Annotated in this window: 194 protein-coding genes, 1 pseudogene and 1 riboswitch (2 of these 196 only partly in view); of the genes and pseudogenes, 136 read left to right on the top strand and 59 right to left on the bottom strand. The window is 62.0% G+C overall.

The genetic code is table 11. The annotated features are described in order from the left end of the window. Window positions 1–1,455, bottom strand: partial view of a TonB-dependent receptor gene (locus tag ACFPN2_RS24960; protein ID WP_380601676.1) — the 5' portion only. The gene continues 819 nt to the left of window position 1, outside the view; 1,455 of the gene's 2,274 nt are visible here — the first part of the coding sequence; the start codon lies at window positions 1,453–1,455; its stop codon lies off the left edge, out of view. A gap of 182 nt (window positions 1,456–1,637) precedes the next feature. On the opposite strand from ACFPN2_RS24960, the gene ACFPN2_RS24955 reads away from it, so the two are divergent. After that, window positions 1,638–2,735: a helix-turn-helix domain-containing protein gene (locus ACFPN2_RS24955; protein WP_380601675.1), complete on the top strand. Its 1,098-nt coding sequence runs from the start codon at window positions 1,638–1,640 to the stop codon at window positions 2,733–2,735. A gap of 42 nt (window positions 2,736–2,777) precedes the next feature. Here the strand turns inward: ACFPN2_RS24955 and ACFPN2_RS24950 are convergent, their stop codons facing one another. After that, complete coding sequence (locus ACFPN2_RS24950) at window positions 2,778–4,838, bottom strand: TonB-dependent siderophore receptor (RefSeq protein WP_380601673.1); 2,061 nt, start codon at window positions 4,836–4,838, stop codon at window positions 2,778–2,780. Window positions 4,839–5,040: 202 nt separating this feature from the next. On the opposite strand from ACFPN2_RS24950, the gene ACFPN2_RS24945 reads away from it, so the two are divergent. Next, on the top strand, window positions 5,041–6,360 hold the full coding sequence (locus tag ACFPN2_RS24945; protein WP_380601671.1) for a spinster family MFS transporter: 1,320 nt from the start codon (window positions 5,041–5,043) through the stop codon (window positions 6,358–6,360). Here ACFPN2_RS24945 and ACFPN2_RS24940 read toward each other — a convergent pair. Next, window positions 6,276–7,745: an N-acyl-D-amino-acid deacylase family protein gene (locus ACFPN2_RS24940; RefSeq protein WP_380601669.1), complete on the bottom strand. Its 1,470-nt coding sequence runs from the start codon at window positions 7,743–7,745 to the stop codon at window positions 6,276–6,278. The genes ACFPN2_RS24945 and ACFPN2_RS24940 overlap by 85 nt on opposite strands. Before the next feature lie 192 nt (window positions 7,746–7,937). Between ACFPN2_RS24940 and ACFPN2_RS24935 the strand changes: the two genes are divergently transcribed. After that, window positions 7,938–8,807, top strand: a complete 870-nt coding sequence (locus tag ACFPN2_RS24935) for an alpha/beta fold hydrolase (protein ID WP_380601667.1) — start codon at window positions 7,938–7,940, stop codon at window positions 8,805–8,807. A 1-nt stretch (window position 8,808) separates the two neighbouring features. Here the strand turns inward: ACFPN2_RS24935 and ACFPN2_RS38550 are convergent, their stop codons facing one another. The 3 genes from ACFPN2_RS38550 to ACFPN2_RS24925 form a co-directional block, all read right to left on the bottom strand. Next, complete coding sequence (locus tag ACFPN2_RS38550) at window positions 8,809–9,075, bottom strand: GFA family protein (RefSeq protein WP_465270392.1); 267 nt, start codon at window positions 9,073–9,075, stop codon at window positions 8,809–8,811. Window positions 9,076–9,250: 175 nt separating this feature from the next. Beyond that, entirely contained in the window at window positions 9,251–9,787 is a 537-nt protein-coding gene (locus ACFPN2_RS24930) for a BON domain-containing protein (RefSeq protein WP_380601665.1), read from the bottom strand. Window positions 9,788–9,912: 125 nt separating this feature from the next. Further along, window positions 9,913–12,906 (bottom strand): YncE family protein, encoded by a 2,994-nt coding sequence (locus ACFPN2_RS24925; protein WP_380601663.1) that lies wholly within the window; start codon window positions 12,904–12,906, stop codon window positions 9,913–9,915. A gap of 163 nt (window positions 12,907–13,069) precedes the next feature. Here ACFPN2_RS24925 and ACFPN2_RS24920 point away from each other — a divergent pair, with 163 nt between their 5' ends. The 4 genes from ACFPN2_RS24920 (at window position 13,070) to ACFPN2_RS24905 (ending at window position 19,661) form a co-directional block, all read left to right on the top strand. Beyond that, window positions 13,070–13,636, top strand: a complete 567-nt coding sequence (locus ACFPN2_RS24920) for an RNA polymerase sigma factor (RefSeq protein ID WP_380601661.1) — start codon at window positions 13,070–13,072, stop codon at window positions 13,634–13,636. Next, a complete protein-coding gene (locus ACFPN2_RS24915; RefSeq protein ID WP_380601659.1) occupies window positions 13,629–14,687 on the top strand; it encodes a FecR family protein in 1,059 nt (352 codons plus the stop codon). The genes ACFPN2_RS24920 and ACFPN2_RS24915 overlap by 8 nt, the downstream gene beginning before the upstream one ends. A gap of 106 nt (window positions 14,688–14,793) precedes the next feature. After that, window positions 14,794–17,394, top strand: coding sequence for a TonB-dependent receptor domain-containing protein (locus ACFPN2_RS24910; RefSeq protein WP_380601657.1), 2,601 nt, complete (start codon window positions 14,794–14,796; stop codon window positions 17,392–17,394). Then, on the top strand, window positions 17,388–19,661 hold the full coding sequence (locus ACFPN2_RS24905; RefSeq protein WP_380601655.1) for a hypothetical protein: 2,274 nt from the start codon (window positions 17,388–17,390) through the stop codon (window positions 19,659–19,661). Before ACFPN2_RS24910 ends, ACFPN2_RS24905 begins: the two co-directional genes overlap by 7 nt. A gap of 60 nt (window positions 19,662–19,721) precedes the next feature. Here ACFPN2_RS24905 and ACFPN2_RS24900 read toward each other — a convergent pair whose 3' ends face one another. Together ACFPN2_RS24900 and ACFPN2_RS24895 are read right to left on the bottom strand one after the other, a co-directional pair. Next, window positions 19,722–21,314 (bottom strand): isocitrate lyase, encoded by a 1,593-nt coding sequence (locus ACFPN2_RS24900; RefSeq protein ID WP_380601653.1) that lies wholly within the window; start codon window positions 21,312–21,314, stop codon window positions 19,722–19,724. A 111-nt stretch (window positions 21,315–21,425) separates the two neighbouring features. Continuing rightward, the gene (locus tag ACFPN2_RS24895) at window positions 21,426–23,564 is read right to left on the bottom strand and encodes a malate synthase G (RefSeq protein ID WP_380601651.1); all 2,139 of its coding nucleotides are present in this window, start codon (window positions 23,562–23,564) and stop codon (window positions 21,426–21,428) included. A gap of 114 nt (window positions 23,565–23,678) precedes the next feature. Here ACFPN2_RS24895 and ACFPN2_RS24890 point away from each other — a divergent pair, with 114 nt between their 5' ends. Continuing rightward, window positions 23,679–24,569 carry a LysR family transcriptional regulator gene (locus tag ACFPN2_RS24890; RefSeq protein WP_380601649.1) on the top strand — a complete coding sequence of 297 codons (891 nt, stop codon included), beginning with the start codon at window positions 23,679–23,681 and terminating at the stop codon, window positions 24,567–24,569. Between the two features lie 38 nt (window positions 24,570–24,607). Here ACFPN2_RS24890 and ACFPN2_RS24885 read toward each other — a convergent pair whose 3' ends face one another. Further along, complete coding sequence (locus tag ACFPN2_RS24885) at window positions 24,608–25,261, bottom strand: hydrolase (protein WP_380601647.1); 654 nt, start codon at window positions 25,259–25,261, stop codon at window positions 24,608–24,610. A gap of 145 nt (window positions 25,262–25,406) precedes the next feature. Between ACFPN2_RS24885 and ACFPN2_RS24880 the strand changes: the two genes are divergently transcribed. Then, entirely contained in the window at window positions 25,407–26,291 is an 885-nt protein-coding gene (locus ACFPN2_RS24880) for a LysR family transcriptional regulator (protein WP_380601645.1), read from the top strand. A gap of 34 nt (window positions 26,292–26,325) precedes the next feature. Here ACFPN2_RS24880 and ACFPN2_RS24875 read toward each other — a convergent pair whose 3' ends face one another. Both ACFPN2_RS24875 and ACFPN2_RS24870 read right to left on the bottom strand, forming a co-directional pair. Next, window positions 26,326–27,423: a FecR family protein gene (locus ACFPN2_RS24875; protein WP_380601643.1), complete on the bottom strand. Its 1,098-nt coding sequence runs from the start codon at window positions 27,421–27,423 to the stop codon at window positions 26,326–26,328. Beyond that, complete coding sequence (locus ACFPN2_RS24870) at window positions 27,404–27,979, bottom strand: RNA polymerase sigma factor (RefSeq protein ID WP_380601641.1); 576 nt, start codon at window positions 27,977–27,979, stop codon at window positions 27,404–27,406. The genes ACFPN2_RS24875 and ACFPN2_RS24870 overlap by 20 nt, the downstream gene beginning before the upstream one ends. Window positions 27,980–28,149: 170 nt before the next feature. Here ACFPN2_RS24870 and ACFPN2_RS24865 point away from each other — a divergent pair, with 170 nt between their 5' ends. From ACFPN2_RS24865 to ACFPN2_RS24855, 3 genes are all read left to right on the top strand, one after another. Beyond that, the gene (locus tag ACFPN2_RS24865; RefSeq protein WP_380601639.1) at window positions 28,150–30,678 is read left to right on the top strand and encodes a TonB-dependent receptor; all 2,529 of its coding nucleotides are present in this window, start codon (window positions 28,150–28,152) and stop codon (window positions 30,676–30,678) included. Beyond that, window positions 30,675–33,851, top strand: coding sequence for an amidohydrolase family protein (locus ACFPN2_RS24860; RefSeq protein WP_380601637.1), 3,177 nt, complete (start codon window positions 30,675–30,677; stop codon window positions 33,849–33,851). Before ACFPN2_RS24865 ends, ACFPN2_RS24860 begins: the two co-directional genes overlap by 4 nt. 74 nt (window positions 33,852–33,925) lie before the next feature. Continuing rightward, the gene (locus tag ACFPN2_RS24855) at window positions 33,926–35,398 is read left to right on the top strand and encodes an amidase (protein ID WP_380601635.1); all 1,473 of its coding nucleotides are present in this window, start codon (window positions 33,926–33,928) and stop codon (window positions 35,396–35,398) included. A 56-nt stretch (window positions 35,399–35,454) separates the two neighbouring features. On the opposite strand, the gene ACFPN2_RS24850 is transcribed toward ACFPN2_RS24855, so the two are convergent. Then, window positions 35,455–36,006, bottom strand: a complete 552-nt coding sequence (locus tag ACFPN2_RS24850) for a hypothetical protein (protein ID WP_380601633.1) — start codon at window positions 36,004–36,006, stop codon at window positions 35,455–35,457. Window positions 36,007–36,057: 51 nt separating this feature from the next. Continuing rightward, entirely contained in the window at window positions 36,058–37,296 is a 1,239-nt protein-coding gene (locus ACFPN2_RS24845; RefSeq protein WP_380601631.1) for a sigma-70 family RNA polymerase sigma factor, read from the bottom strand. Window positions 37,297–37,542: 246 nt separating this feature from the next. Between ACFPN2_RS24845 and ACFPN2_RS24840 the strand changes: the two genes are divergently transcribed. Beyond that, window positions 37,543–38,307 (top strand): hypothetical protein, encoded by a 765-nt coding sequence (locus ACFPN2_RS24840; RefSeq protein ID WP_380601629.1) that lies wholly within the window; start codon window positions 37,543–37,545, stop codon window positions 38,305–38,307. A gap of 504 nt (window positions 38,308–38,811) precedes the next feature. Beyond that, a complete protein-coding gene (locus ACFPN2_RS24835) occupies window positions 38,812–41,790 on the top strand; it encodes a TonB-dependent receptor plug domain-containing protein (protein ID WP_380601627.1) in 2,979 nt (992 codons plus the stop codon). On the opposite strand, the gene ACFPN2_RS24830 is transcribed toward ACFPN2_RS24835, so the two are convergent. The 7 genes from ACFPN2_RS24830 to ACFPN2_RS24800 all read right to left on the bottom strand — a co-directional run bounded on the left by ACFPN2_RS24830 (window position 41,720) and on the right by ACFPN2_RS24800 (window position 48,276). Further along, a complete protein-coding gene (locus ACFPN2_RS24830) occupies window positions 41,720–42,577 on the bottom strand; it encodes a FadR/GntR family transcriptional regulator (protein WP_380601625.1) in 858 nt (285 codons plus the stop codon). The genes ACFPN2_RS24835 and ACFPN2_RS24830 overlap by 71 nt on opposite strands. Window positions 42,578–42,735: 158 nt before the next feature. Next, the gene (locus ACFPN2_RS24825) at window positions 42,736–43,686 is read right to left on the bottom strand and encodes a cupin domain-containing protein (protein ID WP_380601623.1); all 951 of its coding nucleotides are present in this window, start codon (window positions 43,684–43,686) and stop codon (window positions 42,736–42,738) included. Between the two features lie 21 nt (window positions 43,687–43,707). Then, window positions 43,708–44,721: an SMP-30/gluconolactonase/LRE family protein gene (locus ACFPN2_RS24820; protein WP_380601621.1), complete on the bottom strand. Its 1,014-nt coding sequence runs from the start codon at window positions 44,719–44,721 to the stop codon at window positions 43,708–43,710. 12 nt (window positions 44,722–44,733) lie between these two features. Beyond that, entirely contained in the window at window positions 44,734–45,159 is a 426-nt protein-coding gene (locus ACFPN2_RS24815) for a hypothetical protein (protein WP_380601619.1), read from the bottom strand. A gap of 12 nt (window positions 45,160–45,171) precedes the next feature. Beyond that, window positions 45,172–45,453 (bottom strand): hypothetical protein, encoded by a 282-nt coding sequence (locus ACFPN2_RS24810; protein ID WP_380601617.1) that lies wholly within the window; start codon window positions 45,451–45,453, stop codon window positions 45,172–45,174. 13 nt (window positions 45,454–45,466) lie between these two features. Then, the gene (locus ACFPN2_RS24805; protein WP_380601615.1) at window positions 45,467–47,362 is read right to left on the bottom strand and encodes a pyrroloquinoline quinone-dependent dehydrogenase; all 1,896 of its coding nucleotides are present in this window, start codon (window positions 47,360–47,362) and stop codon (window positions 45,467–45,469) included. After that, a complete protein-coding gene (locus tag ACFPN2_RS24800) occupies window positions 47,362–48,276 on the bottom strand; it encodes a cupin domain-containing protein (protein ID WP_380601613.1) in 915 nt (304 codons plus the stop codon). The genes ACFPN2_RS24805 and ACFPN2_RS24800 overlap by 1 nt, the downstream gene beginning before the upstream one ends. 73 nt (window positions 48,277–48,349) lie before the next feature. Between ACFPN2_RS24800 and ACFPN2_RS24795 the strand changes: the two genes are divergently transcribed. Genes ACFPN2_RS24795 through ACFPN2_RS24785 form a run of 3 tightly spaced genes read left to right on the top strand, consistent with a single transcriptional unit; the run spans window position 48,350 to window position 51,673 of the window. After that, on the top strand, window positions 48,350–49,699 hold the full coding sequence (locus tag ACFPN2_RS24795) for an MFS transporter (protein ID WP_380601611.1): 1,350 nt from the start codon (window positions 48,350–48,352) through the stop codon (window positions 49,697–49,699). Then, the gene (locus ACFPN2_RS24790; protein ID WP_380601609.1) at window positions 49,677–50,894 is read left to right on the top strand and encodes a CaiB/BaiF CoA transferase family protein; all 1,218 of its coding nucleotides are present in this window, start codon (window positions 49,677–49,679) and stop codon (window positions 50,892–50,894) included. The genes ACFPN2_RS24795 and ACFPN2_RS24790 overlap by 23 nt, the downstream gene beginning before the upstream one ends. Further along, window positions 50,891–51,673 carry an enoyl-CoA hydratase gene (locus ACFPN2_RS24785; protein ID WP_380601607.1) on the top strand — a complete coding sequence of 261 codons (783 nt, stop codon included), beginning with the start codon at window positions 50,891–50,893 and terminating at the stop codon, window positions 51,671–51,673. Before ACFPN2_RS24790 ends, ACFPN2_RS24785 begins: the two co-directional genes overlap by 4 nt. Before the next feature lie 47 nt (window positions 51,674–51,720). Here the strand turns inward: ACFPN2_RS24785 and ACFPN2_RS24780 are convergent, their stop codons facing one another. Next, the gene (locus ACFPN2_RS24780; RefSeq protein ID WP_380601605.1) at window positions 51,721–53,205 is read right to left on the bottom strand and encodes an NAD-dependent succinate-semialdehyde dehydrogenase; all 1,485 of its coding nucleotides are present in this window, start codon (window positions 53,203–53,205) and stop codon (window positions 51,721–51,723) included. 15 nt (window positions 53,206–53,220) lie between these two features. Further along, window positions 53,221–54,450 (bottom strand): iron-containing alcohol dehydrogenase, encoded by a 1,230-nt coding sequence (locus ACFPN2_RS24775; protein ID WP_380601604.1) that lies wholly within the window; start codon window positions 54,448–54,450, stop codon window positions 53,221–53,223. 163 nt (window positions 54,451–54,613) lie between these two features. On the opposite strand from ACFPN2_RS24775, the gene ACFPN2_RS24770 reads away from it, so the two are divergent. The 6 genes from ACFPN2_RS24770 to ACFPN2_RS24745 all read left to right on the top strand — a co-directional run bounded on the left by ACFPN2_RS24770 (window position 54,614) and on the right by ACFPN2_RS24745 (window position 61,060). Then, window positions 54,614–55,300: a GntR family transcriptional regulator gene (locus ACFPN2_RS24770; protein WP_380601602.1), complete on the top strand. Its 687-nt coding sequence runs from the start codon at window positions 54,614–54,616 to the stop codon at window positions 55,298–55,300. Window positions 55,301–55,461: 161 nt separating this feature from the next. After that, window positions 55,462–56,853 (top strand): amidohydrolase family protein, encoded by a 1,392-nt coding sequence (locus ACFPN2_RS24765; protein WP_380601600.1) that lies wholly within the window; start codon window positions 55,462–55,464, stop codon window positions 56,851–56,853. After that, window positions 56,840–58,159: an MFS transporter gene (locus tag ACFPN2_RS24760; RefSeq protein WP_380601598.1), complete on the top strand. Its 1,320-nt coding sequence runs from the start codon at window positions 56,840–56,842 to the stop codon at window positions 58,157–58,159. The genes ACFPN2_RS24765 and ACFPN2_RS24760 overlap by 14 nt, the downstream gene beginning before the upstream one ends. Continuing rightward, window positions 58,152–58,901, top strand: coding sequence for a gluconate 2-dehydrogenase subunit 3 family protein (locus tag ACFPN2_RS24755; protein WP_380601596.1), 750 nt, complete (start codon window positions 58,152–58,154; stop codon window positions 58,899–58,901). Before ACFPN2_RS24760 ends, ACFPN2_RS24755 begins: the two co-directional genes overlap by 8 nt. 2 nt (window positions 58,902–58,903) lie before the next feature. Continuing rightward, window positions 58,904–60,673: a GMC family oxidoreductase gene (locus tag ACFPN2_RS24750; RefSeq protein WP_380601594.1), complete on the top strand. Its 1,770-nt coding sequence runs from the start codon at window positions 58,904–58,906 to the stop codon at window positions 60,671–60,673. A gap of 12 nt (window positions 60,674–60,685) precedes the next feature. Then, window positions 60,686–61,060 carry a c-type cytochrome gene (locus ACFPN2_RS24745; RefSeq protein ID WP_380601592.1) on the top strand — a complete coding sequence of 125 codons (375 nt, stop codon included), beginning with the start codon at window positions 60,686–60,688 and terminating at the stop codon, window positions 61,058–61,060. On the opposite strand, the gene ACFPN2_RS24740 is transcribed toward ACFPN2_RS24745, so the two are convergent. Further along, entirely contained in the window at window positions 61,038–61,811 is a 774-nt protein-coding gene (locus tag ACFPN2_RS24740) for an IclR family transcriptional regulator (RefSeq protein WP_380601590.1), read from the bottom strand. The two genes, ACFPN2_RS24745 and ACFPN2_RS24740, sit on opposite strands and share 23 nt — an antisense overlap. Window positions 61,812–62,060: 249 nt before the next feature. On the opposite strand from ACFPN2_RS24740, the gene ACFPN2_RS24735 reads away from it, so the two are divergent. From ACFPN2_RS24735 to ACFPN2_RS24675, 13 genes are all read left to right on the top strand, one after another. Further along, entirely contained in the window at window positions 62,061–64,907 is a 2,847-nt protein-coding gene (locus ACFPN2_RS24735; protein WP_380601588.1) for a TonB-dependent receptor, read from the top strand. A 99-nt stretch (window positions 64,908–65,006) separates the two neighbouring features. Beyond that, entirely contained in the window at window positions 65,007–66,551 is a 1,545-nt protein-coding gene (locus tag ACFPN2_RS24730; protein ID WP_380601586.1) for a tryptophan halogenase family protein, read from the top strand. A gap of 14 nt (window positions 66,552–66,565) precedes the next feature. Next, window positions 66,566–67,246: a SapC family protein gene (locus tag ACFPN2_RS24725; RefSeq protein ID WP_380601584.1), complete on the top strand. Its 681-nt coding sequence runs from the start codon at window positions 66,566–66,568 to the stop codon at window positions 67,244–67,246. Between the two features lie 19 nt (window positions 67,247–67,265). Next, window positions 67,266–68,477, top strand: coding sequence for an alpha/beta hydrolase-fold protein (locus tag ACFPN2_RS24720; RefSeq protein ID WP_380601582.1), 1,212 nt, complete (start codon window positions 67,266–67,268; stop codon window positions 68,475–68,477). A 9-nt stretch (window positions 68,478–68,486) separates the two neighbouring features. Continuing rightward, the gene (locus tag ACFPN2_RS24715) at window positions 68,487–69,566 is read left to right on the top strand and encodes an alpha/beta hydrolase (protein ID WP_380601580.1); all 1,080 of its coding nucleotides are present in this window, start codon (window positions 68,487–68,489) and stop codon (window positions 69,564–69,566) included. Window positions 69,567–69,571: 5 nt separating this feature from the next. Then, window positions 69,572–70,588 carry a cupin-like domain-containing protein gene (locus tag ACFPN2_RS24710; RefSeq protein ID WP_380601578.1) on the top strand — a complete coding sequence of 339 codons (1,017 nt, stop codon included), beginning with the start codon at window positions 69,572–69,574 and terminating at the stop codon, window positions 70,586–70,588. A 15-nt stretch (window positions 70,589–70,603) separates the two neighbouring features. After that, window positions 70,604–73,288, top strand: a complete 2,685-nt coding sequence (locus tag ACFPN2_RS24705; RefSeq protein ID WP_380601576.1) for a glycoside hydrolase family 3 C-terminal domain-containing protein — start codon at window positions 70,604–70,606, stop codon at window positions 73,286–73,288. 52 nt (window positions 73,289–73,340) lie between these two features. After that, window positions 73,341–74,912 carry an alpha-N-arabinofuranosidase gene (locus ACFPN2_RS24700; RefSeq protein WP_380601574.1) on the top strand — a complete coding sequence of 524 codons (1,572 nt, stop codon included), beginning with the start codon at window positions 73,341–73,343 and terminating at the stop codon, window positions 74,910–74,912. A gap of 64 nt (window positions 74,913–74,976) precedes the next feature. Next, the gene (locus ACFPN2_RS24695; RefSeq protein WP_380601572.1) at window positions 74,977–76,272 is read left to right on the top strand and encodes a family 43 glycosylhydrolase; all 1,296 of its coding nucleotides are present in this window, start codon (window positions 74,977–74,979) and stop codon (window positions 76,270–76,272) included. 4 nt (window positions 76,273–76,276) lie between these two features. Beyond that, window positions 76,277–77,188: a hydroxypyruvate isomerase family protein gene (locus ACFPN2_RS24690; protein WP_380601570.1), complete on the top strand. Its 912-nt coding sequence runs from the start codon at window positions 76,277–76,279 to the stop codon at window positions 77,186–77,188. Between the two features lie 272 nt (window positions 77,189–77,460). Beyond that, window positions 77,461–80,430, top strand: a complete 2,970-nt coding sequence (locus tag ACFPN2_RS24685; protein ID WP_380601568.1) for a TonB-dependent receptor plug domain-containing protein — start codon at window positions 77,461–77,463, stop codon at window positions 80,428–80,430. A 152-nt stretch (window positions 80,431–80,582) separates the two neighbouring features. Further along, window positions 80,583–81,734, top strand: a complete 1,152-nt coding sequence (locus ACFPN2_RS24680; protein WP_380601566.1) for a M23 family metallopeptidase — start codon at window positions 80,583–80,585, stop codon at window positions 81,732–81,734. A gap of 61 nt (window positions 81,735–81,795) precedes the next feature. Further along, window positions 81,796–81,966 carry a hypothetical protein gene (locus ACFPN2_RS24675; protein WP_380601564.1) on the top strand — a complete coding sequence of 57 codons (171 nt, stop codon included), beginning with the start codon at window positions 81,796–81,798 and terminating at the stop codon, window positions 81,964–81,966. A 25-nt stretch (window positions 81,967–81,991) separates the two neighbouring features. Here the strand turns inward: ACFPN2_RS24675 and ACFPN2_RS24670 are convergent, their stop codons facing one another. Beyond that, complete coding sequence (locus ACFPN2_RS24670) at window positions 81,992–82,450, bottom strand: MarR family winged helix-turn-helix transcriptional regulator (protein ID WP_380601562.1); 459 nt, start codon at window positions 82,448–82,450, stop codon at window positions 81,992–81,994. 22 nt (window positions 82,451–82,472) lie between these two features. Continuing rightward, window positions 82,473–83,417: a LysR family transcriptional regulator gene (locus ACFPN2_RS24665; RefSeq protein WP_380601560.1), complete on the bottom strand. Its 945-nt coding sequence runs from the start codon at window positions 83,415–83,417 to the stop codon at window positions 82,473–82,475. 112 nt (window positions 83,418–83,529) lie between these two features. Here ACFPN2_RS24665 and ACFPN2_RS24660 point away from each other — a divergent pair, with 112 nt between their 5' ends. The 25 genes from ACFPN2_RS24660 (at window position 83,530) to ACFPN2_RS24540 (ending at window position 111,616) form a co-directional block, all read left to right on the top strand. Further along, window positions 83,530–85,620, top strand: coding sequence for a hydantoinase/oxoprolinase family protein (locus ACFPN2_RS24660; protein ID WP_380601558.1), 2,091 nt, complete (start codon window positions 83,530–83,532; stop codon window positions 85,618–85,620). After that, complete coding sequence (locus ACFPN2_RS24655; protein ID WP_380601556.1) at window positions 85,617–87,830, top strand: hydantoinase B/oxoprolinase family protein; 2,214 nt, start codon at window positions 85,617–85,619, stop codon at window positions 87,828–87,830. Before ACFPN2_RS24660 ends, ACFPN2_RS24655 begins: the two co-directional genes overlap by 4 nt. Further along, window positions 87,827–88,606: a dienelactone hydrolase family protein gene (locus ACFPN2_RS24650; protein ID WP_380601554.1), complete on the top strand. Its 780-nt coding sequence runs from the start codon at window positions 87,827–87,829 to the stop codon at window positions 88,604–88,606. The genes ACFPN2_RS24655 and ACFPN2_RS24650 overlap by 4 nt, the downstream gene beginning before the upstream one ends. Further along, on the top strand, window positions 88,603–89,472 hold the full coding sequence (locus tag ACFPN2_RS24645) for an alpha/beta fold hydrolase (protein ID WP_380601552.1): 870 nt from the start codon (window positions 88,603–88,605) through the stop codon (window positions 89,470–89,472). Before ACFPN2_RS24650 ends, ACFPN2_RS24645 begins: the two co-directional genes overlap by 4 nt. Window positions 89,473–89,478: 6 nt before the next feature. Next, entirely contained in the window at window positions 89,479–90,303 is an 825-nt protein-coding gene (locus tag ACFPN2_RS24640; protein WP_380601550.1) for a DODA-type extradiol aromatic ring-opening family dioxygenase, read from the top strand. After that, window positions 90,300–90,554 carry a hypothetical protein gene (locus ACFPN2_RS24635; protein WP_380601548.1) on the top strand — a complete coding sequence of 85 codons (255 nt, stop codon included), beginning with the start codon at window positions 90,300–90,302 and terminating at the stop codon, window positions 90,552–90,554. Before ACFPN2_RS24640 ends, ACFPN2_RS24635 begins: the two co-directional genes overlap by 4 nt. Then, window positions 90,551–91,261 (top strand): class II aldolase/adducin family protein, encoded by a 711-nt coding sequence (locus ACFPN2_RS24630; protein WP_380601546.1) that lies wholly within the window; start codon window positions 90,551–90,553, stop codon window positions 91,259–91,261. The genes ACFPN2_RS24635 and ACFPN2_RS24630 overlap by 4 nt, the downstream gene beginning before the upstream one ends. 37 nt (window positions 91,262–91,298) lie before the next feature. Beyond that, the gene (locus tag ACFPN2_RS24625; RefSeq protein WP_380601544.1) at window positions 91,299–93,677 is read left to right on the top strand and encodes a TonB-dependent receptor; all 2,379 of its coding nucleotides are present in this window, start codon (window positions 91,299–91,301) and stop codon (window positions 93,675–93,677) included. Window positions 93,678–93,685: 8 nt separating this feature from the next. Further along, window positions 93,686–94,498: a 2-keto-4-pentenoate hydratase gene (locus ACFPN2_RS24620; RefSeq protein WP_380601542.1), complete on the top strand. Its 813-nt coding sequence runs from the start codon at window positions 93,686–93,688 to the stop codon at window positions 94,496–94,498. Further along, a complete protein-coding gene (locus tag ACFPN2_RS24615) occupies window positions 94,491–95,432 on the top strand; it encodes an acetaldehyde dehydrogenase (acetylating) (protein WP_380601540.1) in 942 nt (313 codons plus the stop codon). The genes ACFPN2_RS24620 and ACFPN2_RS24615 overlap by 8 nt, the downstream gene beginning before the upstream one ends. Further along, entirely contained in the window at window positions 95,429–96,466 is a 1,038-nt protein-coding gene (gene dmpG / locus ACFPN2_RS24610) for a 4-hydroxy-2-oxovalerate aldolase (RefSeq protein ID WP_380601538.1), read from the top strand. Before ACFPN2_RS24615 ends, dmpG begins: the two co-directional genes overlap by 4 nt. Next, window positions 96,463–96,867: a RidA family protein gene (locus ACFPN2_RS24605; RefSeq protein ID WP_380601535.1), complete on the top strand. Its 405-nt coding sequence runs from the start codon at window positions 96,463–96,465 to the stop codon at window positions 96,865–96,867. Before dmpG ends, ACFPN2_RS24605 begins: the two co-directional genes overlap by 4 nt. A 37-nt stretch (window positions 96,868–96,904) precedes the next feature. Next, complete coding sequence (gene mhpT, locus ACFPN2_RS24600; RefSeq protein WP_380601533.1) at window positions 96,905–98,143, top strand: 3-(3-hydroxy-phenyl)propionate transporter MhpT; 1,239 nt, start codon at window positions 96,905–96,907, stop codon at window positions 98,141–98,143. Between the two features lie 96 nt (window positions 98,144–98,239). Next, window positions 98,240–99,367: an NAD(P)/FAD-dependent oxidoreductase gene (locus ACFPN2_RS24595; protein WP_380601531.1), complete on the top strand. Its 1,128-nt coding sequence runs from the start codon at window positions 98,240–98,242 to the stop codon at window positions 99,365–99,367. After that, window positions 99,364–99,765 carry a RidA family protein gene (locus tag ACFPN2_RS24590; protein WP_380601529.1) on the top strand — a complete coding sequence of 134 codons (402 nt, stop codon included), beginning with the start codon at window positions 99,364–99,366 and terminating at the stop codon, window positions 99,763–99,765. Before ACFPN2_RS24595 ends, ACFPN2_RS24590 begins: the two co-directional genes overlap by 4 nt. Further along, window positions 99,752–101,107, top strand: coding sequence for an NAD(P)/FAD-dependent oxidoreductase (locus tag ACFPN2_RS24585; protein WP_380601527.1), 1,356 nt, complete (start codon window positions 99,752–99,754; stop codon window positions 101,105–101,107). The genes ACFPN2_RS24590 and ACFPN2_RS24585 overlap by 14 nt, the downstream gene beginning before the upstream one ends. A 27-nt stretch (window positions 101,108–101,134) precedes the next feature. Next, the gene (locus ACFPN2_RS24580; protein ID WP_380601525.1) at window positions 101,135–102,643 is read left to right on the top strand and encodes an aldehyde dehydrogenase; all 1,509 of its coding nucleotides are present in this window, start codon (window positions 101,135–101,137) and stop codon (window positions 102,641–102,643) included. 82 nt (window positions 102,644–102,725) lie between these two features. After that, the gene (locus tag ACFPN2_RS24575) at window positions 102,726–103,634 is read left to right on the top strand and encodes a LysR substrate-binding domain-containing protein (protein ID WP_380601523.1); all 909 of its coding nucleotides are present in this window, start codon (window positions 102,726–102,728) and stop codon (window positions 103,632–103,634) included. After that, window positions 103,588–105,219, top strand: coding sequence for an ABC transporter substrate-binding protein (locus tag ACFPN2_RS24570; protein ID WP_380601521.1), 1,632 nt, complete (start codon window positions 103,588–103,590; stop codon window positions 105,217–105,219). The genes ACFPN2_RS24575 and ACFPN2_RS24570 overlap by 47 nt, the downstream gene beginning before the upstream one ends. A 103-nt stretch (window positions 105,220–105,322) precedes the next feature. Continuing rightward, window positions 105,323–105,823 (top strand): hypothetical protein, encoded by a 501-nt coding sequence (locus ACFPN2_RS24565; RefSeq protein WP_380601519.1) that lies wholly within the window; start codon window positions 105,323–105,325, stop codon window positions 105,821–105,823. 1 nt (window position 105,824) lies between these two features. Beyond that, window positions 105,825–106,967, top strand: a complete 1,143-nt coding sequence (locus ACFPN2_RS24560; protein ID WP_380601517.1) for a serine hydrolase domain-containing protein — start codon at window positions 105,825–105,827, stop codon at window positions 106,965–106,967. Then, entirely contained in the window at window positions 106,968–108,080 is a 1,113-nt protein-coding gene (locus ACFPN2_RS24555) for a PepSY-associated TM helix domain-containing protein (RefSeq protein WP_380601515.1), read from the top strand. After that, window positions 108,077–109,021: an ABC transporter permease gene (locus ACFPN2_RS24550; protein ID WP_380601513.1), complete on the top strand. Its 945-nt coding sequence runs from the start codon at window positions 108,077–108,079 to the stop codon at window positions 109,019–109,021. Before ACFPN2_RS24555 ends, ACFPN2_RS24550 begins: the two co-directional genes overlap by 4 nt. Continuing rightward, window positions 109,014–109,850: an ABC transporter permease gene (locus tag ACFPN2_RS24545; protein ID WP_380601511.1), complete on the top strand. Its 837-nt coding sequence runs from the start codon at window positions 109,014–109,016 to the stop codon at window positions 109,848–109,850. The genes ACFPN2_RS24550 and ACFPN2_RS24545 overlap by 8 nt, the downstream gene beginning before the upstream one ends. Continuing rightward, entirely contained in the window at window positions 109,847–111,616 is a 1,770-nt protein-coding gene (locus ACFPN2_RS24540; protein ID WP_380601509.1) for a dipeptide ABC transporter ATP-binding protein, read from the top strand. Before ACFPN2_RS24545 ends, ACFPN2_RS24540 begins: the two co-directional genes overlap by 4 nt. Before the next feature lie 15 nt (window positions 111,617–111,631). Here the strand turns inward: ACFPN2_RS24540 and ACFPN2_RS24535 are convergent, their stop codons facing one another. After that, window positions 111,632–112,762, bottom strand: a complete 1,131-nt coding sequence (locus tag ACFPN2_RS24535) for a CaiB/BaiF CoA transferase family protein (RefSeq protein WP_380601507.1) — start codon at window positions 112,760–112,762, stop codon at window positions 111,632–111,634. A gap of 231 nt (window positions 112,763–112,993) precedes the next feature. On the opposite strand from ACFPN2_RS24535, the gene ACFPN2_RS24530 reads away from it, so the two are divergent. After that, window positions 112,994–115,123 carry a TonB-dependent siderophore receptor gene (locus ACFPN2_RS24530; RefSeq protein WP_380601505.1) on the top strand — a complete coding sequence of 710 codons (2,130 nt, stop codon included), beginning with the start codon at window positions 112,994–112,996 and terminating at the stop codon, window positions 115,121–115,123. A 56-nt stretch (window positions 115,124–115,179) separates the two neighbouring features. Here ACFPN2_RS24530 and ACFPN2_RS24525 read toward each other — a convergent pair whose 3' ends face one another. Both ACFPN2_RS24525 and ACFPN2_RS24520 read right to left on the bottom strand, forming a co-directional pair. After that, window positions 115,180–117,558 carry a TonB-dependent receptor gene (locus ACFPN2_RS24525; RefSeq protein WP_380601503.1) on the bottom strand — a complete coding sequence of 793 codons (2,379 nt, stop codon included), beginning with the start codon at window positions 117,556–117,558 and terminating at the stop codon, window positions 115,180–115,182. 160 nt (window positions 117,559–117,718) lie between these two features. Further along, window positions 117,719–119,338, bottom strand: coding sequence for a GMC family oxidoreductase (locus ACFPN2_RS24520; protein WP_380601501.1), 1,620 nt, complete (start codon window positions 119,336–119,338; stop codon window positions 117,719–117,721). Window positions 119,339–119,476: 138 nt separating this feature from the next. Between ACFPN2_RS24520 and ACFPN2_RS24515 the strand changes: the two genes are divergently transcribed. From ACFPN2_RS24515 to ACFPN2_RS24460, 12 genes are all read left to right on the top strand, one after another. Further along, complete coding sequence (locus ACFPN2_RS24515; RefSeq protein WP_380601500.1) at window positions 119,477–120,613, top strand: CaiB/BaiF CoA transferase family protein; 1,137 nt, start codon at window positions 119,477–119,479, stop codon at window positions 120,611–120,613. An 88-nt stretch (window positions 120,614–120,701) separates the two neighbouring features. Next, window positions 120,702–121,937 (top strand): amidohydrolase family protein, encoded by a 1,236-nt coding sequence (locus ACFPN2_RS24510; protein ID WP_380601498.1) that lies wholly within the window; start codon window positions 120,702–120,704, stop codon window positions 121,935–121,937. Beyond that, the gene (locus tag ACFPN2_RS24505; protein ID WP_380601496.1) at window positions 121,930–123,144 is read left to right on the top strand and encodes a CaiB/BaiF CoA transferase family protein; all 1,215 of its coding nucleotides are present in this window, start codon (window positions 121,930–121,932) and stop codon (window positions 123,142–123,144) included. The genes ACFPN2_RS24510 and ACFPN2_RS24505 overlap by 8 nt, the downstream gene beginning before the upstream one ends. A 7-nt stretch (window positions 123,145–123,151) precedes the next feature. Next, window positions 123,152–124,375, top strand: coding sequence for a CaiB/BaiF CoA transferase family protein (locus ACFPN2_RS24500; protein WP_380602831.1), 1,224 nt, complete (start codon window positions 123,152–123,154; stop codon window positions 124,373–124,375). An 8-nt stretch (window positions 124,376–124,383) separates the two neighbouring features. After that, window positions 124,384–125,163, top strand: coding sequence for an enoyl-CoA hydratase-related protein (locus tag ACFPN2_RS24495; RefSeq protein ID WP_380601494.1), 780 nt, complete (start codon window positions 124,384–124,386; stop codon window positions 125,161–125,163). Window positions 125,164–125,189: 26 nt separating this feature from the next. Then, entirely contained in the window at window positions 125,190–126,866 is a 1,677-nt protein-coding gene (locus ACFPN2_RS24490) for a class I adenylate-forming enzyme family protein (protein ID WP_380601492.1), read from the top strand. Then, window positions 126,863–127,630, top strand: coding sequence for an enoyl-CoA hydratase/isomerase family protein (locus ACFPN2_RS24485; RefSeq protein ID WP_380601490.1), 768 nt, complete (start codon window positions 126,863–126,865; stop codon window positions 127,628–127,630). Before ACFPN2_RS24490 ends, ACFPN2_RS24485 begins: the two co-directional genes overlap by 4 nt. Further along, window positions 127,627–128,370: an SDR family NAD(P)-dependent oxidoreductase gene (locus tag ACFPN2_RS24480; RefSeq protein WP_380601488.1), complete on the top strand. Its 744-nt coding sequence runs from the start codon at window positions 127,627–127,629 to the stop codon at window positions 128,368–128,370. The genes ACFPN2_RS24485 and ACFPN2_RS24480 overlap by 4 nt, the downstream gene beginning before the upstream one ends. After that, on the top strand, window positions 128,367–129,533 hold the full coding sequence (locus ACFPN2_RS24475; RefSeq protein ID WP_380601486.1) for an acyl-CoA dehydrogenase family protein: 1,167 nt from the start codon (window positions 128,367–128,369) through the stop codon (window positions 129,531–129,533). Before ACFPN2_RS24480 ends, ACFPN2_RS24475 begins: the two co-directional genes overlap by 4 nt. 16 nt (window positions 129,534–129,549) lie before the next feature. Then, on the top strand, window positions 129,550–130,422 hold the full coding sequence (locus ACFPN2_RS24470; protein ID WP_380601484.1) for a 3-hydroxyacyl-CoA dehydrogenase family protein: 873 nt from the start codon (window positions 129,550–129,552) through the stop codon (window positions 130,420–130,422). 1 nt (window position 130,423) lies between these two features. Next, on the top strand, window positions 130,424–131,068 hold the full coding sequence (locus tag ACFPN2_RS24465) for a 3-hydroxyacyl-CoA dehydrogenase family protein (RefSeq protein ID WP_380601482.1): 645 nt from the start codon (window positions 130,424–130,426) through the stop codon (window positions 131,066–131,068). A 2-nt stretch (window positions 131,069–131,070) separates the two neighbouring features. After that, complete coding sequence (locus tag ACFPN2_RS24460) at window positions 131,071–131,367, top strand: hypothetical protein (protein ID WP_380601480.1); 297 nt, start codon at window positions 131,071–131,073, stop codon at window positions 131,365–131,367. Between the two features lie 21 nt (window positions 131,368–131,388). Here ACFPN2_RS24460 and ACFPN2_RS24455 read toward each other — a convergent pair whose 3' ends face one another. The 9 genes from ACFPN2_RS24455 to ACFPN2_RS24415 all read right to left on the bottom strand — a co-directional run bounded on the left by ACFPN2_RS24455 (window position 131,389) and on the right by ACFPN2_RS24415 (window position 140,253). Next, entirely contained in the window at window positions 131,389–132,513 is a 1,125-nt protein-coding gene (locus ACFPN2_RS24455; protein ID WP_380601478.1) for a LysR family transcriptional regulator, read from the bottom strand. After that, window positions 132,429–132,977, bottom strand: coding sequence for a cupin domain-containing protein (locus ACFPN2_RS24450; RefSeq protein WP_380601476.1), 549 nt, complete (start codon window positions 132,975–132,977; stop codon window positions 132,429–132,431). The genes ACFPN2_RS24455 and ACFPN2_RS24450 overlap by 85 nt, the downstream gene beginning before the upstream one ends. A gap of 103 nt (window positions 132,978–133,080) precedes the next feature. Next, window positions 133,081–133,503: a Zn-ribbon domain-containing OB-fold protein gene (locus ACFPN2_RS24445; RefSeq protein WP_380601474.1), complete on the bottom strand. Its 423-nt coding sequence runs from the start codon at window positions 133,501–133,503 to the stop codon at window positions 133,081–133,083. Then, a complete protein-coding gene (locus ACFPN2_RS24440; protein ID WP_380601472.1) occupies window positions 133,500–134,693 on the bottom strand; it encodes a thiolase family protein in 1,194 nt (397 codons plus the stop codon). Before ACFPN2_RS24440 ends, ACFPN2_RS24445 begins: the two co-directional genes overlap by 4 nt. Next, window positions 134,683–135,684 carry a flavin reductase gene (locus ACFPN2_RS24435; protein ID WP_380601470.1) on the bottom strand — a complete coding sequence of 334 codons (1,002 nt, stop codon included), beginning with the start codon at window positions 135,682–135,684 and terminating at the stop codon, window positions 134,683–134,685. The genes ACFPN2_RS24440 and ACFPN2_RS24435 overlap by 11 nt, the downstream gene beginning before the upstream one ends. A gap of 17 nt (window positions 135,685–135,701) precedes the next feature. Then, complete coding sequence (locus tag ACFPN2_RS24430) at window positions 135,702–136,208, bottom strand: cupin domain-containing protein (RefSeq protein WP_380601468.1); 507 nt, start codon at window positions 136,206–136,208, stop codon at window positions 135,702–135,704. Window positions 136,209–136,336: 128 nt separating this feature from the next. Further along, window positions 136,337–137,242 carry a putative Ig domain-containing protein gene (locus ACFPN2_RS24425; RefSeq protein WP_380601466.1) on the bottom strand — a complete coding sequence of 302 codons (906 nt, stop codon included), beginning with the start codon at window positions 137,240–137,242 and terminating at the stop codon, window positions 136,337–136,339. Between the two features lie 162 nt (window positions 137,243–137,404). After that, window positions 137,405–137,505, bottom strand: a riboswitch (cyclic di-GMP riboswitch). Window positions 137,506–137,706: 201 nt separating this feature from the next. After that, on the bottom strand, window positions 137,707–138,978 hold the full coding sequence (locus ACFPN2_RS24420) for an FAD-dependent oxidoreductase (protein ID WP_380601464.1): 1,272 nt from the start codon (window positions 138,976–138,978) through the stop codon (window positions 137,707–137,709). A gap of 780 nt (window positions 138,979–139,758) precedes the next feature. Continuing rightward, window positions 139,759–140,253, bottom strand: a complete 495-nt coding sequence (locus ACFPN2_RS24415) for a hypothetical protein (RefSeq protein WP_380601462.1) — start codon at window positions 140,251–140,253, stop codon at window positions 139,759–139,761. A 432-nt stretch (window positions 140,254–140,685) separates the two neighbouring features. Here ACFPN2_RS24415 and dusA point away from each other — a divergent pair, with 432 nt between their 5' ends. The 3 genes from dusA (at window position 140,686) to ACFPN2_RS24400 (ending at window position 146,160) form a co-directional block, all read left to right on the top strand. Beyond that, window positions 140,686–141,669, top strand: a complete 984-nt coding sequence (dusA, locus tag ACFPN2_RS24410) for a tRNA dihydrouridine(20/20a) synthase DusA (RefSeq protein WP_380602829.1) — start codon at window positions 140,686–140,688, stop codon at window positions 141,667–141,669. A 119-nt stretch (window positions 141,670–141,788) separates the two neighbouring features. Beyond that, window positions 141,789–143,906 carry a S9 family peptidase gene (locus ACFPN2_RS24405; RefSeq protein WP_380601460.1) on the top strand — a complete coding sequence of 706 codons (2,118 nt, stop codon included), beginning with the start codon at window positions 141,789–141,791 and terminating at the stop codon, window positions 143,904–143,906. Window positions 143,907–143,916: 10 nt separating this feature from the next. Next, window positions 143,917–146,160: a serine hydrolase gene (locus tag ACFPN2_RS24400; RefSeq protein ID WP_380601458.1), complete on the top strand. Its 2,244-nt coding sequence runs from the start codon at window positions 143,917–143,919 to the stop codon at window positions 146,158–146,160. On the opposite strand, the gene ACFPN2_RS24395 is transcribed toward ACFPN2_RS24400, so the two are convergent. The 4 genes from ACFPN2_RS24395 to ACFPN2_RS24380 form a co-directional block, all read right to left on the bottom strand. Next, window positions 146,135–147,397: an amidohydrolase family protein gene (locus ACFPN2_RS24395; RefSeq protein WP_380601456.1), complete on the bottom strand. Its 1,263-nt coding sequence runs from the start codon at window positions 147,395–147,397 to the stop codon at window positions 146,135–146,137. The two genes, ACFPN2_RS24400 and ACFPN2_RS24395, sit on opposite strands and share 26 nt — an antisense overlap. A 66-nt stretch (window positions 147,398–147,463) precedes the next feature. Then, a complete protein-coding gene (locus ACFPN2_RS24390; protein ID WP_380601454.1) occupies window positions 147,464–150,631 on the bottom strand; it encodes a TonB-dependent receptor in 3,168 nt (1,055 codons plus the stop codon). A gap of 33 nt (window positions 150,632–150,664) precedes the next feature. Then, on the bottom strand, window positions 150,665–151,759 hold the full coding sequence (locus ACFPN2_RS24385; RefSeq protein ID WP_380601452.1) for a FecR family protein: 1,095 nt from the start codon (window positions 151,757–151,759) through the stop codon (window positions 150,665–150,667). Window positions 151,760–151,773: 14 nt separating this feature from the next. Continuing rightward, the gene (locus ACFPN2_RS24380; protein ID WP_380601450.1) at window positions 151,774–152,280 is read right to left on the bottom strand and encodes an RNA polymerase sigma factor; all 507 of its coding nucleotides are present in this window, start codon (window positions 152,278–152,280) and stop codon (window positions 151,774–151,776) included. Window positions 152,281–152,405: 125 nt separating this feature from the next. On the opposite strand from ACFPN2_RS24380, the gene ACFPN2_RS24375 reads away from it, so the two are divergent. After that, entirely contained in the window at window positions 152,406–154,121 is a 1,716-nt protein-coding gene (locus ACFPN2_RS24375; protein ID WP_380601448.1) for a CocE/NonD family hydrolase, read from the top strand. Window positions 154,122–154,143: 22 nt separating this feature from the next. On the opposite strand, the gene ACFPN2_RS24370 is transcribed toward ACFPN2_RS24375, so the two are convergent. Beyond that, complete coding sequence (locus ACFPN2_RS24370) at window positions 154,144–155,589, bottom strand: M20/M25/M40 family metallo-hydrolase (RefSeq protein WP_380601446.1); 1,446 nt, start codon at window positions 155,587–155,589, stop codon at window positions 154,144–154,146. A 196-nt stretch (window positions 155,590–155,785) separates the two neighbouring features. Here ACFPN2_RS24370 and ACFPN2_RS24365 point away from each other — a divergent pair, with 196 nt between their 5' ends. Then, window positions 155,786–156,700 carry an adenylate/guanylate cyclase domain-containing protein gene (locus ACFPN2_RS24365; protein WP_380601444.1) on the top strand — a complete coding sequence of 305 codons (915 nt, stop codon included), beginning with the start codon at window positions 155,786–155,788 and terminating at the stop codon, window positions 156,698–156,700. A gap of 144 nt (window positions 156,701–156,844) precedes the next feature. Here the strand turns inward: ACFPN2_RS24365 and ACFPN2_RS24360 are convergent. Next, window positions 156,845–158,611, bottom strand: a pseudogene (locus ACFPN2_RS24360) (phosphoenolpyruvate carboxykinase (GTP)); the annotation flags it as partial. A 159-nt stretch (window positions 158,612–158,770) separates the two neighbouring features. Between ACFPN2_RS24360 and ACFPN2_RS24355 the strand changes: the two are divergent. The 8 genes from ACFPN2_RS24355 to ACFPN2_RS24320 all read left to right on the top strand — a co-directional run bounded on the left by ACFPN2_RS24355 (window position 158,771) and on the right by ACFPN2_RS24320 (window position 167,153). Further along, window positions 158,771–159,241, top strand: a complete 471-nt coding sequence (locus ACFPN2_RS24355; protein WP_380601442.1) for a hypothetical protein — start codon at window positions 158,771–158,773, stop codon at window positions 159,239–159,241. Next, on the top strand, window positions 159,241–161,235 hold the full coding sequence (locus tag ACFPN2_RS24350) for an ATP-dependent DNA helicase (protein ID WP_380601440.1): 1,995 nt from the start codon (window positions 159,241–159,243) through the stop codon (window positions 161,233–161,235). The genes ACFPN2_RS24355 and ACFPN2_RS24350 overlap by 1 nt, the downstream gene beginning before the upstream one ends. A 4-nt stretch (window positions 161,236–161,239) precedes the next feature. Further along, window positions 161,240–161,911 carry a tRNA (adenosine(37)-N6)-threonylcarbamoyltransferase complex dimerization subunit type 1 TsaB gene (tsaB, locus tag ACFPN2_RS24345; RefSeq protein WP_380601438.1) on the top strand — a complete coding sequence of 224 codons (672 nt, stop codon included), beginning with the start codon at window positions 161,240–161,242 and terminating at the stop codon, window positions 161,909–161,911. A gap of 186 nt (window positions 161,912–162,097) precedes the next feature. Continuing rightward, entirely contained in the window at window positions 162,098–162,793 is a 696-nt protein-coding gene (gene phoB / locus ACFPN2_RS24340) for a phosphate regulon transcriptional regulator PhoB (RefSeq protein ID WP_116811317.1), read from the top strand. Between the two features lie 3 nt (window positions 162,794–162,796). Further along, the gene (phoR, locus tag ACFPN2_RS24335; protein WP_380601436.1) at window positions 162,797–164,131 is read left to right on the top strand and encodes a phosphate regulon sensor histidine kinase PhoR; all 1,335 of its coding nucleotides are present in this window, start codon (window positions 162,797–162,799) and stop codon (window positions 164,129–164,131) included. 276 nt (window positions 164,132–164,407) lie between these two features. Next, entirely contained in the window at window positions 164,408–165,781 is a 1,374-nt protein-coding gene (locus tag ACFPN2_RS24330) for a putative porin (RefSeq protein ID WP_380601434.1), read from the top strand. 103 nt (window positions 165,782–165,884) lie between these two features. Continuing rightward, window positions 165,885–166,631, top strand: coding sequence for a phosphate signaling complex protein PhoU (gene phoU, locus ACFPN2_RS24325; RefSeq protein ID WP_129778663.1), 747 nt, complete (start codon window positions 165,885–165,887; stop codon window positions 166,629–166,631). A gap of 3 nt (window positions 166,632–166,634) precedes the next feature. Continuing rightward, on the top strand, window positions 166,635–167,153 hold the full coding sequence (locus ACFPN2_RS24320; protein WP_380601431.1) for a disulfide bond formation protein B: 519 nt from the start codon (window positions 166,635–166,637) through the stop codon (window positions 167,151–167,153). Window positions 167,154–167,180: 27 nt separating this feature from the next. Here the strand turns inward: ACFPN2_RS24320 and dapE are convergent, their stop codons facing one another. Then, entirely contained in the window at window positions 167,181–168,326 is a 1,146-nt protein-coding gene (gene dapE, locus ACFPN2_RS24315; protein WP_380601429.1) for a succinyl-diaminopimelate desuccinylase, read from the bottom strand. Between the two features lie 266 nt (window positions 168,327–168,592). Between dapE and ACFPN2_RS24310 the strand changes: the two genes are divergently transcribed. The 6 genes from ACFPN2_RS24310 to ACFPN2_RS24285 all read left to right on the top strand — a co-directional run bounded on the left by ACFPN2_RS24310 (window position 168,593) and on the right by ACFPN2_RS24285 (window position 174,908). Next, entirely contained in the window at window positions 168,593–169,597 is a 1,005-nt protein-coding gene (locus ACFPN2_RS24310; RefSeq protein WP_380601427.1) for a PstS family phosphate ABC transporter substrate-binding protein, read from the top strand. A gap of 141 nt (window positions 169,598–169,738) precedes the next feature. Continuing rightward, on the top strand, window positions 169,739–170,686 hold the full coding sequence (gene pstC, locus ACFPN2_RS24305) for a phosphate ABC transporter permease subunit PstC (RefSeq protein ID WP_380601425.1): 948 nt from the start codon (window positions 169,739–169,741) through the stop codon (window positions 170,684–170,686). Continuing rightward, the gene (gene pstA, locus ACFPN2_RS24300) at window positions 170,686–171,633 is read left to right on the top strand and encodes a phosphate ABC transporter permease PstA (RefSeq protein ID WP_380601423.1); all 948 of its coding nucleotides are present in this window, start codon (window positions 170,686–170,688) and stop codon (window positions 171,631–171,633) included. Before pstC ends, pstA begins: the two co-directional genes overlap by 1 nt. Window positions 171,634–171,636: 3 nt before the next feature. Continuing rightward, a complete protein-coding gene (gene pstB, locus ACFPN2_RS24295; RefSeq protein WP_380601421.1) occupies window positions 171,637–172,542 on the top strand; it encodes a phosphate ABC transporter ATP-binding protein PstB in 906 nt (301 codons plus the stop codon). A gap of 3 nt (window positions 172,543–172,545) precedes the next feature. Next, window positions 172,546–173,280, top strand: a complete 735-nt coding sequence (gene phoU / locus ACFPN2_RS24290) for a phosphate signaling complex protein PhoU (protein WP_380601419.1) — start codon at window positions 172,546–172,548, stop codon at window positions 173,278–173,280. A 77-nt stretch (window positions 173,281–173,357) separates the two neighbouring features. After that, on the top strand, window positions 173,358–174,908 hold the full coding sequence (locus ACFPN2_RS24285; RefSeq protein WP_380601417.1) for a M20/M25/M40 family metallo-hydrolase: 1,551 nt from the start codon (window positions 173,358–173,360) through the stop codon (window positions 174,906–174,908). 3 nt (window positions 174,909–174,911) lie between these two features. Here ACFPN2_RS24285 and dapD read toward each other — a convergent pair whose 3' ends face one another. The 4 genes from dapD to map form a co-directional block, all read right to left on the bottom strand. Beyond that, window positions 174,912–175,730, bottom strand: coding sequence for a 2,3,4,5-tetrahydropyridine-2,6-dicarboxylate N-succinyltransferase (dapD, locus tag ACFPN2_RS24280; protein WP_380601415.1), 819 nt, complete (start codon window positions 175,728–175,730; stop codon window positions 174,912–174,914). A gap of 73 nt (window positions 175,731–175,803) precedes the next feature. Next, on the bottom strand, window positions 175,804–177,042 hold the full coding sequence (gene dapC / locus ACFPN2_RS24275; protein WP_380601413.1) for a succinyldiaminopimelate transaminase: 1,239 nt from the start codon (window positions 177,040–177,042) through the stop codon (window positions 175,804–175,806). Beyond that, on the bottom strand, window positions 177,039–179,741 hold the full coding sequence (glnD, locus tag ACFPN2_RS24270) for a [protein-PII] uridylyltransferase (RefSeq protein WP_380601411.1): 2,703 nt from the start codon (window positions 179,739–179,741) through the stop codon (window positions 177,039–177,041). The genes dapC and glnD overlap by 4 nt, the downstream gene beginning before the upstream one ends. Window positions 179,742–179,766: 25 nt before the next feature. Beyond that, window positions 179,767–180,534, bottom strand: coding sequence for a type I methionyl aminopeptidase (gene map / locus ACFPN2_RS24265; RefSeq protein WP_380601409.1), 768 nt, complete (start codon window positions 180,532–180,534; stop codon window positions 179,767–179,769). A gap of 281 nt (window positions 180,535–180,815) precedes the next feature. Between map and rpsB the strand changes: the two genes are divergently transcribed. From rpsB to ACFPN2_RS24150, 23 genes are all read left to right on the top strand, one after another. Beyond that, window positions 180,816–181,811: a 30S ribosomal protein S2 gene (gene rpsB / locus ACFPN2_RS24260; RefSeq protein WP_380601407.1), complete on the top strand. Its 996-nt coding sequence runs from the start codon at window positions 180,816–180,818 to the stop codon at window positions 181,809–181,811. A gap of 7 nt (window positions 181,812–181,818) precedes the next feature. Next, on the top strand, window positions 181,819–182,718 hold the full coding sequence (gene tsf, locus ACFPN2_RS24255) for a translation elongation factor Ts (RefSeq protein ID WP_380601405.1): 900 nt from the start codon (window positions 181,819–181,821) through the stop codon (window positions 182,716–182,718). A 91-nt stretch (window positions 182,719–182,809) separates the two neighbouring features. After that, window positions 182,810–183,541 (top strand): UMP kinase, encoded by a 732-nt coding sequence (gene pyrH / locus ACFPN2_RS24250; RefSeq protein ID WP_380601403.1) that lies wholly within the window; start codon window positions 182,810–182,812, stop codon window positions 183,539–183,541. Between the two features lie 24 nt (window positions 183,542–183,565). Beyond that, window positions 183,566–184,123, top strand: coding sequence for a ribosome recycling factor (gene frr / locus ACFPN2_RS24245; protein ID WP_380601401.1), 558 nt, complete (start codon window positions 183,566–183,568; stop codon window positions 184,121–184,123). An 18-nt stretch (window positions 184,124–184,141) separates the two neighbouring features. Continuing rightward, window positions 184,142–184,879: a polyprenyl diphosphate synthase gene (gene uppS, locus ACFPN2_RS24240; RefSeq protein ID WP_380602827.1), complete on the top strand. Its 738-nt coding sequence runs from the start codon at window positions 184,142–184,144 to the stop codon at window positions 184,877–184,879. After that, window positions 184,879–185,673: a phosphatidate cytidylyltransferase gene (locus ACFPN2_RS24235; protein WP_380601400.1), complete on the top strand. Its 795-nt coding sequence runs from the start codon at window positions 184,879–184,881 to the stop codon at window positions 185,671–185,673. Before uppS ends, ACFPN2_RS24235 begins: the two co-directional genes overlap by 1 nt. Then, window positions 185,670–186,878, top strand: coding sequence for a 1-deoxy-D-xylulose-5-phosphate reductoisomerase (gene ispC / locus ACFPN2_RS24230; RefSeq protein ID WP_380601398.1), 1,209 nt, complete (start codon window positions 185,670–185,672; stop codon window positions 186,876–186,878). The genes ACFPN2_RS24235 and ispC overlap by 4 nt, the downstream gene beginning before the upstream one ends. After that, window positions 186,875–188,275, top strand: coding sequence for an RIP metalloprotease RseP (gene rseP / locus ACFPN2_RS24225; protein WP_380601396.1), 1,401 nt, complete (start codon window positions 186,875–186,877; stop codon window positions 188,273–188,275). The genes ispC and rseP overlap by 4 nt, the downstream gene beginning before the upstream one ends. 75 nt (window positions 188,276–188,350) lie before the next feature. Continuing rightward, entirely contained in the window at window positions 188,351–190,825 is a 2,475-nt protein-coding gene (bamA, locus tag ACFPN2_RS24220; protein ID WP_380601394.1) for an outer membrane protein assembly factor BamA, read from the top strand. Window positions 190,826–190,886: 61 nt separating this feature from the next. Continuing rightward, complete coding sequence (locus ACFPN2_RS24215; RefSeq protein ID WP_380601392.1) at window positions 190,887–191,477, top strand: OmpH/Skp family outer membrane protein; 591 nt, start codon at window positions 190,887–190,889, stop codon at window positions 191,475–191,477. 53 nt (window positions 191,478–191,530) lie between these two features. Continuing rightward, window positions 191,531–192,583, top strand: coding sequence for a UDP-3-O-(3-hydroxymyristoyl)glucosamine N-acyltransferase (gene lpxD, locus ACFPN2_RS24210; protein ID WP_380601390.1), 1,053 nt, complete (start codon window positions 191,531–191,533; stop codon window positions 192,581–192,583). 26 nt (window positions 192,584–192,609) lie between these two features. Next, a complete protein-coding gene (gene fabZ, locus ACFPN2_RS24205; protein ID WP_380601388.1) occupies window positions 192,610–193,101 on the top strand; it encodes a 3-hydroxyacyl-ACP dehydratase FabZ in 492 nt (163 codons plus the stop codon). Between the two features lie 14 nt (window positions 193,102–193,115). Then, window positions 193,116–193,904: an acyl-ACP--UDP-N-acetylglucosamine O-acyltransferase gene (gene lpxA, locus ACFPN2_RS24200; protein WP_380601386.1), complete on the top strand. Its 789-nt coding sequence runs from the start codon at window positions 193,116–193,118 to the stop codon at window positions 193,902–193,904. Between the two features lie 9 nt (window positions 193,905–193,913). Then, entirely contained in the window at window positions 193,914–195,101 is a 1,188-nt protein-coding gene (gene lpxB / locus ACFPN2_RS24195; RefSeq protein WP_380601384.1) for a lipid-A-disaccharide synthase, read from the top strand. A 5-nt stretch (window positions 195,102–195,106) separates the two neighbouring features. Then, window positions 195,107–195,811 carry a ribonuclease HII gene (gene rnhB, locus ACFPN2_RS24190; RefSeq protein WP_380601382.1) on the top strand — a complete coding sequence of 235 codons (705 nt, stop codon included), beginning with the start codon at window positions 195,107–195,109 and terminating at the stop codon, window positions 195,809–195,811. Window positions 195,812–195,814: 3 nt separating this feature from the next. Then, on the top strand, window positions 195,815–199,369 hold the full coding sequence (gene dnaE / locus ACFPN2_RS24185) for a DNA polymerase III subunit alpha (protein WP_380601380.1): 3,555 nt from the start codon (window positions 195,815–195,817) through the stop codon (window positions 199,367–199,369). A gap of 31 nt (window positions 199,370–199,400) precedes the next feature. After that, on the top strand, window positions 199,401–200,594 hold the full coding sequence (locus ACFPN2_RS24180; RefSeq protein ID WP_380601378.1) for an MFS transporter: 1,194 nt from the start codon (window positions 199,401–199,403) through the stop codon (window positions 200,592–200,594). After that, window positions 200,591–201,046, top strand: coding sequence for a hypothetical protein (locus ACFPN2_RS24175; protein ID WP_380601376.1), 456 nt, complete (start codon window positions 200,591–200,593; stop codon window positions 201,044–201,046). The genes ACFPN2_RS24180 and ACFPN2_RS24175 overlap by 4 nt, the downstream gene beginning before the upstream one ends. A 31-nt stretch (window positions 201,047–201,077) precedes the next feature. Continuing rightward, complete coding sequence (locus ACFPN2_RS24170; protein ID WP_380601374.1) at window positions 201,078–201,509, top strand: hypothetical protein; 432 nt, start codon at window positions 201,078–201,080, stop codon at window positions 201,507–201,509. 5 nt (window positions 201,510–201,514) lie between these two features. Further along, on the top strand, window positions 201,515–202,393 hold the full coding sequence (locus tag ACFPN2_RS24165; RefSeq protein WP_380601372.1) for a hypothetical protein: 879 nt from the start codon (window positions 201,515–201,517) through the stop codon (window positions 202,391–202,393). Window positions 202,394–202,436: 43 nt separating this feature from the next. Next, window positions 202,437–202,907: a lipocalin-like domain-containing protein gene (locus ACFPN2_RS24160; protein WP_380601371.1), complete on the top strand. Its 471-nt coding sequence runs from the start codon at window positions 202,437–202,439 to the stop codon at window positions 202,905–202,907. Window positions 202,908–203,201: 294 nt separating this feature from the next. Beyond that, window positions 203,202–203,687 carry a hypothetical protein gene (locus tag ACFPN2_RS24155; protein WP_380601369.1) on the top strand — a complete coding sequence of 162 codons (486 nt, stop codon included), beginning with the start codon at window positions 203,202–203,204 and terminating at the stop codon, window positions 203,685–203,687. Between the two features lie 36 nt (window positions 203,688–203,723). Further along, complete coding sequence (locus tag ACFPN2_RS24150) at window positions 203,724–204,290, top strand: 2OG-Fe(II) oxygenase (protein WP_380601367.1); 567 nt, start codon at window positions 203,724–203,726, stop codon at window positions 204,288–204,290. A 61-nt stretch (window positions 204,291–204,351) separates the two neighbouring features. On the opposite strand, the gene ACFPN2_RS24145 is transcribed toward ACFPN2_RS24150, so the two are convergent. After that, window positions 204,352–204,939, bottom strand: a complete 588-nt coding sequence (locus ACFPN2_RS24145) for a YceI family protein (protein ID WP_380601365.1) — start codon at window positions 204,937–204,939, stop codon at window positions 204,352–204,354. Window positions 204,940–204,988: 49 nt separating this feature from the next. Then, window positions 204,989–205,342: a translation initiation factor Sui1 gene (locus tag ACFPN2_RS24140; RefSeq protein ID WP_380601364.1), complete on the bottom strand. Its 354-nt coding sequence runs from the start codon at window positions 205,340–205,342 to the stop codon at window positions 204,989–204,991. Between the two features lie 127 nt (window positions 205,343–205,469). Between ACFPN2_RS24140 and ACFPN2_RS24135 the strand changes: the two genes are divergently transcribed. Then, complete coding sequence (locus ACFPN2_RS24135) at window positions 205,470–205,766, top strand: putative quinol monooxygenase (RefSeq protein ID WP_380601362.1); 297 nt, start codon at window positions 205,470–205,472, stop codon at window positions 205,764–205,766. Between the two features lie 136 nt (window positions 205,767–205,902). Continuing rightward, on the top strand, window positions 205,903–207,015 hold the full coding sequence (locus ACFPN2_RS24130) for a hypothetical protein (protein WP_380601360.1): 1,113 nt from the start codon (window positions 205,903–205,905) through the stop codon (window positions 207,013–207,015). A gap of 5 nt (window positions 207,016–207,020) precedes the next feature. Here the strand turns inward: ACFPN2_RS24130 and ACFPN2_RS24125 are convergent, their stop codons facing one another. The 4 genes from ACFPN2_RS24125 to ACFPN2_RS24110 form a co-directional block, all read right to left on the bottom strand. Further along, the gene (locus ACFPN2_RS24125) at window positions 207,021–208,631 is read right to left on the bottom strand and encodes an amidohydrolase family protein (protein WP_380601358.1); all 1,611 of its coding nucleotides are present in this window, start codon (window positions 208,629–208,631) and stop codon (window positions 207,021–207,023) included. Window positions 208,632–208,670: 39 nt separating this feature from the next. After that, entirely contained in the window at window positions 208,671–209,882 is a 1,212-nt protein-coding gene (locus tag ACFPN2_RS24120; RefSeq protein WP_380601356.1) for a serine hydrolase domain-containing protein, read from the bottom strand. A gap of 15 nt (window positions 209,883–209,897) precedes the next feature. Then, window positions 209,898–211,184 carry an MFS transporter gene (locus tag ACFPN2_RS24115; protein ID WP_380601354.1) on the bottom strand — a complete coding sequence of 429 codons (1,287 nt, stop codon included), beginning with the start codon at window positions 211,182–211,184 and terminating at the stop codon, window positions 209,898–209,900. Window positions 211,185–211,368: 184 nt separating this feature from the next. Continuing rightward, on the bottom strand, window positions 211,369–211,650 hold the full coding sequence (locus ACFPN2_RS24110) for a hypothetical protein (protein WP_380601352.1): 282 nt from the start codon (window positions 211,648–211,650) through the stop codon (window positions 211,369–211,371). A gap of 89 nt (window positions 211,651–211,739) precedes the next feature. Between ACFPN2_RS24110 and ACFPN2_RS24105 the strand changes: the two genes are divergently transcribed. From ACFPN2_RS24105 to ACFPN2_RS24095, 3 genes are read left to right on the top strand one after another with little or no spacing between them, the layout of a single operon-like run. Next, complete coding sequence (locus ACFPN2_RS24105) at window positions 211,740–212,297, top strand: hypothetical protein (protein ID WP_380601351.1); 558 nt, start codon at window positions 211,740–211,742, stop codon at window positions 212,295–212,297. Between the two features lie 20 nt (window positions 212,298–212,317). Next, the gene (locus ACFPN2_RS24100) at window positions 212,318–212,917 is read left to right on the top strand and encodes a fused MFS/spermidine synthase (protein WP_380601349.1); all 600 of its coding nucleotides are present in this window, start codon (window positions 212,318–212,320) and stop codon (window positions 212,915–212,917) included. Then, window positions 212,907–213,806: a spermidine synthase gene (locus ACFPN2_RS24095; protein ID WP_380601348.1), complete on the top strand. Its 900-nt coding sequence runs from the start codon at window positions 212,907–212,909 to the stop codon at window positions 213,804–213,806. The genes ACFPN2_RS24100 and ACFPN2_RS24095 overlap by 11 nt, the downstream gene beginning before the upstream one ends. A 54-nt stretch (window positions 213,807–213,860) precedes the next feature. Here ACFPN2_RS24095 and ACFPN2_RS24090 read toward each other — a convergent pair whose 3' ends face one another. Continuing rightward, window positions 213,861–214,118 (bottom strand): hypothetical protein, encoded by a 258-nt coding sequence (locus tag ACFPN2_RS24090; RefSeq protein ID WP_380601347.1) that lies wholly within the window; start codon window positions 214,116–214,118, stop codon window positions 213,861–213,863. Between the two features lie 9 nt (window positions 214,119–214,127). Continuing rightward, the gene (locus tag ACFPN2_RS24085; RefSeq protein WP_380601345.1) at window positions 214,128–214,436 is read right to left on the bottom strand and encodes an ElaB/YgaM/YqjD family protein; all 309 of its coding nucleotides are present in this window, start codon (window positions 214,434–214,436) and stop codon (window positions 214,128–214,130) included. A gap of 142 nt (window positions 214,437–214,578) precedes the next feature. Here ACFPN2_RS24085 and ACFPN2_RS24080 point away from each other — a divergent pair, with 142 nt between their 5' ends. Continuing rightward, window positions 214,579–215,574 (top strand): ParB N-terminal domain-containing protein, encoded by a 996-nt coding sequence (locus tag ACFPN2_RS24080; protein WP_380601343.1) that lies wholly within the window; start codon window positions 214,579–214,581, stop codon window positions 215,572–215,574. Here the strand turns inward: ACFPN2_RS24080 and ACFPN2_RS24075 are convergent. Beyond that, on the bottom strand, window positions 215,571–216,350 hold the full coding sequence (locus ACFPN2_RS24075) for a hypothetical protein (protein ID WP_380601341.1): 780 nt from the start codon (window positions 216,348–216,350) through the stop codon (window positions 215,571–215,573). The two genes, ACFPN2_RS24080 and ACFPN2_RS24075, sit on opposite strands and share 4 nt — an antisense overlap. Window positions 216,351–216,545: 195 nt before the next feature. On the opposite strand from ACFPN2_RS24075, the gene ACFPN2_RS24070 reads away from it, so the two are divergent. The 9 genes from ACFPN2_RS24070 to truD all read left to right on the top strand — a co-directional run bounded on the left by ACFPN2_RS24070 (window position 216,546) and on the right by truD (window position 225,588). After that, window positions 216,546–217,508, top strand: a complete 963-nt coding sequence (locus tag ACFPN2_RS24070) for an acetyl-CoA carboxylase carboxyltransferase subunit alpha (RefSeq protein WP_380601339.1) — start codon at window positions 216,546–216,548, stop codon at window positions 217,506–217,508. A 13-nt stretch (window positions 217,509–217,521) separates the two neighbouring features. Beyond that, entirely contained in the window at window positions 217,522–218,859 is a 1,338-nt protein-coding gene (tilS, locus tag ACFPN2_RS24065; RefSeq protein ID WP_380601337.1) for a tRNA lysidine(34) synthetase TilS, read from the top strand. Between the two features lie 144 nt (window positions 218,860–219,003). Then, window positions 219,004–220,665, top strand: coding sequence for a CTP synthase (locus ACFPN2_RS24060; RefSeq protein ID WP_380601335.1), 1,662 nt, complete (start codon window positions 219,004–219,006; stop codon window positions 220,663–220,665). 16 nt (window positions 220,666–220,681) lie between these two features. After that, the gene (gene kdsA / locus ACFPN2_RS24055) at window positions 220,682–221,515 is read left to right on the top strand and encodes a 3-deoxy-8-phosphooctulonate synthase (protein WP_380601333.1); all 834 of its coding nucleotides are present in this window, start codon (window positions 220,682–220,684) and stop codon (window positions 221,513–221,515) included. Next, entirely contained in the window at window positions 221,512–222,804 is a 1,293-nt protein-coding gene (eno, locus tag ACFPN2_RS24050) for a phosphopyruvate hydratase (RefSeq protein ID WP_380601331.1), read from the top strand. The genes kdsA and eno overlap by 4 nt, the downstream gene beginning before the upstream one ends. Before the next feature lie 10 nt (window positions 222,805–222,814). After that, window positions 222,815–223,207 (top strand): cell division protein FtsB, encoded by a 393-nt coding sequence (ftsB, locus tag ACFPN2_RS24045; RefSeq protein ID WP_380601329.1) that lies wholly within the window; start codon window positions 222,815–222,817, stop codon window positions 223,205–223,207. 142 nt (window positions 223,208–223,349) lie between these two features. Beyond that, window positions 223,350–224,051 (top strand): 2-C-methyl-D-erythritol 4-phosphate cytidylyltransferase, encoded by a 702-nt coding sequence (gene ispD, locus ACFPN2_RS24040; protein ID WP_380601327.1) that lies wholly within the window; start codon window positions 223,350–223,352, stop codon window positions 224,049–224,051. After that, complete coding sequence (ispF, locus tag ACFPN2_RS24035; protein ID WP_380601325.1) at window positions 224,048–224,539, top strand: 2-C-methyl-D-erythritol 2,4-cyclodiphosphate synthase; 492 nt, start codon at window positions 224,048–224,050, stop codon at window positions 224,537–224,539. The genes ispD and ispF overlap by 4 nt, the downstream gene beginning before the upstream one ends. After that, the gene (gene truD, locus ACFPN2_RS24030) at window positions 224,536–225,588 is read left to right on the top strand and encodes a tRNA pseudouridine(13) synthase TruD (RefSeq protein ID WP_380601323.1); all 1,053 of its coding nucleotides are present in this window, start codon (window positions 224,536–224,538) and stop codon (window positions 225,586–225,588) included. Before ispF ends, truD begins: the two co-directional genes overlap by 4 nt. Before the next feature lie 4 nt (window positions 225,589–225,592). On the opposite strand, the gene ACFPN2_RS24025 is transcribed toward truD, so the two are convergent. Then, window positions 225,593–226,129, bottom strand: coding sequence for a Smr/MutS family protein (locus ACFPN2_RS24025; protein ID WP_380601321.1), 537 nt, complete (start codon window positions 226,127–226,129; stop codon window positions 225,593–225,595). A gap of 86 nt (window positions 226,130–226,215) precedes the next feature. Here ACFPN2_RS24025 and surE point away from each other — a divergent pair, with 86 nt between their 5' ends. From surE to ACFPN2_RS24010, 3 genes are read left to right on the top strand one after another with little or no spacing between them, the layout of a single operon-like run. Then, window positions 226,216–226,983, top strand: a complete 768-nt coding sequence (surE, locus tag ACFPN2_RS24020) for a 5'/3'-nucleotidase SurE (RefSeq protein WP_380601320.1) — start codon at window positions 226,216–226,218, stop codon at window positions 226,981–226,983. After that, entirely contained in the window at window positions 226,980–227,681 is a 702-nt protein-coding gene (locus tag ACFPN2_RS24015) for a protein-L-isoaspartate(D-aspartate) O-methyltransferase (protein ID WP_380601318.1), read from the top strand. Before surE ends, ACFPN2_RS24015 begins: the two co-directional genes overlap by 4 nt. 32 nt (window positions 227,682–227,713) lie before the next feature. Continuing rightward, the gene (locus ACFPN2_RS24010; protein WP_380601316.1) at window positions 227,714–228,382 is read left to right on the top strand and encodes a peptidoglycan DD-metalloendopeptidase family protein; all 669 of its coding nucleotides are present in this window, start codon (window positions 227,714–227,716) and stop codon (window positions 228,380–228,382) included. A 369-nt stretch (window positions 228,383–228,751) separates the two neighbouring features. Here the strand turns inward: ACFPN2_RS24010 and ACFPN2_RS24005 are convergent, their stop codons facing one another. Beyond that, entirely contained in the window at window positions 228,752–229,129 is a 378-nt protein-coding gene (locus tag ACFPN2_RS24005) for an Mth938-like domain-containing protein (protein WP_380601314.1), read from the bottom strand. A gap of 39 nt (window positions 229,130–229,168) precedes the next feature. Here ACFPN2_RS24005 and ACFPN2_RS24000 point away from each other — a divergent pair, with 39 nt between their 5' ends. Further along, the gene (locus ACFPN2_RS24000; protein WP_380601312.1) at window positions 229,169–230,158 is read left to right on the top strand and encodes a hypothetical protein; all 990 of its coding nucleotides are present in this window, start codon (window positions 229,169–229,171) and stop codon (window positions 230,156–230,158) included. Next, window positions 230,152–230,686 carry the 5' end (the start) of a single-stranded-DNA-specific exonuclease RecJ gene (recJ, locus tag ACFPN2_RS23995; protein ID WP_380601310.1) on the top strand. It continues 1,208 nt past the right edge of the window, so the window shows 535 of its 1,743 coding nt (coding positions 1–535); its start codon is at window positions 230,152–230,154; the stop codon falls past the right edge of the window. Before ACFPN2_RS24000 ends, recJ begins: the two co-directional genes overlap by 7 nt.

Below are 230,686 nucleotides of genomic sequence, written 5' to 3'. Positions count from 1 at the left end.
GTTAGCTTCGGCGCTGCCAAAGGTGACGCCGCCGTTGTAGATGCCGGCCGCCTGCGTGGCATAGTCCTGATCGTATTTGAACCAACGACCGCCGGCCGTCGCGATCAACTTCTCATCCAGAAACGCATAGGACAGCTCGCCGAACAGAGCGCTTTGTCTCTCTTTGAAATGCAGATAGGACTCCCACAGCGTATCCGCTGCGGAAACGCCGAAGAACTGCGTGGCAGGGGAGCCGATGCTGGCCAGATATGTATCGATGCCTGGCGTCCAGAAGTTCTGCGCGAAGCGCCGGACGCTGTCGGAGTAGAACGCGCCGCCGATCCATTGAAACGGGCCGTCCGAGGTCGATGCAATTCTCAACTCCTGCAGTACGCCGTGGTAACGCAGCGGGTTCATGTAGGGAGAGAATTGCAGCGGTGCGCCTAGAAATGTCGGTAGCACGTTCGTATGGCTGAACTGATTGCGGATGTCACGATCGAGATAGGAGGTGACGGAGGTCAACGCCGCCGCGCCGAAGTCATATTCGACCTCAGCTGAGAGCGCGTTGAAGTCATCGCGCACTGGCGTCGGTGTGAGTCGCCACTGTTGCCGCTCGCCCAGACGACCGCTGACCCCCGGCGACACGAGATCGACGGCTCCGTCGCCGTTCGCTTGCATCCGTTGCGCGATCGCGCGGAGCGTGATGCTCAGGGTGTCGCTCGGCTTGACGTTGAATGCGAGCCGCCCGCCGCCTGTCGTCGTGCGCCCGATGCCATCACTGCCATCGGCGATGTTGTCCACATAGCCACCGTCCTGGCGATACCCGCCAACAAAACGCAAGGCCGCGACGTCTTGAACGATGGGCGCATTCAGCATCACATCCGCGGAGTAGTTCTGATCCGGTGAGTTCTCGGTGTGCCCGAGACTCGCGCGGCCAGCGGCATCGAAGCCGCCCGCATCCGGCGCATTGGTGATGAACTTCACCGTGCCGGCCAGCGATCCCGATCCGTACAACGTTCCTTGCGGGCCGCGCAGGACCTCGACTCGTTCCATGTCGAACGTGTTGAGGCTGGGATTGTAGAGGGCGTTGGCCACCGGCAGTTCGTCGAAGTACACACCCACCGCAGGTTGAAAACGAGGCTCGGTGGCGCGATTGGCCGACACCTGAATGCCGCGAATGACGAACTGGCCTTGGCCCGGCCCACTGGGCACGAACGAGACGCCGGGCGTCACGAGTGCAATATCGGAGATATCGTCGATGTGCCGGTCGGCCAGCTGAGCTTCGGAGATGGCCGAGATGGCAATCGGGACGTCCTGGATGTTCTGCGCGCGTTTCTGCGCAGTGACGATGACTTCCTGAAGGACTGCCGACTCGTCCGGCAGTGTCGACTCTGCAGCGTACAATGGCACGCTGATGAAGGATGAGACTGCCGCTGAGAGCAGCAGATGCTGAGTAACAGCCGGTGAGGTTGCCATCGACTTCGTCCCCTCTGTTGTTTGCTTCGCCGATTGAGCATTCAACGGGACGGTGGGTTTGAGAAGTCGAGGGAGCGCCGATTCGCCCGATCGCAAAGAAACCATGACCGAGAGCAAAGCCCGCTTGCGTGGCCGGCCGTGGCGTGCATACTTTCAGCCTGACCCGGCAGGACCCGAAACGCATGGCTACTTCGACCGGTGACACGAGCCCGCTGAGTAATCGCAGTATGGAAGACATGCTGCAAATGCTGGAAAGTCAGCGCAGAGCAGGCAAGGCGGCGAGACGGATGAGCGATGGCTGGTGCCGGCTCATTCCTCCGGGATTCGGTTTTCATTACGAATACGATCCTGAGGTCGCGAGCGGCAGCTGGGAGTTCTACCAGCTCGGGCACGGCATCTGTGTGAGCATCGTCGATATGACAGTCACGCAGGGGCTGCCCCGCAGGCATAGCGCTTCGGACTACCTGGCGCTATCCGCGGTGTTGGAAGGCAAGCTCCCCTTGACCTATCAGCTCGGCAACGAAGGTGAGCTGGCGCACGGCTACTGCACCGTGTATGGAGCAACGAGCGGTCACGAGCTGGAAACGTTTCCGCAGTCAGGGCAGCAACTGCGCTGGGTGACGGTGTTCCTGCAACGTGCGAGCCTGCTCAAGACGACGGGGTTCGAGCCCGCGGATCTGCCGAGCGACGTCGTGGACTTCTTGCGTCACGACGGGCACCTCTCGTGCCGTAACGTACCGCTGACTCAGCTCGCGCTGCTGGCGGCTCATCAGATGATCAAGCCGCCGTTCCAAGGAAGTTTCCGGCACGCGTTTCTGACGGCCAAGGCCCTCGAATTGGCCTGTCACATTCTGTTCAACCTTTCACGGGCCGTGGAGTCCGAAGATCCGGGATGTTTCTCCGAGGCTGACCACAAGAAGCTGCAGGAGGCCATGCGCCTGATTCGCAGCAGCCTCGATGCACCGTCTGACGTAAAAGAGATTGCCGAAGCGGTCGGCCTGACGCGCCAGCGGCTACAGCGGGGCTTCAGGATGATCTATGGCGGTACCGTCGGCGAGATCCGCGACAAGCTGCGGATGGAGCTGGCGCGTGAGCTGATATCGGACTCGACACTCTCCATGGTCGAGATCGCACTGGAATGCGGCTACGTGCACGCGGCGAGCTTCACTCGTGCCTTCCGGTCGGCATTCGGCATGCCGCCCATGCAGATGCGGCTTGCGTCGAGCGATGCCTTGAGAGTGAAGAATCAGCGCCACCGCCCGCCCAAATCGACCAACTGACGCGTGAGCCGTGCGATTGCACGGCCCACGCACATCTCTCTATCAAAGAGACCAGCCGATGGTCAGACGCACGGTTCTCGGCCGGCCGTAGTTCACGAACATGTCGGTGAACGCACCGGCCGCGTAGAACTCGTCGAGCACATTGTCGACATTGAGCTGCGCATTGAAGCCGTTGGGGCGAACGTAACTCACATTCGCGTTGACCAGCGTGTAGGCCGGGACGAAGAACGTGTTGGCCGGATCGCCCGCCATCTTGGTGTAGTGACTGCCGCCCAGGCTGAAGCCGAGGCCTTGCAACGGACCGTCCTGGATGACGTATTTCGTCCACAGGCTCGCGGCTTGACGGGGCACGTTGACTGGCCAGCTGCCCTTGGGCGTGGAGTAGTCCTCGAGGACTTCCACATCCGTGTAGGCATAGGACGCGATCATTTCCCAGCCTCGCCGCAGCTGGATCTGGCTATCGATCTCGAAGCCGCGGCTTCGTTGCCGGCCCGAGGTATCGTAGCGGCCCGCCGGCGCGGGTAGTGCGCTCGCGACGTTCGAGCGCGTGATCTCATAAATCGCCGAGGTGACGTTGAATCTACCGTCGGACGACAGCAGTTTCAGTCCGAGCTCGTACTGTTCGCCGGACTCCGGGTCGAGCGGGCGGCCTTCGACGTCGAGCATGCCAACCTGTGGATTGAAGGACTCGCTGTAGCTTGCATAGCCAGCCAGGCCCGGACGGAGTTCGTAGGTGGCGCCCACGCGCGGCACGAAGGCATCGTGGTTTTCGTCCGAGGTTGCCGTCTGCACATTCACCCAGTTGAAGCGTCCACCGGCCGTGACGGTCAGGCGACCGACCTTGATCTCGTCCTGAACATACAAGCCCTCGCTCTCATCCTCGCGCAGCGAAGGGGACTGTACGAAATCGCCACGCTGAAACACGCTGTAGTCGGGAGCGAACAGGTCGAACGCCACCAGCGGCGAGAAGGCATAGGACGGCTTGCTGTCGACGCGCTGCCGGCCGTATTCGAAGCCGACCGCCAGTCGATGCTGGACTGACCCCGTGTCGAAGGACCCGATCAACAGCGTATCGATACCGAGCGAGCGACGCGACTCGTCGAGATCGTTGCCGTACAGATAGAGCGTGCGTTGATCGGCATCGAGGAACAGCGGCTGATAGATGTTGTAATAGTCGAGATCCGTCCAGCTCTGGCGCACGTTCTGCACCACCTTGAGGCGCTCGTTGAAACGATGCTCGAATTCATAGCCGATGCTGGCATAGCGCTGATCGATCTGCGGCGGGCTGTCGGGATCTTCGATTGTCTGGCGCGGCGAGAGCTTGCCGTGCGGGTTGGGCAGAATGAGGCCGGTGGCCGGGCGATCGGGGATCAGCTCGTTCCATTCCTTCGAGTAATGACTGATGAAGGTGATCTCGGTGTCCGGATTGATCTCCCACGTCAGCGAGGGGCCGAGGAACAGCCGTGTCACGCCGTCGGTGTAATCGACGTAGCTGCCTTCCTTGCGATAGAGCGCGTTGAGTCGACCGTAGACGTTCTGATCGGCATCGAACGAGCCGCCGATATCGACCGCCGGGATCATCATGTCGTAGCTGCCGACGGTGATCGAGGCGTCGGCGAAAGATTTCTTGACCGGGCGTTTGCTGACCAGATTGATCACGCCGCCGGGCGCGCCCTGGCCATAGAGCGCGGAAGTGGGGCCCTTGATGACCTCGACGCGCTCGAGCGCCTGCGGCTCGATGTTCAGCGACACGGTTCGCGGCAGCCCGTCGAGCAGAGTGAATCCGCCGGCGGGAAAGCCGCGGATCGACGGCAGGTCGTAGGCGTAAACGAACGACGACGCCGACACGCCGGCGACATTGCGGAGCGCGTCGTCGAGCAGGGACACGCCCATATCTTTCAGAAATCCTTCCGAGAGCACCTGAATGTTTTGCGGCGTCTCCAGCGACGACGAGCCCATCTTCGTCACGTGCTCCTGAATGCGCGATTGCGTGACGATGATGGTATCGAGCGTTTCCGCGTCGCTGTTCTGAGCCTGCGCCGCGGAGGCCGAGAGCGCCGCACAAATCGCCAGTGCGCTCGTGGCATCGAGAGATCTCTTCATGGCCGTCCCCTGTTGAGTAGTATTAATACACCAAGTGCCCTGAGAGATCTTCGCGACGGCCTCGAGCGGGCGCTTTGCGGGCAGCACCGTGTTTTTGCGATTCGGTCCGCGGTCGCCGGGCGCCGGCGGCCGCCCGATCCTGGTCGCTAATTCGCTCACCCGGACGGCAAGTCAGCGGCGTCCGGCACGGCTACGATCGAGCATGCTCACCACACCCGAGAACGAAATCGCCGCCGGATCGCGAGCCGATACCGGTTATCGCCGCTACGTGCTGCTGGTTTTATGCGCCATCTATGCCGTGAACTACATCGATCGGCAGGTGGTGGCGATCCTGCTGGAATCGATCAAAGCCGAGTTCGGCGTGTCGGACACGCTGCTCGGTCTGCTGTCCGGACCGGCGTTCGCTTTGTTCTACACGACGATGGGCATTCCCATCGCCATCGCCGCGGACCGGAGCAACCGCGTCCGGATCGTCACCGTCTGTCTGGCGCTGTTCAGTTTGACGACCCTGATGTGCGGTCTCGTCGCACAGTTCTGGCAATTGCTGGTCGCACGCCTGCTGACGGGCGTGGGCGAGGCGGGCACAGGGCCCGCGTCCCAATCGATCATCTCCGATCTTTATCCGCCGGGCGAACGGGCCCGAGCGCAGGCGACCTATGCTGTCGGAGTCAACCTCGGCATCGTGGTGGCGTTCTTCGGCGGCGGCTGGATCGCTCATCATCATGGCTGGCGCTACGCGTTCCTGGCTGCAGCCGTGCCCGGGTTTCTGCTCGCTCTGCTGGCACGACTGACCATCCGTGAGCCGGAGCGGAGCGGGGCGACGGCGGGCTCGCAGGCTCCCACGTTCCGGGAATGCATCGATGTTCTGTGGGAGCTGCGCTCCTATAGATACATCGTCTTCGGTACGGCGATGAGCGCCTTCGCCGGGTTTGGCATGGCGGCTTTCGTCCCGGCGTTCCTGATGCGCTCGCATGGACTCGATGCGGCTCAGATCGGTGCGCTGTTCGCACTCGTCGTCGGTATCGGCGGTGGCGTGGGCACTTATCTTGCGGGCGTTATCGCCGACCGCATGAGCCGGCGCGATCCGCGTTGGAATATGTATGTGCCGATGCTCGCGGCGCTCGTGTCGCTGCCGTGCTGGCCCTTGTTTCTAACCTCCGAGAATCTGGCCGTCACGATTGGGTCGGTGATGATTCCGCTGGCACTGAGTGTCGTCTTCATCGGGCCGTGTGTCGCCACGATTCAGACCCTGGCGCCGGTCAGGATGCGTGCGCGAGCCGCCGCGATCCAGCTTTTGGTGGGAAATTTGATCGGCCTCGGCCTGGGGCCGCAGGTCATCGGTATCGTGAGCGATCTGCTGGTGCCGATCGCGGGCCGGAACTCGCTGCGATATGCGCTCGCTGCCGGTGCGGTCGCGAGCTGTGTTTCGATCTGGAGCTACTGGATGGCTTCGCGCCGTCTGATTGTCGATCTCAACAAACGTCCGGATTTCGCGCCGGTGACCCCTGTTTCTCCGCGATAGGCGCTCTGCCCGTTGATCCAACATTCACGGATGCCGGCCGCGGCTTGGGTGGGATTCTCGAACGTCGCCCGATCGGCGATGTGCAATGGATCGAAGAGCACGAGGTCGGCGTAAGCGCCTTGCTCGAGAACGCCGCGGTTCTCGATACCGAACACCTTCGCCGGGCGGCTGGTCATTTTGTAGATGGCCGTCGCCATATCGAACAACCCGAGATCCCGGGCGTAATGTCCCAGCACGCGCGGAAATGTTCCCCAGAGCCGCGGGTGCGGCCCTTCGCCGTGCGGCAGGCCGTCGCTGCCGATCATCGTGCGTGGATGCGCGAGAATGCGACGAACGTCTGCTTCGTCCATTGAAAAATAGATCGCGCCGGCTGGAGATAGACGCCGCGCGGCGGCTCGCTGATCGATGCCCCATTCCGTGGCGATCTCCGCCAATGTGCGTCCGGCCACTTCGGGATGAGGTACGGACCAACTCACGCGGATCGGTACGTCTTCGCGCACCAATTCCGCCAACAACGACGTGGATGACGCCGCATACGGATAGGCATCGAGATCGACCTCCTGATCCAGGTTGGCGCGATCGATGAGCGCGAGCGTTTGTTTCGATTTGCCGAAGCTGTCCGGCCCGGCGCATTTGTGATGACTGATGATGACGCGGGCACCCGCGCATTTTCCGATTTGCAGGGCCTCCTCAATGCTCTCCATGACGTGCACGCCCTCGTCGCGCAAATGCGTCGTGTAGAGCCCGCCATACGCGCCGACCACCTCGGCCACGGCTATGACTTCCTCTGTCGGCGCATGCAGGCTCGGCGGATAGGCGAGCCCGCTGGAGAGTCCGCAGGCACCTTCCTGCATGGCTTCGTCAAGGCGTTCGCGCATCCTTGCGATCTCGCGGTCGGTGGCCGCCCGCTGTGTGTCGCCGTTCATGGCGGCGACCCTGAGCGTCATGTGTCCGACCAGTGCCAGAGCATTGAGCGGCGGCGGCGAGACTCTAAGCTGCTCTGAATACTCGGCGAAGCTGTCGAAGATCCACGAGCGTTCATCGCCCAGCAGATCCAGCGGCGCCGGCGGGCGGCGTGCAAACGTGGCGGGCGAGAGACTGACGCCGCAGTTGCCGACGACGACGGTCGTCACGCCTTGAGATAACTTGTACGTCATGTCCGACGTGGACGACACGAGCATCCCGTCATCATGCGTGTGCGTGTCGATGAATCCCGGCGCGAGCGCGAGTCCGCTGGCAACGATCTCACGTGCGCCCACCCAGCCGCCCAGATCTCCGCAAGCCGCGATCTTGTCGCCCTCGACCGCCAGATCGCCGACGTGCGCCGGTGCTCCTGTGCCGTCATAAAGAGTGACGTCGCGAATGATCAGATCACATCGGGGCATGGGAAGATCCGTTTTCGACGCTGCAAGGTCCCATTCAGCCCCTTTCCGTGACAGCCGTCTTTGCACGAGGGCCGTCGCGTTGACGAAAGGGACCGTGACGGGCCGAACTGACAACTCGCGGTGGACAACCGCAAAGCACGGCGCGATGCCTGCGGCAGTCTGTGTCGACGGGGCCGATATAAGGGAGAAGAAATGCTTGAACTCTTTGCTAGAGCCAGTGCGTTGCTGATGCTGGTCGTAGTGGCTGCGGTAGGCGCGGAATCTACGCCGTACGAGCAGGCCTCGACCGATGTGCGCGGTCACAAGCTGCAGTTTCGCGTGTACCGCGGCGGGCAAGCGACTGTGGTGCTCGAATCGGGGTTCGGATACGGCGCTGACGCGTGGGACGGGCTTGCGTCGCGCCTCAGGAGTGCGACCGGTGCCACCGTCATCAGCTACGATCGCGCCGGCTTGGGAATGAGCGATCTGCCAGACGAGCCTTACGATATCCACGAAGAGGTGATCGGACTCCACACCGGGCTGCTGGCGCTCGGGCGCAGCCACGATGTGGTTCTGGTCGGGCACTCTTACGGCGGGTATCTCATCCAGCTCTACGCGAACTTCCATCCGGAAGACGTGCGTGGTCTGGTGTACGCCGATCCCACCACGATTGCGGGCATCGATGCGCTCAATGCAACGAAGATGGCCGAGTCACTGATCCGCCAGAACGATGTTTCCAATCCAACTAAGCAGCAACGCGCCAACCTGCGGATAGCAAAGAGCTACGCGAGCGCCCACGAAACGATGCGACGTTATCCTGTCGTCTGCGATGTGCCGGTGGTCGTGATCACAGCGGGTAAGACTCCGCAAGGGATGGCGAGCGAAGCGCTGGACGCATGGCGTCGCGGGCACGCGGAACTGGTTGCACAAAGTGGCGGCACGCGGATGATCGCCGAACAGAGCGGTCACATGGTGCCCTTTGATCAGCCCGATGTCGTGATCGAAGCAGTGAGCTCTGTTTTCAAATCGCCGCATGGCCGCGCCAGATTGGCAACGCCGGGCAAGCTCTGTGCTGCCCGGTAGGCTAGTCCAGAAACTTCCAGGTCTTGGCGCCATCCAATCTTCGAACCCGCGTCGTGTCTGCGCATCTACACAGCCAAAGACACTTGTCACCCCACACGTAGCGATCGATATCTGTCTTGCGAGCTGTGATCTTGACCTTGCTTGGTTGGTAGTAACCCCACAATCCAGCATGGCGGCGACAGATCGAGCAGTTGCAGCTCGTGAGCCGCCGCGGCTTGCTCGCGACCTGAATCTGAACTGCGCCACAGTGGCAGGATCCTGTGAGCATGGCACTGCCCTCTTGTGCACGAACGCTCCTGGAAGTTTACTTGCAACGATGAGGATTGGACACGCAGCGGCCGAGAACCACTGAGCATGAGGGCGGGAAAGGGCGGGCCGGTCAGCAACGATCTGGCCCGGCCGCGATGGCTGTCCAGTGAGCACTGGTTCAGCGGGTGTGCGAGCTATCGACTCTCGAGCAACCGGATGCTGCTCTCGACGTCCCGGACGCCACTGACGGAGCTCGCTGCATTCTCGGCGCGCGTCTTTCCGTCGGCATTCGTCACAAAGCCGCTCAACTGCACAACGCCGGCACTCACCTCGACGTTAACGTTGCTTCCATCGCCGATCGCCGCATTATCGAGGCTGCTGCGAACCTGAGCGGCAATCACGGTGTCCGCTGCGGACTCCTGCGGGGCTTGGGACTCAGGGCGAACGCTCAGCTCGTCGCGAACGTCAGTTGTACCCAGGACTGACCGGGCCCGCGCAACTGCGGCCGTTCTGGCGGCGGCCGATTCGACGGTGCCGCTCAATATCACGAGTCCGTCGCGCGTATCGACCTTGATGTCGCGGGCATTTACCGCATGATCGGTCGCGAGTGCCGCCCTGACCGTGGTGGCCAATGCAGGATCGCTGACAAACTCATTCGCTGATTCTCCGGCTGCGACTTCGACGATGCAAAGCAAACAGAGACCGGAGGTAAGTTGTCGTAGGTTACGCATGACTTCGTTCCCCGTCGCAGACAGCTGCGATAGCTTGGGAACGGATCATCGAATTCTAAGTTCCTGCCGCCCTCGCGCGGCTCACGCGCGAATGTGAAGCGATTGAGAATGAGGCCAGCTTCCCGCTACGGCATCGGCAGCTCCACGTGGCAGATTCGATCGCCAACCACCGCGATGAATTCTCGTGGCGTCGTCCCGGCGTACATCACCGGGTTGGCGGCAACGGTATTGCGACATCCGTTCAGATCGTAGATGCCGGTCAGCTGAAACGTTTCTGCGTCGAAGGTCCGGACGCGAGCGCCCAACTCGCCCTGACCGTAGCCCTCCATCGTGAAGATGTTGACCCCGTCAGAGCTCTCGACTTGCATGCTGGCAACGGTCTCGCCCACCTGGAGCAGGGTTCGAGCATCGATGGCCTGGCCCTGAGTCAGATAGATACGATCGCGGACGCTGCCATCGCTGGTTTGCAGACTGGTCAACAGGATGGTATCGCGGCGTTCCGTCACGACGTCGGGCATCGTCGGTTGGAGATCGATTCGTTGCGTCAGCCTGTAGGCGCCGAAGTCCTTCGGAAGAATCGTCGCAGAGCGCCGATCGGAGCTGACGTGCACGTGCGCGTATTGCACGAATTTTCGCTGGCCATTGCCGATGCGAAATCCGTTACCTGCGAGATCGACGATGCCGAAGTACACGCGATCGTTGGGCTGCCCGTACGATCCGGCGAGCAGCAGTCGATCGTTGCCGAGCCATGCGATCGCGTGGGAGCCGCGGTAATAGTAGTAGGGCGCGCTGGGCTCCTGCAGCAGATCGAACGGAAATGAGATCGGGGTCAGCAGCGTATTGTTGGTCGTATCGACCACGTCGATCCGCGCAACGCTCTGCTGAGAAAGGAACAGTCGACTGCCGTCGTCGTTGATTGCCATGGACGATATGACGAACGCGAGCGGCAGGCGCGCCACGATCGACCGTGTAGACGTCGAGTAGATGACGAGGTCCCTTGCGCCGTCCTGGACGTACAAGCGTCCGCGAGCGCGATCGAAGTAGGCGGCGCCGAACGGCGTTGTTCCGTACGCGACCGTCGTCGTGGTCGCCGGGGCCGCGGTCAGTGGCGTTGGCAGATCGGGTCCACCCGGCTGTCCTGGTGTGGTCTCGGGTGAAAAAATCGAGAACACGCACAGGCGACCGCCCACCGTCGTGGCCCATTCGTTGGATACAGCGACGTGAACCAATGGCCCGTGAGTCGCAGCACTGCATTGATGATAGAACGTAGAGCGCAGCTGGAGCGTTGTACCGTCGTGGACGGACATGCCGTTGTACTGAAAGGCCAGCAGGATGTTTCCGTCGGCAGAGAATCCGGCCGGTGACGTCGAAAAGCCGCTCACTGCGGTCATCGTAGCTGTGTCCAGTGCCGCGCCGTTACTCAGGATCAGGCGCTCGCCGCTCGGGCTCAGGATCATTTGCATCGAAACATAGTTCGTCTGAATCGGGTACGTCGCGACGATCGGTCCGGATGGCTGAGCAAGATCGATCTTGTCAGCAGACCAATAGCCACCGTTGGGTTGATGCAAGACATACAGGTAGCGAGCGTCTGGACTGATCGCCAGGCGGCTGAGGCTACTGTTCGTCGTCAGGGGCGTCGGCAGCAACGTCGATGTATCCGTCGCGCCAAGCTCGACGCGAGCGATACGAGTTGTCGAAATAGATGTGTACGTGTTGACCTCTTCGACAACATGGCCGCTGACATAGAGGGTCGCCGGTCCCGCGACCACGATGTCGTCGATGAAACTCCCGCCAATCGCGACGCCCACTTCAATACGACGCACTGTCCGAGTGGTGAGATCGACCGCGGCCACGGCCGCGCCCGTACTCAGCGCGACGAACAGCGTGTTCTGGTCGGTGCTCAATGCCAGGGCGGTCGGCTTCGATCCGACGACGATGCGGTCGACGATGTGATACGAGCCGCGATCGATCGCTACGATTTCATTGCGTGAGCGTATCGGTACATACAGTCGATTGCGCGATGGCGCGTACACGATATCCGCGCCTTCTTCTGCGCCGAGCTCCACGATGCGACTCGATGCGATCTCTACGGGTTGGATCGAGCTCCGCGGCTGAAGCGGCGCGGTCAAAGCCGGATGCGCGACTGAATCCCAGGCCACCAATGCACCTGGCGTGAACGTGCCATCGCCGTCGAAGTCCTCTTGCTGAGTGGCGGCAGTGAGTGACGACTCGCCGTTCAAACCATCGACGATTGCAACCGCAGAGTTGCCCGCGCCTCGGAACACGATACGACCGAGCGTCGGCACGACGCCGACTCGACCCGTGAGCGTCGATTCGGTCGCGATCGAGACGGTGCCTTGCAAAGCGTCCGACGACAAGTTGCCATTGATCGTCAGCGCGAGCCGCGCGGTGCTATAGCGTTGGGAGAGGTCGATGGTGAAGTCGCGCAGCGTGTCCGCTTGCCCCCCGTTCGCGAGCGTCATCGCCTCGCCGGTAATCACATAACGATCGAAGCCGCTGCCGCCGAAATTGTCGGCATAGCGGTGGTCGATACTCATCGCGCCTCTGAGCGAAACGCCCGTGGATAAGCTGTACTCGGGCACGGTCACACGAATGGATATGTTCGAGTCCGGGTACGCAAAGCTCAGCGCGAGCACCTCGAAGCGCAGGCTCCCGGTCGTGGCTATCGTTCCTTGGGTGCACGACGCCAGCGTGATGACGACCGTATCGCTCGTACTGACCCTGCCATTGCGATCGGCATCCGTGACGCTCACGGACTGCGTGCCACCGTTCGTGCAGTTGGTCGTCGAGGCTGCGACTGACTCCGTCGATACGACGGCTTTGAATGCGGCGATGGCAGTCCGCGATAACGCGACGAGGGTCCCAGCCATCCCCAAGCTCTTGCTTTGCACGGCTTGAGCGTTGCTGGACGTGATCGTGAGAGCCGCGGGCGTCACGGGAGGTGTCGGTGGCGCCGGGCCGCTCGGACCGGGGCTTTGACCCGTGCCGCCGCCGCCGCCACCACCACCACACGCTGTGAGCGTGAGTGAGAGAGCGATGATCGCGGCATGAACCGAATGCGCTCGAACCTGCATGACTTCTCCCGTCACGCGCAGCATGCTGGCCCCTCCAGATGGGTGCGGTGATCCTTACCCGAGAACGCTCGGCGACTCATTACATAATTTGATCTTGTCGCGAGCGAACGCTAGGAATGATAGCAAGGATCAGTCTTTGGATGGCGTATGGGGGGACCCCCACTTTTCGAAAAAACCGCTCTAATAGGTGAAGAATGCCAAACCGCGGGGCCGCCGCTTGCCTGAGACCGATGCTCGCTTCTTTGTAACCGCCATTGCCAAGCGGTACGGCAGCCGTTTGCGGCGATTCCTCTCGACCCGCCTGCGCAACTCGCATGAGGTGCCGGATCTGGCACAAGAGGTGTTCCTGCGGCTGTTGCGCGTGGATCACCACGAAAGCATCCGCAGCCCCGAAGCCTATCTGTTCACGGTTGCCCGCCACGTCCTGCATCAGCATGCAGCTCGCGTTTCGGCCGAACAGTCGACGGTCGATATCGCGGAGGTGATCACCGAGCTGCATGCACTCGCTGGGGACGAGCCTACGGCGAAGGCGGAGAGCGCTGAAGCGATCGCTCGGTTCGAGATCCTGTTGAAGGGTCTGCCGTCGCGCGTGGCGACCGCCTTGGTCATGCACAAGGTGTTTGGTTACACGGTGCAGGAGATCGGCGATGAGTTCGGGGTCTCGCGTGAGACTGCCAAGAAGTATCTCGCTCGAGCCGCGGAGCACTGTCGAAACGCGCTCGCCGGACAAGAGTATGGAGACTCCCATGAGTGATGTCGGTTCTCGGCCCAGTGCCACTACGGTCGCGGAGGCATCCGCATGGTTTATCGAGTTCCGGACGGGCGAGCTGAATCAGCTGGAGCGGGATCGGTTCACGCAATGGATTCGCATGTCTCCGCATCACATCCGTGCATATCTCCAGGTTGCCGAGGCATGGGCTGCGTTACCCGCCGCCGATGCGCAAGATCGCTTTGACATCGAAGCGATGATAGCGGCAGCGCGAGGCGCACCGGAGAACGTGGTCGTCTTGCCGTCGCGTCCCGTGCGGGCAGGCGCTGTTCAGCGGTCGCGCAAGTCCATTCGCTCATTGGCTGCTGTCGTTTGTTTGTGCGCGCTCATCCCGCTGGTTTGGTTGGCGATGCGCGAGGCAAACGTGTATCGCACTGGAATTGGCGAGCAGCGCACCTTGCGTCTCGCGGATGGATCGACGGTCGAGCTCAATGCGCGCAGTGCCATTCGAGTGAAACTTTCGACAGGTGAGCGACGCGTCGTGCTGCTCGAGGGCCAGGCATTATTCAAGGTCGCGAAAGATCCGCAGCGCCCGTTCGTGGTCGACGGTGGCAGGGCGCAGGTTCGAGCGGTAGGCACTGAGTTCGACGTTTACCGTAAACCGGATCGAACGACGGTCACGGTGGTGGAGGGCAGGGTGGCAGTGTGGCAAACGACGCCGCGCTGGCAGGTGCTTGGCCAAGACACTGCCGATGCGCAGCCAAAGCAGTTCATGCTAGCCGCCGGTGAGCAGCTCGCGGTCGCGCCGAAGCAGCTCAAGAAACATGAAGATGTCGATGTGGCTGCATCGACGGCGTGGACCCAGAACCGACTCGTCTTCGAAGACACGCCGCTGAGCGACGTGGCCGATGAGTTCAACCGCTATAACAACCAGCGCCTGGTGATCGTAGACGCCGAGTTACAGCGCGTGGGGATCAGCGGCCGATATTCTTCGACCGATCCGACGGCGCTCATCGAGTTCCTGCGGGCACAGCCGGCGTTACAAGTCGTCGAGACCTCGGAGGAAATCCAGGTGTCGCGACGGGATCGGCGCTGACCTGAGCACCCCCACTTTCCAAATGCGAACGCTCTACTCCTCCATCGAAGCGCCAGATGCCCTGGCGCTCGTTATAACAAGCCTCATTCGAGGTGGAGGGAGTTTCGTGCGTACGTCCATCATCGCCGCCGCTGTGTGTTGTGCGTTGGCTAGCTTCGCTTCGGCCAATGACGCCGCCGCGGCCATTCGCCGTGCGACGAAGATCGAGCCGCAGTCGTTGGGCAGTGCTCTCAAGCAACTTGCGGAGACACGGGATCTGCAGCTGCTGTACTTCGCGGACGCGGTGAAAAATCTACGAACCGCCGGCGCAGTCGGTGAGATCACGGTCGACGAAGCGTTGACGCGGATTCTCGACGGTACCGGACTGCACTTTCGTTATCTCAACGACAACACCATCACGATTTTCTCCGAAAACGCCGCTGAGGACCCGCTGGGCGGCGACGATCGAGCGTCGGCAAGCGAGCTGGAGGAGATCGTCGTCACCGGCACTCATATCAATGGAGTGAAGGACACCTTCTCTCCGGTCGTCACGATGGATCGGGAGAGCCTGGAGCGGGCGGGATTTACCACCGTGTTCGAAGCGCTGGACAAGTTACCGCAGAACTTTGGCGGCGGCGCCACGCCCGATACATCGACGTCGGGCGATGCGCGAGGCACCGGTGCAGCCAGCGTGAATCTGCGCGGGCTCGGCGACGGCGCGACGTTGATCCTGTTGAACGGGCATCGTCTGGCGCCGGGCGGAGCCTTCGGCGACTTCGTGGATATTTCCACCATCCCGACGGCAGCCATCGATCGTATCGAAGTGGTCACCGATGGTGCTTCGGCCATTTACGGATCCGATGCCGTCGCAGGCGTCGTCAACATCATCCTGCGCAAAGATTTCGAAGGGGCTGAAAGCCGCTTGAACTGGAGCACCGTCACCGATGGCGGCAGCGACACGCTGCGTGCGGGGCAGACCGTCGGCTGGAGCGGCGAACGTGCGCATGGACTGATTTCTTATGAGTACGCGGACGAGGCCATGCTGCCGGCTCATGACAAGGATTTCGCTCGCACCTTGCCCGATCGAAACTACTTGTTGCCCGAGAGTCGCAAGCACAACGTGCTGGTCTCCGGCGGGGCCACGCTCTCGGATCGCATCAGCCTCAGCGCCGATGGTTATTTCGGCAAGCGCCGTTCGCGGGGCTCGTACACCTGGGACAACTCGGCGTTCGGCTACACCTCCGATCTCGATGTCGATCAATTGAGCGGCTCGCTGGGATTGAACGCGAAGTTGTTCAGTGACTGGCAAGCAAACCTTTCTGGAGCGTTCTCGAAGAGCAGATATCACGGCGATGACCTCACCAGTGCCGCGCCGGTGAATGGCGGCTCGCTCGCAGTCTCGAGCGGCGAAGTGCTCTCGTTCGATGCTTCGCTGGGCGGGTCGTTGTTTCGCCTGAGCAGTGAAGCCGTGCGCGGCGTCATCGGACTCCAGTATCGGGATGAGCAGATCGATCAATCGACGGTCGATCGATTGAATCACAGCATCGTTTATATCGACCGCGATGAGCGGCGGCAGGTATTGGCGGCTTATGGCGAAATCTATGCTCCCATCGTCACGTCAGCCGATGGTGTGCCCGGCATGGATCGGCTCGCGTTGACGCTGGCGGGGCGATATGAGGATTACAGCGACGTCGGCACCGCGTTCAATCCCAAGGTCGGCCTCGCCTGGTCGCCCGTCGCGGGTTTCAGCTTGCGCGGGACCTACGGAACGTCGTTCCGCGCGCCGCGGTTGGATCAACTGATCGACAAGGTTCAGTACGCCTATCTCGCACCGTACGCTGACCCGCAATCCGCCACGGGACAGTCCACGGCGCTGGTGATAGGCGGCTCGCAGCCCAATCTGGATCCGGAAGAGGCGGAGACCTGGTCGGTGGGCTTCGATTTCACGCCGCCGTCGTTGCCAGGGCTGAGCGTGCGGGCCAGCTATTTCGATATCGACTACGAAGATCGCGTGAGCATCCCGTCGCTGTCGATGAACCGGCAGTACCAGTACACCCAATTCTCGGGCGTGCCACAGTACGATCCCAGTCAGGCGCTGGTGCAGTCGTTGGTGAGTCGGGCGCGGATCTATCGCGACTTCTCCACGTTGTTTCCTATCGCGCCGCTGTCGTTGGCGGACGTGACGGTGCTGCTCGATTCGCGACAGCAGAATATGAGTGTCTCGACCGTCCAGGGCGTCGATCTGGACGTGCAGTATGAGTTGCAGACGAGCTTCGGTGGCTGGACGTTCTTCGCGAACGGCAGCTACCTGACGGACTTCTCCGAACAGGTATCGCCGCAGGCCGCAGTGACCGAGCTGTTGAACACTTACGACAATCCGGTGGATCTGCGGGTACGGGCGGGGGCGGCATGGCGGACGGCGCGTGCAACGGCAGCGCTCTACTTGAACTACGTCGATGACTATTGGGATGACGAGGCTGCCCCGGTTCCGGTGAAGATCGCTTCATGGACGACGATGGATGTTTCCGTGCGCTTCAATCTCGGTGAGTTCTTCGGCACAGACCTGGCCAGAAATGCATTCGTCACGGTCAACATCAATAATGTTTTGAATGAAGATCCTCCGACGCTGGGCTCCGCCCCGGTGCGTGGCCTTTCGACGGTCTACGACGCGGCGAATGCGGATCCGGCCGGCCGTCGCATCGGCATCTTGCTGAGCAAGCAGTGGTGAGGCGTCCGCGCCTGTGGGAAGCCGCCATTGGCGGCTTCCTTGCAATGCTGTGCGCCGTGCTGGACGCCGCGCCGATCACGGTTCGGGAAGCAACGGAGACGGCGCGCATCATGGAGTTGCGCGACGGCAATCCTGTCAGCGTCTCCCCCGATGGCCAGCGATTCGCATTGATGGTCGTTCGGGGCGACGTCGCCAAAGACGGCGTGTGGCTCGAGATTCTGTCCGGCGATATGTCATCCATCGCCACCCGCGGCAGCGCGACGTTGAAGGCCCGCTTGTTCAGTCGCGGCTTCGGCGATCCCGAAAACTTGTTGAAGACGTATCTAACGCTGCCGCGTGGCAATGCTTTGCTTTGGGAAGATGCCCGTCATGCGCTGTTCTTCTGGCCCGATGCGGACAACATTGTTCAGGTGTTCCGTGTCAACGTCGACAGCGGCGAGACGGCAGCGGTGACCCATCACAGCACCGATGTCAGTACCTTTGCGCTTTCGATTGCGTCGACGGGAGCTCTGCTGTACTCGGCGCGGACGCCGCCTCCTGTGCGACCGTCGATGGAGCGGGGTGGCTTTGCGGTCCAGAGCGAAGATATCTTTTCTTTACTCAGGGATGGCGGCGGCGAGCATAGCCTGCTCGATCGATGGAACATCGAATGGTTCGTGCAGTCACCGGGCGCGGCACCGCGACGCCTGAATTTTACCGGCGATCGCACGCAGTTGCCTTCGAAGTCGTTTCTTGCGCAGCCGTCGCCGGATGGACGTTACGCGATCGTGGACGGAGCACCGGAACGGATTCCGCCTAAATGGGCGGACTACCGGGAACCCTGGCTTCAGAGTCAGGTTCGCGAAGCACTGGATATCTCGCCCAAGGGATTCATCGCGCGCCAGATTGCGCAGCCTTATCTGGTGAGCCTCGACGACGGCAGCGCACGGCCCTTGTTGAATGCGCCCCTGCATCGGTCGAATTTCCAGAACGTCTTGTGGTCTGCCGACAGCAGCTCCGTGATCGTGGGCCCAACGTTCATTCCTCTCGAGCTGCTCCAAGGCGCGAATGCCAGCCAGGAAGGTTTGCTCCACGTCGACATCGCTTCGGGCGAGGTCACGGTGCTGCCGTATCTCGCGGAGTTGGCAAGTGCCCGCGCCGGCGATCTGCAGTGGGTGAGTGAACACACATTGCGCGTTGGCGCCGATCCAATTCGCGCGTGCTTGGAGTATACGGGCGCTGCTTGGCGGCAGGTTGCAAACAGCGGCTGCGTGGTCAAGGCGCGGCCAGGCGTGCGCTTCGAGATCCGGCAAAGTTTGAACGATCCACCGCGACTGTTTGTCAGCGACTCGCGCCAACGGCGCTCGCGAATGATTCTGGATCCGAATCCGCGGTTGCGCGATCGGTACTCGCTTGGCCGCGTGGAAACGGTGCGTTGGCAAACCAAGAGCGGCGGTGCCTGGCGCGGACTGCTCTATTACCCGGTGGATTATCAGCGAGGCAAAACTTATCCATTGGTGATCCAGACGCACGGCGTGCAGTCGGAGAGCGAATTCAACTTGTATGGTTGGGGTCCTGGAACGGGACCGGGCATCTCGCTCTATGCAGCTCAGATGCTGGCGGGCAAAGGCATGCTGGTGCTCCAGACTCAGGCGCCGATGGATGATGCCAGCCAGAATGTCGAGCCCAGGCGGGAAGGGCCGGAGGCGGCGGAAGGCTATGTCGCAGCCATCGACCTGCTTGCGTCGCGAGGACTCGTCGATCGAGGGCGCGTCGGTCTCACTGGATTCAGTCGTACCGGCTGGCACGCGCTGTATGCTCTGACGCACTCGACATTTCCATACGCGGCGGCGATCGCGTCGGACAACATCAATGGCGGCTATGTCGAAGCGACATTTGCCACGCAGGGGATCACAGACGCGATGGTGGGTGCGCCACCCTTCGGAGAAGGGCTGCACGCATGGTTGCGTGAGTCGCCGGCCTTCAATGTCGAGCGTATTCGAGCGCCGCTGCGCATGGAGTTGCAGTCCGGCCCGCTCGAGAGCGCCATCTATTCCTGGGAGATTTTTTCGCGCCTGCGGCGCCTGGGCAAGCCGGTGGAGTTTTATATTTCTCCTCACATCGAGCGAGGCAGTCATCAGGTGCAGAATCCGTCGCAGATCCTGGCGTGTAAGGACGGCGCCATCGACTGGCTCGACTTCTGGCTGAACGGTCGCGAGGGCAGCGATGCTGTGAAAGGCGAGCAGTACGCGCGTTGGCGCAAGCTGCGCACCTCGGACACTAACTAAAGCAAACGGCCCGAGGATTTCTCCTCGGGCCGTCGCTGAATCAATCGACCGTCGAGCGGCTTAGAACTGATTCATCGTGTTGTGCTTGCCGCCCGCCTTGAGCGCCGCTTCACCGGCGAAGTATTCCTTGTGGTCATCGCCGATGTCCGAGCCGGACATGTTTTGATGCTTGACGCAGGCGATACCTTCGCGAATTTCCTTGCGCTGGACGCCGGCAACGTAAGCCAGCATGCCTTCTTCGCCGAAATAACCTTTGGCCAGATTGTCGGTGGACAATGCGGCCGTGTGGTAGGTCGGCAGCGTGATCAGGTGATGGAAAATGCCGGCGTCGCGCGCCGCATCGCGCTGGAAGCTTTGAATGCGACGATCGGCTTCCTTCGACAGCTCGGAGGAATCGTAGTCCGCGCTCATGAGCTTGGCGCGATCATAGGCCGACACGTCGCGGCCATCCTTGCTCCAGGCATCGAACACCTGCTGACGGAAATTCAGCGTCCAGTTGAACGACGGGCTGTTGTTATAAACCAGCTTCGCGTTCGGCACGACCGCGCGAATACGATCCACCATGCCCTTGATCTGGCCGATGTGAGGTTTCTCGGTTTCGATCCACAGCAAGTCGGCGCCGTGTTGCAAGCTGGTGATGCAGTCGAGCACGCAACGGTCTTCGCCGGTGCCGGTGCGGAACTGGAACAGGTTGCTGGGCAGGCGCTTGGGGCGTAGCAGCTTGCCGGCACGATTGATGATGACGTCGCCATTCTTCATGGTGGCCGGCGTCACTTCTTCGCAATCCAGGAAGCTGTTGTACTGATCGCCGAGGTCGCCGGGTTCGCGGGTGTAGGCAATCTGTTTGGTCAGACCGGCACCCAGGGAGTCGGTGCGAGCGACGATGACGCCGTCATCGACGCCCAGTTCCATGAACGCATAACGCACGGCGCGAATCTTCGCGAGGAAGTCTTCGTGCGGCACAGTGACCTTACCGTCCTGGTGACCGCACTGCTTTTCATCGGACACCTGGTTTTCGATCTGGATGCAGCAGGCACCCGCTTCGATCATCTGCTTGGCCAGCAGGTAGGTCGCTTCGGCATTACCAAAACCCGCATCGATGTCGGCGATGATCGGCACGACGTGCGTCTGGAAATTGTCGATGCGGTTCAGCACGTCCTTTTCTTTGGCTGCATCTTTCGCGCTACGCGCCGCATCGAGATCGCGGAACAGACCGCCGAGCTCGCGAGCATCCGCCTGACGAAGGAAGGTGTACAGCTCTGCGATCAGCGCCGACACCGAAGTCTTTTCGTGCATCGACTGATCCGGCAGCGGACCGAAATCGGAGCGCAACGCTGCGACCATCCAACCGGACAGATACAGATAACGGCGCTTGGTCGAGCCGTGATGTTTCTTGATGGAGATCAGCTTCTGCTGACCGATGAAGCCATGCCAGCAGCCCAGCGACTGGGTGTATTGGCTGGCGTCCTTGTCATAGGCGGCCATGTCCTCACGCATGATCTTCGCGGTGTAGCGCGCGATATCCAGACCCGTTTTGAAACGGTTCTGCAAACGCATGCGCGCGACGTATTCCGGGCTGATAGCGCGCCAGCTCGGGCCATTCTGGGCGATGACCGCACCGGCTTGATCGGCGGTGCTTGCATAGTTCGACACGACGTAACTCCTAATCGATACGACAGGCTTCGGGTTGAGGCCACCATAGCCGGTTGCTATCCCGACGTAAAATATATGGTCGATTAGAAGTCCATACTTTTTTCGTATGGCTCAAAGACTGTCGCGGCGCTTGGCCTTCTCCCGGAACGCGTGTAGCAGGGGTTCGGTGTAGCCGTTCGGCTGAGACGATCCCTCGAAAATCAAGGCACTAGCCGCCTGGAACGCCAGGCTGTTCGCCGTATCCGGGGACATGGGCCGATAGTTCGGGTCGCCGGCGTTCTGGGCATCGACTCTGGCAGCCATACGCTCCAATGCGGCCTCCACATCCTGAGTCGTGCAGATGCCGTGCATCAGCCAGTTGGCGATGTGTTGTGAGGAGATTCGCAACGTGGCGCGGTCCTCCATGAGTCCGACATCGTGAATGTCGGGCACTTTGGAGCAGCCGATGCCTTGGTCGATCCAGCGCACCACGTAGCCGAGAATGCCCTGTGCGTTGTTATCCAGTTCCTCACGGATCTGTGCCGCACTCCAATCGGTTTTTTCGGCGAGTGGAATCTTCAGCAACGTGCCGAGCGGGGCAGGGGCGTCGAGTGCGAGTTGCCCATGTCTCGCGAACACATTGACCGCGTGATAGTGCAGGGCGTGGAGCGTCGCTGCGGTTGGAGAAGGCACCCAGGCCGTGGTCGCGCCAGCGCTCGGATGAGCGATCTTCTGGGTCAGCATGTCTCCCATCTTGTCTGGGGCTGCCCACATGCCTTTTCCGATCTGCGCACGTCCACTCATTCCCGCCGCGAGCGCGATCTGCACGTTACGCTGCTCATAGGCGCGGATCCACTCGCTTTGTTTCATTTCGTTCTTGCGAATCATCGCGCCAGCGCGCATCGACGTATGAATCTCATCGCCGGTGCGATCCAGAAATCCGGTATTCACAAACACGATGCGATGTCTGACTTCGTAGATGCACGCCGCCAGGTTCGCTGAGGTGCGTCGCTCTTCGTCCATGACACCGATCTTGAGTGTATAGCGAGGGAGCTTGAGCAAATCTTCAATCGCATCGAACAGACGGTTGGAGAATGCAACCTCCGCGGGCCCATGCATCTTCGGCTTCACGATATAAATCGAGCGCGTTCGGCTGTTCGCGTGACGATTGTTCACGTCGTGGAGGGCAATGAGGCTGCCGATGACGCCATCGACGATGCCTTCCGGTGCTTGCGAACCGTCGGGCAGCAGCACTGCGGAAGTCGACATCAGGTGCCCAACGTTTCTAACAAACAGCACACTGCGACCCGGCAGCGTGAATCGCTCGCCCTGCGGTGCCAGCCACTCGCGATCCGGCTCCAACGAGCGCGTGAGCGTTTTGCCGCTCTTCTCGAACGTGGCGGTCAGCGTGCCTTGCATGAGCCCGAGCCAGTTGGAATACGCCGCGACTTTGTCATCGGCGTCCACTGCGGCGATGGAGTCTTCCAGGTCGACGATGGTCGTCAAAGCAGCTTCGAGAATGACATCGGCAAGCCCCGCGGGATCTGCTCGTCCAATCGGATGCTTGCGATCCAATACCAGCTGGATGTGCAGCCCATGATGTTTGAAGAGGAGGCCGGTCGGTGCGTGCGCCGGACCCGTAAAGCCGACGAACGCCGCAGGATCGCTCAGTGCAGGAACCAGGGCGCCGTTCTGCACGGTCCATTGCGCCACGTCTTCGTGACGCCCCGCTTGCAAGGGCACTGTCTCATTCAGAAAACGCTTTGCATACGCGATGACTTGCTGGCCGCGCTCGGCATCGTAACCGGGCCCTCGAGCTTTGCCCGGTAATGCATCGGTTCCATACAGTGCATCGTACAAGCTGCCCCAGCGCGCGTTGGCGGCGTTGAGAGCGAAGCGCTCGTTGAGCGCCGGCACGACCAGTTGCGGTCCCGCCAGCGTTGCAATCTCAGCATCGACACCTTGCGTGTCGATCCGGAAAGCCGGGGGCTCCGCGACCAGATAGCCGATCGCGCGCAGGAATTGTTCGTATTCGGTGGCGTCGATCGGTTGTCCTCGCCGGGCTTCGTGCCACTGATCGATCTGGGCCTGCAGGCGATCTCGGATTGCGCGCAGCTCGTGGTTTTCCGGTGCAAATTGCTTTAGCAATTCAGCGAAGCCTGGCCAGAAATCTTCCGGATCCAATCCCGTACCGGGCAGGACGCGTTGCTCGATGAAGGTGCTCAGGCATTCCGCGACTCGCAGGGAGGCACGTGCGACGTGGTTCGGCATTTGAATCGATCTCCAGCCTGGGCGAGGACCCGGCTCGGCGCGCACTATAGCGTTCTGTGGATTTTTTCGGTATATGCAATAAAGTTAAAGAACCTGTTCCTTTTTGGAAAAACTGTGGGGCGCGACTACGAGCTTTTTGTCTGTGTAATCCGGAGCGGCAGCCTGTCAGCGGCGGCGCGAACGTTGGGTCTCTCGCCCGCGATGGTCTCGAAGCGGATTGCTCGTCTGGAGCAGAGGCTGGGAGCGCGATTGATCTCGCGTACCACGCGGCAGCTGACAATGACCGATGTCGGCGAGCAATTCTTCGAGCGGGTGGTTCATATCCTCGCTGCGGCGAGCGAAGCGGAGGCGATGGTCAGCGGTCGCGCGGAGCAGCCTTCGGGGAGATTGCGCGTGTCAGCGCCGACTTCGTTCGGCAGATTGCATGTGACACCCCACGTGGCGGCATTTCTAAAAAGATTTCCAGCCGTCGCGATGGAGTTGGAGCTCGACGATGCTTACATCGACCTGGTCGAGCGGCGCATCGATGTGGCGATTCGAATCTCCCCTGAGATCACCTCCGGACTCATGGGGCAGCGGCTTGCCTCGAATCGCCGCGTACTGTGCGCGAGTCCGGATTACCTCGCGCGTCACGGTACTCCGACGACGCTGGAGGAATTATCCAAACATTCATTGCTGGGCGCGGGCGCTCAGTTCCCGTGGCGCCTGCAAGGCAAAGACGCTCCAGTCCTGGTACACGGTCGCAGTGTGGTGCCCACGAACTCGAGTGAAGTGGTGCGTGAGCTTGCCATTGCCGGATTGGGCATAGCGTTGCGCTCACAATGGGACGTGGAGCGAGAGCTTGCGTCTGGAGCGTTGCGAGTCATCCTTCCCGAATATCCCGGTGCAAGCGACGTGGCGATCTTCGCGGTTTACCCTGCAACGAGCCTGGTGCCGCCGAGCGTGACCGCGTTCATCCAATACCTGGCGGACGCTTACCGCGTTGTGCCGAGTCTTGCTGCGTGAGGTGGCGGCCGAATTCACAGCCGCCGCCATCATTATCTTCAGCCTGCGGTGCTCGGCACCGGTGTGTTGAGTAGTTGTTGCTCCCACAAAAATGCAATGCCAATACCCGCGGCGTGCTGCTTCAGAAGCTCGACGAAGGCGGGAACGGTCTGGGTCCGGGCATGGTCGCGTTGCCATTCGGAGGCCAGTGCCAGCCAGGTCATCATGTTCGCGCCGGCCGCGATCATGCGCTGAATAGCGACCTGGTGAGCCTCGACTGAGACGCCGCCGCAGGCGTCGGTGATCACCGTGACATCCCAGCCTTCGCCGAGCGCCTGGATCACCGGCATCGCGACGCAGATCTCGGTGTACAGGCCAGCGATGATCAGTTGTTTACGGCCCGTCGCTTTGACCGCGTCCACCACTTTGCGATCTTCCCAAGTGTTGATGAGGGTCCGATCGATCACCTGCTGGTCGGGGAACACGTCGGTGATCTGAGGGAAGATGAGGCCGCCCCGATCGGCGATCACGCTGGTCAAAATAGTGGGGACACCGAAAGCCTTGGCAGCCTTGGCCAGCGCTGCGGAATTGTTGACCACCGCATGCGGGTCGTGGCTGTTGACGTTCGCGATCTGGAAAGGTTGGTGGTCGATCAGAACGAGTACCGAGTCTTCGGGGCGAAGCAGCGACGCGAGGCCATTGCGAAATGTCATTTCTATCCTCTGCTGACATTGTGAGTTGCGAATAAAGAGACATGCGCCGAAGGCGGCGCCGCCTGGGTGTACAATGTCATTCCCGCTCAAGATGCGGTAGCGCTTGAATGCGCAACACTGTGTCGCGAAATCAGGAACGCTGCCATTGGATATCGACACGCTGAGAACATTCGTAGAAGTTGCCGATGCCGGCGGAGTGTCACACGCTGCACGCCGGCTCGGCGTTTCCAAGTCGATCGTCAGTAGGCGGCTTGCCCAACTCGAAGAGGAGCTGGGCGTTCAGTTGCTTGCGCGAAATACCCGCGGCGCCGCTCTGACAGAAGCTGGGGTTACATTCCGAGACCACGCAGCCAAAGCCTGCGCTGAGATCGACCTGGCCAAAGAAGCGATCCTGCCCGCGGGTGACCTTCGCGGTTCGCTGCGCGTCGCTGTGCCGCTAACGTTCGGTCCAACTCACTTCGCTCATGTGCTCGCGGAAATGGCACGACGCCACCCGCAGCTCCACATGCATACTTACTACAGCGATCGCTTCGTCGATCTGATCGCGGAGGGTTTCGATTGTGCGATCCGGGTTGGCTATTTGCGGGACTCCAAGTTGATCGCAAGATGCGTCGGACCCATTCATGGGAAGTTCGTCGCGAGCCCGGCCTATATCAAAGAGCATGGGGCGCCTGAGACGCCGAAGGAGCTCCTGGAGCACCCAGCTCTCATGCAGGGCACCGAATCCTGGCAACTCACCGATGGCGACAAGATCATCAAGGTCAATCCGCAGGGGCGCTTCAAAGCCGATAACGGCACGGCGCTGCTTGCCGCTGCACTTGCAGGACTCGGCATCGCTTATCTGCCCGACGACCTCATCCAGGAACCTGTGGCCTCCGGCGCGCTCGTTCCGGTCATGACAAATCATCTACCTCCGCCGGCAGGTGTCTATGTCGTTCGCCCGCCAAGTCAGCACCCAGCACGCAAAGTCAGGGTCCTCACCGAGCTGTTGATCGAATGTTTCGAACAGGCTCATCCGCGAGCGAAGTAGCCCGGGCGGCGCTATCAGCGGCGAAGTGCTGAGCCTACCGGTTCTTCAGAACGATGCGATCGCCACTATCGTCCACCGCGACCGGGAAGCCGCTTTGCATCAGCTCCAGGAACGCGTCGATGTTGGTGGAACGAAAGTTGCCGCCGACGCGCAGAGTGCCGATCTCGGGATCCTCGATGACCATCTTGCGGGTGTTGTAGCGATTGAATTCGGCGACGGCATCGGCGAGCGGCACATTGTCGAAATAGATATAGCCTTTGCGCCAGCTCAACAGCTTCACGACCTCGGCGCCGGCGTCGGGGCGCACCAAAACATCGTCGTTCGATGTGCGGGCAACAGCGCCCGCATCCAGGAAGGTGGCAGGCATGGGGCCTCTACCGTCGTTCGCGCCGGGAGTGGCGAGTACTTGCTCCGGAGAGGCCGCAAGATTCACGCGCCCTTCGGCGACCACGACTTGAATGTCGTCGCGGTCACGACGCACCGAGAATCGCGTGCCCACGGCCATCACTCGTTTGTTGCCGGCGTAGACGATGAACGGTCGCGTCTTATCCTTTGCGACCTCGAAGAATGCCTCGCCCTTGTCGAGCTTGATGGTGCGCTCGTGGTCGGAGAACGACACGCGGATGCTGGTGTCGGTATTGAGTGTGATCTTCGAGCCATCGCCCAGAGACACGTTCTCCACGCCGCCGAGCGCGGTGGTGTAACGGTCCGCGGCGAAGCGAAGATCGATGGCCCACATAGAGAGGCCCAGTGCCACTGCGACCAGCGCCGCCGCCGCGAAGTGCCAGTGCCGCCGGTGATGACGCGTCGGTTCGCTGGCAATCTCGCCGCCAGCGATCTCGGCCTGCGCCGTCGATCCTCCCGGAAAACGCTGATCTCCCCACGAGTCCCGAGGAGGAACAGTGCCGGGAGAGACGCCCGCGCTCAGCGCCTGCATGCGCGCCGACTGCTCCCACGTTGTGACGATACGTAGGTATTGAACTCGATGAGCGGTTGACGCATCGAGCCACGCGTCGAACTGTGCCTGATCGGCATCGGTCCACCCTTCGCTGTGCTGACGGGCGAACCAGCGGGCCGCCGCTTCCTCGACGCGCTCACTCTCCGGCACGTTGCTATCCATGCTTGCTTTCATTGTGCAAACCTCTCGCAGTCGCCTGTGGCCGGTCAGGCGTTCCGCCTCCCAACACCATCTTCATCAGTGCACGGATCCCGCGGCACAGATGACTTTCCAAGGTGCCCTCCGGCAAGCTCAAGCGCGCGGCAGCCTCCTTTTGCGACAGGCCCTCGACCCGCCGCAACCAGATTACACTTCGACAATCGTCCGACAGCTGATCGAGCGCGGTCGACAGTCGCTTCAGCTCCTGCCGCGCGCTCAAGCGCTGCTCGGGAGAAATCTCATCGATCAAGACGTTCAACGAGTCCAGATCCTGCGTGTAGTCGATGGAAACGATGCGCTCACGGCGCGCCCGGTCGATGATCAGATTGCGGGCGGTCTGGAACAGGAACGCCCTGGGCGAGATCGGGGGCGCTTTGGCGGCGCTCTCGTAGACGCGCACGTAGATCTCCTGTCGCAGATCCGGAACGTCGGTCGGCCGCTGGCGGGCGCGTTGCAGATAGCGCGTGAGCGCGGCCTCATGGACGAGGATTTCCCGTGCGAACCAGCGATCCAGGTCGGAAGTTATGAACACAGTCGCTTTCCGTGAGGCGAGGGCGTCACATTAACCCAACGGCGGCTCGTGGCAAGAGACGCAGGATTTTTCGGGTTCGTTCGTCGCGCCCTGGCGCCGCAGGAATTATCGGGGTGCTTCGTCTGAAGTACTAAAGCGACACTACAACTACGTCGCAATGGGGAGATGGCATGCTGAAGACGAAGACCTTCCGTTCGACCCTCTTGGCGGCCGCGTGCTCGGTGGCCCTTTGCGCGCCTGTCATGGCGGACACCGCGCGCAAGGTGGATATTCCCGCGGGCGAGCTCACGTCCGCTCTGCAAAGACTCGCCGAACAATCGGGCGCGGAATTCATGTACTCCGCGGATCGATTGAAAGGTGTGCACACCAATGGGGCGCAAGGCGAGTACACCGCGGAGCAGGCGGTGATGAAGCTGCTCGAGGGGACGAAGTTCAAGTTGCTGGTGGGTGAGCGTGGCGCGCTGTTGATCTCCGACAACCCGGGCCCCACCCAGCAGAGGATTTCCCTGACCTCCGGCGGCCGGCTTCATTTGGCCCAGGCAGCGGAATCGATCGGCAACACGCCGAACCTTCGCGGCAGCGATGCGCCCGGCACCGGCTCGACCGGTCTGGAAGAAATCGTTGTCACCGCAACCAAGCGTAAAGAGCGTCTGCGCGATCTGGCCGGCGCGGCATCGGCAACCACTGGAGTTCAGCTCGCAGCCATCGGCGCGCAGAGCAATGCGGATTATCTGGGACGCCTGCCTGGCGTCGTGTTCAACGAAGGCACCTCGGGACAGTCGACCGTGACCATCCGCGGCATCGGCACGACCGCTGGTGTCGACCAGGGGCAGGGACCGACCGGTTATTTCATCAACGAAGTACCTTTGTCCGAGCCGAGCTACGCATCCGGCATTCCGGACATCGACACGTTCGATCTCGATCGCGTTGAAGTGCTGCGCGGGCCACAGGGCACGCTGTTCGGCTCATCCTCGCTCGGCGGCGCCGTCAACTACATCGTGAAGACCGCGAATCCTGCGCAGTTCGACGCGGCGACCGAAACCACTCTGCGTAGCATCGACCATTCCGGGGGCGATGTGAGCTACACCGCCAAGGCGATGTTCAATCTGCCGCTGATCGCGGACAAGCTGGCGGTGCGTATTGTCGGATCGACCCGCTACGACGCCGGCTACGTCGACAACGTCGGCACCGGGGTCGATGGCTCGAATGATACCGAAGTGAAGGGTGTGCGCGCGTCCATCGTCTTCACGCCCTCCGAGATGACCACGCTGTCGCTGCTGAGCCTGTATCAGGAAAACCAGCTCGACGATTTTCAAACCGTGCAGAGCACGTATGGGCGGTATCACCGCTCGACGCGTTTCTCCGTGCCGTCGGAATACACCATGGAGCTGCACTCGCTGCGTCTGGATCAAGACGTGAGCTTCGCCAATCTCACCGTGCTCGCGTCCACTCATGACAAGGACCATGTCCTCGATAGCGACGTGTCGCTGTCGAACGCTGTGCGTAACTTCGTGCCCAACGGCGTGCTGTCGCGGGAGGATTTCACGACCACCATGAGAACCATCGAGGCGCGATTGTCCTCCAAGGACGACGGCGGTGCGCTGAAGTGGGTGTTCGGCGCGATGTACTCCGATACCGAGTCCAAGGTCGCGACTCTGTCGATCGCGCCGGGCGGCAACGCGGCCCTGGCCGCGCGTTACAACCCAGCGCTGCTTCAGGGCGATCTGTTCAATCTCGGCTACAGCTTCCGCAACGGCTATGAGAAGGCGCTGTTCGGCGAAGCCAGCCTGACGTTTGCTCGAGACTGGACCTTGACCTTGGGCGGTCGGCTGTTCGATACGCGCTATGCATTGCGCCTCGAGCGTTACGGTATTCAGGCGCCGACCGGCCCCGTGTTCATTCCCGAGCGTGAAGCGCTGGGTGACGGCTTCGTGCCGAAGATCTCGGTTGCGTACCGTCCCAATTCGGATCACACGATTTACGCGCTCGCTTCCAAAGGGTTCCGTTTCGGCAATCCAAACACCGTGGCGGATCTGCCGGGCTTCGATACGCCGACCAGCTGGGACTCCGACGAGCTGTGGAATTATGAGCTCGGCTCGCACAGCGTGCTGATGGGGGGCCTGCTGCAAGTCGATGCGAGCCTGTTCTATATCGATTGGAAAGACATCCAGGTGCGGCTGGTCCGTCCCGACAATCTCACCTACGGCACGAACGCGGGCACCGCTCGCAGTCGCGGCGTGGAGCTGGCCGCCGCGTTTCGCCCGATCGATCCGCTGACGTTCACCACCAACGTTACTTATCTGGATGCCGAGCTGACGGAAACCGTCACTATCGCCTCGCCGCCGCTGCTCGATGGCACGCAGCTGCCGGGCGCGTCGGAATGGCAGATCTCCAACACGCTCACCTACAACTTCGACACGGTGCTCTCACCGAGCGTGATCCTGTCGCATCGCTATCTGTCGGATGCGCCGGAAACGTTGCAGCAGCCGTACGTTCGCGTGGCCGGATACAACCAGTTCGACGTTCGCACGAACTTCGACCTGGGGCGCTTCGATCTCGGTTTGTTTGTAACCAATCTCACCGACCGGCGCGCCGTCACCTTCGGCTATGGCATTTCCGCCACGGGCACCGGCCGCAATGAGTTCATCACTCGCCCACGCACGTTTGGCATCACGTTGAATTGGAACTTCAACCAGTGATCAAAGGAGCTCTGCTGGCGTCCTTGGGCGTTTGGACCGCGACTGCGAACGCACTGCCATTGACGCCCACGCGGCAGGTCGACTTCGTCACTGACGAGGGAACGTGGATGGCGCTGGATGTCGCGCCGGATAACAAGACGATTCTGTTCGACTTGTTGGGTGATATCTATGCGATCGACAGCTCGGGCGGGACGGCCCGGCCATTGATGACGGGATTGGCATTCGACGCCAATCCCGTGTTCTCTCCAGACGGCCGGTACATCGCGTTCGTGAGCGATCGCTCCGGTGCCAACAATTTGTGGATCGCCGCCAGGGATGGCAGCAATCCCCGGCAGCTCTCTCGCGACGAAGGTACGGTCATCTGGACTTCGCCGAGTTGGTCCGCGGATGGCGAATACATCTATGCATCGAGGATGGTGCATTCGACGCTGGCGTTCGAAGTGTTCATGTTCAACAAGGACGGCGGCCGGGGCGTGCAGGTCACCAAGGCGAAGCCGAGCGGCACGGAGTCGTCCGATACGCGACGCAATGTGCTGGGCGCGGTGGCGTCGCCCGACGGACGTTATCTCTATTTCTCCTCGAAAATCGGCACGACCTGGACGGACAAGGAGCCGCCGCACTGGTCGATCACCCGTCGCGATCTGCGCACCGGGAAGGATGAGGAGATCATTCGCTCCGGCGGCGGCGCGATGCAGCCGGTCCTGTCGCATGATGGCGGGCGCCTCGTGTACGCGAGCCGGTATCAGAACGATACCGGACTGCGCATTCGCGATCTTGCGACCGGCGAGGACCAATGGCTGCTGTACCCGATCGATCGCGACGGACACAACGGCGGCTATTACGCGAACCTGTTACCTCGCTATGCCTTCGCGCATGACGATCGTTCCCTGATCCTGAGTGTCGGCGGCAAGATCCGTCGACTCGATCTACAGACTCGCTCGCTGAGCGATATTCCTTTCAGAGCGCACGTCCAGCTGGACGTCGGTCCGCAAACGCGCGTCGAACAGCGCGAGGAAACTGGGCCGGTGCGTGTGCGGGTGATTCAAACGCCGCGACAGTCGCCCGATGGGAAGTCGATTGTGTTCTCGGCGCTGGGTCAGTTGTATCGACTCGAACTGAAGTCAGATGCAAAGCCTCGTGCCCTCGGCGCGGGATTTCAACCATCGTGGTCGCCCGACGGTGGCAGCATTGCATTTGTGACATGGACCGCTCGCGATGGCGGACAGATCTGGAGCATGCCGGCAAGCGGTCGCGGTGCTCGCAAGCAGTTGACCAAGTCGCCTGCGTTCTACACCGAGCCTGTGTTTTCTCCGGACGGCAAAAGCGTGCTGGCCTTGCGCGCCAGTCATTACGATCGCCTGCGCACGCGTATGGAGACCGATCCGAGCCGCGCGACAGACATCATTCGGCTGCCAGCGGGCGGCGGTGAGTCGCAGCTCGTCGCTCATGCCTACGGTGCACGCTTCCTCGATTTCGGCGCGAAGCCGGATCTGATTCGTTTCTATTCGCCCGAAGGGGTGAAGACGCTACAGCTGAACGAGCCGTCGGCGGACCCCCGCCGCGTTGCTGTGATCGAAACGCGCCACGCCAATCAGTATGTCGAAGGACCGGGCGCCGCCGATGAGGTTCGTTTGAGTCCTGACGGTCGCTGGGCGCTGGCACGCTCGGCATCCCAACTTTATCTCGTCGCCGTGCCGCCGGCGATCGGCAGTGAGCCGCAAGTCGTGAATCTCAAGAGTCCGACGACGTCGGTCGTGAAGCTCACGTCTATCGGTGCGGATTATTTCAGTTGGTCCGATGGTGGGCGCACGATCACGTGGTCGGTAGGTGCTTCGTTCCGGCGCATTCCACTGAGCAGCCTCGCCGACGCGGAGAAAACAGCGGAGCGCTACGACGCCGTTGTGGAGTTACAGCGCGACGTCCCGCGAGGCACGATCGTTTTGCGGGGCGCGACAGTGATCACGATGCACGGAGATGAAGTGCTTCGCGGTGCTGACATCGTCGTCGTGAACGACAGGATTGCCGCGGTGGGGGCGCAGGGCGATGTGACGATTCCCGTCGGCGCGACGGTGCGTGATATCACTGGAAAGTTCGTCGTGCCGGGTTTCATCGACACGCACGCGCATTGGGTGGAGATCCGGCGCGAGATCCCGGAGCTCAATCACTGGAGCCTGCTCGCGAATCTGGCCTATGGCGTGACCACCGGCCTCGATGTGCAGCCGTTCACGGTGGATGTCTTTGCTTATCAGGACATGATTGACGCCGGGTTGATGTTGGGTCCGCGCGCGTATTCCACCGGGCCTGGCGTGTTCGTGAACAGCGAGATCAATTCTGAGGACAACGCACGCAACGTGCTCACGCGCTATCGCGACTATTACCGGACGCGAAACATCAAGTCGTACATGGTTGGCGGTCGAAAGGAACGTCAGTTCATGATTCAGGGCGCTAGTGCGCTGGGCATGATGCCGACCACCGAAGGCGCGAGCGATTTGCGCCTGGACCTGACGCATGCACTCGATGGTTTTGCCGGCAACGAGCACGCACTGCCGATCTCGCCACTGCGCAAGGATGTGATTCAGTTGTTCGCCCAGACGCGGACCGCTTACACACCGACGCTCGGCGTCGTCTACGGCGCCCGGCCGGCTTCTGCCGAGCTGATCATTCGTCACGTGCCGCAGAACGAGCCGAAACTGCGGCGCTTCCTGCCTGACGGCGTGATCGATTTGAAAACACGGACCCGCAAGTGGTCGCGCCCGGAAGATCAGGTTTATCCATCTCTGGCGGCGGATGCGCTCGCCATTCAGCGCGCAGGTGGGCTCGTCGGCATGGGCAGTCACGGTGAGGTGCAGGGCATCGGCTATCACTGGGAGCTCGAGGCTTACGCCGCGGGCGGCGCGACTCCGCATGAAGTGCTGCGCGCCGCGACGATCGGCTCGAGCGAAGTGATCGGGCGCGCTGCTGAACTCGGCAGCATCGAGGCGGGCAAGTTCGCGGATTTGTTGATTCTCGATCGGGATCCGCTCGCCGACATCGTCAACACCCAGTCGCTGCGCTTCGTGATGAAGAACGGCCGGCTGTACGATGCCGAAACGCTCGACGAAGTGTGGCCGCGCCAGCAGCCTTTGCAGGCGCAGTGGTTCTGGAGTGAAGCTCCCCAGGCAACGAGATTATGATTGGCGAACGAACCAAGCTGACCAGGCGCGAATTGCTTGCGGCCATACCGGCGGCGGCAATCGTTACTCAAACTATGAGCGAACCGACATACGCAGCGGAGAAGGGGAACGACATCCTCGCCATGACGGCTGTCGATCTTTCGGCGGCGATCCGGCGGCGCGACGTGTCGAGTCGGGAAGTGATGGCCGCGCATCTGGCGCGAGTCGACGCGCTCAATCCCAAATTCAACGCCATTGTTTCGCGGGTTGACGGTGATCTGCTGTTGCGAGAGGCAGCGGCGTTAGATGAGGAGGCGGCGAAAGGACTGTTTCGTGGGCCGTTGCACGGCTTTCCTCACGCGGTGAAGGACACCGCGCCCGCGCGAGGACTCGCGCATACCCAGGGTTCGCCCATATTTCGAAACAATATCGCAATGACGGATTCGCTGGTCGTCGCGCGGATGCGGGCGGCCGGTGCGATTTTCACGGGCAAGACCAATGTGCCCGAGTTTGCGTTGGGCTCGCATAGCTTCAACCCGATCTTCGGCGTGACTCGCAACGCCTACGACCCGAGCAAGTCAGCCGGTGGCAGTTCGGGCGGCGCCGCGGTGGCGCTGGCATTGCGGATGATGCCTTTGGCTGACGGCAGCGATTTCGGCGGCTCGCTGCGCAATCCGGCCGCCTGGAACAACGTGTTTGGGTTTCGTCCTTCCTTCGGTCGCGTGCCGTCAGCGCCATCGACCGATGTGTTCGGTCAGACGTTCGCGACCTCAGGTCCGATGGCGCGAACGGTGCGCGATACGGCGCTGCTACTGTCGGTGCAAGCGGGAGCGGATCCGCGCGCACCTTTCTCACTCACGGACGATCCCGCCGTATTCGCGAAGCCATTGGACCGCGATTGGAAACAAAAGCGAATCGGATGGCTGGGCGACTTGGGCGGCGCCTTGCCGATGGAGCAGGGTGTGCTCGAGGCCTGCGAAAAGGCGCTTGGGGCCTTTCGTGACATCGGCATGTCTGTGGATGCGGCCACATTGGCCGAGCCAGCGGACGCGATGTGGCGGACCGCCGTGACGCTACGCCATTGGTCGGTGGGCGCCGATCTGCTTGCCTTCGCGGACCATCCCGCTCAGCGCGCGATGATGAAGCCCGAGGCGATCTGGGAAGTGGATGGTTATCGCAAGCTCAGCGCCCGTGACATCACCGAGGCTCAGATGGGCCGCACTCGAATTTACGAAGCCTTCCGCAAGGCGTTTGAGACATTCGATTTCCTCATCCTGCCCAGCGCGCAGGTGTTCCCGTTCGATGCCGATCTTCGCTGGCCGACTCAGATCGCGGGCCGGACCATGGACACCTATCACCGCTGGATGGAAGTGACCTTGCCCGCGACGATGGCCGGCCTGCCGGCACTGTCAGTCCCCGCAGGCTTCGGCGGCGCGAACCATCTGCCGATCGGGATGCAGATCATCGGGCCGAAGCATGCGGATTTGGCGGTGCTACAGGTCGGCTACGCTTATGAGCGAGCTTCGACTTGGATCGGGCAAACCCAACCCGCGGCACTTCGGATATGAAATTGTTGTCGAACGGGCCGCCAGGTTGCTGCGAGTCCACTATTGTCCTAAGCCGCCTATCGTGCCGAGTCTTTCGCCGCCTCGTCGTTGCGGATCTCGCTGTCTTGCTGTGTGCCGGCGGGGCGGCCGCTTGGAATGACAAAGCCACCTTCCAGGAGCAGCCGTTCGATTTCCTTGAGCGAGTAGCCTCGAATCGGCGCCGACGCGCCCCCACCTGATAGCCGACTGCCTATGACTGCGACCTCGCGCTCGCCGTCGGGGCTTGCAGGGGGACGGTTTTGCGTAATGGACACGTTTTTATCGTCCACCCACGTAACACGAAGGTCGGTGCCGGCGAGCAATAGTTCCAGCGCGGCGGCTGCACTGAAGTTCCCCTCCAGTGGCGGCGCCAATGTGGAATTGCCAGTGCCTTCGCCCATTAGAAGCCCGATCTCGGCCTGAGTGCTGAACTCTAGCAGGGCATCGACGAGTGGCAGGCTCGGGATGCTGAGGTTGTATGTTGTTACGTCTTCCGATCGCACGATCGCGCCGCTGAGCAGCGCGATTGTCAATGTGACCACCTTGAGGCAACTCAAGGGCCGGGGGCGGGTTGGGATGCGGGTGAACATGCAGATTAGATCGGGTGAGATGGGGTGATGCATCCCCAACGCGTGCCGTGGCTATTCCAGTCGCACGTGTATCCGATTGCCCTCCCGGGTGACGATGACTCCCTCCTGGTCCGAAAGTAGCTTCACGAACGACTCCGGGTCGTCAATTCTTAGTCGATACAATCCAGTTCTGCGTTGTGCCAATTGTGGATCGTCGATCAAGATTTGAAGCCTGTTGCGGCGATTGAATTGATCAGCAACCTCGCCGATGGTTTCGCCCTGTGAGTTCAGCCAGCCTTGGGACCAGTCGAGTTTCCGGGGCAGATCGACGTCTTTGATCTCGAGCGGTTCCATCGCCGACACACGTACCTCCTGGCCGGCCGATACTAATACGTCGCTGAAGGTTTCCGGCTCGGGCGTTGAGCCGATTCGCGAGACCTTGACCGTACCCTCCATAACGATGACGACGGAGTCGTGATCGGAGACCTGCACCGAGAATTCGGTGCCCACGGCCTCGGCTCGCATGTTGTACGTTTCGACAATGAAGGGGCGCTTTGAATCCTTGGCGACTTTGAAGGTTGCTTCACCCTCGATCAGACGCACATGGCGCTCCGCCGGGGTGGCGGATTGCTTGAGCGTGGTTCGAGGCATGGCTTGGATGGTGCTTCCATCCGTAAGCGTCAGGTGGCGCCACTCACCCGCATCGGCCTTGAGCGTGTGGTTCTCCCCCTGGTTCGAGGAGGAACCCAGCCACACCGCGCATAGGCACACGAGAATTTTGAGTCCTTTCTTTACAATTTTGACAGCCGACCTCACAAGCTTCGCCGCCCGATTGCGGCTAATGCCCATCTCAAAACCGACTTCGTCGTGGGTCAGATCATCCGAGAATCGAAGGCTGATGGCTTGGTACTCCTCAGGCGGTACCTGCTCAAAAGCTTGGAGTGTCTGCTGCGCGTTCAAGGCGTCGGATGCCGCGTTCTCCGGAGTGGATTGAGGTTGCTCCTGCGCGAACTGTCCTTCGCCATTCTCGCGGGTACGTCGTTTTCGCCGATGGTCCGTGGCCGCATTGCGTACCGTCCTGTAAACGAACGCTCGAGGGTTTTGGATCGTCTGGTGCTTCTTCTCCACCTTCAGCAGCGCAATGGAGACATTTTGAAGGACGTCCTCGGCGTCCTCTCTGGATCCGAGTTGTCGGGTCAGGCGCCTTTCAAAGTCGGGTCGAAGCTCGCTGAAGATTTCCAGGACGGACTTCGGTGGGCGTGCGTCGTTCGAATCCGAGGTCGGCTCATCGGGCGCAGGAGATTTCGGCACCAGGACGTCTCATCGTTGTCGTTTGTACTGTAGACGGATGAGACGAGCGCCGTGCACGGGGGAGGCGAAAAAAAAGACGGCGGATAATTGCGGGATCTGTGTGCGCTGCAGGCACGAATAGAAGTGACGCCGATCGCCACGCGCGCTTCTGGGCGCCCCGGGGATTGTTTCGGTTGACTGAATCGCCGCCTCCGGTAAGGTCGCCCGCGTGCAGGAGGTCGTCATAAATCCTTGACGTATCTAATCATGACAAAAAACAAATCTTTCAACCGCGGCCAAATGGCCGCATTGTCGCTGGCCGACCGACACGCCTTGGTCGATGTGTTGGATCACTGGTCCTTGTCGGAAATCCAGCAAGTCTTGGGTGTGATCGGTCGTCGACTGGCAACAGCAGCATTGATTGACCGGCTGAGTTGCAATCCGCGGGTTCACGAGTCGACGCTGCACGACCTGGTTGTTCGATCTCTGTGGATGTTTGGTCCCGAGTATGAAAAGAGTGAGATCTGCTCGAATGCCACGATCAAGACGGTGGTGAGGCGCTTGTTTGGACGCACCTACGAGACCCGGGTGAACGGGGGACGACGGCCAGACATCGTGATGGTGCCGGGTGGCTCAACCTATTGCTTTGCTGGTCTGGAGTTGCCACCACCAGCGACTTGCCCGCTCATCGTACGCCCTGCGGTGGCGGTGGTGGAGTTGAAACGGGGCGGCTCACGTCTGACGCAACGGGATATGAATCAGCTGGAAGGTTATGCACACGAGCTTGCGGAGGCAGGCAGGCGATGTAGCTCTGGATTCATCCATGGGTGGGTGGTCGGCGATGAGATCGCGGCTGGATTGCCCACGGATAGGATGCTCTGCAATGCTGAGCGATGCTACGCGCGGGTCCGTGCGACGACATTCAGTGCACTGAGTGACGCCGCGCGTCGACAGCTGCCGAACGGGGGAGAGGCTAAATTGCTTCGATCTGACGATGGCGACCATCTCGCCCGTCTTGATTGGCTCTGTTAGTGGTTTTCACAAAGGTTTCACGGTCCGCCGATCCCATCCGACGACTGGAATCGGCTCCCAATAACAACCGCGCCTTACGAAGCGCCTCAAGAATCGAGAGTCCCAACTCTTCGGGAGCGACGGACGCTGGATAGTCTGCATGCGACTCACGTAGCACGACCGGTGCTCTTTCATCCGCGTGGGTAGTCATCACCCAGATGTGATCATCGCGCAGCAGAATAGTCGTCTTGGCGCGCTCGTAATAGGGTCAGTCCTTATCGCGCGGTAAGGAATGATATGTCTGAGGAAAGCCAAAGTTTCAGGGACGATGGTGCGGCGATGGTTGGACTCGCAGGGAGGTGTGCGATGCATCTTCGCAAAGCTGGGGGTACACAGCCGTGCCGAGGCGATCTCGGTTTATATCGGTAGGTAAATGCAACCAATGGCCATGCACTAAAGAGCCGGCATCAGCGGCTAGAATGCGCCGCTGAAATTTCGATGGGTTACGTCGTGCCGGAGGTCTTCGTGAGAAATCGAGCTGGGATGGAGCGCGGAGTTGCAGTGATGTCGGTGTGCGTGGGCCTGTTCGGGCTCTCCGCCGTACATGCCCAGGATGAAGGCGAGGTGACCGAGGTCATCGTCACCGGTTCGCGAATCAAACAGAACGAATTCGATGCGCCGACGCCGACGGTGGCCATCTCGGCGGCCGCCATCGAACGTTCGGGCACCACTAATCTCACCGACTTCCTGCGGACCCTGCCCGCGTTGCTGTCGTCGGAGGACGATCTGACCAACACCGGTTCGCAAGGCTACATCGGCAGTACCGGCCTGAACCTGTTGAACCTGCGTAACCTCGGCGAGGAGCGCACCTTGGTGCTGGTGGACGGACGGCGCCACGTGGCGCAGTTGCCGGAAACGGCCGCTGTCGACATCAACACGATTCCGATGGACTTGATCGAGCGGGTGGACGTCGTCACCGGTGGCGTCTCGGCCGTGTACGGCGCGGATGCCGTGTCGGGTGTGGTCAACTTCGTGATGAAGAAGGACTTCGAAGGTTTGGTCGGACGCGTGCAGTACGGTGGCGCCGATGGAGGAGGGCCGAACGATGTGCTCGCGACCTTGACGGGTGGACTGAACTTCGCCGATGGCCGGGGCAACATCGCGGGCTCCATCCAATACACGGACCGCGGCCGCCTCGAGGCGCGCGAGCGAGACTATTTGCGGGGCGCCAACTACACCACCATGAGGCGCAATCCGAACGATCCGGATGACGATCCGGGCGTGCCGGACGAAGTGCCGCTCAACGACATGCACTTTTACGATAGCGCTCGCCAAGGCGCGATCGACGTTGATTTCGACGGCGTGCCGGACACGTTACCCAGCGGCGCCGCCTACCAGATTCCTCGCTTCGTCGCGCCGTATTACTCGCAGGGTGGCAGCGGCACACCGCTCGCAGATTACATCGGCGACCTGCTGCCGGAGGCCAAGACGACGGTGGCGAGCGTCTTCGGTCATTTCAACGTCAGCGACGCGGTGAATTTTTTCGGTGAAGCGAAGTTCGTGCACGGCAAAGCCACTGCGTACGGCCAGCCGACTTTCGATTTCTACTTGTTCGAGAGCGCCGATAACCCCTATCTGCCAGCCGCAGTGGCGGCGCAGATCGTCTCGGGTGCAGCGGCCGATGGTTTCGGCGACCCGTCCGCGCCCGACGGCGTGCTGGTGAGTCGCGATAACTTCGATCTCGGCGTGCGAGGTGAAGAGGTCACGCGCGACACGATGCGCTTCGTCGCGGGCGTGAACGGCGATGTCTGGAGTCGCTATCGCTATGAAGTGTCTTACACCTACGGTCAGTCCGACATCGATTCGCTCGCTCTCAACAATCGTTACAACGACCGATTCTTCGCGGCGATTGACGTGGTGACGAATCCGCTCACCGGACAGGCGACGTGCCGTTCCAATCTCGATCCAAGCGCGTTGCCGTACCAGCCGTGGCAGAGCTTCGATTTTTCCGGGCCGTTGTCGTTCACTCCCGGGCCCAACAGCGGTTGCCGGCCCTTGAACATTTTCGGCGAAGGCGTAGCCGATCCCGCCGCGCTCGCCTGGGTCATGCTCAACAACAAGACAACGTCGCGTCTGACCCAGAATGTTTTCAACGCATTTCTATCCGGTCCGGTGCCGGGCATCGTCTTGCCGGCCGGCGACATCGACGCTGTGGTCGGTGTGGAGTGGCGACGCGAGGGCAGCCGCTCCGAACCGCCGCTGGCGGATCGGTTGGGGCAGACCTTCGGCAATGTGATTTTGCCGACCGACGGCGATTTCGACGTGAAGGAGGCCTTCGCCGAAATTCGTATTCCGGTGCTGGCCAATCTGCCGTTCGTCGAGAAGCTGCAGGTCTCCGGCGCGGTGCGCGTGTCCGATTACTCGACGGTCGGTAGCACGACCACCTGGAATACCGGCCTGTTGTGGGCACCGGTGCGGGATGTGAGTTTCCGCGGCACCGTCGCCGAGTCGGTGCGTGCGCCCAATATCGCAGAGCTGTTCAGTCCGCAGAGCCAGACCTTCGAGGGAATCGAGGATCCTTGCGATGCTTCCCAGCTGTCCAACGGGACCAGCTATCGCGCCGCTAACTGCGCCGCCATCCTGTCCTCGCTGGGCGTGCTCAACCCGGGAGCATTCATCGACCCGAACTCCGCGACGATCCCCGGTGTGGCCACCGGCAATGCGAGCCTGAGCGAGGAAACAGCGCGCACCTATACGTTCGGCGCGGTGTTCCGGCCTCGGTTTGCAGAGGGACTGGCGCTGTCGATCGATTATTACGACATCAATATCAAACAAGCGATCAGCACCGCCGACGCTCAGGATGTCGCTGACAACTGCGTCGACCAGCCCACCATCGATAACGTCTTCTGCGACTCGCTGACGCGTGCAGCGGGCTCTGGCGCCATCACGACGTTCGTGGTGCAGCCGGAGAACGTCGCGTCGTTCCGAACTCGCGGCATCGACTTCAACATCAACTATCTGCTCAATCCGGCGCGCCTCGGCATGGCTGCGGATATCGGCACGTTCACGTTCTCATTGATCGGCAGCCGGCTCGATCGCTTGACCACCATCCCGACGCTGGGGGCCGAGCAGATCGATGAGCGCACTACCGCGGATCTGGATAGCGGCACCTACGCGCCGAAGTGGACGACCGTGTTCGATACGACATGGGAATATCGCGGCCTGACCGTGAACTACGGTTACAACTACTTCAGCAAGACCACGCGCTATTCGCTGCTCACTCTGGCCGGCAATCCCGATCAGGCCTCACGCTCGAACATCTACTACGACGCACGAGAAACGCACGATCTCTCGGCATCGTACGATTTCTCCAGCGGCTATCGCGTCTACGCGGGCGTGAACAACTTGACGGACGAACGTCCGGATTACGCGATCATCTATCCGGTGAGCCCGGTCGGCCGGTTCTACTATGCCGGCCTGAAGGTGTCGTTCGGCGGTCGCTGACCTCTCTGGCGCCAAGAATCGACGCGCGGGTGTCTGCGAGCGCAAATTGAATGAGCTCTTTGGCAGCGCGGACAGCCCGCTCGGCATCCTTATCGACGATGGCGGCGTAGAGCTTTCTATGATCGGGAATCGCATCTCGAGGCGGCTCGTGCGATTGGTATTTGAAATAGGTCGTCCAGTGGATGGCGGCGCAGATCGATGCTGAGAGTGTCATCAATGCCTGGTTGCCGGTCGCAACCAGCAGCGCTTCATGAAATCGTTCATCCGCCGCTCGCCCCTCGGCCGATGCGAGGCCGTGACGCGCCATCTCCTCCAGAGCGTAACCCATCGCAGTAAGTTGCTCCGCCGTCCGGCGGCGCGCGGCAAGTTCGGCGGCATGAGGTTCGAGGATGCCGCGCAGCTCGAACAATTCCTGGATGAAGCTCAGGCTCGGGCCGCTATGGAAGGCCCACCGCAATACATCGGGATCGAGGATCTGCCAGCGGCGTCGATCGGTCACGTGCGTGCCGAGGTGTGGCCGACTCTCCACCAATCCCTTGGCGACCAGCATGCGAACTGCTTCCCGGTACGCGGTACGCGACACGCCGAAATCGACGGTGGCATCCATCTCTTTCGGCAGTAGAGAACCGACGGCTCGTTGGCCGCACAGAATGGATGAGCCGAGCTCACCGGCGATCCTTCTGTGAACCGACGAAGCCGGCGTGGCCGCGTGCATCGAGCCAGTGATATCCGACAGCGGGGCGGCCCACTCGAGCTCGGCTCTCTGAATCTTTCTGGGGCTGTGCATGGGAGTGTCCAACTCAGCGACGTGGCCAACAAACTATATCGCAAATATGAAAACGCTTGCACTTATCAAAACGAGGTCTGCGGTCATCTCGCGAAGGTTCTCGCACGAAAATTAGCGCTCCTGAAATAACTTGCGCGAATCTGCGCGAAGCGCTGGGATCATTCGTTCTCCGGTGGCTGGAAGTTGTGCATTCCATCTGGACGCGGGTTGATGGCGAGGCGAGTCGCAGTTCCGCTGCCGCCGAAGCTCGCGCGATGCCAGCGGCCTTGCGGCGCGTACACGACGTCTCCCGGCTCTGCGCTGAAGAAAGGAACGCCTTCGATCAGATAGTCGATCTTGCCTTCCAGGATCAGCCAGAACTCGGAATAACCAATGTGAAAATGACCCAGGTTGCTGGCTGGCGGCGGTGGCTGGCCGGGTCCGCGGATCATGTTGGCGAAGGTTTTGTCGTCTTTCACGAACGGGCCGCCGCGTCCGTTTCCATTGACAACATCCTTCAAGAAATCGAGGTAGGGCTTGTTGGTTTGGTCATAAGCGCCGTGACCGGTGTAGGTCGCTTTCATATATTTCTTGCCATCCAGCGGTACTGGCGTTTCATCGATCGGATACAGCGGCACGGCTTGCGCCCCGGTTACCTCGAAGCGCACCGAAGGCTCCGAGCCCTCTGTTTCCAGGCTGTATGCAACTCGATAGGGGACCTGCACCAGGAAGCCTCGAGTCGCGACGAAGGGCTCCTGGCCATCGATGCTCACGCGCATGCGGCCCGACTGAACGACCCAGAAGACCCGGTCGTCGGCGAAGAAGTGCCGCCTGGTCTTCTCGCCGGGCGCCAGGCTGATGTAGCGCGCGACGAAATCCCGGTCGCTGACGATGTCTTCTTGCCAGCTGCGCTGACCGGAATGTTTCGCGAGCACTTCAGAGAGTTTCCAGTGCGGCTTGTTGGGCGCCGACCATGCGGCGGGCTGCTCTGGCTTTGCCGACCACGCGGTCACGAGCTGCGGCCGCTGCGGGGCCGAAGATTGCTGGGCTATCGCGGCGCTCGCCCATATCAAAGAGCCGGCCACCAGGTACGAAAGTTTCTGGAGGACGGACCGGTCGAACATTCTCATGGCGTCTCCGCGTTCGAATCTTCAGCGTTGATACAACGGCATCGAGCCAGACGTGCGCAGGGCAAGCTTGTAGATGCTCGATGTGGCGGTGATGTAAGCCACCTTGCCTTGCTCGGCGAATGCCAGGTTCGCAGCCACTTCCGGCAACAGCAACTGTCCGAGCACTTTGCCACGCGGCGTGATGATGCGAATGCCGCCAGGACCGGTCGTCCACACGTTTCCGGCGCTGTCGACTTTGAGACCGTCAGGTCCGCCGGGCCGTCGCTCGTCAGAAGTGTATTCGATGAGGGCGCGAGCATTGCTGACGGCGCCGTCGGTTCCCACGTCGTATGCGTTGACGAATCGCTCGGGGCCGAAGTTCGCGACATACAGCGTCTTGCCATCGGGGGAGAAGGCGAGGCCATTCGGCAGAGGGAGATCCTTGATCATCGCCTCGAGCCTGCCATTGGCATAGCGATAGACAGCGTTGAACGACAGCTCTTTGGCGGGATCTTTGTCCATGCGGGAGAGACCGAACGGCGGATCGGTGAACCACAGCGAGCCGTCCGGAGCAAACACCAGGTCGTTCGGGCTGTTGAGTTTCTTGCCCTGGTAACGATCCAGCAGCGCAGTGGGGTTGAGTTGCGCATCGAGTCGAACGATCTTGCGCCCACCTTGCTGGATCAGTAACACCGAGCCGTCTTTATCGGTGGCCATGGCATTCGAGCCGAGGTAAGAGTCGGCCGGAAATGGATCGAGACCGCCCGCGTGCTCGATCAGCAGCTCGACTTTGCCGCTGCGATTCACGGCGTAGACTTTGTTGTCACGCAGATCGGAGAACCACAGCCGACCCTCGCGCCACATCGGACCTTCGGTGAACTTGAACCCGGTTGCGACACGCTCGATCGTTGTTCCCGGTGCGATGATGGCATCGAGTGCCGCATCCATGCGCTCGATGCGAGCAGGTGCCGCCGTATCGGCGCCGGCCGCGCCTTGCACGGCGATGCTTGCAATCGCGCTCCATAACGCCAGCCCCGTGTAACGAATCACATTCATGGGTGTCTCGCTTCAAACGGCGTCAGTGAGTAGCACCAGATAGCCTTTATCGGCGACGGTGTTCTCGATCATCGGCCAGTACTTGGCGTGATCCGCGGACGCAATCCATTGCTGGCGCAGATCTTCGCTCTCGTAAGTCAGTTGAAAACGATAGTTGACGGTTCTGGCGGGCGCAGGGCCGCCCTGGATGACTTTACGGAGCTTGAGCATCTTCAAATCGACGTAGCCGCGATGTTTCTGAGCGATGGGCTTGAAATGATTGTGATAGGCGTCGAGCATTTCCTGTTCGCGCGCGGGATCGACGGCGAGATCGCAATAAAGAACGATGGGCTGCTTCGGCTCGGTTGCGGCGTTTGCAGCTCGGGCGATCGAGCTGGCCGCTGCGGCGCCGCCAGCGGCGAGCCCTGCGAGTGTTTTGAGCCAATGTCGTCTGTTCATGGGGGTCCTCGATCAATGCTTCGGTGCCGGGAAATTCTGCGACAGATATTTTTCGATGATCTGCATCTCTTCCGGCGTCACTTCGGCGCCGCGGGCTGACATCAGATCCATGACCTCCGCCCACTGCTGCGGCGTCTTGCGCTTGGTCGTGATCATGTAAATGTCGTGGCAGCTGATACAGCTGCGCTGAATGAGCTCGAGCCCCGGTCCGGCGGGCGGCTCGCCCGGCGCTTGCTCAGCCCGCAGCGGCATGCTGGCCAGGATCGATGCGAGAATCGTAATTTTCAGAAGCATGGGTGGCCTTCGCTCATGGGAGTGCGAACGCAGTGACCGTATCGCTCTCGATCGGGCTGCCGGCGAAGCCACCGGTGTTCACGGCCGCGACAAACTGCTTGCCGCTCTTGCTCTGATAGGTCATCGGTGTGCCATAGATCGATGCCGGCAGCTTGAAACTCCAAAGCTCGGCGCCGGTGCGCGTCTCGAAGGCGCGAATTCGATTGTCGTCCGTGCCGCCGATGAACGTCAGGCCGCTGGCGGTGAGGATCGGTCCGCCGGCGCTGATGCGACCGGTGTTCCGCAAATGTTCGGGCAGGTTGTCGCTGACCCCCAGAGTCGAGCGCCACGCAATGTTTCCTGTGTTCACATCCACTGCCACGAGGCTGCCCCACGGCGGCTGCTGGCAGGGCAGGCGGGTCTGCGGATCCCAGAAGTACACATAGCCGTCTTTCAAGCCCCACGAACCGTCGGGTCGTTTGGCAAGCTGCTGCGGGCTGGCCAACTCGTTGATGTTCACGATGAAGTAGCCGAGGCGTGAATCGAACGCGCCGCCGCCCCAATCGATGCCACCGAGACTGCCGGGAAAGCTCGCAACGGCGGAGTCGCCGCGCAATGGTTGAAAGGCGCGGCTCTCGACAATGTTTTTCTCGCGGATCAATTGTTCGCAGGACGCCCGATGCTCCGGGGTGAGATCGGCGAGATCGGACATTTTGAATTCCAGGCGCGCGAGCGGCGGCGGAGCAACGGGCATCGGCTGCGTAGGCCAGGGTGCCTCTCCGGGTATATCTGTTTCCATCGGCACGGGCACTTCTTTGACGTCGTACAGAGGCTTGCCGGTGACGCGGTCGAGCAGAAACAGCATCGCGGTTTTGTTCATGACAGCGACGGCGGGAATCGTCTTGCCATTCTTCTTCACGTCCACGAGCGTGGCGGCGGGCAGATCGAGATCCCAGATATCGTGGTGCACGGTCTGAAAGTGCCAGAGATATTTGCCGGTGGCGGCCTCGACGGCGACGATGGAGTTGCTGAACAGATTGGAGCCTTTGCGATCGCCACCCCAGCGGTCGAAGGCCGGCGCACCGATGGGCAGGTACACGATCCCGCGCTCCGCATCGAGCACGAGCGAGGTCCATACGTTGACGCCCGAGCGATTTTTCCAGCTGTCGCCTTCCCAGGTGTCGTGACCGAACTCACCAGGACGAGGCACCGTGTGAAACGTCCATACGAGCTGACCGGTGCGGGCATCCCAAGCGCGCACGTCGCCTGAAGCGCCCAGCGATGGTGTTTCTTGTACGCGCGATCCCGTGATCACGAGGTTTTTATAAGTGAGCGGCGGCGAGCTCATGCCCAATGCCGCGCGCGGCACGCCATTCATGACCTCAGCGGTTCTCATGTCGAGGAGCCCGTCTTGACCGAACGCCGCGATGGGCTTGCCGGTCGCCGCCGACAGTTTGATGAGCTTGCCGCTGCGAGTTCCGAAGAAAATCGCGGGCTCCAAGTCGGCGCTGCCCGGCCAATATTCGACCCCGCGCATCGAGGGCTGATCGTGATTGGGCAACTCGTATACCCAAAGCTCGTGGCCACTTTCCGGATCCAGCGCCACGACGCGTCCGTACGGCGTCGATAAAAACATTCGACCGTTCGCGACCAGTGGCGTCGCCTCCGAGGGAATAAAGCGGCTGCGACGCATTGGCATTTCATCGCCGCCATCGCTCGAGGGCGGCAGCGGCGTCGCGCTGGGCGGCTTCATGTGATAAGTCCAGGCGATCTGCAACTTGGAAACATTGGCCGGCGTGATCTGATCCAGGGGCGAGAAGCGCGTGCCGCCGGCATCGCGGTGGTAGGTCGGCCAGTCGACCGAGACGGGCGTGTTGGCACAGGCGGTGACCAGGGCACCAAGCGCGGCGATGACGAACGTTCGCTTCATTATCGATTCCGAGGAGGACGGGGCTGATGGAGTAGGGCGGTCTTGGCCGCCATGTCGCGCGCGACGCCTACGATCAGGAGCTCCAGCGGAACGTCGCTGTCGTTGCGGAAGTCCTTGGAGTGGCCAACATCGATCGCTATCGCGTCGCCGCCGCGAATGCTGGCGCGCTCAGCATCTACGTTGACGATGCCTGTGCCGGCGATCACGTAGTACATCTCGCTCATATCCGCGAGGCTCTGAGGCCCAACGCTCGTGCCCGGCGGTAGCACGAGGTGATCGACGTAAGACCAGGCGGTGAAGAACACGCTGGGCTCGAGCGCGCGTCGATAGTGCACGCGGCCTTTGCCGCCGTTCATCGCATCGACGGGCTTCAGCAGATCGCGATCGAGCCGCATGGAAATGAACTGCGGCACCGGGTCGAGCTGGGCGCCGAGGCGGGCATCGCCAAGGTCGAAGGCATCGTAGGTTTTCGACGTGCCGACGTTGATATTCAGCCACTGCAGCGGGCGGTCGGTGGGATTGTAGATCGCGTGCGAGTGGCCTTGTCGATTGGGGGCGCCAGCGGGGCCTTTAATAAGAGAGGTGCGTCCATCGATCGTGAACTCCGCCTCGCCATCGAGAATCAGGAACATTTCTTCGCAGTAGTTGTGAAAGTGCTGACCGATGCCGCTGCGTGGCTGGATGACACCTCGATGCAAGAAAATGAGGTTGGTGGAGAGCGCGTCGCTGCCAAGGAGCACGCCGAACTCCATCGAGCCGGCGCCCCCGTGCACGCCAGTCATCGAGCGAAAGGTCGCCGGATCGGTGTGTGCGATCTGTCGCTCCAGCGGGCTGCTGGTCGATGGCCGCGGCGTGTCCGCCGCGAAAGTCGCGGAGGACACGAGCAGCAATGCAATGAAGGCCCGGCTGGTCACGCGCTCCCCCCTCGGCCGCAAATCTCAGTTTGCGGCGTTGTTGTCCCATACCATATCCGATAGCATATACGATATGAAAGCCACGGCAATAAAAGTCCGACAATTGACCTGGCCAACCGTGGTCCCGGTGCGCCACGCATTAGTGTTTGTGCTGTTTCTTCTGAGCACGGTCGCCTTTCTGGACCGGACCAACATTTCCATTGCCGGCGTGGCGCTTGCGCAGGAGTACGGGCTGAGCAAGGTTCAGCTGGGCTGGGTGTTCAGTGCATTCCTGATTGGATACGCGGGATTTCAGATTCCCGCGGGATGGCTGGCGGTGCGGCTCGGGCCGAGAAACATCCTCACTCTCGGCGTTCTTTGGTGGGGCGTATTCACGGGGCTCACTGCGATCGTTTCACCCACGGCAAGTCACGCTTTGATTGCGCTGATTCTGGTGCGATTCGGCTTGGGAGTCGGCGAGTCGGTCATCTATCCCGCCGCCAATCAATTCGTGGCTCGCTGGATTCCCGTGAACGAGCGCGGTAAGGCCAATGGTTGGATATTTGCCGGTGTTGGCGCCGGCGCGGGCCTGACACCGCCAATTTTGAACGCTATCGTCGAGTCGCACGGCTGGCGCGCGTCTTTCTGGTTCTGTGCGCTCGTCGGCTGTCTCGTCGGACTCCTCTGGTACGTCGCGGCTCGGGATAGGCCCGATGAGCATCCGCAGGTGTCAGATGTGGAACGCGAGCAGATTCGAGCAGGCAACGATGCTTCCATGCCTGCGACCCGACCGCCGATCCCCTGGCGGCGCCTGTTCGCCAATCGAGACGTGTGGGCACTCACGATCAGCTATTTCACGTTCGGTTACGTGGTGTGGATTTTTTTCAGCTGGTTCTTTATCTATCTCGCGGAAGCACGTGGTTTGAATCTGAAGACCAGCGCGCTCTATACCATGTTGCCGTTCATCGCCATGACTGTTTGTTGTCTGCTCGGCGGCGTGATCAATGATGCTGTCGTGAAGCGTCACGGATTGCGATGGGGACGCTGCGGGCTGCCGGTCGTGGGCTTGCTGTTGACTGCGATATTCCTGGTGCTAGGTTCGATGGCCGAGAGTGCCGGTGTGGCTACTCTCATTCTGGCCGGGGGCGCTGGCGCCATCTATCTTGCACAAAGCGCCTACTGGTCCGTGACTGCGGACTTTGCCGGTCCGCATGCTGGCGTGGTATCGGGCGTGATGAACATGGGATGTCAGGTGGGCGGCGCTATCACGGCATCGCTCACTCCGTGGATCGCCGCCGAGCTTGGCTGGACATCCGCCTTCTTCGTCGCGGCGGCGCTCGCAGCCCTCGGCGCCGTCGCCTGGCCGCTGGTCGATCCGACGCGGCATCTTGATAGCATTGCGTCGATAAATGAGAACGAGCGTGGACACATCGAATCAGAATGAGAGTGCGGGTTTGCCGCTGGCGGGCATCCGCGTGTTGGATATCACGCAGGTGATGGCGGGGCCGTTCTGCTGCATGCTGTTGGGTGACATGGGGGCGGACGTCATCAAGATCGAGCCGCCCCAGGTCGGCGATTCGACGCGACACTCGATGGGGTTTCGACTCAAAGGCGAGGACAGTCCTGGCTTTCTCGCGCTCAATAGAAACAAGCGCAGTATCGCGCTCGACTTGAAGAATCCCGCCGATCGCGACGTGCTGTATGCGCTCGTCAAAACCGCTGACGTGCTCGTGGAAAATGCGCGCCCGGGCGTCGCTGCGCGTCTCGGTATGGGCTACGAAACGTTGTCGGAAATGAATCCGAGACTGGTGTACGCGAGCATTTCCGGGTTTGGTCAGACAGGTCCTTGGGCGCAACGTCCGGGGTTCGATCTGATCGCTCAGGCCATGTCCGGCGCATTGAGCGCCACCGGCTTGCCCGGAGGCGAGCCGGTCAAGAACGGTATTCCCGTTGCAGACCTGGGGGCAGGCTTGTTTGCTACCTATGGCATTCTGAGCGCGCTCATGGGCAGAGAAAAGTCCGGTCGGGGTCAGTTCATCGACGCGTCGTTGCTCGAGGCTGCGCTGGGGTTGTCGGTGTGGGAGACCACCGAGCTGTGGGGCACGGGAAAATCACCGCAACCGATCGGCAGCGCGAATCGCATGTCGGCGCCATATCAAGCGGTGCGCGCTGCCGATGGATATTTCGTCATCGGTGCGGCCAATCAGAAACTGTGGCTCACGTTCCTCGAGGTCGTGCAGCGCTCGGAGCTGAATTCGGATCCACGCTTCATCACCAACGCTCTGCGGGTGACGAATCGTATGGAGCTCATCGATGAGTTGCGACCGACATTGGCACGACGCACGGTCCACGAATGGGTGGAGGCATTGCTGGCGGCCGGTGTGCCAGCCGGTCCGATCTACAACTACGAACAGGCGCTGGCGAGCGACCACGTGGCGGCGCGCGAGATGGTCATGGATATTTCGCATCCGGTCGAGGGTTCGTTCCGAGCGCTGGGCTTTCCGGTCAAGATGCGAGGCACGCCGCAACGGGTGCGTCATGCGCCGCCGTTGCTCGATCAGCATGGCGATGAGATTCGTCGCGAGTTGCGCGACAAAGGCTTGCTACAGTCGTCTGGGAAAAAGGCAGTCACGCAATGAGTGCAGGCAGGCTGGTCTACAATAAGCACGGCGCCGTTGCGCAGATCTCCTTCGACAATCCCACCGCGCACAATGCATTGACGCATCAGATGTGGTGCGACCTGCGTGATACTTGCAGGCAGATTGCAGAGGATTCGAGTGTTCGCGTCGTGACTTTTCGCGGCGTGGGCGGCAAGGCCTTCATCTCCGGTACGGATATCAGCGGCTTCGTCGGATTCACCTCGGGCCGCGACGGCATTGCCTACGAACGGCACATCGACGAGTGCATGGCCGCGGTCGACGCGTTACCGGTGACCACCATCGCCATCATCGAAGGCTGGGCGGTAGGAGGCGGGCTGAATATTTTCAGCGCCGCCGATATTCGCGTTGCCACCCCCGAAGCGCGCTTTGCATCGCCCTTGGGGCGGACCATCGGCAACTGTCTGTCGATGAGCAGTTGCGCCCGGATTGCCGGCGCGATTGGCGTCACCATGGCCAAGCGAATGCTCTTGCTCGGAGAGGTGATCCCGGCGCAAGAAATGATGAGCAGGGGCGTGCTGTACAACCTCATCGAAGCTGCCGATCTGGACGCCGCGGTGGAGGCCCTTTGTCAGCGTGCGGCGTCGAACGCGCCGCTCACGACACGTGCCAGCAAGGAAATGATCCGTCGGCTGAGCTCGGCCAATCTGCCGAACGTCGATGACCTCATCGAGCAGGTCTACGGCAGCGAAGATTTCAAGCGCGGCGTGCAGAACTTCATGGCGAAGAACAAGGGCGTGCCGGAATGGAGCGGCCGGTAGATCGCTGAGCCGGCGGCCTCGTCCGGCCGCCAACTCGCAACGTCCAACTACCAATCGACGGCAATGTATTTCGCTTCGGTGAATTCGCGAATGCCATGATGTGAGCCCTCGCGTCCCAGGCCACTCTGTTTTACGCCGCCGAAGGGAGCCGCGGCGTCCGATACCAATCCGCGATTGAGCGCGATCATGCCGCTCTCGAGGCGCTCGGCGACGCGCAGTCCGGTTTTCAGATCTCCGGTGTAGATATACGCGACCAAACCGTACTCGGTGTCATTCGCAAGCGCGATCGCCTCGTCGATCGAATCGAACGGCAGCAGCACGGCGACGGGACCGAAGATCTCCTGTTTGAGGATCTCGGAGTCTCGAGCGACATCACTCAATACGGTTGGCGGATAAAAGAAGCCCGGCCGTGACGGCGCAGCGCCGCCCAACAACACACGCGCGCCTCGTCTCACAGCATCTGCGACCAACGATTCGATCTTGGCAACTGCTGCCTGATTGATGAGTGCGCCACATCCAGTCTCTGTAGAACAACCATCGCCGAGTTTCACTGCGCCCATTTTTGCGACCAGTTGCTTCGTGAACTCCTCGTAGACGCCGCGCTGGATATAGAAACGATTGGCCGCGGTGCAGGCCTCGCCGCCGTTGCGCATTTTAGCGATCATGGCCCCTGCGATCGCATCCGCGATGTTGGCATCGTCCAGCACGAGGAACGGCGCGTTGCCGCCCAGTTCCATCGAGCAGTTGACGACGGTGTCGGCCGCTTCACGCAACAGGAGACGGCCCACTTCGGTGGAGCCGGTGAACGAAAGTTTGCGAATCCTGCCCTCGTGGAGCATGGCTTTCACCACTGCCGCCGGTTGACTCGTGGTGATCACATTGACGACGCCCGGCGGAATGCCGGCTTCCAGCATGATCTGTGCGACGGCGTAAGCGGTGAGCGGCGTTTCTTCCGCGGGCTTGAGAATGCACGTGCAGCCTGCCGCGAGCGCCGGAGCGATCTTGCGCGTGGCCATTGCAGCTGGGAAATTCCAGGGCGTGATCAGCAGAGAGATGCCAATGGGCTGATACATCACCACGATTCGGTTGGCGCCACCAGGCGCAGTGCTGATCTCGCCTTCGAGCCGCACGGCTTCCTCGGCATACCAACGGAAGAATTCGGCGGCGTAGAGCACTTCACCCTTGGCATCCGCCAGCGCTTTGCCATTTTCGAGCGAGATCAACTGCGCCAGCCATTCGCTATTGGCCACCATCCGTTCGAAGCACGAGCGCAGCAACTCAGCGCGCTTTCTCGGTGGCGTCGCGGCCCATGCGGAGGCGGCTCGGGATGCGGCTTCGATCGATTCGATGCCGTCTCCAGCCGTCGCGTCGGCGACCGAAGCAAGCGCTTCGCCGGTCGAGGGGTTGATGACTTCGATGCGCTGACCTTCGGCGCCAGCGCGCCAGCGATCGCCAATCAACAAATCGGTGGGAATAGCGCGTCCAGGCTCGGCAGAGGAGGCAGGTAACAGATAATTGTTGGTGGCTTTCATGGCATCGATTCGGGATCAGGCGTGACGCAAGGCGGCTCGATCGCCGGAATAGGCGGCGGCAGTGATGGCTTGCATGGAAGACAAGTCCAGCGAGCGCGGATTGTTTTTGACCAGTCGCTGAATTGCGATGGCGCTTTCGGCAGTCCACTGTTGCTGATCAGCGGCCAGTCCGAGATCTTTCAACGTACGAGGGATGCCAACTGACGCGAGCAATCGCGCAGTTTCGTCGATGAGAACGTGCGACAGATCATCATCGCTGCTGGCGGCGTCGCCCAGGCTCAGCATGCGCGCGATCTGCGCAAAGCTTTCGATACAGGCAGGCCGATTGAACTCCATTACATACGGCAACAAAGACGCCACACCGTCACCGTGTGCGGTATGCGTGGCATTTCCGACCGGGTACTGAATTGCATGTGCGGCGGCGGTTCCCGCGGTTCCAAATGCGCAGCCTGCGGCAAGAGCGCCCATCATCAGGCTCTCGCGCGCCCGCAAATCGTTGCCGTTCACGTACGCAGGATAGAGGCTCTTCCAGATCGAGGAGATCGCGAGCAGAGCGAAATGATCGGAGAGCGCGTTCTTGCCGACAAACACGTGCTGCAATGTTAGATCGGCAGTTGCGGGGCGCGCCAAAGCAGTAAAAGACTCTATGGCGTGCGTGAGTGCGTCACCGCCCGAGCATGCGGTCAGCGCGGGTGGGCAAGTCAGTGTCAGCTCGGGATCGCAGACCGCAACTTGCGGAATGAGATGCGGGCTTGCGATGCCGATCTTTGTGCCCCTCGCGGTATCTGAAACGACAGATACCGGTGTCACTTCCGATCCAGTGCCCGACGTCGTAGGGACTGCGATCAGCGGAATGACCGGACCGGGGACTTTGTATTCGCCGTAGTAGTCGGACGGCTCGCCGCCGTGAGTCACCAACGTCGCCACAGCCTTGGCCATGTCCATGCAGCTGCCACCGCCCATGCCGATGATCGCTTCGGGCATGAACGAGGCCGCCGTGCGCAAACAATCCATGATGGATTCAGTAGGCAGGTCGGGGAGGGTGCGGTCATACACGAGTGCTGTCGCCCCGAGGCGCTCGAGCTCGGTCGCAAGCGTTTTGATCTCTCGATCCGCACCGAGCCTGGGATCGGTGCAAATCAAGATTCGCTGGCCGAATTGACGGGCGACCGCCGGCAGCGCACGTCGTTGACCGGAACCGAATAGCACGGATCTAGGCAGCCGCATGGCGCCAAATAGGCTCATAAAGCTCTCGCTATGGGAGGGCGATAGACCGTCCCGTCGGATGGCATCCTATATCATATATGATAGAATTGCCACGCACGGTGAACGACAATGCGGCCATATCGGTGGCCGATGACCTGCATTGCCAGTCCTTATGAGTATCGAAACCAAGAATTCCCGAGGGGTGTCAGCTCCGCCTGCGCCGGAGAACCCACGCCAGATCAAGCGCGCATCCGGCTTTGTCGAGGATGCGTACAGCCGCATTCGCGAAGACATCATGTCGCTGAAGATTCCGCCCAACACGCGCATCTCAGTGGACAGCATGGCGCGCGAATTTGGGATTTCGCAGACACCGATCCGCGAAGCGCTCAGCATGCTCGAGGCCAACGGTCTCGTGACCAAACAACGTTTCATCGGCTACTGCACGGCGCCGACGTTGAATCGCAAGCAGTTCGAAGAGCTGTTTGAAATCCGCTTGCTGATGGAGCCTTACGCGGCACGCTGCGCGGCCGAGCGAATGAGCGATAAGGCTTTGATCGATCTGTGTGGACTGGCGCTCGAGATGAATCCGGATCAAGCGGCGCAGTCGCGCACTCTCTACGATCAGTTCGCCGATCAGGATGCGGAATTTCACGAACAGATCGCCCGCGGCAGCAATAACAATCTGATCGTCGAATCGCTCAGCCGCTTGCACATTCACTTGCACATCTTTCGGCTGCGCTTTCACCGCGAGGTGACGAACGAAGCGGTGGCCGAGCACACCCTGGTGACCAAGGCTCTGCAACAGCGCGATCCCGACCAGGCCGAAGCGGCCATGCGTGCGCACCTCGAGAAGTCGTATCAGCGCCTCGTGAAATTCACCCGCGAATAACGCCCGCCCGCCGTATCCCCACGCCGACTCTGGAGCGGCGTCTCCAGATTTGATACCGATACCATTTGACTTTGGGTCATCAGCCCGTGATGATGCCGATATGATATAGGATATAGGCTGCCCAGGCGTCGCCACGAGCGCCGGGTAGCGGAGGGGGATGAGTGCAGCTAGCAGTCCGTGTCATTGCCGCGTTCGTCAGCTTGGCAGCACTGTCCGTGGCACAGGCCGCGCCGACAGTGCTCACTAACTTCACTCTTATTGATGGCACCGGTCGCGCGTCCGTGCCGGCGTCGGCATTGATTTTCGACGACGGTCGCATCTCATGGGTGGGGCCACGCTCGAACTTGAAACTTCCCAGCGACGCAACCGTCGTCGATCTGAGCGGGAAGTTTGTTCTTCCCGGTCTCATCGACAACCACGTGCACGTCGGTCTGGTTCACGACCTCACTCAAGACGTCAATTTCTACTCGCGTGAGCTGGTGGAACAACAGCTGCGCATCTATGCGGCTTACGGTGTAACCGCGGTACAGGTTCTTGGCACCGACACCGATGTGATATTTGGCATCCGCGCGGATCAGCGCAAAGTGCAGACGAATATGGCGCGCATGTATACGTCTGGCCAAGGGCTGGTGTTCAAAGGCTCTTATGGCGGCGTGGCCGGACTGAATAAACCGGTGGCTACCGCGGCAGAGGCGCGCCAGGCCGTCGACGAGCAGGTGGCGAAGGGCGTCGACTTCATCAAGCTCTGGGTCGATGACGAGTTCGGCGACCTGCCTTCCCGCATGCCGCCGGACATCAGCCAGGCCATCATCGATCAGGCGCACAAACATCGGCTGCGCGCCATCGCTCATATCTTTTATCTCGAGAACGCGAAGACACTCGCGTCGCAAGGCGTGGACGGCTTCGCGCATAGCGTGCGCGATCTGCCCGTCGATCGAGCGCTACTGGATGAGATGAAGCGACACCATACCGTGCAGATGGCGGCGACGCTCAGTCGCGAAGCTTCGTTCACTTACACGCAGCTGCCATTCCTCGACGATCCTTTCTTCAATCGCTCGATCACGCCAGCCGCCTTGGCGACGTTGAAGAGTCCAGAGCGTCAACAAAAACTGGCGGCAGGCAAGCACTTCAGTCAGTACCCGGGCGTGCTCGATATCGCTTTGAAGAATACCCGGCGCGAGATCGAAGCGGGCGTGCCTTACGGCGTCGGTAGCGACAGCGGCCCCTCCGGGCGTTTCTCCGGTCACTTTCTTCATTGGGAGTTGCAGCTGATGGTGCAAGCGGGATTGTCGCCGCTGCAGGCTCTCACCGCAGCCACCGGCACCAACGCGAAGTTGATCGGCGCGAAAGATCTGGGAACGATCGAGCCGGGCAAGAACGCCGATCTGCTCGTGCTCGATGCGGATCCGCTCGCGGACATTCGCAACACCCGAACGATTCACTCGGTCTACGTTGCGGGCAAGTCGGTACCCACTATTTGGTCGATCTGCACGGGCCGTGCTGCAAACGAATGCAAGGGTCGAACGAACGGTGTCGAACATGGCGAACGGTGATGCGGCCATCGTAGAACCGGTCGCCGCGTCGGTGGATCACGCCGTGGCGATCGCGCCCACGCGCGTACGCCACACCGTACTGTGGCTCACTGTCGCCGCGTACATGATCACCTACATCGATCGAGTCGTGATCTCGGCCGCTGTGCCTTCGATCCAGGAGGAGTTCGGTTTCTCCATCGTCACGATGGGATGGATTCTCGGCGCTTATCAATTGTCGTATGCGCTGTTTCAGATCCCTGGCGGTTGGCTCGGAGACCTCTTTGGTCCTCGGCGTGCGCTGCCTGCGATCGTTGCATGGTGGTCGGCATTCACCGCGGCCACCGCGCTCACGTGGTCGGCGACGTCGATGATCGTCTGCCGATTCTTGTTTGGTATGGGCGAGGCGGGCGCATTTCCGATCGCGACCCGATCGCTGTCGCGTTGGATGCTGCCCTCGGAGCGAGGTTTCGCCCAAGGCATCACGCACGCCGGCTCACGACTGGGCGGCGCGCTCACGCCGATCGTCGTGGTCTTCATCATTGCTCACTATGGCTGGCGGGCCCCCTTTTATATTTTCGCGGTGCTCGGCTTGTTGTGGGCCGCGATCTGGTATTGGTTCTATCGCGATTCGCCGAACGAACATCGCATGGTCAACGCCGCCGAGCGCGACTTGATCGCTAATGCTCTGGGGAACACCGCCCATCGATCGAAGATCGTGCCGTGGCGACAAATTCTGCGCAGTCCTCAGATGTGGCTGCTGTCTACGATGTATTTCTGCTACGGCTATGACATCGGAATCTTTCTCACGTGGTTCCCGAAATATCTGCACGCCGAGCGGCAGTTCGAGCTGCAGCAGATGGGCATCTACGCGAGTCTGCCGCTGCTTGCTGGCGTTGCTGGGGATATTTGCGGAGGCTGGTTCTCGGATCTGGCGTTGAAGCGCACGGGCAATCTCAAGTTCGCGCGTCGTGTCGTGGCGATCCCGGGATTCCTGATCGCTGCTGTGACGATTCCACTCGCGTGTTTGGCTAACGATCCGCTAGTCAGCGTCGGTTACTTCGCGCTTGCAGTGTTCGGTATCGAACTCACCGTGGGCGTTTCCTGGGCGGTGACGCTGGACATCGGTGGAGTGTATGCAGGCTCGGTGTCCGCAGTGATGAACACCTTCGGCAATCTGGGCGCCGCCATTGCAGCCGCCATGACGGGTTATATCGTGACCGCCAGCGGTTGGACGACCGCGTTCTTCGTGCTTGCCGGTTATTCGTTGGTGGCCGCCACCCTGTTCACGCGCATCGATGCATCGAAACGGGTCTATAAGGATGTCTGAAGAAAACAATGCCGAATCGAAGAAGCTGAATCGGCGCGCATGGCTGAAGCTCTTCGGCGCTGGTGCTGCGTCGGGCGTTTTGCCGGTCGGTGGCGCGGCCGCCGAGAATGCCATGGGCGCCATGCATCACCCGGCGCCCAAGGCCGCGAGCCCCGCCGATGAACCGGTGCCCGTGTATGAATTCTTGAATGGCGATGAAGCCGCGTTCATCGAAGCGGCGATCGATACACTCATTCCGGCCGATGAGGTCGGGCCCGGTGCCTTGGAGCTGGGCGTCGCTGTGTTCATCGATCGTCAATTGAACTCGGGCTACGGCCGCGGCGACCGCATGTATCTGCAGGGGCCGTTCATCGAAGGCACGCCGGAGCAGGGCTATCAGTTGCGCATGACCCCGAGCGAGCTCATTCGCAACGGCATTCTCGATGTGAATGCTCACGTACGTGACAAATACAAACGCACGTTCGATGCACTCTCCGAAGAGGATCGGGTCGCCGTACTGACTCAGCTGGAAAAGCGCGAGATTCAGTTGCCTACCGTGCCCACCGCGATTTTCTTCAATCTGCTGTACGACCTCACCATGCAAGGCTACTTCGCCGATCCGCTGCACGGTGGCAATAAAGGCAAGGCGTCGTGGAAGATGATCGGCTTTCCCGGGATCGGCGCGATGTACGCGGACAAGATCGAGGCGTACCGCAATAAGAAGTACATGACCGAGCCCATGAGCATTCAGGACCTGTTGTGACGATGGCCACCAAGCTGAAACCCGTCGATATCGCGATCGTCGGCCTGGGCTGGGCCGGCGGCATCGTCGCCAAGGAGCTCGCATCGACAGGATTGAAGATCGTTGCGTTCGAGCGCGGTGGACCGCGGGCAACCAATCCCGATTTCATGGCCCCCCAGGTTCACGACGAGTTGCGCTATTCGCGTCGCCACGAGCTGATCCAGAACCTGCGCAAGGAAACATTGACCTTCCGCAACGATCCTTCGCAGCGGGGCCTGCCAATGCGTCAGCTCGGCTCGTTCTTGCCGGGCGAAGGCGTCGGTGGCGCCGGCACCCACTGGTCTGGACTGCATTGGCGCTGGACGGAGTGGGAGCACAAGATGTACTCCGGCACCGTGGCGAAGTATGGCAAGAGCATCGTGCCGGCCGACATGAACCTGCAGGACTGGCCCATCGACTATCACGAGCTCGAGCCGTACTACGACAAGTTCGAGAAGGTCTGCGGCACGTCCGGCAAAGCCGGCAACCTGCAAGGCAAGAAGATCGATGGCGGAAACATCTTCGAAGCGCCACGAGCGAACGAATTTCCGAATCCGCCGCTGACTCAGTCGCACAACATGGTTTTGTTCGAGAAGGCCGCGCGTAATCTGGGTTATCACCCGTTCCCGGTGCCAGCCTCCAACGCATCGCGCGCGTATGTGAACCCGGATGGGGTGGCGCTGGGGCAGTGTCATTACTGTGGCTTCTGTACTGCCTTCGGCTGCGAGGCGAATGCGAAGGCGAGCCCACACTTCACCGTCATTCCGCTCGCTCACAAGAATCCGAATTTCGAAGCGCGCACCAACTCCTATGTGATGAAGGTAAACCTCGATTCGCGGCGCAAGCGCGCTGTCAGCGTCACCTACCTCGATGCGGGCGGGCGTGAGTTCGAGCAACCCGCGGAGCTGGTGATCCTGGCGGCGTACGTCTTCGGCAACGTGCATTTGATGTTGCATTCGAAGATCGGCAAGCCTTACGACTTCCAGCGCAACAGCGGCGTCGTGGGCAGAAACTACGCCTATCAATCGATGGGCGGCGTGGCAGCGCTGTTTTCCCAGGACACCTATTTCAATCCCTTCATGGGCTCGGGTGCGCTCGGTACCTGGATCGATGACTTCAACAGCGATAACCCGGACTTCGCAAAGCTCGGCTTCATTGGCGGCGGGGGAATCAGCAGTGGCAGCAACAGCGGCGCGCCGATCCAGCGGCATCCCACTCCACCCGGGTCGCCGCGGTGGGGCAAGGGATGGAAGAAAGCGGTCGTCGAGACCTACCACCGCATGACCTCGGTGGGCAACCAAGGTTCGGTGATGAGCTATCGTCAGAATTATCTGGATCTCGATCCGACCTACACCGATTCGTTCGGCCGGCCGATGCTACGGCTCACGTTCGACTGGCAGGAGAACGAGTTCCGGCAAATGGAATTCGCGCGGGGCATCTGCGCAAACATTGCCAAGGAGATGGGAGCGGAACAGGTGTTGAGTCGACGCGATCGCGGGCGCTACTCGATCGTCCCGTACCAGACCACGCACAACACCGGAGGCACCGTGTTTGGCGACGATCCGCGCACCAGTGCGTTGAACAAATACCTGCAAAGCTGGGATGTTTCCAATGTGTTCGTGGTGGGATCGAGCGCGTTTCCACAGAACGCGGGACGCAATCCGACCGGGCCGGTCGGCGCCCTGGCGTATAGACTCGCCGATACACTCAAGGATCGGTACTTGCAACGGCCCGAGCGCCTGGTGACTGATTGAGAGAGGCTCAAAGTGAAACGATTGGCGATCGCCGGCCTGGCTGCGCTGGCATTGATGTCTTCAGCATGGGCCGACGGTGATGCGTCGGCGGGCGCTACGGTGTTCGCGCAATGCTCGGCGTGTCACGCCGTCGGCGCGGGCGCCCAGAACAGCGTTGGGCCCGTGTTGAACGGAGTTGTTGGCCGGCCTGCAGGAACTTATCCAAGCTATCGCTACTCGTCGGCGATGAGGAAGTCCGGTCTTACGTGGGACGAAGCCACCCTCAAGCAGTATCTGAAGGGCCCGGACAAGCTCGTGCCGGGCAGCAAGATGGCCTTTCCGGGGCTGGCAAGCGATGCGGATCTCGCGAACGTGATTGCATATCTCAAACAGCAGAAGGCTGAGTGAGCTGCGCGGAAATTTCTTCCGCGGCTCGCCGGATAGCAACGATGGTTTCTTTGAAGGGGAGGGCTTTCGGGGTTTCGATGTAGGGACACGTCAACGCCGCGGCCACCATATCGGCTGACATGACGGGTGCGGACAGATCGACGATGTGCCGGGTGACATCGCTGTTCGCCCGCACGTGCTTTGCGGTCCGTGCCGCAGCGGCTCGTTCCTCGAACGCCTTCCATGCCTTGCTGCTCACAGTGGATGCGAGACGCTTGCGCCATTCCGTGCGCACGCTTGGAGGTTGAAATGCGTAGAGCACCAATCCAGACGTAGATGCAACCAGCGGCCGGCGGTTGCCGACCCGCACCGAATAACCTTCATTGCCCGGTGCCTCGACCCGGGCAATGACGACCATCTGCTCATCGCTCGCCACGGCGAGATGGCAGGATTGGCCGATCGTGCGCGCAAGTTTTCTCATCTCGGGCAGTGCACATTCGAGAAGATTCCTCGCGGGCGCACGCGCAAGCGCGAGAGTAAACAGCTTGTTGGTGAGCTCGAGTCCTTCACCCGACTCCGCCGGGGCGATATAGCCGCGGCGTATCAACGCTTCAATCATGCGAAACACTTCGCCGATCGAGCGGCCGAGCTCGCCCGCTATTTGTGACATTGTCAGCGGCACGCCGCGCGCCGCCAGCAGTTCAATGATATCCAGGCCTTTTTCAAGGGCGGGTGCGCTGTAGCTGCGCTGTTTGGTTTCGCGTGCGTTCATGGCCGCATTATAAATCTTCTCGTGCCACCGGTTACCTGGAATCAAAACTGCGTGCTCGATCGCCGCAGCCGGTGCATCGATGCCAAAGGCATGCGCTTTCAGTAATGAAGTAGATTGTATTTGTGAAAGGGTGTATGGTCCCGCTCAGCGAACACAATTGTCCGAGTATTGACGCAACTGGCGTCGCGGTGATAAGTACGCCACTGACCACACCCGCTAACAGGGTGGGACTCTTAGGGGGAACAATCGATGCAGTCGTTGACCGGGAACGGCGTTTTACGCGCCGCAATTTTGTTAGCGCTAGCAAGCTCTGCGCCAGCCATGGCGCAAGAGAGTTCGTCCTCAACCGGTAATACCAGTGAACTCGAGGAAGTGGTTGTTACCGGTATCAGAGAATCGCTGCAACGAAACCTGGACATGAAGCGCGAGGCGACCGGTGTGGTCGACGTGATTTCTTCCGAGGACATCGGCAAGTTTCCAGACTCGAACGTCGCGGCCTCGTTGCAGCGTGTGCCGGGCGTCTCGATTCAGCGCGCCGGCACGCGTGGCGAGCCACAGGGCATTACCGTGCGTGGCTTCGGCGGCGACTTCAACGAAACGCTGTACGACGGGCGACGCATTTCCACAGCTTCCGGCAACCGTGCCGTCGATTTCAGCACCGTCGGCGCGGACTTCGTCGGCGCGCTGAGCGTGATGAAGACGCCGGATATCACGTTGTCCAGCAGCTCGATCGGCGCGACCGTGAATGTGACGTTTCCGAAGCCGTTCGATCGGCCCGGTCCGCGCTTTGTAACCAGCGCATCGGGATCGATGCAGGACGAGGCGGGTGACATCAAGCCAACGGTCGGCGCGCTGTTCAGCAATACATTCGCCGACGAAACGCTGGGCTTTCTGGTCGACGCGATCTACACCGAGCGCAGCACCGACAGCAACCGCGTGTTTGTTTCCGGCTGGGAAGGCGGTCGTTTCGCTCCCTGTCAGCTGACGCCGAGCTGTGCGCCCGCGCAATTGACGGATGCTAACAAGACCGTCGTTGGTTGGTGGCAGCAGCAATACGGCGCCGAACAGGCGCAGGTCAACGATGAGCGAATCGATGGCCGCATCGCCTTCCAGTGGCGCCCGTCCGAGCGCATGTTGCTCACGGTCGACGACAACTATTCGCGGCAGAAGCTCGTAACGGAAACCTACGGGTTCGCGTTGTGGTTCGGCTTGAACGACCTGCGCAATGTGCAGCTCGATGACAACGGCACGGTCGTCAACTTTGTCCAGGCGGGCACGCCGATGGATTTGAACGCGGGTCTTGCCACCAACCTGCTCGAGACCAATCAGACCGGCATCAATCTGAAGATCGACGCCTCGGACAATCTGAGCTTCGACATCGATGCGTCGTATGCCAAGAGCGAGCAGAATCCCGACGGGCAGGGCAGCGACGGCGCCGACATCGGCTATGGCGGTTCGCTCGGCACGTCTCTGGGCGTGCGCGTGACCGGCGATAGCAGCGACACGCTGCCGCAACTCACGACCTACGGCCCCGCCGGCGATCCTTCGCGGTATCTCGATCCATCGGTCATCGGCTCTCACGTGCTGGTGCGCACGGCGCAGAAGAACTCCGACACGCTCAAACAAGCTCGCATCACCGCGACCTGGAAGCAGGAGAACGTGCGCCTGGATGCTGGGACCGCCTATGTCGACGACAACTTCACGCTCCAGAACAGCAACACGTTCTCCAATAATTTCTGGCAGGCGTGGTCAGGCTACGGCACGCCCTCGGGTCGCACCTCGGGTGTGATCGTGCCCACGAATCTGTATCGCGGGACGATCAACACGTCGAGTTTCATCCCGGGATTTTCCGGCGGCGGAGCGTTGCCGCCACAACTGCTCATGTACAGTCCGCGCGGCCTGTACTCGTATCTCGAAGGGTTGGGGAATCCGCAAGCGACGAACATTCCGGGCTTCAACTACGACTGCTGCAGCTATACCGGCTCGCTCGATCTCGCGCTCGATCCCGGCAGCGTTCAAGATATCCAGGAGAAGACCTGGGCGGCATTCGTTCGCGCCGCTTTCGAGGTCGATCTCGCCGGTCACCCGTTCCATTTCAGCGCGGGCGTGCGTAACGAGCGCACTCACGTCGATTCCTCGGGCGTCGGTCGCTTGCCCATTCTGCTCACGCAGAGCGCGGCGGATCCCACGCTGCTGTCGACGACGTACTCGGCAACGCAACCGATCACGACCAAGAGCAAATATTCGTACTTGTTGCCGAGCCTTGACATGAAGCTCGAGATCACGCCCGATGTTCACGCGCGCTTCGGAGCCTCGCGCACGCTGACCCGGCCGGCGATCAACTTCCTGACTCCCGTGCTGAACGTGGGGGCCTTGCCGCGAGTGGGCGCGCTGACTGCCAACGGCGGCAACCCCGCGTTGAAGCCCTATCTGTCGGATAACTTCGACTTTGCGGTGGAGTGGTACTACCAGCAGAACTCGTACGCCTCGGTGAATTACTTCATCAAGGATGTGACCAACTTCATCGTCCAGGGCACGCAGCGTCAGACCATCAACAACGTGATCGATCCGACCACCGGTCAGCCGGCCGTCTATACGGTTTCGCAGCGGGTCAATGGGCCGGATGCGACCGTCGATGGCTTCGAATTCGCGTGGCAGCACGTATTCGGAGACACGGGCTTCGGCTTCAACGCCAACGTCACGCTGGTCGATACCGACAAGCCATACAACCGCTACGACATTTCTCAAAGCGGATTTGCTGTGACGGGCCTGGCGGACTCGGCCAACTTCGTCGGCTTCTACGACAAGAATGGCTTCGAGGTGCGTGTCGCTGCGAACTGGCGCGATGAGTATCTGCTGCAATTCGGCCAGAACCAGAACAACTCGCAGTTCGGCGCCGAGCCGACATTCGTGAACTCGAGCCTGCAGATCGATCTCAGCACCAGCTATCAGCTGACCGATCAGCTCAACGTGTTCTTCGAAGCGTTGAACGTCACCAACGAAACGCAGAGCACGCACGGTCGCTTCGACAATCAGCTGCTCGACGTGTTCGCTTACGGTCGGCGTTACGCGCTGGGCGCCCGGTTCCGGATGTGATATCGGCAGGGGGAGGGGTCGACCAGACAATCCCCTTGACGGCACCTCCCCCTTTTTTTTGGATCTTCGAGATCGACGCGTGCCATGAGTCATTGAGCGATGGTGCAAGCAGTCAGAAAGGTTGTGATCGTGGGCGGCGGCACTGCCGGGTGGTTGGCGGCGGGAGTGATCGCCGCCAGGCACCGCAGCCGAATTCCGGCGAACTTCAGTGTCACGTTGGTGGAGTCGCCGAATACTCCCATCATCGGCGTGGGCGAAGGGACGTGGCCAACGCTGCGAACGACGCTGTCTCGGATCGGAGTCTCCGAGACCGAGCTGTTCCGGCAATGTGACGCCGCATTCAAGCAAGGCGCCTGGTTTGCGCGCTGGACGACGGGTGAGAAGCAGGATGGTTACTACCATCCGTTGATGCTTCCGCAGAGCTTTTCTCAGATCAACCTGGTGCCGCACTGGCTCGCCAGAAATGACGGGCGCAGCTTTTGCGATGCCGTGTGTCCGCAAGGCCGGATCTGCGACGATGGGCTTGCGCCAAAGACCATTGCTACCGCCGAGTTCGATGCGGTCGCTAATTACGCGTATCACCTCGATGCCGGCAAGTTCGCGCCATTCCTGCAGAAGCACTGCTGCGAGAAGCTCGGCGTGCGTCATGTGCTGGCGGATGTGAAGCGTGTGAATTTATCCGAGAGCGGCGACATCCGCAGCCTCGAGACCGAGCAGGCTGGCGAGATCGAGGGCGATCTGTTCGTGGACTGCACGGGCTTCAAAGCGCTGCTCATTGGCGAAACACTCGGTGTTCCGTTTGTCGACTGCAGCGACGTTTTATTCTGCGATACCGCGCTGGCCATACAAGTGCCGTACGCAACCGATACGAGTCCGATCGCATCTCATACGATCTCGACAGCGCAATCCGCCGGTTGGATCTGGGACATCGGCTTGCCGACACGGCGAGGGGTGGGGCACGTATTTTCGAGCCGCCACATTTCCGTCGACGATGCGGAGCGCGAGCTGCGGGACTATCTCGGCGCGGCGGGCAAGGACTTGCCGGTGCGTCGGATTCCGATCCGCTCCGGTCATCGGCAGATCTTCTGGAAGCGCAATTGCGTGGCGGTCGGCTTATCGGCCGGGTTTCTGGAGCCGTTGGAAGCGTCGGCCATCGTGCTGATAGAAATGTCGGCCAAGCTGATTGCCGAACAGATGCCGGTGTGCCGCGAAGTGATGGATGTGATCGCCGCCCGCTTCAACAACACCACCGAATACCGGTGGGGCAGGATCATCGATTTTCTGAAGCTTCACTATGCGCTCACCCAACGCGATGACAGTGCGTTCTGGCGCGACAACCGTCTGCCCGAAACGATTCCGGAACGGCTGCAGCACCTGCTGTTGCTGTGGCGGTATCAATCACCCTGGTATCACGATGAATTCGATCGCATCGAAGAAGTGTTCCCCGCGGCAAGCTATCAGTATGTGCTGTACGGCATGGGATTTCGCACCGAGGTGGAGCCTGAGATCGTGGCTGGTGGGGCCCATTCCGCCGAGCGCGCGATGCGCGAGAACTCTTCGCAAATCGAAAAGCTGCGCTCCGGGTTGCCGCGCCATCGGGATCTGATCCGCAGGATCGTTCAGCAGGGCTTGCAGCCGGTATGAGGGAATCGACCTCCATGACGACTCACCAGCTGCTCAATCCACAGGATCATGCGCATCTGCGGCTGCTACCCAGATCGGGCGCCGAGCCGCACTTCGTTCAAATCGTGCCGGGTGAATTCGTCGCCGCCGCCATCGCTTGTCCGATTCTGTTCTCCAAGGATGTCGCGACGGGTGCGTTTTACGCCGGCGCGGTGCTCGGCTTGAATCCGGGCGAGGGCGCGTTGAAGAGCGCCGAGGAGCGCGGCGGCTTCGAGCCGCTCAACCTTCAGCGCGATGGATTCTTTATCTCCGGCGAACGCATCGCTATCGATCGGGGTCATCCCAGGTTCAGCGAGACGCAAGGCGAGCCGCTGTTCGACGAGGCACAGCAGCCGAGCCCGTCGCTGCGCCAGATCCAGCGAGTGTTGGGACAGCTGCACGAAGGCATCGAGCAAACGGCGCTTCTGGTGCGCGATCTGGTGAATCTGAAGCTGCTCGAGCCCATCGACGTGTCGCTGAATTTTGATGATGGCGAACGGTTGAGGCTGGAGGGGCTGTACACGGTGAGCCGGGATTCGCTGCGCGAGCTGGGAGATGGTGACGTCCAGCGTTTGTTCCGCAGCGGTCATTTGCATCTGGCGTACACCATTGCTGGTTCGCTGAATCAGCTGGCGGTCTTGGCGCATCTGCGCAATCGGAAACTGGCCGGTGTTTGAAGGACGTTTGGGGGAACTCATGAAGTGGATGGCGGCGATCGTTTGCGCCCTGGTGGCGAATGTTTGTCTGGCTCAGTCGGAGGGGAGCTTTCGGCCGGCGAGCACCAATGTCTGGGATGCTCAGTATCCCCGCATCGATGATGCCGGTCGGGTGCAGGTGCGCGTGCAGGCACCGGATGCCACCAAGGTCAGGTTGAACTTCTGGAATGGTCCGAAGATAGATATGCAGAAGCAGTCCGACGGCTTCTGGACCGTGACCACCGATCCGCTGGTTCCAGGGTTTCATTACTATACCGTTGTCATCGACGGCGCCGACGTGGCCGATCCGGGCAGTCACGCCTTCTTCGGCGGCTCACGTCATGCGAGCGCGGTGGAAATTCCGGAGCCGGGTTCCACTTACTATTCCATCCAGGACGTTCCTCACGGGCAGGTGCGTGAGGTGTGGTACCACTCGAAGATCACGGGGAGCTGGCGACATGCGCTGGTGTATCTGCCGCCGGGATACGACTCGCAAACAACAACGCGTTACCCCGTTCTCTATTTACAGCATGGCGGCGGCGAGGACGAGACCGGTTGGATTCGTCAGGGCCGCGCGAACGTCATATTGGACAATCTGATCGCCGCGCGCGAGGCCGAGCCCATGATCGTCGTGATGGCCTATGGCTACGCGCGGCGAGCCGGTGAGGCTCCGCCCGACGCCGCCGCCATGACGTTCGGCTCTCCGCAAATGTTGAAGGCCATGCAGGACATGGCATCGACCTTCGAAGACGACATGACCCAGGCGCTGATTCCCTTCATCGACAAAACGTTCCGAACGCTGACCGATCGGGATAACCGCGCCATGGCGGGATTGTCGATGGGCGGGATGCAAACGTTTCATATCACGCTCAGACATCTCGACCTGTTTTCTCACATCGGCGGATTCAGTGGCGCCGGCGGGTTGTTGGCGCCGGGCTCAGGCAAGTTCGATCCCAAGACCGACTATAACGGCGTGTTCGCCGACCCGGCCGCGTTCGCCAGACAGGTGCACGTGCTCTGGCTCGGTGTCGGCACGGCTGAGAACGAGCGCTTCCTCGCCGGCCTTCGCGGGCTGCATGAAGGCCTGAACGCAGCGGGCATCAAGCACGTCTACGTGGAGTCGCAGGGCACCGATCATGAGTGGCAGACCTGGCGGCGAGCGTTGCAGGACTATGCGCCCCGACTGTTCAAGAGCCGCAAAGCCCGGAGTTGACGAGATCGAATGATGACGAACAAAGCTGTTTGCCTCCTGGTGTCGTTGCTGATCAGTTCATTCCCTGCTCAATTTGCGCTCGCGCAGATGAAGACGGAAGCGCCGCCCGTGGTGGCCGGCGCCAAGCCGGTGACGCTCGAATCCATCAAGATTCACGCCGGCTCGGTGGAGGGAAATCTGGAGGGCAATGCCGCTGAACGCGATGTGCTCGTGTTCCTGCCCCCCAGCTATGCGAAAGAGCGAGCTCGACGCTATCCGGTGGTGTATGCACTGCACGGGTATTCGATCGGTGCCGAGCAATGGTCGCACGAGATCCATGTGCCGCAAACCATAGAAGGGGCGTTTGCCGGGGCTGCGAGGGAGATGATCGTAGTCCTGCCAGACTCGAAGACTCTTCACAACGGCTCGATGTATTCGGGCTCGATCACCACCGGAGACTTCGAAAGCTTCATCTCCCATGACGTGGTCGAGTACGTCGACGCTCACTACCGCACGATTCCCGAGCGACGCAGCCGCGGTCTCGCCGGTCATTCGATGGGCGGCTACGGCGCGACGCGAATCGGAATGAAACATGCGGATGTATTCGGCAGTCTCTACATCATGAGCCCTTGCTGTCTTTCGCCGCGGTCGGTCGGGCCCGGCAATGCCGAGATGAGTAAAGCGCTGGAGGAGGTGAAGAGTCCCGCGGACTCCGCCAAGTTGCCGTTCTTCGCGCGAGCACAGCTGGCAGCTGCGGCTGCTTGGTCGCCCAATCCAAAAAACCCGCCGCTGTTCCTGGATTTGCCCACTCAGGCGGGTGAGGCGCAGGCCGATGTGTTGGCGAGGTGGGCCGCCAATGCACCGCTCGCGTTCATTCATCAATATATAGGGAACATCCGGCGCTACGACGCGATCGCCATCGACGTCGGCGACCAGGACGGTTTGCGCACCGATACCGCCAAACTCCATGACGTGCTCGAAGCGTACGGCATCAAGAACACCTTCGAGGTGTACCCTGGTGACCATACCAACAAGCTGGCCGATCGATTCCAGAATCACGTGCTGCCGTTCTTCGGCGCCAACCTTTGTTTCAAGGCCGGCTGCCGCTGACTGACATGCCACTGTCCCCCAAACAGATTGCGGCTCGGGATGTCAGCGATCCCGCCGCGTTCCTGCGCGACGTTGCGGAGCCGTGCCGGCCGGTGGTGATTCGAGGCCTGGTCAGTCCGTGGCCAGCCGTGGCGGCCAGTGAGCGCTCGCCGACTCAGTTCAGAGACTATCTATCGCGCTTCGACGCGGGCGGCGAAGCGGAGGTCTTCGTCGGTGAGCCGCGGATTGGCGGCAGGTATTTCTACAGCGAAGATCTTCGCGGCTTTAACTTTGCACGGGCTCGAATGCGGTTCACCGATGCGCTCGATAGCATCGTGGCCACGGCGGCAAACCCGAACGGCCGTTCGATGTATATGGGATCGGTCCCGACCGAACAATATCTGCCGGGCTTTGCTGTTGAGAATCCGCTGACTGTGTTGAAGGCGAATGTCGCTCCGCGCATCTGGCTCGGCCACGCATCGAACGTTTCGGCTCACTACGACACGATGGACAACATCGCCTGCGTCGTCGCAGGCACGCGTCGGTTCACGTTGTATGCTCCAGAGACGATCGACCGGCTCTACATCGGTCCCATCGATCACACCATGGCGGGCCAGCCGGTGAGCCTCGCGGCGTCCGCGCCTGCCGATGACGAGCGATTTCCGCGCTTTCGCGAGATTCGAGATCAAGCGCTGGTGGCCGAGCTGTTTCCGGGCGATGGCATCTACGTGCCCAAGCTATGGTGGCATCAGGTCGAGGCGACGGCCTCGTTCAACGTGCTGGTCAACTATTGGTGGGATGCATTCAGCGCAGGCCGCGATCCGCCCGCCGTTGCAATGCTGCTGAGCCTGATTGCCATTGCAGAGCGCCCGGCCGCCGAGCGCCAGGCATGGAAAGCGTTCTTCGACCATTTCGTGTTTCGGACGCACGGGCATCCGCTGGCGCATCTGCCTGCGGATCAGCACGGCGTGCTCGGGCCGTTGCAGCCGGACAACTATCAAAAGATTCGCGCACGAGTGATGCAGATGTTACGAGGTGCGTGAGTGAAAGGGAGCAGCATGACTTTGCGCGATGTCTCGGCTCGTCTCTTATCCATGTGTGTGGCGTTCGGTGTGAGCGCAGTGGCATTGGCGTCGGATACGGGCGGCGCATCGCTTCGCTCGCGAGCCGATGAAAAGGCGAGGGCGCTGGTCGATCAGTTGACACTGGATGAGAAGGTCGAGCAGCTGCTCAATACCGCGCCAGCGATTCCGCGCCTGAAGATCCCAGCTTACAACTGGTGGACGGAATCGTTGCACGGGGCGTTGGGGCCGGTGCCGACCACGAATTTTCCCGAACCGATCGGGCTCGCAGCCTCGTTCGATGAGGCCATGGTGAAGGACGTTGCAGCCGCGATCAGCGTCGAGGTGCGCGCTCTGCATGCACTGGGGCGTAAAACGGGACGGTTGGGGCGCATCGGCACCGGGCTCGACACCTGGTCGCCCAACATCAATATCTTCCGCGATCCGCGCTGGGGGCGGGGACAGGAAACATTCGGTGAGGACCCGTTTCTTACGGCACGCCTCGGTGTGGCGTACGTGCGCGGTATGCAAGGCCAGGATCCAGAGCGTCCGGATGTGGTCGCGTCTCCCAAGCATTTTGCGGTCCACAGCGGTCCGGAGTCGACGCGTCACGAAGCCAACGTGTTCGTGACTCCGCACGATCTCGAAGATACTTACCTCCCTGCGTTTCGGGCGGCGATCGTCGAGGGCAAGGCGGGATCGATCATGTGCGCGTACAACCGCGTCAATGGCGAGCCGGCGTGCGTCAGCGACCTGTTATTGAAAGATCGCTTGCGCGATGCCTGGAAGTTTGAGGGCTACGTCGTCTCCGACTGCGACGCCGTCAAGGACATCAGCGACAATCACAAGTTCGCACCGGATGCCGTGTCCGGTGTTGCCGCTGGACTCAAGGCTGGGGTCGACAACGAATGCAGCAACGCCACGCTGTTCGATATCGGCGGCCTCGGTGGCCGCTACAAGCAGGCCTACGAGCGCGGGTTGCTCAGCATGCAGGATATCGATCGAGCGCTGATTCGATTGTTCTCTGCTCGATACCGCAACGGCGATCTTCCAGGACTGGCTGGACGACCTGCCATCAACACGCAGCCCACGCCAGTCACCACACCGGAGCGCGATGCGCTTGCATTGAAGAGTGCGGAGAAATCTCTGGTGCTGTTGAAGAACGACGGCGTGCTGCCGTTGAAAGGCACAGAGCGTATCGTAGTCATCGGACCCCACGCCGATGCTACGCGTGTCCTGCGCGGGAACTATTCATCGCCGCTGTCGAGTCCTCCGGTCTCGCTCGTCGAGGGTTTGCATCGTGCTTTGCCAAAGGCGACGGTCACGCTGGTGCCGGGCGCGGCTTCGATCACCGATGGCGACCCGATTCCCACATCGGCGTTACGCTCGCCGCGCGGCGAGCCTGGATTGCTGGCGGAGTATTACGACGCTGAGGGAGCTCAGCCCGAACGCTACGTTTCTCATGCGGCATTTGCCGAGCACGCAAGCACGGTGAAGTTCAAGAACAAGCCGGCGGTGTCCCGCGTCGAGCCTGGCATCGCCATGCGCGGTAATGAGCACGCACAACTGTCGGATTACTATCGCGTGGTGTGGACGGGCTTCGTCGTGCCGCCGGAGAGCGGCACTTATCGGATCGGCCTCGGCGGTCCCAACGCAGAGCTGATGCTCGATGGCAAAGTGCTCGCGCGCCATCACCACCAACCGTGGGGCACTCGCTCCGAGATGACGACACTGGAGCTACGGAAAGGGCAGCGCTATCCGATTCGCGTCACCGCCGACGCGCTGTTGTTGTCCGGCGTGGAGGTGTTGTGGAAACGGGTGTCCACACAGCCTGAGGCTGAACTCCGGGCTGCCGCCGCGCAAGCGGACGTGATCGTCGCCGCCGTTGGCCTGAACTCCAATCTCGAAGGCGAGGAGATGAAGGTCGAGCTGGAGGGATTCTCCGGCGGCGACAAAACCTCCATCGACTTGCTCGCCGATCAACGCCGGCTGTTGGAACTGGCGAAATCGCTGGGCAGGCCGCTGATCGTCGTGCTCATGAACGGCAGCACACTCGATCTGTCTTGGCCCAAGGAACACGCTGCCGCAGTCCTCGAGGCCTGGTATGCGGGACAGGCCGGGGGACTTGCCATCGGTAATGTCATCTCCGGCAAGACCAATCCGGCGGGACGATTGCCATTGACGTTCTATCGTAGCGTCGCCGATCTGCCGCCCTTCGAAGACTACTCGATGCAAGGTCGCACGTACCGGTACTTTGCCGGGACGCCGGTATATCCGTTCGGTTACGGATTGAGCTATTCGACGTTTGAATATGGCGCCTTGAACATCCAGGCTGTTGACGGCATGGCGGAGCGCGGCCTGCGCGTCACGGCCACGATTCGAAACACGAGCAGCCGTGCGGGTGAAGAAGTGGCGCAGCTGTACCTCGATCCGCCGGACTTCGAAGGAGCGCCGCGCGTTGCCTTGCGAGGCGTGCAACGCTTCGAGCTTCAGCCGGGCGAGCAACGAACGCTCACGTTCGAGTTGACGCCACGCGACCTGAGCTTTGTGACTCGGGATGGGGCGCGGCAGATTTTTGCAGGTGAGCACCGCGTGAGCATCGGATCGGGACAGCCGGCGTCTGGTGTGCCAGGGCAATCGGCGGCGTTCACGACGACTCAGGTCGTTCCGCTGCCGCTGTGATATCAAACCACCGTTCTCGAAGACAAAGTTTGAGCAGGAAGTCGAGGTCGCAATGAATCTGAAGTCCGCATTGTCAACGTTCTTGATCGGTGCAGCGATGTGTGTCGGTGTGGCGCACGCGCAGACGATCGCGCTGAAAGTCGAGAGTGACAAGCCGGGCGCGAAGATCGATCGGCAATTGTTCGGCCAGTTCGCCGAGCATCTGGGGCGCGGCGTATACGAGGGCGTCTGGGTCGGTCCGGATTCATCCATTCCGAATACGCGCGGTATTCGCAATGACGTGGTGGCCGCGCTGAAAGAGCTGCGCGTGCCGAACGTGCGCTGGCCGGGCGGATGCTTCGCCGATGAATATCATTGGCGCAATGGCATCGGTCCGCTGCAGGACCGCCCGGCGACGCTCAATCCCAACTGGGGCGGCGTGATCGAGCCGAACAGCTTCGGGACGCACGAGTTCATGGACTTCGTGCAGCAGATCGGCGCCGAAGCGTACATATCGGTCAACGTCGGCTCGGGCACTCCGCAAGAGGCCGCGGACTGGTTCGAATACATGACCACCGATCAGCCGACCACGCTGGCGAAACAGCGCGCGGCCAACGGTCATCCCGAGCCCTATGGCATTTCATTCATCGGTCTTGGCAATGAGAGTTGGGGATGCGGCGGGTCGATGACGCCGGAGGAATACGCAGCTCAGCTGCGCATCTACGCTCGCTACACCCGCAACTACAACGCTCGGCATCCTGCGTTGAAGATCGCTGTGGGCCCCGACAGCGCGGAGACCGGGTACACCGAAGCGGTGATGAAGGCCTGGAAGGAGCGCAACTGGAGCTGGGATTTCAACGGGCTCTCTTTGCATTACTACACGGTCGGTGCTGGATTTCCGCCGAAGTTCGCCGCGACCGGCTTCGGCACCTCCGAGTACGCCACACTCATCAAGTACACGCTGCGCATGAACGAGCTGCTTCGCACGCACGAAGCGATCATGGACAAGTACGATCCGGAGAAGAAGATTGCGCTGGTCGTGGACGAGTGGGGCGCCTGGCTCGCGCCGACGCCCGGTAGCAAGGAAGGCTTCCTGGAACAGCAGAACAGTGTGCGCGACGCCATCATCGCTGCGCTCAACATCAATATCTTCGCGCGTCACGCCGACCGGGTGCGCATGGCGAACATCGCCCAGATGGTCAACGTGCTACAGGCCATGATTCTGACGGACCAGGACAAGCTGGTGCTGACGCCGACCTATCACGTCTTCCATATGTATGTTCCTTTCCAGGACGCAACGTTTGTTCCGGTTGCGTTCGACGCCGGCACCTACGTGAACGGCGCTATCAAACTGCCAAAGGTCGACGCGATTGCCGCGAAAGGCAAGGACGGCAAGACCTGGCTGTCCGTCACCAACATCGATCCCTCCGCCCCGGCGCAGCTGGAAATCCCCACTCGCGCGAAGCGGGCTGCGGGCAGGATTCTCTCGGCACCGAAAATCGACAGCGTGAATACCTTCGCGTCGCCGACCACGGTCGCACCCAAGCCGTACGAAGCAAAGGCGAGCAGCGGCAAGATTACGTTGAAGTTGCCGCCGCATTCGATCGCGGTGATCGCGCTGGAGGAACAGGGCAATGTGCGCTGAGGTCGCTACTTCAATGAAACGCCGATTTGCTTCACGTCACGCCTTGTTCGCCAGTGTTGCGGGAATGCTGCCCCTGACCGCGGCTTTCGCCACCAATCCGTTGATCATGGATCAGTTCACCGCCGATCCGACCGCGCGCGTATTCGAAGGGAAGGTGTACGTTTATCCCTCGCACGACATCAAGGCGCCGCCAGAATACAAGGGCAAGCCGAACTGGTTTGTCATGGAGGACTATCACGTGTTCTCGTCCGAGAATCTCACGGATTGGCAAGATCACGGCGCGATCGTCTCGCAGACCGCGGTAGAGTGGGCCAATCCCAGCGCTTACGCGATGTGGGCGCCCGAGTGCGTTTTCAAAGACGGCAAATACTATTTCTACTTTCCCGCGATCGCGAAGAGCGGCGGATTCAAAATTGGAGTGGCGGTTGGGGACAAGCCATATGGGCCGTTCAAGCCCATGGCAACACCTATCGCGGGCGTCGACGGAATCGATCCGTCAGTGCTCATCGACAAGGACGGCAGCGCTTATCTGTACTATTCCTTGAACAAGATTTTCGTCGCCAGGTTGAAGCCGAACATGATGGAGATCGAGGGTGAGCCGAAGGTGATCGACAATCTGCCGACCCAGGGGCTCCTGGAAGGACCGTTCGCGTTCGAGCGCAATGGCATCTACTACCTCACTTATCCGCATGTGGAAAACAAGACGGAACGGCTCGAATATGCAACGAGCTCGTCTCCCCTGGGGCCGTTCAAGCAGGCTGGCGTGATTCTCGACGAGGCGCAGAGCGGCTGCTGGACCGTGCACCATTCCATTGTCGATTATCTGGGGCAGTCCTATCTCTTCTATCACGATAAGGACCTCTCGCCCGCGTTCGACAAAAACCGGGCGATCCGGGCAGATAAATTGTTTTTCAAAGCCGACGGGACGATCCGGAAGGTGGTGCCAACGCTGCGCGGTGTCGGTCTCGTGAACGCAAGCCGTGAGATACAGATCGATCGGTACAGTGCGACCAGCGGCGCCGGTGTCGCGGTTTCATTCCTGGATGAGTCCAATCCGCACGCAGGCTGGAAGACCTCATTCAGCGATGCGAAATCGTGGGTGCGATTCAACGAGGTCGATTTCGGTCGCGGCACCCAAGCGACAGTTGAAGTGCGTGCAAAGGCGCTCGCCGGAGGACAGCTCGAGATTCGCGCGAACAAACAAGATGGTCCCGTGATCGGCCGCGTCGAAGTCGCCCCGGGAGCTGATTGGACCACCGCAAGTGCCGTCGCGAAAAACATCCCCACCGGTGTCCACGACCTTTTCGTCATGCAGGTGGGAGCCGCGCCCATCGACGTGGACTGGGTTCGGTTTCGCTAACGCCATGATCACACGCCGCTCTCTTCTGCATACCACGCTGAGTACCGCTGCATTGGGCGTGACCCCAGCGCTGTTCGCCGCGCCACCGAAGCGCAAGTTCAAGCTCAAGTTCGCTCCGCACTTCGGTCAGTTCGTCGCCCATGCAGGCGAGAGCCTGGTCGATCAATTGAAGTTCATGGCGGACGAGGGGTTCACGGTAGTCGAAGACAACGGGATGATGGAGCGCTCGACTGCCACACAGGAAACGATTGCACGCACTCTGCAGCAACTCGGCATGTCGCTGGGTGTGTTTGTCGTTGCAGTTGGCGGCAACGAGAACAAGCTGTTCACCACGGGTCACGAAGACAATCGGAGGAACTTCGCGAAGGCCTGCGAAGCTGCAGTCGCGGTCGCGAAGCGCGTCAATGCCCGATGGATGACGGTGGTCCCCGGTGTTTTCGAGCGCAAATTACCGATCGGCATACAGACCGCAAACACCATCGACGTACTGCGCGCGGGCGTCGAAATATTCGAGCGCGAGAATCTGGTGATGGTCCTGGAGCCTCTGGCTGACTCGCCCGACCTGTTCCTGCGTACGGCCGATCAGGCCTATGCGATCTGTCGTGCCGTCAATAGTCCAGCGTGCAAGATACTCTTCGACATGTATCACTTGCAGCAGAATCAAGGATCGATCGTCGCGAGCATCGATCAGACTTGGAGTGAGATCGGCTATTTCCAGATCGGCGACGTGCCGGGACGGCTGTGGCCGGGCACCGGTGAAATAAACTACGGCAATGTCTTCAAACACATCTCGACCAAGATGCGTGAGAGCGGGCGCGACTTCATTTTCGGCATGGAGCACGGGCCGTGGCAGCCGAACAAACAAAATGAACGCGCGTGCATCGATTCATACGCGGCGATAAACGCGGCGCTGTGACTCTGAGATGCGCTAACTACTACAAATAGCGGCTCGAAGGCGCCATTCAGTCACCGAAATCCGGTCTCGTCTCGCGCTGTCATCCGTAAGATTCTCGTCAAAAGTGGTTGCGTGGGGCAGTGGCCACGCCATCGTTGCGTTAGCGCTAACTTTCTGCATATTTTGTCTGCGTATTGCCAGCAGGGGGTGGATGGGGCTGGGTATGACGTTGACTCGTCCCATCCGCTAACAGGCTCACCGGAGCCGATAACAGAACTCTACGAGAAGAGATCATGTCCAAAAAATTCTGCACGGACGGCACGCATTCCGCGATGAAGATGACGTCGGTACGCCTGCAGGTGCTGGCGGCTTGTGGGCTCCTGTTGCCACTTTCGCTGCAGGCACAAGTCACACCGCCCGCCGACGGCAAGGCCGACCAGGAAAACGGGCTCGAAGAGATTCTGGTCACCGGCACTCGTATCATGTCGAGCGGCTACAACGCGCCGACACCGACCTCGGTCATCAGTGCCGAGCAGCTCACTGCCAATGCCCAGCCCAACATTTTCACGACGGTCGCGCAGTTGCCCTCGCTCCAGGGATCCACTGGCACGCAGACCAACACCTTCAGCACCTCCAGCGGTGCGCAGGGCCTGAGCTCGTTTTCGTTACGCGGCTTAACAGCGATCCGGACTTTGACGCTGCTCGACGGCCAGCGTGTCGTCGGCGCGAACGTGACCGGCGTGCCCGACGTGAGCTTGTTTCCTCAGCTGCTGATCGAGCGCGTCGACGTCGTGAATGGGGGCGCCTCGTCCTCCTACGGCTCCGACGCCGTGGGTGGCGTGGTCAACTTCGTCACGAACACGCGTTTCGAAGGCGTCAAGGGCAATGTCCAGGGCGCGGTCACCAACTACGACGACGATGAAACGATCGTCGCGCAGGTCGCCGCCGGCAGCAGCTTCCTCGACGGTCGCCTGCATGTCGTGGGCAGCGTTGAATATCACGATGAGAAAGGGGTGGGCCCGGGACCGTACGGCGTCGGCCTGGCGGGCGGTCGCGACTGGTTCACTCAGCGCTCGCTGGTCAATCGCAATGTTCTGAATGACGGCTCGCCGCAGTACAACGTCATCGACTATGCCCAGCCCTACAATTACACCAAGTACGGTTTGATCACAGCCGGGCCGCTGCAGGGCATTGCCTTCGACCAGGCCGGTAACCCGTTTCAGTTCCAGTACGGCTCGAATGGAACTCCTTCGGGCAACGCCGCGGGTACCGTCAACGGCTGCCTTCCGGGCTTCTGCGTCGGCGGCGATCTTTCCGGCAACGTCGATTCCGGCCGCACACTCCAATCTTCGCTGGAACGTATCAACGGCTACGGTCGCGTCGGTTTCGAGTTCGCGGATGACGACGAGATCTACCTGACGACCAACCTGGCGCAGGTTCAGACTCACAACCAGCCGATCAACGGCATGAACCGGCCGAACCTGACGATGCAATGTAGTAATCCTTTCTTGCCTGCGTCCGTGCAGGCGATGTGCGCGACCGCTGGAATCACCAGCTTCCAATACGGAACCAGCAACGCGATCCTGCCGAGCACGCAGGTGTACACCGACCGTCGTCAATATCGTTTCGTATTGGGGGCGATCGGTGGGCTGAACGTGCTGGGCGATGAGTGGAATTACAACGGCTATTACGAGCACGGCGTGAACTTCACCGACATCGATGTGAAGAGCATCATGCTGTCGCGTCGCTTCAATCAGGCGATCGATGCGACCACGCTGAACGGTCAGATCGTTTGCGCTGATGCGACGGCGCGAGCGAACGGCTGCGTTCCCATCAACATCTTTGGCGGCACGGTGCCTTCGGCTCAAGCGTTCAATTACATCATGCCGGCGAGGGGGCCCTATCAGCGCACACGGCAGAACCAGGAAGTATTCAGCTTCAACGTCTCGGGCACGCCCGTCGATCTGTGGGCGGGGCCGCTGGCGCTCGCCTTCGGTGTCGAGTATCGCAAAGAGGAGTATCGGGTCCGCGCCGATGCCTACGGCAACGGCATTCTTCCTCAAGCGGGTATCGACGGCACGCCCTACAACTCGAACTATCCGGCCGACCCGGTGCTGCTGGACACCGGCAACAACTGGTATGCGGGCAACTACAAGAACGGCGAAGGCGACTACAGCGTGAAGGAGGCGTACTTGGAGTTCGATTTGCCGCTGTTCGATTCTGAGAGCGTCGGGCGAGCGAATTTGAATGCGGCCTCACGCGTGACCGACTACAGCACCTCCGGCACGATCGACGTTTGGAAGGTCGGTGGCACCTGGGATACTCCGGTCGATGGACTGCGCCTGCGTGCAACCACGTCGCGTGACGCGCGTGCGCCCAATCTTTCGGAATTGTTCGCGGCGCCGGTCACGACGACGCTGCCGAATTTCCTGGATCCGTTCCGGAATATCAACGTGCTCGCGATTCAGAACGCCATCGGCAATCCCGCTCTCACTCCGGAAATCGCGCGTAACACGTCGTTCGGCGTGGTGTATTCGGAACCTGAGTGGCTGCCGAATTTCAGCGTGTCGGTGGACTATTACAAGATCGAGATCGAGGACGTCATCTCGAGCCTCACTGCCAATGACATCGTGAACTATTGTTTCCGAGGCGTGCTGCCGCAGACCTGTAACTCGTTTAATTTGAACAACCCGAACGGGCCGAACTTCATCAACGTGCAGTCGTTCAACTTCGCGTCGATCAAGACCTCGGGCTTCGATATCGAAGCGAGCTATCGCTGGCCGCAGCTGTTCGGTCTGCCCGGCACCGTCACGGTGCGCGGCCTGGCGACGCACATTCGCGAATATGTCACTGACAATGGCTTGCCTGGCACCTTCCCGAACGATACTGCCGGTGTGAATACCGGCAATACGCCGGACTGGAAGGTTCTGGCCATCCAGAGCTACGACTCCGACAAGCTCTCGCTGCAGATCCAGGAGCGCTGGATCAGCGATGGTGTGTTGGGCAACCAGTACATCGAATGCCGTCCGGGAACCTGTCCGGTCTCGACCGTGGCCCGGCCGACCATCGACAACAATCATGTCGACGGGGCTTTCTACCTGGACGTCGGTGGCTCGTACGAGGTGCTTCCGGGCACGACCGCGTACTTCAAGGTCGACAACGTGCTCGACGAAGATCCGGCACGTGTGACGACGTTCAGCAACCCGGCGCTGTATGACGCGCTGGGCCGTGTGTATCGACTGGGCGTGCGATTCGATCTTTGATCCAAATCGGTCAGGGGGCGGCGCGACGCTCGGGTCGCCCTCCGGTACGATTCGCTTGTAGCTATTCGGCGAAGGAACAACCGTCGCGGCTTTACGCCATGGCATGATAGCGGTCCACGGAGCCCATCGGGCGATATGCATCGAGGACCGGTATGCGACTTCTATTCGCGACACTGATTCTGATCGGTGGTCTGCAGGACGCGGGCGCGAGCGAGGCGCAGGAAATTCGTTTCTGTCCTGCCGATGTGGCGCGCACGTATCCGCTGGACAGTCGTGCTCGAGTTCAGAGCTTGCTGCTGCCACATATCGCCGTGATCAATCACGCCACTGCTCCGTTCACCGTAGATGCGATTCACCTCGAGTTGATCAAAGGAGGCGAGCTCCTTGATACGCGTCGTTTGAACGCGGCAGACGTGGCGAGGTTGGCGAGCAACAGTGCCGAGACCCAGGAATTAGCACGCGACGCATCCTTCATGTTTTGCGGCACTGAGCTGATCGCGCCTGACATCAAGCTGGCCGGCCCGGTGCTGCACGCGAATGAAGGTCTGGTCGTGACCAACGAAGTGTTTGCCTTCAGTCGCGAGCGCGACACCCTTCGCGTGCGTGTCGAAGGCACCGTGGCAGGGAAGGGCGTAGAGCTGTCGGCAACGTTGCCGGTGGCGAGCAACATGGCCAGGACCGATTGGCTCTTTCCTTTACGCGGTGTGAGCTACGTCGGCTGGGGGGCCAGTCTCCACACCGCGCATCGTTGGGTATTGCCGGAGGCGTATGCACTCGATATCGCCCGATTGGGTGAGAGTGGCTTGACCTATCGCGGTGAGGGCACTCGGTTCTCCGACTATTACGCCTACGGGACGGATGTATATGCCGCGGCCGCCGGCAAGGTTGTGGAGGCCGTGAATGACGTGTCGGAAGATGCGACCCTGCTACAGCGGCCGAATGAAACAACCGATGCCTATTTCGCGCGCGTGCGCGAGAACCAGGCCAAGTTGATGGAGAGCGAGAATGGGCCCATGGGCAATCACGTGATCATCGATCATGGCGATCACGTGTACTCCCTGTATGCCCATTTGCGGCCGGCGAGCGTACGCGTTCGCGTCGGAGATAACATCGCTGCGGGGACGTTGCTGGGGCGACTGGGTTCGTCAGGTAATTCGACCGAGCCGCATCTGCATTTTCAGGTGTGTAGCGGATCGAGTGCGCTTCAATGTAATGGCATGCCGGTGAGTTTCAGCAATATTCGAGTGCTCTGGGCTGAGAGAGAGCGTGCCTTGCAGAGCGGCGACATCGTCATTGTCAAATGATGCCGGAACATTGCGATGCCCGGGCCATTGCGTTGGCATTGGTGTAGCGAGAGGAGCGGTCATGCCCGCCCATCACAGCAAAACGCCTGGCTCGATGAAGGAAGTGCTGTCGAAAAACGTTCGACACCAGCAGCGCCGCGCGAATGCAACCGCCAGTCCCCCGGAAGCGCAACGTCCGGTGCGTGAGCGGATCAAGAGTGCGGCGCGAAAGCAGACGCGCAAGCCCCATTGATGTGCGATCGATGCCCCGCTGCTAGCTATTCGTACGCGGCGAGACTCTTTTGTAGCTTGGCAAGAAGACGTGTGAGCGCCGCGACTTCTTCCAGGCTGAATGCCGCGAGAAGATCGTTGAGGCATTCCACTACGGCGGGGAGAAGTTCGTCGACCTTGCGCAAACCCGCCGGAGTCAATTTCAGATCGACGATGCGACGATCTGCGATGTTCCGGCGGCGTTCGACCAGCTCGCGCGCTTCCAGCTGATCGAGCAGGCGCGTGAGGGCGCCGGTATCGTAGCTCATCAGCTGGCAGAGGGCGGCCGCGGTCACGGCGGTGCCTTCTTTCAATTTCATGAGCGCGACCCATTGCATGAAACTCAGATCGTGCGCGGCGAGTGCTTTTTCGCCGGCCTTCAGCATGCGCGAGTGACAGGTCTTGAGCAGATAGCCCAGGCTGTCGTGGGTCTTGAAGGTCTCTGCGGTGTAGTGCTGGACTGTCATCGTGTGCGCTTGGTCTGTGGGCTTATGCCGAGGTTACCGGCAAGACCGCGCCGCGGTCTTGGAGAAGTTTCGCCGTTACGTCGATCTCGCGGATCAACGCGCGTGCAGGCGAGGCCAGGTCGTCGCGATCGCGGCGGCTGATATGGACGGCGCAGCTGCCCAGCCCTTCGCGCACGGTGAGCTCGACCAGATCTCCGCTGGCGAGATCACGCGCCACCAGATTGTGAGGCAACACGGCGATGCCCGTGGATTCGCGCAGGAATTCGTTGGCGATGTGATAGTTGCCTTCCACAAAGTTGGTCGGGAACGGCACCTTCTGGCCGGCAAACAAGGCGTTCACCGGATCCCGAAACTCCTGATAGGGATGCGCGATGAACCAGGGATGCTCGAGCAAATCGCCGCGACGGGGCGGCTTCTTGCCGGCGAGCGGATGGCCCTTGCGCACCACCAGCACCAGCCGTTCATTGAAAAGCACGCGATGATCGAGATCCGCCATCTGCTCCGAGGTGCCCGCATAACCGATGACGAAGTCCAGCTCACCCAGCCGTAACGCCGGCAACAGATTGTCGTTGTGACTGGGCACGACCGTGATGACGACGCGCGGATGGGTTCGCTTGAAGCTGGCCAACGCCAGCGGCAGCAGCGGCGACGCCGAGATGGGCAGCACGCCCACATTGACATGACCGAATTCGGCGTTGCGAGTCGCTTGCACGCGTGCCACGCCGACGTTCAACTCCGAAAGCACCTTGACCGCATGTTGAATGAAGACGCGTCCGTACGCTGTCAACGCCACGCCCTGACGACTGCGATCGAGCAGCTTCGCGCCCAGAGTGCTCTCGAGCTTGTGTATCGCGCTGGTTATAGCAGGTTGAGTCACAGCCAGGCGCTGGGCCGCCTTGAGCAGACTGCCGCTGCGCGAAGCCTCGACGAAATACAGCAATTGCTTGGTCTGGATGCCGGTTTCCATAACTGGGGATCGCTCGCGGGACGGGCTATAAAGTTCTTTTATAGATAAGCCCCGACAATCTATTCCCGGCCTGCCTATTCTGCAATCCATCGACGCTGGGCAGGGGGAATTCGTGGCTTATATCGGCACCGACATCGGTGGGACGTTCACCGATCTGGTCTTGCTCACCGACGACGGCGACGTGCGCATCTTCAAAGCGCTCACCACGCCGGACGATCGTACTCGCGGTGTGCTGGATGCGATGGAACTGGCCGCGAAAGCCCTGGGCCTCTCATCCGGGCAACTGGTAGCGAAGTTGCAGTACTTCTCTCACGGCACCACTGCAGCGACCAACGCTTTCATCGAGCGCAAGGGCGCCCGCACGGGCCTGCTCGCGACGCGGGGCTTCGAGGATACGTTGCGCATTCAACGCGCGATGGCGGGTTGGATCGGCATGCCGACCCACGAAATCTCGCACTTCTCCAAGCGCCGCGTGCCGGTACCCATCGTTCCACAGAAGCTGGTGCGCGGTGTGATCGAGCGCGTCGATCACAAGGGCGAAGTGATCGTGCCCCTGGACGAAGCGCAGGCGCGAGCCTGCATTCGCGAGCTGGTGGCGGAGGGCGTCGAGTCGATCGCGATCTGCCTGCTGTGGTCGTTCCGTAATCCGGGTCACGAGCAGCGCCTGGCGCAGATCGTGGAGGAAGAGGCGCCGGGCATGTTCGTCACGATGTCCTCGCTGCTGGTGCCAGTGATCGGCGAGTACGAGCGGACCTCGACGACTTCCATCAACGCGTACCTCGGCCCCGTCATCCATCGCTACATCAATGGACTCGAGCGGGCGGTGCGCGACTACGGCTTCAAAGGGCCGATCTCGATCATGGAGTCAGGCGGTGGCGTGCTGCCGGCCTCCGAAGCGGCCTTCCAGGCGGCGAACCTGCTGACCTCCGGTCCCGCCGGCGGCGTGCTCGCCTCGCAGAAGCTCGGGCAGGTGCTGGGGTACCAGAACATTCTGACCGCCGACATGGGCGGCACCAGCTTCGACGTGGGCTTGATCGTCAACGGTCAACCCTTGCTCGAGACGGTGCGCGAAGAAGGTCGCTTTCATGTGGCGTTGCCTTCGATCAAGGTCACAGCGATCGGCGCAGGCGGTGGATCGATCGCCAGAGTGCGCGACGGTCATCTCACCGTCGGTCCGGAGAGTGCCGGTTCCACACCGGGGCCTGCATGCTACGGCCGCGGCGGCGTCGAGCCGACGATTACAGACGCCGACGTGGTCTTGGGCATCATCGATGCAAAGTATTTCCTCGGCGGTCAGATGCGCCTCGATGTAGAGGCGGCGCATGAAGCTGTGCGCAAGTACGTTGCCGAACCTCTCGGCATGGACGTTGCGCAAGCGGCTGCGGGTATTCGCGAAGTTGCGAACAATCAGATGGCCGACCTGCTGCGACGAGTGACGTTGCGTGCGGGCTTCGATCCACGCGATTTCGTGCTCATGGCGTACGGTGGAGCGGGCGCGACGCATGCTCATCAGTACGCGGAAGTCGCCGGCATCAACACGGTCGTCGTGCCAAACACAGGGCCAGCGCACTCCGCGTACGGCACCGTGACGAGCGATCGTCATCGTTCGTTTTCGATTGCATTCGGACAGCACGCACCGGCGCGATTCCGCAAAGCTTCCGACCACATTGACCTGGCCGCGCTCAACGCGGGCTTCGCGGGACTCGAAGCACGAGCGCGTGAAGCGCTGGGAGACGATGTTGCGATCCATCGCTTCGTCGGCATGCGCTTCCGGCAGCAAGTGCACGAGATCAGCGTGCCAGTGCCGGAAGGAAACATTGACAGCCGTCAGGTCGATGCTCTGGTCGATGCGTTTGAAGTGGAGTACGAGCGCATCTACGGCAAGAACACCGCGCTGCGCATTTCCGGCGTGGAGTTCACAGTGTTGCGTGTGGAAGGGACCTCGCCGGTGATCAAACCGACCGCGCGCAAGGTGCAGAGCACCGGTCACTCCAACAAACCCTCGGATCGCCGTCAGGTTTATTTCTTCGGCCACGGCTTCCTGCCGACGGACGTCTATCGCAGCGAGTCGGTCGGTCCGGGCAAGCGGCTGGCCGGGCCCTGCATCATCGAGCGGCCGGACACCACCATCGTGGTCGGTCCGGGCCAGAGCGCCGAGATGGAGGTCTACGGAAACATCATTTTGCGGATCGGTGCGCCATGAGTGCTCAGCGCTTGGATTTCGGACAAATGTCGGTCTATCAGTATCAACCCAAGGAGGTCGATCCGATCACGTTCGAAGTGATCCGGCATCGGCTGTTGTCGATCACCGATGAGCAGGCCGTGACGCTGGCTTCGGTGTCGGGCTCATCGCTGGTGAACGAAGCGACCGACTTCAACACCGGCTTGTATCGGGCGTTCGGCGAAGTCGTCACCATGGGCAAGACGGTGACGTTCCATGCCGCGTCGTTGTCGCTGATGGTCAAGCACGTCATCGAAGATTGCGAAGAAAGCCCGGGCATCCATCCCGGCGACATGTTCATCGTCAATCATCCGCACAAGGGCGCGCTGCATTGTCCCGACGTGGGCGTGCTGGCGCCGATCTTCCACGAAGGCAAGCGCATCGGCTGGACGGGGGGCTGCGCGCATCAGCTCGACGTGGGTGGCATGGTCGCCGGCTCGTTCGCGTCCATGGCCAAGGACATTCGTCAGGAAGGCATGCTGATTCCGCCGGTGAAGATCGTCGATCGCGGCGAGCTGCGCACCGACGTGCTCAACTTCATCACCGGCATGTCGCGTCTGCCGACCAACATCAACCTGGATCTCAAAGGTCTGATGGCCGCGAACAACGTCGGCGTGAAAGGTCTGCAGGATACGATCGCCAAGTACGGCATCGACACCGTGCTGACGGTGATGGACGGCATGATGGAGCTGTCCGAAACCAAGATGCGCAAACGCTTGCAGGAGCTGCCGGACGGCGTGTTTCGCGCGCAGGCGTTCATCGATCATGACGGCTTTCAGAACAAGCTCTACAAAGTGCATGTCGAGCTGCGCAAGCAGGGCGACTCGATCGTCTTCGACTACACCGGTTCGGACGATCAGGCGCCCGGCTTCATCAATGCGACGCGCACCGGGCTGCTGGCCGGTATCTACGCCGGCATTCTGCCCATCATCGCCTACGACTTGCCGTGGAACGACGGGTTGCTACGGCCTATCGAGGTGAAGTCGCGCGAAGGGTCGGTGGTGTCGTGCAAGTTTCCGGCGCCGTGCAGTCAAGGGCCGCTGGGCGCGATGTGGCTGGTGGAGGTGACCACGACGGAAGTCATGTCGAAGTTGATGGCCACGCATCCGAAGTATGTGGCCGAAGCCCAGGCGGCGCCGGCCAGTGGACCGGATCTGTTTCATATTCATGGCAAGAATCAGTACGGCGAGCCGGCCACTGCGCCGATTCTGGAAGTGATGCTGTCCGGTGGCGGTGCCTATCAGCATCGCGACGGCATCACCGTGTCGGGCCAAAGAAACATTACTGCCGGACGCGCGCCGAATGTCGAAGCGACGGAGCTGAAGTTGCCGGTGCTCTATCTGTATCGGCGCATCATCACCGATTCGAGCGGTGCTGGCCGCAACGTCGGCGGTCAGGCGGCGGGCGCCGCGTTCATTCTGCATGGGGTCGATGAAGTCGAGTCGCTGGTTGCTTGTCACGGCTACGAATCGCCGACCTCGCGCGGATTGTTCGGCGGGTATCCGAGCGGTTGTAATCATCGACGCTTCCTGAGGCACTCCAATATTCGCGAGCTGCTGGCGAAAGGCGTGTTTCCGGACAATCTGTCGGCGCTCCAGGGTGAAGAAACGGTCTTCACCGCCAAGCCGCCAGAGTTCGAGTTCCATCGCGACGACGTGTACGAGTGCAATCCCACGGCGGGCGGCGGTTGGGGCGACCCGTTGGATCGCGCTCCGGAGGAGGTCGCTTCGGACGTCGAACGAGGGGTGTTCTCGCAAGGCGTGGCCGAGTCGATCTTTGGTGTGATCACAGCGGGCGGCAAGCTCGACGTGGCGGCGACGCAGGCTCGTCGTCGTCGACTTCACGCGCTACGCATGGAGTGGCCCGCGTCGAAGTCACTCTCGAATGCGCCGAAGATCGGCGCGGACGCACCGGTGACTGCGATCGTTGGCGATGTCGCGAAGTTCGTCCGGGCGCCGGGCGGAAGCTACTTTGTTTGTAACTGCGGTGCGCCGATAGCGCCTGCCGGCGAGAACTGGAAGGACTATGCGCGCCACTCAGTAGCGACGGCGGAGGAGTTGGGACCGCGCGTCCGCCTGCACTCGGATCTGGAAGTCGTGCGACATGCATGCCCGTCATGCGCGCGTCTGCTCGATGTCGAGGTGAAGCGCAGAGGCGAGGCGTCGCTGTTCGACATCGAGGTTGCGTCGTGAGCGGAGTGAGCGCTCGTTGGGTCACCTTCCCCAGCGGGGGCGACTCCATTCGCGGCTACCTGGCTGAGCCCGCAGGCGATCAAGTCGTTGGCGCGATTGTCACGGCACCGGAGAACCTGGGCGTCACCGAGCACCGGCAAGCGGAAACGCGTCGACTGGCTGATCAAGGATTCATCGTACTGTCGGTCGACATGTATAGCCGCATCGGCGGCCATCCGCCGCAGGACTATTCGTCGCCGGAGGAGCGACGGAGCAAAGCGTTCCTCGCTGCCAAGGATGAAACGGCCGTACCGGACTTGCAGGCAGGGCTCGAATATCTGAAGACGTTGCCTCGCGTCGATGCCAGGAAGATCGCGGCGCTCGGTTATTGCTTGGGCGGCGGCACCGCGCTCGCCTGGGCCGCCCAATCGAAAGATCTGGCCTGCGCAGTGATTCTGTACGCGTTGCCGATCTTACCGCCGGCCTATTCCCCGACCGGGCAAGCACGATCGCGACTCGGACTCGCCGGGCACATCACTTGCCCGTTGCAATTGCATTTCGGCGACAGCGACGAAGCGATTCCCCTGGAACAGACGCAGGCGCTCAAGGCTGCGTTGGAAGCCAACAGTCCGAAGCCGGTGGACTTTCACATTCACGCGGGCGCACGACACGCTTACATGGATAGCACCATTGAGCGCTATCACCCGGTGGCGGCGCGAGCCACCTTCGATGCGTTCGTCACCTTTTTTCACCAACATTTGGATCCGGCCTCGCGCCAGGATCGGAGCGGACGATGACTTTCTGGACCGATGCGCTGGGTTGCGAGATGAAGTACTACGACGCGGGCGGCTGGCGCACGCGCGTGATCGAATCAGGCACCGGTGTGCCCGTGATCATGATGCACGGCTTGAGCGGTCACGCCGAAGGCTTCATCCGCAATGTGCGGCCGATCGGCGCCGCGGGCTTTCGTGCGATGTCAGTCGATGCCATCGGCCACGGCTTTTCGGCCAAGCCCACGGACGTGACTTATAACTCGCTGCTGTTCGTCGAACACCTGAAGCGGTTGCTGGATGTCATCGGCGCAGACAAGGCGCATCTCGTCGGCCAGTCTCTCGGGGGTTGGACGGCGCTGCACTTCGCGCAACTCTATCCGGCACGCGTTGCGTCCATTGTTTCAGTGACCGGGGCCGGCTTCCTGCTCAACGATGAAGAAAGCAGAAAGGAGAGCGAGGAGATCCACAAGCGCGTGCAGGCGGTCACCAAAAAGGCCAGTGAGCAACCGACCCGCGAGAAGGTGCGTGAGCGGCTCGAATGGCTCATGTGGGACAAGTCCATCGTGACCGATGAGCTGGTCGAAACCCGCTACACGGCTTTCATGCTGCCCGATAGTCGTGCCGCCATGGGCAAGCTGGTCGCCGAGCAAGCGGGGCCCGACAACCGTCAATACCTGCTGACTGAAGAGCAGCTCGCGCAAGTGCGCATCCCCACCAAGATCATCTGGAGCGATCACAACCCGACGACGCCCTGGACGGTGGCGAAGCGGGTCGCGGAAATCATGCCGAACGCGTCGTTCGAGCTGGTGGAAGGCGCCGGGCATTGGCCGCAGTACGAACAGGCGGCGGCCGTGAACCGGATCCTGATCGACTTCCTGAAGCGGAACTGAGTCGTCATGGCCTCGATAGTCTGGGCGGCAGCGACGGCGCACACAGGCGCGATGATGCGAGCGCCGGCGGGCGACACCGGCGATCTCGAACGAGCTCAGCGCGTGTTCGCGGGATTTCGTACCCTCGGCGCTTCGCTCAAGGCCGCCAGGCCCGACGTGTTGATCGTGATCGCGACTGACCATTTTTTGAGCTTTGACTACACAGTGCTACCGATCTTCGCGGTGGGCACCGGCGAGCGCTTCGACGGTTGGGGCGAGTTCGGCGTGCCGAAGCGCGACTATCAAGGTCGTGCCGCCTTTGGTGCCGCGGTTCACGCCGGCATGGTCGGTGCGGGCTTCGACCTGGTGAGTGCTCGCGACTTGAAGCTCGACCACAGCTTCTCCTGTCCGCTGCAGCTGTTGCTCGACGGTTGGGACCTGCCCATTCTGCCGATCTACGTGAACTGCACCATCGAGCCGTTGCCGACGTTGTCGCGCTGTCTCGACTTCGGCGCGGCGTTGGGCGAAGTGGTGCGCAATCAACGAGTGCTCGAGCGTGTTGCCATCGTCGGTACCGGCGGTCTCAGCCACTGGGTCGGGATGCCGAGCACGGGCACGATCAATCGCGAGTTCGATCAACGGTTCCTCGATTTGTTCACGGCCGGTCGGTGCGAGGACATCGCGCGTTGGGACTCGGACGAAGTGATTCATTCCGCCGGCAACGGTGCCGCCGAGATTCGCAATTGGATCATGGCGGCCGCGGCCGCCCGCTCCAAAGGGGCGAGAGTGCTGGCGTACGAGCCGGTCGCCGCCTGGAACACGGGCATCGGTGTCACGGAGCTGCTGCTATGAGCCGCTTCGGCCTGGAAGCCTTTCTGTTCCGTTTCGACAAAGAGCCGGCGCGGCAGGAGGCGTTCAAGACGGGCTCGCCGACCAGCTTCGATGGCTTCGAGCTGGACGAAAATGAGCGACGCGTCCTATTGGCGCGAGATGTCGCGACCCTGTACGAATGGGGTGTTCATCCGTTGCTGATTCGTAACTTCGCGGGCACGCTCGGTATCAAATACGTCAACGAGTATCGCAAGCGAGGTCTGGAATCGTGATCTCGCTCGCCGAACTGCGGGCGGCGCTCGTCACCGCGAACCATATCCTCGCGAACGAGGCAGTGGTCGATGCGTTCGGCCATATCAGTGCGCGGCATCCTGACTATCCCGATCGATACTTACTGTCCTGCTCGCGCAGCCCGGCCTTGGTGAGCGCCGACGATCTCATGGAGTTCGATCTCTCGAGCAACGTCATTGGCACGGACTCGCGCTCGCCGTATCTGGAACGATTCATTCACGGCGCGATCTATCAGGCGCGTCCCGATGTTCATGCCATTGTCCACTCGCATGCGCATGCATTGATTCCGTTCGGGGTCACGCGCACGCCCATTCGGCCACTAATTCACGTCGCCGGTGCGATCGGCGCGACGGTGCCGCTCTGGGACATTGCCGATCGCTTCGGCGACTCATCGCTTCTGGTCACCAACAACGAGGTCGCACGCGATCTCGCCGGCACTCTGGGTCAGAGCACCGTCGCGTTGATGCGAGGTCATGGCGGCGTCGTGACCGGCAGCTCGGTGCGAGACGCGGTGCTCACGTCGATCTATCTGAGTGTGAACGCGAGTCTCGATTTGCAGTCTCGCGCACTGGGTGAAGTGAAGTACCTGTCGGCGGGCGAGGTCGAGAAGACCGTCGCCGCTTTGTTGGGCGATGCGCCGGCGGCGCGTGCCTGGGATTATTTCGAGCGGCGCTGTCCAGGCCGATAACTAAAGCAGTTGCGATTTGTTGTTACGGGGGGGCGGAATGAGAACGACTCATCAGAAGGTGTCATCAGCCATCGCTTTGGCGTTGCTGAGTGGCCAAGGCTACGCACAGAGCACCACGGAAGCAGGCAGCGGCCTGGAAGAGGTTGTGGTCACGGCCGAGCGGCGTAGCGAATCGCTGCAGCAGACGCCGATCTCTATCATGGCGTTCTCGGCGGAGAACCTGGAGCAGGCCAACATCAAGACGGTCGACGATCTGCAGACGTTCCTGCCGAACGTATCGATCGGCGGCTCGGTGCCGGTGGGCAACTCGGCGCCCAACTTCACCATCCGCGGTGTCGGACAAACTTCCGGTCGCGCCAACAATGAGAAAGGCGTCGGCCTCTATGTGGATGATATCTACTATCCTCGCTCCACCGGCGCGATCTTGAATCTGCTCGATGTCGAACGCATCGAAGTGTTGCGCGGTCCGCAGGGCACGCTGTTCGGCCGCAACACCACCGGCGGCGCGATTCGTTACATGTCGCGCAAGCCGAAGGATGTCTTCGAAGCCAAGGTGACCGGCACCGTCGGATCGTTCGACCGAACCGACATCGAAGGCTTGATCAATATTCCATTGGGCGACAAGGCTGCGTTCCGCGGCCAGGCGGCGTACTTCAAGCGCGACGGCTACGTCGACATCATCGGTACCGACGAGGCGCGTGGCAACCAGGACGACTACGCAGTCCGCACCGCTTTGCGTCTGAAGCCCACCGACGATCTCACCATTGATCTGACGGCCGCCTACACGAAGAACAAGAGCAATGGATCGCCGACGGTGATTACCGGCGTGGGATTGACGCAGCCGAACGGTTTTCCGATCGGACCGGTGGCGGCGTATAGCGCGTATCTGACGAGCATCGGCCAGCCGGCTGTGACCGTCGACGATCCACGCTTCGTGTCGCCGGACGGTTACTCGGTGTACGACACGTGCATCATGGATCGGGTCGCTGTCGATGCGAGCCGCTTTGGTAATGCACCGAATCTGCTGACGAATGCTTTGCCCAACGATCAGCTCTGTAACAGTCACCGCAGCACCGAGAACACGTTCCTGGCCGCCGACATCAACTGGACACTAAGCGACACGCTCGCGCTGCGCTCGTTGACCGGCTACAACCACGGAACGGACATCGATCAGGATGACTATGGGCAGTTCGGTGCGCAGACCAATCTCACGGTCAACAGAATGGATTCGATCTCCCAGGAGCTGCAGCTGCTCGGCGATCACGACAAGGTGCAGTGGGTCGCCGGCCTCTATTATTTCCATGAGACGCCCGCCGAGCTGCGTTACAACCGTGAAATCGTGCGTGACACGGCAACTCTGCAGGCTGAGTGTTGCATCGGATTCGACGCCGACGTAGAGCTCACCACCGACAGCTACGCCGCGTTCGGCCAGGCGTCGTACAGCTTTACCGAGAAAGCGCGGGTCACGGCCGGCCTGCGTTACAGCTATGACGAAAAAGATGTACGCATCAGCAAGGTCGGCATCTTCACACCACAGCTGCCTCCTGGAGGTTCGCCGAAGAGCAACAGCAGCCACTGGGACTCGGTCGACTACCGCTTGACTTTGGATTATCAGTGGACCGATCTGTTCATGACCTATGCGACGGTGTCGAAGGGCTTCAAGTCCGGTGGCTTCAACATCGACATCACTTCGATCGGCACGGCGCCGCCGCAAGTCACCAAGTTCGATCCGGAAACTGTCGTCAATTATGAGCTCGGCTTGCGCTCGCAGCTGTTCGACGATCGAGTGCGTGCCAATCTCACGGGCTTTTACATGAAGTACGACGATCTCGTCGTGCAGCTGGCGGACTTTTCGCGTGGCGCGCTCCAGGTGTTGTTCCTCAACGCGGGCAAGCTCGACATCTACGGATTTGAGAGTGAGCTGACGGTGGCCGCAACCGACAATCTCACGCTCAGCGCCAATGTGGGTTACACCAAGATCGACTACGTGGAGTTGCCGCCCAACAGTCCGTTGCTCATTCCCGCGAGCTGTCCGGGTGGCGCGCTGACCTTCGAGCGTTGTGATGCGCAACCGCTGGCGCGCTCGCCGGAGTGGACCTACACGGCGGGCGCTCAGTACTCGCTGCCCCTGAGCACCGGCCAGCTGAACTTCAGCACCAACTATGCCTACAAGGATGAGCAGTTCTCCAACAACTCGACATCCAACTCGATCCTGTTGCCATCGTATGGCGTGGCGACGGTGCGTCTGGAATATGACTCGGGCGCTGCGTGGAAGATTGCGGCGTTCGGCACGAACGTGCTCGACGAGGAATACGTCACCACCGGTACCAATGGTCGCACCAACGTGCTGGGCACCGTCTCGCAATCGCCGGGCCGGCCGGCGGAATGGGGTCTGACGGCAACCTGGCAATTCTGATCGACGCCATGAGCGATGCACGAGAACAGGCAATCGCTGCGGCTTCGGCAGCGTTGCAGAAGGCGTGGGCGACTGGACAGGCTTGCGCGCCGGTCCGCGATCTCTTGCCGCCGAACGACATCGCGGCCGCTTATGCCGTCCAACAGGACGGCGTGCGGCAGCGGCTCGTGGCCGGGCGTCGGCTGGTCGGTCGGAAGATTGGACTCACGTCGCGCGTCGTGCAGCGGCAGCTCGGTGTCGATCAACCCGACTACGGAATGTTGTTCGATGACATGGACGTGCCGTTGGGAAGTGCCATCGATTGTCGACGGTTGCATCAGCCCAAAGTGGAAGCGGAAGTCGGTTTCATCCTCGGGCGAGACCTCGATGACATGCGCTTGACCACGGCGGATGTGCTGGCCGCTGTCGACTACGCCGTGGCGGCAATCGAGATCGTTGGCTCACGCATCGCCAACTGGGACATCCGCTTGGTGGACACCATTGCCGATAACGCTTCCTCTGGAATGTATGTGCTGGGTCATGAGCCGCGACGGCTCACTGAATGCGATGTTGTGCACGCGTCGATGCGGATGACGAGAGGCGAGGAAGTCGTTTCGACCGGCGCGGGTACGGCTTGCATGGGGAGCCCGCTATCGGCGGTGCTGTGGCTGGCGAAGACCGCGGCGCAGCTCGGACAGCCATTACGCCGTGGAGACGTCGTGCTTTCCGGCGCGCTCGGTGCGATGGTCGCCGTGAAGCCAGGCGATTTGTTCGAAGCGCATATTGAAGGGCTGGGGAGCGTGCAAGCTTTGTTTGCACCGGAGGAGAGTGGGCGTGGCTGAGACCCAGGTGGCCATCATCGGCACAGGAAACATCGGCACAGATCTGATGATCAAGGTGCTGCGCCTGTCGCGGGTGCTGAAGATGGGCGCATTCGTCGGCATTGATCCGGCCTCCGACGGTTTGCGGAGAGCGGAACGATTGGGCGTGCCGACGACGGCGGGCGGTATCGAGGGCTTGCTAGCCCTGCCGCAGTTTGCTGACATCGACATCGTTTTCGATGCGACCTCTGCCGGCGCCCACCAACATCATGCCGCCCTGCTCAAGGCCCATGGCAAGAGGACTATCGATCTGACTCCTGCGGCGGTCGGTCCGTACCTGGTGCCCGCGGTGAATGGGGATGCCCATCTGGATGAGTTGAACGTGAATATGGTGACGTGTGGCGGGCAGGCGACGATTCCGATCGTGGCTGCGGTCAGTCGCATCGCTAAGGTTCACTATGCCGAGATTGTCGCGTCGATCGCGTCGAAGTCGGCCGGGCCTGGCACGCGGGCGAATATCGATGAGTTCACCGAGACCACCGCTCGTGCCATTGCCGAAGTGGGCGGCGCTGAGCGAGGCAAGGCGGTGATCGTGCTCAACCCTGCCGAGCCACCGCTCATCATGCGTGACACCGTTTACTGCCTCAGCGACGACGCCGACACGGGGAGCATCGCTCGTTCGATTGAGACGATGGTCGAGGAGGTGCGTCGATACGTGCCAGGCTATCGACTCAAACAGCAAGTCCAATTCGAACGCATCGATGCGGGCAGTGCGTTGCGCATCCCCGAGATGGGACGATCGTTCACCGGTTTGAAAGTCACGACCTTCCTCGAGGTGCAAGGCGCCGCACACTATCTACCGGCGTATGCCGGCAATCTCGACATCATGACGTCGGCAGCGCTGCAGACGGCGGAAAAGATCGCACGGCGCATGCAGGCGGGGGCGGCGGCATGAGCTTCGATCCACGCACCACGAAGCTTTACATCCAGGACGTGACCTTGCGCGATGGCATGCACGCCATTCGCCATCAATACGGCATCGAGCACGTCAAGACGATTGCGAAAGCGTTGGATGCCGCCAAGGTCGACGCCATCGAAGTGGCGCACGGCGACGGCCTCGGCGGATCGTCGTTCAACTATGGTTTCGGCGCCCATACCGATTGGGAATGGATCGGCGCGGTGGCGGAGGTGTTGGAGCACAGCGTGCTCACGACGTTGCTGTTGCCCGGGATCGGCACGGTCCACGATCTTCGGCGAGCTTACGACCTGGGGGTTCGCTCGGTTCGAGTCGCGACTCATTGCACCGAGGCCGATGTTTCCAAACAGCACATCGAGGCGGCCCGCAATCTCGGCATGGATGTGTCCGGCTTTCTGATGATGAGCCACATGACATCGCCGGAGGCGCTCGCTCAGCAAGCGAAGCTCATGGAGGACTACGGCGCTCACTGCGTCTACGTCACCGACAGCGGCGGCGCGTTGACCATGGATGGCTACGCGGCCCGACTGCAAGCCTACGACCGAGTGCTCAAGCCGGAGACGCAGCGGGGCGTGCATGCTCATCACAATCTGTCGCTGGCCGTGGCCAACTCCGTCGTCGCCGTTCAGAACGGCGCGATTCGAGTGGACGCCAGTCTGTGTGGCATGGGCGCCGGTGCCGGCAATGCGCCGTTGGAGGTTTTCATCGCGACGGCCAATGTTTATGGCTGGCAACACGGCGCAGATCTTTTCGCGCTGATGGATGCGGCCGAGGATCTGGTGCGACCGTTGCAGGATCGTCCGGTGCGCGTCGATCGAGAGACGCTGACGCTGGGTTACGCGGGTGTCTACTCATCCTTCCTGCGACATGCGGAAAAGGCCGCTGCGGCTTACAACCTGGACACTCGAGACGTGCTGATGGAGCTTGGCCGTCGTCGCATGGTGGGTGGGCAGGAAGACATGATCGTCGACGTTGCTTTGGATCTCGTGAGTGCCCGCGGAGGTTCGCGATGACATCTCTCGATCGTGCATCGATGCCGCAATCGCCAGACGCACCGGATCGGATGGCAGGCATGGTGCCGGGCGTTCGCGCGGGAGGGTTTCTGTTTCTGTCCGCGATCCGTGGGCGAGATCCGCAGACCAACTCGATGTCGGATGATCCATACGAGCAGGCGGTGCAGGCTCTGCGCAACGTGGCGGCGGTGCTGGCCGCGTCCGGTGCGACGCTGGCGCATGTCGTGAAGGTCACGCTATACCTGCATGACTTGGAGACGCGCCAAGCGTTTCATCGTGCCTGGATGGAGTTCTTTCCGGAGCATCCGCCAGCGCGAATTGCTGTGTGCGTGGCGGATGCGAATGCCGCGCCCGGCGGCAACGCACATTTCGCACTCGACGTGATTGCGCTGGCGCCCTAGAGCCGGTGTGATCGCAGCTGGTTGAACAGGGGAGCTCATGACTGAGATCGAACGCCGCGACGAATCCGCGAACCGCGCCATCACCATTGCTTTGTGCTTTTGTGTCGCGGTGTTGGAAGGCTTCGACCTGCAAATCATCGGCGTCATGGCGCCGGCGATCCGCGAGGCGATCCATTTGACGCCGCAACAGATGGGCTGGGTGTTCAGCGCCAGCCTGATCGGCCTGGCGGTCGGCGCGGCTTATGGCGGCTGGTTGGCCGATCGGTTGGGGCGCAAGCCGGTGCTGATCGGCTCCGTCGTGACGCTTGGCGTATTCACGTTGGCCGCCGCACTCATCAGAGATGTGAATTCGTTGCTGGCGGTACGATTTCTTGCGGGGCTCGGCATCGGGGGGGCGATGCCCAACCTGATCGCGGTGGTCTCCGAGGTGGCGGCCAAGGGCAAGGTCACGGGCACGGTCTCGCTGATGTTCTGTGGCATGCCGCTCGGTGGCGTACTGGTTGCGCTCCTGGCGCGTTTTGGAGCTGGAGCTCTCGGCTGGCAAGGGCTGTTCGTGGTGGGCGGGGTCCTGCCGCTGATCGTCGCGGCGTTGCTGGCGGTCAATTTGAAGGAGACCGGTGCGGGCAGACGGATCGATGCGCAGCGGTCCGCGCCCGGTTACATGAACAGTCTGTTCGGACGCGGACAGGCGTTGCGCACCGTGTTGCTGTGGGTCGTATTCGCGCTGACTCTGTTGCAGTTATCGTTGCTGCTCAACTGGCTGCCGTCTCTGGTGATCAATCGCGGCTTTCCGCCCAGCGATGCGTTCATCACGACCATGGTGGTCAACATCGGCAGCATCATCGGTTCGTTCACCATCGGTCGCGCCTGCGACCGTTATGGGGTGCGTTGGCCGATGTTCCTCGTTTACATCGCGATGGCGCTGTCGCTGTCGGCGCTCGCAATGGCGTCCGGGCGTGAAACGTTGTGGGCAGCCGCGCTGGCGGCCGGCTATTTCGTGCTGGGCTCGCAGTTCGTGCTCTACGGGTTGGCACCTCGGTTGTATGCACATGAGGCTCGAGGCGCAGGCGTCGGAGCGGCAGTCGCCATTGGGCGCATTGGCGCCATCACGGGCCCGTTGCTGGTCGGCGTCGCACTCGGTGCGGGTGCCAACAGCGGGCGGATTATTCTGCTCCTGGTACCGCTGGTGATCGCTGCGGGCTTGTCATTGTTCTGGCTGACGTATGCCGCGCGCGATGAATTGGGGCGCGGTCCGAACGCGCAAATTTCGACCTGAGGTTTTTGCTACCCACAATTGCCTTTCTTGAAATCGACAGGGAGCGGGTCGATTGCCCACTATTCTGCCTCGTGCGGTGTCGGCGGTGGGAAGAGCATGCAGGCGGATATTGCGATCATTGGCGGAGGGATGGCGGGGGCATCCGCGGCGTATTTTCTATCGCGCGGGGCTGCCGTCGTTCTGCTCGAACGGGAGGAGGCGTTGGGGCTGCACAGCTCCGGCCGCTCGTCGGAGCAGTTCACTGTCGGTATCGGCGCCGACACGATGCGCCGTCTGGCGCAAGCAAGTCGCTCGTTTCTGGAGCGGCCGCCTGAGGGCTTCGCGCCGATTCGTCTGTTGTCGCCTCGTGGGTGTCTCACAGTGGGCCGGACAGACCAACAGGCTTCCTTGCAGCGGCTGCATGGCAGGTTGACCGGAGTCGGCGCCGAGGCGCGGTACGTCGATCGCAACGAAGCGCTGCAACTCTTCCCGGCGCTGCGCGCGGACAGATTCGACAGCGGTGTGCTCGAGCCGGGCGCGATGGACATCGATGTCAATGCACTGCTGCAGGCCTATCTGCGCGGTGCCAAGGCCAACGGCGCGAAAGTGCTGACCAATGCCAGCGTCAGTGCGATCGAGCGCGGCTCCGGCAAGTGGCGGGTGATGACGCCGGCAGGTGATATTTCCTGTTCCATGGTCCTGAACGCGGCCGGTGCGTGGGTCGACGAAATCACGCGGCTGGCTGGCCTCGAGCCCATCGGTTTGACGCCACATCGACGGACCGCTTTCACATTCCTGCCCACTGGAGTCGACGCGTCACGCTGGCCGCATGTCAGCAACGTCGACTATCGCTGGTATGTGAGCCCGCGTGGCGACAGCCTGGTAGGCAGCCTCGCCGACGCAGTGCCAGTGCCGCCTGGCGATGTCTATCCCGACGATCTGGATGTCGCGCAGGGCATCGAGAACATCGAACAGGACACCACGTTCGAGATCGGTCGGCCGCTCAGCAAGTGGGCCGGCCTGCGTAACTTCGTCGCCGACAAGAATCCTGTTTGCGGCACGCGTCCGAATGCCGATGGATTCTTCTGGCTCGCAGGTCAAGGTGGCTGCGGCATTCTCACTTCGCCGGCGCTGGGGCAAGCAGCCGCTGCACTGATGCTCGGCCACGAGCTCCCCGACGAGCAGCGTGCGCTCGGCATCACGCCGAACGATCTCGCGCCGAATCGCCCAGGACTGATGTCATGACTCAGCAACCGATCCGCCGTCATATCTCCTCCGGCAGTGAGTTCGAGCGGACTTACAGTTACAGCCGTGCGATCGTTCTCGGCAATCACATCTATGTCTCGGGGACGACGGGCTACGACTACTCGACCGGCAATCTGCCGGACGGTGCGCACGATCAGACCGTACAGCTGTTTCGCAACGTCGAGTCCGCGCTGATGCAGGCCGGCGCGACGCTGAAGAATGTGATTCGCGTGAGGATGTACATCGCGCGGCCCGAAGATTACGAAACGATCATGCAAGTGTTCGCCAGCACCTTCGCAGGCATCGATCCCACGTGCACGACGGTGCAGGCGGGACTGTTCGATCCGGCGATTCGAATCGAAATGGACATGGATGCGGCGGTCGATGCGGGCGCTTAGTCTCTATCCCCATATTCCCGATGACGTGATGGCGCGCATCGGCCATCGGCACAGCGCGTTCCCCGAATCGGCCGATGTCGTGATCGTCGGTGGCGGCATCATGGGCGCCGCCACGGCGTATTACCTGGCCAAGGCGGGTGTCGGCGTGGTGCTGGTCGAGAAAGACAAGGTCGCTGCCCAGCAATCCGGACGCAACTGGGGATTCGTGCGTACTCAATACCGCGATCCGGCCGAGCTGCCCATCGCGGTCGAGGCGTTGTCGCTGTGGCCCACGCTGGAGCAGGAGCTGAGCTCGCAAATCGCCTGGCGACGCACCGGTTGTATCTTCCTTGCGCAGAGCGAAGCGGAGCTTGCGCAGTTCGAGCAATGGATCGCTCGCGTGCGGGGTATTCCGAACGATGCCCGCATGCTGTCGGGACGCGAAGTGGCTGCACTCATGCCGGAGTTGCGCGTCAAAGTTCCAGGGGCTCTATACACGAGCTCGGACGGTCAGGCGGAGCCGGGACTGGCGACGACGGCGTTCGCGCGAGCGGCGGAAAACAGGGGCGCGCAAATTCTGGAAGATTGTGGCGCGCTCGCGATCGATGCGGCGGCGGGTGCAGTGACGGGAGTGCAGACCGAGCACGGTTTCATTCGCTCGAAGATGGTGATCTGCGCGGCCGGCGCCCACTCGCATCATTTGCTTCGCAAGCTCAATTTGTTTCTTCCGCAGCAGGTCGTGCGTAGCACCGTCTCGCTCACTTCGCCCGCACCGCTGCTCAGCGAATCCTGCTTTTGCGGTTATGGTCTGGGCCTGCGTCAGCGGCCCGATGGCTCGTGCATTCTTGCCGCGGAGTCGCTCTCGGACGTCGATGTCACTCTCGATTCGATGCGCTCCGCGCGCTTTTTTATTCCCGAGCTGTTTCGTAACTGGCGCACGTTCTCGTTCCGGCTCGGCCGGCCATTCCTCGACGATCTCCACCGCCGGCTCACCTTGCCGAAGGAACGGCTCGCCCTGGAGCCGCGCCGGCCGAGCATCGCGCCGAACCGCAAACGCGCCATGAAGAACGTTGCGTTGTTTCAGAGCCTGTTCGCCAACGCGGGCGAAGTCTCGATCGTGAAGTCCTGGGCCGGGCTGATCGACGTGCTGCCCGATGCGTTGCCGGTCGTCGATACGCCGTCGGCTGTGCGGGGGTTGATCGTGGCGACCGGGTTCTCCGGTCACGGCTTCGGTCTCGGTCCGGCGGTGGGCAAGACCGTCGCGTCGCTGGCCTTGGGCTCGACGCCCAACAGTGTGCTCAAGCCGCTGCGGTTGGAGCGTTTCGCGCTGGGCGAGTACGGGCGTCCGCATGCACCGCTGTAGCGGTGCGCATCCGACGGGGAGGCTGCAATGAGCGAGAAAGATCGAAATTACTACGCACGCGTGGCGCAAAGTCTGCGCTTGCCCACGGCCGTGGCCTTTATCGATGGCGCATACGTCGCGCCGGTGTCGGGCCTCGTCATGGAGACGCGCAATCCGGCGACCGGCGACGTCATCGGCACTGTCGCGCATTGTCAGATCGCGGATGTGAATCGCGCCGTTGCCGCTGCGAGGCGGGCGTTCAATGACGGGACATGGTCACGTGCGGCGCCCGAGGAACGTAAACGCGTACTGCTGCGACTCGCGCAGTTGGTTCGTGAGCACAGCGAACAGCTCGCCGTGCTCGAAAGTCTCGACAGCGGCAAGCCCATCCGGGACTGCCTGCGCGAGATCGATGTCGAAGTGCCGGCGACCTTCGAATGGTATGCCGAACTGATCGACAAGACCTTTGGCAAGGTGGCGCCGACCGGCGGCGATGCCTGCGCGCTCATCGTCAAAGAGCCGATGGGCGTCGCCGGGCTCGTGCTGCCTTGGAATTTCCCGCTGCTCATGGCGGCGTGGAAGCTGGGACCGACGCTCGCCAGTGGTTGCTCCGCTGTCGTGAAACCGGCGGAACAGACATCCTTGTCGACGCTGAGGCTCGCCGAGCTCGCGAGCGAGGCGGGTCTGCCGCCAGGCGTGCTCAATGTGGTCCCGGGCATGGGCGAGACGGCGGGGCGCGCGGTCGGTTGTCACAACGATATCGACGTCGTCTCGTTCACCGGCTCGACCGAAGTCGGCCGCTGTTTCCTGAGCTACGCGAGCGAGAGTAATCTCAAGCCGGTCGGCCTGGAGATGGGTGGCAAGAGCCCGTTCATCGTGCTGGCGGATGCGCCCATCACCGATGAGCTGATCGAAAACGCCATCACCTCGGCGTTCTGGAACGGCGGACAGAATTGCTCGGCCAACATGCGACAGATCGTCGACGTTGCGGTTCGCGATGAGTTCCTGCGGCGGGTGGTCGAACGTGCTCGGCAGATCGTGGTCGGCGATCCGCTGGACCCGCGGACGCAGCTCGGGCCGATGATTACGCCGGAGCATCGGGAGCGCGTGCTCGACTATGTCGCGCATGGCAAGTCCGAAGGCGCGCAAGTGGCGCTGGACCTGGCCCATGCATACGACGAGCGGCCGGGTTGGTTCGTCGGCCCGACGGTGTTCTCCGATATGACTGCGGCTATGAAGATCGCCCGCGAGGAGATCTTCGGGCCGGTGCTGGGAGTGATCGGTGTGAGCGGGCTCGATCAGGCGCTGGCCGTGGCCAACGACACCGACTATGGCCTGCACGCCACGGTCTATACCCGCGACCTGAACGCCGCGTTGCTCGCCGCCCGGCGACTGGCTTGCGGGACCGTCGCCATCAACGGTTTCACCGAGGGCGACATCAAGACGCCCTTTGGCGGCTACAAGCGCTCCGGATCGCTGGCGCGGGACAAGGGGACGGAGGCCCTGGATCAATATCTACAGTCGAAAACGATCTGGATCGGCGTGCACCAGCCCTGAGCGCCACGCGCGCTTTGCGTACTCAACGGGGATATCCTTATGATCGGGTCACGTTCCGCCACAGGACAGAAGATCCACTGCCATGCCCCGCCGGCTGCCATCGTTGAATGCGTTGCGTTGTTTCGAGGTGGTGGCCAACTATCTGAGCATCAAGAAGGCCGCCGGCGTGCTCCGGATCAGCGAGAGCGCCGTCAGCCGTCAGGTGCGCATCCTGGAAGAGCAGCTCGGTATCTCGCTGTTCAATCGCAACCACAATGGCCTGGAAATCACCGAAGCCGGGCGTGCGCTGGCCGCCAGCGCACGCGGCGCGTTCGACCAGATCGCGAATACGATCGATTCGTTCCAGCGCGACCAGGATACCGTCCATATCCGTGTATTGCCTACCTTCGCGGTGCGCTGGCTGTATCCTCGGTTACAGCGCTTTCAGGCTCAGCATCCATTGATTCGCGTGATCGTTCATACGCGCTGGCACGACATGGTGTCGGGCGACGGCGAGGCGCACCTGGGGATTCGCTATGGTCTCGGCAACTGGTCCGCCGAACATGCCACCGAGCTGTACCCCGAATGGCTCACGCCGGTGTGCGCATCCACCTATCTCACCGGCCGCCAGCTCACGTCCTCGAAGGACTTCGAGAAGCTGACGCTGCTGCATCCGTTGCCCAGCCGGGACGACTGGCGAGTCTGGTCGGAGCGCTGGGGCGGCGGCCGCTTCGACACCAGCGGCGGCCTGGATTTCGACGGGTTGGATCTGGCGCTGCAGGCGGCGGAGGCCGGCTTCGGCATCGCCATCACGGACGTGGTGCTCGGTCACGATGCCCTGGAATCGGGGCAATTGATCGCGCCAGTCAAGAAATGCGTGCCGAGCGATGTTTCCTATTTCCTGGTGCGTGCGCCCGGCTTGTCGGATCGAAGACAGGTGCGCCTGCTACACGACTGGATCTGCGATGAGATCAGCGACGCACGCCGCATCATCGAGCACTATACCCAGTGACGGGCACAGCCACGCGGCGGCGTGGAAACGATGGCGGGATCTGCTGGTCGCGCTGACCGCCGCAGCGCTGTTGCAGGCCGCGTCGGCCAGCGAGCGGGACGGCACGCTGCGCGTCTCGCTCACATCGGATATCCGTAGTACCAACCCCGGCGTCAATCGCGACGCGAACACCGATACCGTGATGATGCATATTCTCGAAGGCCTGGTGGCCTATCGGGAAGACGGCAGCGCCGGGCCGCTGCTCGCTGACTCGGTTGCAGTGTCAACCGACGGCACTCAGTACACCTTTCGCCTGCGTCCGCAGCTACGATTTCACAATGGAGCTGCGGTCACCGCGGACGATGTCGTGTGGTCGTGGCGGCGGTATCTCGATCCGAAGACAGGCTGGAGTTGCCTGAGCGATTTCGATGGTACGCGTGGCAATCGCATCGAGTCGGTGACCGCGCTCGGGCCGGACACTGTCGTGTTCAAGCTCAATCGTCCGCAGCCGATGTTTCTGAGTCAGATGGCGGCGATCCAGTGCGGCGGCGGTGCGATTCTGCATCGCTCGTCGGTCAACGCGGATGGCAGCTGGAACGCCCCAGTTGCCACCGGGCCCTACATGCTGGATGCGTGGAAGCGCGGACAGTACATCGACCTACGGGCATTCAGTGGCTATCGCAGCCGGAACGAAGCGCGCGACGGCAATACTGGTGGCAAGTTCGCGTACGCGCCTCGAGTGCGTTGGTTGATCATTCGCGACGGTTCCGCACGTCTCGCGGCACTCGTGAAAGGTCAGGTCGATGTCATGCCGGAAGTGCCGGCCGCCGAGATGGTGCAATTACAGCGGGTGTCCGGCGTGACGCTGATGGCGAAGCCGATGCTGGTCAACTACGCGATCTTGATTCAAGACCGGGCGCCGTTGCTGGGCGACGTTCGGATGCGTCGGGCGCTCGCGCTCAGTCTCGATCGGACTGCCATCGCCGCACTCGTCACCAACGATGTCGGCGTGGCGAATCCATCGGTCATTCCAAGCTCCAGTTCCTATTACTCCTCGATACAAGCTTCCGGTGGCGCTCATGACGTCGCGCAGGCGCGAGCGTTGCTGGTGGAGGCGGGATATCGAGGCCAGCCCATCGTTCTCACCACCAATCGCCGTTACCCGGCGATGTTCAATCAGGCGTTGCTGGTCCAGGCCATGGCGCGCGAGGCGGGCATCGATATCCAGCTCGAAGTGCTGGAATGGGCCACGCAGCTCGATCGCTGGAAAGCGGGCAAGTATCAGTTGATGTCGTTCGGGTTCACGGCGCGGGCCGATCCCTATTTGAATTACGACGCGATGCTGGGCGATCGCAGCCGCAGCCACACCAAGCTGTGGGACAACCCGGTGGCGCTCGATCTGCAACGCGCCGCCGGCGAAAGCTCCGATCCGGCGACGCGCCAGCGCTTGTTCGATCGCATGCATGAGCTGATGGTCGCGGATTGTCCGCTGATCGTCCTCTACAGCCTGTCGGACGTGAACGCCGTGCGTCGCGGTGTGAGTGGCTTCGACTCATGGGTCTTCGGGCGCGCCCGGTTGTGGGGCGTGCGTCCGCCGTCGAGCTGACTCACATTTTTGCACCCCGTGTTGCGGTTATTGAAATCGACAGGGGAGCGGTGTTCTTGGTTTAGTGGAGCCCGGGGATCGAGCCACAGTTCGGGAGACATCAGTGATTCGCACGCATCGCAAGTCCGAAAAAACGCTGTCGCGAGTGACGGCCGTCGTCCTGGCGCTCACCGCGCTGACGCCGCTTGCCGCTGTTGCTCACAAAGACAGCGACCCAGTGGATCTGGCCAAGGACATCGACAAGGGGCCGGTGTGGCGCACGTGGACCGCGCGCGTTGCCGAAGACAAGATGGACGACTATCTGAACTACCTGACCAAGGTCTACAAACACAATCTGGCCGCCTGGAAGGCGGCCGGTCTCATCACCGACTACAAGATTCTGATCATCGAGCCGCGCGGCGCGGACGATCCGAACATCCTGATGATGTACCAGTATCGAAACATGGCTGCGCTGGACGCACCCGAGGAGCTGTGGACGCAGGCGAGCAAGCAAGCGCTCGACAAGATCCAGGACCCGGAGGTCAGGAAACTCATCGGCGCGGATTACGACGAGTGGCGCACTTACACGGGCTGGGCCCCGACCGCTCGCGAGGTGAAGCTCTAACATGTCATCGCCTTATCTCCACGTCGCGGACTTTCGCACCTTTCTGTCCGGCAACATGCGGCCGGGCGTCGCCGTGCATACGTTTTCGCACAGCGACCAGATGTTTCCGGCACGAGAGGTGCGTCGCGGCGGTCCGGTTCGCGTCCTCACGGCGCGACGCCAGCCGTTTCCGGACCTGCAGTTCGAGCAGCAGGGTCGCAGGTTCGATCTGAACGACTTTCTGACGACCAATCGGATTGCCGGACTGCTGGTGCTCAAGGATGGCGAGGTGGCGATGGAGAACTACGAGCTGGGCATCGGACCGCAGACGCGCTGGGCGTCGTGCTCGATGGCGAAGTCGGTGCTGTCGATGCTGGTCGGTGTGGCCGTTCGCGAGGGTGCCATCCGCAGCCTGGATGACCTCGCGTCGCGTTATGTGCCGCTGCTGGCGAGCGGCGCCTACGAGCAAGTGACAGTGCGCCACTTACTGACGATGACGACGGCGGTGAGTTGGGACGAGACCTACACCAATCCCGAATCGGATCGTCGCAGGTTGCTCGACTGTCAGATGACGCTGCAACCCGGCGCCGTGGTTCGTCACATGAACTCGCTGCGTCGGGCTGGGCCGCCGGGCTCGCTCTGGAAATACAACACCGGCGATTCGTATGTGTTGGGGGCGGTGATGGAGGCGGCCATAGGCGGCTCGCTGGTCGATTATCTGTCGGAAAAAATCTGGGCGCCGGCCGGCATGGAGCGCGATGCGACCTGGTGGCTCGATTCCCCGGACGGGATGGTGCTGGCGGGCGGTGGCATGAGCGCGACGTTGCGCGACTACGGTCGCTTCGGTCAGTTGGTGCTCGAAGGCGGCCGTGCCAACGGCAGACAGATCGTTCCGGACAACTGGGTCGCCGAGGGCGGCGTGCCACAGATCGTGAGTGGCAGTCCCGTTCCTTACGGATACTTGTGGTGGATTCCTCCGCAGGACGAGCCTTTGCACGTCGGCGCCTTCCAGGCGGAAGGTGTGTTTGGCCAATACATCTATGTGCATCCCCGCGAGCGGGTCGTGATTGTTCTGCTCAGCGCCCGCTCGAAGCCCAGTGTCGTGTCGCGCGTCGAGCTGATCGATGAAACCTTTTTCGCGGCTGTGGTCCGCGCGTTGCAATAGATGAAAGCGGCATTCCGCCTCTGTCACAAGTATCTGGCGCTGTGTCTCGGTGCCCTGTGGTTGTTGCAGGCTTTGACGGGAATGCTGCTGGTCTTCCATCGTGAGCTGGATGACAAATCGTTGGGTGCGTCCGGACAGGCGGTGAACTTTGCCGTTGTCGACAGGGTGCTCGGGCAGCTCGCGCAAGGAGAGCCGGCGACGAAGATCGTTGAATATTTTGTCAGCGGGGGAGTCGCAGGTCAGGTCGATGTGCTGATCGAGCGTGCGGGAGCCGCGCGCGAGGTGGTTCGCATCGATGGCGCAACCGGCATCGTTTTGCGCACCAGTGCCTGGGAGGAACCGCGCTCACAACTCGGCCTGTTCCGCTTCGTACTGCTGGCTCACAAGCAACTGCTTGCCGGCAGGTTTGGCGAATGGCTCATCGGCATCAGCGGCGTGTTCCTGCTCATCAATATCGTACTGGGACTGAAGCTCGCCTGGCCGCGGGCGGGGCAGTGGCGTGCTGCCTTGTTCCCGCGGCCTGCCAAAGCACCGGCGGCGAAGCGATTCGCATGGCATAGGGCAATGGGCCTGTGGCTCGCACCCTTCGCATCGTTGGTCGCGCTCACCGGTAGTCTCATGACGTGGACACAGGAATTACCTGCCGCTGCCACGGCCCCGCTCGCGCCAGCAACGAGTAGCGCGGTGTCCGCTCGTGATGGACGGATGATTTCGTCCGCGGCAGCTGTTGAGGTTGCGCGGCATCTCTATCAGGACGCAACGGTCGCAATCGTCTCGATGCCCAGCGAGCAGCGGCCTTGGTACTCGATCCGCTTGCGCCAGCCGGGCGAGCTGCGGCGGATCTACGGAGCCACCCAGGTGCGCGTTGACGCCGATACCGGTGAACCCATGGCAACGTTCGATGCACTCAGGATGTCGATGGCCGACAAAATCTTCGTCGCGCTTTATCCAATCCATTCGGGAGAGTGGGGCGGCGTGGCCACTCGGCTGTTGGCGATACTCGTCGGCGTGTGGCTGGCGGGCACGATGGCGTTCGGCTTGCTGTTGTGGATCGCTCGCCGGGCGCGCGAAGGCATGAGGTCGACGCAACGGGTTGGTGTGCGTTCCGTATGACGCGATATCTTCTGCGCCGCCTGGCGCTCACACTGCCGACGCTGCTGATCGTTCTGCTGGTCGTGTTCTGCATGATGCGGTTGATCCCCGGCGATCCGGCGCAGCTGATGCTGGGCGAAGTGGACGACCCCGTCGCGCTGGCGCGGTTGCGCACGCAGCTGGCGCTCGATCAACCCATCGGCGTCCAGTTCCTGCATTGGCTGCTGCAGCTGGCGCGGGGTGACCTGGGAGTTTCGATTGCCCAGCAGAGTCCGGTGCTCGACCTGTTGATTCCGAGTTTTGGCGTCACGGCTTCGCTGGTCGTGCCGGCAGTGCTGCTGGCGGTGCTGATCGCGATTCCGGCCGGCTCGATCGCGGCCTGGAAACAGAACTCGCGGACCGACGCGCTGATCATGACGGCTGCAACCGTCGCGCTGTCGATTCCGAGCTTCTGGTTGGGCTTGTTACTGCTGCTGTTCCTGGGCGTGAAGCTCGATCTCTTGCCGGTCGTCGGCTATGTCTCGTTGTTGGAGAATTTTCGCGAGGGCGTCAGCTACCTGATCATGCCGGTGGTCACCCTCGCGCTCATCGAGGCCGGTGTGCTGGTGCGGCTGATACGCTCCAGTACGATCGACGTTGCTCGACTGGAATACATCACACATGCGCAGGCGAAGGGGTTGCCGCAGTTTTCGGTCATGGCGCGGCACGCGTTGCCGAATGCCATGGCGCCGACCTGGACGATGATCGGCCTCACGCTCGGATCGTTGCTCGGCGGGGCGGTCGTCACCGAGACGGTGTTTACGCTGCCCGGGCTAGGACGGCTGCTGGTCGAAAGTATCTTCGCGCGCGATTATCCCGTCATTCAGGGCTGCATGCTGTTCGTGACGCTGGCGTATGTGGTCGTGAACATCATCACCGAGTTGACGTATCCACTGTTCAATCCGGCGGTGGAGCATGACTGAGCGCTGGTGGGAGGTCTTCGCGCGACGTCCGAACGCGGTGGCCGGCGGCGCGCTGGTGGCGGTCATGCTGAGCGCTGCGTTGATGGGCATCGTGTATACGCCCTACGATCCAATCGCGATCGATTTCCACCACCGCTTGAGTGCGCCTTCGACTGCGCACTGGCTCGGCACGGACGAGTGGGGGCGCGATGTGATCAGTCGCGTGCTCTCGGGTGCGGTGGTCAGTGTCGGCATCGCCGCGATGACGTCGCTGATCGCAACCTCCATTGGCGCGCTGATCGGCGCAGCCTGCGGTTTCTACGGGCGCTGGCTCGACAGGATCGTGATGGCGGTGATGGATGCGCTGCTGGCGTTTCCTTCGCTGATCATGGCGCTGGCCGTGGTGACGGTATTCGGCGCAGGACCTTATACGCCGGTGCTGGCGCTGAGCATCGCCTATCTGCCTTCGGTGGTGCGCGTCGTGAGGGCCGCGGTGCTCGGGGTGAGGCATCGGGATTTCGTCGATGCCTCGACGATCATGGGCAACAGCCGGGCGTTCACGTTGTTCCGTCACGTGCTGCCGAACACGCTCGCTCCGGTCATCGTGCTGGCGACATCGATCTTCGGCTGGGCGCTGCTTGCCGAGAGCGCATTGTCGTTCCTGGGCCTGGGCGTGCCGCCGCCAGCGGCGAGTTGGGGAGGCATGCTGGCGGACAGTCGTGTCTATTTCGAAGATGCGCCATGGCTCGCGCTCGCGCCGGGATTCGCGCTGTCGATCTCCTTGCTCGGCATCAATCTGTTCGGCGATGCGTTGCGTGACTACTTCGATCCGCGGATGAAACATTTATGAGCCGCGTCTTGACCATCGACAAGCTGAGGATCGACGTCCGTAGCGGCGCGGGCGAGGCACGGCGCGTCGTCAATGATGTGAGTCTGTCGATCGAGAGCGGCCAGATCGCGGCGCTGGTCGGTGAGTCCGGCAGCGGCAAGACGCTGATCGGTCGCTCCGTTCTGCGGCTGTTGCCGCCGGTTGCGGCGTTGAGCGGCGGTAACATCGTTTTCAACGGCGCGCCGCTCCAGCAACTCGATGAAAAGCAGATGCGCTCCCTGCGCGGCCGGCAGATCGGGGCCGTGTTTCAGGAGCCGATGGTGTCGCTGAATCCCGCGCTCACGATCGGCTTCCAGATGATGGAGGCGATGCGGCTGCACGAGCGCGTGTCGAAGGCAGAGGCGCGGCGGCGTTGCGTAACGATGCTGGAGAAAGTCAGGATCGCCGATCCGGACGAGGCGCTGCGAGCCCATCCTCGCCAGTTCTCGGGTGGCATGCGGCAGAGGATCATGCTGGCGTCGGTGCTGGCGATGCGGCCGCGATTGCTCATTGCCGATGAGCCGACCACGGCGCTCGATGCCCTGATCCGCAAGGAGATCATGGACCTCATGGTCGCGCTGACGCGTGAGATCGGCGCCGCGGTGCTGTTGATCAGCCACGATCTGGCGCTGGTGGCGCAATATGCCGATGACGTGACGGTATTGCGTCGGGGAGAAACAGTGGAGCAGGGCCCGCCTGCCCGGATGCTGTTGCATCCGACCCATGAGTACACGCAAGCGTTGATGGATGCATTGCCCCTGCGCGCGTCGACCAACGAAGCTGTGCGTACTCCGCTCGTGGAAATCGAAGATCTATGCGTGGATTTTCGTCGCAAGCGGGCCGCGCTGTGGCGGCGTGCGGCCACCAAGCGTGCTGTCGACAAGGTGACGCTGTCCATCTATGACGGCGAGGTGCTCGCGGTCGTCGGTGAATCCGGCTCCGGCAAGACCACGATCGGCCGCACGCTGCTGCGTCTGTGCGAGAGCAGCTCGGGTTCCATTCGTTTCGGTGGCCAGGACTTCGATGGTATGGATGCTGCTGCCATCGCGCGCTTCAGGACGCGCACGCAGATGGTGTTTCAGGATCCGTACTCATCGCTCGATCCACGGATGACGCTGGGGGCCATCGTGGCGGAAGGCTTGCGGCACGTTGCCGGCCTCGATAACGGGGAACGGCTGCGGCAAGCGAGGGAAATGCTCGAAGAAGTCGGGCTGCCCGGCGCCTATCTGCAGCGCTATCCGCATGAGCTGTCTGGCGGACAGCGCCAGCGTGTTTGTATCGCGCGCACCATCGTTGCCCGGCCGAGATTCATCGTCGCCGACGAGCCCGTGTCGGCGCTGGATGTGACGATCCAACGCCAGGTGCTGCAGTTACTGACCCGGTTGCAGGAAAAGTATGGATTCACGTACTTGTTCATCTCGCACGACCTCGGCGTGGTGGAGCAAATGGCCGATCGTGTTGCGGTGATGTTTCGTGGCCGGGTGCTGGAGATCGGGGCGCGCAACGAGATCTTCGATTCGCCTCGGCATCCGTACACGATTCGCTTGCTGGAGGCGACGCCGCGACTCGTGCGCCGAGCCGGCGGCGCGTACGAGTTGCACACGTTTCCGGCACGCGCTCAGTGTGCACCGGCAGGCCATGGCTATTTCAATAACGGTTGCATTCCGGGCGTGCCGGAGAGCCGCGGCGTGCCGCTCATGATCGAGGTGAGCTCGGGGCACAGTGTTTGCTGTACTCGTGCCGAGTGATCTGTTCGGCACGTCTCAGCAGCGCCTGCCCTGGGCGAATTCTTGCTCGATGGCGTGAGTGTGCTGACCGCGCGCGGGCACTCTCAAAGGGACATTCGTAGCATCGTCGGAAACGATGGCTGCCGGAGCCACGACACGCACCGTGCCGTTCGGAGTCTCGACGCTCACCGTGCGCAGGTGAGGATGGGCCGCCGCATCTGCAAGTGAGTTCAGGCGTCCGTGCGCGATTTCCAACTCGCCCAGGCGCCGACTCGCTTCTGCATACGACAGACGCGCGCATGCTTCGGCGACGATTGCATCGACCGTCGGGCGGTTCGTGACACGCGCCGTGTTGTCGTGAAAGCGCTGATCCGTGCCGAGTCCGGGTTGTTGCAGGAACGTGGCGGCGAACGTGGACCACTCGCGATCGTTCTGCACGGAGAGGATGAGTTTCACGCCGTCGGCACAGGCGAAGACACCGTACGGCGCGATGGTCGGATGGGCGACTCCCAGCCGTTGCGAGGTACGGCCGCCGTACAGGTATTGCAACAGCGGAACGCTCATCCACTGCGCCAGGCTGTCGAAGAGGGAGACCTGAATACCACGCCCTCGCTTCGAGCGCGTTCGCGCAAACAGTGCCTGCAGAATCGCGGTGTGTGCGGTGACGCCCGCGGCGATGTCGCAGATGGAGATGCCGACTCTCGCCGGCTCCGTACTGCCAGTGATCGCGCACAGGCCGACTTCACCCTGAACGACCAGATCGTAGGCCTTCAATCCAGCGCAGGGACCGGTCGCGCCGAAGCCTGTGATATCGCAGGTGATGAGTTGGGGGTGGCGTGCCCGCAGCGCCGCCGAGTCGAATCCCCTGCGAGCCAAAGCGCCCGGTTTCAAGTTCTGAATGAAAACGTCGGCCGCTGCAATCAGCGAGGCGAGCAGCTTACGTCCGCGGTCCTCGCGCAGGTCCACGCAGAGCGATTCCTTGCCGGCATTCAGCCACACGAAGTAGGCGCTGAGGCCAGCCACGTCGCGGTCGTAGTTGCGAGCGAAGTCTCCCTCGGGGCGCTCCACTTTGAGTACGCGGGCTCCGGCTTGCGCGAGCAGGCCCGATGCAAGCGGCGCCGCCACTGCCTGCTCGACACTCACCACTGTCAGTCCGTCCAGATCCATCGCTGCTCTCCCGCCCGGAACGATTGGCCCCGCAAAGGTCGCGTCTTTTGCGCGGCCTGTCGATTTCAATAAACTGCAGGCCGATCCCCAAAAACCGCGGGTGGCTGCCGGCCCAACATTTTCGCGGTGACCCTTGCGTTTATTGAAATCGACAGCGCCGCGAGTTTCTGGTGCTTTACACCTACTAGAAACCGACATTCGTGGTCTTTTGTGGGGATGGGGATCTACAGAATGAAATACAGACAGTTCAAATCGGGCGCCGCTCGCGGCGCGGGTGAGTCGGTGGCGGTGCTGGCATCGCTGCTCGTGTCGGCAACGGCGCTGGCCCAGGACTCGAATCAGCGGTCGCAACAGGACGCGAAGCGCGAAGGCACCGTTCTCGAAGAGATCGTGGTGACCGCCGACCGGAAGGACAGCTTCGGCGCGCAGTTCGTGCAGGCCGGCACCTTCCGCAATCAGCGTGCGATCGATACGCCGCTGACCGTCGCAGTCGTAACCAAGGACCTGCTCAATTCGCAACAGGCCGTTACTGTCTTCGACGCCGCGCGCAATACGGCGGGCGTGACGGCATCGCAGATCAACACGGTGATCTACAGCAACCTCGCCATCCGGGGCATTCCGGTGAACAACTTCACCAACTACCGTCTCAACGGCATCTTGCCGATCGTGAACCTGATCGACATGCCGCTGGAGAACAAGGATCGCGTGGAGATTCTGAAGGGCGCGTCGGGCCTGTATTACGGCTTCGCCTCGCCGGCGGGTATCGTCAATCTCACTTCCGAGCGGCCGACGCCGCAGCCGCTCACCAGCGTGGAGCTGTCTGGCAACAGCAAGGGCGGGTACGGCGGCGGTTTCGATGTGAGCCGCAGCTGGGGCAACCAGGGACTGCGCATCAATGCCGCCGCTGCGACCATCGAGACCGGCGTCGATCGCACGTCGGGCGACCGACATTTCGCCTCGGCTGCGTATCAATGGGAGCCGACCGAGAAGCTGTCGTTCGAGCTCGACGGCGAGTACATCTATCGCACGGTGACCGAGCCGACCGAGTACGCGTTGCCCGCCCCGGTCAATGGCGTGACTACAATCCTGCCGCTGCAGCGGCCGTCGAAGAACGTGGGCGCGGACTGGTTGCAGGCCGACGGCTATGAATACAACCTCATGTCGAAGGTGCGTTACAACTTCTCGCCCGCGTGGAGCGCGTCGTTCAGCGTGGGGCAATCGTCGCTGAGCCGCACGCGCCGCTATTCGTCCTTCAGCGGCTATGACCTCGCGACTGGCAACGGCACCGTCAATGTCGCGATCTTCTATCGCAACGATTACGAGAACTTCATCTATCGTGGCGATCTCGCCGGCGCGTTCAACACCGGGCCGATCGAGCATGAGATCCTGATCGGCTATGCGGAAACGACCACGCGGTCTTTAATCCCGACCGCCGCTCGTACTTCATATGCCCAGAATCTATATAACCCGGTCGACATCCCGGAGCAGGCGAATCCGGTACGCATCGTTCCGAATCCAGCGGAAGTCAGAGATGCCGGCTACTACATCATGGACCGCGCCAAGATCACCGAATGGCTGCAACTCACCGCCGGCTATCGTGGCACCGACTATCGCAATTCCAGTCCAGCGTCGACGTACGTGGCGACACCGGAATCTCTTTCCTACGGCGCGCTGCTCAAGCCGCGCGAATGGATCAGCATCTACGGTACTTACATCGAGGGCCTGGAAGAGGGCGGCACCGCGCCGGGTATCTCGGCGAATGCCGGCACCATCCTGCCGGCGGCAGTCAGCGAGCAGCATGAGCTGGGCGTCAAGATCGAGCCCATGCCGGGCCTGATGATCACGGCTGCGTACTTCGATATCGATCGCGCGTCGTCCTATCTCAACCCGAGCAACTTCTTCGTGCGCGACGGTCGGGCCAGCTACAAGGGATATGAGATCAGCGCGATGGGCGAGATCACCCGCGACCTGTCGATCGCCATCAGCGCCATCTCGCTCGATGCCATCCAGGAGAGCGGTGCGGCTGCCGTGGTCGGCAAGCACATCGAGAACACCGCCGAGACCACGGCCTCGGCGTTCCTCGAGTACCGGCTGCCGCTCGTACCTGGACTGCGCGTTTCGGCAGGCGCGTTCTACACCAGTGAGCGAGCGGTGAACGCGGCGAACACCGCATTCATCCCGGGCTATACGACTTATGATCTCGGCGCGAGCTATTCGACCGAGCTCGGCGAGCGGAAGGTCACTTTCAGAGTCAATGGCGAGAACATCACTGGCAAGCGCTATTGGGCCGCGACTGGAGCGAGCCTGGTGCAGCAGGGCATGCCCGCTTCCATCAGGTTCTCGGTCACCACTACATTTTGATGAGTCTCAACCCAGAAACAGAACGGCGATCCAATGCGGATCGCCGTGTCTGAGCATCAGAAGCGGTAGCTGGTTTCAAGAAGGAACGTGCGCGGCTCTCCGGGGACGGCGGTGTTGGTCTGGAACAATTCGCCCAGCGCGACGCCGCCCACCCAATAGACGCGATCGAATGCATTCTTCAGATTGGCGGAAACCGACCATCCCGCGGCCTCATCCTGCAGGCCGATACGGAAGTTGACCAGCGCGTATCCCGGCAATTCAGTGGCAGGATTGAGATTGCCAGTCGAGCTGAACCAAGCGCTCTCCTGAGCATAGACGTCGGTTCGGAAGGTCAGCTCCAACGCGGAGGAGACAGGCACGGTCAGTTGGCCGAATGCGGATCCGGACCATTCCGGGGTGTCCGGATACGTGCCGAATTCAACCGGCGTGCCGCCCGACACAGAGACCAGATTGTCGGTGAACTCGGCATCCGTGTAATTCACTGCGGCGCCCAGCTGGAGCCATGTCGTGGGTTCAATCAGGCCATCGATCTCCACGCCGCGCACACGAGCCTCCGGCACATTGACTGTCACGGCAGCCGGTGAACCAGCGACCAGCGTATAAGCAACGCGCTGCGCGTCCTCGATCCAATTGTGATAGAGCGCGACGTTCAATCGCGCAGGCATGCCGCCGAGGCGACCGTCGAACTTCGTGCCGACTTCGACGTCTGTGACTTGCTCTGTGTCGTAGCCGTTACCGCCTTCGGTACCGAGCCCCGGTACCGGCCGCACGACGTTGTTGTAGCCGCCGTTGCGGAAGCTGCGGCGAGAGGCGAGATAGAGGAGCACATTCGGATTGAGCTGCTCTTGAATACCGAACGTCCAGCTCACGTTGTCGAAGGTCTTGGATTGGGAAAAGTCATAACGCGCTCGAATCGACGGCGAGTCGTCGAACGAGATATCGTCCGGCAGCGTGTCAATGCTGATCTTCTCGCTCGTATAGCGAGCTCCGGCCGTGACACCCAGGCCTTCGATGCCGGTCAGCTCGCTCAAGTCATAAGTGCCTTGCGAGTAGCCGGCGAGAGTCTTGTTGTGGATGACGGACGTATTGAGCTGCACCGAAGCGATGATCGGGAAGTTCAGCAGTCGGCTGGTCGTGAGATTGAAGTTGCGTTCGTACGAGTAGTAGCCGCCGACGACATACTTGAGCTGGCCGTCGAACGATTCGCCCTGCAGCTGCAACTCGTCGGAGTATTGTCGGGTGCGCTGGATGTTACCTGTTGCGCCATTGTCATCGATGCCGTACGGCACGCCGTCGATGTCGCCATACAGGTCGCCCTCGATGTTCGTGTAGCCGGCGATGTTACGAATCGTGGCATTCTCACCTACCTCGAAGCTGGTGATATTGGAGACGACCGTATTGCGCGCACGATACTCGTTCGGCCCATCCGATTCGACCTCGTACGGGCCGCGTCGGCGCTGCGTTTGCAGGTAGGAGGCGACGCCGCCGGGATCGAGCGTCGGATTGGCTGCTGCGTAGGCTGCGGCTGCGCCTTGGCCCGCGTTGGGAGGACCGCCCGCGCCGGCGACGAAACCGCTGATGATCGAATCGAACTGCGCGGCATTGCCGAAGTTGGTGAGCGCGATGATCGGCACCAGGCCGTTCGGGTTGAGGCTGTACAGCCCGCCCACGAGGCTGTTGCCGTCCGCGTGCAGATAGTCGACGACCAACTCGTTCGTGATGCGCTCGGTAGGCTTCAACGTCACGCTGGCGCGGCCGCCGTATCGATCGACATCGCCGGCTCGCTCATCCTTGAGCAGATTCTTCTGATAGCCGTCGCGCTTTTGATAAAACCCGGAGAGGCGTACCAGCAGCGTCTCATCAACGACGGGCACGTTGATCGCGCCTTCCAGTTGCCGCAGGTCATAGTTGCCCACGCGCGCCAGCGTGTAGCCGCCAAACTCGTTCACGGGCTTGGCGGTGGTGAATAGAACGGCGCCGCCGGTGGCGTTGCGCCCGAACAGGGTGCCTTGCGGACCCTTCAGCACCTGCACCGACTGCAGGTCGTAGAAGGCCGATGAACCGCCGCCGCCACCGACCTGAATCTCGTTCACGTAGGGCAGCACTCCCGGGCGAGTGGCACTGAACGCATCGAGCGACTGGCCTCGCAGCGCGTAATTGAGTTGGTTCGAGCTCTGCGAAGCGCGGACGGAAAGTCCGGGCGCGAGCTGCGGCAGATCGGACTCAGTCGTGACTGCGCGATCGACCAGCGCATCGGCAGAAAGCACGGACACGGCGACGGGCGCTCTTTGCAGATTCTCGGCGCGGCGTTGTGCCGTGACGATGACCTCTTCCAGCCCGGAACCTTCGGTCTGCGCTGCCGCCGGGTCGGCGGTGGAAACGTCCTGCGCATACACCGAGGTTGCCGATGCAACCGCAGCGATGCAGGAACTCATGAAACGAATCCCGCGTGAATGCATCACGAGTATGCCCCCCTTCGTCGATGCTTTATGAATATGAGCTACGCCATAGCAGCCCATGCGACAGGTATGCGATACCTGCTATGCATTTTTAAAATAACAGGTATCACATTGCCAGACAAGCGCGCCGGGAGGGCTAGGCGGCGCTCGCCAGCGAACGTTGCAGGATCAGCTCGGCCGCACGCCAGCCGACCACCATGGCAGGGCCATTGGTGTTGCCGGAGATCTGTGTGGGGAGCACCGAGATGTCGGCCACACGTAACCCTGTAACGCCTCGCACTTGCAGGTTTGCGTCGACGACCGTGCCCATGCTGCATGTTCCGGTCGCGTGATATCCCGGGCCGCTCATGCGTTCGTACGCGGCCAGAATATCTGCGTCGCTCACCACACCAGGGCCGGGCAGCGTCTCGCTTGTGATGTACGGACGCAGGGCGGTCCCGTCGAAGAGTTTGCGCATGTAGCGGACCGTTGAGACCGCTACCTGCCGGTCTTGCTCGTGCGTGAGATAGTTGTGAACGATGCGAGGCGCTACCGACGGATCCGAGGAGCGAAGCATCACGGAGCCCTGACTTTCAGGGCGCAAGCCAAAGCCGAGAATCTGCGCGCCTGGTTGGCTCTCCAGCTTGATTCCTTTGGAAAAACCTTCCCACGCAGCGAGGTCCATCGACATGCAGCCGGCGACCAGTTGTGCATCCGGTCGATCGAGTCCGGGGCGGGTGCGTACGAATGCGGTTACATCGTACGGACTGCAGGCAAGCAGGCCACTACGTAACAAGGCATATCGCATGCCGTGCAGTAGCACGCGCCAGCCTGAGTACTGCGCGTTCTGGCTGTAATTTCCATTCAGTCGGTACTGCACTGTAAACAACAGGTGCTCGCGCAGATTCGCGCCAACGTGTGGACTATCGTGAATCGTCGCAATGCCGAGTGAAGCGAGGTGCGCAGCGGGGCCGATGCCGGAGAGCTGCAGTAACTTCGGCGAGTGCAGCGTTCCGGCACAGACGATGACTTCGCGGTGCGCGTTGTAACTCACCGGTCGTCCATTCTGCAGGCATTGCACGCCAGTGGCGCGCTTGCCTTCGAACAGGATTCGCTGCACCTCGGTGTCGGTCACGATATGAAGATTGCGGCGTCCACGCACAGGATCGAGAAATGCCTTCGCCGCGCTCCAGCGACGCCCGGCTTTCATCGTGCCGAAGATATAACCGATGCCTTCCTGCTCGGCGCTATTGGGCTCTTCGAACTGCTTCAGCCCGAGCTCACCGCCGGCCTCGATCAGCTTGTCCATGAGTAAGGTGCGGTTTCGTGTCCCGGTAATGGGCAGAGGACCGCCTGCGCCGCGTATCTCGTTGCCGCCGAGCTCGTGATCTTCCATAGCGCGATAGATGCGCGATACATCCCGCCAGCCCCATCCGTTCAAGCCCAGATCCCGTTCCCAATGGTTGAAGTCTTCTGCGTGTCCGCGCTGATATTGCAATCCATTGATGGAGCTGGAACCGCCGAGCATGCGGCCGCGAATCCAGGTTTCTGTGCCGCCTCGGCCCGCGGTGCCGGGCTCGGCCTCGTAGTAATAGCAGTGCTGCGTCGACGCGGCGATTTTCGCAAAGCCTTTCGGCATGTGAATCATCGGATTCGTGTCTGGCGGGCCGGCCTCGATGAGCAGCACTTCGGTGTGCGGATCGGCTGACAGTCGGTTGGCAAGCACGCAGCCGGCCGAGCCGGCACCGACGATGATGTAGTCGAATCGATCTGCCATATGCGATCCCCTGAATAATTGAATGAAGCGGCGCTGTTCCGCTGAAGGTGCTGGCTGCCGCGTTCGGGGGCGCTGGAACGCCCTTGCAGTTATCATATAACTGATATTCAATTCTGCAAACCATGAACGGGGCCGCCCATGAATCCGCAGACTGCACCGTTGCAAGACTTGATGGTGCTCGACTTCTCGACGCTGCTGCCAGGGCCGTTGGCTGGCCTGATGCTCGCCGAGGCCGGCGCACGCGTCATCAAGATCGAGCGACCCGGCCGCGGCGACGAGATGCGCTCATACGTGCCCCGCGCCGGAGACAACAGCATCAATTTTCATCTGCTCAATCGCGGCAAGCAGAGTATCGCGATCGATCTCAAGGCAGCTGATGCGCTGCTGAGACTGCGGCCGTTGCTGGAACGCGCCGATGTGTTGATCGAGCAATTCCGGCCCGGGGTGATGGAGAGCCTGGGGTTGGGCTACGAGTCATTGCGCAAGATCAACCCGCGGCTGGTGTATTGCTCCATCACAGGCTGGGGGCAGAACGGCCCGAAGAGCCGCGTCGCGGCCCATGACCTTAACTATATGGCCGAGACTGGAACTCTCGGCCTCAGTGCCGATGCGAGTGGCGCACCCGTCGTGCCGCCCGTGTTGGCCGCCGATATCGCGGGCGGAACCTATCCGGCTGTCATCAATATTCTGCTTGCGCTTCGACAGCGCGAACGCACGGGGCAGGGCGCCTATCTCGACATCGCGATGGGCGATGCGCTGTTCACGTTTGCCTACTGGGCGATTGGCAACACGGTGATGACCGGCGAGTCGCCGAAACCCGGCGGGGATCTGGTCTCCGGCGGCTCGCCGCGTTATCGGATCTATCGAACGGCGGATGCTCGTTACATCGCGGCCGCGCCGCTCGAAGACAAGTTCTGGGACAACTTCTGTCGTCTGCTCGAGTTGCCGTTGCCAATGCGTGCGGCCGACGCGCCCGCGGCGGAGGTTGTTGCCGCCGTCCAGGCCGCGATCGGAAGCAAGACCGCCGAGCAATGGCGCGTTTTGTTCACTGGCCAGGATGTCTGTTGCTCGATCGTCGAAGATGTCCAGCAGGCGATGCGCGATCCGCACACCGTTGCGCGCGGGCTATTCGAGCGAACGGTGTACGCCGAGGGCGCAACGATTCCGGCGCTTCCCGTTCCCATCGCACCGATGTTTCGTTCGCAGAGCGCGATGGCCAGCGCGCCGCAACTCGGCGAACACAGCACGCTCGTGCAGCTAGTATCGGATCGCTAGCGCAGCGGTGTGTGCCGTTGTCGTTGACCTCTCGCTCAGAAAGAAATAGCATATCAGTTATGCATTAAATGATTATGAGAGGATTCTCGTGGCTGCAGTTCAAGAGCGCGTCGTTGCGAAGGCTCCCGATCCCACACCGGAGAAGTCTGCTTTGCAGGATTTCTTCGTCGTGTCCGCGGACGGGCATGTCAACGAACCCATCGACGTGTGGTCCGCGCGCGTCGAGCAGAAGTTTCGTGATCGCTTGCCTCGTATCCAAGTCGACGAGAAGGGACGGAAGTGGTTCGTGGCGGAGGGCATTCGGCCGTCGCTGATCAGAGAGGCGCCGCGCGATGCTTCCGTGCCGGTCACTGAGTTCATCGAGACGGCTGAGAAAGCGGGCGTGCGTCCCGGCCTGGATCGAACCAAGGGCGCGATGTTTCAGAACCAGGGCGGCTATGCCGCGGATCGCTATCGCGACATGGATTACGACGGCGTCGATGCCGAGATTATTTTTCCGAACAAGGGCCTCACCAATTGGCAGTCGCCCGATCCGGAGCTGAATGTCGCCATGTGCCGCGCGTGGACCGATTGGGCCCACGAGGTATTCAACGGCCACAGCCGCAGCTTCCCAGCGGCATGCATCGCGCCCGCCGATATTCCCACCGCCGTGAAGGAGATCGAACGCGCCGCGTTGCGTGGTTTCAAGTTCGTGATGATGCCGCCGCTGGTGAAAGGGACGAGCTACAACTTGCCCGTGTTCGATCCCCTCTGGGGCGCGTTGTCTGAGACCGGCCTGCCGGTGACTTTTCATGCGGGCACCGGCAAGGACCCCCGCACGGCCACGGGCGACGGCGGTGCAATCATCAACTACGTCGTGCACGCGATGAACACCGTGCTCGAGCCGACGGTGCAGCTGTGCGGCTCCGGCGTCTTCGATCGTTTTCCGAAACTCAAATTTGCAACCATCGAGGCCGGCGCGGGCTGGATTCCCTACGCGCTCTGGGCCATGGATCACGGCCATGAGTGCTTCGCGTTCTGGGTGTCGCCGCAGCTCAAGTACAAGCCTTCGGAGTATTTCCACCGGCACGGGTTCGCCAGCTTCGAGACCGATCCCATTGGCATCGAGCTGCTGCACCGGATCGGCATCGACAATCTGCTCTGGGGCAACGACTACCCGCACATCGAAGGTTCGTGGCCAAACAGCGCGCGGGCGATCAAGTCGTGGTCGGGAAATTTGAGCGATGCGCAGCTCGCGAAGATTCTCGGCTTGAACGCGGCGCGCCTGTTCAATATTCCGGTGCCAGAGCGCTATCGGCGTGAGGGTGCGAAGGCCAATGGTTGAGAGCTCACAACGGCGCGGCGGTCCGCTCGCGGGCGTTCGGGTGCTCGAGCTCGGAACGATGATCGCTGGGCCCGTGGCCGCGACTCTACTGGGTGACTTTGGCGCCGAAGTCATCAAGATCGAGCCTCCCAAGGGCGGCGATCCGATCCGGCAATCGGGCCCGTTCGTCGGCGAGGAGAGTTTGTATTGGAATGTGGAGGGGCGCTCGAAGCGATCGGTCACGCTCGACCTGCGTCTGCCAGAGGGGCAGCGGGTGTTGCGTGAACTGGTCAGGCACGTCGATGTGCTGGTGGAGAATTTCCGTCCCGGAACATTGGCGAAATGGGGCCTGGGTTACGCGCAGCTGCGCGCGATCAATCCGTCTCTCGTGATGCTCAGCATCTCCGGTTTCGGCCAGACCGGTCCGTATGCGGGCCGTCCTTCCTACGATCGCATCGCGCTCGCGTTTGCAGGCTTTCTGAACATGACGGGCTTTCCGGATCGTCCGCCGGTGCGTCCAGGCAATGCCACCGCGGACTATCAATCGGCCATCCTGGGCGCGTTCGCGGCGATGGTCGCGCTCTACTATCGCGACGCGCGCGGCGGGGTCGGACAGCACATCGACTTGTCTCTGTACGAGTCAGTGTTCCGCTTCACCGACGTGATGATCACGGCTTACGACAAGCTGGGCACGCCGCGCGAGCGTCAGGGCAATGTGCACTTCGCCGCGTCCCCGGGCGATCACTACGAAACGCGCGATGGCCGATACATTGCACTGACAGTCGCAGCTAACACTGTGTTCCAGCGCCTGTGCGAATCGATGGGGCGGCCGGAGCTCGCGGACGACCCACGCTACGACGCGCACATCAAACGAGTAGCAAACTACGCGCAGATCAATGGCATCGTCGCGGACTGGATCAAGTCGATGCCCGTCGAAGAGGTGCTCGCGAGGTTGGAAGCGAACAGCGTTCCGCATAGCCTGATCTACAAGCCCTCTGACATCCTCGCCGATCCTCATTACCAGGCGCGCGGCTCGATCGCTTCCCTGGAGCACCCGAAGATCGGCTCGCTGAAGCTGCCAAGCATTCATCCGCGGTTCAGTGCATCGCCGGCGCCCGAAATGCAGCCGGCTCCCGCGCTCGGCGAGCATACGCAACGGGTGTTGTCCGAAATGCTGAGCATGTCACCTGGCGAGATCGACAAGCTGCGCGAAGCGGGAGTGATCTGACGTGGCGCTGCCAGCAGACTCGCTGCCTTTGAAAGCAGGCGCCGGCCTCGATCTACTGGCGGGCGTGCGAGTGCTCGACCTGACCACGTCGATCGCCGGCCCCTACGCCGGACAGTTGTTGGGCGATCTGGGCGCGACCGTGATCAAGATCGAGCGACCCCAGCGTGGCGATGATTGTCGCGACTGGGGACCGCCGTTCCTGGACGGCGAATCGCTCTGGTACCTGAGCGTCAATCGCAACAAGCACAGTGTGACGCTCGACATTTCGCAGCCGCGAGGACGCGAATTGTTTGCTTCCATGGCGGGCAAAGCGGACGTGGTGCTGGTGAATCTGGTCTCGCGCGCCCAGCGGAAGCTTGGCATCGATTACGCAACGCTCCGCGCCCACAGGCACGATCTCATTCATGTCTCGATCACGGGATTCGGGCTCGAAGGCGAGCGCGCCGATTTGCCGTGCTACGACCTGATCGCGGAGGGCTACTCGGGCGTGATGGACATGACTGGCGAACGTGAGATGCCGCCGCAAAAGATCGGTACGCCAGCAGCCGATCTGCTGGCCGGTCAGGATGCGGCACTCGCCGTCACCGCTGCACTGTTGCGCCGGCATCGCACGGGCCAGGGCGCGCAGATCGATGTGGCGCTTGTGGACAGCATGACCCGATTCATGGCGCCTCGACTGTTGCCGTATCTCGGCTCCGGCGAGCTGCTCAGACGCTCCGGCGGCCGCGACAGTGTGATTGCCATCTATCAGGCATTCGATACGGCGGATGAGCCGTTGACGCTGGGGTTGGGCAACGACGGGATCTGGCGTCGCTTCGCCGAGGCCGTGGGCGCACCGGAGCTCGCGAACGATGCCGGGTTTGGCAGCAATGTGCTGCGGCGACAGCAGCGTGCCGAGCTCGTGAAAAGAATCGCTGTTCTGTTGAAGCAGCAGCCGCGCGCGTACTGGTTAGAGAAGTTTGCACAGGCTCGCGTGCCCGCGGGGCCCATCAATCGGCTGGATGAAGTGGCGTGCGACGGGGCTCTGCAAGCGCGGGGCTTGCTGTACGTTTTTGATCGCAACAGCGTGCGCGTACCGCAAGTTGGTTTGGGCATCGCCATCGATGGTCGGAGCGAAGGAGGCAACAAGCCGCCACCGAAGCTGGGCGAGGACACCTCGAGCGTGCTGGGCGAATGGCTCGGGCTCGCGGACGAGCAGATCGCGGACTTGAAGCGCACGCAAGTGATTTAGGAGTGGCCATGCAATTCAGTGAAATTCGGTACGAAGAGAACGGCCCCATCGGGACGCTGACGTTGAACCGTCCCGACGACGGCAACATGTTCACCGAGACCATGTGCCACGAGATCCGCGATTGCATCAACGCGATCCGGCGCGAGACGCGGACGCGCGTGCTGGTCATCACGGGAGCAGGCGACAAATTCTTCTGCATCGGTGGCCGCAAGGACAAGCTGCCCGATACGCGGCTGTATGCCGGCGTGCTGCCGACGCTGGAAATGTATGAAAGCATCGACCGATTGCAGAAGCCCGTGGTGGCGAGCGTGAATGGCTTCGCCGTGGGTGGCGGCAATGTCCTGCAGATGGTGTGCGACGTCACGATCGCAAAAGAAAGTGCTGTCTTCCGCCAGGTCGGGACGATGATGGGGAGTTTCGATGCCGGCTATGGCACGTGGTATCTGGAAGACCTGGTAGGCAAGAAACGCGCGAAAGACATCTGGTATCGAAACCCGAAAATGACCGCGGCCGAAGCGCGCGACATCGGCCTCATCAATAAGGTCGTTCCCGATGCGGAATTGAAACAAGCGACGCTGGCCTACGCCCTCGAAATTGCAGAGCGCGGCGCCTTTGCGCTGGCAGGGATCAAGGCCGCGTTCAATGCCCGCCATGGCGGTGTGGGCGGCTTGTCACGCATCTCTCACGATCTGCTGCTGCCGGGATATTTGCGTAGCAAGGAGGCGAAGGAATTGTCGCAAGCATTCGCCGAACGGCGCCGACCGGACGCCGATACGTTCGGGCAGTAACGTTTATTCGAACGAGCGCACTTGCGATGAGTCGCCTGCTGACATTGCACGATCCCCTCGACGCCCAGTCGTACTATCGCACCGGACTGTGGTGCGATGACACGCTGTACAGCCTGGTCGAGCGGTGGGCAGCGGAGCGCGGCGATGCAGGTGCGCTCAGAGATCCGAGGCGCCGACTCACCTGGTCGGGCGTCAAGGCGGAAGCCGATGCCGTGGCGGCGACGCTGCGTGCAGCGGGTCTACGCGAAGGCGATCGCGTGTCGGTGTGGATGGGCAATCGCATCGAATCGGTCATCGTGTTTCTCGCTTGCTCGCGCAATGGATATGTCTTCAATACCTCGCTGCATCACACGTACACCGTGGAGGAAGTGGCGGGGTTGCTCGATCGTGTGTCGTGCCGGGCGTTGTTCGCTCAGGTTGGGCATGGTGCGGACGCGGATCGAGCCGACATTTTCGAGCGGGCCGCGAGCTTGCCTTCGATGCGTGCTGTATTCGCATTGTCAGGAAGTGCGCACGACACGCCGATTCGCGAAGGCGCACGAGCTTATCCGCAGGTTGTGTCAAGCGCCGAGCAACCCGCGCCGGTGAGGAGTCCCGACAAAGTTGTCTATCTCGCGTTCACTTCCGGTACAACCGGCGCCCCGAAGGGTGTCATGCACAGTGACAACACGCTGCTTGCGAATGCGCGATCGATGGTTCGCGACTGGCATCACGACTCACAAACCGTACTGCTGACTCTGAGCCAGATGAGCCACCACATCGGTACTGTCGCGCTCGATCAGGCGCTGGCCGGTGGGTTCGAGCTGGTGCTTCACGATGCCGCGGCGGGGATCGACCCGATCGAATGGATCGAGCAAACCGGCGCGACGTATGTGATGGGCGTGCCCACGCATGCCATCGACATCCTCGCCGCATTGAAGAAGCGCGGTGTGGAACGTCTCGGTCGCGTCTCCACCTTTTATCTCGCGGGAGCGCCGATCCCAACCGAAACCGCATCGCGCCTGCTCGAGATGGGCATCAGGCCGCAGAACGTCTACGGTATGACTGAAAACGGCTCGCATCAGTACACGCGACCGGGCGACGCTACCGCGACGATTACTGCGACCTGCGGCAAGGCCTGTGACGCGTATGAAGTGAAGTTGTTCAAACCAGACGATCCCGATGTTGAAGTCGCGCCGGGGGAGGTCGGTGAGATCGGCGGCCGCGGCGCCATGCGCATGCTCGGATACTTCGCGAATCAGGCGGCCACCGAGTCAGCATTCAATCGCGACGGCTGGTTCATGAGTGGCGATCTCGGCCGCTTCGATGAGAACGGCGATCTGCAGATCGTGGGCCGCGTCAAGGACATCATCATTCGCGGCGGCCACAACGTGCATCCCGCTCGCATCGAGGATTTGGCCATGAGGCACCCGGGAGTGATGAAGGCCGCGGCTGTTCCCGTTGCGGATGATCGGCTGGGCGAGCGCGTGTGCCTGGTAATCACCACGGGTCCAGCGGACGCGCCGAGTGCAATGGAGCTTCTTTTCCACCTGCATGAAGCGGGTTTGTCCAAGTTCGATATGCCCGAGTACTTCGGCGTCCTCGAAGCGCTGCCGCTGGGGGCCACGGGCAAGGTGTTGAAACGCGAGCTGGTCCGATGGATCCGGGAAGGACACGTGACCGTCGAGCCGATTCGCTGGCGTGCAGAGGAGCTCGCGCGATGATGTTGGAAGTTGAGCGCGACAGCGCGATTGCCATCCTGCGGCTGAATCGGCCCCAGGCCCTCAATGCGCTGAGCTTCGAGTTGCTGGAGCAAATCGGCGTTGCCATCGACGACGTGGGGCGCTCCGACGCCCGGGCGCTCATCTTCACAGGCGCAGGAGACAAAGCATTCTGCGCCGGCGCGGACATCAAGGAGCTGCTCGGCCGATCGCTACGGGAGCAGAAAGAAGGTGCCGAGCTCGGACAGGCGGTGTTCGCGAAGCTCGATCGATTGCGCGTTCCGTCGATTGCCCTGGTGAATGGATTTGCCTTCGGTGGCGGAGCGGAGCTGGCGCTTGCCTGCACGTTTCGGTTGGCGACGGCCAGCGCGAAGTTGGGACTGCCGGAGATCAAGCTCGGCTTGATTCCGGGCTACGGAGGCACTCAGCGGCTGCCGCGCCTGATCGGCGAAGCGCACGCACTCGAGATGATCCTGACAGGCCGGACCGTCGGTGCGGAGGAGGCACTGCGAAGGGGTCTCGTGAATCGCATTGTCGAAGCGCCGGCGCTCGATGCGGCAATTGCATTTGCGAAGGAGTTCACCAGCTACGGATTGCTTGCCGCGCAGTTCGCGCGCGAAGCCGTGCAACGCGCGGCGACCTCGACGTTGCAGGAAGGTTTGAGGATCGAAGCGGATCTGTCGACGCTCGCGTATCAAACCGCGGACGCAATCGAAGGCATGCAGGCGTTCCTGGAAAAACGTACGGCGAGATTCGTGGACCGATGATGTCAGAGCGAGCCATTATCGTGACGGGCGCAAGCCGAGGAATCGGTGCGGCCATTTCAGAGCATCTTGCGCAAGCCGGGTTCATCGTGGGCTGTCTGTCGCGCTCTGGAGAACTCCCGCGCCGTGAGCAGGCGAGCGCTATCGTACGTTCACGATGGATCGGGCTCGCCGCGGATGTCACAAATCCAGCGACAGTGCGGAACGCCATCGAGCACGTCGCTGCTCGCGGAACCATCGTCGGTCTCGTCAACAACGCCGGGCTGCACACCGAAGCGCGTTCGGAAGAGCTGGCGATCTCCGACTGGAATGCGTTGCTGGCAGTCAATGCCACTTCTGTACTTGCCTGCTCGCAGAGTGTCTATCCTCACCTCGTGCGTCATCGCAGCGGACTCATCGTCAACATCGGTTCGTTCTTCGACAAGCTTGGAGTCAAGCGCAATCTTGCTTACTGCGCATCGAAGGCCGCCGTCGCCGCGATGACCCGAGTGCTTGCGGTGGAGTGGGCTGCAGCGGGTATCCGCGTGTTGAACGTGGCGCCCGGTTACATCGTTACCGATCTCAATCGCGCACAGATGATGGAGGGCCCGCTCAAGGCGTACCTCTCCAAGCGCATTCCGGCCGGCGAGCCAGGCAGCGCCGATGACGTGGCGCATCTCGTCGCGAGTTTTTTTGACATCGAGGTGCCGTTCCTCACCGGAGAAACAATCTATATCGACGGCGCTCAGGGAGTGGCACATTGACTGTCCTGGATCGTCTCGATGCCGAGCTACGGCTGCCTGCCGAGGAGCAGCTGTTGTTGGAGAGCGTGCGCTCCGTGGCGGCGCGAGAAATTGCGCCACGGGCGGCTGAATATGACCGTACTCATCGCTTTCCGCAGGCGAGTGTCGATGCGATCAATGCACTTGGCTTGAACGCGATGTTCGTGCCCGAGGCCTATGGAGGCTCGCCGCTGTCCTATCGGTGCTATCTCGCTTGTGTGCGCGAGATTGCCAAGGCATGCGCATCGACCGGCATCGTCTGGGCGACGAACTTTCATGCCATGAAGCCGCTGATCGAATTCGGCAACGAAGAGCAGAAACAACGGCTGTTGCCGCGTGTGGTAGAAGGTGCGCTCGCTTCGCTCGCCATCACGGAGCCGGGCGCGGGTTCCGACGCAACCGGCATGACTACGCGATTCGAGCCGAAGGGCGATCGCATCATCGTCAACGGCGGCAAGACATTCATCACGAACGGCGACGTGGCTGATCTCTACCTGCTGTTCGGCAAGTGGCAGGGCATCGACGATCCGCGCCGCGCTATATCGGTCTTGGTGCTCGAGAAAGGCACGCCCGGTCTCAACGTGCTGCGTGTGGAAGACAAGCTCGGCACGCGAGCATCGGGCACGGCGGCTTTGCAGTTCGATCACTGCGACGTACCGCGCGCCAATTTGATCGGTGAGCCGGGCGAGGGGTTGTCGATCCTGCTCGCATCGTTGAATCGTTCGCGTCCCAGTGTGGCGGCGCATGCGCTCGGCATTGCCCGTGCGGCGTTCGAGGACGCCGTCAGCTACATCAACGAACGTCGCCAGTCCGGCCGCCGCGTGATCGAATTTCAGGGCATTCAGTTCTTGCTGGCTGAGCTGGCGGCGGAATTGGTTCTGGTCGAGAACTGGTTGTGGACGGTCGGGCGCCGCATCGATGAGGGCGCGAGTGAGTTTGGCATCGAGGCGTCGATCCTGAAGCTGCGTGCCTCGGACCTTGCGATGCGTGTGACGACGGAAGCTGTGCAATTGCTCGGCGGGTATGGCTACTGCACGGACTATCGCGTCGAGCGGCTGATGCGTGATGCCAAGATCACGCAGATCTGGGAGGGCACGAACCAGATCCATCGCCAGTTGATCGGCCGCAGCTTCATGGTGAAGTGATCAGGTCAGGTGAGATATGACGATCCAGACAGTAGGAGTGGCGGGTTGCGGCACCATGGGCGCGGGCATTGCCATCGTTGCCGCTCGTGCCGGTTTTCGCACGCTGGTGTTCGATCTGCAGCAGGCGGCGCTGGATCGCGCACGCGAGCAGACGGAGGCTTTTTTGCGCAAGTCGGTTGAGCGCGGCAAACTCGCGCCGGAGCAGCTGACGCAGATCATGGCGAATTGGAGCGGCACCACCGACATCGCCCGATTTGGAGAGTGCGACATTGTCATCGAAGCGGTGTTCGAGGACCTGAAGCTCAAGCACGACCTGTTCCGGCAGCTCGATCAGGTCTGCGGTCCGCGCACGATCTTCGCGTCGAACACGTCCACCATTTCCATCACTGAGATTGCCGGCGGTACGACTCGTGCGGATCGCTTCGTCGGCATGCACTTCTGCCTGCCAGCGCAGCTGATGAAACTGGTGGAGATGTCCCCGGGCATGAACACGAGTGCCGCGACGTGGGACGCGGCGTGGGCTTTCTGCAAGGCATTGGGCCAGACGCCGGTCAAGACGCAGGACACACCGGGGTTCATCCTCAATTACTTCCTGATCCCCTTCAACAACGACGCGATTCGTCTGGTGGAGCAGGGCGTCGCGGCGCCGGCCGAGATCGACAAGGCAATCAAGACGGCCATGGGCTATCCGATGGGACCGCTCGAACTGCTCGATCTCGTTGGCATGGACACGCAGCGCTTGCTGTGCGAAGCGATGCATGCGCTGACAAACGAACCGCGCGCGGCTTGCCCGGCGCTGGTCAGGCGAATGATCGCGGCCGGTCATCTCGGCAAGAAAACGGGGCGAGGCTTCCACCAGTATCGCGACAGCAAGATGTATGGAGCATGAGATGTCGATTCGCATCGTGATGGCGGGCGAAAGCCGCTCGTTTCCCGGACGAGGTTCCGAACTCAGTGCCGCGACCGGTACGGGCATAGTCATCGCCGGCACAGATGCAGGCAGCGCCTACGCATCGTTGAGCGAACGTGCGCAAGCTGCATTCGTGGCGGTGGAGCTGGGTACAGAGTGTCTTGCTGAGCACGTGGGGCTGAACCCGCACGATGCACATACGAAGACAGTGGGGTTCGCACGCTTCTGCCTGGGCAGGGGAGAACCTTCGCGTCTGATAGAGCTGGTGCGCATGCCGTGGACGGATGTGGCGGCGGTGGATGCGGCGCGCTCGGCATTCGAAGCGTGCGGATGGGTTGTTGCCGTGTGCGGAGATTATCCCGGCCGCATCGTCGATCGCTTGATCCGTCCTTACTTCAACGCCGCTCTGCGTCGGCTCGATGAGGGACTGGCGAGCGCGGACGACCTGGACACGACGCTGCGACTCGGGTTGGGTTATCCCGAAGGCCCCATTGCATTGCTCGAGCGTACCGGCCTCGATCATCACTTCGATGTCAGCAATGCTTTGCATGCCGCACTCGGCGGCGACGATCATTTGCCGGCGCGGCGCGCACGAGTCGCAAAAGCACGTGCGCTACGTGACTGACCGTGGTTGCCATCCCTTGTATTCGTCATGGACACGCCAGCGCCAGCGACCCTCGCTTGATGGAGTTGCTCGCAATGGCGCGTGAGCTGAGCGGAGAGGATCTGGAGGCGCACCTGGAATCCTTGCTCGACTACAACGGTGGCTTGTGGGCGACCTGGCGCGATACGCGTGCTCGCGATGTCTTTTCTTCCGTGCTGACTCAGGCGTGGATGCGTGTGGGCGGCGAGGGTGCGCTACACCTCATCTCGGTCGGCGAGCAGTATGACTACCAGGAAGACATCATGAATAGTGTCGACTGAGTCGCCCGGCGTCGGTGATCTTTATTTTGAGTCTTTGCCCGTGGTCTTTTCCTTGAAGACCTGCTTCACGTGCTTCACCAGCACGCGAACGTGGTTTGCGCGCCGTCCTTCGTGCTGATAACAGGCATACAGCGATCGCGTGACCGGCGGTGTGATACGGATGCTTGCAAACTTGTTGGTGGGAAACTCCAGACGCGCGGTCGATTGCGGCAGTATCGTCAAGAGCTCGCCGTCGGCGACCACCGCCTTGATCAGCGGGATGCTGTCGATCTGCAGGTGAACCTGCGGACTCAGGCTCTCTTCGCTGAAGTATTGATTGATCAGCGCCCGCAGGCCGTGCTGCATCGAAGGCAGCACCATGCGCTCGGTGGCCAGTGCCGCGCGGGTAATCGACGTTTTCTGGGCCAGCGGATGAGTCCGCGCTGTGACTGCAACCAGGGGCTCGGTCGTCAGCTCCTGTGCACCGAACCGGGTCTTGTTCGGTATCTGCATCAGGATCGCGACATCGACTTTGCCTGAGACCAGTTGGTTATAGATCTCGCCGGTCAATGGCTGCAGGGCAATGAGCTCCACGTCGGGCAGATCCGCGCGGAAACGCTTGATGATCTCGGGCATGTACAGGGACATCATCGTTGCGGGCCCCGCGATGCTGACCTGCCCGACGGGCTGTCGCCGTGCGGTGTCGATCTCGGCGATGGTGCTCGCCATCTCCTCGAGGATGATTTCCGCTCGCCGAAACAGGATCTCGCCGAATTGGGTGAGCGTCACGCCACGTCCGTGGCGATCCAGCAGCTGCACGCCGAGCTCTTCTTCGAGCTTGGTGATGTGCCGGCTGATCACCGGCTGCGGCGCGCCGACCGCGGCTTCGGCCCGGCTGAAGCCGCCGTTCTTGGCGACGTGATAGAAGTAGAGCAGCCGGCGCGAGTCGATGACGTGCTGCGCTAACGGATCAGACATGTTGATATTCGCTCCCTTCGCGCTCTGCCCATCGATGAGTGCGCGATGGTAGACGACCTGTCTGATCCCGTCACTATGCTCGCTGCGCCGGCTGTCTCGGTCCCTCAGCGCGAGGCAGTGAGCTCCTGGAAAGGCGGCGGCGGCAGATGGTCGGCGGCACCATTCGCCTTGGCCGTGCGATACATCCATTCGCAGTCGACGAAATCGCCCGTCGGCAAGCCATCCGGACCCACACCGCTCAGTCCGGCGTAGAAGATCACGAAGAAGGTCGCGCCCTTCGGGCCGATGGTCGGCTTGTGATTGATGCCGCCGGCCTCGACGATGTAGTCGCCCTTGTACATCGTGCCGTACTCATAGGAGAAGTCCCCTTCCAGTACGTACGCATGCGCCTCGCCGAAGTGATGATGATCGGGCGTTTCCAAGCCGCCGCGCATGCGAATCAGCGCGGTAAACATGCCGTGAGCGCGGTTGATGTACAGGAGCTTGAAGTCGCTGCCTTCCATCGCCCAGGGCGTCCAGGGAATCTGCTCGGCCCGCACCAGCGAGGAGCCGTCCGGAAATACTTTCGATTGATTGCGATCCGCGATGCTGAAGTCGCTGGTCGCCGCACGATTCACCACCGAGGCGCCGTGCTGTTGAACGATCGTCACCATGTCTGTCTACCCCCTTGATGTCGGCTGCCTTCGGACCTGTTTGCCCGGTCGAGGCAGCCGGTTAAAACTCATATAGCAGATATGCAATTCACGGTAAAGGCGGCTACGCAGGTCGCGCCGCGAGCAGCGGTCCATCGCGATATTTGAGCGTTACGATCCGTACCGGCATGCCACAGCGCCACGGCGTTCCCGCCGGGCCATGCAGCCGACATGCGAGTCGCAGGCCGTCGTTCAGATCCACGACGCCGACTTCGTACGGCAACTCGGGCTCGAAGATGGCAGGGCCCGCGTGAATTCTCGTCCACGAATACAGAGTGCCGGCCCCGCTCAGCGTCTGCCACGAAACACCTTCCGTCCAGCAGTGCGGGCAGATCGGTTTCGGCGGGAAACTCAGCTGCTGGCACGACTCGCAGCGCGTGGTCTTGAGTAATCCTTGCTGAAGTGCCTGCCAGAAGGCGGCGGTGAAACGCGTGACGCGGGGTGGATACGTGCGAGCGGCGTCGATCGGGATGATTTCGAGCGTCATGCCTGCGCCTCCAGCACGTGGACCAGGGCGGCGTTGTAGTTGCCCAGCTCGTTCATGAGCAAAGCAAGCTGCGCATTGGGCACCTGGCGCTCGCCAGCGCGGCCGCGCAGCTGGTCGGCCAATTCGATCACGTTGTAGAGCGGCGTCGCGTAGGACGGGTGACCACGCGAGGTCATGCCGCCAGACGTCGCGATTGGGATGCGCCCGCCCAAGCTGGTTTCGCCCTCTGCAGCTGCTTTCGCGCCGCGGCCGCGTGGAACCAGGCCCGCGGCCTCGCTCGCCAGGACTTCGACGATCGTGCAAGGAGCATACAATTCGGCGACGTCGATATCGGCGGCCGTAATCCCGCCGCTCTGATAAGCCGTTCGTGTCGCGGTAGCCGCGGCCTCGAACGCAATCATGTCGTTGGGGCGATCGTTGATCTGATGGGCGCCTTCGTGAAAGAAGGCGCGGCTGCGAACCAGCGCGTAGGGTACGCCCAAGCTTTTCGCGTAGTCTTCGGAAGCGACCACGACACACGCCGCGCCATCGCCGCGTGGAGGAACTTCGTACAGTCCCAAAGGCTCGACGATAGGCCGCTGCGCCAGGACCTCCTCGAGCGTGATCGGTTTGCGGAATTGTGCGAGAGGATTCGAGACTGCGTGACCGCGGTTCTTGACGGCGACCATCGCGATGTCCGCCCGCGTCGCGCCGAACTCATGCATGTAACGCATCATGTCGAGCGCATACCAGCTGATAGGTGTGAAGCCGGCGGGCGCGTGGAAATCCACGTCTCCGGTCTTGCGCATGCTCTCCATCATGTGATCGCGTGCGCTCACGGCGGTCTCCATGTTCACGCCCAGTGCGAGCGCCACTTGCGAACGCCCCAGCACAACCTCGTCGACGGCCTTGTCGAAGGCGAGGGCGGCTGTCAGACCATTGCCGAGCACTTCCATCACGATTCCCGAGCATGGCAGTTTCAGATAACTGGCCATGAAGGTGCTGAAGTATTGCTGTCGTGTGTAGGGCCGAGGCTGGGCAAGAACGATCGATCCGACATCGCGACGATCCGCACGCGCGTCCGCGATCGCCTGCACGACCAATCGCGCCAGCAACTCGTGCTCGAGCGTCTGGAACTCGTCTGCAGCAGATGTCTGGTGCCGCCCCACGGGAATGGCGGCAGTACCGATGATGGCGGCCTTACGAGTCATGTTGAGTAATCGTGCCTGTGTCCTGGAACAGCTGACCGAGCAGCGTCATATGGTGAGTGACGTGTTCGTCGGCACTCGTTTGCGCTCGGCTCAGGAGTTCGCGCAACAGAGATTTGAGTTGGTTGCGTTCCTCGCGCTTGAATGGCCGCAGCGCTTCCGCCTCCACTGCCTTTGCCGCGGCAAGCAAATTCGTCACGCACTCCCTGCCACGCGCAGTCAGCCGAAGCGCTCGCTTGCCATCGGGTTGAAACACTTCTATCAAACCGCGCGCCGCTAATCCTTCAGCAAGCGCCTGCGTGGCTCTGATGCCGGTGTATGCGATTACCGTATCCACTTCCTCGACGCTGCGGTCGCTGACGGCCATCAAGACGCTCAGCATGTAGTGCTCTTGCAGGGAGATTCCCAGCCGCTCGCGCTCGCGTCTGACAGGCGTTAGCAGATGAAAGTACGCACGCTGAACCAGGTGGCTCAAATCCTCGTCGCACTCTGTTGCCACTGCCTCATCGGCAATGGCGGGAGAGGCGGGCATGGCGTAGCGTCCGCCGTGAAACAGCAGCGGAACGCGCTGTGAATGATCGAACTGCAGCACCTCTCCAACGAAGATCACGTGATCTCCGCCGTCATATTGATAGGCAGTCCGGCATTGAAAGCGTGCGCCGCATCCGGTAAGCAGGGGGATGCCTCCTTCACCACGCTGCACGTCGACGCCGCTGAACTTGTCCACGCCGCGTTTCGCGAATTTGTTCGAGAGCGCTTCCTGGTCCGCCGCCAGAATGTGGACGGCGAAGTGAGGTGCCGCACTGAAGGCACCGAGGCTCAGCGAAGTCTTGGCGAGGCTCCACAAGACCAGCGGCGGATCGAGCGAGACTGAATTGAAACTGTTGGCGGTCAGCCCGACATCGTTTCCGTCCGCGTCGATGGTCGTAACGATGGTGACGCCGGTGGCGAACGCGCCCAAGGCGCCGCGAAATGCTTTGCTGTCGAGGCTCACGAACCGGCTCCTCGCTGCTACCAGTCGTTGCCGGCTGTCGCGGCTGCCTTCAGCGCTTCCTCGGTGGAGATCTCCTTGCCGCTGTCATCGACGAAGTGAATGTCGAACGCCGCGTCGGCGACCAGGAACAGCACGCAATCCACCTTCGAGGTGCAGCGGAATCGATGCACGTGTTTGCCGGGCAGCTGGGAATACGCGCCGACCTTCAGCATCACCGGACGCTCGCCCAGCATCTGGGCCAGCGGCGCCCCTTGCAGAATGACGATTTCTTCGGAGGGCGTGTGCCAGTGGAAAGGCACCACGCAGCCGGGCCGCATGCGCACCATTAGAGTCCCGGGGCCCTTGCTGATGTCGCCGCGCAATCCTGCAAATGACGTGCATTCGGGCACGCCGGGAGAGGATTGGAAATCCGCCGCGTTCGGATCCTGCAGCAGCATTCCGCCCTCGTGGGCCAGGGCCGATGTCCCGAGCATCGCTGTCAGAGCGCAGGCCGCCAGCAGGGTGATCCCGTGTTTTTTCCGCATCGTTCGTGGTATCCCGTGTTTGATAAAACAGGTATATCAGATATGCGGTTTATGTGCAATTGACCATGGAGCCAGAAAAAGACACGGCGATCCAATGCGGATCGCCGTGTCTGAGCTTGCTGTTGAGATTACTGCACGATCTTGCTTGCGACGTTCGAATTGCCGCTTTCCGTGCCATTCGACGTGTAAGCGCGCACCGCGAAGTAGTAGGTGCCCGGCGAGAGGTTGTCGAACGTGTAGCTCGTGATACCCACGTTCGCTACTTGCACCGACTGCGTCATCGCGTTCGGCGAGGTGCCGTAGGCGATGCGATAGCCGGCGAGGTTGGTCAGTGTGCTGCCGTCGGTGTTCTGAGTCGGCGGCGTCCAGGACAGCTCGGCGCCACCGTTAGAAACATCGACCACGTTGATCGCGAACGCCGGCAGCGCTGCCGTGGATCTGCCGTCGCTCACGCTGATCGTGATGTTGCCGTATGAGCCGACCTGCGTGGCGTTCGGCGTGCCGGACAGCTGACCGGTGACCGTGTTGAACGTTGCCCAGCTCGGACGATTGGCGATCGAGAAGGCGAGCGTGGTGCTGTCAGAGTCGCTGGCGGTCGGGCGGAAGTTATAGGCGCTGCCGGCGTTGACAGAGCGAGTTGGCGAGCCCGAGATCGTCGGCGCGGCGTTCGCTGGAGTGGTGGAACCCCGCACCGACGCGGTGATGGAGAAGGCCGGCAGGGTTCTCACATTGACGCCGTCGCTGACGCGGATCTGGATGTTGCCCCACGAGCCCGGCGACTTCGGATAACCCATCAGGCGGCCGCTGCCGGTGCTGAACGCGGCCCATGATGGCTTGTTCACGATCGAAAACGTCAGCGTGCGACCTTCCGGATCGCGCGCCGTCGGGAGGAAATCATAAGTGGTGTAGGTGTAGAGCGAGGTGGTCGGCGAGCCGCTGATCGTCGGCGGCTGATTGACGGTTTGGGCTTCGGCGGTGGCGGCGACTGCCAGGTAAGCGGCGAACGAAGCAACGAGAGATGTGGCGATGCGCATGAAGTGACTCCAGCAAGCTCAGTTTTCGATGCCAGCCCGCAGCGCGCTGTGGTCGCGGCAATGCGGGTACGTATGTCTGGCAAGGGAAGCTGGCGTTGCGGAGCCGGCGCTGATCGCGCGGGTCGCTGGCCTGACACTTCACGCATCGAGCTGTCAGCTCGAAGCGGCAACCCCGCTATCCGTGATGCGGCTGTTTTTACAGCGGCATCCGAGGACCGGAGGCTTTGCGTCGCCGTCTTTCGACGGGTATGCCCTTACTCGACGGGAGGCATTGTGCTGGAGGCGGGGCCGATCAACTATCCGACCGGCCCTCATGGGGCGCTGGCAAATGCTGGCAAAGCGTTTGAGGCCAACCCGTAGCGATCGTCGAGCGTACGTAGTCGGTACGGGCGCGCTGCTAGTCGATTACGTAGGAGTGCTCATGAGTTGAAGGGTATGAGCGGTGAACCGTCACCGAAGGCAGATCACACGCTCGTGGGATCAATGGCAAGCGTCCGACGCGGACCTCCTCGGAAGGTAGAGAACATATCGACAGTGCGCTGCCACTGAGTCATCTCGAGTCCTGCGTAACCGCAGACTGCGTGGACGATTCGGCGTTTGACGAAGGGCAGCTTGCTGGCAAAGCCGCTCGCGAGCCGGTTGGCAGCGGCGCCGAATGCCCCAGCCGAGTCGGCAAGTGTGGAGAGGGTGCGGCTGGCTGTTTCGTAGGTTCGTAGCTGAGATTCGCGTGCCGCTTGATAGGCGGCGAGTGCAATGGGTACTTGCGGTGCCCCCGTCAGGCGCAGGGCTGCCGCCAGAGTGATTGCATCAGCCAACGCCATGTTCGCGCCCATTCCCAATTGGGGATCGAACGCATGCGCCGCGTCGCCAATGCAGACGAGATGCTTGGTGTGCCAGGTCTGCATCCGAACGTGCGCAAACGACCAATGCTGAAGGGCATCGAATCCTGTCAACCCGTCGAGCGAGTTGTGTAGCTCCGGATACTTCGAGGCCAGAGCCAGGCGCCAAGCGTCGAAGTCGCCTCGCTCCAGTGCCTCAACCTGAGACTGAGACTTGTTGATGAACAGCGTCGCGCGGTGTTTTCCTCGTTCATCGACGCCCGTTGGGAGTACGCCGATATATTCCTCGTGGCCGTGATGGATCTGCAGGAGTTGCCCCGGATCGCAGGCTGCCGGCAGGAGCACGTCGACGCTTAGTGCCCCCTGCTCGCGGCGTGCAACTTCAACGGACGGTGTGACACGAAGTCGCAATCGAGAATGGACGCCGTCACTAACGACGATGACGTCATAGGGACCGGATTTTCCGCCGTCGTCCAGAGTGAGCCAGGTCGCGCCATCGCTCGTTGCGATGTCGTGAACGCACACGCCCGATCGGACATCGGTGCACGCGTTCGTGAGTGCGTTCCAAAGACTGCGATACAACGCGGGACGGCGAATGCCCACGGCGTGGTCGTGCAAGCCCGATGGATAGACCACACGAAAGGCGGTGGCGCTGGCTGTATCCACGCGGCAGATGCGATCGATGCGGGTCCCCTGAGATTCGATCGAGGCGAGCAGGCCCAGCGCTCGCAACGCATCCAGTCCCACCGGCTGCAGCAGCAGGCCGGCGCCTTGCGGTACCGAGGGTTGCCGGCGTTCGAACACGGTGACGCGGTGACCGTGCCGGCTGAGCAGGATTGCGACACTCATGCCGGCGATACCGGCGCCAATGACTGCGATATGTAGTGGGGTGGTCATCGTTCAAGTCGCGGCGGAGCTGTTGTGATCATCGCCACATACCGAACTCTGGCCTGGGATGCGACAGATTGGCCTCCTGATTGATCCGTGAGGAATAGAAAGTTCGGGTCTGTCGAGGTATCAATGACTTACCGATTTCCAGAAAGATCTTTTTGGAACCGGTCGCGATTGCATCCCTCATTCGAACACCTCCATGCACTGCGCAGTCGGAAGCGCGGGCTGCCACCGTCCGGGGAATCGACAGATTCTTCGGCGTGAGCGTATTCCAATGTCCGCAGACGGCGCCGATCGCGAAGCTGTTTCCAGATCGTGGAAGTGTTGCCTTGGGCGCGCTTGATGACGAGTCGATCGCCGCAGAGCCATACACGGCTGTCTTGTTCCCCTTCGAACAAGAGCCGCCCCCGCAGTCAATGGTGAGTCGATCTCTCCATGATCGGGCGGCGCCAGAGAGTTCGCTCTTAGAAATTTCTATATTTATAAGATCAACGTAGCTACCCATAGCGTTAGCGCGGTTGATCCGGCGCCTATGAGCAAACCGGCGAACAGCGCCGCTGTGGCATTAGATGATCCTTCGTCGTAACCACGCTCGTAATCGCCGCGAGTCCCTTCGTTGTGACAGTTGTCGCCGTTGGTAGCGTCATTGGAGACCCGCTGACCCGTGCGATGGCGAAGAAGGAGTGATCTCATAATGAACTCACTTTTGAGAATCTTGGGCACGCCTGGCTAGGGCCGATGTTGCTCCAGTGCGTTTGATCTCTCCTCCCGCGCACAGCCCATGGATCATGTCCTCTGGCGAGACATCGCTCGGTCCATGAGCATCTCGGCGACCGCATCGCGTGCTTCGGCCTCGGTTGTTCCAGGTGGAAATTCGAAAACCTCATCCCTGTCAAACGGGTTCGCAAATCGAACCGGCTCGCCTTCGGCAATTTGTTCTGGCGGCGGCCAGTCCAATTGAACGGGTTGCTGTGAGTTATCGATTGCCAGATGGCTCGCACGGCCCGGGCTGTCGAGCCCGTACGCTCCGAACACGAGACTGCCAAAAACGATCAGGAGGAGGGCAGCACGCGAGACGCTCACGCGGCGGGTAGCCAGTGCCTTCGTAGCATCCAGTTCATATGGCGATGCGCTGCTCGTTGGTACTGACGGTTGTAATGTCGGGCGAGATTCGCGCTGCTCAATGTGGCGGGCATCGGAAAGCGCAAGCAGTTCCTGCGCGCTCAGCTCTAAATCCATGGTGGTCTGATCGATCGGAATGACGCCTGTCAACTCGCTCATGAAGTTTCTCCGTCTGACTCAGAGCACCGGGGCATTCCGAGCTGAAAATTTCGGAAGGTAGCCCCTGCAAGGTACACGTAGATTCGACTCGAACAGTTCCCCGGCCTGGCATGCGTGCGGTTCACAAACGTGATGGGGGTCACAAGAGCGCGGCGCGATTTCGTCAATATGACAAGTAAGGCTGACGTTTCTTTCGAGGCCAGTCTGAGCTTGCTCTCCATCCCGGGTCAGCCTGATACGGGCGGCGCGGCCCGTCAGCACGCTTTCTTGTTACGATAGTGGCCATGGCGACGCTCCGATTGTCACCAAGCCATCTGGTGCCTATTCGGTGCCAATTGCCAGAACGAACGCCCACAAATGCCCGGAAATAGCGCGGAAATGACGGTATCGATTAGCAGCGGAAAAAGCGGCGGGAAGCTCGGTTTTTCGGCCCTGGAACGGGCTAGGCGCATCAGTGTAGCTCCCATGATGGACTACACCGACCGTCACTGTAGGTATTTCCTGCGCCTGCTGAGTCCGAACACTCTCTTATATACAGAGATGCTGACCTCGGCCGCCCTGGTCCGGGGCGATGGCGCTCGCCTGCTGACTTATGACGATGCCGAGCATCCGGTGGCCCTGCAGTTGGGGGGCAGCGATCCGAAGGAGTTGGCGGTGGCGGCGAAGATGGGGGAGGACGTTGGGTACGACGAGATCAACCTGAATTGCGGCTGCCCGAGCGATCGGGTGCAGAGCGGGCGGTTCGGCGCTTGTTTGATGGGTGAGCCGGCGCTCGTTGCTGAGTGCGTGAGCGCGATGCGTGCGGTGGTGAGTGTGCCGGTGACGGTGAAGTGTCGCATTGGGATCGAGCCGATGCCGCAGGCGGCGGAGGAGTTCGAGTTCCTGCGGAATTTCATTGCGACCGTGGCGGCGGCGGGGTGTGACGTGTTCGTCGTGCATGCTCGCAAGGCCATCCTCAAAGGGCTGAGCCCGAAAGAGAACCGCGAGATCCCGCCGCTGAAGTACAACGTCGCGGCTGCTCTACGCACGGAGTTTCCGAAACTCACATTCGTGTTGAACGGCGGCATCAAGACCGTCGAAGAAGTGCAGACGCATTTGCAAACGTTCGACGGCGTGATGATCGGGCGCGAGGCCTATTCGAATCCCTATCTGTTGGCGCAACTCGAGCAAGCCGTCTTCGATCCGAGCTGGAGCCTGCCGGCGCGTGAGCTGGTGATTCAACAGTACGCGGACTATGTGCGCACCCGGCTGGCCGAGGGGCATCGGCTGCGAAGCATGGTGAAACACGTGCAGGGTCTGTACGCCGGGCTGCCCAGAGTGCGGTCGTGGCGGCGTTACCTGTCTGAAGGCGCGGGTCAGCCCACTGCCAGTGCGGATCTGCTGCTCGATGCCTTGCGCATCGTGCAGGCCGCTTAATCTCGATTCAAAGAAAACACCTAAAAGCAAAGTGCCCGTCCGCCGCGACTAGTGCATGACGCCGGCAAGCGCGGTAAGTTCAGCGCTCGCCGGACAACATCACTCATTCAAGGCTAGACATGACGTTCACTCGTTACGCGCGCGGGCTCTCGCTCGCGCTGATCTGCACCTTGTTGCCCCTCGCTCAAGCGTGGAGTTTCACGATCGAGCAGGTGCGCAACTATGCGTTCCCGAGTGCGCTGGTCGCCTCGAAACAAGGCTCGCAGGTGGCGTGGGTGGTGAACGATCAGGGCCGACGAAACATCTGGGTGGCGAGCGGGCCGGACTTCGTTGCCCGCAAGCTCACTGCTTATGCCGAGGACGACGGACAAGAAATCAGCAGTCTGTCATTGACGGATGATGGTTCGCGGATCGTCTACGTAAGAGGCGGAGAACACGGTGCGAACTGGGACAAGGGATTGCCCGTGAATGTGTTGTCACATCCCGCCGGCACGAAGGTGGAAGTGTGGAGCATCGCCGTCGCGGGCGGCCAGCCGGTGCGGCTCGGCGAAGGCGACTATCCGACCGTCTCTCCCGACGGGCGCAAGGTTGCATATATCAAAGACGACGCGGCGTGGATCGTTCCGACCGATGCCAGCGCCGAGCCGAAGAAGCTGTTTACCGCACGGGGCAAGACCGGATCGTTGCAATGGTCGCCCGATGGCACACGACTGGCGTTCACATCGTCGCGCGATGCCACCACCTACGTCGGCATCTATTCCGATGAGAACACGCCGATCCGCTGGCTGGCCCCGGACGTGTATCGAGACAGCGATCCGACCTGGTCGCCGGATGGCAAGCAGATCGCATTCATTCGCCGGCTGGGTGACGGTGGCACGCCGCCGCTGGCGTTGGAGTTTGAAGCGAAGCCGTATTCAATCTTCATCGGCGATGCGCAGACCGGCGCGGCGAAGGCGGTCTGGAACAGCGGCACAACGCTGCGGGATGGCGCGTTCCAGGGATTCCTCGAGTGGGCCGCCGGCGATCGGCTCGTTTTCAATTCGTACGCCGATGGCTGGCAGCATCTGTATTCGGTGGCGGCGAAGGGCGGGACGCCGGAGCTGCTCACGCCGGGCAATTACATGGTCGAGGATGTGACGCTCAGTCCCGATCGCAAACGTCTGGTGTTCGCGGCCAACACCGGCAACGACCAGGACGATACCGAGCGTCGCCATCTGTTCCAGACACCGGTCGATCGCGCCAAGGTCACGCCGCTCACGTCGGGCGCCGGCTTGGAATGGTCGCCCGTGCTCACCGGCGACGATCGTTTGTTATTTGTCAGTGGCACGGCGACGCGTCCGCCGGTGCCGGCAATATTGGCGAAGGACGGTAAGCCGAAGCTGATCGCGGCGGAGTTGGTGTCCGCGAAGTTTCCGATGGATGAGCTCGTGACGCCGAAGAAGGTCACCTTTCAGTCGGCCGACGGCATGACGGTGCACGGACAGCTGTTCGTGCCGAAGAAAGCCAAGGGTAAGCGGCCGGCAGTTGTTTATCTGCATGGTGGCCCGCAGCGGCAGATGGTGCTTGGCTGGCACATGATGGCGTACTACTCCAACGACTTCGCCATCAATCAATACCTGGCTCATCGCGGTTTCGTGGTGTTGTCCGTGAACTATCGGCTCGGGCCGGGCTACGGCTTCGACTATCACTTCCCGCCGAAAGCCGGACAGCGAGGCGCGTCTGAATATCAGGATGTGAAAGCGGCGGGGCAGTATCTGCAGTCGCTGCCGGATGTGGACGCGAACCGGGTCGGCATCTATGGCGGCTCGTATGGGGGCTATCTCACCGCGATGGGGCTCGCGCACGACTCCGCTTTGTTCAAAGCCGGCGTCGATATCCATGGCGTGCACGATTGGATTCTTCAGTACGGGCTGAAGGAGCTGTTGACGCGCAAGGCCTATCAGATGCCGGCGGATGCCGAGCAGGCGTTGCAGACGGGCTGGGCCTCGTCGCCGATATCGGCGCTCGCTGCCTGGAAGTCGCCGGTGCTGTTCATCACGGGCGACGACGATCGCAACGTCAGGGTGACCCACACGGTGGATCTGTGGCGTCGATTGCGAGACATCGGCGTGCATCAGGAGACGTTGATCCTGGTCGATGAGACGCACAGCCTGCAACGTCACGAGAATGTGCTGAAGGCGAACGCGGCCACGGTAGAATTCCTCGAACGCTTCCTGGGGAAGCCAGCACAAGAATGAGGGGAAGACTATGTGGCGATCCGTGGTCATGGCTGTGGCATTGATGCCGGCCATCGCGACAGCGGCGTCCACCAACATCGACGGGGTTTGGCAGCGGGCGGGCGAGGCGGCACTGGTCGCCGCCGAGCAGGAGCGCGCGGCTCGCAATATCCCATCGATCGCGGTCGGTATCGTGACGCGTGACGGGTTGGTTTGGTCGGGTGGCGTCGGGCACGCGGACGCCGAAGGTAAGCAGCCGCTGGACGGCAACACCGTCTATCGAATCGGCGGACTGACTCAGGCGTTCACTGCCGAGCTGGTGCGGTCGTTGGCCGCGAGCGGCAAGTTGGATCTCGATGCGCCGGTGACTCGCTATCTGCCTTCATTCCAGCCGCGCAATACCTTCGGCGGCGAAATCACCGTTCGACACCTGCTTGAGCATCGCAGTGGGCTGGTCCGCATGCCGCCCAGAGGCCATCACGCGGATCTCGAAAGCGCGACGCTTGCTGAGACGGTCACGAGCTTGAACGCGACGGCGCTCATGTCGCAGCCGGGCTCGGCGGTCAAATACTCCGATGCGGGTTACGCCGTGCTCGCGCATGTGGCCGAAGTGGCGGGGGGCAAGCCGTTCGAGAAGCTACTTGCGGAAACGGTGCTGACGCCACGCTCCATGACGCAGACCTCGCTGCGAGCGGACAAGAGCTCGCTGGCCGTCGCCACGATGGCTCCCTTCGATGGCGAACGATTCGCGCCGGCCGTGTTCGATACAGGCGTTGTCGCGTCGTTGGGCGCTCAGTCCAGCACGAAGGATCTGGCGAGATTTACGCAGGACTTGTTCGGACGTGAAGCGCCAACGCTGAGCGGCGAGCGAGGGGTATTGGATCGTCACGACGTTGTTTCGTTGAGCGGCGCGACCTACGGCTACACGACCGACCTGTCAGTGTTTCCGGCCGATGGGTTCGCCGTCATCACGTTGATGGCCATCGATAGCGCGCAGCCGGTGCTGAAACGTTTGCGCGACTTCACGGCGCGACAGGTCATCGCTGCGAAGACGAAGCAGCGGCGGCCGGCATCGGAGCTGAGCACCAAAGTTCCTGTCGGCACTGCGCATCGACTGCAAGGTCATTACAGCGATGGCGCGCACAGCCTGGATATTCGCATCGTCGATCAGCGGCTGTTCGTTGAAGCACCGGGGCTCGCGGCCGAGTTACGTCAGCGCGGCAGCCGGCTCGTTGTCGACGATCTCGCCGTCTCTGGGGACGAGTTGCAGTCAGACTCGAAGGCACGCTCAGTGACGTTTCGAGGCGTGACCTATCAGCGCACGAATTGGGAACGACCGGCGGAGCCGACAGCGGATCTCGCCGGTTTTGTCGGCGAGTATGGATGGCCTCATAACATCCTGCGCGTTTACGAGCGCGACGGCGACGTTTATGCGCGAGTCGAATGGTCTCAGCACTACAAGCTCGAAAAGGCAGGGAAGGACGCGTATCGATTCCCGGCGGCGGGCTTGTATGCGAATGAGGAACTTCGCTTCACGCGTGATGAGCGAGGTATCGGCGCGGCGGCGAACCTGAGCGGTGTCGTGATGCCTCATCGTGATCTCGGCGCCGAGACGGAAATTCGTAGCCGCGCGAACGCGCCATTCATCGCCGCGCTGGTGGCGAATGCCCGCAAGATGTCACCGCCCGCGCAGCCGGCGAATCTGCGTAAGCCCGACCTGGTCGAGGTCAACAAGCTCGAGCCGACCACGAAGCTCGATGTGCGTTACGCGACGACCGAGAACTTCATGGGTGCGCCGTTTTACGACTCGCCGCGCTTCTTCATGCAGCGGCCTGCGGCCAGCGGATTGATTCGCGCCCATCGCAAGCTGGCTGAGCAAGGATTTGGCATCGTGCTGATCGATGGTTATCGGCCGTGGTACGCGACCCGAATGTTCTGGGACGCCGTGCCGCCGGAGAGCCGGCCGTTCGTCGCCGATCCGTCGCAGGGCTCGCGACACAACCGCGGTTGCGCGGCGGACATCAGCATGTTCGAGCTCGCGACTGGCAAGACCGTCGAGATGGCGGGGCGCTACGACGAGCCGTCGGCGCGCTCGTCGCCGTTGTATGTGGGCGGCACCTCGTTACAGCGCTGGCGCCGCGACCTGCTCAAGAACGCGATGGAAGCCGAAGGTTTCGACGTCTACGTCAACGAGTGGTGGCACTTCGACTATGGCGAATGGCGGAACTATCCGGTAATGAACGTCGACTTCAATGAGATCGGCGGCGGGAGCTGACTACTTCACCGTCCTTCATCACAAACGTCACAGCGGCCAACGCGCGGGCATCCGCCAGCGGGTTGGTCGCTGTCGCGATCAGATCGGCGTACTGACCTTTCGCAATCGAGCCGCGTTCCGCCTCCAGCTTCATCACTCGCGCGGCGTTGATCGTCATGGCTTTGACGATGTAACTCGACGGGATGCCGGCATCAATCCAGCCCTGGATGAAATCCAACGTCATGCGGCCGCGATCCCGGCCGCCGAGATCCTCGGTGACATCGGTGCCGAAGGCGAGCGGCACGCCGATCTTGTAGGCGCGGCGCAGTCGTTCCACCTTGGCGCGTGCGCTCGCTTCGGCGGCGGCAGGGTTGGGTAGATTCAACAGCGGCACGTGGCTCACTGGCCGATCGGTGCTGACCAGATACACGCCACGTTGTTTCATGAGTTTGAGCGTGGCATCGGACACGGTATAGCCATGCTCGATGCTGTCGGCGCCGCCGAGGATGGCGGGCACGGCGGTGAGATCTTCCTTGGCATGAACCGCGAGCGTCAGGCCGACGCGATGGGCTTCGTCGGCGGCGACTCGAATTTCTTCTTCGGTGTAGATGCCGTGCGTCTGGCCCCGTGGATCGGAAACGAGTTTGATGACGCGTGCGCCATAGAAGATATTGGTGCGCACGGCTTTACGAACTTCATCGACCCCGTCGGCGTCGATGTATTCGTAATTCCAGCACGGCCCGACTTCGACGGGAGCGCTGTCCTGTTGCGCGCCGAACGGCGCGATGATCTTGCCCGCGTTGACGACGGTCGGGCCGACGAACAAACCGGCCTCGATAGCCTTGCGTAAATCCGTATCGACGTAATTACCGGCGTTGCCCAGGTCGCGCACGGTGGTGAAGCCGGCGGCGAGCATGTCTTCAGCGCGTCGCAATCCCATCAGCGCGCGATAGCCATTGCCATGCTCCACATAGTTCGCGCACAGCGTGCCGCTGTAGTCGTAGCTCAAATGAGTATGCAGATCCATCAGGCCCGGCGACACCCAACTGGAAGACAGGTCGATGACTGTCGCCGGCGCGGGTGAGGGCATGCGGTCCACTACGTCGACGATTTTCTTGCCGTCGATGAGCACGACGCGGTTATCCAGGACCGCGCCATTCGCAGGATCGACGAGATGCCCGACCTTGACGGCAAGCGTTGCCGCCGAAGCAGAAGTAGCGAGCAGGAGCGAGGCGAGCGCGACTCGGAGCGGGTTCACTCAAGAGACTCCAAAAAAAGCAGGCCGGCGTGAATCGCCGGCCCTGTCTGACTACGAGTAGGGCAGTTACAGGCTGGCGCGCAATCCCAGCGAGATGTATCGACCGAGCAGATCGTACAGGCCGGGATAGGTGCCGCCGTTGGAGTAGGAGAGGATGTAGTTGGCGCCGATGATGGGCGGCGTGCGATCCGTGACGTTGTTGACCGACAGGCTCACGTTCACCTTGTCGCGCATGCGCCAGTTCGCCGCCAGATCGAAATAGTTCTGGGCACCGATCGAGGCGTCGACGGCCGGAATCACACCGCCAATCTCCGGCAGCGTGCGATCCGACTTCACCGAGCCGATGTAGCGCCAGCTCAACGAAACATCGATGTCCATCGGCGTGTACCAGGTCGCGCGCAGCTTGTGCCGCCAGTTGGGCGAGGGCTGACCGCAAGTGGTGCCGAAGGTCTCGGCGCAGTCGTAGCTGCGAACATCAGGCAACGCTTCGATCTCGCGCTTGTCCAGCTTCGTGCCGGACAACGCCAGACCGATGCTGCCCATCGCGATGGGACGCGTGTAACCGAAGTTCACATCCAGGCCGGAGGTGCGCAGTGAGCCTGCGTTCGTGAGACGGCCGTCGATCACCCCTTGGTTGCCAATCCAGAGCGAGCCGGAGGTCGGATCACGCTGCACCAGGTTGCAGTACACGGGATTGCCGGTGGCCACGCACTGGCTCAACGACAACGCACCGGGCACCGAGCTCACATAGCCTTCCACTTCGATGTCGAAGTAATCGAGTGTGATATTGAGGCCGTCGAGCCATTCGTTCGGTGTGAATACCAAGCCGATCGTCGTCGTATCGGCGATCTCAGGCCGCAGGTTGGGGTTGCCGCCGGAGATGAAGCTGTACTGGCCGCTCGGATTGGGAGCAATCGTGCCGTACTGTGCGGCTGTCACGCCGGAGTAGGCGCAATTGGCGAGTGAAGCGCTCGGTGTGGCGCCGGCGCAAGGATCTTGTGTCGGTGTCAACGTACGTGTCTGTGCTGTGAACAGTTCGACCAGCGTCGGCGCTCTCACGGCACGGTTGTAACCACCGCGGAAACGCAACGAGCGCGTCGGTGCCCACTCGCCAGCAAACTTATAGGCTTCGGCCTCGCCAGCAGTGCTGTAGTCCGACTTTCGATAGCCAGTCTCCAGCGCAACCGAATGCATCAGGAAACGATCGGACACCAGCGGAATGCGCAGCTCGCCAAAATACTCCTTGATGTCGATGGAGCCCGACGTGCCGCTGACCACGGTGCCTTCGATCTCACCGCGACGGAATGCGTCGTCTGGGCTGTGCACGAGGGCTTCACGACGATATTCCGGTCCGAATGCGATGGACACGCCTTGATCGGTCCAGGGCAGCTGAACGCCGTACTCGCCGAGATTGCCCGAGATGGATGCAGCGATGATGCGCTCGGTGGTCGAGCCCGTCTGAAGCGCGGTCAACGACATGTATTCGAGTGCTTCCGGGGTCACGCCACCGATGGCGAACGGGTTGTAAACAACGCAGCTCGGATCGGCGCCCCTGAGAGCTGAGGCGCAGACAGCTTGGCCGGTGAGCGGATCGGGAACGCTGTCGATGGCGCGGGCGATGCGTGATTGCGCCAGCATGTTGCCCAACTCCAGGTCGTACTTCGTGCGGCCGTATTGCGCATACACGTCGTAATTCCAGGCGGTCGCGAGCTCGCCACGCGCGCCGATGACGGCACGAAACGATTCGTGTTGCATATCGTACGGACGCAGGCCGCCCTCGACGTTGCGGCGATAGACGGTGACGGGAGCGGCGTCGTTGGCGCCGAACCCTTGCTGAGTACACAGCACGTCGACCTGATCGGAGCTCAACAGCGGGCTGTCGCAGCTGATGTTGTATCTTCCGTAGACGCCGTCGGGCGCCTGTTGGCGCAGTGACTGATTCCGCATGTAAGTGATGTCGGAATACAGATCGACGTTCGGGTGCAGCTGGTAGTGCATGAGAGCTCCAGCCACGTAGCGCGAGTCTTCACGCTGCAGGACGTTTGAATCGGCGAAGTTGTAGGAGTCGCCGTCAGTGTACGGGCGCAGCAGGCCGCTACCCGAGTCGATGGTGAGGAAGCGTCCATCGACGGGGATCAACAGCGCCGGCGCAGTGCCAGCCGAGCCGCCGCAATAGTGACCGGCGGCATTGGATTGCACGACGCAGGAGCTGAAGTCGCGCCGGTCCCAGCTCACACCATCGATGTTTCGATAGCCGAGATATGCCGTGACGTTGCCGCGACCGTCGGCGGTGTTCGCGCCGAAAGTCAGGTTGAAGTCTTTCGTCCAGCCGTCGTACACAGTGCCGGTGGCAGGCGTATCGCCACGGGCGCGCACCAGGTTCTGGATGGAGCTGTCGTTCTTGTGGTTATAGAGGCCGATGGATGTATCGAACGCGATGCCTTCGAAGTTGCGCTTCAAGATGAAGTTCACGACGCCTGCCACCGCATCGGAGCCGTACACAGCGGACGCGCCGCCGGTCAGCACATCGATGCGCTCGACCAGTGCGGTGGGAACGTTGTTCAAATCGGGCGCCGGTGCCACCGGATCGCCGGGAAGCAGGCGCTTGCCGTCGATCAAGACCAGCGTGCGCGATGGACCGAGCTGCCGCAGGTCCACCGTCGCAGTGCCGTTGCCCAGGCCGTTGACGTGACCGTTCTGGCTCGGGCTGATGGCGGGCAGGGAATTCAGCACGTCTTCGATGCGCGTCGCGCCTTGCAGCTGGATCTCATCGGCGGAGATGCCGACGACCGGGCTGATCGCCTCGCTGCCGGCGTGCCGAATGCGCGAGCCGGTGACCACGATCTCGGCGACTTCCGCCTCGTCGGCTTGCAACGAGTCACGACCCGTGACACCAGGCTGGGTGGTCGCATTGGAAACAGGCTTGACGGCGATGGTCTTGGCGTCGACCTTTTCGTAGGTGAGGCCGGTATCGCGTAACAGTCGAACGAGCGCCTCGTCCGCCGTCAGCGTGCCGTGCACGGCAGGCGCCCGTTTGTTCTGCGCGTCTTGTGAGAAAACCAGAATCTGCAGATTGGTCTGCGCCGCCAGTTGTTGAAGTGCCGCGCCGACCGGTTGTGAATCGATGTCGATCGCGTGTCTTGCCGCGTCCTCCGCGTGCGCGCTCTGTGCGATCACGATTGCGACCGCGGCGCGTGCCGATAATGCGGCGAAGCTCGAAGCTCGTGTTCTCATCCCGTCTCCCCGTTTTTTAAATCGTTCCGGGGGCTAATGACAGGTCGAGCTGCTGATTTGGTCCCCGCTGCCTGCGGGCAACTTGATCAGCAGCGAGCCGTCGGGCTGACGGATCGTTTGCAAATTGCCGGCGGCGGACAACGAATCGGTGAAAGTGCGGATGCTGTCGGAGTCGAATGTAGCTGTGATACAGACATGCGCGAGTTGCGCATCGGCGATCAGAATCGGCTGCGGGCTGTAGCGGTTGAACTCGGCGACGACTTCGGTCAGCGGCGTGTCTTCGAAGACCAGGCGACGTTTGGTCCAGGCGGTCACGGTGTCGAGGTTCGCCTCGCGGGGCCGCACTTCGTCTTTCGTTACCGCGGACAGCGTCAGCGCCTGGCCGGGCGTCAACATGACCGGGGCTGAATCGTTCGCACGATGGACCGCGACGCTGCCTTCGAGCAGGGCGACGGTCGTTTCGCCCTCTTTCACGCGAACGTTGAATTGCGTGCCGCGTGCTTCGATGACCGCTTGCGGAGTTCGCACACGGAACACTCGCGAGGCGTCTTTCGCGACCTCGAACAGTGCTTCGCCATCGTCGAGCTGGATTTCGCGCAGCTTGTCGTCGATGCGCGTCGAGAGTTCCGAGCGCACGTTGAGTTGGATGTGCGAGCCGTCCTTGAGCACCAGCGAGCGTTGCTCGCCTGTTTCGGTTCGATAGTGTTGCGAGCCCGAGAGCTTGGACACGATGGGATAGGCGACGATGGCGAGCGCCGTCGATGCCGCTGCCGCGATCAACCAGCGATTGCGACGGCGTCGGCTCGTGGTCGGCGTGTCGATTGTTTCTATCGCGCCGACCGACTGACCATGCAGCGGAACGACATTCGGCGACGGCGCAGCGTTCGCGGCCTCCGCGATCAAAGCTGCGACATCCACGGCGTTGAATTCGGCGGAGCGCTTCAAATCGCCATACAAACCGGCGAGCCGCAGGAACTCTTCGACATGCACGGGTGAACGGCGCAACCAATCGGCGAACTCGGCCTGGCGCTCGGGCGACACATAGCTCGCCTGCAGATCGACGAACCACTCGGCGGCGGCCGCCGCGACACCTGGGTCCTGGGATCCGTCCTTTCGCTTGAATCTCACCGACAATGCTCCTGTCACATGTCCTGCGGCAGCGTTGCGCGCAGGGTGGCGTAGGCCGTGAGCAGATAACGTTTCACCATCCTCGGTGTCACGGCCATTTCCTTCGCGATCTCTTCGTAGCTCAGCCCATCGCGAATCTGCAGCACCAGTGCCGCACGGACCGGGGCGGGCAGCCGTGACAGCTCGACGCCGATCCGTTGGGAGCGCATCGATGCGAGCGCGTGCCGCTCCGGATCGTCCGACGAGGTCAGCTTGTCGACTTCTTCGGAGTGATGCGGCCGGACCTGCCGCGCCTTGAAACGCCACTCGTGCAGCAGGTTGGCGGCGATGCGTAGCAAATAGCTGCGCGGCCGGCGCACCAGATCGAGTCGATCGACGCGTGCCAGCCGCAAGTAGACCTCTTGTGCAAGATCCTGCGCGTCGGCCGGTGTTGCCATCCGCCGCGCCAGGAACTTGATCAGGTCGCCATGCCATTCGTCCGCCCAGGCGGCGATCTGCCTGGACCACTCAGAAGACGTCATGTAAGCCCCAGCCCCCCGTGAACCATGACGGGGGCAGGCGCGATTTCGGTCCCCAAATAAATTTGTTTACGCCAGCCTCGGCGCTGTGAAAGCCTGCGCGCGTTTTTTCGCTGCTGGGGGACGCGATGATTCGACGTTGCATGCTGACGATCGTGCTGGCCGGCTGTGCGCTGTTGAGCCTGTCCGCGCAGGTGTACGCGGCCGCCGATTGGATGCGCCCTCAGTTCGACGTGCGCATTCCGATGCGAGATGGGGTGGAATTGTCAACCGACCTGTGGATGCCGGCCAAGGAGGGAAAGTACCCGGTGATCCTGATGCGAACCCCGTATTTGAAGACCGAGACGGAGTGGCTGATGGCGCCCGAGCTCGGCGAGCTCTTCAGCAAGCACGGCTATGTGCTCGCGGTGCAGGACACGCGGGGGCGCGGCGATTCCGATGGCAAGTTCGGCTATCTGTTCGTGGAAGGCGACGACGGCTTCGACAGCATCGCCTGGTTGGCCAGTCAGCCCTGGTCGAACGGCAAGGTGGCGACCATGGGGCCGTCGTATCTCGGCGCGGTTCAGTGGTTGACGGCGGCCAGGCGGCCTCCGCAGCTCAAGTGCATGGTGTCCACGTCGGCTATCGGTCGGCCCTTCGATGAGTTGCCGTATGTCGGCGGGGCGTTTCGTATGGACTGGGCCGTGCATTGGCTGAACCGGACCGCGGCGAAGGTGGCGCAGTTCGACAGCGATGCCGCCAAGCTCGACATGGATCGCATCGATGCGCATCGACCGTTGCTCACGATGGACGATGCCTACGGCCGTCACATGCCGATGTATCGCGACTTCATGCAGCACTCGACGATGGACGATTACTGGAAGCGGATCTATCTCACACCGGAAGATTTCGCGACCATCGATCTACCGGTACTGCACATCACGGGGTGGTTCGATTCCGCGATTCCCGGCAGCATGTTTTATTGGCGCGGCATGGCGGAGCATTCGCCCGCGAAGAATCGCCAGTATCTGCTCGCGGGGCCCTGGACTCATCGTCACACCACGACCGGCGGTGTCACGAAAGTGGGCGAGCTGAATTTTCCTGAGTCGTCCATCGTCGACTTTCGCGAGCTGCACCTGAAGTTTTTCGATCATTGTTTGAAGGGCGGCGCGCCGACGTTCGATTTTCCTCGCACGCGGATCTACGACACGGGTACGAATCAGTGGCGCGATCTCGATGGTATCCCGCACTCGAAGGGAAAGCTTCAGCGGCTGTATCTGAGCGGTCGCACTCTGCAGTGGCGCAAGCCAGGCAACGAAAAGCCGGACAGCTACGTCTTCGATCCGCTGAATCCGACGCCCGCGTTCGTCGAGGGTTATCACTATGCGATCGACTATCGGCACATCGAGAAGCGCGCTGACGTGCTGACGTACTCCAGCGAAGTGCTGACCAGGCCGGTGACCGCGACCGGGCCGGTGTTCATGAATTTGTTTGCGGCCACCGATGCTCGTGATACGGATTTCGTCGCGCGACTGATCGATGTCTGGCCCGATGGCCGGGCGGTGAAAGTGGGCGCGATGCCGGCGGGGGTGTTGCGCGCTCGTTATCGCAACGGGTACGAGCGCGAGCAGTTGTTGGATTCCTCAGCGCCGCAGGAATATCGAATCGAGCTGTTCGATATCGCGCACACGTTCGTGCCCGGTCATCGGATTCGTATCGAGGTGATGAGCGGTGCGGTGCCTTATATCTATCCCAATTCGAACACGGGCAATCCCGTGGCGACCGACATCGACTCGCGGCCCGCGAAGCAGACGATCTATCACGATCGCGAGCGGCCCTCGAATGTGGAGCTGTGGGCGGAGTAGCCGCCCACAGCTCCGCCTGCAATCAGCGATCGAACGGCACCGGCGCGAGCCGGCCGAAATCGCCTTGTTTGGTCGCGGCCAGATAGGCGGCGACCGCATACGCCGCGACGCTTTGGTCGAGCACTTTGGCGTCGACCTTGGCGAGCGTGTCGTTCATCGTGTGGTGCACGTCGAAGTACAGACTGGCATCGAGCACGGGATCCAGCACCGGCACACCGAGCGCGCGTAGCGGGCCGATGTCGGCGCCACCCGAAGCGGTATTGGTACCGCCTTCGACGGGCACAGGCAACGGCTGCATCACTGCACGCATCTTCTCGATAGCACCGAGCGATTCGGGCGCGACTTGCGTCTCGAGCCGAATCACCGGGCCGATGCCGGTGTCGGCTTCCATCGCCAGCACATGCTTCGCCTGTTCATCGCCGATCAGTCGCGCATATTCCTTCGCACCCGACAGGCCGAATTCCTCGTTAGCAAACAACACCACGCGAATCGTGCGCGACGGCTTGCGATCCAGCCGTGAGATCAAACGTGCCGCTTCGACGACGATGGCCACGCCGGCGCCGTCATCGAGCGCGCCTTGCCCCAAGTCCCACGAATCCAGGTGCGCTGCCAACAGCACGATCTCGCCCGCGCGATCGGTGCCCGGAATTTCGCCGATGACATTGGCTGACCAGGCGGGCGGCATTTCGCGCGCTGTGGATTTCACGCGCAGCCGCGTCTGTTTGTTTGTTTTCAATTGACGAGATAAAGCGTCGGCATCCGGATTGGACAACGAGAAGGCCGGGATGCGGGGCGCGCTCATGTCGTAGACCATCCGACCGGTGTGAGCGAACCGTTCATCTGACGTGCCGACCGATCGAATCACCAACGCGACCGCGCCGAGATTGCCGGCCACGCTCGCGCCCTGCACACGATTCTTCACAGTCGAACCGTAGGAGGAACCATCTTTGGTTCGTTCCATACGCTGGTTGATGAAGACGATCTTGTTCTTGACGTCGCCGGCTTGCAGGGCGTTGAGCGCGTCCAGCGAGGCCACTTCGATGACCTGCGCCTCGATGCCTTCTTCGCCGGTGCCGATACTGCCGCCCAACGTTGCGGCAACTAATGTCTGTGCCGCGGGACCGAGCATCGTGACTTCCGTGCTACCGCGGACCCACCGGGGCACGAGCACGTCCTGGGTGCGCACGCCGGTAAAGCCCAGTTTGCCGAGCCGATTCATCGCCCAGCGCACGGCGGCCTCATCGCCGGGGGAGCCGGCGAGGCGCGGGCCGACCTCAGTTGTCAGCGAGCTCACATGGTCGAAAGCCGAGGTGCCTTTCAGGGCGCGGTCGCGCAGGGCGGCGGCTGTTGCCAGGTCAGCGTCGGTCCAATCGGTCACCGGCACGTTCTGGGCCCGTGCGGGCAGCACCGCCAGCTGAACGGCCAGAACCGCGAAGAGCGCCAGAATCCTGGCGGGTCGGGGAGCCATGTCGAGCATCCAAACTCCTTGTTTCGACCCCGTCGGTCCACCTATATCGCGGATCCAGCAGGGTTATGTAGCGTTGTCGTATATACTGCCGCCCGTGCCCGGCCGTTCGGGTACAGGCCGGGAACCTCAAGCGGAACAGCAAGGATACCAATGGGGCGGCGACGAGGCGGGAGTTGACGATGAGCGCCAAGGGGTCATGGGAAAGGACATCGAACTAGCCATCCTGTTTGCCGACGTGGTCGGCAGCACGCGAATCTACGAAGTCATGGGCGACCTGCGGGCGCGTGACATGGTGTTAACCTGCGTGGAGATCATGCGGGCCGCCACCGAGCAGAACCACGGCACCGTCATCAAGACCATCGGCGATGAGATCATGGCCACGTTCCCGACCGCGAACGACGCCATCAACGCCGGCAGCCGCATGCAGCACGATATCCGCATTCATGCGGAGCTGAAGGTCGAAGGCCAGCCCATCGCGATCCGCATCGGCGGTCATTTCGGCCCGGTGGTGCTCGAGAACCGGGATATCTTCGGCGCCGCGGTCCATACCGCGAATCGCATGACCAGCCAGGCCAAGGCCGGGCAGATCATGGTCACCAGCGCCATGGTCGAGCGCCTCGCGCCCGAGTGGCAGTCGGCCGTGCGTCAGATCGACGTGGCCACGCTCAAGGGCAAAACCAGCGAAGACGAATTGTTCGAAGTGCTGTGGCAGAAGGAAGATGCCACCAGCATGCTGCCGGCCATCGCGCTCGGTAACTCGGCGGCGACTCGCGATAAGCAACGTGCGCGCCGCTTGCGGCTGCGGTTCCAGGGACAGGAAATCGTTGTCGACGAGAACCGGGCAAACATCGCCATCGGTCGCGCGGAAGAGAACGACATCGTCGTCAAGGGCAACCTGATCTCACGCCTGCACGCGAAGATCGAGCTGGTCCGCAATAAGTTTCAGCTGGTCGATCAAAGCACCAACGGCACGTTTGTGACCACCCGCGAAGGGGAAGAAGCCTTCGTGCGCCGGGATTCGATGCAGCTCAAAGGCGAGGGGTTGATTGGCTTCGGCCGGGTGCCGGAGAACAATTCGTCGCTGACTGTTCGCTACGTCTGCGAAGAATAATAACGCCGCCGCAGTCTTTACTTTTCAAGCGTCGCGCCGGTACGGAGTGACGCGCATGTCGTTCAAGCGTCGCGCCGGTATGGAAGCGACGCGCATAAAAAGGCGGCGGCGCCGAAGGGCACCGCCGCTTTTGTTTTGCGGGTATTAAGCTGCGTTGGCGGCTTCGAGGCGTTTCGCCACGCCCTTCAGCTCATCGCGCAGCTGGCTCGGCACGCGGCTGCCGAACTCATCGAGATATTTGCCGATGGCATCGACTTCCTGGCGCCAGGCGGCGGGGTCGATGGACAGCAGGGTCTCGAGCGTGGACGCGTCCATGTTCAGGCCGCTGATATCCAGGTCCTGCTTGCGCGGCACGAAACCGATCGGGGTCTCGATCGCTTCGGCCTTGCCCTCGCAACGGTCGGCGATCCAACGCAGTACGCGCAGGTTCTCGCCGAAGCCCGGCCACATGAACTTGCCGTTGCGGTCCTGGCGGAACCAGTTGACGTGGAACACCTTCGGCAGCTTGCTGGCGTTCTTGGCATTGCCCAGCTTGAGCCAGTGGCTGAAGTAGTCGGCGAAGTTGTAGCCGGCGAACGGCTTCATCGCCATCGAGTCACGACGCACGACGCCCATCTGGCCGACGGCCGCGGCGGTCGTCTCAGAAGCCATGCCCGCGCCGACCAGCACGCCGTGTGCCCAGTTGCGCGCTTCATAAACCAGCGGCGCGACTTCGCGACGACGGCCGCCGAACAGGATGGCGGAAATCGGCACGCCTTCCGGCGCGTCCGCGAGCGTGGAGTAGATCGGATTCTGCTTCGCCGAGACGGTGAAGCGTGAGTTCGGATGGGCGGCCGGACCGTTACCGGTGTACGGCTTGCCTTGCCAATCCAGCGCCGGCTTGCCGGTCTCGAGACCTTCCCACCACGGCTGGTTGTCTTCGGTCACCGCGACATTGGTGAAGATGGTATCGCGCTGGATCATGTCGTAGGCGTTGCAGTTGGTCTTGCGGTTCGTGCCCGGCACGACGCCGAAGTAACCCGATTCGGGATTGATCGCGCGCAACTGACCTTCGGCGTCGACGTGCAGCCAGCTGATGTCGTCGCCCAACGTCCAGATTTTCCAGCCCGGCATGGAAGCGGGCGGCACCAGCATCGCGAGATTGGTCTTGCCGCACGCGGACGGGAAGGCCGCGGCGATGTAATGCGTCTTGCCTTCGGGGCTCTGCAGGCCCATGAGCAGCATGTGCTCGGCGAGCCAGCCTTCTTCGCGCGCCTGATAGCTGGCGATGCGCAGCGCATGGCACTTCTTGCCGAGCAGGGCGTTGCCGCCGTAGCCCGAGCCCACGCTCTTGATGGTGAGCTCTTCGGGGAAATGCATGATGAAACGGCGGTCGGGATTCAGATCGCCGATCGAGTGCAGGCCCTTCACGTACTTGTCTTCGCGCTCGATGCGCTTCAGCGCCGAGTCGCCCATGCGCGTCATCAGACGCATGTTGACGACCACATACGGGCTATCGGTGATCTCGACGCCGCAACGGGCGAACGGCGAGTCGATGGGACCCATGCAGTACGGAATCACGTACATGGTCCGGCCCTTCATCGCGCCGGCGAACAGGTCGTCGATCTTGCGGTGGGCCTCGGTGGGCTCCATCCAATGATTGTTCGGGCCCGCGTCTTCCTTGTTACGGGTGCAGACGAAGGTCAGGTGCTCGACTCGCGCCACATCCGAGGGGTTCGAGCGATGCAGATAACAATTGGGATGGGTGTCCTGGTTGAGCTTGATAAGATCGCCGCTCTTGAGCATCGCTTCGATCAGCGCGGTGTTCTCGGCATCCGAGCCGTTGCACCAGTGGATCGATTCCGGCTGGGTCAGGCGGGCGACTTCCTCCACCCAGCGTTTGAGCGACGCGTTAGACGTGGTCATTAGAGCGGCAACCTCGCGGTTTCATGAAAACTCATAGATGTATTAGTGGCGGTGATTATACCCAGCGCTTTTCGCGCTGCATGGCTTGTCGGGTTCCTTGACGCGAGGTCGCTGCATAACGACGTCCCGAACTGCGGAATCGATGCCAGAAATTTACATATCTTGATGAAATCCTTAGTTTTAGTAACTGCGTGGCTGACAGCGTTCGCCAGTCTCGCCATTGCGACAGAGGCGGTGGAGCTGCGCACGGAGTTGGTCGCGGAGGTCCGGGAAAGCGCCGGGACCGCGGAGCGGCCGACCTTTCGCATGGTGCCGGCGACACGGCTTTCGCAGGGCCAGGTTGTCTACTACACAGTTCGAATCACCAACCCAACGCCGGTCTTTGCCAATAAGGTCCAGGTGAGTCAGTTGATTCCCGCCAACACGTCCTATGTCGCGGGCTCGGCCGCCGGGCCGGGCGTGGATATCGAGTTCTCGATCGATGGCGGTCAAACCTTCGCGCGTCCTGAAAACTTGAAGCAGACTGACGGCACTCGCGCGCCGCCGGCGCGCTACACCCATATCCGATGGAGCTTGCGTAACCCGCTGGCACCAGGAGCCACCGCGCTGGCTCGGTTTAGAGCTACCTTTAATTGATGCAAGACTTCGAGGAAATCTTTGGTGCCGAGGGACCGCTGGCGGCAGCGATCCCGGGATTCGCCACGCGCGATGAGCAGATCGCGATGGCTGAGCAGGTGTGGCAGGCGCTGCGCTCCAACGGTCGGCTCATCGTCGAGGCAGGTACGGGCACGGGCAAGACGTTCGCGTATCTGGTGCCGGCGTTGCTCTCGGGCCGACGCGTGATCGTTTCCACCGGCACGCGCAATCTGCAGGACCAGCTGTTTCATCGCGACTTGCCGACGGTGTCGGCCGCGATCGGCCGGCCGTCGCGCATCGCTCTATTAAAAGGTCGCGCGAATTATCTTTGTCAGCATCGGCTCGAGATGGCCGAGCAACAGGCCGTGTCCCGCGGTCTTCGGCGTGAAGTTGCTGTTGCGTTATCGAAAGTGCGGGCCTGGTCGCACGTTACGAAAGAGGGCGACATTTCCGAGCTCGCGCAACTCAGCGAATCGGATCCGGTGTGGCCGTGGGTGACGTCGACGCGCGATAACTGCCTCGGTCCGGATTGTCCGTCGTTCGATCGTTGCCATGTGGTCAACGCGAGGCGCAATGCGCAGGGCGCGGACATCGTCGTCGTGAATCATCATTTGTTGATGGCCGATCTGGTGCTCAAGGAGGAGGGCTTCGGCGATCTGCTGCCCGGCGCGGACGCCATCGTCATCGACGAGGCCCATCAGCTGCCGGAAGTGGCCGCGAATTTCCTGGGCTTCACGGTGTCGAGCCGTCAGATGCAATCGCTGGCCCGCGATCTGGCGAGTGAGTTGCTGCTCGCCGGGCCTCAACAAGCAGTGTCTTCTGCGTTCTCGCAGACCATCGATCGACAACTCGTCGATCTGCAGGATTCACTGCGCAGTCAGCGCGAGCGCTGCGAATACAAAGATTGGCCCGCGCTTACCATCGAAGCGCTCGCCAATCTGCGCGGCTCGCTGGACGATCTGATTCAAGCGCTGACTGAAGCCTCGAAAGACAACACCGGCCTCGCGAATCTGCGTCGACGCGCCTCGGAGATGTCGAATCGCTTGGGCGAGCTGATCGAAGAAGAAGACAAGTCCGCGGTGCCGAGCGTGCGCTGGGCACAAAGCTCGGGGCAGGGCGTGTCATTTCATTTGGTGCCCCTCGATGTGGCTGAGCAACTGGGCGATCTCGTGCAGGCAAACGCCGCCGCGTGGGTGTGCACGTCGGCGACGCTCGCGATCGGTGAGAGCTTCGACCATTTCATGCAAAGAATTGGAATGCGTGATGCGCGGACGGCGCGTTATGGCAGTCCGTTCGATTATGAGTCGCAGACGCTCTTGTATCTGCCGAAGGGACTGCCGCCGCCTTCGTCGCCACGACATACCGTCAGTGTGGTCGACGCCGCGCTGCCGGTATTGCGAGCGAGTGGCGGACGCGCGTTCATGTTGTTCACGAGTCATCGTGCGCTTCGCGAAGCCGCTGACTTGTTGTTGGCTCGACTAGGGCCGGCGTTGCCGTTCCCGGTGCTGGTCCAAGGCGATGCGCCTCGCGAAGTGTTACTGACCAAGTTCCGCGAGCGGGGCAACGCGGTGCTGCTGGGAACGAGCAGTTTCTGGGAAGGCGTCGATGTGAAAGGCGCGGCGCTGTCGGTCGTGATCATCGACAAGCTGCCGTTCGCGGCGCCCGACGATCCGGTGCTCAAGGCTCGCCTCGATGCCATCGAACGCCGCGGCGGCAATGCGTTCTTCGAAGAGCAGATCCCACAAGCAGTGATCACCTTGAAGCAGGGCGTCGGCCGGTTGATGCGCGACCCGAACGACTTCGGCGTGATCATGTTGTGCGATGAGCGCCTGCGGACCAAAGGCTACGGGCGCATTTTCCTGGACAGCCTGCCGTCCATGCCGCGCACCGAGAATCTGGTCGACGTTCAGCAGTTCTTATATGAGAGGTTGAGCGCCATCGGGCTCGCGCCCGATCCCGATGCGATGAATCCTCAAGCTGCGATTGATTGGTAATGCCATGCGCCTGCTCGCCGTTGATACCGCCACTGAACGTTGCTCCGTCGCTCTGCGCCTCGACGGCCAGGTGATCGAGCGCGTGAGCGATCAGCCACGCGGGGCCGCGGATCTGGTGCTGCCCATGGTCGAGTCGGTGTTGCAAGAAGCCGGTGTGCGATTGGCGGACCTCGACGGCATCGCTTACGGGCGAGGGCCGGGCGCGTTCACTGGGGTTCGCATCGGCGTCGGCGTCATTCAGGGACTGGCGTTCGGTACCGGGCTACAGACCGTCGGCATCTCGAATCTCGCGGCCGTCGCTCAACAAGTCGCGCGGCCTGGCGATCGAGTTCTGGTCTGCATGGATGCCCGCATGGATCAGGTGTACTGGTCGAGTTTCGCTCGCGATCCAGAGGCGGCATTGGTTACAGCGCTCGCGCCCGAGCGGGTCGATGCGCCGGACGCGGTCGCTGACGGCGATTTCTCGGTGCTGGCCGGCACGGGTTTCAAAGCGTACGCCCCGCTGCGTGCAAGATTGGCAACCGGCACTCGAGTCGTTCACGAAGCAGCCCTGCCGAGGGCCAGCGACATCGCATTACTGGCTGAAGTGGAGTTCCTGGCTGGCCGGGCCAAGCCCGCGGCCGAGGCCGAGCCGGTTTATGTCCGCGATCAGGTCGCCCACGTCAAAAGCCCCTGAGTGACCGCGACAGTTGTAAACAAGCTGCAACAAAGCTCGCGGCCGGGCCGGTAATTCCTGCCCGGTTCGCAGCATTGTCATCTATGAGGCAATTTCCCAGGGGCCCGTCATGCGACTGTCATACTTCGTTGCTGTAATGTGTGGCGTCACCCATGTCATTGAATTTAAGGCCTCATCGTTGAACTCATGGCAACCAAGCAAATTCTGATCGTCGAGGATGAGCGGCCCATCCGCGAAATGATCGCCTTCGGATTGCGACGTAGCGGTTTCGAAGTGAGGGAAGCGGCCGACGTGAGTGCCGCCCGGGCCAGCATCGCCGACCAGCGTCCCGATCTGGTACTGATCGACTGGATGTTGCCGGACATGAGCGGCCTGGAGTTGACCCGCGCTTTGAAGCGCGACAAGGAAACTCAGGAAGTGCCGGTGATCATGTTGACCGCCCGCGCCGAGGAGCAGGACAAAGTCATGGGCCTGGACAGCGGCGCCGATGACTATGTCACCAAGCCGTTTTCGCCGCGCGAGCTGCTGGCTCGTATCAATGCAGTTTTGCGTAGGTCGACCAACGGCAGCGGCGAGGAGCTGATCGAAGCCGAAGGACTGGTGTTGGACGCGGCCGGCCACCGCGTGACTGTCGGCGACCGCACCGTGCAGCTCGGCCCCACCGAGTATAGGTTGCTGTCCTTCTTCATGACGCATGCTGAGCGGGTGTACAGTCGCGCTCAACTCCTCGATCGCGTCTGGGGAGGCAATGTTTATGTGGAAGAACGAACGGTCGATGTGCACATCCGTCGCTTGCGCAAGGCGCTCGAAGCCTTCAACTACGATCGTTTCATTCAGACTGTGCGAGGCTCGGGATATCGGTTCTCAACGCGCGCGGAGTAGCCGTTGAAGAAGATCCTCAGCGCATTTTCGCCGTCGGGCTGGCAATCCGTGTCCCGGCTCGGCCTCGCGCTGGCAGTCGCCGTCGTGATCGGCCTCATCGCCGGCCGGGTCGCACTCGCGCTGGCGATCACCTTCGGGGTCTATTCGATCTCACAGGTCAGAAATGCTCTGCGGGTGGAGTACTGGCTGCGTCACCGCCGGGTCGAAACGCCGCCCGACATGAGCGGCGTTTGGGGAGAATTGGTGACCATCGTCAGCCGCATTTACCGACGCAAGCAGTTTCATCGCGCGCGAGTCACCGGCTTGCTTCGCGAGTTCCGCCGCCTCACCAGCGCGATGCCCGAAGGCGCGGTGCTGCTCGGGCCCGATCATGAAATCCTGTGGTTCAACGGTCGCGCCGGCGAATGGCTGCGCCTGCGCCGCAAGCGCGATGTCGGCATTCGCATCGAGAACCTGGTGCGCCATCCGACCTTCATCGATTATTTGAAGACCGGTCATCCTAGCGAAGGCGCGATCGTGCAGGACCTGGAGACCGATCGCTGGCTCGCCTTCAACATCGTGCGCACCGGGACCGCCGAGCGGCAGTTGTTGATGGTTCGCGATGTGAGCCAGGAGCAGCAGCTGCAGTCGATGCGCAAAGACTTCGTCGCCAACGCGTCACACGAGCTGCGCTCGCCACTGACGGTGATCAGCGGTTATCTCGACGCGCTCGCCGACGACGACAATCTGGATCCGACCTGGAGCAGCCCGGTGCTGGAGATGCGCCGTCAGGCCGAGCGCATGCGGACCATCATCAAAGATCTGCTGGAGCTGTCGAAACTCGAGTCCGGCGAGCACACGCAGGAGGAACAGCCGGTCGATATGGCCGGCATGCTGGCGCTGCTACGCAAGGAAGTGATGGCGCTCGACGAGCGGCCGCGCAACGTACGTCTGCAACTGGACAGCGATGCGCTGTTGAAAGGTGTCGAATCGGAGTTGCATTCGATTGCGTCCAACTTGATCACCAACGCGGTCAAGTACACGCCCACGGAAGGTGAGATCGAGCTGCGCTGGTGGGTCGACGATGCCGGCGCGCATCTGGCGGTTCGCGATACCGGTGTCGGCATCGCTGAAGAACATATTCCGCGCCTGACTGAACGGTTCTATCGAGTCGATCCGGGTCGGGCCCGCAGCATGGGTGGCTCGGGGCTGGGCCTGGCAATCGTCAAACATGCCTTGCAGCGCCACGAGGCGACGCTGCAGATCCAGAGCAAGGAAGGCGTGGGCAGCACCTTCACCTGTCATTTCCCTCGCGCTCGCGTGATTCCACGCAGCACCGGCGTTCTAGCCACCGCCTGATTCAGGCTTTCTCGCAGTTTGTAACATGCCTGTCATGCGAGTGACCCGTCACTCGCATGTCACAAACGTGCGCGCAACAGATATTTTCTGCAGTGGTACCCGTACGGAATCGTGGTTGCAGCGTTTGCACAACGATTACTCAATGCCAAACGATCCGACCGTTGCAACATTGTTGTAATAACTCCGCCGTATAACGCCTGTCCTACACGCGCAGCAGCGCGGGAAGTTTTGAGCAGATTGTCCGGTCAGGTTATGAAACAAACGGAGACACCCCCCGTGAAGAACATCGTCCTCGCAGCCGCCATCGCGACTGCACTGTCCTCGGTGCCGATGGGCGCCTTTGCCGCGAGCCCGAATAGCGACGTGGCCCAGATCCGTGAGCAGCTGGAAGGGCTCATGAAGCGCGTCGACAAGCTCGAGCAGGAGAACACCGAGCTGAAGCAGGAGAACGAAGCGCTCAAGGCCACGGATGAGAAGCTGCAGGCGAACGACGATTATTTGAAGACCGAAGCGCGCGGTCTGCGTAAGGAAACGGCGCAGCAGGCGGTCGAAGTGGCCAAGACCAAGGGCACCGACTGGGCCAGCAAGGTCGCGATCACTGGAGACATGCGCTACCGCTACGAGTACATCAGCGATGACACCTTGAGCTCGCCCACCGGCGTGCCGGCCGCCGATCGTTATCGCGATCGCATCCGCGCGCGTCTCGCCGTGACCGCGAAGCCGACCGACAACATCACCGTCGGCATCGGCATGACGACTACCGAGGGCAGCGATCCGCGCTCCGGCAACCAAAGCTTGAAGGATGTCTTCACCAAGAAGGCGTTCGATCTGGACCTCGCGTACTTCGATTGGAAGTTCGCTTCGTGGGGTAACTTGATCGGCGGCAAGATGAAGCAGCCGTTCGTGAAGCCCGGCCAGAGCCTGTTCTGGGACAATGACATCACGCCGGAAGGCCTGGCGCTCGGTTTCCAGAGTGGCATGTTCTTCGGTACCGCCTACAACTACTGGCTGCTCGAAAATTCGGGCGCCGAGAACACCCGCACCGCGGATACGATGCTGCACGGTGCGCAGCTGGGCATGCGCCTGCCGATGGGTAGCGCGAGCAGCCTGATGCTCGAGGCTCATTATTATGATCTGAGCGCGGCCCAGGGCCGGGCCGCGGTCTATAACAACAACTCGAACAACAACACTTTCGACACCATCGTCGTCAGCGGCGTCAACACGACAGTGCTGCGCTATGACTACGAAGTCATCAGCGTCGGTGCCGAGTTCAGCACCCTGTTCGGCGCGCTGCCGTTCACGGTGTGGGCGGAGGGCGCGCAGAACCAGGATGTGTCGGATGAGGACACTGCCTGGGGCGTGGGCTTCCTGTTCGGCAAGGCTTCGAACAACCGGACCTGGGAAGCGGGCGTCGGCTATCAGAAGGTCGAGAAGGATGCGTTGTACGCGCAGCTGATCGACTCGGACTTCGCCGGCGGCTTCTCCGACAACGAAGGTTTCGTGTTCCGCGGCGCCTATACGCCGGTCAAGAACTGGACGCTCAACGCGACCTACTTCTTGAACAAGCGCAACGCCGAGCTGGCCAACAGCGGCCTGCAGACCGACGTCGATTACGATCGTCTGCAGCTCGACTTCAACGTCAAGTTCTGATTTGACGGTTGCTTGAATGAGGGGCGGGGAGCGCTTGGCGCTCTCCGCCCTTTCCTTTTTGTAGAGTGCGGGTTATACAGCCAACGATCTCAAAGGTGATGTCATGGAAAAGTCCGATCTCTCTCATCACATCCTGAGTCGCTACAACGACGATCTGGAGCGTGTGCGTACCAACGTGCTGCAGATGGGCGGCTTCGTCGAGGAGCAGCTCAAACAGGCGGTCACGGCGCTGGTCCAGGGCGATAGCCGTCTGGGCGAGCAGGTGGCGCGCGGCGATCAGAAAGTGAACGCCATGGAAGTGGCCATCGACGACGATTGCAGCCGTATTCTCGCGACCCGCGCCCCGGCGGCGTCCGACCTGCGTCTGATCGTCGCGGTCATCAAGACCATCACCGATCTGGAGCGCATCGGCGACGAAGCGGAAAAAATCGGCTACATCGGCTCGCGCCTGGCGGCGGTGGAGCGGCCGGCGGATCGTTATCGCGAGATCAAGCATCTCGGCCGTCTGGTCGCCGACATGGTGCATGAAGCGCTCGACGCGTTCGCGCGCCTCGATCCGGAAGGCGCCGTGGCCATCGCGAAAAAAGATCGCCTGGTGGACGAAGAGTTCGATGCCATCCAGCGCCAGTGCATCACCTTCATGATGGAAGATCCGCGCACCATTCGCCGGGCACTGGATGTGCTGTGGGTGGCCCGCGCGCTCGAGCGCATCGGCGACCATGCGAAGAACGTTTGCGAATACGTGGTCTACATGGTCCACGGCAAGGACATTCGCCACCTCTCCATGGAAGACGTGGAAAAGCACTTGCAGTCCCGTGCGCAGCGTCCGCAGGATCCATTGCCCCGCTAATTCATGCTGACCATCAATCGTCGCGTCGGTAACGCGCTGGGTTTCATCGCTTGTGCGGCTCTGATGGGGTACGCGCTGTACGCACAGCACGTGCTTGGCCTGGAGCCGTGTCCGCTATGTATCTTTCAGCGCGTCGCGGTGATTTCGGTCGGCATCTTGTTTCTGATCGCCGCGCTTCACAATCCGTCGGGCCGCACGGGAGCGCTGGTATATGGAGTGCTGATCGATCTGGCGACGCTCGTGGGTATCGGCATTTCCGCGCGTCACATCTGGATTCAGGCGCAGCCGCCGGGCACGGTGGCCGCGTGCGGCGCGGACCTGAACTATCTGCTGGAGATCATGCCGGTGACGGACGTGATCAACAAAGTGCTGTTCGGCTCGGGCGAATGCGGCAAGATCGATTGGACCTTGCTCGGCCTGTCGATGCCCTGGTGGGTGTTGATCTCGCTGGTCGGGCTCGGAGCGTGGGCCGTGCTGGTCAACATCGTCGCACGGCCCAAGCAACCACAGATTAGATTTTAGCTGACCGGCCGAAGGCCGGTCAGCGGGCTATTGCGCCAGCATCAGCTCCATCACGCGCTCATACATCGACGTGAGCGTGACGATGTCATCCACGCGCACGTTCTCGTTCACCTTATGAATGGTGGCGTTGATCACGCCGAGCTCGACGACCTGCGCGCCGGTCGGCGCGATGAAGCGGCCGTCTGAAGTGCCGCCGGTGGTCGACAGCTCCGGCGTGCGATTCGCTTTTTCCTGAATCGCCTGCACCACCGCCTTCGACAGCGCGCCCGGCGCAGTGAAGAAGGGCAGGCCGGACACGAACCATTCCAGCGTGTAGTTCACCTTGTGACGGTTCAGGATCTCGGTGATGGTCGACTGCAGCTTCTCGACCGTCTGCTCGGTGGAGAAGCGGATGTTGAAACGGCCCCGGAACTCGCCCGGGATCACGTTCGGCGCGCCGGTGCCGGCGCTGATGTTCGAGATCTGGAAAGTCGTCGGCTGAAAGAACTCGTTGCCCTTGTCCCAGACACGGGCGGCGAGCTCGGCCAGGGCAGGGGCGACGGCGTGCACCGGGTTGTCCGCCAGGTGCGGATAGGCGACGTGGCCCTGGACGCCGTGCACCGTCAGCTTGCCGGACAGCGAGCCGCGCCGGCCGATCTTGATCATGTCGCCGAGCTTCTCGGTGCTGCTCGGCTCGCCGACCACGCAGTAGTCGATCTTTTCATTACGCGCTTCGAGCACTTCCATGACCCGGCGGGTGCCGTCGACCGAGGGACCTTCCTCGTCGCTGGTCAGCAGGTAGGCGAGGGTGCCCTTGTGGTTGGGGTGCTTGGCGATGAAGCGCTCGGTCGCGACCACCATGGCGGCGAGCCCGCTCTTCATGTCCGCGGCGCCGCGGCCATAGAGGATGCCGTCGCGGACGACCGGCTCGAACGGGTCGGTGTGCCACTCCTCGCGGGGACCCGTCGGAACGACGTCAGTGTGCCCGGCGAAGCAGAGCACCGGGCGCTCGGTGCCGTGCAGTGCCCAGATGTTCTCGACCGGCCCGAACGGCATGCGCTCGACGCGGAAGCCGATGGCTTCCAACCGCTGCCCGATCAGCTGCAGGCAACCCTGATCCTCGGGGCTGACCGAGGGACGACGGATCAGGTCCTGGGTCAGGAGTACAGAAGGGTCGTCGGCGTGGGTCGGCAAGGGCGTGAACTCCTCGGCAGGGGATTCGACGGATGGGGTGGGCGCGGACTTATATCCAGGGTTGCCCCGGCTCGCAAGTGGTGTCGCTAAGTTATTACGCCATCAGCGAATTACAGCGACGCTCCAGCCTGTGTTACGCCTTCATGACGGCGCTTCCTACGAAGGTAGGGGCCTGTAATACGACTGTCATCGAACGCCGTCAGACTTCCGGCCAGCTAGCTAAGCATGTCCCCGTAATCCTCACTCCTATAACGAGGTTCAAGTCAATGAAGTTGTGGCACAAGTTGGGCGCGTCGGTGCTCCTGACGAGCTTCGCGGCCGTGGCCGCGCCGCAGTTCGCACACGCGCAGAGCGTCATCAAGATCGACGGCTCCAGCACCGTGTTCCCGATCGCCGAGGCGGTCGCCGAAGAATTCCAGATCAGCAAGAAGGGCAAGGTCCGCGTCACCGTCGGCATCGCCGGCACCGGTGGCGGCTTCAAGCGCTTCTGCCGTGGCGAGACCGACATCTCCAACGCCTCGCGCCCCATCCTGAAGGAAGAGATGGAAATCTGCGCGGCCGCGGGCATCAAGTACATGGAACTGCCGGTGGCGTTCGACGCCCTGACCGTCGTGGTCAACCCGCAGAACAACTGGGTCAAGTCGTTGACCACGGCTGACCTGAAGAAGATGTGGGAGCCGGGCGCGCAGGGTCGCGTGAGCAAGTGGAACCAGGTGCGTTCCGAGTGGCCGGCCCAGCCGCTGATGCTGTTCGGCCCTGGCGCCGATTCCGGCACGTTCGACTACTTCACCGAAGCCGTGAACGGCAAGGCGAAGGCCAGCCGCGGCGACTACACCGCGAGCGAAGACGACAACGTGCTCGTGCAGGGCGTAGAGAACAACAAGAACGCCATCGGCTACTTCGGTTACGCGTACTACATCGCGCACAAGGACAAGATGCGCGCGGTGCCGATCGTGAACCCGAAGGGCAAGGAAGTGTCGCCGAGCGTCGAAGCCGTGAACGATGGCAGCTACAACCCGCTGTCGCGTCCGCTCTTCATCTACGTGCGTGACACGGCTGCTGCCCGCGCCGAAGTGCAGGAATTCATCAAGTTCTACCTGACCGATGGCGCCAAGCTGGCTCAGGAAGTAGGCTATGTGCCGCTGCCGGCCAATGCCTACCAGCTGGCGTTGAAGCACTTCAACGACAAGAAGCTGGGCACGGTGTTCGGCGGCGTGCCGGAAGTCGGCGTGACCATCGACGCGCTGCTGGCCCGCGAAGGCAAGCTCTAATTCCATCTTAATTAATCCAGGGCTCAGCGGACGGGACTCCCCCGGAGTCCCGCCCCGACTGACACAACATCTGGGATCGTGGCGTCCATGACACTACAATGGACGCCCTTTCGCGGCAGGGTCGCGAAGTAGCGGGTAATTATGGCTTCCACAGCGGCGACTTCGCACGTCAACAATCGGCCGAACGATCTGGTTTTGCGCAGTGGTCTGCGCTACCGGAAGATCCGGGACCGGATCATCGAAACGTTCCTGCTCGCCGCCGGCCTGGTCGCGGTGTTCACGACCATCGCCATCGTCGTCATCCTGTTGACAGAATCGTCGGCGTTCTTCGAACACGTCTCTCTGAAAGATTTCCTCACCGACACGATGTGGACGCCGCTGTTCGCGGACGCGCATTACGGCATCCTGCCGCTGGTCGCGGGCACGCTGACGACCACCATGGTGGCGCTGATCGTGGCGGTGCCGGTGGGCACCATCATTGCGATTTATCTGAGTGAGTTCGCGTCGCACCGGCTGCGCGAAACCGTCAAACCCATTCTCGAATTGCTGGGCGCGGTGCCGACCGTGGTGTACGGCTACTTCGCGCTGACGGCGGTCACGCCGTTGTTACAGATGATTTTCCCCGAGCTGCCCGGCTTCAACATGCTGAGCGCCGGCCTGGTGATCGGCTTGATGATCGTTCCTTATGTCGCGTCGGTCAGCGAGGACGCCATGCGCTCGGTGCCGCGTTATATGCGCGAAGGCTCGTACGCGATGGGCGCGACACGCTTGCAGACGGCGCTGCGCGTCGTCGTGCCGGGCGCGTTCTCCGGTCTCGCGGCCGCATTCATTCTCGGTATCTCGCGCGCCGTGGGCGAGACGATGGTGGTCGCGATCGCCGCCGGCATGCAGCCGAACTTCACCTTCGATCCGCGCGAGCAGGCGGCGACCATCACCGCGTACATCGTGCAAGTCAGCTTGGGCGATCTGCCTCACGGCAGTATCGGATATCAAAGTATTTTCGCTGCCGGCTTGGTGCTGATGCTGATCACGCTGATCTTCAACGTGATCGGCTTCTCGCTGACTCGTAAGTTCCGCGAGGCGTACTGATGGCCACTCTTCCCAATGCCGTTCCGGACTATCTGAACCCGGACTCGATCCGCACCGGCCTGACGCGCCGGAAGCTGCTCGACCAGGTGTTCGTGATCGTCGGCCTGGTGCTGATGTTCGCCTGTCTGGGCATCCTGGCCATCCTGTTCATGAACCTGGTGCTGGACGGGTCGGAGCGTTTCGGTTGGGACTTCTTCACCAACTTCCCGTCACGCCGCGCCGAGCGCGCCGGCATTCTCGGCGCCTGGGTCGGCACGTCGCTGATCATGCTGGTGACCGCGTTCTGCGCGGTGCCGGTCGGTGTGGCCGCGGCGATTTATCTCGAAGAGTACGCGCCGAAGAACTGGTTCACGGCGGTCATCGAGATCAACGTGACCAATCTGGCCGGTGTGCCGTCCATCGTCTACGGCCTGCTGGCGCTGGGCTTGTTCGTGTATCAGTTCGGCCTGGGGCAGAGCATCGCCGCCGCCGGCTTGACGCTCGCGCTGCTGATCCTGCCCATCGTCATCGTCGCCACGCGTGAGTCGATCCGCGCTGTGCCGAAGTCGATTCGTGAAGCGGCGTATGGCCTGGGTGCCACGCGCTGGGAAGTGACCAAGGACCACGTGCTGCCGTACTCCACGGGCGGCATTCTCACCGGCATGATCCTCGGCCTGTCGCGTGCCATCGGCGAGACGGCGCCCATCATCACCATCGGCGCGCTGAGCTTCATCGCGTTCCTGCCGTCGTCGCCGATCACGAGCGATTTTCCGTTTATCTCATTCAAGTGGTTGAACGATCCGTTCACGGCGATGCCTATCCAGATGTTCAACTGGGTGTCGCGCCCCGACCAGGCATTCCAGGCGAACGCGGCGGCGGCCGGCGCCATTCTGCTCGGCATGACCTTGCTCATGAACGCGGTGGCGATCTGGATTCGCTATCGCTTCCGTAAAAAGATCAACTGGTGACCTATGATCGAGACTACGAGCACACGGGGCACCCCGGAGAGCATTTTGCGTAACGAAGAATCTGCACGCCCGGGCCAACCGCAGGCAGGAGCCGCGGCGCCTCGAGTTTCCATCGCGGTGGATGACACTCGTCAGACGCGTGCGATCACCAGCGTCAAGGCGCAAGTCGAGAATGTGAATTTCTACTACGGCCAGAACCGCGCGCTGAAGAACCTGTCGATCCCGATCGCGGACAAGCAGGTCACGGCGTTGATCGGTCCGTCGGGCTGCGGCAAGAGCACGTTCCTGCGTTGCTTCAACCGCATGCACGACCTGCAGCCGGACACGCGTTACGAAGGCAGCATCACGCTGCATCCGGACAACATCAACCTGATCGGCCCGGGCATCGATCCGATCGAAGTGCGCATGCGCATCGGCATGGTGTTCCAGAAGCCGAACCCGTTCCCGAAGACCATTTTTGAAAACGTCGCCTATGGCTTGCGCCTGCGTGGCGTGCGCAATCGCGCGACGCTCGCCGAGGAAGTGGAGAAGGCGCTGCGCGGCGCGGCGTTGTGGGACGAAGTGAAGGATCGCTTGCAGGACTCGGCGCTGGCATTGTCCGGCGGTCAAATGCAGCGTCTGTGTATCGCCCGCGCGCTGGCGACCACGCCGGAAATTCTGTTGTTCGACGAGCCGACCTCGGCGCTCGATCCGATCGCCACCGCGAAGATCGAAGAGCTGATCTCGACACTGCGCGACCAGGTCACGGTGCTGATCGTGACTCACAACATGCAACAGGCCGCGCGCGTGTCCGACTACACCGCCTTCATGTATCTCGGTGAGCTCATCGAGTTCGACGAAGCCGCCAAGATTTTCACGAACCCGAGCAAGAAGGCGACGGAAGACTACATCACGGGTCGCTACGGCTGATCGATGATGAATATGGGCGGGTCCGATCCGGTGGAAGGCCACACCGCCAAGGCATTCGATGCCGTGCTCTCCGATCTGCGCCTGCAGATTGTGGGCATGGGTGGGCTGGTGATCGACCAGGTGTCGTCCGCGGTGCGCGCACTGCTCGACGGCGACGCCACCGTCGCCCAGCTGGTGTTGTCCCGGGAGGCGAAAGTCAACGAGCTGGAGCGTTCCATCGATCGCGAGGCGTTCCGCCTGATCGCGCTCCATCAACCTGTGGCCGGCGATCTGCGCATGGTCAAGGCTGCTTCACGCATCATCGTCGAGCTGGAACGTGCCGGCGACGAAGCCAAGAAGATCGCGAAATTCGCCGCCCGCGTTGCTACCGGCGAGCCTCAAGGACCGGTCCTCGCGGTCGCCCGTTTTCTGCGGCACATGGCGGAGCTGACCACCGGCATGCTTCGCGATGCGGTTCGCTCGCTGGATGAATCGAATGCCGATATGGCGCGGGCCGTGCAGGCCCGCGATTCGGAGCTCGACGACGAGTTCGCCGCCGCACTTCGCCAGATCCTGACGCTGGCCATGCAAGATGCCCGCTACCTCGGTGCCACCATCGACACTGTGTTCGCGCTCAAAGGCCTGGAGCGCATCGGCGACCACGCCAAGAACATTGCGGAGCAAGTCGTATTCGTCGCCAGCGGCGAGGATGTGCGGCACCAGAAGAAGGCGACCGAGGCGGGGACGCCCGAGCAGTAATTCCGCGCGCCTGGGCCCGTCGGGCCGGCGGCCACTCGGCGTCGTATGATGCGGGCTCCGTCGCCAGAGGAGCCGCTATGAGCCGCATGCTTGGATCATCCGCCATTGCCGCGATCATTGGCTTGCTGTTGCTGCCGGCGGGCGCCGTGTTCGCGGGCTCGCAGGCGGCGGCGATCACCACGGCCGCGCAGAAGAACTTCACCGAGTATCTGGATCTGCTGAGCCTGCCGAATGTGGCCGCTGAGCCGAGCGATATCGAGCGCAACGTGGCGTTTCTCGAGAAGAGCTTCCAGAAGCGCAGCTTCAAAACGCATCGGCTCGACAATCCCGCCGGCCGGCCCATGCTCCTCGCCGAGCTCAGCAGCGCGAAAGCCTCTGTGCCGACGATCCTGTTCTATGCGCACTTCGACGGACAGCCGATCGTCAAAGAGCAGTGGGCGCAACAAGATCCATTCACTCCGGTCGTAAAACAACGGAACGCGCAGGGCGCCTGGCAAGAAGTGCCGCGCGAAAGGTTGACCGCGAAGCCGCTCGATCCAGAGTTGCGTGTCTTCGCGCGCTCGGCATCGGATGACAAAGCGCCCATTGTCATGCTGCTGACCGCGATCGATGTTCTGCAGGCTCAGCGCAAGACGCCGGTCATCAACGTCAAAGTCCTGCTCGACTCGGAGGAGGAGATGGGCTCGCCGAGTCTGGGCGAGACGGTCAAGGCGAATCGCGAGCTGTTCAACGCGGACGCATTGATCGTGCTCGACGGTCCTGTGCACGGCTCGGGCAAGCCGACGCTCGTGTTCGGCAATCGCGGCATTACGCAGGCGACGCTGACCGTATTCGGTCCAACGGCGCCGCTACACAGCGGCCACTTTGGTAACTATGTACCGAACCCGGCCCTGCGACTCGCCACCTTGCTGGCGTCGATGAAAGATGACGACGGCCGCGTGCTGGTCGAGGGGTACTACGACGGCATCAATCTGACCGACGCCGATCGTCGGATTCTCAAAGCGACCGGAGATGATGAGGCCGCGTTGCTCAAGCGAGCCGGCATCGCGCGAGCGGAGCGCGTCGGCGCGACGTATCAGGAAGCGCTTCAATATCCCTCGCTCAACGTGCGGGGCATGGCTTCTGCGTCGGTCGGTGCCAAGGCCGCGAACATCGTGCCGAGCGAAGCCATCGCCGAGATCGATATTCGCACCACGCCCGAGACCGATGGGCGTCGTCTGTTCGAGCTACTGAAACGTCACATCGAGAAGCAGGGCTATCATCTCGTCGACGCCGCGCCGACGACGGAAGAGCGCGCCAGCTACGACAAGCTTGCGAAGTTCGAGCTGGGCAGTGTCGAAGCCGCGGCACGCGTGCCGATGGATGCGCCGGTCGGGCGATGGGCGATGACCGCATTGAAGTCATCGACGGCGCAGACACCGAAAACAGATCCAGTGCGGATCAGAATGATGGGAGGAACGGTGCCCACCGACGTGCTGGTGGATGCGCTCGGACTACCGTTCCTGCTGGTGCCGACCGTGAACGCCGATAACAATCAGCATACGTTCGACGAGAACATGCGGATGGGCAACTTCGTCACCGGCACAGAAACTGTTTACAGCCTGCTGGTGACGAAGTACCAACGCTGATCGTCAGTCGCGCAGCAGCTCGTTCAGACTGACCTTGGAGCGCGTCTGCGCATCGACGCGCTTCACGATCACGGCGCAGTACAGGCTGCACTTGCCGCTCGCGGAAGGCAGCGAGCCGGCCACGACGACCGCGCCCGCAGGCACGCGACCGTAGGTCACTTCGTCGCGCTCGCGATCGTAAATCTTGGTGCTGGCGCCGATGAACACGCCCATCGAGATCACCGCGCCTTCTTCGACGATCACGCCTTCGACGATTTCGGAGCGGGCGCCGATGAAGCAGTTGTCTTCGATGATGGTCGGATTGGCCTGCAGCGGCTCGAGCACGCCGCCGATGCCGGCGCCGCCGGACAGGTGCACATTCTTGCCGATCTGCGCGCACGAGCCGACCGTCGCCCAGGTGTCCACCATCGTGCCTTCGCCGACGTAGGCGCCGACGTTCACGTAGGAGGGCATCAGAATGGAATTCGGCGCCACGAACGCGCCACGACGCACGATGGCATGCGGCACGACGCGCACGCCTTCGGCGCGGAAGCGCGCTTCGTCGTAATCGGAATACTTCAGCGGCACCTTGTCGAAGAACTGTGTGAAGCCGGCTTCCATCGGTCGATTGTCATAAAGCCGGAACGACAGCAGCACCGCCTTTTTCAGCCACTGATTCACGGTCCATTTGCCGTCGCGCTTCTCGGCGACCCGGACCTTGCCGGCATCGAGCAGGCTCAGTGCTTGCTCGACTGCGCCCCGGACGTCGGTGGGGGCGTTCTTGGGATTGAATTCGGAACGGCGCTCGAAGGCGTCGTTGATGATGTTGGCTAACTCGATCATGGCGGAATTGTAGCCGAATTGAAGTCCCATCACTGACTAAAGTAAGTGGTGGGTTAGAGTCCACTACCGGAGTTTAAGAGGCCCGCTCCGTTCCGAGCCGTACGGCGATTGAGGGCCTCCGGTTCTTGACGAACTCGCGAATGCGCGACGCGGCCTCGATGCACTCGGGCACCTTGGCGACCAGTGAAATACGCACGCGGCCGCGGCCGGGATTGGAGCCATCAGCCATCGGTCGGGCAATGTAGCTGCCCGGCAACAGCGTGATGTGCTGCTGTTCGAACAGCTCGCGCGTGAAGCGCTCGTCGTTGTCGACCTCGGGCCACAAATAGAACGCGGCCTCGGGCATGTCGACCGGCATCACCTCGCGGAGAATGGGCACAACCGCGCCGAACTTCTGCCGGTACAGGTTGCGATTCTCGAGCACGTGCGTCTCGTCGTTCCACGCCGCGATGCTGGCAATCTGGGCCGGCGGCGGCATGGCCGAGCCGTGATACGTGCGATAGAGCAGAAACGGCTTGATCAGCCTGGCGTCGCCGGCGACGAAGCCCGAGCGCAGGCCGGGCACGCTGGAGCGCTTCGACAAGCTGTGAAATACGACGCAACGTTCGTATGAGGTATTACCAGCAGCAGCGGCAGCTTGCAGCAGCCCGGCCGGCGGCTTGGTTTCATCGAAGTAAATTTCGCTGTAGCACTCGTCGGAGGCGACGATGAAGTCGTACTGCTCCGCGAGCTTCAGCGCGTGCTGAAGATATTCGATGCTGGCGACGGCGCCGGTCGGATTGCTGGGCGAGCACAGGAACAGAATCTGGCAACGCTTCCAGACGTCGGCGGGCACGCGATCCAGATCGGGCAAGGCCGAGTGCGCGGCATCGTTCGGCATGAAGTAGGGCTCGGCCCCCGCGAGCAACGCCGCGCCTTCATAGATCTGATAGAACGGATTCGGCATCACCAGCAGCGGCTGCTTGCCGGGATCCGTCATCGCTTGCACGAACGCGAATAGCGCCTCGCGCGTACCGTTCACCGGCAGCACCATGGTTTCGGGCGATACCGAGCCGGCAGGCAGCTTGAATCGACGTGTCAGCCAGTTCGCGATCGACTCACGCAGCGGCAGAATGCCCGCGGTGAGCGGATAACTCCCCAAACCTTCCATGTTGTGAGTGAGCGCGTCGATCACGAACGGCGGGGCCGGATGTCTCGGCTCGCCGATATACATCGCTATGTGAGGTAGGTGGTTGGGCGGCTGAGCGCCGGCCAGCAGCGTCCGCAGCCGTTCGAAAGGATACGGCTGCAGCTTGGTCAAAGCAGGATTCATACGCGACGGTCTAGAGTTTCGGTAATTCGTTGCGACAGCTGCTGCTTCGCCTCCGCACTGAGCGGGCCGCCAGCTTCGTCGGTGATATAGAACACGTCTTCGGCGCGCTCGCCGACGGTCATGATCTTCGAGGTGTAGATCTTCACCTCCGCGGCCATGAACACCTTGGCGACTTGCGACAGCAGGCCCGGCCGGTCGCCGGCGATGATTTCGACGATGGTCCGGCCGTTCACCGGATCTTCGCTGAAGGTCACCTGGGTCGCGGTCGTGAACATGCGCACTTGTCTCGGCGCGCGTCGGGTCACGGTCACGGCGACGTTGTCGGGTTTCGACAGCGCGTGCGACAGCTGTTGCTCGATGTCACGAATGCGTGCCGGATCGGTGATCTCGGCGCCGGTGTCTTCCAGCACGTGATACACGTCGAGGCTGAAACCGTCGTCGATCGGCGTGATGCGCGCGTCCACGATGTTCAGGCCGAGCTGATCGAGCAGGGCAGTGGTGCGGGCGAAGCTGTGCTGAGTCTGCGGCGTGTAGGTCGAGATGCCGGTGCCGCCGCGTCCAGAGAGCTGCTGCACGGACACGAGCGATGCGCGCTCGTCGGTATCCCGATCCGACAACATCTTCGTGTGCCACGCGATTTCTTCGGGCGTGTGCCGCAGGAAGTAATCGACGGTGAAACGCTGCCACACCGACTGGCGCAGGATCTCGCCAACGCCGGCGCGCGTCGTCAGGTCTTTGGCACGCGCCTGGGTTTCAGCAATCAATTCATCCTTGTCGAGCGGGCTTTCGTGACCCCGGCGCAAGGCCTGACGCGTGCGCTCGTAGAACTCGGCGAACAACGATTGTTTCCAGTTGTTCCAGAGTTTCGGATTGGTGCCGCGAACGTCCGCGACAGTCAGCACATACAAGTAATCCAAGTGGGTCTGGTCGCCGACGTGCTTGGCGAACTCGTTGATGACCTTCGGATCGGAAATATCTTTCTTCTGCGCGGTGACCGACAGCACCAGGTGATTGCGCACCAGCCACGCGACCAGGCGCGCGTCGTAACGCGACAAGCCTTGCTCGAGACAGAAGGCTTCGGCATCGACCGAGCCCAGCTCAGAGTGATCGCCGCCGCGACCCTTGGCGATGTCGTGGAAGATCGCGGCCAGATACGCCAGCTCCGGCTTCGGCAGCGACTGCATGATGCGCGACAACGCCGGGAATTCATGATCGTACTTCGGCATCGCGAAGCGACGCAGATTGCTGACGACGAACAGCGTGTGCGCGTCGACAGTGTACGCATGAAACAAATCGTATTGCATGCGGCCGACGATGCGACCGAATGCGGGAATGTAGCGGCCGAGCACGCCATACAGGTTCATGCGACGCAGCTCGTGCGTCACGCCGACCGGAGCGCTCAGGATCTCGAAGAACAAACGATGATTGCGCGGATGCTGACGGAACTCTTCGTCGATCAGCCACAGATGCCGCGTGAGCTGGCGGATCGTCGAAGCGCGCACGCCGCGAATCTTCTCGGAGTTCTGTTCGATGATGACGAACAGCTCCAGCATCGCGGACGGATAACGATCGAAGACATCGTCGCCGGTGACTTCGAGGAAGTCGTTCCGGATCTGGAAGCGGGCATTCACGGGCACCGGCGGCACATTCGGGTCGGTGAGGATTGCCTCGCGGAACAGCTGCAGCAGCATTTCGTTCAGCAAGCTCACGTCCATGGCCGTGCGGTAGTACCGCTGCATGAACTGTTCGACCGCGAGCGTATAGGTCGCGTCTTCGTAGCCGAACATTTTCGCGAGCCGGATCTGATGATCGAACAGCAAGCGGTCTTCGCGGCGCGCCGTCAGCACGTGCAAAGCGAAGCGCACTTTCCACAGGAACGCCTGCGCCGTTTTCAGCTTGCGCAGCTCGCTGCGGGTGAGGAAGCCGTGATCGACCAGCTCATCGAGCGACTCGGCGCCGAAGTGACGTTTCGCGACCCAGCCGATGGTCTGGATATCGCGCAGACCGCCCGGGCTCGACTTCACATTCGGCTCGAGGTTGTACGCGGTGTCGTAATAACGGTGATGACGCGCCGTCTGCTCGGCGACCTTCGCTTCAAAGAAATCTCGCGTCGGCCACACGCGCTCGGGCGCGAGTGCGCGGCGCATGGCTTCGAACAACAGCTCCGGGCCTTGAAGCAGGCGCGCTTCGATCATGGTCGTCGCGACACTGACGTCGGCCGCGCTTTCGCGCTGGCAGTCGTCGATGGTGCGCACGCTGTGGCCCACTTCCAGGCCGATGTCCCACATGAAGGTGAGGAATTTTTCCAGCGAGCCCTGCCACGGAGCGGACTCGCTCTTCGGCAGCAGGATCATGATGTCGATGTCGGAGCAGAGGTTCAGCTCGCCGCGGCCGTAGCCGCCGACGGCGATCAATGCAACGTCGCGCACGTGTTCGCCGATGTGCATGGACCATGCTGTTTTCAACAAAGCGTCGACCAGGCGCGCACGGTCCCGCACCAGGCGCTCGACCGGCTCGTCATCGAGAAAGCGCTGTTTGAGGCGGTTGTCGCCCTCGGTCAGGGCGGTGCGAAAGGTGGCGATGTCCTGCGGATTCGCGGCCAGCTGCGGCTGCATGGCCGTCAGATAGTCCCACGACGGATCGCTCGCCTGCGTGGGCGAGGCAAGCTCTTCCAGGTCATCTGGAGTGACGACAGGCATGAAGGCGAGAAAGAGTCGATGATACTCAGCGCTGGGCGGCGCCGAGTGTCAGCACTTCGTAACCGGTGTCAGTCACCAGGACCGTGTGTTCCCATTGCGCGCTCAAGGAGTGATCCTTGGTGATGACGGTCCAGCCGTCGGGCAGCAGCCGCACGTGGCGCTTGCCGGCGTTCACCATGGGCTCGACCGTGAAGGTCATGCCGGGAGCCAGCTCCACGCCGCGGCCGCGCTCGCCATAATGCAGCACCTGCGGATCTTCGTGGAAGATCTTGCCGATACCGTGCCCGCAATACTCGCGCACGATGGACAGATGCTGGGGCTCCACGAACTGCTGAATGGCTGCACCAAGATCGCCCAGCTTGGCGCCAGGGCGGATCTGGCGGATGCCGGTCCACATGGCTTCGTGGGTGATGTCGATGAGCCGCTGCGCGGCCGGCGCGATCTTGCCGACCGGGAACATGCGACTGGTGTCGCCGTGCCAGCCGTCCTTGATCACGGTGATGTCGATATTGATGATGTCGCCTTGCTTGAGGCGCTTATCGGGGCTCGGGATGCCGTGGCAGACCACGTGGTTGACCGAGGTACAGATCGACTTGGGGAAGCCGCGATAGTTCAGGGGCGCCGGAATGGCCTTCTGCACGTTCACGATGAAGTCGTGGCAGCGGGCATTGAGTTCCTCGGTGGTCACCCCAGGAACGACGTACGGGCCGATCATGTCCAGCACGTCGGCAGCCAGTCGGCCAGCGACGCGCATCTGTTCCTGCTCGGCGGGAGTTTTGATCGTCACCTTCATGGCTTGGGGAACGGAAGTCAGGGACGCCGCGCTTTCCTCGACGCCGGCCGCCTTGCGGTGTAACGACTGCAATAGCCCACGCATCATGAGCTTACCGCCGGCTTGAAAAAGTTGTGAACGATCATGGAGTTTATGGTATAAAGCGCGCGTTTTTTTGGCAACGAATCTCTCTCTTCAACCTGAATTCTCACATCTGACCGACACAGTTGACGGGGTGCCTGTAATAAATTGCAGGTCGTCCGCTGGGGCAGATGGAGGCTCAACCCCTTAGGAGTTTTGCGATGACCAGCGTGTCCATGCGACAGATGCTGGAAGCGGGCGTTCATTTCGGACACCAAACCCGCTTCTGGAACCCGAAGATGGCTCCCTTTATCTTCGGCGAGCGTAACCGAATCCACATCATCAACCTCGAAAAGACCCTGCCGATGTACAACGACGCGGCGGGCTTCATCCGCCAGGTCGTGGCGGACGGCGGCCGCGTGCTGTTCGTCGGCACCAAGCGTTCGGCCCGCGAGGCGGTGAAAGCCGCGGCGGAACGCGCCGGCATGCCTTATGTCAGCCACCGTTGGTTGGGTGGCATGCTCACCAATTTCAAGACCGTGCGCGGCTCCATCAAGCGCCTCACCAATCTCGATGAGATGGCCACCAACGGCACGCTCGAACAGCACAGCAAGCGCGAGGCCCAGGGCCTGCGTCGCGAGCGCGAGAAGCTGGAGCGCAGCCTGGGCGGCATCAAGGAAATGGAGTCGCTGCCGGACGTGTTGTTCGTGATCGACGTGGGTCACGAGAAGATTGCCATTCACGAGGCGAAGAAGCTGGGCATTCCGGTGGTCGCCATCGTCGACACCAATTGCACGCCGGACGACGTCGATTACGTCGTGCCGGGTAACGACGACGCCATGCGCGCCATCCAGCTGTACGCCGAAGGCGTGGCTGATGCCGTGCTCGATGGCCGTTCGGCGCAGCCGGAAGTGCCGGCGGGCGAAGACGAGTTCGTCGAGCTGGACGAAGAAGGCAAGCCCAAGCCGAAGGCTGCGGGTGGTGCTCCGGCGCCGCGCCGTGACCGCCGTCCGGCCGCTTCGGTGAAGAAGAAAGCCCCGACGCGCCGTCGCGCTCCCGAGAAGATGGCGGAAGGCCAGGTCGAGGAAGTCGTGGCCGCCGAGGTGGATGACGTCGAAGGCGACGTGTCTCCTGAAGAGTTCATGGCGCGCCGTCAGGCTGCGCTGGCCAAGCGCAAGCCGACCACCGGTACGCCCGGCACTGGCACTGCGGAGTAATTGATCCATGGCCGTTACAGCTGAAGCAGTCAAGGTCCTGCGCGAGAGAACTGGCGCAGGCATGATGGAGTGCAAGAAGGCGCTGGTCGAAGCCAATGGCGACCTGGACGCCGCCGCGGAAGCGATGCGTAAGGCCGGTCTGGCCAAGGCCGACAAGAAGGCCTCCCGCGTCGCCGCCGAAGGCGTGATCGTTCTGGAGCGCTCGGCCGACGGCAAGCGGGCCGCGATCGTCGAAGTGAACTGCGAGACGGACTTCGTCGCGCGTGAGAAGGACTTCCAGAACTTCGCCAGCGCGGTCGCCAAGGTGGCGCTCGAGCAGCGTCCGGCCGATGTGGCCGCGCTGGGCGAGAAGGCCATTGCCGGCGGCCAGTCGATCGAAGAGACCCGTCGTGCGTTGATCGCCAAGATCGGCGAGAACATCAGCATTCGCCGGTTCCAGCTGGTCGAAGCCCCGGCCGTGGTCGGTGCTTATCTGCACGGTACGCGTATCGGCGCCCTGGTGGTGATGAAGTCCGGTGACGATGCGGTCGCCAAGGACATCGCGATGCACGTCGCCGCGATCAACCCGGCCCGTGTCACCACCGCCGAAGTGCCCGCCGAGGAAGTCGCCAAGGAAAAGGGCGTCTACATCGAGCAGGCCGCGCAGGACCCGAAGAACGCCGGCAAGCCGCGCGAATTGCTCGAGAAGATCGTCGAGGGCAAGGTCCGGAAGTGGCTGAACGAGATCACGCTGCTGGGCCAGCCGTTCGTCAAGGACGACAAGCAGACGGTCGAGCAGTACCTCAAGAAGGCGGGCGGCGAAGTGCTGTCCATCGTGCGTTACGAAGTCGGCGCCGGCATCGAGAAAAAGCAGGAAGATTTCGCCGAGGAAGTGCGCAAGCAGGTGGAGAGCGCCAAGAAGGCCTGATCCACAGATTACACTGACATTACGATTTGAACCCCGCTCCGGCGGGGTTCTTTATAATGGCCGACAGTTTTATCTGAACACCAGGGTTTTCATGGCAGCCACTCCCGCTCCCAACGGCCTACGCCGCATCCTCCTCAAGCTCTCCGGCGAAGCGCTGATGGGCGAGGAGGACTACGGCATCGATCCCAAGTTCCTCAAGCGCGTGGCGATGGAAATCCGCGAGGTGATGGGCCTCGGGATGCAGGTGGCGGTGGTGATCGGCGGCGGCAACATTTTCCGGGGCGCGGGCCTGGCGCGCTCAGGTATGGACCGGGTCACCGGCGACCACATGGGCATGCTGGCGACAGTGATGAACTCGCTCGCCATGCAGGATGCGGTCGAGGCGCTCGGCATGCACGCCCGCGTGATGTCGGCGATCCGCATCAACGAAGTCTGCGAGGAATACATCCGCCGTCGTGCGGTCCGCCATCTGGAAAAGGGGCGGGTGACCATTCTCGCTGCCGGCACCGGCAATCCGTTCTTCACGACCGATACGGCGGCCTCGTTGCGCGCCATCGAGATCGAAGCGGACCTGCTGCTCAAGGCCACCAAGGTCAACGGTATTTATAACGACGACCCGATGAAGAATCCGAAGGCCACGCGTTATGCGCGTCTCACCTTCGACAAGGTGCTGACGGATCGTTTGAACGTGATGGACGCCACTGCCATCGTCATGTGCCGCGACAATAACCTGCCGCTGCGCGTATTCGACTTGAACACTCCCGGCGAGCTGCTGCGTATCGTGCGCGGCGAGGACGTGGGGACGCTCGTAACCAACGGCTGAGCCAACGCTCAACTGGAGAACGACATGCTGGAAGACGTAAAAAAAGACGCCGTCGAGCGGATGCAGAAATGCGTCGTTGCGTTTCGCAACGAACTGAAGCGGCTGCGTACCGGTCGCGCCCATCCGAGCCTGCTCGAGCACATTCGTGTCGAGTACTACGGCAACGAAGTGCCGCTGAATCAGGTGGCGAATATCGCGCTGGAAGATGCGCGCACCATCACTGTGACGCCGTGGGAAAAGACCATGGTGCAGGTGATCGAGAAGGCCATCATGAAGTCCGATCTGGGCTTGAACCCGAACACCGCCGGCACCGTGATTCGCGTGCCGATGCCGCCGCTCACCGAAGAGCGTCGTCGCGATCTCACTAAAGTCGTGCGTCACGAAGCGGAGAACGCGCGCGTCGCGGTTCGTAACGTGCGTCGCGATGTGAACACCGAGATCAAGGACATGCTCAAGGAAAAGCTGCTGTCACAGGACGACGAGCGTCGCGCCGGCGAAGAAGTGCAGAAGCTCACCGACAAATATGTCGCTGAGATCGAGCAGGTGCTGCAGGAAAAAGAAAAAGAGCTGATGCAGATCTGAGCTGCATTGAACTCGCACGTGAAGAATCCTAGCTCCGGCGGCGCTCCGCGGCACATCGCGGTGATCATGGACGGCAACGGTCGCTGGGCCGCGGCCCGCGCGTTGCCCCGAACCGCCGGTCATGGCATGGGCGTGCGTACGGTCAAACAGATCGTCGAAGCTTGTGCTCAGCGCGGCATCGAAGCGCTCACGCTGTTCGCGTTCTCGAGCGAGAACTGGCAGCGGCCGCGCGAAGAAGTGTCGGTGCTGATGAACAAGTTCCTGGAGGCGCTCGATCAGGAGATCGAAGGCCTGCACAAGAACGGGCTGCGTGTGCGCTTCATCGGCAATCTGTCGCAGCTGTCCACGGCGCTGCGTGAACGGATGGAAGCGGCCATGCGCCTGACCGCCGGCAACAAGGGCATGGCGCTGGTCATCGCGGTCGCCTACGGCGGCCGGTGGGACATCGCCCACGCCGCCCGGGAACTTGCCCGTCGCTGTGCTGCCGGAGAGATAGGGAGCGAGGCCATCGACGAGGCCGCGCTCGACGCGCACCTGGCCCTGGCCGGGCTGCCGGATCCCGATCTGCTCATCCGTACCGGGGGAGAACAGCGCATCAGCAACTTTCTGCTGTGGAATCTGGCCTACACCGAGCTGTACTTCTGCGACACGCTCTGGCCGGATTTCGGCGCTAAGGAGCTGGACGCGGCGATCGAGCATTTCTCGCGCCGGCAGCGCCGTTTCGGCCTGACGCCGAGCCAGGCGGGGGCGCGCTGATGCTTCGGCAGCGGGTGATCACGGCGCTGATCCTGGCTCCTTGTGTCATCTTCGTCATTCTCTGGGTTCCCCATCCGATCACGGTCGCCGTGCTGGCGCTGCTGGTGGCGGCGGGGGCCTGGGAATGGTCGGCCTTTCCCGGCTTCACCCATACTTCGACCCGGCTGGCCTATGTCGCCTTCATTGCGGCATGCCTGGGGCTGGCCTGGTATGTCGGCGTCGATAGCGCCCCCTCCAGTCTGTTGTTACATGCCTCGCTCGCCTGGTGGGTGCTGGCTTTGCTGTGGATCGGGTTCGCGCCGGCCAGCGTGAATCGCGCCACCGCCGCGGTCGCCGGCCTGTTCGCACTGGTGCCGGTCTGGCTGGCGTTGGTCCGCTTGCATGCGCAAGGACCGCAGTTGATGTTGTTCCTTCTGCTGCTGGTGGTGGCCGCCGATATAGGCGCATATTTCGCCGGGCGCGCCCTCGGCAAGCACAAGCTGGCGCCGCGGGTCAGCCCGGGGAAGACCTGGGAAGGTGTGGGCGGCGGCCTGGTGGCGGCGGCATTGATGGCCGCGTTCGGTGTCTGGTGGTTCAACATGGACACGGTGCCTTTCATGGCGTTGTGCATCGTGGTCGCGATCGCCTCGGTGGTCGGCGACCTGACCGAGAGCATGTTCAAACGTCACGCGGGCCTGAAAGACAGCGGCAATCTGCTCCCCGGCCATGGCGGCGTGCTCGATCGCGTCGACAGCGTGACTGCCGCCGCGCCGGTGTTCCTGATCGGTCTGGAACGGCTGGGGCTGCTGCGATGAGCGCCGCCCGCATGAAGGTCGCGGTGCTGGGCTCGACCGGCAGCATCGGCCTGAGCACGCTCGACGTGCTGGCCCGTCATCCCGATCGTTTCGAAGTGTTCGCGCTCACCGCCCACAGCAATATCGCGCGGCTGCGTGAGCAGTGCCTTGCCCATCGTCCGCAATTTGCGGTGGTGGTCGATGCCGCCGCGGCGGCGAAATTCACCTCGGAATTACAGGCCTCGGGCTGCACGACTCGCGTATTGGTCGGTGAAGCCGCGCTGAGCGAAGTTGCCGCTCATGAGCAGGTCGACGCCGTGATGGCGGCGATCGTCGGGGCCGCCGGCCTGCGTTCCAGTCTGGCCGCCGCCCGCGCCGGCAAGCGGATCATGCTTGCGAACAAGGAAGCGCTGGTGATGTCCGGGCCTTTGTTCATGCAGGCGGTCCGCGACGGAGGGGCGACGTTGCTGCCCGTGGATAGCGAGCACAACGCGGTGTTCCAGTGCATGAGCGGACCCGGTGCGACTCAGGCCGGAGTGACGCGTTCCGATGTGAGGCGAGTGTTGCTGACCGCCTCAGGCGGTCCGTTTCTGCGCACCCCGGCGAGCGCATTGGTGGCGGTGACGCCGGAACAAGCGTGCAAGCATCCGCGCTGGGTGATGGGGCGCAAGATTTCCGTGGATTCGGCCACGCTGATGAACAAGGGACTGGAACTGATCGAGGCCTGTCTGCTGTTTGCCTTGCCGCCGGCGCAGGTCGAAGTGGTCGTGCATCCCCAGAGCATCGTGCACTCGCTGGTCGAATACATCGACGGCTCGATGCTGGCGCAGTTGGGGAATCCCGACATGCGCACCCCGATCGCCCACGCGCTCGGCTGGCCGGAGCGCATCGCCTCCGGTGTAGAATCGCTGGATATTTTGCGGGCCGCGCGGCTCGATTTCGAAGCGCCCGACGCGACCCGCTTTCCGTGCCTGCGGCTGGCGCGCTCGGCGGCGGAGGCGGGCGGTACCGCTCCGGCGGTATTGAACGCAGCGAACGAAGTTGCTGTCGAAGCTTTCTTACAGCGCCGGTTGTCATTCCTGGAGATTCCGGAAGTGATCGAGCGCGTGCTGGCGCGTCACCCGACGCTGCCGGCAAGTTCGCTCGATGACGTGTTGAGCGCGGATGACTGGGCACGCCGTGAGGCGCAAGCGGCGCTGACGGCGGCCGCGGGAGTGTGTGCATGATTACACCGACCAATCCCCTGGAATGGCTGATCTCGGCCATCGGGTTCGTCATTGCCATCGGCATCCTGGTCTCGGTGCACGAGTTCGGCCACTACTGGGTGGCGCGCCGGCTCGGCATCAAGGTGCTGCGCTTCTCGATCGGTTTCGGCAAGCCGCTGTGGCAGCGGACCGGTAAGGACGCGGACCAGGTCGAATACGTGATCGCGGCCATTCCGCTCGGCGGCTATGTGAAGTTGCTCGATGAGCGCGAAGGCGACGTGCCGGCCCACGAGCTGCCGCGTGCCTTCACTCGCCAGCCGGTGTGGAAGCGCATTGCCGTGCTGCTCGCCGGCCCGGTGTTCAACCTGATTTTCGCGGTGTTTCTGTATTGGGTGCTGTTCACCGCGGGCGTGCCGGCGCCGCGCTCCATCGTCGGTGAAATCACGCCGAATTCAATCGCCGCGAACGCCGGCCTGCGCTACGAAGATCACATCGTCCAGGTCGCCGGTAAGCCCACCGACACGTGGGAAGATGCCACACTCGGCATCATTCAGGACCTCACCGACGACGGCACGATTCACATGCGAGTGCGCGGTGTGGATGGCAGCGAGCGGGATCTGGAGCTGGTGACCGGCAATCGCAGCCGCGAACTCACGCAGCCCGACGCGCTGTTGCCGGGCCTGGGCTTCGATATCTGGCAGCCTCGCGTGCCGGCAGTGGTCGCGACCGTGATGGATAACACCGCCGCCTCGCGCGCCGGCATCAAGAAGGGCGACGAGATCCTGCAGATCGACGACCATCCCATCGAAGACTTCAGTCAGCTGGTCGCACAGGTGAAGCCCAATCCGGGCCGCGCGGTCACGCTGCAGATCCGCCGGGATGGTCAAGTCATTACGGTGCCGCTCACTATCGGCGAGAGCGACGCGGGCGGTAAGCGCATCGGGCTGATCGGCATCGGGCCGGAGAACAAGCCCATCAAGACCGGTCGCACCGTCGAGGACATGGTGGCGCTGCAGAAGTACGGGGTGATCGGCTCCATCGGCCACGCCGCTGCGAAGACCTGGGACACCTCGGTGTTCACGTTGCGCATCGTGGGCCGCATCGTCACCGGCAATGTGTCGCTGAAGGCGATTTCCGGTCCGATCAGCATCGCCGAGACCACCGGGTTCGCGATCCGGCAGGGCTGGCGCTTTTTCCTGAGCACCCTGGCGCTGATCAGCATCAGCCTGGGCGTGCTGAACCTGCTGCCGATTCCGATCCTGGACGGCGGCCAGATCGTGTATCAGCTCGCGGAACTGGTGAAGGGCCGGCCGGTCTCAGAACGTGCACAGCAGCTCGGGCAGAGTATCGGTATCGCGATGTTGATCCTGATGATGACGCTGGCCTTCTACAACGACATCGTGCGACACCTGAACTGAGCCTTCCCTGATGCATATGATGCAAGACCAGGGCGCGGCGGCAGCGCATTCCAAGAATATAGGGGCATAGGGCTGATGCGGTTGAAGTCCATCATCCACGCGACGCTTGCGGTCGCAGCGGCAGGCGCTTTGCCAGGCATTTGGCAGAGTGAGGCCGTGGCGCAGGCGCAGAGCGCCGCGTCCCAAGCGAGCTTCACGGTCGGCGATATTCGTATCGAAGGCCTGCAGCGTATTTCCGAAGGCACGGTTTATAACTATCTGCCGGTGAACATCGGCGACCAGATCGACGAGCGCCGCGTTCAGGAAGCGCTGCGCGCGATGTACAACACCGGCTTCTTCAAGGATGTCGAGATCCGCCGCGACGGCGGCACGCTGGTGATCGCGGTGCTGGAACGTCCCTCGATCGAAAGCTTCGAGATCAAGGGCAACAAGGACATCAAGACCGAGGACCTGCAGAAGTCGTTGCGTAACGTGGGACTGGCGACCGGCAAGACCTTCGATCAATCGGTGCTGGACGAGGTCAAGCAGTACCTCACCGATCAATATTTCTCTCGCGGCAAGTACGCGGTGCGCGTCGACGCCAAGGTCGAGGAAGTGCCGGGAAACAAGGTCAAGCTGACCATCGACGTGAACGAGGGCAAGCGCGCCCGCATCCGCCAGATCAACATCGCCGGCAACAACGCGTTCACCGACGAAGATCTGCGCGAGGAGTTCGAGCTGAACACGCCGAACTGGCTGTCCTGGTACAAGCAGGACGATCGTTACTCGCGCGAGTCGTTGTCGGGCGATCTGGAAAAGCTGCGCTCGTACTACATGGACCGCGGCTACGCGAATTTCCATGTGACCTCCACGCAGGTCGCGATCGCGCCCGAGAAGGACGATATTTTCGTCACGGTCAACGTCGACGAAGGCGAGGTCTTCAAGATCTCCGAGATCAAGATGGCCGGCAACATGGTGGTGCCGGAGTCCGAGCTGCGCCGCCTGATTTTCCTGAAGCCCGGCGACACCTATTCGCTGCGGCAGATCACCGCGACTCAAGAGGCGATGAAGCTGCGCCTCGGCATCGACGGCTACGCGTTCGCGACCGTCGATCCGGTGCCGACGCCTAACAACGAGACCAAAGAAATCTCGCTGACGTTCGTGGTCGATCCGAAGAATCGCGTGTACGTGCGTCGTGTGAATTTCAACGGCACCTCGGGCGTGAACGACGAAGTGTTCCGTCGCGAAATGCGTCAGTTCGAAGGCGCGTATCTGTCGAACGCGGCGGTGGAGCGCTCCAAGCAGCGTATTCAGCGTCTGCCGTTCATTCAGAAGGTCGAGGTGGAAACCAATCAGGTGCCGGGCGCGGCCGACCTGGTGGACGTCGATTTCCAGATCGAGGAGGGCCTGCCCGGTCAGTTCGGCGGCGGTATCGGCTACTCCGAGTCGCAGTCCATCATCCTGAACGGCAACTTCGTGCACTCCAACTTCATGGGCACGGGCAACCGTATCGCCATGGAGATCAACTCGGGCCGGTATGCGAAGGCGTTCAGCTTCTCGCACACCGACCGCTACACGACCATCGACGAAGTGCAGCGAACGATTTCGGCGGGCTATCGCGACGTTACTCAGTTCACGTCGGCGACCTCGGACTTCGATACCACGACGATCACGCTCGGCATCAACTACGACTGGCCGATCACCGAATATCAGTACCTCGGCGTGGGTCTGTCGGCGCAGCGTGCCGAGCTGGTGACCAGCCAGGGCGGCAGCGCCGAGCAGGCGACCGACTGGGTGCGGTCGAACGGCAATTCACGCACTCGCTGCGTAGATGTCTACGGTGACGGCGTCTGCGCTCCGGGCGTCAGCCTGGGCGACTACTACCTCTACAGCAGCGACTTCGACACGCTGGAGCTGAACCTCGGCTGGCGTTATGACTCGCGTAACCGCGCCATCTTCGCCGACCGCGGCGCGCGTCATCGTTTCAACATCGGTTACACGGTGCCGGGCAGCGACGTCGAGTTCTGGACCGCGTCCTACGATTACCTGCAATTCGTGCCGATCTGGCGCAGCCTGACGCTGATGTTCAACGTCGAGCTGGCCTATGGCGAAGCGCTGGGCGATACCACCGCGTTGCCGCCGTACCGGCAGTACTTCGGCGGCGGCCCGGATTCGGTGCGCGGCTTCCGCGAGAGCCGGCTGGGTCCGAAAGACAACTTCGGCCGCCCCTACGGCGGTAATATCAAGACCATCGCCCAGACCGAACTGCTGCTGCCGATGCCGGAAAAGTGGCGTAACAGCGCCCGCTTCAGCCTGTTCTACGACATCGGTAACATATTCTCGAACCAGAAGGTCAAGTTCTTCGGTCCGGACCAGACGACTGAAGTGGATTACGGGTTCAGTTATAGTGAGCTCCGCGCTTCCGCCGGTCTGGCCGTGCAGTGGCTGGCCCCGCTGGGTGTGTTCCGCTTCAGCTACGCGGTGCCGCTCAAGAAGGTCAGCGGCGACACGAATGACCGCTATGGCGACGAGACGGAAGGTTTCCAGTTCTCGATCGGCCAGGCGTTCTGACAGCGCGGTTCGATTCCTAGATCCTATTACGATAATTGGGACAATTTTTCCGAGGTTGGATATGGCACGTTTGAGCATTCCTGCTTTTCTGCTGGCCCCGCTGGCGCTGTCGGTCGCGTTGTTCGCGCCGGTCGCCGGTGCCCAGACGCAGCTGAAGATCGCCGTGGTCAACGTGCCGCGGCTGCTGGAAGAGGCCCCGCAGGCGAAAGGCGCCATGCAGGCCCTGCAGGACGAATTCTCGCCGCGTCAGCGCGAAATGGCCGCTCAGCAGAAAGATCTGAAGGCCAAGGAAGAGAAGCTGTCGCGTGACGGTGCCGTGATGGCCGAGAACGAGCGTCGCAACTCCGAGAAGGAGCTGCGCGAAGGTCAGCGCGATCTGGCTCGCAAGCAGAACGAATACGTCGAAGACCTGAACGTGCGCCGTAACGAGGAGCTGGGCAAGTTGCAGAAGGCGTTGCTGCAGGAAGTGCAGACCTACGCCCGCGCGTCCGGTTACGACCTGGTGGTGGGCGACGGCGTGCTGTTCGTCAACGAATCGCTCGACATCACTCCGCAGGTGCTGACCGCGTTGCAGGCTCGCGCCAAGACCGGTGCCGGCGTGAAGCCGGCGACCCCGCCCGCGAAGCCCGCGACTCCGCCGGCCAAGCAGTAAGTCATGAGCGCGCCAATCCATCCTGGGTTGCGCCGCTGAGCCGGGCGACGGCGATGTCCGCGCAGCCCGGCCTCAGCCTGGGCGAGCTCGCCGTCCGCTTTGGCTGCATCCTCAAAGGTGATCCAGACCTGCGCGTGTCGCGGGTCGCTGCGCTGGAGAGCGCGGACGCCTCGTCCGTGGCGTTCCTAGCCAACCCGCGCTATCGCCGCTATTTGCAGCAGACGCAGGCGGGCGTGGTCGTGCTCGAGCCCAAGCTGGCCGACGCCTGTCCGGTGAACGCGCTGCTCGCGAAGAATCCGTATGCGACGTATGCGCGCATCGCGACGTTGTTATATCCGCCGCCGGCCGCGCCGCCGGGACGTCATGCCAGTGCGGTGATCGATGCTTCCGCGCAGATCGATGCGAGCGCGTCGATCGGTCCGCACGCTGTCATCGGCGCGAGAGTGAAGGTCGGTGCACGCTCGGTGATCGGACCGGGCTGCGTCGTCATGGACGATGTGACGATCGGCGCCGATACGCGACTCACTGCGAATGTGACTTTGTGCGCCGGGGTGATCATCGGCGATCGTTGTCTGCTTCAGCCGAGCGTAGTGATTGGCGCCGATGGCTTCGGTCTCGCGCCGGATCAAGGCGAGTGGTTGAAGGTGCCGCAGGTGGGCACGGTGCGCATCGGTAACGACGTCGAGATCGGCGCCAGTACCACCATCGACCGCGGCGCCATCGAGGACACCGTGATCGGCAACGGCGTGAAGATGGATAATCAGATTCAGATCGGCCACAACGTGCGCATCGGCGATCACACCGCCATCGCCGGCTGTGCCGGTATTTCCGGCAGCGCCGTCATCGGCAAACGGTGCATGATCGGCGGCATGGTCGGCATCGCCGGACACCTGACGATCTGCGACGACGTGGTGCTGACCGGCAAATCCTTCGTGAACAGCAGTATCCGGAAACCGGGCTACTACTCGAGCGGGATACCGGTCGACGAAACGACCCGTTTCCGCAAGAATGCCGCCCGTTTCCATCACCTGGACGAGTTCGTCCGGGAAGTCCGTCGGGAGCGGGGCGCCGCCGACCCGGCCGGCGACGCCGATGAAACCGATTAGACGATTGGGGAATAACAAGGCTTCAGATGACCGATAGCACCCAGACTGCCAGCGACGTGTTGACCCAGTCCATCGATATGGATATTCACGAAGTCATGCGCCGCCTGCCGCATCGCTATCCGTTCCTGCTGGTGGACCGGGTGCTCGAATGCGTTTCCGGCAAGCACATCCGGGCGCTCAAGAACGTCACCATCAACGAGCCGTTCTTTCCCGGCCACTTTCCGCACCGGCCGGTGTTTCCAGGCGTGATCATTCTCGAAGCGCTGGCCCAGACCGCCGGCATCCTGGCGTTCGTGACCGCCGGCGTGTACCCGGACGAGCACCGTCAGCTGTACTTCGTCGGCATCGACAAGGCGCGCTTTCGCAAGCCGGTGGAGCCGGGCGATCAGCTGATTCTGAAGGCGACGCTGGAGCGCTCGATCCGCGGCATCTGGAAGTTCTCCACGATCGCCGAGGTCAACGGCGAGGAGGCGTGCAGCGCCGAGATGATGGTTGCCCCTGGCGAAACGCGTAAGTAATCAGAGTTGCCAAGATGGCTATTCATCCCACAGCGCTGATCGATCCCAGCGCGCAGCTCGCGCCGGATGTGCAAGTTGGCGCGTACACCGTCATCGGTGCCGGCGTCGTCATCGGCGCAGGCACCTGGATCGGTCCGCACGTCGTTGTCGACGGCCCGACCACGATCGGCAGCGACAACAAGATTTTTCAGTTCGCCTCGATCGGCGCGGCTCCGCAGGATCTGAAATACAACAATGAGCCGACGCGGCTCGAGATCGGCGACCGGAACACGTTCCGCGAGAACACCACCATCAATCGCGGCACCACCAAGGATCAGCTGGTCACGCGCATCGGCAGCGACAATCTGTTCATGACCGGCTCGCACGTCGGGCACGACTGCGTGATCGGCTCGCACTGTGTGCTGGCGAATTACGGCACGCTCGGCGGTCACGTGATCATCGGCGACTGGGTGCACATGGGCGGCTTCGCCGGCATTCATCAGTTCTGTCAGGTCGGCGCGCATGCGTTCATCGCGAACAACACCGCGGTGACGCGCGACGTGCCGCCGTTCGTGATGGCGGTGGGGCGTCCCGCTGAGCCGCACAGCGTGAATTCGGAAGGGCTGAAGCGTCGCGGCTACTCGCCCGAGCAGATCAGAAACATTCGCGATGCCTATCGCATCCTGTATCGCTCGCAGCTGAAGCTGATCGAAGCGACCGAACAGATCGAGGAGCGCGCCAAGACTCAGCCCGAGCTGCAGCCGCTGATCGATTTCCTCAACGACTCCACGCCGCGCCGCGAGCGGGTTGGCATCGTCAGGTAGCAAAAATAAGTGGCTAGTTCTGACGCCGCACCACTAATCGTCCTGGTCGCCGGCGAGGCATCGGGCGATAACCTCGGTGCCCAATTAATCACAGCGCTGCGCCAGCGCATTCCGCAGGCCCGCTTCGCTGGCATCGCCGGCTCGCGCATGGTTGCCGCGGGCTGCGAGGCCTGGGAGCGCATGGAAAATCTGTCGGTGATGGGGCTGTTCGAAATCCTTCCCCATCTGCCGCGGCTGCTCAAGATCCGGCGACAGTTGGTCGACCGCGTGCTGGCCGAACGGCCGGCGGTGTATGTCGGCGTCGACGCGAAGGAATTCAATCTGCGCATCGCGCCGCGCTTCAAAGATGCGGGCATTCCCACGGTTCAATACGTCAGTCCGCAGGTCTGGGCCTGGCGGCAAGGGCGCGTGAACACGATTGGCCGAGCCGTCGACCTGGTGCTGTGTCTGCTGCCGTTCGAGAAACCGTTTTACGACACGCATTCCGTGCACGCGGAATTCGTCGGCCATCCGCTTGCCGACGTCGTGCCCATGCAGCTGAGCGCCGAGACGGCGCGTTATCAGTTGGCCCTGCCGGAGAAAGGTCAGTACGTCGCGGTACTGCCCGGCAGCCGGCAAGGCGAGGTGTCGCGGCTCAGTCCGGACTTCACGCAAACCATGGCGTGGCTGCTTCATGAGCGGCCGCAGTTGCGTTTCATCGCGGCGCTGGCCAACGAGCCGGCGCGCAGAATTTTCGAGGAAGCGCTGGAACGGGCCGCTCTCGGCAACCCGGCGCTGCTTGACCGGGTCACGCTGATCAACGGCCATGCGCAGACGGTGATGGCAGCCAGCGACGTCGTGCTGCTCGCCTCGGGCACCGCGACCCTGGAAGCGACCCTGGTGAAGCGCCCGATGGTGGTTGCGTACCGTTTAGGGATGCTGACAAGTTTTTTGCTCAAGCATTTGAAACTCTTCAAGGCGCCGTTCTTCTCGCAGCCCAATCTGCTGGCGGGCCGGGAGCTGGTGCCGGAATTCTTCAATGCCGACGTGCGCGCCGAGGTGCTCGGTCCCGCGGTGCTTCAACAATTGGAACGTGCCGATCGCGCCTCGCTCGTGCAAACTTTCACCTCGATCCACGAAACCCTCCGGCGCGACGCCAGCGCGCGTGCGGCGGACGCGATCGTGGACTTGTTGGTGAAGCGACGCTTGTCGGTGTAGAAACGATGGCAGCATCTCAGCGGGCATCTCAACGGACGATGGCCTTGCCGTTGCAGGCGCCTGGGCTGGTCGCCGGCGTCGACGAGGCAGGGCGCGGGCCGCTGGCGGGACCGGTGGTCGCCGCCGCGGTCATTCTCGATCCGCGCCGTCGTATCCGGGGCATCAAAGATTCCAAGCAGCTCGAAGCCGAAGAGCGCGAAGAACTCGCGATCAAGATTCGTGGCGCAGCGTTGTCCTGGGCGGTCGCCTGGGCCGATGTCGAAGAAATCGATTGCCACAACATCCTGCAGGCCACGCACCTGGCGATGCGCCGCGCATTGATCGGTTTGCACATCCAGCCGGGTCACGTGCAGATCGATGGCAATCTGTGCTGCTCGTTCATCGACCTGCCGATGAAGTGCAGCTACGAAGCCATCATCGATGGCGACGCGCTCAAGACCTGTATCGGTGCGGCGTCGATTCTCGCCAAGACGACGCGCGATCGGATGATGGTCGAGCTGGATGCGCTCTATCCCGAATACGGCTTTGCTTCTCACAAGGGCTACAGCACGCCGCAACACTACAAGGCGCTGAAGCGTCACGGTCCGACGCCGATCCATCGCCGTAGCTTCGAGCCGGTGCGGCTCGCCGCTGAGCGGCGCCTGTCGCTCGCCGACATGGGCGAGATGATGCCCGATGTTTCCGAGTCTTCCCTGGCGGTCGGGCTGTAAGCGGTGTCTGCGTTCGTCCATCTTCATCTGCACACCGAGTACTCGCTGGTCGACAGCGTGGTGCGCATCACCAGCGAAGGCGAGGGCATCCCTGGCCTGATGGATTCGGTCGCGGCCGCGAAGATGCCGTCGGTGGCGCTCACCGATCAGAGCAATCTGTTCGCGATGGTGAAGTTCTACAAGGCGGCGCAGTCCGCCGGCGTGAAGCCCATCATCGGCGTCGATCTGCGTATCTACGAAGCCGGCGAGCGCGCCGAGCCGTCGTCGCTGGTGCTGCTGTGTCAGAACGCGGTCGGTTATAACAATCTCTCGAAGCTGGTCAGCAAGTCTTATCTGGAAGGCCAGAAAAAAGGCGTGGCCACGGTCGATCGCAGCTGGCTGAATCCCGAAGATCTGAAAGGACTGATCGCGCTGTCCGGTGCGCGCGAAGGCGATATCGGTCGCGCTATCCTCAATGGCCGCAGCGATGAGGCCAATAACGCGCTGGACTTCTGGCTGAGCCTGTTCGGCGATCGTTTCTATCTCGAATTGCAACGTACCGGTCGCGAGGGCGATGAGCGCCACGTGCAAGGTGCGTTGGATCTCGCCGTCGAGCGCGGCATCCCAGTCGTTGCCACCAACGACGTGCGCTTCATCCGCCGCGAGGATTTTGAATCGCACGAAGCGCGTGTTTGTATTCACGAAGGCGTGTTGCTCGGCGACGCGAAGCGGCCCCGTCGCTACTCCGAGCAGCAATATCTTAAGTCGCCGAAGGAAATGGCCGACCTGTTCAAGGACGTGCCCGAGGCGCTCGAGAACACCGTCGAGATCGCGCGTCGCTGCAGCCTGGAGCTGAAGCTCGGCAAGAGCGTGCTGCCGAAGTTTCCCACCCCGGGCGACATGCCGGTCGACGACTTCCTGCGCGAGCAGTCGCGCAACGGGTTGACGCAACGACTGATTCAGCTCAAAGCGTCGCCGGTGAAGGGTCGCGAAATCACCGATCAGGAATACTGGGACCGACTCGAGATCGAGCTGGGTGTCATCATCCAGATGGGCTTCCCCGGCTACTTCCTGATCGTCGCGGACTTCATCAAATGGGCGAAGGAGAACGGCGTGCCGGTCGGACCGGGCCGCGGCTCCGGTGCAGGCTCGCTGGTGGCGTTCTGTCTCGGCATCACCGACATCGATCCGCTGCGCTATGACTTGCTGTTCGAGCGCTTCCTGAATCCCGAGCGCGTCTCCATGCCCGACTTCGACGTCGACTTCTGCATGGACGGTCGCGACCGCGTCATCGATTACGTAGCGCGTCACTACGGTCGCGAGCGCGTTTCGCAGATCATCACTTACGGCACCATGGCGGCGAAGGCCGTGGTGCGCGACGTGGCGCGCGTGTTCGGTCAGAGCTATGGCTTCGCCGACTCCATCGCCAAGCTGATTCCGTTCGAGCTCGGCATCACCCTGAAAGACGCGCTCGCTAAGGAAGAAGAGCTGCGGCGTCGGTATCAGAACGAAGAAGAGACCCGCGCCATTCTGGATATGGCGATGTCGCTCGAAGGCCTGGTGCGTAACGCCGGCATGCACGCCGGTGGCGTGGTCATCTCGCCGTCCGTGCTCACGGACTTCTCGCCCTTGTTCTGCGACGAGAACGGTCAGAGTGTGGTGACGCAGTTCGACAAGGACGACGTCGAACAGGCCGGCCTGGTGAAATTCGACTTCCTGGGCTTGCGCACGCTCACCATCATCGATTGGGCGCTGAAGGTCATCAATGCTCAACGCGCACAGAAGGGCGAGCCGCCGCTGGACATCAACGCGTTGCCGATGGATGACGCCGCGACGTTCGACCTGCTGAAGCGTTACGAGACCACCGCGGTGTTCCAGCTGGAATCCCGCGGCATGAAAGATCTGATCCGCCGCCTGCAGCCGGACTGCTTCGAAGATATCGTCGCGCTCGTGGCGCTGTTCCGTCCCGGTCCGCTCGAGTCGGGCATGGTGGACGACTTCATCGCGCGCAAACGCGGTACCACGACGGGTCCCATCGATTATCTGCATCCCGACCTGAAGCCGGTGCTCGCGCCGACTTACGGCGTCATCTTGTATCAAGAGCAAGTGATGCAGATCGCGCAGGTGCTCGCCGGTTATTCGCTCGGCGGCGCCGACTTGCTTCGTCGCGCGATGGGTAAAAAGAAGCCCGAGGAAATGGCCAAGCAACGGACCATTTTCGTCACGGGCGCCACCGGGCGCGGTGTCGATCAGGCGCAAGCCGAGCACATCTTCGACCTGATGGAGAAGTTCGCCGGTTACGGCTTCAACAAGTCGCACTCGGCCGCGTACGCGCTGCTGACGTATCAAACCGCGTGGTTGAAGGCGCACTATCCGGCGGCGTTCATGGCGGCGGTGTTGTCGTCCGATATGGACAAGACCGACAAGGTCGTGACGCTCATCGACGAAGCGCGTCGCATGAAGCTGAAGGTCGAGCCGCCGGATGTGAATTTCTCGCAGTTCATGTTCACCGTGTCGGGCGAACGGACGATTCGTTACGGCCTGGGTGCGATCAAAGGCGTCGGCCAGAACGTGGTCGAGGAGCTGGTCGAGCAAAGAGACAAAGAGCCGTATCGCGATCTGGCGGACATGTGCCGGCGCAGCGATGCGAATCGAATGAATCGTCGCGTGCTGGAAGCGTTGATCCGCTCCGGTGCGGTCGATTCGCTCGGTGCCAATCGCGCGACGCTGATGCATTCGCTGCCCTCGGCGATGCAGCTCGCCGATCAAACCATTCGCGCGCGTGCGGTCGGTCAGGACGACATGTTCGGCTTGATGGACACGAGCGCGGCGGCGCCGCCGCAGGTTGTCACAGAGGTGCTGCCGGACTGGAGCCGGCGCGTGCGCCTCGACGGCGAGCGCGACACTCTCGGTTTGTATCTCACCGGCCATCCCTTCGAAGAGTTCGAGGCGGAGGTCAAGCCCATCACCAGCGGTCGTATCGTCGATCTGACCAGCGACCGGCCGGCGCCGGCTCAGGAAGGCAGCTTCCAGCAGTTCAAGGGCAAGCCGGTGACGGTGGGCGGCATGGTGTTCGACGTCGGCAAGCGCGGCCAGCGGGTGATCTTCACGCTCGACGACCGCAGCGGCCGCATGGAAGCGTCGATGTTCGAAGACCAGTGGCAGCAGTACCGCACGGTGATCGCCAAGAGCGCCATCGTGATCGTCGAAGGTCAGCTGCGGTATGACGAGTACATCGAGGGCTGGCGTCTCAACGCCAAGAAGGTCAAGGATATCGATCAGGCCCGCGAGGAATACGCCAAGCGCCTGGCGATCCGTTGGCCGCCGGGGCTGGATGCGGCGGGCCAACGCGGCTTTCTCAAACAACTCGAACAGACGCTGCGCCCGTTCCGCGGCGGCCGCTGTGCAGTCGCGGTTTATTACACCGGTTCCGCTGCGCGAGCCGAGCTCGTACTTTCTCAAGAGTGGCAGATCAAACCGACGCGCGAAGTGACGGAACGATTGTCCCAGCTGTGCGGACATGATGGCTTCAAGCTGATTTACGGCCCGCCGGCCGGCGGCAGTCGAGGCGGTGAGTAGTTAGTCATTGGCGATTGGCTGTCGGTCGGAGATGATGTCTCCAACGAATTTCCAATCGCTCACCTCCGTGCCTCCCCAGCGACTCTTCGTCCTCATCGCCGGCAATTTCTTCGTCGCCACCAGCTTTCTGAGCGTCGGCGGCCTGCTCAACGATATTTCCGCGTCGTTGCAGATTCCTATTCATCAGGCCGGCCTGCTGATCGCCGCCTTCGGCATCGCCGCCGCCGTCTGCGCGCCGACGCTGGCTACCCTGGGCTCCCGCATCGATCGACGTAAGCTGCTCACCGGCTCGATGGCGATTGGCTCGCTCGCGAATCTCCTGGCCGCGCTCAGCCAGACCTACGATCATTTGATGCTGGCTCGCGTGCTCGCGGCCGTGACCTCCGCTGTTTATACGCCTCAGGTAGCCGCGACGCTGACCATGCTCACGCCTGAGAAGGAGCGGGCGCCGGTGCTTGCCAAACTGATGGTCGGCTGGTCGGTCGGTGCCGTGCTCGGCAATCCCATTTCCGTGTTGATCGCGTCGCTGTCGTCGTGGCGCATGTCATTTGCATTCATCGGCGTGGCGAGCGCCGTCATTGCGATCTTCATCTGGCGCTCGTTGCCTTCGAATGTGATGGTGCCGCCGCTCAACTGGGTTCGCTGGTTTCAGGTGCTGCGCTCACCGGCGCTGCGCTGGCTGACGGCGGCTACCGGACTCGCCAATGTCGGCAGTGCCGTCATGATGAGTTATATCGCGCCCATCGTTAAAGAAGTGCAGGGGATCGCCGGTCCTTCGCTGGCCTTGCTCTTGTTTACTGCGGGCGGCGGCGCGTTGCTCGGTAATTTGCTGAGCGTTCGTATGGTACGGCGGTTCGGTGCGACCCTCGTTGCTTATCGCTGTAACATTTCTTCGGCGACCATGTTGCTGTTGTGGCCGCTGTTCTCTTTCTGGTTCGCGACCATCTATGTCGCGCAGTTTCTATGGAGCTTTGGCAGCTCCGGCTTTCCCGCCGTACAACAGGCGCGACTGGCTGCCGTCGCACCCATGCTCGCTGCCGCTACGATTGCGCTCAATTCGTCCGTGACCTATTTCGGTATGGCGGTCGGTGCGAGCATCGGCTCGACCGCGTGGACGCTGGTGCCGGCGCGCTTCATGTCGTGGGTTGGGTTTGTGTTCGTGCTTGCCGCGCTGGCATGCTCCGTGCTCGGCGAACGCGCCGCGCAACGGGAAGTTATGGGATGACGCCTAGACAGTACGATCTCTTTCTCACGGGAATGCAGAAGTTCGCGATCGGGGCGCCGTTGCTGGTGCTGATCATATTTCCAGTGTTCTTCTTGACGGTGTTCAACGAAGCGGGCCCGCCGGACGCACCGTTTTTTCGATTCGTGCCGCTGCTGTTCCTGATCGTCTTCCTTGGAATCTACGCCGCCACGACCCTGCGACTGCCTTACCGGATCTCTGTCACCCGCGATCGGCAACTGGTGTTCAAGTCGGTGCTGAAAACTCAGACGGTGCGCGTTTCCGAGCTGCTGTCGATCCAGCCGAAGAACCTCAACGTGCAAGCCGGCATCTCCGGCTACGAGCTCGAACACCGCAACGGCAAGATCCGCTTCCCCGGCCAGTTCACCGATCAATATCTATTGTTGTACGAACTGAAACAGGCGAATCCGGCGCTGAAGACGAAGGGATGCTGACCGGAGCGCTTGTTCGGCTGAGGAGCAGTGGATGAACTCTTTGCGGTTCCAGGTGCTGTGGACCGACTCTGACACCATGCTGAGTCTCGCGGTGACAGTGAGTGGGTCGACACACAGCACCTATCACGAAACTTATCTCTATCCGGAGACCCTGACGAAATTTGCCGCTGCGCTCGAGAATTTCCCATGGAACGGCGCGACCGAGGCATCGTTGGAATCCGGCGCGAAGGATCCGCAGTACCATGACTATCTGCGCCTGCGCGTTTTCCTGATCAAGCCGACCGGGCAGTCGGCCTTGGAGGTCGAGTCGGAGGTGCGCGGGGCGGCCCCGCTTCGCGCCGAAGCGCATTTCTATGTTCGTGGGCTGCCGATGGATTTCAATCGCGTCGGCGCTGCGATCAACGCCTGGCTGACTGATACGAGTGCACCTCTTCGGGTCGAATGGGAAGATAGCTGGGAATGATTAGGATGATCAGATTTTTAATAGCCGCGTTGCTGGTCTGCTTCGCGCTACCGAGTCACGCGGAGTGGCGAGAGCGGAGGGCGGCGTTGGGGGAGATGTATCGGGTGGGGGAGTTCCGCATCTTCTTCTCGCGTTCGGGAGAGGATGCTTTGCCGAATGGCGAGGATGCGAATCGTAACGGCACGCCGGACTATGTCGAGCGCATCGCGCGTGAATTGGTGAGCGCGCGGGAGATGTACGAGGAGCAGCTTCGCCTCGCATCCCCGATGGCCAGCGCGCGGTATCGGAATCAGGTCGAGTTCATCGATGTGAATTTGCTGAGTTTCCCCTTGAGTCCGGGCGGGCCGAAACATGGGGTTGCGTATGACGAACTCTCGTCGTTTGCTCGCAAGCAGGACGGCGGAAGAAAGGTGCGGGTGTTGGTGATCGATATCTCCAACAGCGTGCCGGCCAACAATGCCACGGCGGCCCACGAGCTGTTTCATCTCTATCAAAACGGCTACACGTTCTTCAAAAACCGCTGGTACACCGAGGGCACCGCGCGTTGGGTCGAGCAATTGAATAAAGCGGGCGCGGGGCGCTTGCCGAAGTCGCCGGAAGAGGTCCAGGCGTTGTTCCGACAAACGTATGACGCCGCTCCGTTCTGGCGGCGGCTGGCGACGCAGCTGGATCCCGGTGGCGGCAGTTTTCTCAAAGCCTTCCTCGAAGAGCTGGACCGCAGCGATGGCGCAGCGAACCCCGGTGGCAAGTGGCGAGAAGCGGATCAAATGAGTGGCGCCAATGACATTTACCTGTGGCGCGCCTTGCGGAGTACGCTCAATCAGCCGGAATTTGTACCGCGGTGGGATCAAGACATTCGGGATCTGATGGCGATCGAACCATGATGGCCTGATGTAGCCCGGAAACGCACGATCGGGGATGAGACAAATGAGCAGACTCGTGGTGTGGCTCGCAGCCGCGATGGCAACGCAGGTGCAAGCGGACACGCTCGCGGGCGTGTGGCGCTTCCAGAAAGAAATAAACACCACGCTCAACGGTGCGCCCGTCGACATCCCCGGCCCGGCGTATGAAGGGCTGTTGATCTATACAACCGACGGTTACGTCTCTGTGAATCTCATGCCCAAGGGCAGAGCGTGGCGGGTCGACAGCGCCATGTTGAGCGAGCTGCGACAAACCGTCGGCGAGGGTTCTTCCACGGGTTATGCCGGTCGCTATGAAGTCGACGTCGCCACCGGAACGGTGACGCACATTCCTTCCGTCAGTCTGGATCCGGCCGATGAAGGACGCCGGCTTGCGCGAAGTTACGTTCTGGAAGGGGACACGCTCAAACTTTCGGGGAAATGGACTCACGAAGGTAGAGAGTTGGTATTCACGGCGGTCTGGCGCCGTGAGCGTTGACGAAAATCACCTGACACCGGTGGCACGAATGGAATTTCTGAGAACGTCCGTCAAAGACGCTCCAGGAAGTGGTTCGTATGCATGGACGCGTCAACGACGTCGAACAGCAAACAGAAAAAAATCAGCGGCGTTGACGACATCCATCTATGGCTCGCCCTGCGAAATACGCACAATCAGCACTCGGGCGTTCGATGGCGACTGAATTATGACAATGCCTCGGAGCCCGCAGGACAGGGAATGACCGCCGCGCAGCGGGTCTGACCCAGAGATTTCGGGTGTCGATAGGGAGCGGGCATGTTTTTTCCATCTTCCGGGGCCAGTCCGGGGCGCGTCTCGCGCTATTGGTTGATCGTCGCGGCCAGTCTGGCGTTGCCGCCGGTATCCAACGCGTGTGTTTGTCAACCGGCGCCGAAAATCGATCCCGCCAAGGTGAAGAAGTCGGTCGAGTGGCTGCTGACCAATCGCACCAACGTATTGCGAGTCCGCGCGCTCCGGCGCGTGAGCGACAAGGATTTCTCGTTCGAGTTTGCGGTGATCGAATCCTGGAAGGGCGACTACAAGCCCGGCGACGCCATCGTTGCCTCATCGATCGCCTTCGTCGATTGTCGCGAGGCGGTCTCGATCGGCGACGACCTGGTGGTCAGCTTCAATGAGCTCGACAAGGCGAACTTCGCCAAGGATACCTGTCCCGATCGTTTTCAGGAGCGACGGCGCGAACTGGAAGCGGAGTATTTGAAAAAGCTGTCGCCCAAATATCGCTCGCCCGACGCCGCCGGATGACGTTTACTGCTTGGGTCAAAGCGAAAGGAGCTCGCGATGATGCAACGACAGGATCTCTCAGCGGGCATTTTCACGATCAGTGACGTCCTGACCCCGGACGAATGTCAGGAGCAGATCGCGTTCGCGGAGCGACAGGGATTCGAGGTCGCCACCATCACCGCGCGCGATGGGCCGCTGCTGAACACGGAAGTTCGCGACAACGATCGGGTGATCGTGGATGACATGGAGATGGCGACGCGCATCTGGAAGCGCGTCGGTAAGTTTGTGCCGCGAAGGAGCTATGGCCGACAGGTGCGGGGATTGAATGAGCGGCTACGCTACTACCGTTACATGCCCGGGCAACGATTTAGCTGGCACTTCGATGGGGCGTTTACCAGGGACAACGGCGAGCAGAGCCTGTTGACCTTCATGATTTATCTCAACGATGGCTATGAAGGCGGCGACACCCGCTTCGAATCCGTCTCGGTGGCGGGCAAGCGGGGCATGGCGTTATTGTTCGAGCATGAGCTCGGTCACGAGGGCAGTCTGCTGATCGCGGGCGTCAAATACGTGCTGCGATCCGATGTGATCTACGGCCCTCTGAAGCCGGTTCGCCTGGGATAGTCCGTGCCCGCGCGCGGCGAGCTGAGCCGCCGCGCGCGGGCACGAATCAATCGAACAAATCTCAGTCGGCCTTCACGGCCTCGATCTGAATCTGCAGATCGACGTTCTGCTTGAAGCCATAGCCCTTGCCGTAGTCCACGCCGAATTCGTCGCGGTTGATCTTGCCGCTCGCGTCCGCGCCGCAGGTTTCTTTCTTGGTCATCGGGTTCGGCTTGCACAGGAAGCTGTTGATCTTCAGCTTCACCGGCTTGGTCACGCCGTGCAGAGTCAGGCTGCCGTCGACTTCGGTGGGCGCGCCGTTCTTGAAGTTGGTGAGCTTGCCGGTGTAGGTCGCATTGGGGAACTGCGCGACGTTGAAGATCTCCGCGCCCTTGGCGTGATCGTTCAACTTGTCGTGGCCGAAGTCGATGGCCGACATGTCCATCTTCACATCGACGGTGCCGGTCTGGGCGGCGGTGTCGAGCGTGACGGTGCCGGAGCTGCTGTTGATCTTGCCGCGCCAGTTCGAGAGCCCGCCCATGTGGTCGGCGGTGAAGCTCGGGAAGGTGTGGTTGGGATCGATGTTGTACTTGACCGGAGCGGCGCTCACGGCGCCCGCAGTCAGCGCGGCGGCTGCGACTGCCAGAGCGAGCAGGGACGATGATTTCATGCAGGTCTCCATTGGGGCTGCCGAACCGGCAGCGGTTGAATCGAAAGCGTCAGCCGCCGGCGCGCTTGGCTTTGAAGCCGCGCGTCGTCAGCTCTTGAACCAGTTTGTCGCGATGGTCGCCCTGGATCTCGATGCGGCCATTGTCGACCGCGCCGCCCGAGCCGCACTTCTTCTTGAGCTCGGTGGCCAGTGCCGCAAGTTGCTCGGGCGGCAGGCCGAGCCCGGTGATCACAGTCACGCCTTTACCCTTGCGGCCCGCGGTCTCGCGGCTGACACGAACCACACCGTCGCTGGTGGTCTTGCCGGGCGTGCCCTTCTTGCAAACACAGTCCCGCACCGGGCGCTGGCAGTTGGGGCAGCGCTCGCCGACATCGGTGGAGTACACGATCCGGTTCGAGGTCATGGAGCAGAAAAGGGCAGAGTTTGCATAGTACGAAAGTGTTGCGGCTTTCACGGGCGGGCGCAACTGCGAGCCGCGCGCCGGGCCCTGTAAGATCGGGGATAAGTCTTATGCCACGGAGGAATGAACCATGTTCGGTCTGATCGGAAAGATGATCGCGACCCCGGGCCAGCGCGAGGCGTTGATCGCCATCCTGCTCGACGGGATCGAAGGCATGCCGGGCTGCCTGAGCTACGTCGTGGCGCGCGACGTGAAGGACGAGCACGCGATCTGGATCACCGAGGTTTGGGACAGCAAGGAAAGTCACTCGGCATCGTTGAAGTTGCCGTCGGTGCAGGCCGCCATCGCGAAGGGCAAGCCGTTGATCGCGGGATTCGGCGATTACGTCACGACCGAGCCTGTCGGCGGTGTCAGTTTGACCAAGTAAGATGAATAATTATTCAGGGAGCGTCGGCACCCGCCGACGCCCCCTGTTCCTGCAACAATTGGTTGCATTCTGAAACGACCCCGAGGTAACCGGTTTGTCACACTGATCCCGTTCTGACGACGACGGGATCAGCGAGATGTCACGACCGAATGTTTATTTGCACGGAGGCTGGCGCTGCGGCAGCACCTATGTCTGGAACCGCTTTCGCGCCTTGAGGGAAACGCTGAGTTACTACGAGCCCTTCAGCGAGCAGCTGGCGAGCTGCACTACCGAGAGCATTCTGAAAAACACCGAGCAGACCTGGGATTCGCGGCATCCCGCGCTGTCCGCGCCTTACTTCAGCGAGTATCTGCCGTTGGTCGGCACCAGCGGCGTTTGTTTCTACGACGATCGCTTTGCCACGCAACGTTACTTCAGCGCGGCTCACCAGAAGTTGTTCGAAGAAGACTATCTCGGGCTGCTGCTCGAGTTCGCGCGCAACGAGAACAAGCGTGCGGTCTTCGGCTTCTCACGTTCGCTCGGGCGCGTCGGCGCGATCAAGCGTGTCTTCGACGGCTGCCATGTCGTGCTGGTGCGCGATCCGTTGCAACAGTGGCTGTCCAGTCGTTCGTATCGTGAGCAGACTCAACCGTCGTACTTCGAGCTGCAGCCCCTGATGATTCTGGCGCTGGCGCGACCTGAATCGCCGGCCGGCGCGATCGCTCGTTGGCTGCGTTTGCCGAAGCTGAGCGGCGATTCGTACCGGCATCAATATCGCTCGTTACGTCGGCATTTCCGGACGCTCGACGATGAGCTCTCGTATCGTGCCTTCATCGCGGTGTATCTGCTGTCGTACATGCACGCGTTGCTGCACGCGGATCTGGTGATCGACATGGATCTGCTCAGTCGTTCGCCAAGCTATCGTCAGTCCATCAGCTCGGCGTTCGAGGAGCGGGTCGATCTCGCGCCGGACTTCAGCGATTGCTCGCTGCCGTTGCATGCCACCGATGCGTTGCCGATCGACGTCGATCGCATTCATGACGAAGTCGCGGAGCGAGTGCTGAATCAGGAGATCGGTTATCGGGGCGAGCTCGCCAGTGCTTCCATCGCCGGCAGCTTTAGTGTGGTGATGAACAAGCTGCGGGCCGCGCATCGCGGCCCGGCGAATGCGAAGGAGCATTCAGCGTTGCAGTCGATTCCGCTGGTGCGAACTTCACAGAGCGGGTCGGGCGGCGCAGGGGGACTGCGCCGCTGGCTGGGATTGGGCTAGTACGACTACGGTTGCGCAAGCTGCGTGATGCCGCGCTTGCGCTTTTCCTCGGCGACCATATCGCGCACATCGCTCAACAAACGTCGGGCGTCGTAGACGATGCCGTCCTTGATCGTGTACTTCACGCCGCCGACGCGGCGAGTGCGTCCATCGTCGCCGAGCCGCACGTGACCGGTGCCGTACATCACTTTGAAATTGGCCACCGGATTCTCGTCGAGTACGGCGAGGTCGGCGAGCTTGCCCGGCTCGACCGAGCCGATGCGATCCGCCGCGCCGAGCGCCTGAGCACCATTGAGCGTCGCCGAACGCAGCACTTCCAACGGATGGAAGCCGGCCTCACGCAATAGCTCCAGCTCCTGGATCGTGCCGAAACCATACAACTGATAGATGAAGCCCGAGTCCGAGCCGACCGTGACGCGACCGCCGCGGTTCTTGTAATCGTTCACGAACTCCATCCACGGACGGTAGTTATCGCGCCAGGCAACTTCGTCCTCGGTGCCCCAATCGAAGAAGAAGCTGCCGTGATTGTCGCGATTCGGGGTGTAGAAGTCCCACAGCTGCGGCAAGGTGTATTGCTCGTGCCAGTCGGCGCGACGAGCGCGCATCAGATCGCGTGACGCGAGATAAATCGTGAAGGTCGGATCGATGGTGAAGTCGAGGGCCAGCAGTTCTTTCATCACGGCCTCGTACTTTTCGCTGCCGGGCTTGGCGGCCTGACGCCACAACCGGCCGGCCTGCGCGAAGCGGTCCTGCTCGTTGAAGTAGTTGTAAGCCGGCGGATAGTTCTGCACGGTGCGATCGTCGAACAGCGCTTCCGGCAGGCCGTACCAATGTTCCATCGTGGTGAGGCCCCAGCGGGCGGTGGTCAACACGTTGACCCTGCTCACATCCATCTGCGCGTGATGGCAGGCGCTGCGCATGCCTTGTTTCTTCAGTTCGTCGAAGATCGCTTGCAACACATCGGGCCGGTAGCCGAAACATTTCATGCCCACCGCGCCCTTGGCCTTGATGTCGCGCACCCACTTGCGTCCTTCTTCGGGCGTGGTCAGCGGCTTCTCGGGCGTCAGGAACGCATAAGGGAAGATGCGCGGCGCGGTGATCTCGTTGCGCTCGCTACGACGAGTCTCGCTCGCGCACCACTCGACGCCGTTACCGCAACCGGGGTCGCGGATGGTCGTGATGCCGTGGCCCATCCAGAGTTTGTATACATACTCCGACGGCACGCGTTGTTCGCTGCCGCCAATGTGACCGTGCATGTCGACGAGGCCGGGCAGCACATAGTGATCGCGCAGATCGATTTCGCGACCGCCGGCTTTCAGCTTCGGCCGATTCGGCGGTTCCTTGGTGCCGCCGGGCGCACCGACCGGGAACACGTTCACGATACGATTGCCTTCGATGACGATGTCGGTCGGCCCGAACGCGGGCGCGCCGGTGCCGTTGATCACGATCGCGCTACGCAGGATCAGCTGCGAGTAGGGGCCGTCACCTTCTTTGCGTGCCGGCGCGGGCGGCACTTTGTATTCGTCGTCGGCCGCGAGGCTCGCGGCGGTGTGCAGGAGCAGGCTGGATACAATGGTCGTCCAGGCCAGCGTCCGAAGAAGCGCTCGAGGATGCATGCGTCGCTCGTTTCGATGCCACGGAGCGCGCATGCTAGCTCATGTGAACGCGGAATAGACCAGCGTGCGCAGCTCCCGGCGCAGGTTGTAGATCGTGGAGGGGATCAGCTGGGTCATGAAGATGACGATCAGCTGCTCGCGCGGGTCGATCCAGAAGTAGGTGCTGGCCATCCCGCCCCATGAGAAATCGCCCTGGCTGCCGGGGATGAGCGTGCGGGCCGGGTCGGTGGTGACTGCGAAGCCGAGGCCGAAGCCGACGCCCGAATAGCTCGCCTCACTAAACAACGACACCGACATGTCGGGCAGCTCTTTGCCGCCAGGCAGATGATTGGCGGTCATCAGCTCGATGGTCTTGGGGCTGAGCAGGCGAGCGCCGTCGAGCGAGCCGCCGTTCAACAGCATGCGACAGAAGCGCAGATAATCGGCCGCCGTCGACACGAGGCCACCGCCCCCGGAGATGAAGGCCGGCGGCTGCAGGAAGCGGCTGGTCTGAGCATCGTCCTGCAGCTTCATGCGACCATCCGGTGCGAGCACGTAACACGACGCGAGCCGCGACGCCTTCGATGCGGGCACAGAGAAATCCGTGTCCACCATGCCGAGCGGCGCGAAGATCCGCTGCAGAAGGAACTCTTCGAACGGAATGCCCGAGATCTTGCCCACCAGATAGCCGAGCACATCGGTCGACACCGAATAGTTCCAGACATCGCCGGGCGACGCCTCGAGCGGAATCTTCGCAAGCCCCTCGATCATGGCCTCGAGCGTGCCTGTGCCGGCGGGATCGCCGAAGCCGAACCGGCGATACGCGGCATCGACGTTGGTTCGCTGTTGCAGACCGTAGGTGAGGCCCGAGGTGTGACGAAGCAGATCGACGATGCGCATCGGCGCTTTGGTCGGCCGCGTGCGGAATGTTTCCATGAAGCCCGCTTCGTACACCCCCAGGTTGCGCCACTGAGGAATGTAACGATGCACCGGATCGTCGAGCGCAATCAGCCCTTCCTCGACCAGCATCATCAGCGCCACGCTGGTGATGGGCTTGGTCATGGAATAGATGCGGAAGATCGTGTCCTGCTGCAGCGGACGCGTGCGTTCCAGGTCCATCTGGCCTTGCACGCTGAAATGTGCGACCTCGCCGCGCCGCTCGATGAGCGTCATGGCGCAGGGCAGGCGGCCCATGTCCACGTAACGCTGTTGCACGTACCGGTCGAGATACTGCAGGCGACTGCTGGACAGACCGGCGGCTTCAGGTGACATGCGAGGTCCTCGTGGCTAGATGCGCGACTCCCGTTGCGAGTCTCGCATGAAAATGTACACGAGCAGCGAGATGAACACACAGCCGGTCACGTACCAGTAGAACAGCTCTTCGTGGCCGATGTTCTTGAACGCCAGCGCGATCATCTCGGCGGTGCCGCCGAACAGCGAGACGGTGATCGCATACGGCAGGCCGACGCCCAGTGCGCGGATCTCCACCGGAAACAATTCAGCTTTCACCACGGCGCTGATGGAACTGTACAGCGAGGAAATCGCCAGGGCGATGAATATCAGGACGAATGCGGTCCAGGCATCGTGCGCCTGTGACAGCGCCGACAGCAGCGGCACCGTTGCGAACAGCGCAAGCACGCCGAATACGATCAGCATGGGTCGTCGGCCGTAACGATCGGACAGCGCGCCCATCAAAGGCTGTAGCAGCATGAAGATGAAAAGGTTCGCGGTCGATACCAGCGTGGATTCGCCTTTACTCAGTCCGACCGTGTTCACCAGGAACTTCTGCATGTATGTGGTGAACGTATAGAAGAACAACGTGCCGCCCATGGTCAGCCCGATGACGATCAGCACTTCGCGCGGGTGCTTGAGCAGCAGGGTCAACTGGCCTGACTCGGGCGCGGCGGATTTGTTTTTGAACGCGTCGGTCTCGACCAGATTCCGGCGCAAATACAGCGCGGCGACGGCGGCCAGAGCGCCGATGATGAAGGGAATGCGCCAGCCCCAGGATTCCAGCTGCTGCGCGTCCAGCACGAAGAACTGCAGGACCATCAGCACCGCCAGCGCCAGCAACTGACCCATGATCAGCGTGACGTACAGGATGCCTGAATAGAAACCGCGCTTGCCGGCGGTCGCGATCTCGCTCATGTAAGTCGCACTGGTGCCGTATTCGCCGCCAACGCTGAAGCCTTGGATCAGTCGCGCGATCAGCAACAGGGCAGGGGCGGCGGCGCCGATGGTCTGATACGTCGGCGTGACGGCGATGATCAGCGAACCCAGACACATCAGCGTGACCGACAGGGTCAATGCAGCTTTGCGACCGTGACGGTCTGCATAGCGGCCCATCACCCAGCCGCCGATCGGGCGCATCAAGAAGCCGACGGCGAAGATGGCCGCGGTATTCAGCAATTGCAGGGTGCTATTGGTCGCCGGAAAAAAGCTCGGCGCGAAATAGATCGCGAACGCGGCGTACGTGTACCAGTCATACCACTCGATCAGGTTGCCGACGGAGCCGCCGAAAATGGCCCGTAAACGTTGTCTGGTTGTGGTCTCGATCCCCGCGCTATCGTTCACTTGGTAGAGTTATTAGTGGGCCCGCGCGGGATGGTGAACGAAGCGCCCCTCAAAGAGAAGCACCGTGGAAACACCGAATGCCCCATAAAAGGAAGCGGTGGACGGCCCGAACTGGTCGCTGGGCCATCACACCGCTTCGAAATTCACGGCCTGCTAGACCGACGGAGTCATACCCATCCGTCGGCTAATGTGCGGGTCGTGAATTCCGAGACGAATCTTCCCGGCTGGTGCCTTCGCGAGTGGTCGCATCGCTGTGACCGGTCACTTCGGCCGGATCGTGATCCTTGGCACGTTGCTTGGCTTGCTGCTCGGCGCGGCGAATGTCCTTCTCTTCGCTGGGCGAGACGTTACCGGCGTTCTCGATCTCGCGCTGACCGCGCTCGGACTCGACGAACTCCTTGGTCGCCTTGCGATAGTTGCGATCGGCAGTCTTGTTGCCTTCGCCTTCGTTTCGCTGTGATCCCATGAGTGCGGTCCTCCAGTGCGTCAACCTAACTGCGAGGTAAAACGTCCGCCGGTCATCGAGGTTCCGCGCACGGCTGGTATGCTCTCAATGTGTACTGGATACTCGCTACAATTTTCATCGTCATCGCGCTGGCCGTGCCGCGCTACCGCCCGATCGGTATCGTCGGGTGCGTGCTGCTCGGTGCGATGCTGACATGGGGTGTCATTCAGCGCTTACGCGCGCCACCGGATGACGACCGCCCACAGGTGCAGCAGCGCGGGCGGCCGACATCCCCGGCGGCGGCGCTGCAGATCATTGCGCCGAATCAGGTGCAGGTGGACGGCGTGAAAATGACGGGAGGCGGCGCCCCATTCGAGTTGCGCGGCCGGATCCAGAACAAATCGGACGCTTTGCTGAAGTCCGTCACGCTGCTGGTCACGCGACGGGATTGCTTCGAAGGCGCGCTGGATCCGACCGGCTGCATCGTGCTGTGGCAGGACAAGCACTGGATTTCGATCGCCATTCCTCCGGGCGATGCGCGCGATTTCTCCAGCTCGGTATGGATGCGAGGAGCCGCGCCCGGTGTGCGAGGCACGGTCAAAGACTCCTTCGAAGTCGTGGCCGCATCGGGTGAAATTCCGCCGCCCGCCAGCAAAGCGGATCAATGATCGTTACGCGAAGTCTGGGTATGCAGCTGACATTGAGCTACTTGATTGCCGGCTGGTCCGGGTTCTTTGTGATGGCGGTGGAGTTGTTGGGCGGGCGCTTGCTGGCGCCGACCTTCGGCAGCAGCATCTACGTGTGGGGCGCCATCATCACCGTGTTCATGCTGGCGCTGTCCATCGGATATCTGGCCGGCGGGCGCCTGTCGATGAACGCTCCCTCGGTGCGCAAGCTCGGGCTGATCCTGATCGTCGCCGCGCTCACCGTGTTGCCGTTGTTGCTGTTCGCCGTGCCGCTGCTCGATGCGGTCGCCAATGCCATTCCCGATCCGCGCTTCGGCTCGCTGGTCGGCGCAACGGTGCTGTTCTTCATTCCCACCGTGTTCTCCGGGATGATCTCGCCGTACGCGGTGCGCCTGATCGTGCCGGACCGCTCGAGCTCGGGTCGCCACGCCGGTCAGCTGTATTTCGTGTCGACTTTTGGCAGTGCCGCCGGCACGCTGCTGACTTCGTTCTATCTGGTGCTGATCCTGGAAGTGAACCAAATCCTGATCGCGCTGATGACCATTTCAGGCCTGATCGGCGCGGTCGCCTGTCTGGCTCGCGGAGAATCGAATGCGCAGTAGTTGGCGAGCCTTGCTATTGTTGGGGGCCGGGTTGCTCGCAGGTCATGGGGCGGCCGCCGACAATATGAAGTTATTGCACTCCGAACGTTCGCTGTATCGCGAAGTGCTCGTCTACGAGACGGGCGACGTGCGCTGTATCTGTTTCACTCGCTTTTGTCGCATCGGCCGGCAGACCTGCCAGGACGTGAAGCATCCCGACCGCATCGTCATGAACTATCCGCAGATGATGCTGGGCTCGCTGTTCGTGAAGCCCGAGCCCAAGTCGGTGCTGATCATCGGCCTCGGCGGCGGCACGATTCCACGCGCACTGCATGAGCTGGTGCCGCAGGCGCGCATCGATGTGGTTGAGATCGATCCCGCGGTCGTCAAAGTGGCGCGTCGTTATTTCGATCTGGGCGACAACAACGAAATGAACGTCATCGAAGCGGACGGTCGCGTGCAGGTGAAGCGGGCGCTGCGGGAGCGGAAGAGCTACGACCTGATCATGCTCGACGCGTTCGATCACGAATACATTCCCGAGCACTTGCTGACCCAGGAATTCCTGAAGGAAGTAAAGGCGCTGCTGGCGCCCGGCGGAGTGCTCGCGGCCAATACCTTCTCATCGAGCCGACTCTACGATCATGAGTCGACCACGTACGCGTCGGTGTTTCCCGAGTTCTTCAATTTGAAGAAGGAGAACCGCGTCATCATCGCGGCCAATGGCCCGTTGCCCGACGCGGAGCAGCTGCAAGCGAACAGCCAGCGCTTCGAGGGGGCGTTCGATACGTTCGGCATGAGCACGAGCAAGCTCTTGCCGCTGTTCTCGACCAAACAAGACTGGGAACGCGACGCGCGCATCCTCACCGATCAATACTCGCCGGCGAACCTGCTCAATCTCGGCAAGAACTGAGCAGAGGATGCATCACCGGCGGCTTGATCGATCAAGCCGCGGTGTGGTTGCGGCTCAGTTGATCGAGCCGCGGGTGCGTTCCAATTCCTGAATGGCGAGCATCACGTCCTGCAGCTGCGGGCGCTCGCCGCCGGCCATGTTCTCGTCCTGAGCCGTCGACAATAACTCCGCGTCCTTTTTCCACGATTCCAGGATGCGCAGCTTTTCATCGGCATCGAGCTCAGTATCCCGGACCACGTCGATGGGCTTGCGATACTCGCGGGTGGGATCGCTGATGGCGTCGCACACCTTGCTCTCGTGGGTCTGGCTCATGAAATGTCCTCAGTCGCGACGCGTGAGAAAGCCGATGATCAAAGCGACGCCGGCGACTGCGCCGATGATGCCCCAGGTGTGATCGCGCACATACGCGTCGGTATAGCGGGCATATTTGCGGACGCGACGTTGCATCCGACGGTCATACAGATTGTCGAAGGCCTGCCGCACGGTTTTCTGGGTGCGGGCACGAGCTTCTTGAACGCGATCGTTGGTAACATCGGCCGTGGCGCGCAGTAATTCTTCGGCGTCACGGGCCACGCTCTGCAAATCCTTGCGCAGATGTCGGATAGGGGTGTCAAAAGCACCGTTTCGCATGGGGGAACCTCCTCGGAACTCGACTGGTACGGCGCGGACTAATCCGCCGTCCGCAAAAACAACGCGATGAATTGCAGGCGGGTTCCACGTAGGATTTGACTGCGTATCTGGATCCGTATGCATCCTTTGCACGGAGTAGTTCATGGCCACGAAAAGCAAAACGACGGCGAAGCGTAAGCGAGCGCCGGCCAAGCGTAAGACACCGAAAAAGGCAGCTCCGCGCACCCGCGGCGTCATGCCGGCCGAATGTCGTCTGGAGAATCTGCCGCCTGAAGCGGCGGCCGTCGCCGAACGGATCGAGCGCGAGGGCGGTTTTGTCATCGGCAGTTATTGCGAGCCGCTGGGCCGCAATCCGCTGATGCTCGCGGCTTTGCCCATCGATCAGGTCGAGCCTACGCCGTTTCAGCGCGACCTGTCCGATGCCCACTACAAGAAGCTGTCGGGCGTCATCGATCGCACCGGCTTGTTTCTGGATCCGGTGATCGCCATCACCGCGCCGAAAGAAGGCTTCTGGACACCGAACGGCCGGCACCGGCTCGAAGCGATGCGCCGGCTCGGCGCGAAATCCATCATCGCGCTGGTCGTGCCCAAACGTGAGATCGCGTGGCAGATCCTGGCGCTCAACACCGAAAAAGCTCACAACCTGCGCGAGCGCTCGCTCGAGGTGATTCGTATCTACAAAGGGCTCATCGAGGAAGATGCGCGCCGGCCGGAAAAGGACTTCGCCTTCTATCTGGAAGAGGCGTCGCTGGTCACCCTGGGCTTGTGTTACGAGCGCAAAGGCAACTTCGCGGGCGGTGCTTATCATCCCATCCTGCGTCGGCTCGAGGAGTTCTCGGACGAGTCGTTGCAAGCGTCGCTGAAGGTTCATCAGAAGTACGCCGACCAGCTGTTCGAGCTGGACGAGAAGGTCATGGTCGTGATCGAGAAGTTGAAAGAGCGCGGCCTGGTCAGCCCGTATCTACGCGCGTTCGTGGTCGCTCGGATCAATCCGTTACGCTGGATCAAGGATGAGCCGCCGCCGTTGCCCGAAGTGCTCAAGACCATGAAAGAGCGGCTGGCGAAGTTCAACGTGGACAAGGTGAACCAGCAGGACCTGGCGAAGGCGGGCGGCGGTGCGCCGGACACCGAGTCTTAAAAGCCCGGATCGGGAACAAACATTCCCTCCGGAAACGGATTGGGATGGTCTCTCTCGGCGTAGTGGCGTGAGTCCTGAATCACGCCGCGCGCGACCAGGTTTTCTTTCGAGTCGTAATATATAACGATTGTTTCTGCCGGCACGTGCGACGCGCGTTGAAAGTCGACGTACTCGGCGCGCGATGTTTCGCGATGACCGTGGCCGGTGCCGAGTTTGTCCTGCTCGCGACGCGCTAATGATTCATCTGCCGCGGCCGGCGGAGCCGCCGCACGTTCCTCGAATGAAGGTTGGTGGTAGTGGCAGCAGGGACGGCGCTCTCGAAACACGGCCACGCCGATGACACCGACGTTTTCCGGCCGACCGGTCCGGGCGGCGTAGGACTTCGGGAGTTTGGTGAAATAAAAGGTCGCGACTTCGTCCAGGCTCTTGCGCCAGCCTTCGATGTTCACGCCGTCACCGGCATCGAGCACATAGCCCGACTGCTGTTCATCCGCGGTCTTGCCGTCGATGACATTCACGCCGTCGACGCTGGTCACCGCCAGCAGCCGCTCGCTGGTCCGGTTGTCGAGCCGCACTTCATATTGATGGCCGGGCTCGCCGACCACATAAAGACGGTTCTCATGAACGCGCACGGGCAGGGTGTAGCCGGCGGTCCGGTCGAAAATCTCGACGCGGGCCAGCTGCTGGATATACCCCGGGGCGTAGTCCCGCCCGGCGAGCGCCAGGCTGGGCAGCGACAGGGCGATGAGCATCAGCAAGGGCGGCAACCGGCGCATATCAGCTCCGCTATTGGGTGGCTGATGGCTGTAAACGGGCCAATCGGTGCAACGGGGTCAATGAGTTTGGCCCGGCAGATCGGGCGCGGGCGCCGTTCAGGCGGCCGGAGCGCCTACGGGGTCCGGGCTGCACGCTTGCCCTTCGCCCCGACCCCCGCTATGTTCGCGCCTCCGAAGGATGAGGCAACTGTTTGCATGGCAATGAATTTCCTGGACTTCGAGCAGCCGATCGCCGAATTGGAGGCGAAGATCGACGAGCTCAAGTTCGTCTCCAGCGACGCCGAGGTGAATATCGGCGAGGAGATCGCACGTCTGCGCGCCAAGAGCCGGGCGCTGACGACCAGCATTTTCTCCAACCTCAGCCAATGGCAGATCGCGCAGCTGGCGCGTCATCCGCAGCGGCCGTACACGCTGGATTACATCAGCACGATCTTCACGGATTTCCAGGAACTGCACGGCGATCGCATGTATGCGGACGATCACGCCATCGTCGGCGGCGTGGCGCGTCTGGACGGCCGGCCGGTGATGATCATCGGCCAGCAAAAGGGCCGCGATACCAAGGAGCGCGTGCGTCGTAATTACGGCATGCCCAAGCCCGAGGGCTATCGCAAGGCGCTGCGCCTGATGCACATGGCCGAGCGCTTCCAGTTGCCCCTGATCACTTTCATCGACACGTCGGGTGCCTATCCCGGCGTCGGCGCCGAAGAGCGCGGCCAGAGCGAGGCCATCGCGCGCAATCTGTTCGAGATGTCGACCTTGCAGGTTCCCATCATCAGCGTGGTGATCGGCGAGGGCGGCTCGGGCGGCGCGCTCGCCATCGGCGTCTGCGATCGTTTGCTGATGCTCCAGTACAGCATCTATTCGGTGATCTCGCCGGAGGGCTGTGCGGGCATCCTGTGGCGTAGCGGCGATAAGAAGGATCTGGCGGCCGAGGCCATGGGCGTGAGCGCCGAGCGCATCGCCAAGCTGGGCGGCATCGTCGATGAAGTGCTCAAAGAGCCTCTGGGCGGCGCGCATCGCGATCCGCAGGTCATGGCCGATACGTTGAAGGATGCGCTGCTGCGTAATCTCAACGAGTTGCAGGCCAAGCCGCTGGACCAATTGATGAAGGCGCGCGAACAGCGCCTGCGCGGCTACGGAGTTTATAGCGTCGGCTGACGAGTCGCGGCTCATGTTCACTCCACGTGAGCTGCAAAATCGTATTCAAGGCAAGCTGCCGCCGGACGCCGCTGTTTGTATCGCTTTCAGCGGCGGCCTCGATTCCACGGTGTTGTTACATTCGTTTGCCCGGCTCGGCTTCCGAATGCGCGCGGTTCATATCGATCATGGACTGCATACGGACTCGGCGCGTTGGCGCGATCACTGCGAGCAACAGGCTCGAGCGCTGCAAGTCGAATTCACCTCCATTCGCGTCGATGTCACAGGCATCGAGGAGCTAGGTCTCGAAGCCGCGGCTCGCGATGCTCGCTACCACGCGTTGGAGAAAGAGCTGCGGGCTGGCGAATATCTGTTAGTCGGTCAGCACGCCGACGATCAATTGGAAACCATGCTGCTCGCGCTGATGCGAGGTGCGGGTGTGTTGGGTTTGAGCGGGATGCAAGTGTTCGAGCCGTTCGCCAGCGGCGCGTTGCTCCGACCGCTGTGGGATTTCACTCGTGCCGAGCTCGAGATGTGGGCGAGGGCAGAAGGATTGGTCTGGCTCACCGATCCCTCCAACGACAATTACGCGCTCGACCGTAATTTCATCCGCCATCGAATCGTGTCGGCGCTTCGCGAGCGATGGCCGGCGGCGGCACAGACAGCGCTGCGCTCCTCGCAACACTTACAAGAGGCCTGGCGGACGCTGGAGCAACTGGCGGCGATCGATGCCGAGCAGGCCATCGAGGGTGAGTGTCTGAGTGTCGCGGCGTTGGCGGCGCTCAATCCGGAACGCCGCCGGAATCTATTGCGATATTGGATCCGCCGGCGGGGCGCTCGGGCGCCGTCGACGCGCAAGCTGGCGGGCATCGAGCACGACATGCTCGCCGCCGGTCCGGATCGCGTGCCTTGTGTCGGCTGGGATGGCTGGGAAATGCGCCGGCATCGGGGCCGGCTGTATTGCGAGCAGAAACTGCCGCCCCTCGACACTGAGTTGACGCTCACCTGGCCCACCCACACATCGCTCCAATTGCCGGCAAATCTCGGCGCGTTACGTATCTCTCCTGGAGCGCCGGGCGGCTTGAGCGCTGCTAAGCTTCCCGCAACATTGTCTGTGCGGTTTCGTGTGGGCGGAGAGACCTTGCAGCCCGCCGGTCACGCGATTCACCACAAGTTGAAGAAGCTGCTGCAAGCGTCGGCCATCCTGCCATGGTGGCGCGAGCGCCTGCCGCTCGTGTACGCGGGCAAGCAGCTCGTCGCTGTCGGGGATTTGTGGATCGCCGACGAGTTCGCCGCGCGTGACGACGAGCCCTCCGTGTCGATTTCCTGGGAGCAGCGGCCCGCGATTGTCGGCCGCGACCCCAACGTATAGACGATTTCTGTCCTTTCGCCGCTATCCGTACGCAACGTATTGAGTTAGACTGCGCTCCCGTCGTGATTCATTGATGCGCCCACCTTCTGATCGGGTGCGTCACGATCCAGATCCCACCCTTCTTGTTTGCGACGGTGCTTTACGATGACGCGTTTTATCTGTGTAACCGGCGGTGTTGTTTCCTCGCTGGGCAAAGGCATTGCCGCGGCTTCCCTGGGCGCCATCCTCGAGTCGCGCGGGCTCAAGGTCAGCATGGTGAAGCTGGATCCGTACATCAACGTCGATCCGGGCACCATGAGCCCGTTCCAGCACGGCGAAGTGTTCGTGACCACCGACGGCTACGAGAGCGATCTCGACCTCGGTCACTACGAGCGCTTCGTGCGCACCACGACTTCACGTAATTCGAACTTCACGACCGGGCGCATCTACGAGCGCGTGATCGCGAAGGAGCGTCGCGGCGACTACTTGGGCGCGACGGTGCAGGTCATCCCGCACATCACCGATGAGATCAAGCATTGCATCCGCATGGGTGCCGGCGATGCCGACATCTGCATGGTGGAGATCGGCGGCACGGTCGGCGACATCGAGTCGTTGCCGTTCCTCGAGGCGATTCGTCAGCTGGGCGTGGAGCTGGGCCGGAACAACGTGCTCTACATGCACCTGACCCTGATCCCGTACATCCCGAGCTCGGGCGAGATCAAGACCAAGCCGACCCAGCACTCGGTGAAGGAGCTGCGCTCCATCGGTATCCAGCCCGACATCCTGGTGTGCCGTTCGCAGAACGCGCTGCCGGCCGAGCATCGTCGCAAGATCGCGCTGTTCACCAACGTGGAAGAGCGCGCCGTCATCACCGCGGTGGACGCGGACGATCTTTACAAAATCCCGCAGCTGCTGCACGAAGAAGGCCTGGACGACATCGTGGTCGACAAGCTGCGCCTGGACGTGCCGCCGGCCGACCTGAGCGAGTGGAAGCAGGTCGTGAACGCCAAGGCCAACCCCGAGGCGAAGGTCACGATCGCGATGGTCGGCAAGTACGTCAACCTGCGTGACTCCTACATCTCGCTGTCCGAAGCGCTGACCCATGCCGGCGTGCGCACGCGGACGCGCGTCAACATCCAGTTCGTGGAAGCGACGGATGTGGAGAAGCACGGCACCGGCTGCCTCGAAGGCGTCGACGCCATTCTGGTGCCGGGCGGCTTTGGCGAGCGCGGCGTCGAAGGCAAGATGCAGGCGATCAAGTTCGCGCGTGAGCGTCAGATCCCGTACCTGGGCATCTGCCTGGGCATGCAGCTGGCCATCATCGAATTCGCGCGCAACATCGCCGGCCTGCAGGGCGCGCATTCGACCGAATTCAACCGCGCCTCGCCGCATCCGGTCGTCGCGCTCATCACTGAGTGGCAGGACGAGAAGGGCAAGGTCGAGCAGCGCACCGAGAAGTCGGACATGGGTGGCACCATGCGCCTGGGCGCTCAGGAAGCGCGTCTGTCGCACGGCTCGAAGGCGCATCAGATCTATGGCTCGGACACGGTGATGGAGCGCCATCGTCATCGTTACGAGTTCAACAATCGGTATCTGCAGAAGCTGATGAACGCGGGCCTGCGCTTCTCCGGCTTCTCGCGCGACGGCCTGGTGGAAATGGTCGAGCTGCCGTCGCATCCGTTCTTCGTGGCGAGCCAGTTCCATCCGGAATTCCGCTCCACGCCGCGCGACGGTCATCCGTTGTTCTCCGGGTTCGTGAAGGCGGCGCGTGCTTATCACCAGAGCCAGCAGCCCGAAGAGAAGCGCGTCGCCGTCGGCGGCGCCTGAGAGAGATCTGAAGACGATGCGACTGCTGAACTTCGATGTCGGACCGGACAAGCCGTTCTTCCTCATTGCCGGCCCGTGCGTCATCGAGAGCGAAGGACTGAACGTCGACGTCGCCGGCCGGCTCAAGGAGCTGACGACGCGCTTGAACGTGCCGTTCATCTTCAAGTCGTCCTTCGACAAGGCGAATCGTTCATCGGTGAAGAGCTTCCGTGGCCCGGGCATGGAAGAGGGCCTGCGTATCCTGTCCGAGGTGAAGAAGCAGCTCGGCGTGCCCGTGCTCACCGACGTCCATGAGGACACGCCGTTCGCGGAAGTCGCCTCAGTCGTCGATGTGATGCAGACGCCGGCGTTCCTGGCCCGCCAGACCAATTTCATCGTGAATGTCTGTTCGCATAATCGACCCGTGAACATCAAGAAGGGTCAGTTCCTGTCGCCCTGGGAAATGGGCAACGTGGTCGAGAAGGCCCGCTCCACGGGCAATCAGCAGATCATGGTGTGCGAGCGCGGCTTCACGTTCGGTTACAACAATCTGGTCTCCGACATGCGCTCACTTGCAGTGATGCGCGAGACGGGCGCGCCGGTCGTGTTCGATGCGACTCACTCGGTGCAGTTGCCTGGCGGCAAAGGCACTTCGTCCGGCGGTCAGCGCGAGTTCGTGCCCGTGCTGGCACGCGCGGCGGTGGCGGCTGGTGTCTCCGGCTTGTTCATGGAGACGCATCCCGATCCCGCCAAAGCTTTATCCGATGGCCCGAATGCCTGGCCGCTGGCGCGCATGGAAGCGTTGCTGACAACGCTAAAAGAATTGGATCAAGCCGTGAAGTCACGGCCCTACGAGGAAAGTTTGTTATGAGCAAGATCGTCGACATCCGCGGCCGCGAGATCATCGATTCGCGCGGCAATCCGACCGTGGAGGCCGATGTATATCTGGATTCCGGCGCCGTGGGTCGCGCCGCAGTCCCGTCCGGCGCTTCGACCGGTGCGCGTGAAGCCATCGAATTGCGCGATGGCGATAAGTCGCGTTATCTCGGCAAGGGCGTGCTCAAGGCGGTCGCCAACGTCAATGGCGAGATCAAGAAGCTGCTGGTGGGCCGCGATGCCGGCGACCAGGCCGCGATCGATCAGGCGATGATCCAGCTCGACGGCACCGAGACCAAGTCACGTCTCGGCGCGAATGCGCTGCTCGCCGTCTCGATGGCCAACGCGCACGCGATGGCCAAGGAAACCAAACAATCGTTGTTCCGTCGCCTGGGCAGCTCCAAGACGCTGCCGGTGCCGATGATGAACATCATCAACGGCGGCGCGCATGCCGATAACAGCGTCGACATCCAGGAGTTCATGATTCTCCCGGTCGGCGCACCGTCGCTGTCCGAAGCACTGCGCTATGGCGCGGAGATCTTCCACACGCTCAAGAAAGTTCTGCACGAGCGCAAGCTCGCCACGTCGGTCGGCGACGAGGGCGGCTTCGCGCCGGACCTGCCGTCGAACGAAGCAGCGCTGGAAACCATTCTCGAAGCCATCGATCGCGCCGGTTACAAGGCCGGCAAGCAGATCTTCCTCGGCCTGGACGTGGCCAGCACCGAGTTCTTCAAGGACGGCATTTATCACCTCGAGTCCGAGAATCGTAAATTCAATTCCTCGCAGTTCGCCGATTACCTCGAAGGCCTGGTGGGTCGCTATCCCATCGTCACCATCGAAGACGGCATGAGCGAGGACGATTGGGACGGCTGGAAGCTGCTGACCGATCGCATCGGCAAGAAGGTGCAGCTGGTCGGCGACGATCTGTTCGTCACCAACACCAAGTTCCTGAAGCAGGGCATCGAGAAGCACATCGCCAATGCCATCCTGATCAAGGTGAATCAGATCGGTACGCTGACCGAGACCATCGCCGCCATCGACATGGCGGTGGACGCGGGCTACGCGGCGGTCGTGTCGCATCGCTCGGGCGAGACCGAAGACGCGACGATTGCCGATATCGCCGTCGCGACGCGCGCCACGCAGATCAAGACGGGCTCGATGTCACGCTCGGATCGCATCGCCAAGTACAACCAGCTGCTGCGCATTGAGCAGGAGCTGGGCGCTGAGGCGAAGTACGCCGGCATCGAAGCGCTGCCGGTGCCGCTGCCGGGCATGTCGTGCTAAGTACGGACGCATGAAGTTCCTCGCCGCCGCCCTGGTCATCGTGCTGGTGCTCTTGCAGTACCGGCTGTGGCTGGGCGACGGCGGCATGCGTGAGGTCCGTCAGCTGCGGGCCGACATCGAGGTTCAGCGCGAGCAGAACCGCGAGCTGAAGGAGCGCAATCGCACGCTGGCGGCGGAAGTGCAGGACCTGAAGAAGGGCACGGTCGCCATCGAGGAGCGGGCGCGCACCGACCTCGGCATGGTCGGTCGCGGCGAGACCTTCTACCAGGTGGTCGAGCCTAAGCCCGCCGTTCAGCCCGCACCGGCACCGCCGAGCGAGCCGGAAGAAGAGGGCGGTGGCGGCAGCTCGCGCGGCAACAGTCCGGCCAGCGTCATTCAGGCTCGCACGCCGAATAAAGACTAGCGACGAACTCGGGTACAGGGATGTAGCCGCGCCGCCATGGGCGGCGAGCGAGTGGCAAAAGTCACGCCTTTTGCCAGCTCGCCCGAGGGTCGTGGCAGGATGCCCGATCCCGAGTTTTTATGATCACGTCTGAGGTTCTCGTTTGGAGATTAGATTCTGGGTCGTCGTGCCCGCGGCCGGCAGTGCCCGTCGCATGGGCGCCGCTGTGCCCAAACAATATTTATCGCTGGCCGGTCGCACGGTGATCGAGTGGTCGCTGGCACCGTTCCTGGCGCACGCGCGCACGGCCGGCATCGTCGTGGCGTTGTCGCCGGGCGATCAGCACTGGGCGCAAACCACGCTCGCGGGCGATGCGAAGGTCGCAACGACTATCGGTGGCACCGAGCGTATGGACTCAGTGCTCGCCGGCTTGCGAGCGTTACAAGATCGCGCGGCGCCGGACGATTGGGTGCTCGTGCACGATGCTGCCAGGCCCTGCCTGTCGGCGACCGATCTGGATCGGTTGCTGAATGAATTGCAGGACGACGCGGTGGGTGGGCTGCTTGCGGCGCCCGTCGTGGATACATTGAAGCGCGCCGACGAGGACGGACGGGTTTCGCAAACCGTGGCGAGAGACAAACTCTGGCGTGCACTCACGCCGCAAATGTTTCGCCATGTCGTCCTGCAGCGGGCGCTCGAGAGTGCGCAGACGAACGGCGTCGCGGTCACCGATGAGGCGCAGGCGGTCGAGGCGCTGGGATTGCAACCCAAGCTGGTCGCGGGCGATGCGGACAACATCAAGATCACGTTGCCCGAAGACCTGCCGCGAGCCGAGCGCATTTTGAGATCACGGAGCGCATCATGACTTCACAACTTCGTATCGGGCAGGGATACGACGTTCACGCCTTCACCGCGGGCGATCACATCACGCTCGGCGGCGAAAAGATTCCTCACTCGCACGGCATCCTCGCGCATTCGGATGGCGACGTGCTGTTACATGCAATCTGCGACGCGTTGCTCGGTGCAGCCGGGCTCGGCGATATCGGCATGCACTTTCCAGATACCGATGCTCGCTGGAAAGGTGCCGACAGTCGTGCGTTTGTGCGTCACGTTCGCGATCTGCTCAAAGTGAGCGACTACGTCGTCGTGAACGTCGATACCACCGTCATTTGCGAAGCGCCGCGTCTCGGCAAATATCGCGAAGCGATGCGCGCCAACATCGCCGCCGACCTCGGCATCAACATCACCCGCGTGAACATCAAGGCCACGACCAGCGAGAAAATGGGCTTCATCGGCCGCGCCGAAGGGCTCGCTTGTCAGGCCATCGCATTGATCGAGCATATCTCTGGATGAATGTCGTCGACTTTATGAATCTGCCGTGCGCTCACGGCGGACCGGCGGGCACTGCGCGCTTGCGTGTTACGCCTGAAGATTTCATCGTGCGCGAATGGCTCGGCTTCGAGGCCGATGGCGAGGGCGATCATCTGCTGCTGAAAGTGCGCAAGCGCGGCGCGAACACGATGTGGGTCGCCAAGCAGCTTGCACGAATCGGCAAGATACATCCGCGCGATGTCGGCTTCGCGGGCTTGAAAGATCGCGATGCTGTCGCGGAGCAGGCGTTCACTGTGCCGGGTCGCTCCGCGGTTCCCAATTGGCTCGGTGTCACCGGCGATGGCTTCGAGGTCATCGGTGCCGAACGCACGCGTCGCAAGCTCAAGCGGGGCGCCTTGAAGGGCAACGACTTCGAGATCGTGCTGCGTGAATTCTCGGGCGACCTGGCGGTGCTCGAGCAGCGATTGCAAACGCTCGCAGCGGCGGGCACGCCCAATTATTTCGGGCCGCAACGCTTCGGTCACAACGGATCTAACATCGCCAGCGCGATCGCCTGGTTCGAGGGCGGTCCGGCACCGGAGCGCGCGGAGCGAGGTTTCGCGCTATCGGCGGCCCGCTCGGTGATTTTCAATGCGGTGCTGGCCGAGCGCATCGGCGCCGGCACCTGGAATCGACTGCTCGATGGCGACGTTGTGAATCTCAATGGCAGCGGCAGCTTCTTTCTCGCCGAGGCCGTCGACGACACTTTGCGTGACCGCTGTCAGCAGCTCGACGTCCATCCGACCGGGCCGATGTGGCACGGGGATTCACTGCTGTCGAAGGGCGCGACCGCGGAGCTGGAGATGCAGACGGCGCAGAAATACGCCGTGCTCGCGGCGGGCTTGGCGAAGGCCCGATTGGAACCTGAACGTCGGCCGCTGCGCGTACCCGTGCGTGAGCTGAAGTGGCGCATCGACGGGGCGGACGTGCATCTGCAGTTTCGTTTGCAGCGAGGCTCGTTCGCCACTGGCGTGCTTCACGAGCTGATCAGCAATGCCTTCCAAGCCGAGACACCGGAAGCCGATGTTTGATCGTTCATTTCGTTCGCAGCAGCACGTAGACGGCGCCACTGCCGCCATCGACATGTCGGGCCGAGCCGAAGGCCTGGATGTTGTCGATCCGTTGCAGCCATTGATTGACGACGTTCTTCAGCACCGGGCCGCGCGGCCCGGAGCCCCGGCCCTTGCCGTGAATGATGCGAACACAGCTGGCGCGCCGGTTGATGGCCGCGGTGAGGAATTCGCGCATGGCGGCTTTGGCCTCGGCGCCGGTCATGCCGTGCAGATCGAGCTCGGCGTCGACCGTGTAGTGGCCCCGGCGCAGCTTGAGCAGGACCCCTTCAGGAATGTGCGGGCGGCGGAAGCTCAGCTCGTCGCCGGTCGCGAGCATGGCCTCGTCGCTCGGCGGCAGCAGGCTCTCCTTCAGGACCTCCTGCTGGTCGGCGCGCGTAAAGCGTGCACGCGGCGGCGGTTTGGGCGCCGATGGCGGCCGCTTGTCGACATTTCGCAGGCGGCGCACGTCGCGCATCGCCTCGCGGAAGCTCAAATTGTCCTCGTCCCGATCGTCGTTCACCCGATACTCCAGCGCTCCACTGTCCCTGCTATGAAGTTGAAGCGCGGATTCCAGTATAGTTCCGCGCCGCCAGCTTTCATGAATTCATGAAGATCCTTCTCAGCAATGACGACGGCTACCGCGCCGAGGGCCTGCGTGCCCTGGGCGAAGCGCTTGCGCCGCTCGCAGACATTACCGTGGTCGCGCCCGACCGCAACCGCAGCGGTGCCAGTAACTCACTGACGCTGGACATGCCGTTGCGCGTGCTGCCGTTCGAGGCGCGCAAGTTCCTGGTCGTCAATGGCACGCCCACCGATTGCGTCCACCTGGCGGTCTCCGGGCTGTTCGAGGGCGAGAGCGACTTCGACATGGTGGTCTCCGGGGTCAACGATGGCGCCAACCTGGGCGACGACGTGATCTACTCGGGCACGGTCGCCGCCGCCATCGAGGGACGCTTCCTCGGCCTGCCGGCCATCGCGGTGTCGCTGGTCATTCAGCCGAACTCCGGCAATCACTTCGCGACCGCGGCGCGCGTCGCCGCTGAGATGGTGATGCGCATTCAGCGTTCGCCGTTGCATCAGGCGACCATCCTCAACGTGAATGTGCCCGATGTTCCCTACGATCAGTTGCGGGGCTATCAAGCGACGCGTCTGGGATTCCGGCATCGTTCCGATCCCATCGTGAAAATGTCCGACCCGCGCGGCCGGCCGGTATATTGGGTCGGGCCGGCCGGCGGCAGTCAGGACTCGGGGCCGGGCACCGACTTCCATGCGGTCGCGAACAACTATGTCTCGGTGACGCCGTTGCAGATCGATCTGACGCGTCATTCGATGCTCGAGGACATGAGCAACTGGCTGCAGGGACGCGCTGAATGAAGCCACCGGCGCCACCGAAGAACAACATCGCCAGTCGTGCCGGCATCGGCATGACCTCGGCGCGCACTCGCGAACGGCTGGTGCAGCGGCTGCGCGATCAAGGCATCGTCAATGCAGCGGTGCTCGATCAGATTCGCAATGTGCCGCGTCATTTGTTTGTCGATGAAGCGCTCGCGACGCGTGCATACGAAGATACAGCGTTGCCTATCGGCCACGGCCAGACGATCTCACAACCGTTCGTGGTTGCGCGCATGACCGAAGCGATGATCGAAGCCGGCACGCCGGGCAAGGTGCTGGAGATCGGCACCGGCTGCGGTTATCAAACCGCAGTGATGTCGCCGCTCGTGCGTTTCGTCTATAGCATCGAGCGCATCGGTGCCTTGCAGGAGCGTGCGCGGCAGCGATTGCGGGAACTGAATATCTCTAATGTCCATTTACGTCACGGCGACGGCTTTCAGGGCTGGAGCGGGCATGCGCCTTACGACGCCATTCTGATGGCGGCCGCGCCGCTCGCGATTCCGGATGTTTTGTTCCAGCAGCTGGCGCCCGGTGGCCGGCTGATCGCGCCGGTCGGGCCGGAAGGTCGTCAGCAATTGGTGCGTATCACTCGCCGCGTCGACGAGCGTCGCGGCGACGAATTTCACAAGGAGACGCTGGGGTTGGTCAGTTTCGTACCATTGCTCAAGGGTCTGAACTGATTTCGGTGTGGTGCCGGTGGCTCGCGCCGTGGTTGCTTGCGCTGGCCCTGGTGGCTGGGTGCGCTTCCACTCCGGAGCGGGGCGGGACCTATACCGTCAAGCGCGGCGACACCCTGTACTCCATCGCGTTTCGTCACAAGCTCGATTACAAGGACCTGGCGCGCTGGAACAACATCGGCCGGGATTATGTGATTTATCCGGGCCAGACGTTGCGCTTGTCGGCCTCGGGAAAGGGCGGAACGCGAGCTGCATCGTCAACCCCTAGGTCTTCAACTCCCCCTAAGAAATCACCGCCGCCGGCACCTCGACAGCCCGCGATCCCGACCGGCCCGCCGGTGAAGTGGCAATGGCCGGTGAGCGATGGCACAGCGACGCTCACCTCACGTCCCAACGGCGGTCAGGGGCTGATGATCGCGGGAAAATCAGGCGAAGACGTGCGCGCCGCAGGCCCGGGACGCGTCGTGTATACCGGTTCCGGTCTGCTGGGTTACGGCCAGCTCATCATCGTTAAGCACAACGAAACATACCTGAGCGCGTACGGTCATCTGCAATCGGTGCTGATCCAGGAGGGCGACGCGGTCTCAGCCGGACAGCGGATCGCGACCATGGGCAATGGTCCGCAAGGCTCGCCGCAGCTGTATTTCGAGATCCGGATCAATGGGACGCCGGGCAATCCGTTGAGCTTGTTGCCGCAACGTTGAGGGAGAAACTGTCCCCTCGAACTGGCCCGAGGATTGCAGTCGAGCTGCGGCTTCGGCCCCTCGGACTTTCGCGAAGCGAACAATAGTTGCGCGATCCGCAATCGTGTGTCTAAATCCGCCCCCAACATGTCCTCCCTAAAACCACCCAGCCGGGTGACAGGGAGAAGACGCGGGGGCGGAGGGGGATTCGAGGAAACAGCGCGAAGAAGAACAAAAGCAAAAGAAAAAGAATATTCCGTCAGGCGACGACTCCAGTGGAGCGGCCAGGCGAGTTGGGTCGAACGATCTTCAGTCCCTCGCGTCTTCTCCCGGTCGCCCTGCTACGCAGGACGACCGGGAGATGTTCTTCCTCTAGTTAAATTTCCTGGTCTAACTGTTTCTGAGTAACAGCGCCGCGACCACGGTGCGTCCCTCGCTTGCCAGGATGTTATAGGTGCGGCATGCCGCGCCGAGCTCCATCACTTCGCAACCGATCCCCCGCGACATCACCGCGCCCAGCACTTCGGGCGCGGGGAACTCCTGCTTCGGCCCCGTGCCGATGATGATCACTTCGGGCTTCATCGCGATCGCCGCTTGCAGATCGTCGAGCGACAGCTCGGCCACGGTTTGCGGCCGCCAGTCGCTGACGATCTGATCCGCTTTCACCAGGCAGCTGGAATGCAGCACCGTCTCGCCGATGCGCACCTCGCTCGGGCCGTAGGAGCGGATCAAGTTGATGCCCGCAATTTTCTCGTCGGTGAGTTTCATTCGGCTACCATAGCGCAGGTCGTCGCCGCCGCGCAGAAGATGTTGAAGACGCTGACCCTGATCATTTCGGGCTTGAATCCCTTACGCGCCGCGGACCAGACGGGTGCCGTCGAATGGCCGCAACTCGCGCGTTTCGCCGGCCGCGGCTCGCTGAGCAAGCGAGCGCTCGATCCCCGTCAGGATGCATTGCATGCGGGCATCCTCGACGCACTTCAACTGCACGCGTCGGCCGATCAGTATCCCAGCGCCGCGGTGATTCGCACGGGCCTCAGTGGTCAACGCGCTGACGGTTTCTGGCTGCGTGCGCAGCCTATACACTTCGCCGCGGGCTTGGATCGACTGACGACAGTTCCCTTGCGAGGGCAGGCGCGCATGAGCGTTGCTGAACGCGAGTCGCTGACGCCGACGATCGTCGATCATCTGCAGTCCACGGGATTCGAGTTGCACGTCGGTGCCGATGGCGAGTGGCTTCTGCGCAGCGAAGCGCCGTTGCAAGTGCAGACGGTCACGCCGGAGTTCGCTGCGGCGAATCCGGGCGAAGACATTCTGCCGCGCGGTCGCGACGCGGGCGGGCTGCGACGCCTGATGACCGAGCTGCAAATGTTGTTACACGAGCATCCAGTCAATACGCAACGGCAGCGCCGAGGCTTGCCGGCGTTGAATGCGATCTGGATGCATGGGGAAGGAATGTTGAGTGACTTGAGCACACCGTCGTTGCCGGCCGCTTGCGGCGACGATGTTTATTTGCGTGGCATCTATCGCCTGCACGATCGACTTGTGACCTCGCAACCTGCAGATGCAGCCGGGCTGCTGACGCAGGTCGCTGGGCCGACGGTGGCGGCGATCGATGTGGCGAATCCGGGAGCCCTCGAGACGCAGTGGCTCGCGCCGCTGAGTCGTGCGTTGATGAGCGGTGCGCTCTCGAAGCTCACCGTGATGTTCGATACCTGGCAGGTCGTCACTCCGCGCGCGGCCCTGTTCAAATTCTGGCGCCGTGATCTGCAGCCGGCGAATTGGGGCGCATGTTGAATCGCACGATCCGTCGCCGTGAGGCGGGTGGCCTGGCGGCGCTGCCCAGCGATCTGCATCCGCTGCTGAAACGTTTGTATGCGAACCGGGGCGTCAACGAAGCCGAAGATCTCGATCTCGGGCTGGCGCGTCTGATTCCGATCGGGAGGCTCGGCGGCATCGATGTCGCAGTCGATCTGCTTTGCGAACATTTCCGTCGCGGCACTCGCATCGTGGTGGTCGGCGATTTCGATGCCGATGGCGCGACCAGCACGGCGCTGGTGGTGCGTCAGCTGCGACGGCTCGGCTTCAAACAAGTCGACTTCCTGGTGCCGAATCGCTTTCAGTACGGCTATGGCCTGACGCCGGAGATCGTGCAGCTCGCGGCGGAGTCCAAGCCCGGCTTGATCGTCACCGTCGATAACGGCATTTCCAGTCACGCCGGCGTGGCCATGGCCACGTCGTTGGGCATCGAAACATTGATCACGGATCATCACCTCGCGCCCGCGACGGTGCCGGCCGCGAATGCGATCGTGAATCCCAATGCGC

This window comes from Steroidobacter flavus, from assembly GCF_042651805.1.
Lineage (GTDB): Bacteria > Pseudomonadota > Gammaproteobacteria > Steroidobacterales > Steroidobacteraceae > Steroidobacter > Steroidobacter flavus.
This window is presented reverse-complemented; position numbering and strand designations above follow the sequence as displayed.

Bases quoted from the DNA above. Each gene is read 5' to 3' on its own strand.
- ACFPN2_RS24955 (WP_380601675.1), top strand. From the start codon at position 1,638: ATGGCTACTTCGACCGGTGACACGAGCCCGCTGAGTAATCGCAGTATG.
- ACFPN2_RS24950 (WP_380601673.1), bottom strand. From the start codon at position 4,838: ATGAAGAGATCTCTCGATGCCACGAGCGCACTGGCGATTTGTGCGGCG.
- ACFPN2_RS24945 (WP_380601671.1), top strand. From the start codon at position 5,041: ATGCTCACCACACCCGAGAACGAAATCGCCGCCGGATCGCGAGCCGAT.
- ACFPN2_RS24940 (WP_380601669.1), bottom strand. From the start codon at position 7,745: ATGCCCCGATGTGATCTGATCATTCGCGACGTCACTCTTTATGACGGC.
- ACFPN2_RS24935 (WP_380601667.1), top strand. From the start codon at position 7,938: ATGCTTGAACTCTTTGCTAGAGCCAGTGCGTTGCTGATGCTGGTCGTA.
- ACFPN2_RS38550 (WP_465270392.1), bottom strand. From the start codon at position 9,075: ATGCTCACAGGATCCTGCCACTGTGGCGCAGTTCAGATTCAGGTCGCG.
- ACFPN2_RS24930 (WP_380601665.1), bottom strand. From the start codon at position 9,787: ATGCGTAACCTACGACAACTTACCTCCGGTCTCTGTTTGCTTTGCATC.
- ACFPN2_RS24925 (WP_380601663.1), bottom strand. From the start codon at position 12,906: ATGCTGCGCGTGACGGGAGAAGTCATGCAGGTTCGAGCGCATTCGGTT.
- ACFPN2_RS24915 (WP_380601659.1), top strand. From the start codon at position 13,629: ATGAGTGATGTCGGTTCTCGGCCCAGTGCCACTACGGTCGCGGAGGCA.
- ACFPN2_RS24895 (WP_380601651.1), bottom strand. From the start codon at position 23,564: ATGCCGAACCACGTCGCACGTGCCTCCCTGCGAGTCGCGGAATGCCTG.
- ACFPN2_RS24885 (WP_380601647.1), bottom strand. From the start codon at position 25,261: ATGACATTTCGCAATGGCCTCGCGTCGCTGCTTCGCCCCGAAGACTCG.
- ACFPN2_RS24875 (WP_380601643.1), bottom strand. From the start codon at position 27,423: ATGAAAGCAAGCATGGATAGCAACGTGCCGGAGAGTGAGCGCGTCGAG.
- ACFPN2_RS24865 (WP_380601639.1), top strand. From the start codon at position 28,150: ATGCTGAAGACGAAGACCTTCCGTTCGACCCTCTTGGCGGCCGCGTGC.
- ACFPN2_RS24855 (WP_380601635.1), top strand. From the start codon at position 33,926: ATGAGCGAACCGACATACGCAGCGGAGAAGGGGAACGACATCCTCGCC.
- ACFPN2_RS24850 (WP_380601633.1), bottom strand. From the start codon at position 36,006: ATGTTCACCCGCATCCCAACCCGCCCCCGGCCCTTGAGTTGCCTCAAG.
- ACFPN2_RS24840 (WP_380601629.1), top strand. From the start codon at position 37,543: ATGACAAAAAACAAATCTTTCAACCGCGGCCAAATGGCCGCATTGTCG.
- ACFPN2_RS24830 (WP_380601625.1), bottom strand. From the start codon at position 42,577: ATGCACAGCCCCAGAAAGATTCAGAGAGCCGAGCTCGAGTGGGCCGCC.
- ACFPN2_RS24825 (WP_380601623.1), bottom strand. From the start codon at position 43,686: ATGAGAATGTTCGACCGGTCCGTCCTCCAGAAACTTTCGTACCTGGTG.
- ACFPN2_RS24820 (WP_380601621.1), bottom strand. From the start codon at position 44,721: ATGAATGTGATTCGTTACACGGGGCTGGCGTTATGGAGCGCGATTGCA.
- ACFPN2_RS24815 (WP_380601619.1), bottom strand. From the start codon at position 45,159: ATGAACAGACGACATTGGCTCAAAACACTCGCAGGGCTCGCCGCTGGC.
- ACFPN2_RS24810 (WP_380601617.1), bottom strand. From the start codon at position 45,453: ATGCTTCTGAAAATTACGATTCTCGCATCGATCCTGGCCAGCATGCCG.
- ACFPN2_RS24805 (WP_380601615.1), bottom strand. From the start codon at position 47,362: ATGAAGCGAACGTTCGTCATCGCCGCGCTTGGTGCCCTGGTCACCGCC.
- ACFPN2_RS24795 (WP_380601611.1), top strand. From the start codon at position 48,350: ATGAAAGCCACGGCAATAAAAGTCCGACAATTGACCTGGCCAACCGTG.
- ACFPN2_RS24785 (WP_380601607.1), top strand. From the start codon at position 50,891: ATGAGTGCAGGCAGGCTGGTCTACAATAAGCACGGCGCCGTTGCGCAG.
- ACFPN2_RS24780 (WP_380601605.1), bottom strand. From the start codon at position 53,205: ATGAAAGCCACCAACAATTATCTGTTACCTGCCTCCTCTGCCGAGCCT.
- ACFPN2_RS24775 (WP_380601604.1), bottom strand. From the start codon at position 54,450: ATGAGCCTATTTGGCGCCATGCGGCTGCCTAGATCCGTGCTATTCGGT.
- ACFPN2_RS24760 (WP_380601598.1), top strand. From the start codon at position 56,840: ATGGCGAACGGTGATGCGGCCATCGTAGAACCGGTCGCCGCGTCGGTG.
- ACFPN2_RS24755 (WP_380601596.1), top strand. From the start codon at position 58,152: ATGTCTGAAGAAAACAATGCCGAATCGAAGAAGCTGAATCGGCGCGCA.
- ACFPN2_RS24750 (WP_380601594.1), top strand. From the start codon at position 58,904: ATGGCCACCAAGCTGAAACCCGTCGATATCGCGATCGTCGGCCTGGGC.
- ACFPN2_RS24740 (WP_380601590.1), bottom strand. From the start codon at position 61,811: ATGAACGCACGCGAAACCAAACAGCGCAGCTACAGCGCACCCGCCCTT.
- ACFPN2_RS24735 (WP_380601588.1), top strand. From the start codon at position 62,061: ATGCAGTCGTTGACCGGGAACGGCGTTTTACGCGCCGCAATTTTGTTA.
- ACFPN2_RS24730 (WP_380601586.1), top strand. From the start codon at position 65,007: ATGGTGCAAGCAGTCAGAAAGGTTGTGATCGTGGGCGGCGGCACTGCC.
- ACFPN2_RS24725 (WP_380601584.1), top strand. From the start codon at position 66,566: ATGACGACTCACCAGCTGCTCAATCCACAGGATCATGCGCATCTGCGG.
- ACFPN2_RS24720 (WP_380601582.1), top strand. From the start codon at position 67,266: ATGAAGTGGATGGCGGCGATCGTTTGCGCCCTGGTGGCGAATGTTTGT.
- ACFPN2_RS24715 (WP_380601580.1), top strand. From the start codon at position 68,487: ATGATGACGAACAAAGCTGTTTGCCTCCTGGTGTCGTTGCTGATCAGT.
- ACFPN2_RS24710 (WP_380601578.1), top strand. From the start codon at position 69,572: ATGCCACTGTCCCCCAAACAGATTGCGGCTCGGGATGTCAGCGATCCC.
- ACFPN2_RS24705 (WP_380601576.1), top strand. From the start codon at position 70,604: ATGACTTTGCGCGATGTCTCGGCTCGTCTCTTATCCATGTGTGTGGCG.
- ACFPN2_RS24700 (WP_380601574.1), top strand. From the start codon at position 73,341: ATGAATCTGAAGTCCGCATTGTCAACGTTCTTGATCGGTGCAGCGATG.
- ACFPN2_RS24695 (WP_380601572.1), top strand. From the start codon at position 74,977: ATGCTGCCCCTGACCGCGGCTTTCGCCACCAATCCGTTGATCATGGAT.
- ACFPN2_RS24690 (WP_380601570.1), top strand. From the start codon at position 76,277: ATGATCACACGCCGCTCTCTTCTGCATACCACGCTGAGTACCGCTGCA.
- ACFPN2_RS24685 (WP_380601568.1), top strand. From the start codon at position 77,461: ATGTCCAAAAAATTCTGCACGGACGGCACGCATTCCGCGATGAAGATG.
- ACFPN2_RS24680 (WP_380601566.1), top strand. From the start codon at position 80,583: ATGCGACTTCTATTCGCGACACTGATTCTGATCGGTGGTCTGCAGGAC.
- ACFPN2_RS24675 (WP_380601564.1), top strand. From the start codon at position 81,796: ATGCCCGCCCATCACAGCAAAACGCCTGGCTCGATGAAGGAAGTGCTG.
- ACFPN2_RS24670 (WP_380601562.1), bottom strand. From the start codon at position 82,450: ATGACAGTCCAGCACTACACCGCAGAGACCTTCAAGACCCACGACAGC.
- ACFPN2_RS24665 (WP_380601560.1), bottom strand. From the start codon at position 83,417: ATGGAAACCGGCATCCAGACCAAGCAATTGCTGTATTTCGTCGAGGCT.
- ACFPN2_RS24655 (WP_380601556.1), top strand. From the start codon at position 85,617: ATGAGTGCTCAGCGCTTGGATTTCGGACAAATGTCGGTCTATCAGTAT.
- ACFPN2_RS24645 (WP_380601552.1), top strand. From the start codon at position 88,603: ATGACTTTCTGGACCGATGCGCTGGGTTGCGAGATGAAGTACTACGAC.
- ACFPN2_RS24640 (WP_380601550.1), top strand. From the start codon at position 89,479: ATGGCCTCGATAGTCTGGGCGGCAGCGACGGCGCACACAGGCGCGATG.
- ACFPN2_RS24635 (WP_380601548.1), top strand. From the start codon at position 90,300: ATGAGCCGCTTCGGCCTGGAAGCCTTTCTGTTCCGTTTCGACAAAGAG.
- ACFPN2_RS24625 (WP_380601544.1), top strand. From the start codon at position 91,299: ATGAGAACGACTCATCAGAAGGTGTCATCAGCCATCGCTTTGGCGTTG.
- ACFPN2_RS24620 (WP_380601542.1), top strand. From the start codon at position 93,686: ATGAGCGATGCACGAGAACAGGCAATCGCTGCGGCTTCGGCAGCGTTG.
- dmpG (WP_380601538.1), top strand. From the start codon at position 95,429: ATGAGCTTCGATCCACGCACCACGAAGCTTTACATCCAGGACGTGACC.
- ACFPN2_RS24605 (WP_380601535.1), top strand. From the start codon at position 96,463: ATGACATCTCTCGATCGTGCATCGATGCCGCAATCGCCAGACGCACCG.
- mhpT (WP_380601533.1), top strand. From the start codon at position 96,905: ATGACTGAGATCGAACGCCGCGACGAATCCGCGAACCGCGCCATCACC.
- ACFPN2_RS24595 (WP_380601531.1), top strand. From the start codon at position 98,240: ATGCAGGCGGATATTGCGATCATTGGCGGAGGGATGGCGGGGGCATCC.
- ACFPN2_RS24590 (WP_380601529.1), top strand. From the start codon at position 99,364: ATGACTCAGCAACCGATCCGCCGTCATATCTCCTCCGGCAGTGAGTTC.
- ACFPN2_RS24585 (WP_380601527.1), top strand. From the start codon at position 99,752: ATGCGGGCGCTTAGTCTCTATCCCCATATTCCCGATGACGTGATGGCG.
- ACFPN2_RS24580 (WP_380601525.1), top strand. From the start codon at position 101,135: ATGAGCGAGAAAGATCGAAATTACTACGCACGCGTGGCGCAAAGTCTG.
- ACFPN2_RS24575 (WP_380601523.1), top strand. From the start codon at position 102,726: ATGCCCCGCCGGCTGCCATCGTTGAATGCGTTGCGTTGTTTCGAGGTG.
- ACFPN2_RS24570 (WP_380601521.1), top strand. From the start codon at position 103,588: ATGAGATCAGCGACGCACGCCGCATCATCGAGCACTATACCCAGTGAC.
- ACFPN2_RS24560 (WP_380601517.1), top strand. From the start codon at position 105,825: ATGTCATCGCCTTATCTCCACGTCGCGGACTTTCGCACCTTTCTGTCC.
- ACFPN2_RS24555 (WP_380601515.1), top strand. From the start codon at position 106,968: ATGAAAGCGGCATTCCGCCTCTGTCACAAGTATCTGGCGCTGTGTCTC.
- ACFPN2_RS24550 (WP_380601513.1), top strand. From the start codon at position 108,077: ATGACGCGATATCTTCTGCGCCGCCTGGCGCTCACACTGCCGACGCTG.
- ACFPN2_RS24545 (WP_380601511.1), top strand. From the start codon at position 109,014: ATGACTGAGCGCTGGTGGGAGGTCTTCGCGCGACGTCCGAACGCGGTG.
- ACFPN2_RS24540 (WP_380601509.1), top strand. From the start codon at position 109,847: ATGAGCCGCGTCTTGACCATCGACAAGCTGAGGATCGACGTCCGTAGC.
- ACFPN2_RS24535 (WP_380601507.1), bottom strand. From the start codon at position 112,762: ATGGATCTGGACGGACTGACAGTGGTGAGTGTCGAGCAGGCAGTGGCG.
- ACFPN2_RS24530 (WP_380601505.1), top strand. From the start codon at position 112,994: ATGAAATACAGACAGTTCAAATCGGGCGCCGCTCGCGGCGCGGGTGAG.
- ACFPN2_RS24525 (WP_380601503.1), bottom strand. From the start codon at position 117,558: ATGAGTTCCTGCATCGCTGCGGTTGCATCGGCAACCTCGGTGTATGCG.
- ACFPN2_RS24520 (WP_380601501.1), bottom strand. From the start codon at position 119,338: ATGGCAGATCGATTCGACTACATCATCGTCGGTGCCGGCTCGGCCGGC.
- ACFPN2_RS24515 (WP_380601500.1), top strand. From the start codon at position 119,477: ATGAATCCGCAGACTGCACCGTTGCAAGACTTGATGGTGCTCGACTTC.
- ACFPN2_RS24505 (WP_380601496.1), top strand. From the start codon at position 121,930: ATGGTTGAGAGCTCACAACGGCGCGGCGGTCCGCTCGCGGGCGTTCGG.
- ACFPN2_RS24495 (WP_380601494.1), top strand. From the start codon at position 124,384: ATGCAATTCAGTGAAATTCGGTACGAAGAGAACGGCCCCATCGGGACG.
- ACFPN2_RS24490 (WP_380601492.1), top strand. From the start codon at position 125,190: ATGAGTCGCCTGCTGACATTGCACGATCCCCTCGACGCCCAGTCGTAC.
- ACFPN2_RS24485 (WP_380601490.1), top strand. From the start codon at position 126,863: ATGATGTTGGAAGTTGAGCGCGACAGCGCGATTGCCATCCTGCGGCTG.
- ACFPN2_RS24480 (WP_380601488.1), top strand. From the start codon at position 127,627: ATGATGTCAGAGCGAGCCATTATCGTGACGGGCGCAAGCCGAGGAATC.
- ACFPN2_RS24470 (WP_380601484.1), top strand. From the start codon at position 129,550: ATGACGATCCAGACAGTAGGAGTGGCGGGTTGCGGCACCATGGGCGCG.
- ACFPN2_RS24465 (WP_380601482.1), top strand. From the start codon at position 130,424: ATGTCGATTCGCATCGTGATGGCGGGCGAAAGCCGCTCGTTTCCCGGA.
- ACFPN2_RS24455 (WP_380601478.1), bottom strand. From the start codon at position 132,513: ATGGATGTATCGCACGGCCAAGGCGAATGGTGCCGCCGACCATCTGCC.
- ACFPN2_RS24450 (WP_380601476.1), bottom strand. From the start codon at position 132,977: ATGGTGACGATCGTTCAACAGCACGGCGCCTCGGTGGTGAATCGTGCG.
- ACFPN2_RS24445 (WP_380601474.1), bottom strand. From the start codon at position 133,503: ATGACGCTCGAAATCATCCCGATCGACGCCGCTCGCACGTATCCACCC.
- ACFPN2_RS24440 (WP_380601472.1), bottom strand. From the start codon at position 134,693: ATGACTCGTAAGGCCGCCATCATCGGTACTGCCGCCATTCCCGTGGGG.
- ACFPN2_RS24430 (WP_380601468.1), bottom strand. From the start codon at position 136,208: ATGCGGAAAAAACACGGGATCACCCTGCTGGCGGCCTGCGCTCTGACA.
- ACFPN2_RS24425 (WP_380601466.1), bottom strand. From the start codon at position 137,242: ATGCGCATCGCCACATCTCTCGTTGCTTCGTTCGCCGCTTACCTGGCA.
- ACFPN2_RS24420 (WP_380601464.1), bottom strand. From the start codon at position 138,978: ATGACCACCCCACTACATATCGCAGTCATTGGCGCCGGTATCGCCGGC.
- ACFPN2_RS24415 (WP_380601462.1), bottom strand. From the start codon at position 140,253: ATGAGCGAGTTGACAGGCGTCATTCCGATCGATCAGACCACCATGGAT.
- ACFPN2_RS24405 (WP_380601460.1), top strand. From the start codon at position 141,789: ATGACGTTCACTCGTTACGCGCGCGGGCTCTCGCTCGCGCTGATCTGC.
- ACFPN2_RS24400 (WP_380601458.1), top strand. From the start codon at position 143,917: ATGTGGCGATCCGTGGTCATGGCTGTGGCATTGATGCCGGCCATCGCG.
- ACFPN2_RS24390 (WP_380601454.1), bottom strand. From the start codon at position 150,631: ATGAGAACACGAGCTTCGAGCTTCGCCGCATTATCGGCACGCGCCGCG.
- ACFPN2_RS24380 (WP_380601450.1), bottom strand. From the start codon at position 152,280: ATGACGTCTTCTGAGTGGTCCAGGCAGATCGCCGCCTGGGCGGACGAA.
- ACFPN2_RS24375 (WP_380601448.1), top strand. From the start codon at position 152,406: ATGATTCGACGTTGCATGCTGACGATCGTGCTGGCCGGCTGTGCGCTG.
- ACFPN2_RS24370 (WP_380601446.1), bottom strand. From the start codon at position 155,589: ATGGCTCCCCGACCCGCCAGGATTCTGGCGCTCTTCGCGGTTCTGGCC.
- ACFPN2_RS24365 (WP_380601444.1), top strand. From the start codon at position 155,786: ATGGGAAAGGACATCGAACTAGCCATCCTGTTTGCCGACGTGGTCGGC.
- ACFPN2_RS24355 (WP_380601442.1), top strand. From the start codon at position 158,771: ATGAAATCCTTAGTTTTAGTAACTGCGTGGCTGACAGCGTTCGCCAGT.
- ACFPN2_RS24350 (WP_380601440.1), top strand. From the start codon at position 159,241: ATGCAAGACTTCGAGGAAATCTTTGGTGCCGAGGGACCGCTGGCGGCA.
- tsaB (WP_380601438.1), top strand. From the start codon at position 161,240: ATGCGCCTGCTCGCCGTTGATACCGCCACTGAACGTTGCTCCGTCGCT.
- phoB (WP_116811317.1), top strand. From the start codon at position 162,098: ATGGCAACCAAGCAAATTCTGATCGTCGAGGATGAGCGGCCCATCCGC.
- phoU (WP_129778663.1), top strand. From the start codon at position 165,885: ATGGAAAAGTCCGATCTCTCTCATCACATCCTGAGTCGCTACAACGAC.
- ACFPN2_RS24320 (WP_380601431.1), top strand. From the start codon at position 166,635: ATGCTGACCATCAATCGTCGCGTCGGTAACGCGCTGGGTTTCATCGCT.
- ACFPN2_RS24310 (WP_380601427.1), top strand. From the start codon at position 168,593: ATGAAGTTGTGGCACAAGTTGGGCGCGTCGGTGCTCCTGACGAGCTTC.
- pstC (WP_380601425.1), top strand. From the start codon at position 169,739: ATGGCTTCCACAGCGGCGACTTCGCACGTCAACAATCGGCCGAACGAT.
- pstA (WP_380601423.1), top strand. From the start codon at position 170,686: ATGGCCACTCTTCCCAATGCCGTTCCGGACTATCTGAACCCGGACTCG.
- pstB (WP_380601421.1), top strand. From the start codon at position 171,637: ATGATCGAGACTACGAGCACACGGGGCACCCCGGAGAGCATTTTGCGT.
- phoU (WP_380601419.1), top strand. From the start codon at position 172,546: ATGATGAATATGGGCGGGTCCGATCCGGTGGAAGGCCACACCGCCAAG.
- ACFPN2_RS24285 (WP_380601417.1), top strand. From the start codon at position 173,358: ATGAGCCGCATGCTTGGATCATCCGCCATTGCCGCGATCATTGGCTTG.
- dapD (WP_380601415.1), bottom strand. From the start codon at position 175,730: ATGATCGAGTTAGCCAACATCATCAACGACGCCTTCGAGCGCCGTTCC.
- dapC (WP_380601413.1), bottom strand. From the start codon at position 177,042: ATGAATCCTGCTTTGACCAAGCTGCAGCCGTATCCTTTCGAACGGCTG.
- glnD (WP_380601411.1), bottom strand. From the start codon at position 179,741: ATGCCTGTCGTCACTCCAGATGACCTGGAAGAGCTTGCCTCGCCCACG.
- map (WP_380601409.1), bottom strand. From the start codon at position 180,534: ATGAAGGTGACGATCAAAACTCCCGCCGAGCAGGAACAGATGCGCGTC.
- rpsB (WP_380601407.1), top strand. From the start codon at position 180,816: ATGACCAGCGTGTCCATGCGACAGATGCTGGAAGCGGGCGTTCATTTC.
- tsf (WP_380601405.1), top strand. From the start codon at position 181,819: ATGGCCGTTACAGCTGAAGCAGTCAAGGTCCTGCGCGAGAGAACTGGC.
- pyrH (WP_380601403.1), top strand. From the start codon at position 182,810: ATGGCAGCCACTCCCGCTCCCAACGGCCTACGCCGCATCCTCCTCAAG.
- frr (WP_380601401.1), top strand. From the start codon at position 183,566: ATGCTGGAAGACGTAAAAAAAGACGCCGTCGAGCGGATGCAGAAATGC.
- ACFPN2_RS24235 (WP_380601400.1), top strand. From the start codon at position 184,879: ATGCTTCGGCAGCGGGTGATCACGGCGCTGATCCTGGCTCCTTGTGTC.
- ispC (WP_380601398.1), top strand. From the start codon at position 185,670: ATGAGCGCCGCCCGCATGAAGGTCGCGGTGCTGGGCTCGACCGGCAGC.
- rseP (WP_380601396.1), top strand. From the start codon at position 186,875: ATGATTACACCGACCAATCCCCTGGAATGGCTGATCTCGGCCATCGGG.
- bamA (WP_380601394.1), top strand. From the start codon at position 188,351: ATGCGGTTGAAGTCCATCATCCACGCGACGCTTGCGGTCGCAGCGGCA.
- ACFPN2_RS24215 (WP_380601392.1), top strand. From the start codon at position 190,887: ATGGCACGTTTGAGCATTCCTGCTTTTCTGCTGGCCCCGCTGGCGCTG.
- lpxD (WP_380601390.1), top strand. From the start codon at position 191,531: ATGTCCGCGCAGCCCGGCCTCAGCCTGGGCGAGCTCGCCGTCCGCTTT.
- fabZ (WP_380601388.1), top strand. From the start codon at position 192,610: ATGACCGATAGCACCCAGACTGCCAGCGACGTGTTGACCCAGTCCATC.
- lpxA (WP_380601386.1), top strand. From the start codon at position 193,116: ATGGCTATTCATCCCACAGCGCTGATCGATCCCAGCGCGCAGCTCGCG.
- rnhB (WP_380601382.1), top strand. From the start codon at position 195,107: ATGGCAGCATCTCAGCGGGCATCTCAACGGACGATGGCCTTGCCGTTG.
- ACFPN2_RS24180 (WP_380601378.1), top strand. From the start codon at position 199,401: ATGATGTCTCCAACGAATTTCCAATCGCTCACCTCCGTGCCTCCCCAG.
- ACFPN2_RS24175 (WP_380601376.1), top strand. From the start codon at position 200,591: ATGACGCCTAGACAGTACGATCTCTTTCTCACGGGAATGCAGAAGTTC.
- ACFPN2_RS24170 (WP_380601374.1), top strand. From the start codon at position 201,078: ATGAACTCTTTGCGGTTCCAGGTGCTGTGGACCGACTCTGACACCATG.
- ACFPN2_RS24165 (WP_380601372.1), top strand. From the start codon at position 201,515: ATGATCAGATTTTTAATAGCCGCGTTGCTGGTCTGCTTCGCGCTACCG.
- ACFPN2_RS24160 (WP_380601371.1), top strand. From the start codon at position 202,437: ATGAGCAGACTCGTGGTGTGGCTCGCAGCCGCGATGGCAACGCAGGTG.
- ACFPN2_RS24155 (WP_380601369.1), top strand. From the start codon at position 203,202: ATGTTTTTTCCATCTTCCGGGGCCAGTCCGGGGCGCGTCTCGCGCTAT.
- ACFPN2_RS24150 (WP_380601367.1), top strand. From the start codon at position 203,724: ATGATGCAACGACAGGATCTCTCAGCGGGCATTTTCACGATCAGTGAC.
- ACFPN2_RS24145 (WP_380601365.1), bottom strand. From the start codon at position 204,939: ATGAAATCATCGTCCCTGCTCGCTCTGGCAGTCGCAGCCGCCGCGCTG.
- ACFPN2_RS24140 (WP_380601364.1), bottom strand. From the start codon at position 205,342: ATGACCTCGAACCGGATCGTGTACTCCACCGATGTCGGCGAGCGCTGC.
- ACFPN2_RS24135 (WP_380601362.1), top strand. From the start codon at position 205,470: ATGTTCGGTCTGATCGGAAAGATGATCGCGACCCCGGGCCAGCGCGAG.
- ACFPN2_RS24130 (WP_380601360.1), top strand. From the start codon at position 205,903: ATGTCACGACCGAATGTTTATTTGCACGGAGGCTGGCGCTGCGGCAGC.
- ACFPN2_RS24125 (WP_380601358.1), bottom strand. From the start codon at position 208,631: ATGCATCCTCGAGCGCTTCTTCGGACGCTGGCCTGGACGACCATTGTA.
- ACFPN2_RS24120 (WP_380601356.1), bottom strand. From the start codon at position 209,882: ATGTCACCTGAAGCCGCCGGTCTGTCCAGCAGTCGCCTGCAGTATCTC.
- ACFPN2_RS24110 (WP_380601352.1), bottom strand. From the start codon at position 211,650: ATGGGATCACAGCGAAACGAAGGCGAAGGCAACAAGACTGCCGATCGC.
- ACFPN2_RS24100 (WP_380601349.1), top strand. From the start codon at position 212,318: ATGCAGCTGACATTGAGCTACTTGATTGCCGGCTGGTCCGGGTTCTTT.
- ACFPN2_RS24095 (WP_380601348.1), top strand. From the start codon at position 212,907: ATGCGCAGTAGTTGGCGAGCCTTGCTATTGTTGGGGGCCGGGTTGCTC.
- ACFPN2_RS24090 (WP_380601347.1), bottom strand. From the start codon at position 214,118: ATGAGCCAGACCCACGAGAGCAAGGTGTGCGACGCCATCAGCGATCCC.
- ACFPN2_RS24085 (WP_380601345.1), bottom strand. From the start codon at position 214,436: ATGCGAAACGGTGCTTTTGACACCCCTATCCGACATCTGCGCAAGGAT.
- ACFPN2_RS24080 (WP_380601343.1), top strand. From the start codon at position 214,579: ATGGCCACGAAAAGCAAAACGACGGCGAAGCGTAAGCGAGCGCCGGCC.
- ACFPN2_RS24075 (WP_380601341.1), bottom strand. From the start codon at position 216,350: ATGCGCCGGTTGCCGCCCTTGCTGATGCTCATCGCCCTGTCGCTGCCC.
- ACFPN2_RS24070 (WP_380601339.1), top strand. From the start codon at position 216,546: ATGGCAATGAATTTCCTGGACTTCGAGCAGCCGATCGCCGAATTGGAG.
- tilS (WP_380601337.1), top strand. From the start codon at position 217,522: ATGTTCACTCCACGTGAGCTGCAAAATCGTATTCAAGGCAAGCTGCCG.
- ACFPN2_RS24060 (WP_380601335.1), top strand. From the start codon at position 219,004: ATGACGCGTTTTATCTGTGTAACCGGCGGTGTTGTTTCCTCGCTGGGC.
- kdsA (WP_380601333.1), top strand. From the start codon at position 220,682: ATGCGACTGCTGAACTTCGATGTCGGACCGGACAAGCCGTTCTTCCTC.
- eno (WP_380601331.1), top strand. From the start codon at position 221,512: ATGAGCAAGATCGTCGACATCCGCGGCCGCGAGATCATCGATTCGCGC.
- ftsB (WP_380601329.1), top strand. From the start codon at position 222,815: ATGAAGTTCCTCGCCGCCGCCCTGGTCATCGTGCTGGTGCTCTTGCAG.
- ispF (WP_380601325.1), top strand. From the start codon at position 224,048: ATGACTTCACAACTTCGTATCGGGCAGGGATACGACGTTCACGCCTTC.
- truD (WP_380601323.1), top strand. From the start codon at position 224,536: ATGAATGTCGTCGACTTTATGAATCTGCCGTGCGCTCACGGCGGACCG.
- surE (WP_380601320.1), top strand. From the start codon at position 226,216: ATGAAGATCCTTCTCAGCAATGACGACGGCTACCGCGCCGAGGGCCTG.
- ACFPN2_RS24015 (WP_380601318.1), top strand. From the start codon at position 226,980: ATGAAGCCACCGGCGCCACCGAAGAACAACATCGCCAGTCGTGCCGGC.
- ACFPN2_RS24005 (WP_380601314.1), bottom strand. From the start codon at position 229,129: ATGAAACTCACCGACGAGAAAATTGCGGGCATCAACTTGATCCGCTCC.
- ACFPN2_RS24000 (WP_380601312.1), top strand. From the start codon at position 229,169: ATGTTGAAGACGCTGACCCTGATCATTTCGGGCTTGAATCCCTTACGC.